213 protein-coding genes and 3 pseudogenes (1 of these 216 cut by a window edge) are annotated in these 224,640 nt (G+C 68.5%); 120 read left to right on the top strand and 96 right to left on the bottom strand.

Annotated features, from left to right (window positions below):
* From C1I89_RS04370 to C1I89_RS04340, 7 genes are all read right to left on the bottom strand, one after another.
* On the bottom strand, positions 1-397 hold the 5' portion of the coding sequence (locus C1I89_RS04370; protein WP_102771534.1) for an ureidoglycolate lyase. 98 nt of this gene lie to the left of the window's left edge; the window shows 397 of its 495 coding nt (coding positions 1-397); it begins with the start codon at positions 395-397; the stop codon falls past the left edge of the window.
* A complete protein-coding gene (locus C1I89_RS04365; protein WP_102771533.1) occupies positions 397-1,131 on the bottom strand; it encodes an ABC transporter ATP-binding protein in 735 nt (244 codons plus the stop codon). The genes C1I89_RS04370 and C1I89_RS04365 overlap by 1 nt, the downstream gene beginning before the upstream one ends.
* Positions 1,124-1,861, bottom strand: a complete 738-nt coding sequence (locus C1I89_RS04360) for an ABC transporter ATP-binding protein (RefSeq protein ID WP_102771532.1) — start codon at positions 1,859-1,861, stop codon at positions 1,124-1,126. Before C1I89_RS04360 ends, C1I89_RS04365 begins: the two co-directional genes overlap by 8 nt.
* On the bottom strand, positions 1,861-2,829 hold the full coding sequence (locus C1I89_RS04355) for a branched-chain amino acid ABC transporter permease (RefSeq protein WP_102771531.1): 969 nt from the start codon (positions 2,827-2,829) through the stop codon (positions 1,861-1,863). The genes C1I89_RS04360 and C1I89_RS04355 overlap by 1 nt, the downstream gene beginning before the upstream one ends.
* 2 nt (positions 2,830-2,831) lie before the next feature.
* Positions 2,832-3,722: a branched-chain amino acid ABC transporter permease gene (locus tag C1I89_RS04350; RefSeq protein WP_102771530.1), complete on the bottom strand. Its 891-nt coding sequence runs from the start codon at positions 3,720-3,722 to the stop codon at positions 2,832-2,834.
* An 83-nt stretch (positions 3,723-3,805) separates the two neighbouring features.
* Positions 3,806-5,017 carry an ABC transporter substrate-binding protein gene (locus C1I89_RS04345; protein WP_102771529.1) on the bottom strand — a complete coding sequence of 404 codons (1,212 nt, stop codon included), beginning with the start codon at positions 5,015-5,017 and terminating at the stop codon, positions 3,806-3,808.
* Positions 5,018-5,173: 156 nt separating this feature from the next.
* Entirely contained in the window at positions 5,174-6,745 is a 1,572-nt protein-coding gene (locus C1I89_RS04340) for an amidase (RefSeq protein ID WP_102771528.1), read from the bottom strand.
* A gap of 106 nt (positions 6,746-6,851) precedes the next feature.
* Here C1I89_RS04340 and C1I89_RS04335 point away from each other — a divergent pair, with 106 nt between their 5' ends.
* Positions 6,852-7,541 carry a FadR/GntR family transcriptional regulator gene (locus C1I89_RS04335; protein ID WP_102771527.1) on the top strand — a complete coding sequence of 230 codons (690 nt, stop codon included), beginning with the start codon at positions 6,852-6,854 and terminating at the stop codon, positions 7,539-7,541.
* A gap of 131 nt (positions 7,542-7,672) precedes the next feature.
* Complete coding sequence (locus tag C1I89_RS04330; protein WP_102771526.1) at positions 7,673-8,623, top strand: Bug family tripartite tricarboxylate transporter substrate binding protein; 951 nt, start codon at positions 7,673-7,675, stop codon at positions 8,621-8,623.
* Between the two features lie 36 nt (positions 8,624-8,659).
* Here the strand turns inward: C1I89_RS04330 and C1I89_RS04325 are convergent, their stop codons facing one another.
* The 3 genes from C1I89_RS04325 to C1I89_RS04315 are packed head-to-tail and all read right to left on the bottom strand — an operon-like array spanning position 8,660 to position 11,193.
* Positions 8,660-9,241, bottom strand: coding sequence for an amino acid synthesis family protein (locus C1I89_RS04325; RefSeq protein WP_102771525.1), 582 nt, complete (start codon positions 9,239-9,241; stop codon positions 8,660-8,662).
* 32 nt (positions 9,242-9,273) lie between these two features.
* Positions 9,274-10,242, bottom strand: a complete 969-nt coding sequence (locus C1I89_RS04320) for a Bug family tripartite tricarboxylate transporter substrate binding protein (RefSeq protein ID WP_246842398.1) — start codon at positions 10,240-10,242, stop codon at positions 9,274-9,276.
* A gap of 42 nt (positions 10,243-10,284) precedes the next feature.
* Positions 10,285-11,193 carry an NAD(P)-dependent oxidoreductase gene (locus C1I89_RS04315; RefSeq protein WP_102771524.1) on the bottom strand — a complete coding sequence of 303 codons (909 nt, stop codon included), beginning with the start codon at positions 11,191-11,193 and terminating at the stop codon, positions 10,285-10,287.
* A gap of 121 nt (positions 11,194-11,314) precedes the next feature.
* Here C1I89_RS04315 and C1I89_RS04310 point away from each other — a divergent pair, with 121 nt between their 5' ends.
* Positions 11,315-12,208, top strand: coding sequence for a LysR family transcriptional regulator (locus tag C1I89_RS04310; RefSeq protein WP_102771523.1), 894 nt, complete (start codon positions 11,315-11,317; stop codon positions 12,206-12,208).
* 33 nt (positions 12,209-12,241) lie between these two features.
* Here C1I89_RS04310 and C1I89_RS04305 read toward each other — a convergent pair whose 3' ends face one another.
* Entirely contained in the window at positions 12,242-13,060 is an 819-nt protein-coding gene (locus tag C1I89_RS04305) for an IclR family transcriptional regulator (RefSeq protein WP_102771522.1), read from the bottom strand.
* A gap of 124 nt (positions 13,061-13,184) precedes the next feature.
* Between C1I89_RS04305 and C1I89_RS04300 the strand changes: the two genes are divergently transcribed.
* Genes C1I89_RS04300 through C1I89_RS04290 form a run of 3 tightly spaced genes read left to right on the top strand, consistent with a single transcriptional unit; the run spans position 13,185 to position 17,108 of the window.
* On the top strand, positions 13,185-13,976 hold the full coding sequence (locus tag C1I89_RS04300) for an enoyl-CoA hydratase/isomerase family protein (protein WP_102771521.1): 792 nt from the start codon (positions 13,185-13,187) through the stop codon (positions 13,974-13,976).
* Positions 13,973-16,081, top strand: a complete 2,109-nt coding sequence (locus tag C1I89_RS04295; RefSeq protein ID WP_102771520.1) for an acetate--CoA ligase family protein — start codon at positions 13,973-13,975, stop codon at positions 16,079-16,081. The genes C1I89_RS04300 and C1I89_RS04295 overlap by 4 nt, the downstream gene beginning before the upstream one ends.
* Positions 16,082-16,115: 34 nt before the next feature.
* The gene (locus C1I89_RS04290) at positions 16,116-17,108 is read left to right on the top strand and encodes a tripartite tricarboxylate transporter substrate binding protein (protein WP_102771519.1); all 993 of its coding nucleotides are present in this window, start codon (positions 16,116-16,118) and stop codon (positions 17,106-17,108) included.
* Positions 17,109-17,165: 57 nt separating this feature from the next.
* Here C1I89_RS04290 and C1I89_RS04285 read toward each other — a convergent pair whose 3' ends face one another.
* Positions 17,166-18,029 (bottom strand): pirin family protein, encoded by an 864-nt coding sequence (locus tag C1I89_RS04285; RefSeq protein WP_102771518.1) that lies wholly within the window; start codon positions 18,027-18,029, stop codon positions 17,166-17,168.
* 156 nt (positions 18,030-18,185) lie between these two features.
* On the opposite strand from C1I89_RS04285, the gene C1I89_RS04280 reads away from it, so the two are divergent.
* The 4 genes from C1I89_RS04280 to C1I89_RS04265 all read left to right on the top strand — a co-directional run bounded on the left by C1I89_RS04280 (position 18,186) and on the right by C1I89_RS04265 (position 23,879).
* Complete coding sequence (locus tag C1I89_RS04280) at positions 18,186-18,725, top strand: DNA-deoxyinosine glycosylase (RefSeq protein WP_102771859.1); 540 nt, start codon at positions 18,186-18,188, stop codon at positions 18,723-18,725.
* Between the two features lie 124 nt (positions 18,726-18,849).
* A complete protein-coding gene (dsrO, locus tag C1I89_RS04275) occupies positions 18,850-19,617 on the top strand; it encodes a sulfate reduction electron transfer complex DsrMKJOP subunit DsrO (RefSeq protein WP_102771517.1) in 768 nt (255 codons plus the stop codon).
* Positions 19,618-19,628: 11 nt separating this feature from the next.
* A complete protein-coding gene (nrfD, locus tag C1I89_RS04270; protein WP_102771516.1) occupies positions 19,629-20,666 on the top strand; it encodes an NrfD/PsrC family molybdoenzyme membrane anchor subunit in 1,038 nt (345 codons plus the stop codon).
* 24 nt (positions 20,667-20,690) lie between these two features.
* Positions 20,691-23,879, top strand: a complete 3,189-nt coding sequence (locus tag C1I89_RS04265) for a tetrathionate reductase subunit A (protein WP_102771515.1) — start codon at positions 20,691-20,693, stop codon at positions 23,877-23,879.
* A gap of 2 nt (positions 23,880-23,881) precedes the next feature.
* Here C1I89_RS04265 and ccmI read toward each other — a convergent pair whose 3' ends face one another.
* From ccmI to C1I89_RS04185, 16 genes are all read right to left on the bottom strand, one after another.
* Entirely contained in the window at positions 23,882-25,138 is a 1,257-nt protein-coding gene (gene ccmI, locus C1I89_RS04260; RefSeq protein WP_102771514.1) for a c-type cytochrome biogenesis protein CcmI, read from the bottom strand.
* The gene (locus C1I89_RS04255; RefSeq protein ID WP_102771513.1) at positions 25,135-25,605 is read right to left on the bottom strand and encodes a cytochrome c-type biogenesis protein; all 471 of its coding nucleotides are present in this window, start codon (positions 25,603-25,605) and stop codon (positions 25,135-25,137) included. The genes ccmI and C1I89_RS04255 overlap by 4 nt, the downstream gene beginning before the upstream one ends.
* Complete coding sequence (locus tag C1I89_RS04250; protein ID WP_102771512.1) at positions 25,602-26,123, bottom strand: DsbE family thiol:disulfide interchange protein; 522 nt, start codon at positions 26,121-26,123, stop codon at positions 25,602-25,604. Before C1I89_RS04250 ends, C1I89_RS04255 begins: the two co-directional genes overlap by 4 nt.
* Positions 26,123-28,120, bottom strand: a complete 1,998-nt coding sequence (locus C1I89_RS04245) for a heme lyase CcmF/NrfE family subunit (RefSeq protein ID WP_102771511.1) — start codon at positions 28,118-28,120, stop codon at positions 26,123-26,125. Before C1I89_RS04245 ends, C1I89_RS04250 begins: the two co-directional genes overlap by 1 nt.
* Positions 28,117-28,572 carry a cytochrome c maturation protein CcmE gene (gene ccmE / locus C1I89_RS04240; protein WP_102771510.1) on the bottom strand — a complete coding sequence of 152 codons (456 nt, stop codon included), beginning with the start codon at positions 28,570-28,572 and terminating at the stop codon, positions 28,117-28,119. Before ccmE ends, C1I89_RS04245 begins: the two co-directional genes overlap by 4 nt.
* Complete coding sequence (ccmD, locus tag C1I89_RS04235) at positions 28,569-28,733, bottom strand: heme exporter protein CcmD (RefSeq protein ID WP_102771509.1); 165 nt, start codon at positions 28,731-28,733, stop codon at positions 28,569-28,571. Before ccmD ends, ccmE begins: the two co-directional genes overlap by 4 nt.
* A complete protein-coding gene (gene ccmC / locus C1I89_RS04230) occupies positions 28,730-29,497 on the bottom strand; it encodes a heme ABC transporter permease CcmC (protein ID WP_102771508.1) in 768 nt (255 codons plus the stop codon). The genes ccmD and ccmC overlap by 4 nt, the downstream gene beginning before the upstream one ends.
* Positions 29,498-29,501: 4 nt before the next feature.
* A complete protein-coding gene (ccmB, locus tag C1I89_RS04225) occupies positions 29,502-30,167 on the bottom strand; it encodes a heme exporter protein CcmB (RefSeq protein WP_102771507.1) in 666 nt (221 codons plus the stop codon).
* On the bottom strand, positions 30,133-30,807 hold the full coding sequence (gene ccmA, locus C1I89_RS04220; RefSeq protein ID WP_102771506.1) for a heme ABC exporter ATP-binding protein CcmA: 675 nt from the start codon (positions 30,805-30,807) through the stop codon (positions 30,133-30,135). Before ccmA ends, ccmB begins: the two co-directional genes overlap by 35 nt.
* Entirely contained in the window at positions 30,794-31,429 is a 636-nt protein-coding gene (locus C1I89_RS04215; RefSeq protein ID WP_102771505.1) for a cytochrome c3 family protein, read from the bottom strand. The genes ccmA and C1I89_RS04215 overlap by 14 nt, the downstream gene beginning before the upstream one ends.
* Before the next feature lie 16 nt (positions 31,430-31,445).
* A complete protein-coding gene (locus C1I89_RS04210) occupies positions 31,446-31,922 on the bottom strand; it encodes a nitrate reductase cytochrome c-type subunit (protein WP_102771504.1) in 477 nt (158 codons plus the stop codon).
* Between the two features lie 20 nt (positions 31,923-31,942).
* Entirely contained in the window at positions 31,943-34,438 is a 2,496-nt protein-coding gene (gene napA / locus C1I89_RS04205) for a periplasmic nitrate reductase subunit alpha (RefSeq protein ID WP_102771503.1), read from the bottom strand.
* The gene (locus C1I89_RS04200) at positions 34,422-34,739 is read right to left on the bottom strand and encodes a chaperone NapD (protein WP_102771502.1); all 318 of its coding nucleotides are present in this window, start codon (positions 34,737-34,739) and stop codon (positions 34,422-34,424) included. Before C1I89_RS04200 ends, napA begins: the two co-directional genes overlap by 17 nt.
* Before the next feature lie 23 nt (positions 34,740-34,762).
* Positions 34,763-34,921, bottom strand: coding sequence for a periplasmic nitrate reductase, NapE protein (gene napE, locus C1I89_RS04195; protein ID WP_042793085.1), 159 nt, complete (start codon positions 34,919-34,921; stop codon positions 34,763-34,765).
* A 132-nt stretch (positions 34,922-35,053) separates the two neighbouring features.
* On the bottom strand, positions 35,054-35,908 hold the full coding sequence (locus C1I89_RS04190) for a 3-keto-5-aminohexanoate cleavage protein (protein ID WP_102771501.1): 855 nt from the start codon (positions 35,906-35,908) through the stop codon (positions 35,054-35,056).
* A complete protein-coding gene (locus C1I89_RS04185; RefSeq protein ID WP_102771500.1) occupies positions 35,905-36,867 on the bottom strand; it encodes a 3-hydroxyacyl-CoA dehydrogenase family protein in 963 nt (320 codons plus the stop codon). The genes C1I89_RS04190 and C1I89_RS04185 overlap by 4 nt, the downstream gene beginning before the upstream one ends.
* 107 nt (positions 36,868-36,974) lie before the next feature.
* On the opposite strand from C1I89_RS04185, the gene C1I89_RS04180 reads away from it, so the two are divergent.
* Positions 36,975-37,883 carry a LysR family transcriptional regulator gene (locus tag C1I89_RS04180; protein ID WP_102771499.1) on the top strand — a complete coding sequence of 303 codons (909 nt, stop codon included), beginning with the start codon at positions 36,975-36,977 and terminating at the stop codon, positions 37,881-37,883.
* Between the two features lie 9 nt (positions 37,884-37,892).
* Here the strand turns inward: C1I89_RS04180 and C1I89_RS33960 are convergent, their stop codons facing one another.
* Positions 37,893-38,807, bottom strand: coding sequence for a hypothetical protein (locus tag C1I89_RS33960; protein ID WP_146196866.1), 915 nt, complete (start codon positions 38,805-38,807; stop codon positions 37,893-37,895).
* Complete coding sequence (locus C1I89_RS04170; protein WP_181390880.1) at positions 38,800-39,582, bottom strand: hypothetical protein; 783 nt, start codon at positions 39,580-39,582, stop codon at positions 38,800-38,802. The genes C1I89_RS33960 and C1I89_RS04170 overlap by 8 nt, the downstream gene beginning before the upstream one ends.
* Positions 39,583-39,783: 201 nt before the next feature.
* On the opposite strand from C1I89_RS04170, the gene C1I89_RS04165 reads away from it, so the two are divergent.
* Together C1I89_RS04165 and C1I89_RS04160 are read left to right on the top strand one after the other, a co-directional pair.
* A complete protein-coding gene (locus C1I89_RS04165; RefSeq protein ID WP_168202132.1) occupies positions 39,784-40,521 on the top strand; it encodes an N-acetylmuramoyl-L-alanine amidase in 738 nt (245 codons plus the stop codon).
* A gap of 21 nt (positions 40,522-40,542) precedes the next feature.
* A complete protein-coding gene (locus C1I89_RS04160) occupies positions 40,543-42,117 on the top strand; it encodes a PGAP1-like alpha/beta domain-containing protein (RefSeq protein WP_102771495.1) in 1,575 nt (524 codons plus the stop codon).
* A 12-nt stretch (positions 42,118-42,129) separates the two neighbouring features.
* On the opposite strand, the gene C1I89_RS04155 is transcribed toward C1I89_RS04160, so the two are convergent.
* A complete protein-coding gene (locus C1I89_RS04155) occupies positions 42,130-42,501 on the bottom strand; it encodes a cupin (protein ID WP_102771494.1) in 372 nt (123 codons plus the stop codon).
* 257 nt (positions 42,502-42,758) lie between these two features.
* Between C1I89_RS04155 and C1I89_RS04150 the strand changes: the two genes are divergently transcribed.
* Positions 42,759-43,310: a type 1 glutamine amidotransferase domain-containing protein gene (locus C1I89_RS04150; protein WP_102771493.1), complete on the top strand. Its 552-nt coding sequence runs from the start codon at positions 42,759-42,761 to the stop codon at positions 43,308-43,310.
* 21 nt (positions 43,311-43,331) lie between these two features.
* On the opposite strand, the gene C1I89_RS04145 is transcribed toward C1I89_RS04150, so the two are convergent.
* The gene (locus C1I89_RS04145; protein WP_102771492.1) at positions 43,332-44,111 is read right to left on the bottom strand and encodes an IclR family transcriptional regulator; all 780 of its coding nucleotides are present in this window, start codon (positions 44,109-44,111) and stop codon (positions 43,332-43,334) included.
* Between the two features lie 89 nt (positions 44,112-44,200).
* On the opposite strand from C1I89_RS04145, the gene C1I89_RS04140 reads away from it, so the two are divergent.
* The 8 genes from C1I89_RS04140 (at position 44,201) to C1I89_RS04105 (ending at position 51,433) form a co-directional block, all read left to right on the top strand.
* Positions 44,201-45,448, top strand: coding sequence for a CaiB/BaiF CoA transferase family protein (locus C1I89_RS04140; RefSeq protein WP_102771491.1), 1,248 nt, complete (start codon positions 44,201-44,203; stop codon positions 45,446-45,448).
* A complete protein-coding gene (locus C1I89_RS04135) occupies positions 45,448-46,608 on the top strand; it encodes a thiolase family protein (RefSeq protein WP_102771490.1) in 1,161 nt (386 codons plus the stop codon). The genes C1I89_RS04140 and C1I89_RS04135 overlap by 1 nt, the downstream gene beginning before the upstream one ends.
* Positions 46,609-46,617: 9 nt before the next feature.
* Positions 46,618-47,019, top strand: coding sequence for a Zn-ribbon domain-containing OB-fold protein (locus C1I89_RS04130; protein ID WP_102771489.1), 402 nt, complete (start codon positions 46,618-46,620; stop codon positions 47,017-47,019).
* A 30-nt stretch (positions 47,020-47,049) separates the two neighbouring features.
* Complete coding sequence (locus C1I89_RS04125; protein ID WP_102771488.1) at positions 47,050-48,204, top strand: aminotransferase class V-fold PLP-dependent enzyme; 1,155 nt, start codon at positions 47,050-47,052, stop codon at positions 48,202-48,204.
* 67 nt (positions 48,205-48,271) lie between these two features.
* Entirely contained in the window at positions 48,272-49,174 is a 903-nt protein-coding gene (locus C1I89_RS04120; protein WP_102771487.1) for a transporter substrate-binding domain-containing protein, read from the top strand.
* A gap of 16 nt (positions 49,175-49,190) precedes the next feature.
* Positions 49,191-49,967, top strand: coding sequence for an amino acid ABC transporter permease (locus C1I89_RS04115; protein ID WP_102771486.1), 777 nt, complete (start codon positions 49,191-49,193; stop codon positions 49,965-49,967).
* Positions 49,964-50,656: an amino acid ABC transporter permease gene (locus tag C1I89_RS04110; protein WP_102771485.1), complete on the top strand. Its 693-nt coding sequence runs from the start codon at positions 49,964-49,966 to the stop codon at positions 50,654-50,656. Before C1I89_RS04115 ends, C1I89_RS04110 begins: the two co-directional genes overlap by 4 nt.
* A gap of 27 nt (positions 50,657-50,683) precedes the next feature.
* Complete coding sequence (locus C1I89_RS04105) at positions 50,684-51,433, top strand: amino acid ABC transporter ATP-binding protein (RefSeq protein WP_209164880.1); 750 nt, start codon at positions 50,684-50,686, stop codon at positions 51,431-51,433.
* A gap of 13 nt (positions 51,434-51,446) precedes the next feature.
* Here C1I89_RS04105 and fes read toward each other — a convergent pair whose 3' ends face one another.
* The 5 genes from fes to C1I89_RS04080 all read right to left on the bottom strand — a co-directional run bounded on the left by fes (position 51,447) and on the right by C1I89_RS04080 (position 57,438).
* Positions 51,447-53,030, bottom strand: a complete 1,584-nt coding sequence (fes, locus tag C1I89_RS04100) for an enterochelin esterase (RefSeq protein WP_102771858.1) — start codon at positions 53,028-53,030, stop codon at positions 51,447-51,449.
* Between the two features lie 64 nt (positions 53,031-53,094).
* On the bottom strand, positions 53,095-54,711 hold the full coding sequence (locus tag C1I89_RS04095; protein ID WP_102771483.1) for a PepSY-associated TM helix domain-containing protein: 1,617 nt from the start codon (positions 54,709-54,711) through the stop codon (positions 53,095-53,097).
* A gap of 12 nt (positions 54,712-54,723) precedes the next feature.
* A complete protein-coding gene (locus tag C1I89_RS04090) occupies positions 54,724-55,014 on the bottom strand; it encodes a hypothetical protein (protein ID WP_102771482.1) in 291 nt (96 codons plus the stop codon).
* Complete coding sequence (locus C1I89_RS04085) at positions 55,001-55,306, bottom strand: hypothetical protein (protein ID WP_247747603.1); 306 nt, start codon at positions 55,304-55,306, stop codon at positions 55,001-55,003. Before C1I89_RS04085 ends, C1I89_RS04090 begins: the two co-directional genes overlap by 14 nt.
* Positions 55,307-55,329: 23 nt before the next feature.
* Positions 55,330-57,438 carry a TonB-dependent receptor gene (locus C1I89_RS04080; protein ID WP_102771481.1) on the bottom strand — a complete coding sequence of 703 codons (2,109 nt, stop codon included), beginning with the start codon at positions 57,436-57,438 and terminating at the stop codon, positions 55,330-55,332.
* Between the two features lie 223 nt (positions 57,439-57,661).
* Between C1I89_RS04080 and C1I89_RS04075 the strand changes: the two genes are divergently transcribed.
* Positions 57,662-58,246 (top strand): cysteine hydrolase family protein, encoded by a 585-nt coding sequence (locus C1I89_RS04075; protein WP_102771480.1) that lies wholly within the window; start codon positions 57,662-57,664, stop codon positions 58,244-58,246.
* Here C1I89_RS04075 and C1I89_RS04070 read toward each other — a convergent pair.
* Entirely contained in the window at positions 58,243-58,926 is a 684-nt protein-coding gene (locus tag C1I89_RS04070; RefSeq protein WP_102771479.1) for a GntR family transcriptional regulator, read from the bottom strand. The two genes, C1I89_RS04075 and C1I89_RS04070, sit on opposite strands and share 4 nt — an antisense overlap.
* Before the next feature lie 8 nt (positions 58,927-58,934).
* Positions 58,935-60,710 (bottom strand): IlvD/Edd family dehydratase, encoded by a 1,776-nt coding sequence (locus C1I89_RS04065; RefSeq protein WP_168202130.1) that lies wholly within the window; start codon positions 60,708-60,710, stop codon positions 58,935-58,937.
* Positions 60,711-60,929: 219 nt separating this feature from the next.
* Between C1I89_RS04065 and C1I89_RS04060 the strand changes: the two genes are divergently transcribed.
* Both C1I89_RS04060 and pdeR read left to right on the top strand, forming a co-directional pair.
* Positions 60,930-61,925 (top strand): Bug family tripartite tricarboxylate transporter substrate binding protein, encoded by a 996-nt coding sequence (locus C1I89_RS04060; protein ID WP_102771478.1) that lies wholly within the window; start codon positions 60,930-60,932, stop codon positions 61,923-61,925.
* A 278-nt stretch (positions 61,926-62,203) separates the two neighbouring features.
* Positions 62,204-64,201 carry a cyclic di-GMP phosphodiesterase gene (gene pdeR, locus C1I89_RS04055; RefSeq protein ID WP_102771477.1) on the top strand — a complete coding sequence of 666 codons (1,998 nt, stop codon included), beginning with the start codon at positions 62,204-62,206 and terminating at the stop codon, positions 64,199-64,201.
* A gap of 33 nt (positions 64,202-64,234) precedes the next feature.
* On the opposite strand, the gene C1I89_RS04050 is transcribed toward pdeR, so the two are convergent.
* Together C1I89_RS04050 and C1I89_RS04040 are read right to left on the bottom strand one after the other, a co-directional pair.
* On the bottom strand, positions 64,235-65,119 hold the full coding sequence (locus C1I89_RS04050) for a crotonase/enoyl-CoA hydratase family protein (protein ID WP_102771476.1): 885 nt from the start codon (positions 65,117-65,119) through the stop codon (positions 64,235-64,237).
* Between the two features lie 310 nt (positions 65,120-65,429).
* Positions 65,430-66,824 (bottom strand): GntP family permease, encoded by a 1,395-nt coding sequence (locus tag C1I89_RS04040; protein ID WP_102771474.1) that lies wholly within the window; start codon positions 66,822-66,824, stop codon positions 65,430-65,432.
* Between the two features lie 204 nt (positions 66,825-67,028).
* Here C1I89_RS04040 and C1I89_RS04035 point away from each other — a divergent pair, with 204 nt between their 5' ends.
* The 4 genes from C1I89_RS04035 (at position 67,029) to C1I89_RS04020 (ending at position 71,280) form a co-directional block, all read left to right on the top strand.
* A complete protein-coding gene (locus tag C1I89_RS04035) occupies positions 67,029-67,493 on the top strand; it encodes a MarR family winged helix-turn-helix transcriptional regulator (protein WP_102771473.1) in 465 nt (154 codons plus the stop codon).
* Positions 67,494-67,599: 106 nt separating this feature from the next.
* Positions 67,600-68,562 (top strand): TauD/TfdA dioxygenase family protein, encoded by a 963-nt coding sequence (locus tag C1I89_RS04030; RefSeq protein ID WP_102771472.1) that lies wholly within the window; start codon positions 67,600-67,602, stop codon positions 68,560-68,562.
* Entirely contained in the window at positions 68,549-69,817 is a 1,269-nt protein-coding gene (locus C1I89_RS04025; RefSeq protein WP_102771471.1) for an MFS transporter, read from the top strand. The genes C1I89_RS04030 and C1I89_RS04025 overlap by 14 nt, the downstream gene beginning before the upstream one ends.
* A gap of 26 nt (positions 69,818-69,843) precedes the next feature.
* Entirely contained in the window at positions 69,844-71,280 is a 1,437-nt protein-coding gene (locus C1I89_RS04020) for an aldehyde dehydrogenase family protein (protein WP_102771470.1), read from the top strand.
* 27 nt (positions 71,281-71,307) lie between these two features.
* On the opposite strand, the gene C1I89_RS04015 is transcribed toward C1I89_RS04020, so the two are convergent.
* The 3 genes from C1I89_RS04015 to C1I89_RS04005 form a co-directional block, all read right to left on the bottom strand.
* Positions 71,308-72,117, bottom strand: a complete 810-nt coding sequence (locus tag C1I89_RS04015; protein ID WP_102771469.1) for an aminoglycoside phosphotransferase family protein — start codon at positions 72,115-72,117, stop codon at positions 71,308-71,310.
* Between the two features lie 61 nt (positions 72,118-72,178).
* On the bottom strand, positions 72,179-73,432 hold the full coding sequence (locus C1I89_RS04010) for an MFS transporter (protein ID WP_102771468.1): 1,254 nt from the start codon (positions 73,430-73,432) through the stop codon (positions 72,179-72,181).
* Positions 73,429-74,865, bottom strand: coding sequence for an amidase (locus C1I89_RS04005; protein WP_102771467.1), 1,437 nt, complete (start codon positions 74,863-74,865; stop codon positions 73,429-73,431). Before C1I89_RS04005 ends, C1I89_RS04010 begins: the two co-directional genes overlap by 4 nt.
* 109 nt (positions 74,866-74,974) lie before the next feature.
* On the opposite strand from C1I89_RS04005, the gene gcvA reads away from it, so the two are divergent.
* Complete coding sequence (gene gcvA, locus C1I89_RS04000) at positions 74,975-75,862, top strand: transcriptional regulator GcvA (protein WP_102771466.1); 888 nt, start codon at positions 74,975-74,977, stop codon at positions 75,860-75,862.
* Between the two features lie 7 nt (positions 75,863-75,869).
* Here the strand turns inward: gcvA and C1I89_RS03995 are convergent, their stop codons facing one another.
* On the bottom strand, positions 75,870-76,304 hold the full coding sequence (locus C1I89_RS03995; protein ID WP_102771465.1) for an NUDIX hydrolase: 435 nt from the start codon (positions 76,302-76,304) through the stop codon (positions 75,870-75,872).
* A 177-nt stretch (positions 76,305-76,481) separates the two neighbouring features.
* Here C1I89_RS03995 and C1I89_RS03990 point away from each other — a divergent pair, with 177 nt between their 5' ends.
* From C1I89_RS03990 to C1I89_RS03975, 4 genes are all read left to right on the top strand, one after another.
* Positions 76,482-77,357 (top strand): LysR family transcriptional regulator, encoded by an 876-nt coding sequence (locus C1I89_RS03990; RefSeq protein ID WP_102771464.1) that lies wholly within the window; start codon positions 76,482-76,484, stop codon positions 77,355-77,357.
* Positions 77,358-77,485: 128 nt separating this feature from the next.
* Entirely contained in the window at positions 77,486-78,271 is a 786-nt protein-coding gene (locus tag C1I89_RS03985) for an aldolase (RefSeq protein ID WP_102771463.1), read from the top strand.
* A gap of 46 nt (positions 78,272-78,317) precedes the next feature.
* The gene (locus C1I89_RS03980) at positions 78,318-79,652 is read left to right on the top strand and encodes an MFS transporter (RefSeq protein ID WP_102771462.1); all 1,335 of its coding nucleotides are present in this window, start codon (positions 78,318-78,320) and stop codon (positions 79,650-79,652) included.
* On the top strand, positions 79,649-80,242 hold the full coding sequence (locus tag C1I89_RS03975; protein WP_102771461.1) for a 2-hydroxychromene-2-carboxylate isomerase: 594 nt from the start codon (positions 79,649-79,651) through the stop codon (positions 80,240-80,242). Before C1I89_RS03980 ends, C1I89_RS03975 begins: the two co-directional genes overlap by 4 nt.
* Before the next feature lie 17 nt (positions 80,243-80,259).
* Here C1I89_RS03975 and C1I89_RS03970 read toward each other — a convergent pair whose 3' ends face one another.
* The 9 genes from C1I89_RS03970 to C1I89_RS03930 all read right to left on the bottom strand — a co-directional run bounded on the left by C1I89_RS03970 (position 80,260) and on the right by C1I89_RS03930 (position 92,021).
* A complete protein-coding gene (locus tag C1I89_RS03970; protein WP_258231350.1) occupies positions 80,260-81,921 on the bottom strand; it encodes an HAL/PAL/TAL family ammonia-lyase in 1,662 nt (553 codons plus the stop codon).
* A 156-nt stretch (positions 81,922-82,077) separates the two neighbouring features.
* Positions 82,078-83,172 carry an MBL fold metallo-hydrolase gene (locus tag C1I89_RS03965; protein WP_102771459.1) on the bottom strand — a complete coding sequence of 365 codons (1,095 nt, stop codon included), beginning with the start codon at positions 83,170-83,172 and terminating at the stop codon, positions 82,078-82,080.
* A complete protein-coding gene (locus tag C1I89_RS03960) occupies positions 83,165-84,502 on the bottom strand; it encodes an MFS transporter (protein WP_102771458.1) in 1,338 nt (445 codons plus the stop codon). Before C1I89_RS03960 ends, C1I89_RS03965 begins: the two co-directional genes overlap by 8 nt.
* A 90-nt stretch (positions 84,503-84,592) precedes the next feature.
* Positions 84,593-85,729 (bottom strand): acyl-CoA dehydrogenase family protein, encoded by a 1,137-nt coding sequence (locus tag C1I89_RS03955; RefSeq protein WP_102771457.1) that lies wholly within the window; start codon positions 85,727-85,729, stop codon positions 84,593-84,595.
* A gap of 9 nt (positions 85,730-85,738) precedes the next feature.
* Positions 85,739-86,941, bottom strand: a complete 1,203-nt coding sequence (locus C1I89_RS03950) for an acyl-CoA dehydrogenase family protein (RefSeq protein ID WP_102771456.1) — start codon at positions 86,939-86,941, stop codon at positions 85,739-85,741.
* A gap of 11 nt (positions 86,942-86,952) precedes the next feature.
* Complete coding sequence (locus tag C1I89_RS03945; RefSeq protein WP_168202129.1) at positions 86,953-88,140, bottom strand: CaiB/BaiF CoA transferase family protein; 1,188 nt, start codon at positions 88,138-88,140, stop codon at positions 86,953-86,955.
* A 25-nt stretch (positions 88,141-88,165) separates the two neighbouring features.
* Entirely contained in the window at positions 88,166-89,821 is a 1,656-nt protein-coding gene (locus C1I89_RS03940; RefSeq protein WP_102771455.1) for a urocanate hydratase, read from the bottom strand.
* Positions 89,822-89,832: 11 nt separating this feature from the next.
* Complete coding sequence (locus C1I89_RS03935; protein WP_102771854.1) at positions 89,833-90,924, bottom strand: DUF917 domain-containing protein; 1,092 nt, start codon at positions 90,922-90,924, stop codon at positions 89,833-89,835.
* Between the two features lie 206 nt (positions 90,925-91,130).
* Positions 91,131-92,021 (bottom strand): LysR family transcriptional regulator, encoded by an 891-nt coding sequence (locus C1I89_RS03930; RefSeq protein ID WP_102771454.1) that lies wholly within the window; start codon positions 92,019-92,021, stop codon positions 91,131-91,133.
* Positions 92,022-92,122: 101 nt separating this feature from the next.
* Here C1I89_RS03930 and C1I89_RS03925 point away from each other — a divergent pair, with 101 nt between their 5' ends.
* Positions 92,123-93,478: a dihydroorotase gene (locus C1I89_RS03925; protein ID WP_102771453.1), complete on the top strand. Its 1,356-nt coding sequence runs from the start codon at positions 92,123-92,125 to the stop codon at positions 93,476-93,478.
* A gap of 12 nt (positions 93,479-93,490) precedes the next feature.
* A complete protein-coding gene (locus tag C1I89_RS03920) occupies positions 93,491-94,753 on the top strand; it encodes a Zn-dependent hydrolase (protein WP_102771452.1) in 1,263 nt (420 codons plus the stop codon).
* A 10-nt stretch (positions 94,754-94,763) separates the two neighbouring features.
* On the opposite strand, the gene C1I89_RS03915 is transcribed toward C1I89_RS03920, so the two are convergent.
* The 4 genes from C1I89_RS03915 to C1I89_RS03900 are packed head-to-tail and all read right to left on the bottom strand — an operon-like array spanning position 94,764 to position 99,433.
* Positions 94,764-96,014 (bottom strand): ABC transporter substrate-binding protein, encoded by a 1,251-nt coding sequence (locus C1I89_RS03915; RefSeq protein ID WP_102771451.1) that lies wholly within the window; start codon positions 96,012-96,014, stop codon positions 94,764-94,766.
* A 42-nt stretch (positions 96,015-96,056) separates the two neighbouring features.
* Positions 96,057-96,800, bottom strand: a complete 744-nt coding sequence (locus C1I89_RS03910) for a GntR family transcriptional regulator (RefSeq protein ID WP_102771450.1) — start codon at positions 96,798-96,800, stop codon at positions 96,057-96,059.
* Between the two features lie 2 nt (positions 96,801-96,802).
* Entirely contained in the window at positions 96,803-98,401 is a 1,599-nt protein-coding gene (locus C1I89_RS03905; RefSeq protein ID WP_102771449.1) for an AMP-binding protein, read from the bottom strand.
* A 3-nt stretch (positions 98,402-98,404) separates the two neighbouring features.
* Complete coding sequence (locus C1I89_RS03900) at positions 98,405-99,433, bottom strand: cyclase family protein (RefSeq protein ID WP_102771448.1); 1,029 nt, start codon at positions 99,431-99,433, stop codon at positions 98,405-98,407.
* 114 nt (positions 99,434-99,547) lie between these two features.
* Here C1I89_RS03900 and C1I89_RS03895 point away from each other — a divergent pair, with 114 nt between their 5' ends.
* The gene (locus C1I89_RS03895; RefSeq protein WP_102771447.1) at positions 99,548-100,543 is read left to right on the top strand and encodes a Bug family tripartite tricarboxylate transporter substrate binding protein; all 996 of its coding nucleotides are present in this window, start codon (positions 99,548-99,550) and stop codon (positions 100,541-100,543) included.
* A complete protein-coding gene (locus C1I89_RS03890) occupies positions 100,540-101,262 on the top strand; it encodes an SDR family oxidoreductase (RefSeq protein WP_102771446.1) in 723 nt (240 codons plus the stop codon). Before C1I89_RS03895 ends, C1I89_RS03890 begins: the two co-directional genes overlap by 4 nt.
* A gap of 4 nt (positions 101,263-101,266) precedes the next feature.
* Here C1I89_RS03890 and C1I89_RS03885 read toward each other — a convergent pair whose 3' ends face one another.
* Positions 101,267-102,148, bottom strand: coding sequence for a GlxA family transcriptional regulator (locus C1I89_RS03885; protein ID WP_440130619.1), 882 nt, complete (start codon positions 102,146-102,148; stop codon positions 101,267-101,269).
* 90 nt (positions 102,149-102,238) lie between these two features.
* On the opposite strand from C1I89_RS03885, the gene C1I89_RS03880 reads away from it, so the two are divergent.
* Entirely contained in the window at positions 102,239-102,916 is a 678-nt protein-coding gene (locus C1I89_RS03880; RefSeq protein ID WP_102771444.1) for a DJ-1/PfpI family protein, read from the top strand.
* A 6-nt stretch (positions 102,917-102,922) separates the two neighbouring features.
* Here C1I89_RS03880 and C1I89_RS03875 read toward each other — a convergent pair whose 3' ends face one another.
* Positions 102,923-103,405 carry an Lrp/AsnC family transcriptional regulator gene (locus tag C1I89_RS03875; protein WP_102771443.1) on the bottom strand — a complete coding sequence of 161 codons (483 nt, stop codon included), beginning with the start codon at positions 103,403-103,405 and terminating at the stop codon, positions 102,923-102,925.
* Positions 103,406-103,547: 142 nt separating this feature from the next.
* Here C1I89_RS03875 and C1I89_RS03870 point away from each other — a divergent pair, with 142 nt between their 5' ends.
* Positions 103,548-104,171 carry a LysE family translocator gene (locus tag C1I89_RS03870; RefSeq protein ID WP_258231328.1) on the top strand — a complete coding sequence of 208 codons (624 nt, stop codon included), beginning with the start codon at positions 103,548-103,550 and terminating at the stop codon, positions 104,169-104,171.
* 27 nt (positions 104,172-104,198) lie between these two features.
* Here the strand turns inward: C1I89_RS03870 and C1I89_RS03865 are convergent, their stop codons facing one another.
* Positions 104,199-106,097, bottom strand: coding sequence for an ABC transporter ATP-binding protein (locus C1I89_RS03865; protein WP_102771441.1), 1,899 nt, complete (start codon positions 106,095-106,097; stop codon positions 104,199-104,201).
* A 535-nt stretch (positions 106,098-106,632) separates the two neighbouring features.
* On the opposite strand from C1I89_RS03865, the gene C1I89_RS03860 reads away from it, so the two are divergent.
* The 9 genes from C1I89_RS03860 to C1I89_RS03820 all read left to right on the top strand — a co-directional run bounded on the left by C1I89_RS03860 (position 106,633) and on the right by C1I89_RS03820 (position 115,145).
* A complete protein-coding gene (locus C1I89_RS03860; RefSeq protein ID WP_102771440.1) occupies positions 106,633-107,496 on the top strand; it encodes a VOC family protein in 864 nt (287 codons plus the stop codon).
* Complete coding sequence (locus C1I89_RS03855) at positions 107,493-108,209, top strand: class II aldolase/adducin family protein (RefSeq protein ID WP_219929562.1); 717 nt, start codon at positions 107,493-107,495, stop codon at positions 108,207-108,209. Before C1I89_RS03860 ends, C1I89_RS03855 begins: the two co-directional genes overlap by 4 nt.
* Complete coding sequence (locus tag C1I89_RS03850; protein WP_102771439.1) at positions 108,206-109,660, top strand: 2-hydroxymuconic semialdehyde dehydrogenase; 1,455 nt, start codon at positions 108,206-108,208, stop codon at positions 109,658-109,660. Before C1I89_RS03855 ends, C1I89_RS03850 begins: the two co-directional genes overlap by 4 nt.
* 62 nt (positions 109,661-109,722) lie before the next feature.
* Complete coding sequence (locus tag C1I89_RS03845) at positions 109,723-110,898, top strand: ABC transporter substrate-binding protein (protein WP_102771438.1); 1,176 nt, start codon at positions 109,723-109,725, stop codon at positions 110,896-110,898.
* Between the two features lie 10 nt (positions 110,899-110,908).
* Complete coding sequence (locus C1I89_RS03840; RefSeq protein ID WP_102771437.1) at positions 110,909-111,829, top strand: branched-chain amino acid ABC transporter permease; 921 nt, start codon at positions 110,909-110,911, stop codon at positions 111,827-111,829.
* Positions 111,830-111,854: 25 nt separating this feature from the next.
* On the top strand, positions 111,855-112,895 hold the full coding sequence (locus tag C1I89_RS03835; RefSeq protein ID WP_102771436.1) for a branched-chain amino acid ABC transporter permease: 1,041 nt from the start codon (positions 111,855-111,857) through the stop codon (positions 112,893-112,895).
* Positions 112,892-113,665, top strand: coding sequence for an ABC transporter ATP-binding protein (locus C1I89_RS03830; protein ID WP_102771435.1), 774 nt, complete (start codon positions 112,892-112,894; stop codon positions 113,663-113,665). The genes C1I89_RS03835 and C1I89_RS03830 overlap by 4 nt, the downstream gene beginning before the upstream one ends.
* A 9-nt stretch (positions 113,666-113,674) precedes the next feature.
* On the top strand, positions 113,675-114,373 hold the full coding sequence (locus tag C1I89_RS03825) for an ABC transporter ATP-binding protein (protein ID WP_102771434.1): 699 nt from the start codon (positions 113,675-113,677) through the stop codon (positions 114,371-114,373).
* Between the two features lies 1 nt (position 114,374).
* Positions 114,375-115,145, top strand: a complete 771-nt coding sequence (locus C1I89_RS03820) for an SDR family NAD(P)-dependent oxidoreductase (RefSeq protein ID WP_102771433.1) — start codon at positions 114,375-114,377, stop codon at positions 115,143-115,145.
* Between the two features lie 472 nt (positions 115,146-115,617).
* On the opposite strand, the gene C1I89_RS03815 is transcribed toward C1I89_RS03820, so the two are convergent.
* From C1I89_RS03815 to C1I89_RS03800, 4 genes are all read right to left on the bottom strand, one after another.
* On the bottom strand, positions 115,618-116,592 hold the full coding sequence (locus tag C1I89_RS03815; RefSeq protein WP_102771432.1) for a transketolase family protein: 975 nt from the start codon (positions 116,590-116,592) through the stop codon (positions 115,618-115,620).
* Complete coding sequence (locus C1I89_RS03810; RefSeq protein ID WP_168202128.1) at positions 116,589-117,461, bottom strand: transketolase; 873 nt, start codon at positions 117,459-117,461, stop codon at positions 116,589-116,591. Before C1I89_RS03810 ends, C1I89_RS03815 begins: the two co-directional genes overlap by 4 nt.
* A 10-nt stretch (positions 117,462-117,471) precedes the next feature.
* Entirely contained in the window at positions 117,472-118,740 is a 1,269-nt protein-coding gene (locus C1I89_RS03805) for an aminotransferase class III-fold pyridoxal phosphate-dependent enzyme (protein ID WP_181390878.1), read from the bottom strand.
* Positions 118,741-118,855: 115 nt separating this feature from the next.
* The gene (locus C1I89_RS03800) at positions 118,856-119,587 is read right to left on the bottom strand and encodes a GntR family transcriptional regulator (protein WP_102771429.1); all 732 of its coding nucleotides are present in this window, start codon (positions 119,585-119,587) and stop codon (positions 118,856-118,858) included.
* A 167-nt stretch (positions 119,588-119,754) separates the two neighbouring features.
* On the opposite strand from C1I89_RS03800, the gene C1I89_RS03795 reads away from it, so the two are divergent.
* The 7 genes from C1I89_RS03795 (at position 119,755) to C1I89_RS03765 (ending at position 129,224) form a co-directional block, all read left to right on the top strand.
* Complete coding sequence (locus tag C1I89_RS03795; RefSeq protein WP_102771428.1) at positions 119,755-122,028, top strand: penicillin acylase family protein; 2,274 nt, start codon at positions 119,755-119,757, stop codon at positions 122,026-122,028.
* A gap of 95 nt (positions 122,029-122,123) precedes the next feature.
* Positions 122,124-123,689 (top strand): ABC transporter substrate-binding protein, encoded by a 1,566-nt coding sequence (locus C1I89_RS03790; protein WP_219929561.1) that lies wholly within the window; start codon positions 122,124-122,126, stop codon positions 123,687-123,689.
* Positions 123,690-123,701: 12 nt separating this feature from the next.
* On the top strand, positions 123,702-124,646 hold the full coding sequence (locus C1I89_RS03785) for an ABC transporter permease (protein WP_210405780.1): 945 nt from the start codon (positions 123,702-123,704) through the stop codon (positions 124,644-124,646).
* Positions 124,639-125,532 carry an ABC transporter permease gene (locus tag C1I89_RS03780; protein ID WP_102771427.1) on the top strand — a complete coding sequence of 298 codons (894 nt, stop codon included), beginning with the start codon at positions 124,639-124,641 and terminating at the stop codon, positions 125,530-125,532. The genes C1I89_RS03785 and C1I89_RS03780 overlap by 8 nt, the downstream gene beginning before the upstream one ends.
* The gene (locus C1I89_RS03775) at positions 125,529-126,530 is read left to right on the top strand and encodes an ABC transporter ATP-binding protein (RefSeq protein WP_210405779.1); all 1,002 of its coding nucleotides are present in this window, start codon (positions 125,529-125,531) and stop codon (positions 126,528-126,530) included. Before C1I89_RS03780 ends, C1I89_RS03775 begins: the two co-directional genes overlap by 4 nt.
* Positions 126,527-127,516: an ABC transporter ATP-binding protein gene (locus C1I89_RS03770; protein ID WP_102771425.1), complete on the top strand. Its 990-nt coding sequence runs from the start codon at positions 126,527-126,529 to the stop codon at positions 127,514-127,516. The genes C1I89_RS03775 and C1I89_RS03770 overlap by 4 nt, the downstream gene beginning before the upstream one ends.
* A 25-nt stretch (positions 127,517-127,541) precedes the next feature.
* Positions 127,542-129,224: a N,N-dimethylformamidase beta subunit family domain-containing protein gene (locus tag C1I89_RS03765; protein WP_102771424.1), complete on the top strand. Its 1,683-nt coding sequence runs from the start codon at positions 127,542-127,544 to the stop codon at positions 129,222-129,224.
* Here C1I89_RS03765 and C1I89_RS03760 read toward each other — a convergent pair.
* Positions 129,221-129,511, bottom strand: a complete 291-nt coding sequence (locus C1I89_RS03760) for a substrate-binding domain-containing protein (RefSeq protein WP_369008002.1) — start codon at positions 129,509-129,511, stop codon at positions 129,221-129,223. The genes C1I89_RS03765 and C1I89_RS03760 overlap by 4 nt on opposite strands.
* Before the next feature lie 713 nt (positions 129,512-130,224).
* Here C1I89_RS03760 and C1I89_RS35725 point away from each other — a divergent pair.
* The 6 genes from C1I89_RS35725 to C1I89_RS03730 all read left to right on the top strand — a co-directional run bounded on the left by C1I89_RS35725 (position 130,225) and on the right by C1I89_RS03730 (position 135,805).
* Positions 130,225-130,737: a metallophosphoesterase family protein gene (locus C1I89_RS35725; protein ID WP_102771423.1), complete on the top strand. Its 513-nt coding sequence runs from the start codon at positions 130,225-130,227 to the stop codon at positions 130,735-130,737.
* Between the two features lie 33 nt (positions 130,738-130,770).
* On the top strand, positions 130,771-131,736 hold the full coding sequence (locus C1I89_RS03750; RefSeq protein ID WP_102770808.1) for an IS5 family transposase: 966 nt from the start codon (positions 130,771-130,773) through the stop codon (positions 131,734-131,736).
* A 393-nt stretch (positions 131,737-132,129) separates the two neighbouring features.
* A complete protein-coding gene (locus tag C1I89_RS03745; RefSeq protein WP_102770808.1) occupies positions 132,130-133,095 on the top strand; it encodes an IS5 family transposase in 966 nt (321 codons plus the stop codon).
* A 291-nt stretch (positions 133,096-133,386) separates the two neighbouring features.
* Complete coding sequence (locus C1I89_RS03740; protein WP_102771422.1) at positions 133,387-134,439, top strand: NADP-dependent oxidoreductase; 1,053 nt, start codon at positions 133,387-133,389, stop codon at positions 134,437-134,439.
* The gene (locus C1I89_RS03735) at positions 134,436-135,116 is read left to right on the top strand and encodes a type 1 glutamine amidotransferase domain-containing protein (protein ID WP_102771421.1); all 681 of its coding nucleotides are present in this window, start codon (positions 134,436-134,438) and stop codon (positions 135,114-135,116) included. Before C1I89_RS03740 ends, C1I89_RS03735 begins: the two co-directional genes overlap by 4 nt.
* Before the next feature lie 89 nt (positions 135,117-135,205).
* Entirely contained in the window at positions 135,206-135,805 is a 600-nt protein-coding gene (locus tag C1I89_RS03730; RefSeq protein ID WP_102771420.1) for an HD-GYP domain-containing protein, read from the top strand.
* Between the two features lie 361 nt (positions 135,806-136,166).
* On the opposite strand, the gene C1I89_RS03720 is transcribed toward C1I89_RS03730, so the two are convergent.
* Complete coding sequence (locus C1I89_RS03720) at positions 136,167-137,762, bottom strand: glycerol-3-phosphate dehydrogenase/oxidase (protein WP_102771418.1); 1,596 nt, start codon at positions 137,760-137,762, stop codon at positions 136,167-136,169.
* Positions 137,763-137,767: 5 nt separating this feature from the next.
* Positions 137,768-138,559 carry a DeoR/GlpR family DNA-binding transcription regulator gene (locus tag C1I89_RS03715; protein WP_013394120.1) on the bottom strand — a complete coding sequence of 264 codons (792 nt, stop codon included), beginning with the start codon at positions 138,557-138,559 and terminating at the stop codon, positions 137,768-137,770.
* Between the two features lie 212 nt (positions 138,560-138,771).
* On the opposite strand from C1I89_RS03715, the gene C1I89_RS03710 reads away from it, so the two are divergent.
* The 9 genes from C1I89_RS03710 to C1I89_RS03670 all read left to right on the top strand — a co-directional run bounded on the left by C1I89_RS03710 (position 138,772) and on the right by C1I89_RS03670 (position 148,772).
* Positions 138,772-139,857: an ABC transporter ATP-binding protein gene (locus tag C1I89_RS03710; RefSeq protein WP_102771417.1), complete on the top strand. Its 1,086-nt coding sequence runs from the start codon at positions 138,772-138,774 to the stop codon at positions 139,855-139,857.
* Positions 139,857-140,942, top strand: coding sequence for an ABC transporter ATP-binding protein (locus tag C1I89_RS03705; RefSeq protein WP_102771416.1), 1,086 nt, complete (start codon positions 139,857-139,859; stop codon positions 140,940-140,942). The genes C1I89_RS03710 and C1I89_RS03705 overlap by 1 nt, the downstream gene beginning before the upstream one ends.
* Positions 140,939-141,829: a carbohydrate ABC transporter permease gene (locus C1I89_RS03700; RefSeq protein WP_102771415.1), complete on the top strand. Its 891-nt coding sequence runs from the start codon at positions 140,939-140,941 to the stop codon at positions 141,827-141,829. The genes C1I89_RS03705 and C1I89_RS03700 overlap by 4 nt, the downstream gene beginning before the upstream one ends.
* A complete protein-coding gene (locus tag C1I89_RS03695) occupies positions 141,822-142,634 on the top strand; it encodes a carbohydrate ABC transporter permease (protein ID WP_102771414.1) in 813 nt (270 codons plus the stop codon). Before C1I89_RS03700 ends, C1I89_RS03695 begins: the two co-directional genes overlap by 8 nt.
* A 24-nt stretch (positions 142,635-142,658) precedes the next feature.
* Complete coding sequence (locus C1I89_RS03690; RefSeq protein ID WP_102771413.1) at positions 142,659-142,967, top strand: DUF2160 domain-containing protein; 309 nt, start codon at positions 142,659-142,661, stop codon at positions 142,965-142,967.
* A 109-nt stretch (positions 142,968-143,076) separates the two neighbouring features.
* Positions 143,077-144,807, top strand: coding sequence for an ABC transporter substrate-binding protein (locus C1I89_RS03685; RefSeq protein WP_102771412.1), 1,731 nt, complete (start codon positions 143,077-143,079; stop codon positions 144,805-144,807).
* Between the two features lie 80 nt (positions 144,808-144,887).
* On the top strand, positions 144,888-145,709 hold the full coding sequence (locus tag C1I89_RS03680; protein ID WP_102771411.1) for a glucose 1-dehydrogenase: 822 nt from the start codon (positions 144,888-144,890) through the stop codon (positions 145,707-145,709).
* A 6-nt stretch (positions 145,710-145,715) separates the two neighbouring features.
* On the top strand, positions 145,716-147,536 hold the full coding sequence (locus C1I89_RS03675; RefSeq protein WP_102771410.1) for a glycoside hydrolase family 15 protein: 1,821 nt from the start codon (positions 145,716-145,718) through the stop codon (positions 147,534-147,536).
* A 108-nt stretch (positions 147,537-147,644) separates the two neighbouring features.
* Positions 147,645-148,772 carry an acyl-CoA dehydrogenase family protein gene (locus C1I89_RS03670; protein WP_102771409.1) on the top strand — a complete coding sequence of 376 codons (1,128 nt, stop codon included), beginning with the start codon at positions 147,645-147,647 and terminating at the stop codon, positions 148,770-148,772.
* Between the two features lie 8 nt (positions 148,773-148,780).
* Here C1I89_RS03670 and C1I89_RS03665 read toward each other — a convergent pair whose 3' ends face one another.
* The 5 genes from C1I89_RS03665 to C1I89_RS03645 all read right to left on the bottom strand — a co-directional run bounded on the left by C1I89_RS03665 (position 148,781) and on the right by C1I89_RS03645 (position 151,253).
* Positions 148,781-149,143: a DUF2784 domain-containing protein gene (locus tag C1I89_RS03665; RefSeq protein WP_102771408.1), complete on the bottom strand. Its 363-nt coding sequence runs from the start codon at positions 149,141-149,143 to the stop codon at positions 148,781-148,783.
* 15 nt (positions 149,144-149,158) lie between these two features.
* Complete coding sequence (locus C1I89_RS03660; RefSeq protein ID WP_102771407.1) at positions 149,159-149,734, bottom strand: restriction endonuclease; 576 nt, start codon at positions 149,732-149,734, stop codon at positions 149,159-149,161.
* Positions 149,735-149,766: 32 nt separating this feature from the next.
* Positions 149,767-150,012 (bottom strand): RNA-binding S4 domain-containing protein, encoded by a 246-nt coding sequence (locus C1I89_RS03655; RefSeq protein ID WP_102771406.1) that lies wholly within the window; start codon positions 150,010-150,012, stop codon positions 149,767-149,769.
* A 13-nt stretch (positions 150,013-150,025) separates the two neighbouring features.
* Entirely contained in the window at positions 150,026-150,676 is a 651-nt protein-coding gene (locus tag C1I89_RS03650; protein WP_102771405.1) for a DUF502 domain-containing protein, read from the bottom strand.
* A 109-nt stretch (positions 150,677-150,785) separates the two neighbouring features.
* Positions 150,786-151,253 (bottom strand): winged helix-turn-helix transcriptional regulator, encoded by a 468-nt coding sequence (locus C1I89_RS03645; protein WP_102771404.1) that lies wholly within the window; start codon positions 151,251-151,253, stop codon positions 150,786-150,788.
* 135 nt (positions 151,254-151,388) lie between these two features.
* On the opposite strand from C1I89_RS03645, the gene C1I89_RS03640 reads away from it, so the two are divergent.
* The 5 genes from C1I89_RS03640 (at position 151,389) to C1I89_RS03625 (ending at position 157,852) form a co-directional block, all read left to right on the top strand.
* Positions 151,389-152,690, top strand: coding sequence for a D-amino acid dehydrogenase (locus C1I89_RS03640; protein WP_102771403.1), 1,302 nt, complete (start codon positions 151,389-151,391; stop codon positions 152,688-152,690).
* Between the two features lie 139 nt (positions 152,691-152,829).
* Positions 152,830-153,957, top strand: a complete 1,128-nt coding sequence (locus tag C1I89_RS03635) for a metallophosphoesterase family protein (RefSeq protein WP_102771402.1) — start codon at positions 152,830-152,832, stop codon at positions 153,955-153,957.
* Positions 153,954-156,578, top strand: coding sequence for an AAA family ATPase (locus tag C1I89_RS03630; RefSeq protein WP_102771401.1), 2,625 nt, complete (start codon positions 153,954-153,956; stop codon positions 156,576-156,578). The genes C1I89_RS03635 and C1I89_RS03630 overlap by 4 nt, the downstream gene beginning before the upstream one ends.
* Positions 156,579-156,610: 32 nt before the next feature.
* Positions 156,611-156,820, top strand: a complete 210-nt coding sequence (locus tag C1I89_RS33955; protein ID WP_146196862.1) for a hypothetical protein — start codon at positions 156,611-156,613, stop codon at positions 156,818-156,820.
* Between the two features lie 147 nt (positions 156,821-156,967).
* On the top strand, positions 156,968-157,852 hold the full coding sequence (locus C1I89_RS03625; RefSeq protein ID WP_102771400.1) for a DMT family transporter: 885 nt from the start codon (positions 156,968-156,970) through the stop codon (positions 157,850-157,852).
* Here C1I89_RS03625 and C1I89_RS03620 read toward each other — a convergent pair.
* Both C1I89_RS03620 and C1I89_RS03615 read right to left on the bottom strand, forming a co-directional pair.
* Entirely contained in the window at positions 157,830-158,690 is an 861-nt protein-coding gene (locus C1I89_RS03620; protein ID WP_102771399.1) for a hypothetical protein, read from the bottom strand. The genes C1I89_RS03625 and C1I89_RS03620 overlap by 23 nt on opposite strands.
* Positions 158,691-159,087: 397 nt before the next feature.
* The gene (locus tag C1I89_RS03615) at positions 159,088-160,086 is read right to left on the bottom strand and encodes a Bug family tripartite tricarboxylate transporter substrate binding protein (protein WP_102771398.1); all 999 of its coding nucleotides are present in this window, start codon (positions 160,084-160,086) and stop codon (positions 159,088-159,090) included.
* A gap of 540 nt (positions 160,087-160,626) precedes the next feature.
* Here C1I89_RS03615 and C1I89_RS03610 point away from each other — a divergent pair.
* The 10 genes from C1I89_RS03610 to C1I89_RS03565 all read left to right on the top strand — a co-directional run bounded on the left by C1I89_RS03610 (position 160,627) and on the right by C1I89_RS03565 (position 169,749).
* A complete protein-coding gene (locus C1I89_RS03610) occupies positions 160,627-163,542 on the top strand; it encodes a monovalent cation/H+ antiporter subunit A (RefSeq protein ID WP_102771397.1) in 2,916 nt (971 codons plus the stop codon).
* Entirely contained in the window at positions 163,542-163,886 is a 345-nt protein-coding gene (locus C1I89_RS03605; RefSeq protein WP_102771396.1) for a Na+/H+ antiporter subunit C, read from the top strand. Before C1I89_RS03610 ends, C1I89_RS03605 begins: the two co-directional genes overlap by 1 nt.
* A complete protein-coding gene (locus tag C1I89_RS03600) occupies positions 163,883-165,514 on the top strand; it encodes a monovalent cation/H+ antiporter subunit D (RefSeq protein ID WP_102771395.1) in 1,632 nt (543 codons plus the stop codon). The genes C1I89_RS03605 and C1I89_RS03600 overlap by 4 nt, the downstream gene beginning before the upstream one ends.
* On the top strand, positions 165,514-165,996 hold the full coding sequence (locus C1I89_RS03595; RefSeq protein ID WP_102771394.1) for a Na+/H+ antiporter subunit E: 483 nt from the start codon (positions 165,514-165,516) through the stop codon (positions 165,994-165,996). Before C1I89_RS03600 ends, C1I89_RS03595 begins: the two co-directional genes overlap by 1 nt.
* Positions 165,993-166,274: a K+/H+ antiporter subunit F gene (locus C1I89_RS03590; RefSeq protein ID WP_062682541.1), complete on the top strand. Its 282-nt coding sequence runs from the start codon at positions 165,993-165,995 to the stop codon at positions 166,272-166,274. Before C1I89_RS03595 ends, C1I89_RS03590 begins: the two co-directional genes overlap by 4 nt.
* On the top strand, positions 166,271-166,612 hold the full coding sequence (mnhG, locus tag C1I89_RS03585; RefSeq protein ID WP_102771393.1) for a monovalent cation/H(+) antiporter subunit G: 342 nt from the start codon (positions 166,271-166,273) through the stop codon (positions 166,610-166,612). Before C1I89_RS03590 ends, mnhG begins: the two co-directional genes overlap by 4 nt.
* A 217-nt stretch (positions 166,613-166,829) precedes the next feature.
* Positions 166,830-167,318, top strand: coding sequence for a hypothetical protein (locus C1I89_RS03580; protein ID WP_246842363.1), 489 nt, complete (start codon positions 166,830-166,832; stop codon positions 167,316-167,318).
* Between the two features lie 76 nt (positions 167,319-167,394).
* Positions 167,395-168,243 (top strand): HAD family hydrolase, encoded by an 849-nt coding sequence (locus C1I89_RS03575; RefSeq protein WP_102771391.1) that lies wholly within the window; start codon positions 167,395-167,397, stop codon positions 168,241-168,243.
* 10 nt (positions 168,244-168,253) lie between these two features.
* Positions 168,254-168,745: a tRNA adenosine(34) deaminase TadA gene (gene tadA / locus C1I89_RS03570; RefSeq protein WP_102771850.1), complete on the top strand. Its 492-nt coding sequence runs from the start codon at positions 168,254-168,256 to the stop codon at positions 168,743-168,745.
* Positions 168,742-169,749 carry an LD-carboxypeptidase gene (locus C1I89_RS03565; RefSeq protein ID WP_102771390.1) on the top strand — a complete coding sequence of 336 codons (1,008 nt, stop codon included), beginning with the start codon at positions 168,742-168,744 and terminating at the stop codon, positions 169,747-169,749. Before tadA ends, C1I89_RS03565 begins: the two co-directional genes overlap by 4 nt.
* 15 nt (positions 169,750-169,764) lie before the next feature.
* Here C1I89_RS03565 and C1I89_RS03560 read toward each other — a convergent pair whose 3' ends face one another.
* Positions 169,765-170,670 carry a LysR family transcriptional regulator gene (locus C1I89_RS03560; protein ID WP_102771389.1) on the bottom strand — a complete coding sequence of 302 codons (906 nt, stop codon included), beginning with the start codon at positions 170,668-170,670 and terminating at the stop codon, positions 169,765-169,767.
* A 131-nt stretch (positions 170,671-170,801) separates the two neighbouring features.
* On the opposite strand from C1I89_RS03560, the gene C1I89_RS03555 reads away from it, so the two are divergent.
* From C1I89_RS03555 to C1I89_RS03540, 4 genes are all read left to right on the top strand, one after another.
* Positions 170,802-172,010, top strand: coding sequence for a CaiB/BaiF CoA transferase family protein (locus tag C1I89_RS03555; RefSeq protein WP_102771388.1), 1,209 nt, complete (start codon positions 170,802-170,804; stop codon positions 172,008-172,010).
* A 64-nt stretch (positions 172,011-172,074) separates the two neighbouring features.
* The gene (locus C1I89_RS03550) at positions 172,075-173,046 is read left to right on the top strand and encodes a Bug family tripartite tricarboxylate transporter substrate binding protein (protein ID WP_102771387.1); all 972 of its coding nucleotides are present in this window, start codon (positions 172,075-172,077) and stop codon (positions 173,044-173,046) included.
* 27 nt (positions 173,047-173,073) lie between these two features.
* Positions 173,074-174,078, top strand: a complete 1,005-nt coding sequence (locus C1I89_RS03545; RefSeq protein ID WP_102771386.1) for an MDR family oxidoreductase — start codon at positions 173,074-173,076, stop codon at positions 174,076-174,078.
* Positions 174,079-174,183: 105 nt separating this feature from the next.
* Positions 174,184-175,788: an ABC-F family ATPase gene (locus tag C1I89_RS03540; protein ID WP_168202106.1), complete on the top strand. Its 1,605-nt coding sequence runs from the start codon at positions 174,184-174,186 to the stop codon at positions 175,786-175,788.
* Between the two features lie 38 nt (positions 175,789-175,826).
* Here C1I89_RS03540 and C1I89_RS03535 read toward each other — a convergent pair whose 3' ends face one another.
* From C1I89_RS03535 to C1I89_RS03520, 3 genes and pseudogenes are all read right to left on the bottom strand, one after another.
* Positions 175,827-176,609 carry an enoyl-CoA hydratase/isomerase family protein gene (locus tag C1I89_RS03535; protein ID WP_102771384.1) on the bottom strand — a complete coding sequence of 261 codons (783 nt, stop codon included), beginning with the start codon at positions 176,607-176,609 and terminating at the stop codon, positions 175,827-175,829.
* A 65-nt stretch (positions 176,610-176,674) separates the two neighbouring features.
* Positions 176,675-177,541 (bottom strand): annotated as a pseudogene (locus C1I89_RS03530) (Bug family tripartite tricarboxylate transporter substrate binding protein); the annotation flags it as partial.
* A gap of 282 nt (positions 177,542-177,823) precedes the next feature.
* Entirely contained in the window at positions 177,824-179,065 is a 1,242-nt protein-coding gene (locus C1I89_RS03520) for a CaiB/BaiF CoA transferase family protein (RefSeq protein ID WP_102771381.1), read from the bottom strand.
* Between the two features lie 219 nt (positions 179,066-179,284).
* On the opposite strand from C1I89_RS03520, the gene C1I89_RS03515 reads away from it, so the two are divergent.
* From C1I89_RS03515 to C1I89_RS03495, 5 genes are all read left to right on the top strand, one after another.
* A complete protein-coding gene (locus C1I89_RS03515; RefSeq protein WP_102771380.1) occupies positions 179,285-180,055 on the top strand; it encodes an ABC transporter ATP-binding protein in 771 nt (256 codons plus the stop codon).
* 70 nt (positions 180,056-180,125) lie between these two features.
* Positions 180,126-181,124 (top strand): ABC transporter substrate-binding protein, encoded by a 999-nt coding sequence (locus C1I89_RS03510; RefSeq protein WP_102771379.1) that lies wholly within the window; start codon positions 180,126-180,128, stop codon positions 181,122-181,124.
* A complete protein-coding gene (locus C1I89_RS03505; protein ID WP_102771378.1) occupies positions 181,121-181,894 on the top strand; it encodes an ABC transporter permease in 774 nt (257 codons plus the stop codon). Before C1I89_RS03510 ends, C1I89_RS03505 begins: the two co-directional genes overlap by 4 nt.
* Positions 181,895-181,899: 5 nt before the next feature.
* On the top strand, positions 181,900-182,721 hold the full coding sequence (locus C1I89_RS03500; protein WP_102771849.1) for a transporter substrate-binding domain-containing protein: 822 nt from the start codon (positions 181,900-181,902) through the stop codon (positions 182,719-182,721).
* Positions 182,722-182,748: 27 nt separating this feature from the next.
* Entirely contained in the window at positions 182,749-183,333 is a 585-nt protein-coding gene (locus C1I89_RS03495) for an IMPACT family protein (protein WP_102771848.1), read from the top strand.
* A gap of 14 nt (positions 183,334-183,347) precedes the next feature.
* On the opposite strand, the gene C1I89_RS03490 is transcribed toward C1I89_RS03495, so the two are convergent.
* From C1I89_RS03490 to C1I89_RS03470, 5 genes are all read right to left on the bottom strand, one after another.
* The gene (locus C1I89_RS03490; protein ID WP_181390877.1) at positions 183,348-184,346 is read right to left on the bottom strand and encodes a M48 family metallopeptidase; all 999 of its coding nucleotides are present in this window, start codon (positions 184,344-184,346) and stop codon (positions 183,348-183,350) included.
* A gap of 10 nt (positions 184,347-184,356) precedes the next feature.
* Entirely contained in the window at positions 184,357-185,532 is a 1,176-nt protein-coding gene (locus tag C1I89_RS03485) for a YjgN family protein (RefSeq protein WP_102771376.1), read from the bottom strand.
* Between the two features lie 197 nt (positions 185,533-185,729).
* Positions 185,730-186,104: a thioredoxin family protein gene (locus C1I89_RS03480; RefSeq protein ID WP_102771375.1), complete on the bottom strand. Its 375-nt coding sequence runs from the start codon at positions 186,102-186,104 to the stop codon at positions 185,730-185,732.
* Between the two features lie 143 nt (positions 186,105-186,247).
* The gene (locus C1I89_RS03475; protein WP_102771374.1) at positions 186,248-187,252 is read right to left on the bottom strand and encodes an LLM class flavin-dependent oxidoreductase; all 1,005 of its coding nucleotides are present in this window, start codon (positions 187,250-187,252) and stop codon (positions 186,248-186,250) included.
* 178 nt (positions 187,253-187,430) lie between these two features.
* Positions 187,431-188,723 carry an NCS2 family permease gene (locus C1I89_RS03470; RefSeq protein ID WP_102771373.1) on the bottom strand — a complete coding sequence of 431 codons (1,293 nt, stop codon included), beginning with the start codon at positions 188,721-188,723 and terminating at the stop codon, positions 187,431-187,433.
* Between the two features lie 68 nt (positions 188,724-188,791).
* Here C1I89_RS03470 and tsaD point away from each other — a divergent pair, with 68 nt between their 5' ends.
* Positions 188,792-189,826, top strand: coding sequence for a tRNA (adenosine(37)-N6)-threonylcarbamoyltransferase complex transferase subunit TsaD (tsaD, locus tag C1I89_RS03465; protein ID WP_102771372.1), 1,035 nt, complete (start codon positions 188,792-188,794; stop codon positions 189,824-189,826).
* Between the two features lie 24 nt (positions 189,827-189,850).
* On the opposite strand, the gene plsY is transcribed toward tsaD, so the two are convergent.
* Positions 189,851-190,492: a glycerol-3-phosphate 1-O-acyltransferase PlsY gene (plsY, locus tag C1I89_RS03460; protein ID WP_102771371.1), complete on the bottom strand. Its 642-nt coding sequence runs from the start codon at positions 190,490-190,492 to the stop codon at positions 189,851-189,853.
* A 183-nt stretch (positions 190,493-190,675) separates the two neighbouring features.
* Between plsY and surE the strand changes: the two genes are divergently transcribed.
* From surE to rlmD, 7 genes are all read left to right on the top strand, one after another.
* A complete protein-coding gene (surE, locus tag C1I89_RS03455; RefSeq protein WP_102771370.1) occupies positions 190,676-191,434 on the top strand; it encodes a 5'/3'-nucleotidase SurE in 759 nt (252 codons plus the stop codon).
* Complete coding sequence (locus C1I89_RS03450) at positions 191,419-192,243, top strand: protein-L-isoaspartate(D-aspartate) O-methyltransferase (protein ID WP_168202108.1); 825 nt, start codon at positions 191,419-191,421, stop codon at positions 192,241-192,243. Before surE ends, C1I89_RS03450 begins: the two co-directional genes overlap by 16 nt.
* Positions 192,244-192,260: 17 nt before the next feature.
* Positions 192,261-193,112: a peptidoglycan DD-metalloendopeptidase family protein gene (locus C1I89_RS03445; RefSeq protein WP_102771369.1), complete on the top strand. Its 852-nt coding sequence runs from the start codon at positions 192,261-192,263 to the stop codon at positions 193,110-193,112.
* The gene (locus C1I89_RS03440; RefSeq protein WP_102771368.1) at positions 193,109-193,888 is read left to right on the top strand and encodes a 3'-5' exonuclease; all 780 of its coding nucleotides are present in this window, start codon (positions 193,109-193,111) and stop codon (positions 193,886-193,888) included. The genes C1I89_RS03445 and C1I89_RS03440 overlap by 4 nt, the downstream gene beginning before the upstream one ends.
* Positions 193,889-194,045: 157 nt before the next feature.
* A complete protein-coding gene (locus C1I89_RS03435) occupies positions 194,046-194,636 on the top strand; it encodes a hypothetical protein (RefSeq protein ID WP_102771367.1) in 591 nt (196 codons plus the stop codon).
* A 280-nt stretch (positions 194,637-194,916) separates the two neighbouring features.
* Positions 194,917-195,669, top strand: a complete 753-nt coding sequence (locus C1I89_RS03430) for a TorF family putative porin (protein WP_102771366.1) — start codon at positions 194,917-194,919, stop codon at positions 195,667-195,669.
* A gap of 85 nt (positions 195,670-195,754) precedes the next feature.
* Positions 195,755-197,197 carry a 23S rRNA (uracil(1939)-C(5))-methyltransferase RlmD gene (rlmD, locus tag C1I89_RS03425; protein ID WP_102771365.1) on the top strand — a complete coding sequence of 481 codons (1,443 nt, stop codon included), beginning with the start codon at positions 195,755-195,757 and terminating at the stop codon, positions 197,195-197,197.
* Between the two features lie 8 nt (positions 197,198-197,205).
* On the opposite strand, the gene cueR is transcribed toward rlmD, so the two are convergent.
* Entirely contained in the window at positions 197,206-197,598 is a 393-nt protein-coding gene (cueR, locus tag C1I89_RS03420) for a Cu(I)-responsive transcriptional regulator (RefSeq protein ID WP_102771364.1), read from the bottom strand.
* A gap of 120 nt (positions 197,599-197,718) precedes the next feature.
* Here cueR and C1I89_RS03415 point away from each other — a divergent pair, with 120 nt between their 5' ends.
* The 3 genes from C1I89_RS03415 to C1I89_RS03405 all read left to right on the top strand — a co-directional run bounded on the left by C1I89_RS03415 (position 197,719) and on the right by C1I89_RS03405 (position 200,462).
* Positions 197,719-197,919, top strand: coding sequence for a heavy-metal-associated domain-containing protein (locus tag C1I89_RS03415; protein ID WP_102771363.1), 201 nt, complete (start codon positions 197,719-197,721; stop codon positions 197,917-197,919).
* A 172-nt stretch (positions 197,920-198,091) separates the two neighbouring features.
* Positions 198,092-198,820 (top strand): glutathione peroxidase, encoded by a 729-nt coding sequence (locus tag C1I89_RS03410; RefSeq protein WP_102771362.1) that lies wholly within the window; start codon positions 198,092-198,094, stop codon positions 198,818-198,820.
* Between the two features lie 205 nt (positions 198,821-199,025).
* Positions 199,026-200,462 (top strand): dihydrolipoyl dehydrogenase, encoded by a 1,437-nt coding sequence (locus tag C1I89_RS03405; protein ID WP_102771361.1) that lies wholly within the window; start codon positions 199,026-199,028, stop codon positions 200,460-200,462.
* Positions 200,463-200,506: 44 nt separating this feature from the next.
* Here the strand turns inward: C1I89_RS03405 and C1I89_RS03400 are convergent, their stop codons facing one another.
* Genes C1I89_RS03400 through C1I89_RS03390 form a run of 3 tightly spaced genes read right to left on the bottom strand, consistent with a single transcriptional unit; the run spans position 200,507 to position 203,497 of the window.
* A complete protein-coding gene (locus C1I89_RS03400; RefSeq protein ID WP_102771360.1) occupies positions 200,507-201,397 on the bottom strand; it encodes a 23S rRNA (adenine(2030)-N(6))-methyltransferase RlmJ in 891 nt (296 codons plus the stop codon).
* A gap of 11 nt (positions 201,398-201,408) precedes the next feature.
* Positions 201,409-202,158: a glycerophosphodiester phosphodiesterase gene (gene ugpQ / locus C1I89_RS03395; protein ID WP_102771359.1), complete on the bottom strand. Its 750-nt coding sequence runs from the start codon at positions 202,156-202,158 to the stop codon at positions 201,409-201,411.
* Positions 202,159-202,204: 46 nt separating this feature from the next.
* A complete protein-coding gene (locus tag C1I89_RS03390; protein WP_102771358.1) occupies positions 202,205-203,497 on the bottom strand; it encodes a M20/M25/M40 family metallo-hydrolase in 1,293 nt (430 codons plus the stop codon).
* A 271-nt stretch (positions 203,498-203,768) separates the two neighbouring features.
* Here C1I89_RS03390 and C1I89_RS03385 point away from each other — a divergent pair, with 271 nt between their 5' ends.
* A complete protein-coding gene (locus tag C1I89_RS03385) occupies positions 203,769-205,736 on the top strand; it encodes a SurA N-terminal domain-containing protein (protein WP_102771357.1) in 1,968 nt (655 codons plus the stop codon).
* A gap of 4 nt (positions 205,737-205,740) precedes the next feature.
* Here the strand turns inward: C1I89_RS03385 and C1I89_RS03380 are convergent, their stop codons facing one another.
* Entirely contained in the window at positions 205,741-206,388 is a 648-nt protein-coding gene (locus C1I89_RS03380) for an arylesterase (RefSeq protein WP_168202109.1), read from the bottom strand.
* Here C1I89_RS03380 and C1I89_RS03375 point away from each other — a divergent pair.
* Positions 206,387-207,064: an ABC transporter ATP-binding protein gene (locus C1I89_RS03375; RefSeq protein WP_102771356.1), complete on the top strand. Its 678-nt coding sequence runs from the start codon at positions 206,387-206,389 to the stop codon at positions 207,062-207,064. The two genes, C1I89_RS03380 and C1I89_RS03375, sit on opposite strands and share 2 nt — an antisense overlap.
* Before the next feature lie 6 nt (positions 207,065-207,070).
* Here the strand turns inward: C1I89_RS03375 and C1I89_RS03370 are convergent, their stop codons facing one another.
* The 3 genes from C1I89_RS03370 to C1I89_RS03360 are packed head-to-tail and all read right to left on the bottom strand — an operon-like array spanning position 207,071 to position 210,813.
* Positions 207,071-208,054 (bottom strand): ABC transporter substrate-binding protein, encoded by a 984-nt coding sequence (locus C1I89_RS03370; RefSeq protein ID WP_102771355.1) that lies wholly within the window; start codon positions 208,052-208,054, stop codon positions 207,071-207,073.
* A gap of 22 nt (positions 208,055-208,076) precedes the next feature.
* Entirely contained in the window at positions 208,077-209,723 is a 1,647-nt protein-coding gene (locus C1I89_RS03365) for an ABC transporter permease (RefSeq protein ID WP_102771354.1), read from the bottom strand.
* Between the two features lie 13 nt (positions 209,724-209,736).
* Positions 209,737-210,813 (bottom strand): ABC transporter ATP-binding protein, encoded by a 1,077-nt coding sequence (locus C1I89_RS03360; RefSeq protein WP_102771353.1) that lies wholly within the window; start codon positions 210,811-210,813, stop codon positions 209,737-209,739.
* Positions 210,814-211,063: 250 nt separating this feature from the next.
* Between C1I89_RS03360 and C1I89_RS03355 the strand changes: the two genes are divergently transcribed.
* Positions 211,064-211,972: a LysR substrate-binding domain-containing protein gene (locus tag C1I89_RS03355; RefSeq protein ID WP_102771352.1), complete on the top strand. Its 909-nt coding sequence runs from the start codon at positions 211,064-211,066 to the stop codon at positions 211,970-211,972.
* A gap of 9 nt (positions 211,973-211,981) precedes the next feature.
* Complete coding sequence (gene serB, locus C1I89_RS03350) at positions 211,982-212,692, top strand: phosphoserine phosphatase SerB (RefSeq protein ID WP_102771351.1); 711 nt, start codon at positions 211,982-211,984, stop codon at positions 212,690-212,692.
* Position 212,693: 1 nt separating this feature from the next.
* Here the strand turns inward: serB and fabV are convergent, their stop codons facing one another.
* Both fabV and C1I89_RS03340 read right to left on the bottom strand, forming a co-directional pair.
* A complete protein-coding gene (gene fabV, locus C1I89_RS03345) occupies positions 212,694-213,884 on the bottom strand; it encodes an enoyl-ACP reductase FabV (protein ID WP_102771350.1) in 1,191 nt (396 codons plus the stop codon).
* 75 nt (positions 213,885-213,959) lie between these two features.
* On the bottom strand, positions 213,960-214,919 hold the full coding sequence (locus tag C1I89_RS03340) for a DMT family transporter (protein WP_102771349.1): 960 nt from the start codon (positions 214,917-214,919) through the stop codon (positions 213,960-213,962).
* An 86-nt stretch (positions 214,920-215,005) separates the two neighbouring features.
* Between C1I89_RS03340 and C1I89_RS03335 the strand changes: the two genes are divergently transcribed.
* The 9 genes and pseudogenes from C1I89_RS03335 to C1I89_RS03295 all read left to right on the top strand — a co-directional run bounded on the left by C1I89_RS03335 (position 215,006) and on the right by C1I89_RS03295 (position 223,486).
* Complete coding sequence (locus C1I89_RS03335) at positions 215,006-215,911, top strand: LysR family transcriptional regulator (RefSeq protein ID WP_102771348.1); 906 nt, start codon at positions 215,006-215,008, stop codon at positions 215,909-215,911.
* A 334-nt stretch (positions 215,912-216,245) separates the two neighbouring features.
* Positions 216,246-217,292 (top strand): TRAP transporter substrate-binding protein, encoded by a 1,047-nt coding sequence (locus tag C1I89_RS03330; RefSeq protein WP_102771347.1) that lies wholly within the window; start codon positions 216,246-216,248, stop codon positions 217,290-217,292.
* Between the two features lie 141 nt (positions 217,293-217,433).
* On the top strand, positions 217,434-218,054 hold the full coding sequence (locus C1I89_RS03325) for a TRAP transporter small permease subunit (protein ID WP_102771845.1): 621 nt from the start codon (positions 217,434-217,436) through the stop codon (positions 218,052-218,054).
* Positions 218,051-219,334, top strand: coding sequence for a TRAP transporter large permease (locus C1I89_RS03320; protein ID WP_102771346.1), 1,284 nt, complete (start codon positions 218,051-218,053; stop codon positions 219,332-219,334). Before C1I89_RS03325 ends, C1I89_RS03320 begins: the two co-directional genes overlap by 4 nt.
* A gap of 112 nt (positions 219,335-219,446) precedes the next feature.
* Complete coding sequence (locus C1I89_RS03315; RefSeq protein ID WP_102771345.1) at positions 219,447-220,130, top strand: DUF2848 domain-containing protein; 684 nt, start codon at positions 219,447-219,449, stop codon at positions 220,128-220,130.
* A gap of 54 nt (positions 220,131-220,184) precedes the next feature.
* Complete coding sequence (locus C1I89_RS03310) at positions 220,185-221,537, top strand: amidase (protein ID WP_102771344.1); 1,353 nt, start codon at positions 220,185-220,187, stop codon at positions 221,535-221,537.
* A gap of 2 nt (positions 221,538-221,539) precedes the next feature.
* On the top strand, positions 221,540-222,340 hold the full coding sequence (locus C1I89_RS03305) for a putative hydro-lyase (RefSeq protein ID WP_440130615.1): 801 nt from the start codon (positions 221,540-221,542) through the stop codon (positions 222,338-222,340).
* A gap of 79 nt (positions 222,341-222,419) precedes the next feature.
* A pseudogene (locus C1I89_RS03300) lies at positions 222,420-222,683 on the top strand (amidase); the annotation flags it as partial.
* Between the two features lie 2 nt (positions 222,684-222,685).
* On the top strand, positions 222,686-223,486 hold the full coding sequence (locus tag C1I89_RS03295) for a putative hydro-lyase (protein WP_440130615.1): 801 nt from the start codon (positions 222,686-222,688) through the stop codon (positions 223,484-223,486).
* Between the two features lie 37 nt (positions 223,487-223,523).
* Here C1I89_RS03295 and C1I89_RS03290 read toward each other — a convergent pair.
* Positions 223,524-224,195, bottom strand: a pseudogene (locus tag C1I89_RS03290) (porin); the annotation flags it as partial.
* 74 nt (positions 224,196-224,269) lie between these two features.
* On the opposite strand from C1I89_RS03290, the gene C1I89_RS03285 reads away from it, so the two are divergent.
* On the top strand, positions 224,270-224,640 hold a 371-nt coding region (locus tag C1I89_RS03285), incomplete at its 3' end, for a transposase (protein ID WP_146196871.1).

Genomic DNA, 224,640 nt, shown 5'->3' with positions numbered 1-224,640 from the left:
GCGCCATCAACGGGTGATGCCAGACGCCGCGGCGCAGGGTTACGCCGGCGCCGGGCGCGGCCAGAAAGGCGCGCAAGGTGGCCGGGTCGGGCGCGTCCGCGCCCAGCGCCACCAGCACCACATAGGGCGCGGCGGCCAGGGGCAGGAAGGTCTGGCTGCCCAGGCGGTGGCGTTCCAGTTCGCGCGCGGCGAAGGGCAGGGCGATGGCGCGCGCGCGGAACACCGACAGCGACGGCCGGCCGCCGTCGCCCAGGATGTCGGGCTCGTCCATCTCCACCCGCAGCGAGGTGCCGGCATTGATGCTGCGGCCGCCGCGCCCCGCGCTGCTGACGACTTCGCCATAGGGCGCGAAGGCCTCGGCCGTGAGGGGCTGCGCCGTCAAGGTCCGTGTATCCATCAGAAATTGATCCCCAGCCATTCGCGCACCTGCTCGTGCAGGTCGCCGGCGAAATCCTCGGGCGAGCCGGAGGCGGTGATCTCGCCCAGGCTCAGCACGTAGATGTGATTGGACATGGCCACCACGCGGCGCACGTTGTGGTCCACCAGCAGAATCCCCATGCCCGCGTCGGCGAAGGCGCGGATCCACTGGAACACCTCGGCGGCCACGCGCGGGGCCAGGCCGATGCTGGGCTCGTCGATCAGGCAGACCTGCGGCTGCACCATGTAGGCCTTGGCGAATTCCAGCGATTTCTGCTGCCCGCCCGACAGGTTGCCGGCTTGGTCCTTGAGCTTTTCCTTCAGCACCGGAAAGCGCTCCAGCGTGTCGGCGTAGCGCGCCTCCAGCACGTCGCCGTAGCGCTTGCGACGGCCTTCCAGCGGCAGGCGCAGGTTCTCCTCCACCGTGAGGTAGGGAAACAGGCTGGATTCCTGCGGGATGTACCAGAGCCCGTCGTCGATCATGCGGTGCGGCGCCTGCCCGGAAATATCGCGGCCGGCGCGCGTGACGCGGCCGGACTTGGGCGGCAGAAAGCCGCAGATGGCCTTCATGAGCGTGGACTTGCCGGCGCCGTTCAGCCCGATCAGGCCGCTGATGCGGCCGGCCTGCACCGTCAGCGAAACGCCGCGCAGCACGTCGATGTCGCCGAGGTAGCCGGCGGTCACGTTCTCCATCGCCAGCAGCGTGTCAGCCATGATCGCGCTCCTCGTGTTGTGCTTCGCCGAGGTAGGCCTCGATCACGGCCGGCTCGCGCAGCACCTGCTGGGTCGGGCCGTCGGCCAGCACGCGGCCGGCGTTCATGCAGACCGAGCGCGGGCACAGGTCCACCACCACCGGCATATCGTGGCTGACCAGGATGAAGGTCTGGCCGTCCTGGTTGCGGCAACGGATGAACGCCGACATGGTTTCCTTCATGACGGGATGCACCGCGGCGAAGGGCTCGTCGAGCAGCGCCACGCGCGGCGGCACCATGAAGCACGCGCCGAACTCCAGCAGCTTTTTCTGGCCGCCCGACAGCTGCCCGGCGTCCAGGTGCATGACGTGGCCGAGTTTCAGCTCCTCCAGCAGTTCCAGCGCGCGCCGGCTGGCGCCGGCCTCGTCCAGGCCCAGCGCCAGCCCGCACACCACCAGGTTGTCGTAGGCGCTCACGCGGTTGAAGACCCGCGTCATCTGGAACATGCGCAGCACGCCCAGCCGGGTCAGGCGGGTCGGCCCCAGGCCCAGCACGCTGCGCCCGTCCAGCCGGACATCGCCGGCGTCGGCCTCCAGGTGGCCCGACAGCACGTTCAGCAAGGTGGTCTTGCCCGAGCCGTTGGGGCCGATCAGCCCCAGCAGTTCGCCGTCGGCCACGTCCATGCCCGCGCCGTTGACGGCGAGCAGGCCGCCGAAGCGCTTGCGTATTCCGGATATCTGCAACAGCGGCATCAGGCCCCCTTGGCGTTGGCGCAACGGCGCAGCGCGGCCCGGCGCGCCAGGCCCCACAGTCCTTCGCGGAAGAAGCGCGCGAACACGATGACCAGCAGCGCGAACACGATCATCTGGATATTGCCGGCGTCGCGCAGCAGTTCGGAGGCGACGTACACCAGCACCGCGCCCAGCAGCGGGCCGACCAGCGTGCCCATGCCGCCTATCACCACCATGGCGATGACGATGCCGGTCTGCGCCACGATGCCCAGCTCCGGGCTGACCAGCTGCGCGAACGTGCCGTACAGGCCGCCGGCGAAGCCGCAGATCGCGCAGCTCACCAGAAAGGCCAGGGTCTTGTAGCGCACCACGTCTATGCCCCGGCTGGCCGCGCCGATCTCGTCGTCGCGGATCGCCTGCAGGAAACGGCCCGGACGCGCCCGCAGCAGCAGGAACACCAGCAGCGTGACCGCCGCCAGCACGCCCAGGAACAGGTAATAGTTGCCGAGCCGGCTTTGGATCAGCGCCGGCACGTTCAGCCCCTGGTCGCCGCGGGTGAAGTCGATGGAGTTGTAGATCACCAGGCGCGCGATCTCGGCGAACGACAGCGTGGTCAGCGCCAGGTAGGGGCCCGACAGCCGCAGCACGATGCGGCCCAGCACCAGCCCGACCAGCCCCGGCACCACCGCCGACAGCGGCAGCCCCAGCCACAGCGGCGCCTGCCAGTGGTAGGCCAGCAGGCCGGTGGTGTAGCCGCCCAGCATGGCGAAGGCCGCCGGCGCCAGCGAGAACTGGCCGGTGTAGCCGGCCAGCAGGTTCCAGCCCGTGGCCAGCATGGCGAAATACATGCTGACGATGAGCACGCCCAGCCAGTACGGCGAGGACACGCCCAGCGGCAGCAGCGCCAGCACCGCCAGGAACACCAGCGACAGGCGTATTTCCTGGCTGAGCTTGTTGCGCAGCAGATTGGGATGAGCCAGCGGTTCCATGTTCAGACCTCCCGCGCGCGTTCGCCGAACAGGCCGCGCGGCCGGAACAGCAGGATCAGGATCAGCAGCGCCAGCCCGAAGGTGTCGCGGTAGTCGTAGGACAGATAGACCGCGCCGAAGCTCTCCAGCACGCCCAGGGCCAGCGCCGCCAGGATGCTGCCGGGAATCGAGCCCATGCCGCCGATCACCACGATGACGTAGGACTTGATGGCGGGGAACGCGCCCACGTCCGGCGCCGGATTGATGACCGGCGCCAGCAGCGCCCCGGCCAGCGCGGCGAGCACGCCCGAGGCCATGAAGATGATGCTGCTGGCGCGCGCGGTGTCGATGCCGGCGATGGAGGCGCCCAGCCGGTTCTGCGCCACCGCCTGGACCTGCCGGCCCCACAGCGAGCGCTTGATGAACAGCGCCAGCCCGACCAGCAGCACGATGGAAAGCCCGGCCGTGATCAGCTTCTGGCCGCTCATCATGAAGGGGCCGACGGCCATGCGCGTCACGTCCGACAGCGCCGGCCCGCGCATGGGGTAGGGGCCCACGACTTTGTCCACCAGATTGATCAGCAGCAGCGACAGGCCGAAGGTGACCACCACCGCGTACTCGTCCTTCATCAGGCCCCAGGAGCCGTAGCCGGCGTAGAGCGGGCGCATCAGCCAGCGTTCGGTGGCCCAGCCCAGCAGCGCGCCGGCGGCCGCGGCCACCGGCAGCGCCAGCCAGGGCGGCACGCCCAGCGCCAGCGACACCAGGGTATAGGTATAGGCGCCGATCATGTAGAACTCGCCGTGGGCGAAGTTCACGACCTTCAGGATGCCGAAGATCATGGTCAGGCCGACCGCCATCAGCGCGTAGTACAGGCCGATGATCAGGCCGTTGACGAACAGGTCCAGTGCCAGCACTCGATGCTCCCCGGCGCCGGGGAATTTTCCGGCGCGCATAGCGGTTCAGGAGTGGAGGCGTAAAACGCCTCCACGGGGGGCAGTCATTTTTCCGGTTTGACGGCCTTGTCGATCTGCAGCGGTTGGCCCGAAGCCTGGATCAGCGTGGTCTTGCTCAGCGGCTGTCCGACCTCGGTCAGCTGATAGGTGACGTACGGGATGTCGACCCATTGCTGGAAGCTGTAGCCGGGCTGCTGCGAAAAGCCGAACTTGCCGCGCACGCCTTCGAACTGCATGCCTTGCAGGGTCTTGATGATGGCGGCGCTGTCGGTGGACTTGGCCTCTTCGATGGCGCGGGCGATCAGCAGCACCGAGTCCGCGGCCTGGAAGATCAGGCGGTTGGGTTCGGTCTTGGCCTGCTTCTGGTAGGCGGCGCCCACGTCCAGGCCGAGCTGCGGCATGGGCATCTGCGGGTGGTACAGGCCGAAGGCCAGCATGTACTTGCCGGCTTCCTTCACGTTGTTCCAGAAGTCGGGGTAGTCGGCGATGCCGGCGCCGTCGTAGAACCAGGTGTGGGCGCTGGGCGCCACGCCCTGTTCGTACAGCTGGTTCATGAGGATGTAGGCGGCCGGCGGCAGCATGATGTTGACCACCAGTTCCGGCGGGCTGGCGCGCAGCGGCAGCACCGCGGGCGTGAAGTCCTTGCCGGCGCGGTCCAGCGCCACGTACTTGTATTGCGTCTGGGGCGCGGCCTTCTTGAGGAATTCGCCCAGCAGCTTGGCCTGGCCGATGCCGTAGTCGGTGTTCTCGGCGAAGGCGACCACGCTCTTGACCTTGAGCGCGGCGATGGTGTCGGCCATGGCGCTGGAGACGCGTGTGTTGTAGTTGGCCGGGTTGAATACCTCGGGGTAGCCCTTGGCGCGCACGTCGTCGGACCAGCAGTTGGTATTGACGTAGGGCACCTTGTAGCGGTGGGCCACTTCGATTTCCGCCAGGCAGACCGAGCTCTGGTGGCCGCCGGTCACGGCCACGACCTTGTCGCGGGAGATGAGTTTCTCGGCCGCGGCGCGGCCTTTTTCAGGGATGCCCTGGTTGTCTTCGTAGACGATCTTCAGCGGCCGGCCCAGCACGCCGCCCTTGTCGTTGATCATCTTGGTGATGATCTCGACGCCGTCCTTGACCTGGGTGCCTTGCACCACCGAGCCGGGCGGGGATTGCGCGATGCTGACGCCGATGACGATGGGGTCGGCGGCGAGGGCGGAGGAGGAGGCAAGTACGACCGCGGATACGGCTGCGGCGAAGCGAAGCAGTTTCATCGTGGTTTCCTTAGGCGAAGGCGCTGCGGCGGTGCCGGCGTGCGCGCGAAACGCACGGGATCGGCGGTCGGGAACGTCGTTTGTTTTTTAATCCTGTCGGACTGGTCTGACCAGTTAGTGTTTACCAGCATGCGCGGCCGCCCGGCCGCGCCGCGTTCAGGCAGCCAGCAGCGCCTCCACCCGCGCCGCGGCATTGAGCACGCGCCAGTCGGCGCCGCGCGCGCCCGCGATCTGCAAGCCGATGGGCAGGCCGTTGGCGCCGCTGCCGCAAGGCAGCGTCAGCGCGGGCATGCCGGTCAGGTTGAAGGGCATGGTCAGGCCGGTGACGGCGGTGTGCAGCGGCACCTCCTGGCCGCCGATCTCGACCGCGCCGCCGCCCGAGCGCGGCGGCTCGATGCGCAGGGTGGGCGTGACCAGCACGTCCACCGCCTGCATCGCCTGCTCGAACCTATGCGCCAGCACGGCGCGGCCGCGCTGCGCCCGGGCGTACCAGGTGGCGGGAAAGAACTGGCCGATCTCCAGCCGTACGCGCACGTCGGCGCCCAGGGTCTCGGGCTGGTCGACCAGGCGGCGCCAATGGATGTCGGTGGCCTCGCTGCACAGCGTGGCGAACTGCAGCGCGGCGCTGTGTTCGACGCCGGGCAGGTCGATCGGCACCAGCACCGCGCCGTCGGCCTGCATGCGGGCCAGCGCCTGGTCCACGGCGTGGGCCACGTCCTCGGCCAGCGGCGCGTAGAAGTAATTGCGCGGCACGCCCACGCGCAGCCCGCGCAGCGCGCCGACGCTGACGGTGCGTTCGGCCTGGCCGGCCATGATGGAGTAGGCCAGCGCGGCGTCGGCCACGCTGGCGGCGATCGGGCCGATGTGGTCCAGGCTGGCGCCCAGCGCCTGCGCGCCGTCGCGCGAAATCGCGTCGAAAGTGGGCTTGAATCCGACCACGCCGCAGCACGCGGCCGGGATGCGGATCGAGCCGGCGGTGTCGGTGCCGATGGCCAGGCGCACGATGCCGGCGGCCACCGCCGCGGCCGAGCCGCCGCTGGAGCCGCCCGCCGTGTAGCCGGCCGCCCGCGGGTTGCCGACCCAGCCGTAATGCGGATTCTCGCTGGTGATGCCGTAGGCCAGTTCGTGCAGGTTGGTGGTGCCCACCACCAGCGCGCCGGCCTCGCGCAGCCGCGCCACGGCCAGCGCGTCGCGCAGCGCGGGCGGAGGCTTGAGCCCGCCGCTGCCGTTGGTCTGCGAGAAGCCGGCCACCTGCATCAGGTCCTTGACCGCGAAGGGCACGCCCATCAGCGGCATGGCGGCGCCTTCCCGCAGCTTGCGCGCCGCGGCGGCGGCCGCGCCATCCAGCGCCGGCGTGTCCGACAGCGTGATGAAGGCGTTCAGGCCGGCCTGCTGGCGGGCCGCGGCCAGCGCGGCCTTGGCCGGTTCGGCCGCGCGCTCGGGCGCGTCGCGCGCTTCGCGTGCAATGGCCGCGATGCCGGGCGCATGGCGCGAGACGGCGATGCCGCGGCCGGCCTGGGCCGCCGGCAGCTTGTCGCCGGGCGCGGCCGGCGGCGGCGCCAGATAGCCCAGCTCGGTCTCCGGGGCCAGCGCGTCCAGCGCCTCCAGTTCCGGCAGGTTGACGCGCAGGCGGTCGAGCCAGGCCTGGCGCCGTTCGCCATAAGGGTAGTCGCCCAGCCGCGCCAGGGCGTCGACGGCGCGCGAGAATCTTTCGTACAGATCGGTCATGTCGTGCTTGTCCTTACCGGTCAGACCAGTTGGGTGTCATAATGCCGAGGCAGGTATGGGCTGTCAACGACGCTACGCGCCGGCCTGCGCACCGAGGGACGCCGCGATGAATACCGTTGAACACATAGCCCAGCAGCTGCAGGCCCGCATCCGCGCCGGCGAATGGGCGGCGGCCGGCAAGCTGCCGGGCCAGCGCCAGCTGGCCGAGTCGCTGGCCGTGAGCCGCGCCTCGCTGCGCGAGGCCATCACCATGCTGGAAGGCCTGGGCCTGCTGCGCAGCGAAGCCGGCCGCGGCGTCTTCATCGCCCGGCCCGGCGAAAAAGGCCTGGGCAGCGCCTACGGGCGCTGGCGCTTCCAGGGGCGCTACGCGCTGCGCGACGTCTACCTGGTGCGCAACCAGCTCGAAGAACTGGCCGCGGGGCTGGCCGCCAGCGTGGTCACCCAGGCCGGGCTGGGCCGCCTGCACGCCACCATCGCGCAGATGGAGCAGGCCGCCGACGCCGGCGACCTGGTCACGATGTCCGAGGGCGACCATGCCTTCCATGCCTGCCTGTTCGAGATCGCCGGCAGCCCCATGCTGCTGGACCTGGCCGAAAGCATCGCCGACGTGGTCGACGGCAGCCGCCAGGTCGCCTTCGCCGACCCGGCCCGCGTGCGCGAGCCGATACGCGAACACGCCGAGATCATCCAGGCGCTGGCCACCGGCTCGCCCGAGGCCGCGCGCCGCGCGATGCGGGCCCATATCTGCAACGTGGCCGACCGCGCCGGGCTGTCGCTGACGATCCCCGGCGCTTGAACCCCTTGATACGCAGTCGATATCAGCAGGCAAATTCTTAATATTGGACACGAAGCGCGCCGGCCCTCTAGAGTCAGGTCAGAACTAGACCAGACCAGGAGACACAGGTGCGAACCTACAGAAGACAATTGATGGCGGCCGCCATCGGCGGCTGCCTGCTGGCCGCGCTGCCCGCGGCGCACGCCGAGACCTTTCCTTCCCGTCCGCTGAAATTCGTGGTGCCGTTCGGTCCCGGCAGCGGAACCGACACCTCGGCGCGCTATTTCGCGCGCCAGCTGCAGGAGTTGACCGGCCAGCCCGTGGTGGTCGAGAACCGCCCCGGGGCCAACGGCTTCATCGCGGTCAAGAACGTGCTGGCCGCGCCGGCCGACGGCTACACCATCTTCATCGGCAGCAATTCCACGCTGGCCGTGAACGCCGCGCTGTTCAAGCAGCTGCCCTACGACCCGGTGGCCGACTTCTCGCCGCTGACCATGATGATGCGCTCGCCGGCCATGCTGGCCGTCAAGCCGCAGGCGACGTACGCCGACCTGAAAGGCTTGATCGCCTACGCCAAGGCCAATACGGGCAAGGTGAACTTCGGCGCCGGCTCGGCCGGCTACCAGTTGATGGGCGAGCTGCTCAACGACAGCGCCGGCATCCAGGCCGTGCACGTGCCGTTCAAGGGCGCGGCCGACGCCATCACCGCCGTGGCCTCGGGCACGGTGGACTACACCTTCGCCGAAGTGACGGCGGTGCAGGAGCTGGCCAAGGACGGACGGGTCAAGGCCGTCGCCGTCGCGTCGGACAAGCGCGTGTCGACCTCGCCCGACGTGCCGACCGCAAGCGAAGCGGGGCTGCCGGGCTTCGAGGCCTACACCTGGGTGGGCGCGATGGTCAGCGCCAAGACGCCGCCCGGGCAGACCGCCAGGCTGGCGGAGCTGTTCACCCAAATCTCGAAAATGGACGAGACCCGGCGCTTCTACGAACGCCTGGGCGCCACGCCCATGACGGGCGGTCCGCAGCAGATGCGCACCTTCCAGGAAAACGAGATCGCGCTGTGGAAGCGCATCGTCGTCAAGGCGAAGGTGCCGCAGCAGTAAGCGCCCCGGCCACGCCCGCGGGCGTGGCCGCCGGCTTCAACGCTGGCCGTCGTGCACCTTGACGGCTTCTTTGGTCAGCCCGCCCAGCCGCGAATGCACGCGCCCGCCCGTGCCCATGACCAGCGCGAACAGGATCTCGTTGGCGCGCGGCGCGTCCTGGATGCCGATTTCGATGCTGTTGAAATGGCTGCGCACGTAAGAGGCGTGGATGTAGTGCACCGGCACCATCATGCGGTAGCCGGCCACGGCTACGGCCTTGACCGCCGGGACCATGGCCTTGGGCTCGCCCAGCACGCTGCGCATGGCCCAGCCGCCGGCTTCGTGCCAGACCGCGCCGTGTTCCATTTCGCCATCCAGGCCCACGATGGCGGCCTTGCTGTAGACCTCGATCCTGTCCTTGCCGCCCAGCGTCTCCACCAGTTCGGTCGCCAGCAGCGTGCCCAGGCTGCGCAGCTCGGCCATGAAGGGCATGAGGTCCGGCTCGTAGCGGCCGGCGTAGGGATTGCGGATGACGGCGCAGGACGCGGCGAGCTTGAGCGGCTGCGCGGGCGGCGGGCCGTTTTCATGGAGCGTGGTCTCGACGATGAGGCAGCGTTTGCGGATATCGATCAGCGACATGGAAGTGTTCCTGGAAAAGTCGAAAGACGGGGTCATTGCGGCGGAATGCCGGTTTCCTTGACGATGGCGGCCCATTTGCCGATTTCGGCGCGCACGAAGCCGCCGAACTCGGCGGGGCTTTGCCGCTTGACGGTCAGGCCCTGGCGCGCGTAGGTCTGCTTCAGTTCCTCGTTGGCCAGCGCCTGGCCCAGCGATTGCGACAGGCGGTCGAGCACCGGCGCGGGCAGGCCGGCCGGACCCATGAGGCCGAACCACACCGTCAGGTCGAAGCCGGGCGCGCCGGTTTCGTTCAGCGTGGGGATGTCCGGCGCCAGCGCGAAGCGCTCGGGCGTGCTGACGCCGTAGGGCTTGACCTTGCCGGCGCGCGCCTGCTGCAGGCCGTTGGCCAGGTCGGTGAAGGTCAGGTCCACGGTGCCGCCGATGACGTCGGTAAGCGCCTGGGGGCCGCCGCGGTACGGCACCGGCGTGACGTCGATGTTGCCCATGGCCGCCAGCTTGGCGCCGAACACCTGCGCGCTGCCCGAGCCATAGGCATAGGTCAGCTTGCCCGGATGCCGGGCGCCGTAGGCGTACAGGTCGGACACCTTGGTGCCCGGCATGCGCGGCGAACCCACCAGCAGGTAAGGGGTCTCGGCCACCGCGCCGATGGGAGCCAGGTCGGCGGCGGGATCGTAGGGCAGGTCCTTGAACAGGCTCACGCCGCTGGCCGCGGTGGAGACGCCCACCACGACCAGGGTGTAGCCGTCGGGCTTGGCCTTGGCCACGTCGTGCGTGCCGATGATGCCGTTGGCGCCGGGCTTGTTCTCCACCACCACCGGCTGGCCGAGGTCGTCGGCCATGGCCTTGCCCAGGCTGCGGGCCACCACGTCGGTGATGCTGCCGGGCGGAAAGGGCACGACCATGCGGATGGGGCGGTCGGGATAGGCGGCGTGCGCGGCGGCGGCCAGCAGGGCCGCGCCCAGGCCGAGCGCCAGCCCGAGCGCGGCGGCGGATGGTTTCATGTCTGTCTCCTGTGGATGTCGTTATGGTTTGGGCCGGCGCGTTCAGTCCGGCGCGCAAGCGTTCAGGCGTTCCAGGTAACGATGGATCTCGGTGTTGTCCACGCCGGCCGGCATGGCCTCCAGGGCGCGCTGCCACAGCGCCGTGCACAGCGACAGCTGCGAGGCGGAAACGCCGGCCAGCGCCTGCAGCGAGTCGGCGGTGCGCAGGTCCTTGGCCATCAGCGCCAGCGCGAAGCCGCCGTTGTACGTGCCCGGCACGATGAACTGGCGCAGCTTGGTCTCGGTGGCCACGTTGCGGCCGCTGGAGGCGTTGAGCACTTCGGTGAACACGTCCAGGTCCAGGTCCATGCGGCGCGCGATCGTCAGCGCCTCGCTGGCCGCCAGCAGGCCGGCCGCGTAGACGTAGTTGTTGAGCGCCTTCATGGCGTGGGCCGAGCCCACCTTGCCGGTGTGGATGAGCGAGGCGCCCATGCGCGCGAGCACCGGCCGCACGCGCTCCAGGCCATCGGCGTCGGCGCCTATCATGATGGCCAGCGTGCCGTTGGCGGCCTTGGCCACCGCGCCCGACACCGGCGCGTCGATCAGCGTCACGCCGGCCTCGCGCAGCAGCGGCGCCAGCCGCAGCGTCTCGGCGGGGTTGGACGAACCCATGTCCAGCAGCACCGAACCGGCGCGCATCACGCCGGCCAATCCGTGCTCGCCCTCGATGACGGCGTTGGTCACGGCGCTGTCCGGCAGCATGGTGATGACCACGTCGCAGCCGGCCAGCGCCCGCAGGTCGGCGGCCGGCCGCAGCGTCCTGTTCCAGGCCGGATGCTGCGCCAGGCGTTCCAGCCGCGCGGGGTCGCGGTCATGGGCCAGGATCTCGAAGTTCTCTTCGCCGCGCGCCAGGTTTTCCAGCATGGGCAGGCCCATCATGCCCAGGCCGACGAATCCTATCTTGAGTGTCATGCATTCCCTTTATCGAACCGGCCTGGAAAGTGCCCCAGGCGCTTCCTGGAATGCTAATGAACGCCCGCATTTCCCGGTTATGCTAAGTTCGGCAGGGGATATAACAAACGATTATCGGATCATGCGTTTCAAGCTCAGGCAGATGGAAGTGTTCCGCGCGGTCATGCTGACCGGCTCCATGAACGGGGCGGCCAGGCTGCTGTTCGTGTCGCAGCCGGCCGTCAGCCGCCTCATCGCCCATACCGAACTGAGCCTGGGGCTGCAATTGTTCGAGCGCGACAAGGGCAAACTCACGCCCACCCCCGAGGCCCACCGCCTGTTCCAGGAAGTGGGGCCGCTATTCGAGGAAGCGCTGCGCGTCGACGAGCTGGCGCGCGACCTGGCCGAGCGCCCGCAGGGCGCATTGACGCTGTGCTCCAGCCCCAGCCTGGCGCTGAACTTCGTGCCGCCTGTGATCGCGCAATACCTGGAGCTGTATCCCGGCGTCAGGCTCAAGTTCCACACCACGCTGCTGGCGGACATGGCGCACGAACTGCTGGGGCGCAAGGCCGAGCTGGCGGTGTCGGTGCTGCCCATCGACCATCCCAACCTGGTGGTCGAGCCCCTGGCCACCGGCGAAATGGTCTGCATCCTGCCGCAAGGCCATCCGCTGGCTTCGCAGCCAGCGGTGGGCCTGGCGGAGCTGGCGCGATACCGGCTGATCCTCTACAGCCGCAACATCCCCTTCGGGCAACTGGTGGCGGCCGCGTTCCAGCGCGCCAACGTCAGCTGGAGCGCGGCGGTGGACATCGTGCGCGCGGAACTGGCCTGCGCCCTGGTGCGGGCCGGCGCGGGCGTGGCGATCGTGGACCAGTTCTCGGTCGGCGAGCAGGGCTGGCCGGGCGTGGTGACGCGGCCGCTGCGCGAATCGATTCCGCTGTCGCTGAGCCTGGTGCGCTCGCGCTTCGAGCGTCCCAGCCGGCACGTGCAGCGGTTCGTGCGCCTGATCAAGGAACACGCGCGCGCCTCGCTCTAGCGTCCTGCCGCGCGCAGGCGATGGCGGGCCGGTTCATCGTCCCGGTTCCTGCGCCTCCAGTTCATGCAGGATCTTGCGCTTCAAGGCCAGCAGCGCCGGGCCGTGCCGCCGTTCGACCCAGGCCTGGGTTTCGTCGGTGATCAGGCTGAGGTTCAAGGCCAGCGTCGCGCCCGCCGGCAGCGCCAGCGGCGTGGACATGGCGACGACGCCCGGCTGCCACGAGGCCAGGCAATAGCCGGCGCTGGCGACCTTAGCGATGGCTTTCCCGATGTCGGCGATGACCGGTTTCCAGGACGCGCTGCGATAGCCGCGCATGATGCCGGCGAGCAAGGCGTCGCGGGCGGCCTCGTCCAGGGTGGCCAGATAGGCCCGTCCCAGCGAAGTCAGCTCGATGGGCACGCGCTGGCCGGCCACGATGGTGCGCAGCGACGCCTTGCGGTTGTAGCGGATGGATTCCAGGTAGACCATCTCGGCGCGGTCGGCGCTGGCCAGGCCGATGTTCACGCGCAGCTTGTTCGAGGCCTCGCGCATCAGCGGCGTGGCCGCCTTGAGCACCGGAGACGCCGCGCGCATCGCATGCCCCAGGCTGAGTACGGGGGCGGCCAGCCGGTAGGCGCGGGCGCGGCGGTCATGCGCCAGGAAGCCGCTGGTGACCAGCGTCTGCGTCAGCCGGCTGACCGTGGCGGCCGACAGTCCGGTGCGTTCGGCCAGCTCGCCGTTGCCCAGCAGATCGGTGCCGGGCTTGAACGCCCGCAGGATTTCCAGGCCGCGCTCCAGCGAGCGGTTCTGGCTGACGCCATCGAAGCGCCGGCGCGCCGCGGGCGAAGAATCGGGAAGGGGACGAGCGTTCATGCAATTCCACTCTATGGAAATAGCTGCGTGTATTCGGCAACTGTAGCGCCTACTGTGTCGTCATAGCCAGCGCGGGGTCCGGCAACGGAGCGCGCCGGCCAGACCCCTAAGACGGAGCGTGGAGATGGGCGGGTACGAATACATCGGACTTCAATCGCAGGACGGCGTGGCGACGCTGACGCTGAACCGGCCGGACAAGCGCAACGCGATCAGCGACGCCATGCGCGCCGAACTGATACACGCGCTGGAGGCGGTGGCGCAGGACCGCGCCGTCCGCGCGCTGGTGCTGACCGGCGCGGGCAAGGGCTTCTGCGCCGGCGGCGACATAGCCGGGATGCAGCGCCGCATGGAGGCGCCCGCCGGCGAGGTCGGGTTCAACGGCTGGTCGCGGCAGCAGCGCGTGCATCATGCGGTCAACCTGCTGTTCCGCATGCCCAAGCCGACGATCGCGGCGGTCAATGGCGCGGCCGCCGGGCTGGGCGCGGACACGGCCCTGAGCTGCGATTTCATCGTGGCTTCCGAAGCCGCGACCTTCACCTGGAGCTACATCGCCCGCGGCCTGATTCCCGACGGCGGCGGCATGTATTTCCTGCCTCGCCGCGTGGGCCTGGCGCGCGCCAAGGAGCTGATCTATTCCGGCCGCAAGGTGCAGGCCGACGAAGCGCTGCGGCTGGGCATCGCCGACCGGCTCGCGCCCGCGGGCGAGGAGCTGGGCGCCGCCCAGGCCTGGGCCGCCGAACTCGCGCGGGGCTCGGCCACCGCGCTGGCATTGAGCAAGTCCATCCTGGACCAGAGTTCCGAATTGACGGCCGACCAGGTCTTCGCCATGGGCAGCCAGGCGCAGGGCATCTGCTACACCAGCGCCGAGCACCGCGAGTCGGTGGCCGCGTTCCTGGCCGCGAGGCAGTCCAAATGAGCGCGCTGGAGAAACTGCTGCGTCCGCGCAGCGTGGCGGTGGTGGGCGCTTCGGCCGATCCCGCCAAGACCTCGGGCCGGCCGGTGGCGTACCTGCGCAAGCACGGTTTCCAGGGAGCCATCTACCCCGTGAATCCCAAAGCGTCCGAGATCGACGGGCTGGCCTGCTATCCGGACGTGCGTTCGCTGCCGCAGGCGCCGGACGTGGCCATCGTGCTGCTGGGCGCCGATCGCACGCAGCAGGCCGTGCGCGAGCTGGCCGATATCGGCGCGGGCGCGGCCATCGTGCTGGCCAGCGGCTATTCGGAAACCGGCGAGGCGGGCGCGCGCCGCCAGCGCGAGCTGCGCGAGGCGGCGGGCGCCATGCGCATACTCGGGCCGAACACGATCGGCCTGGTCAACCTGACCGACCGCATCGTGCTGTCGGCCAGCGGCGCATTGGAGATGGACGGCCTGGTCAGCGGCGGCATCGGCCTGGTGTCGCAAAGCGGCGGCATCCTGGGCGCGCTGCTGTCGCGGGCCACGGCGCGCGGCATCGGGTTTTCCAAGCTGATTTCCACCAGCAACGAGGTCGACCTGGACCTGGCGGATTTCGTCGACGCGCTGGCCGACGACCCCGCGACCCGCGTGATCGCGCTCTACGTCGAGAGCATCCGCAATCCCCGGACGTTCCGCGCGGCGGCGCGCAAGGCCGCCCGCGCGGGCAAGCCCGTGGTGGCGTTCAAGATCGGCCGCTCCGACTCGGGCGCGCAGGCCGCGGCCTCGCACACGGGCGCGCTGGCCGGCGCCGACGCCATGTACGGCGCGCTGTTCGAAGAAACCGGCATCATCCGCGCGCAGACGTTTTCCGATCTGCTGGACATTCCCCTGGCCCTGGCCAGCGGACGTCCGCTGGGCGGGCGCCGGGTCGCCATCCTGACCTCGACCGGCGGCGCGGGCACCCTGGTGGCCGACAGCCTGGGCGTGGCGGGCTTCGCGCTGCCCGCGCCCGATGCGCGCTGCGGCGCGGCCTTGCGGGCGCTGCAGACCGGCGACCATGCGGCGCTGGACCGCAATCCCATCGACGTGACGCTGGCGGGCCTGCAGCCCGAACTGCTGCGCGGCGCCATCCGCATCGTGCAGGAGAGCGACCAGTACGACGCGATGGTGGTCATCGTGGGTTCGTCCGGCGTGGCCCGGCCCGAACTGATGGCCGGCGCGCTGAAGGACACGCTGGCGCTTTCGGACAAGCCGCTGCTGGCCTACATCAGCCCGCACGCGCCGCAGGCTGCCGAGACGCTGGGCCGCTACGGCATCCCGGCCTTCCATACGCCCGAGAGCGTCAGCGCCGCCTTGTCGGCCATGTGGCAGGCGCGCCCGCGCGGCCTGCCGGCGCAGGCCGAAGCCGTCGCGCCGGCGCCGCGCGCTCCGGTGGACTGCCCCGGGCAGGGACAGCTGAACGAAGCCCAGGCCAAGGCGCTGTTCGCCCGCTTCGGGATTCCGGGCGTCCGGGAAATCGTGGTGCATACCGAGGAACAGGCCGCCGAGGCGGCGCGGCAGCTCGGGCCCCGCGTCGTGTTGAAGCTGCTGTCCAGCGAGATCACGCACAAGAGCGACGTGGGCGGCGTGGCGGTCGGCGTGCCGGCCGAACACGTGGCGGCCCGCCTGCGGCGGATGGCCGATGACGTGCAGCGGCATACGGGCCGCCGGCCCGACGCCTTCCTGGTCCAGGAGATGGTGACGGGGGCCGCCGAAGTGATCGTCGGGCTGCGCAAGGACCCGCTGGGCGCGGCGATTCTGCTGGGCATGGGCGGCGTCGTCGCCGAACTGATCCGCGACACCACGCTGCTGTTGCTGCCCGAAGACGGCGCGGCGCTGACGCCCGCGCAGGTCGAGGCGGCCTTGCGGCGCCTGAAGACCTGGCCCTTGCTGGACGGCTATCGCGGCCGCGAGCGGGCCGACGTGCCGGCCCTGGTCGAGGCCGTGCTGGCCTTCGCCCGCATGGCGCAGGCATTGCAGGACCGGCTGGCCGAGGCGGAGATCAATCCGCTGTTCGTCAGGCGCATGGGGCAGGGCGTATGCGCGGCCGACGGCGTCGCGGTGCTGGACCATCCCCGTGCGCCTTGAGCGTACGGGCGTTAAAAAACACGAGGAGACGACAATGAACTTCAGCAGCATATCGACGCGATGCGTCCGGGCTCTGGCCGCCGCGGCGGCGGCGGCGGGCGTTCTGGCGGCGGCGCCGGCGCAGGCCGCTTTTCCGGAACGGCCGCTGCGCATCGTGGTGCCGTTCACGCCGGGCGGCGGCACCGACATCGTCGCGCGCCAGTTGGCCAAGGGACTGACCGATGAACTGGGGCAGTCCGTCATCGTCGAGAACCGGCCCGGCGGCAGCACCATCATCGGCACCGAAAACGTGGCCAAAAGCCCGGCGGACGGCTACACCATGCTGATGGCGACCTTCGCCCACGCCGTGAATCCGGCCATGCAGAAAAAGCTGCCCTACGACACGGACCAGGCCTTCGCGGCGGTGGCGATGATAGGCAAATCGCCCAACGTCCTGGTCGTGTCCGCCAAGTCCCGCTTCAACAGCGTGCGGGACATCCTGGCCTATGCCCGCGCCAATCCGGGCAAGCTGACGTTCGGCTCCTATGGCAACGGCACCTCCGCGCACCTGGCGGGCGAGCTGTTCAAGAGCCTGGGCAGGGCCGACATCCTGCACGTGCCGTACAAGGGATCGGGACCCGCCATCAACGATCTGATCGGCGGCCAGATCGACATGATCTTCTCGACCTCGGCCAGCGTCAGCGGCCAGGTCAAGAACCGGCAATTGCGCGCGCTGGCGGTGACGACCAAGAACCGTTCGCCCGCCTATCCGGGCGTGCCGACCGTGGCCGAGTCCGGCGAGCCGGACTACTTCGTCGACAGCTGGTATGGCGTGTTCGTGCCCCAGGGCACGCCCAGGCCCGTCATCGACCGCCTCAACGTCGCGATCAAGAAGGTCTCGACGGACCAGGCGTTCCAGGCGGCGCTGGAATTGGAAGGACTGGCCGCCCAGGTCGGAACGCCCGAGGAGCTGGACGCGTACGTGAAGCAGGAGGAAGCGCGCTGGACCAGGATCGTGGAGCAGGCGGGAATCGCCGAGCAGCCCTAGGCGCGCCGGCCCGGCGGAAAACCCGTTGCGGGGCCGGCCGCCGCCGGCCCCGGCGCTTCAATGCATCTGGCCGTAACGCCCGGCGTTGAAGTCCTGGATGGCCTCGACGATCTCGGCCTGGGAGTTCATCACGAAGGGGCCGTAGCCGACCACCGGCTCGTCGATGGGCTCGCCGCTGAGGATCAGGAACACCGCATCGTTGTTGGCCTCGATGCTGATGTCCTCGCCGTCCTGCGAGAACAGCGCCAGCTGCGCGTCGCGGGCGACGGTTTCGCCGTTGACCAGCACCGTGCCGCGCAGCATCACCAGCATGCTGTTGCGGCCGGCGGCGATCGGGAAGGTCGCCGACTTGCCGGCGCTCATGCGCACGTCCCACACGTCCATGGGCGTGAAGGTGCGCGCCGGCCCCGCGTGGCCCGCGTAGTCGCCCGCGATCACGCGCAGCGTGCCCGCGCCGTCCGGCAGCGCCACCGCCGGGATGTCGGCGTCGAGGATGCTCTGGTAGCCCGCCGGGGCCTTCTTGTCCTTGGCCGGCAGGTTGACCCACAGCTGCACCATTTCCAGTTCTCCGCCCTTGCGGGTGAATTCATGGGAATGGAATTCCTCGTGCAGAATGCCCGAGGCGGCGGTCATCCATTGCACGTCGCCGGGACCGATGACGCCGCCCTTGCCGGTGGAATCGCGGTGCTCGACTTCGCCGCTGTAGACGATGGTCACGGTTTCGAAGCCGCGATGCGGATGCTGGCCCACGCCGCGCGGCTGGTCGGCCGGCTCGAAGCGGGCCGGGCCGGCGTAATCCAGCAGCAGGAACGGGCTGGTGTTCTTGCCCTTGTCGCTATAGGAGAACATAGAGCGCACCGGGAAGCCGTCGCCCACCCAGTGGGGACGGGGGCTGGCATGCAAACCGAGGATCTTCTTCATGGTCGTATTTCCTGTTGCGCGGCCCCATCGGGGCCGTTCGTCATGTCTATGAAGATAAGGGCGCAAGGCCGCTGGCGGTAGTCCCTGCCATTGATAAGCACTGTTCCATAATCTGAACGATGGCGCGGGATTTTGCCGTTGGCGTATTCTGTGGCCATGCAACGTTCCACAGACCCGGCCCGGGCAGGGCATGACGACCGGGTGCAGGGCTTCGCGCCGGTGGCGCGCGCCGATGCGCGCGTCCTGGTGCTGGGCTCCATGCCCGGCGTGGCCTCGCTCAGGCAGGCCCGCTATTACGCGCACCCGCGCAACGCCTTCTGGCCCATCGCGGCCCGCGTTTTCGGCTTCGATCCGGCGCTGGACTACGCGGCCCGGCTGGCCGCGCTGCAGGCGGGCGGGGTCGCCTTATGGGACGTGCTGCAAGCCTGCGAACGCCCGGGCAGCCTGGACGCCGACATCCGCGCCGATACGCTGGTGGCCAACGATTTCGCCGCATTCCTGGAACGGCACCCGGGCATCGCGCGGGTCTGCTTCAACGGCGCCAAGGCCGCCGCGCTGTACCGGCGCCACGTCCTGCCGGGTCTGGACGCCGGGCTGGAATACGTCGCGCTGCCCTCGACCAGCCCGGCCCACGCCGCGGCCTCGTTCGAGCAGAAACTGGCCGTCTGGAGCAGGGCGCTCAGGCCGGCGGACTGACCCGGTGAGGCATTCTGGGGACGGATTCGCGATTAATCCGTCCCCCGTTGATTCATATCAAGCCTCTATATAACCCCGAGTGATAAGTTTATTCACGTAACACTTATGCGCTTGGAGAATCCGTATGCATCCCCCCGCCAGCCCCCCGGAAACGCCTTTGCCGGGTAAACGTGGCTTCCTCAAAGGACTACTCGGGCTGGGGGCGGCGGCGACCGTCATTCCCATCCATGCCGAGGCCGCCGGCCTCAACGGGCAGCCGCCGCGCCGCCCCGGCATGGCGGGCAAGCGCTACGGCATGGTGGTGGACATGCGCAAATGCATCGGCTGCCAATCCTGTACGGTCAGCTGTTCCATGGAGAACCTGCCCCCCATCGGCCAGTTCCGCACCACCGTTCTGCAATACGAGGTCAAGCCCGACGACGGCCCGGCCGCGATGGTGATGCTGCCGCGCCTGTGCAACCACTGCGACAACCCGCCCTGCGTGCCGGTCTGTCCGGTGCAGGCCACGTTCCAGCGCGAGGACGGCATCGTGCTGGTCGACAACGAGCGCTGCGTCGGCTGCGCGTATTGCGTGCAGGCCTGTCCTTACGACGCCCGCTTCATCAACCACGAAACCCAGACCGCGGACAAGTGCACGTTCTGCGAGCACCGGCTGGAGGCCGGCCTGCTGCCGGCCTGCGTGGAAAGCTGCGTGGGCGGCGCCCGCGTGATCGGCGACCTGAACGATCCGGATAGCGCGATTTCGCGGCTGCTGGCCGAGCACAAGGACGAGGTCAAGGTGCTCAAGCCCGAGATGAAGACCGATCCCCACGTCTATTACATCGGCCTGCCCGATGCGTTCGTCCACCAGGTCGACGGCCAGGCCGGCGTGCGGCTGGCCGGCGCCCATTGAAGGGGATATCCATGCAGATCTCCGAATTGCTCACGCCGGTCTACGACGCCGCCTGGCTGCCCTGGGCGGTGCAGTACTTCTTCCTCATCGGCATCAGCGCCACCACGGCGCTGACCGCCGCCTTCTCGGCCTTCGGGCGCGAGGGGTCTTCCGCGCGCCGGCTGCTGCCGGCGGCGGTGGCGGTGCTGCTGGTCAGCGCCATCGCCGCGCCCGTGTCGCTGCTGGCCGACCTGCACCAGCCGGGCCGCTTCTGGCATTTCTATACCCAGCTCACGCCCTGGTCGTGGATGTGGCTGGGCGCGCTGCTGCTGCCGGCCTTCGTGGGCCTGGCGCTGCTGTTCAGCGCGGCCTGGTGGTGGGGCCGCGTCGGCGTGCTGCGCGCGACGGCCGCGCTGCTGGCGCTGTCGGCGCTGTCCATCCTGGTCTATACCGGCGCCGAAGTCATGGTGCTGCGTTCGCGGCCGCTGTGGCATACGGTGTTCCTGCCCGTGAACTTCGCGCTGACCGCCTGGCTGGGCGCGCTGGGCGCCATGTTCCTGATGGGCCGCTGGCTGCCCGGCGGCATGCGCGCCTTGCCGGTGGACATGCTGCGCCGCCTGAGCGTGACCGCCGTGGTGATGATGGCGCTGGGCGCCGGCGCCTGGGCGCTGCTGGGCCTGCTGGGGCTGGACCCGTCGTTCGACGCGGCCCTGCGCCTGTTCGCGCAATTCCCCATCTGGCGCATCAGCCTGGCGGGCGCCGTGATCACGGCCTTCTGCATCATCGCGCTGCTGCAGCGCCCGGCCCGCACGCTGGCCGAGCCGCTGCCCTCGGCCGCGCTGGCGCTGACCATGCTGGCCGCCGCCTGGATATTCCGCTGGGTCGTGTTCATGAGCGTGCAGGGCGTGCCGAAGTATGGCGCCGGCCTCTATCTGTACGACATGCCCTGGGGCAGCGATGGCCTGCTCGGCATGGTGGGCGTGCTGGGCCTGTGCGTGGCGCTGGTCGCCGCCGTGACCTGGGCCCTGGAACTGTTCCCGGCGCGCAAGCCGGGCACGGCATCGGCCTGACGCAAGAACCTGGAAGACGAAGCAATGGACAAGCAACACAAAGACGACAAGCCTGGCGCAGCGCCGGAGCAGCCGCGCGACGAAGCGCGGCGCAAACTGATGGTGCGCGGCGGCCTGGTCGCCGGCGGCATGGCGGCCTTCGCGGCCGGCTACGGCGAAACCGTGGCGCGCGCGGTCAAGGGACTGGCGCAGGGCACGGCCGGCGCGCCCACGGCGCACGCCGTGCGCGGCAATTCGCTGACCCCGGAGTTCCGCATCGACCCGCTGACCGGCGCGCTGAGCGCCCAGCCGGGCCAGACCGTCAGCCCTTCCAGCTGCCTGGGCTGCTGGACCCAGTGCGGCGTGCGGCTGCGCGTCGACACCGAGCAAAACCGCATCCTGCGGGTGGCGGGCAACCCCTACCATCCGCTGGCCACCACCCAGCCGGCCGCGATGGAGACGCCGGTGCGCGACGTCTACGCGCAGCTGGGCGGCGACAACGGACTGGAAGGGCGGGCCACTTCCTGCGCGCGCGGCTCGTCCATGCTGGAGCAGCTGGAAAGCCCCTACCGCGTATTGCAGCCGCTCAAGCGGGTCGGCCCGCGCGGCGCGGGCAAGTGGCAGACCATCTCCTTCGAGCAGCTGGTGCAGGAGGTCTGCGAAGGCGGCGACCTGTTCGGCGAAGGCCATGTGGACGGGCTGCGCGCCATCTACGACCGCGAGACGCCGCTGGACCCGCAGAACCCGGAATACGGCGCCAAGGTCAACCAGCTCCTGTTCACCGATGCCGGCAACGAAGGCCGCACGCCGCTGATCCAGCGCTTCGCCGCGCAATCGTTCGGCACGGTCAACGTCAGCAATCACGGCTCGTACTGCGGCCAGAGCTTCCGCGTGGGCGCGGGCGCCGCGCTCGGCGACCTGAAGGGCATGCCGCATGGCAAGCCGGACTGGGACCACGCGCGCTTCGGCCTGTTCATCGGCACCTCGCCGGCGCAGGCCGGCAACCCGTTCCAGCGCCAGGCGCGCCAGCTGGCCGAGGCCCGCGTGCGTCCGGAAGAAAGCGGCTTCTCGTATGTGGTCGTCTCGCCCATGCTGCCCGCGTCCTCCAGCCTGTCGGCCGGAACGGGCAACGAGTGGCTGCCGGTCAACCCGGCCGGCGACCTGGCGCTGGTGATGGGCATGATCCGCTGGATGCTGGAGCACGAACGCTTCGACGCCCGCATGCTGTCGCAGCCCGGCCCGGCCGCCATGCAGGCCGCCGGCGAGGCGGCCTGGACCAACGCCACCCACCTGGTCGTGGCCGAAGCAGGCCATCCGCGCCAGGGCAGTTTCCTGCGCGGCGCCGACCTGGGCTGGCCGCGTCCGGCCGACGCCGACGAGAAGTGGGAAGACGTGTACGTGGTGCGCCTGGAAGACGGCACGCTGGCGCCGCACACCTCGGCCGTGCCGGCCGCGCTGTTCGTGGACCAGGCCGTGGCCGCGCCCGGCATGCAGGGCGCGCCGCAGTCGCTGCGCGTGCGCTCCTCGCTGTCGCTGCTGCGCGAGGAAGCGCGCCGCAAGACGCTGGACGAGTATGCCGAACTGAGCGGCGTGCCGGCCGCGAAGATCGCCTCGCTGGCCGAGCGCTTCACCAGCCACGGCAAGCAGGCCGTGGCCGACGCGCACGGCGGCACCATGAGCGGCGCGGGCTTCTATACCGCGTACGCCATCGCCATGCTCAACACGCTGGTGGGCAACCTGAACGTGGAGGGCGGCCTGCTGCTGGACGGCGGCCCGTTCCCGCCCTACGGCCCGGGGCCGCGCTACAACATCGCCGGCTTCGCCAACCGCGCCGCGCCCAAGGGCGTGCCGCTGTCGCGCAACCGCTTCCCGTACGAGAAGTCCAGCGAATTCAAGCGCAAGCAGGCCGCCGGCCAGCCCGTCTATCCGGCCGAAGCGCCCTGGTATCCGGCCACTGGCGGGCTCAGCTCCGAGATGCTGGCCTCCGCGCTGGCGGGCTATCCGTACCGCGCCAAGGTCTGGTTCAACCACATGGGCAACCCGGTCTACGGCGTCGCCGGCTTCCGCAACGTCGTGGCCGACAAGCTGAAAGACCCGCGCCTGCTGCCGCTGTCGGTGTCGATCAATCCCTTCATCAACGAAACCAACGCGCTGGCCGACTATATCGTGCCCGACACCGTGACCTACGAAAGCTGGGGCGTGTCGGCGCCGTGGGCCGACGTGGTGGCCAAGGCCTCCACCGTGCGCTGGCCGGCCGTGCAGCCGCGCGTGGCGCGTACGGCCGGCGGCGAGCCGGTGTGCCTGGAGACCTTCCTGATCGCCTGCGCCAAGCGGCTGGACATGCCGGGCTTCGGCGCCGGCGCGATCTCGGACAAGGAGGGCGGCAAGTATGCGCTGGACACGCCCGAGGACTTCTTCCTGCGCGGCATGGCCAATATCGCGTTCGCCGCGGGCCGCCCGGTGCCCGAGGCCAGCGACGAAGACATGGCGCTGACCGGCGTGGACCGCTACAAGGACCTGCTGCAGCAAAAGCTCAAGCCGGGCGAGTGGCGCCAGGTCGCGATGCTGATGAGCCGCGGCGGCCGCTTCGACAAGATGGAGGACGCCTGGGTCGGCGAGGGCGCCGCGCGCCGCCTGCGCGCGGCCTATGCCAAGCCGCTGACGGTCTGGAGCGAGGAGCTGGCGGGCTTTCACCATTCGCTCACCGGCGAGCGCTACAGCGGCTGTCCGACTTGGTATCCGACGCGCCTGGCCGACGGCCGCGACATGCGCGCCGAATACGGTAGGCAGGAATGGCCGTTCCTGCTCAGCTCGTTCAAGTCCAACCTGATGAGCTCCATGTCCATCGGCGTGAGCCGCCTGCGCCAGGTGCATCCGCACAACCCGGTGTCGATCAACCGCCAGGACGGCGAGCGCCTGGGCCTGCGCAACGGCGATCCGGTGCGCATCGTGACGCCGGGTGGCGCGGTCACCGGGCTGGCGCTGCTGCGCGACGGCATCCAGCCGGGCGCGGTCGGCATCGAGCACGGCTACGGCCATACCGAGCTGGGCGTGCGCGCGCATATCGTGGACGGCAAGCCCATGCCGCACGATCCGGCGCTGAGCGCGGGCGTGAACCTGAACGACCTGGGCTTCGGCGACGCCACGCGCGGCGCGCACGCCAACGTCTGGATCGACTGGGTCTCGGGCGCGGCGGTGCGCCAGGGCCTGCCGGCCCGCATCGAGCGCGCCTGACGCTAGCGCACGACGGTATCGGCCACCAGGTCGACGCCGTCGCTGGGCACGGCCACGCCGGCCAGCGCGCCGCCCAGGTCTCCGGGCCGGGCGGCCGCCGCGCCCGCGCGGCTTACCCGGATCTCCACGCGCACCTTGCTGGCGCCCGACAGGGTCGCCTGCGGCGACATCGCGCTGCTGTCGTCGAGCACGAAATCGCGCGGCAGGTCGGAGACCTGCATCTGCAGGATCGCCAGCGGCATGCGCGGGCCGTCCTCCGGCCGCGCCAGGATGAATACGGTATCGGTGGGCTGGACCTGCGCGCGCAGCGCATCGGCGATGCGGGCGCGTCCGCTGATGCGGGCCTTGGCCGTGGCCGCGGCGGCCGCGTTCGGCGCCGCGCCCTTGGCGGCCGCGGCCGGCGGCGAACCCGTCGCCATGGCGCGCGCCTGCGCGATATTCGATTGGATCTGGCGCGCCGCTTCCGAGTCGGGCGGCAGCCGCGCCTGCAGGCGCTCCCAGTGCGCCAGCGCCTCGGCCGCGTCGCCGCGGCGCAGCGCCATCATGCCGGCCAAGGCCAGGGCCTTGGGCTGGTCGGGCTGGGCCGCCAGGGCCTGCGCGACGGCGGCGATCGATTCCGCGTCAGGCGCGCCCTGGTTGGCCGACAGCAGCGCGTCGGCCAGGTCGGCCAGCACCGCCGGCTGGTCCGGCGCCAGGCGCAGCACCTGCCGGTAGGCGGCCACCGCGTCGCTGTAGCGTCCCAGGGTTTCGTAAGAGCGCGCCAGCACATACCAGCCGTCGGGGTCGTCGGGGGCGGACCGCAGGCGCCGGGCCAGCGCGTTGATCGCCATCGCCATATCGTCGTTGGAGGCGCCCGCGTGCGGCTCGGCGGCGGCCACGACCGCGGCCGCGCTGGCCGCCGCGCGCGGATTGCCCAGCTGGCCGTAAAGCAGCACCGCCGCCACCGGAATCAGCACGCTCAGCAGGCAGGCGGCCGCCACGCCGGCGCGCTGGCCGGCCCACGGCGCGGCGCGGCTGCGGCGCAGCGCCAGGTCCTGCAGCAGGTCGCGCTGCAGTTCCTCTTCGGCGCGGGCCCGGGCCTCGGGGCTGAGACTGCCGTTCTTCAGGTCGCGCTCCAGCTGCTCGCGCTGCGCCAGGTAAAAGGCGCGCACACTGGCCTCGGCGGCCTGCGCCGCCGGCGCGCGGCGCAGCAGCGGCGGGATCAGGCAGAGCAGGGTCGCCAGCAGCAGCACGAGCACGGCAATCCAGAGCGCGGTCATGAGCCGGTGTCCAGGAAACGGGCGGCGCGTTCGCGCTCGTCGGCGGTCAGCGGCGCGCGCGCGCCGGCGCGGCGCCTGAGCGTGCGCAGCAGCACGGCGAAGCCCAGCGCCAGCAGCGCGAACGGGCCCAGCCACAACAGCCAGGTGATCGGCTTGAACGGCGGGTCGTAGCGCACGAAGTCGCCGTAGCGCTCCTCGAAGAAACGCATGATCTGCGCATCGGTCCTGCCGGCGGCCAGCTGGCCGCGGATCAGGTCGCGCATGTCCTGCGCCAGCGGCGCGTTGGATTCGGCCAGGGTCTGGTTCTGGCACACCAGGCAGCGCAGGCCGTGCGCCAGCTTGTCGGCGCGCTGCTCCTGTTCGGCCGACAGCGCCGGCGCGGCCGCTGCCGGGGCCTGGACCTGGGCCTGCGCCTGCGCCTGCGCCAGGACCAGCGCCAGCGCCGCGAGCATGGCCGCCGCCTTCATTGCAGCGCCTCGATCACGGGCAGCATGCGGGCGCTCCAGATCTCGGGCGTGATGAGGCCGAGCTGCCTGTAGCGGATGCGTCCTTGCTTGTCGATCACGAAAGTCTCCGGCACGCCGTACACGCCGTACTCGATGCCGATGCGGCCGTCGGCGTCGCTGGCCGAGGCGATGTACGGGTTGCCGTTGCGCGCCAGCCAGGCGGTGGCGTCGTCCGGCTTGTCCTTGTAGTTCAGGCCGTACAGGGGGATGCCGTGGCGCTGCGAGACCTCGCGCAGCACCGGCAGTTCGTCGCGGCAGGGGCCGCACCACGACGCCCACACGTTCAGCAGCCAGACCTGCCCGCGCAGCGCCTGCACGTCCAGTTTCCGGTCCGGCGCCAGCAGCACCGGCAGGCCGATGGCCGGGGCCGGCTTGTCTATCAGGACCGAGGGCACCGCGCGCGGATCGCGCGACAGCCCCATCGCCAGGAACACGGCCATCGCCAGGAAAGCGGCCAGCGGCAGCAGGTAACGCAGCATCAGGCGCCCTCCCGGGTGGGCGCGGCCACCGGCGCGGGCATGCGCGCCTGCGCCTCCAGCGCGCGGCGGTAGCGCTTGTCGCCGGCCGCCAGCAGCCCGCCCAGCGCCATCAGGATGCAGCCCGACCAGATCCAGGTCATGAAAGGCTTGACCTGCAGGCGCACCGTCCAGGCCTGATCGCCCACCGGTTCGCCCAGCGCCACGAAGAGGTCGCGGGTAAAGCCGCTGTCGATGTCGGCCTGGCTGAGCGCCATGTCCTGCACGGTGTAGAGACGCTTTTCCGGATAGAGCGTGGTCACCGGCCTGCCGTCGCGCGTCACCGTGAAGACCGCGCGCTGCGCGCTGTAGTTGGGGCCGGCGGCCGGCCCCAGGCCGGCGAAGGTGAAGCGGTAGCCGCCGGCCTCGCGCGTCTCGCCCAGCGCCAGCCGCAGTTCCTGCTTGACCTCGTAGCCGTTGGCCAGCGTGACGCCGGCGATGAATATGCCCACGCCGGCGTGGGCCAGCAGCATGCCATACCAGGCGCGCGGCTGGCGCCCCAGGCGGCGCAGCCAGTGGCCGTCGCCGTCGGTCAGGCGCTGCCAGGCATGGGCGGCGGCGCTGGCCACCGACCATGCCGCCAGCCACAGCCCCAGTATCACCATGGGCGAGCCCAGCCGCGCCGGGCCGGGCATGGCCAGCGGTAGCAGCACGGCGGTGGCCACGCTGACGGCGAAGGCCGCGCGCAGGCGCCGGCCCAGGTCCGGCAGTTCCGCCTGCTTCCAGCGCGCCACCGGCCCCACGCCCATGAGGAAGATGGCCGGCGTCATCAGCGGCACGAACACGGCCTCGAAGTAGGGCGGGCCGATGGAGATCTTGCCCCACTCCAGCACGTCCAGCACCACCGGATACAGCGTGCCCAGCAGCACCGAGCCGGCCGCCACCGTCAGCACCACGTTGTTCGACAGCAGCAGCGATTCCCGCGACAGCAGGGCGAAGCCGCCGCCCAGGCCCACCGTGGGCGCGCGCCAGGCATACAGCGTCAGCGAGCCGCCCACGATCAGGGTCATGAACCCGAGTATGTACAGGCCGCGGCCCGGGTCGACCGCGAAGGCGTGAACCGAGGTCAGCACGCCCGAGCGCACCAGGAAGGTGCCCAGGATGCTGAGCGAGAAGGCGCAGATGGCCAGCAGCACCGTCCAGCTGCGGAAGGCGCCGCGGCGCTCGGTCACGATCAGCGAATGGATCAGGGCAGTGCCGGCCAGCCAGGGCATGAACGAGGCGTTTTCCACCGGGTCCCAGAACCACCAGCCGCCCCAGCCCAGCACGTAGTAGGCCCAGGCGCTGCCCAGCAGAATGCCTACGGTCAGGAAGGTCCAGGCCGCCAGCGTCCACGGCCGCACCCAGCGCGCCCACATCGCGTCCAGCTCGCCGGACAGCAGCGCCGCGATGGCGAAGGCGAAGGCCACGGAAAAGCCGACATAGCCCATGTACAGCATGGGCGGATGCACGATCATGCCCGGGTCCTGCAGCAGCGGATTCAGGTCGCGCCCGGCCATGGCCGGCGGCATCAGGCGTTCGAACGGATTGGACAGGAACAGCAGGAACAGCAGAAAGCCCACGCTGATCCAGCCCATCACGGCCAGCACCCGTCCCACGAAAGGCAGCGGCAGCCGGCGGCTGCACATGGCCACCGCCAGCGTCCAGGCGGTCAGCAGGTACAGCCACAGCAGCAGCGATCCCTCGTGCCCGCCCCATACCGCCGCGAACCGGTAGCCGGCGGGCAGGTCGGCATGGGAATTGGCGGCCACGTACAGCACCGAGAAATCGTTGTCCACGAAGGCCCAGGCCAGGCAGCAGAAGGCCACCGTGGTCAGGCCGAACTGCCCGACGGCGGCCGGCCGCGCCACCCGCAGCCCGGCCTGCCAGCCGGTGGCCGCGCCCACCAGCGGCAGTATGCCCTGGGCCAGCGCCGCCAGCAGCGCCAGGATCAGGCTGAACAGGCCGATCTCCGGAATCATTGCGCCTCCCGCATCAGATGGGCGGGCGCGGCGCCGGCGCGCTTGATGGCGTCGGCCGCTTCGGGCGGCATGTAGTTCTCGTCGTGCTTGGCCAGCACCTCGGTGGCGCGGAACACGCCGTCGGCGCCGAGCTTGCCGGCCACCACCACGCCCTTGCCCTCGCGGAAAAGGTCCGGCAGCAGCCCCTGGTAGCTCACCGGCACGGTGTGCGCGGTGTCCGTCACCACGAAGCTCAGCGTCAGGCCATCGGCCTCGCGCCGCAGCGACCCCTGTTCGACCAGGCCGCCCACGCGGAAGCTGCCGCTGGCCGGCGCTTCCCTGGCCACCACCTGGGTCGGGCTGAAGAAGAACACCAGGTTCGATTGCAGCGCATTGAGCACCAGCGCGGCGGCCAGGGCCAGCAGCCCCAGGCCGCCGGCGATCGCCAGGGCGCGGCGCTTGCGCGGGCTCATGGGCGACCTCCGCCGGGTTGCGCCTGCCGCGCCGCGCGCCGGGCGCGGGCGCGGCGCCACAGCACGAACGCTTCGACGCCGATCAGCGCCAGCGTCACGCCGTAGGCGCCCAGCAGGTAAGGGCCGTGGCCCTGCATCGAGAACAGCGCGTCCCAGCTCATCGCGCCTCCCGCGCGGCGCGCCCGATGGCGGCCGGCTCGCGCTCGGCGATGATGCCGCGCACGCGCGCCAGCCCGGCCGCCGCGCTGTAGAGCCAGAACGCGGCCACCATCAGCAGCATCGCGGTGACCATGATGCCGGCCATGCTGGGCGCGGCGGTCAGGTTGATGGAAGCGCCCTGGTGCAGGGTGTTCCACCAGCGCACCGAGAAATAGATGATGGGCACGTTGATCACGCCGGCCAGCAGCAGGATGGCGCCGCCGCGGTCGGCGCGCTGGGCGTCGTCGCAGGCGGCCTGCAGCGCCATGAAGCCCAGGTACAGGAACAGCAGGATCAGCTCGGACGTAAGGCGCGCGTCCCAGACCCACCACGTGCCCCAGGTCGGCTTGCCCCACAGCGCGCCGGTCCACAGCGTCAGGAAGGTGAACAGCGCGCCGGTGGGCGCCAGCGCCCGCATCATCATGAACGACAGGCGGGTGTTGAAGACCAGGCCCAGCGCCGCGTACAGCGCCATCACCAGGTACAGGAACATGGACATCCAGGCCGCCGCCACGTGGATGAACAGGATGCGGTAGACCTCGCCCTGCTGGCTGTCGGTGGGGGCCACGGCCAGGCCCACGACCAGCCCGGCGCCGCCCAGCAGCGCCGCGGCCAGCGCCAGCCACGGAATCAGCCGTCCGGCCAGCGGGTAGAACAGCGCCGGCGAGGCGTAGCGCAGCCAGGACGCGCCGGCGGCGGGATATGAGTTGAGGGGCGGATTCTGCATGGCGTCAGTCCAGCGCCACGCGCAGCGCCGCCGAGGCGCTCCAGGGGCACAGCAGTATGGCCAGGCACAGGCCCGCGCCCAGCAGCGACAGCTGCGGGCCGGCGCCCATGCCGTCATGGGCGGCCGACACCGCGCCGGCCCCGAAGATCAGCACCGGCACGTACAGGGGCAGCACCAGCAGGGGCAGCAGCGCGCCGCCGCGCAGGCCCAGCGTCAGCGCCGCGCCCAGTCCGCCCACCAGCGCCAGCGTGGGCGTGCCCAGCAGCAGCGACAGCGCCAGGATGCCGATGGCCTGTGGCGGCAGGCCGAACTGCAGGGCCAGCACCGGGCTGGCCAGGATCAGCGGCAGGCAGCTGCTGAACCAGTGTGCGGCCAGCTTGGCGCCCACCAGCAGCGGCAGCGGATGCGGCGACACCAGCAGCTGTTCCAGCGCGCCGTTCTCGTAATCCTGCGCGAAGGGGCGGTTCAGGGTCAGCAGCACGCCGAGCAGTGCGCAGACCCACAGCACGCCCGGCCCGATGGCCGCCAGCAGCGCCGGGTCGGGTCCTACCGCCAGCGGGAACATCGAGCCCGCCACGACGAAAAACAGGGTGGCGCCCAGCGTATCCGCCGGCCGTCTCCAGGCCTGCCGGATCTCACGTAACGCCAACTGCGACAGCGTGCCCAGCATCCGCGTAGTCATCCATGTCCAGGGTTTGGGTTTGCGCCGCGGCCGTGCCCGGCTCGCGGTGCGAGGCCACCACGGCCGCGCCGCCGGCGGCCAGATGGGCTTGCAGCGCGGCGTGCAGCTGCGCCAGGCTGGGCGCGTCCAGGCCGGCGTCGGGCTCGTCCAGCAGCCACAGCGGCTTGGCGCCCAGCACGATGGCCGCGAGCGCCAGCCGCCGGCTCTGCCCCTGGGACAGGCGCCGGGCGGGCACGTCGGCGCAGCGCTCCAGGCGCCAGCCGCGCAGGGTCTCGGCAATGCGCGGCGCCGCCTGCGGCGTGCCGGCGACGTGCAGCGCGTAGCGCAGGTTCTCGGCCGCGGTCAGTTCGGCGCACAGGCCATTGCCATGCGCCAGGAACGCCATGCCGGCGTGGTACGCCGGCAGGTCGCGGCGCGCGTCGGCGCCGCGCCACAGCACGCTGCCGGCCTGCGGGCGCAGCAGCCCGGCCAGGGTGCGCAGCAGGCTCGTCTTGCCGCTGCCGTTGGCGCCGCGTACGTGCAGCAGCTGGCCGGCGTACAGCTCGAAATCCACCGGCGCCGCGCCGCCGCGGCGGCCGACCAGGCCGCGCGCGCCCAGCATGGGCGGCGGCGCGTCAGCGGGCCGCACGCGCGACCTCTTTGCCCGCCTCCGGCGCGGCCCCCATCGAAGCGCCGCCCGGCCCCATGTTGGGCAACTGGTGGGCGATGCCCTTGTGGCAGTCGATGCAGGTCTTGCTCTTGTCGGCCAGATAGGTGGAATGCATGTTCTGCGCGCGCACGCTCTGGCGCGTGAAGTCCATGTAGTCGTAATTGTGGCAGTTGCGGCATTCCAGCGAATCGTTGGCCTTGAAGCGCGCCCATTCGTGCTGCGCCAGTTCGAGCCGCTTGTCGACGAACTTCTCGCGCGTGTCGATGGTGCCGAAGATCTTGCCCCACACCTCCTTGGAGGCCTGCATCTTGCGCGCGATCTTGTCGGTCCAGTTGTGCGGGACGTGGCAGTCCGAGCACAGCGCCCGCACGCCCGAGCGGTTGGTGAAGTGGATGGTGCCCTTGAGCTCGGCGTATACGTTGTCGCGCATCTCGTGGCAGCCGGTGCAGAACTTCTCGGTGTTGGTGAGCTCCATGGCGGTGTTGAAGGCGCCCCAGAACAGGATGCCGCCGATGAACCCGCCCACCGTCAGGAAGCCCAGGCTGAAATGCACGCTGGGCCGGCGGACGATGTTCCAGTAGCGCTTGATGAGTTTGACCATGGCAGCCTCCCGCGCCTTACTTCTTGTCGGACGCCGGAGCCGTCAGGCGCTTGAGGATCACGTCTATGTCCTGGTAGGTGTTGCTCACCAGCGGCTTGGCCTCGGCCTGCGGCACGTGGCATTGCACACAGAAGTAGCGGCGCGGCGACACCTCGGCCAGCACGTTGCTGTCGCGGTCCATGTAGTGGGTCACGCTCAGCGGCGGCGCCTGGGTCTCCTCGGTGTTGACGCGCGCGTGACAGGCCAGGCAGCGGTTGAAGTTCTTGTCGATCTGGTAGCCGTCGATCTTGTGCGGGATGGTGGGCGGCTGCATCGAATACGTGCGCATCCGCTTGATGTCCTTGTTCTCGATCGGGCTGATGAGCGGCGGATCGGTCTCCTGGGCGACCGGCGTCGGCCCGCGCATCGGGTCTTCCAGTTCCAGCGGCGGCGCGGCCCAGGCGGCGGTGGCGAGGACGGCGCACAAGGTGAGGGTGAGGGCGCGTAGCTTCATGGCTGTCTCCGGTTCGCCTTTCAGACCTTGACGATCTTGACCGCGCACTTCTTGAAGTCGGTCTGGAACGAGATGGGGTCGGTGGCGTCCAGCGTGACCTTGTTGATCAGCTGGCTGGCGTCGAACCAGGGCACGAACACCAGGCCGCGCGGCGGCTTGTCGCGTCCGCGGGTCTCCAGGCGCGTGCGCATCTTGCCGCGGCGCGACACGATCTCGACCTCGACGCCGCGGCGCAGGCCCATCTCCTGGGCGTCGTCCGGATGCATGAAACAGACCGCGTTGGGAAAGGCCTTGTACAGCTCCGGCACGCGCCGCGTCATGGAGCCGGAATGCCAGTGCTCCAGCACCCGCCCGGTCGACAGCCAGAACGGATATTCCTTGTCGGGCGACTCCGCCGGCGGCTCATAGGGCAGGGCATAGATCACCGCGCGGCCGTCCGGATTGCCGTAGAACTCGAAGCCGGCGCCCGGCTTCACATAGGGGTCGCTGCCTTCGCGGTAGCGCCACAGGGTCTCCTTGCCCTTGACCACGGGCCAGCGCAGCCCGCGCACTTCGTGATAGGTGTCGAACGGCGCCAGGTCGTGGCCATGGCCGCGGCCGAATTCGGCGTATTCCTCGAACAGGCCCTTCTGCACATAGAAACCGAAGGCGTCCGATTCCTGGTTGGCGTAGTCCTTGGCGCGCTCGGTGTTGGGGTAGCGGTTGACCTTGCCATTGGCGAACAGCACGTCGAACAGCGTCTTGTCGCGGTATTCGGGCTTCTTGGCCAGCAGGTCGGCGGGCCAGACCTCCTCGACCTTGAAGCGCTTGGAGAACTCCATCAGCTGCCACAGGTCGGAGCGCGCCTGGCCGGGCGCGTTGACCAGCTGGTGCCAGAACTGGGTGCGGCGCTCAGCGTTGCCATAGGCGCCTTCCTTCTCGACCCACATGGCCGCCGGCAGGATCAGGTCGGCGGAGATGGTCGTGACCGTGGGGTAGGCGTCCGACACCACGATGAAGTTCTCGGGGTTGCGGTAGCCCGGCAGGCCTTCGTTCATCAGGTTGGCGGCGGCCTGCATATTGTTGTTGACCATCACCCAGTAGGCGTTGATCTGGCCGTCCTTGAGCATGCGGTTCTGCAGCACCGCGTGCGCGCCCACCTTGCTGGGTATGGTGCCGTCGGGCAGCTGCCACAGTGCTTCGGCATGGGCCCGGTGCTTGGGATTGGTCACCACCAGGTCGGCCGGCAGGCGGTGCGAGAAGGTGCCCACTTCGCGCGCCGTGCCACAGGCCGAGGGCTGGCCGGTCAGCGAGAACGGGCTGTTGCCCGGCGTGGAGATCTTGCCCGTCAGCAGGTGGATGTTGTAGACCATGTTGTTGGCCCACACGCCGCGCGTATGCTGGTTGAAGCCCATGGTCCAGAACGAGGTCACGCGCACCTTGGGATCGGCGTAGAGCTCGGCCAGGTCCTGCAGCTGCTTCTTGGGCACGCCGCTCAGCTTGGAGGTGTAGTCCAGGTCGTACTTGGAGACGAACTTGGCGAATTCCTCGAAGGTGATGGGGTGCGAGCCACCGGCCTTGTCGGCGTTCTTGGCGGCTTTCTGCAGCGGATGGTCGGGGCGCAGCCCGTAGCCGATGTCCGCGTTGCCCTGGTGGAACACCGTGTGCTTATCGACGAAGTCCCGGTTCACCCGCTTGGTTTCGATGATGTAGTTGGCGATGTAGTTCAGGATCGCCAGGTCGGTCTGCGGGGTGAAGGTCAGCGTCAGGTCGGCCAGCTCGTACGAACGGTGCTCGAAGGTGGAGAGCACCGCCACCTTGGTCTTGGGCGCGGACAGGCGGCGGTCGGTGACGCGGGTCCACAGGATGGGGTGCATCTCCGCCATGTTCGAGCCCCACAGCACGAAGGCGTCGGCGTTCTCGATGTCGTCGTAGCAGCCCATGGGCTCGTCGGCGCCGAAGGTGCGCATGAAGCCCACCGCGGCAGAGGCCATGCAGTGGCGCGCGTTCGGGTCCAGGTTGTTGGAGCGAAAGCCCGCCTTCATCAGCTTGAGCGCGGCATAGCCTTCCCAGACGGTCCATTGCCCCGAGCCGAACATGCCCACAGCCTCCGGGCCCTTGTCCTTGAGCACGCGCTTGAACTGTTCGGCCATCACGTCGAAGGCCTGGTCCCAGGACACCGGCGCGAACTCGCCGTCCTTGGCGTACTTGCCGTCCTTCATGCGCAACAGCGGCTGGGTCAGCCGGTCGTTGCCATACATGATCTTGGACAGGAAGTAGCCCTTGACGCAGTTCAGGCCCTTGTTGACCTCGGCGTTGAAATCGCCGTGCGTGGCCACGACCTGGTTGTCCTTCACGGCGACGTTCACGCCGCAGCCGGTCCCGCAGAACCTACAGGGCGCCTTGGACCACTTGAGCTTGGCGGCCTCGGATTCGGTGACGATGTTCTGCGTGTAGCCGACGATGGGAATGCCGGCGACGGTGGCGGCCGCCGCGGCGGCGGATTGCTTGATGAAGTCCCTACGAGCCATTGCCATCGTCAATCTCCTCGTTCATCGCGTCCAGCGTGTCGGAATGCTGGTAGACCAGCGCCGAGGCCAGTACGCCATCGAGGCGCTGGATTTCCGATATCCGCGCCATCATGTCGTCGGTGGAGGGAGCTTCCAGCGTGACCACCAGTTTCCCGGTATCGGAAGCGGCATGGATTTCCGCGCTGGCGATCCCGAGGATCGCGGCACGGACTTCGTTGATGCGCGGGGGCGCCGCGTGCACCACCATGCTGGCGATGTGCAGCTCTGGCGGCGCCGCAGGGGGCGCGGATTGGGGGAGCGCGGACATGGGAGCGGTTCCGTCGCGTCTGGTCAGCTGCCGGGCGGGCCGGCGAACAGCTGATAGAACCAGACGAGGAAACCGTAACCCGCCACGATAATGACCGACAGGACGGGGGCCATGACTGCCGTCAGGAACAGGAAACTGCGTAGCTCCTGCGGCTTTGTGTAGCCATCAGACTCGTTTTGCACACACCACCTCGCTACGACGTTGGGGCATTGCGTTTAACGTGCGGATGTCGCAGTTTTTAGCAGATGCCCTTGCGGGGCGTCAATGTTGCGCCGCGGTGTTGCGCGGGCGCCGGCTCGTCGCCGGCGCGGGCTTCAGCGCACTTGTCCGTAGATGCGGCGCGCGGCGGCCGCGTCGGCCAGCGGCCGGCCCAGCGCGCGCGCGCCTTCGGCGGCCTGCGCGACCAGCGCCGCGTTGCCGGGCGCCACGCTGCCGTCGCGCAGCTTCAGGTTGTTCTCGAAGCCCACGCGCATATGGCCGCCGAACGCCGCCGCCGTCGTGACGCAGGCGTTTTCCTCGGGGCCGAAGGCGCAGACGGCCCAGGGCAGGGAATGGTCGTACGCCGACAGGAACGGCAGCAGGTCGTAGGCCGATGAAGTCTGGCCCGCGCTGTAGCGGCCCAGCACGAACAGCACCGACCAGGCGCCGGGCGGCACCAGCCCGCGCTGGCGCAGGGCCAGCCAGCGCCGCACGTCGCCTTCGTCATACAGGATGATCTGCGTCATGATGCGGCGCTCGGCCAGCCAGGCCAGGAAGGCCGCCAGCTCCGTTTCCGGAATGTCCGGCACGGCGATTTCGCGCAGCCCGATGGAAACCGCCTCGGGCTGCAGCTCGCGCACCACGGCGATCTGTTCGGCCGCCTTGTAGACGCCGGCCGCCTCGCTGGTCACCTGCACCAGCAGCTCGTCGCCGACCGCGCGCCGAACCGCCGCCAGCGCCTCGCGGTAGGCGTCGGCGCACAGCAGATGGCTGCCGTCGGGCTTGCGCACGTGCATGTGCATCATGGCCGCGCCCGCGTCCAGGCAGGCGCGGGCCTCGCGCGCCAGGGCCTCGGCCGTCAGCGGCACGGCGGGATGGTCGGCGGCTTTCTTATAGGCGCCGTTGGGCGCCACGGTGATGATGGCCGGCGTATCGGCCAGCGCCGCGCGCGGCAGGGCGGCTGCGTTCATGGCTGGATCTCCGGCAGTTCGGGCGCCATCAGGTCCAGGCCGGCGCGCAGCAGGCGGTCGTAGCGCTCGCGCTCGGCCGCGATGGTCTCGGGCGTCCAGGCGTAGAAGCCCTGGCCGGCCTTCATGCCGTGGCGGCCGTCCTGGGCGCGCTCGGTCAGGCAGCACGCGGGCCGGTCGGCGTTGCAGAACGTGGGGTACATGGTGGCGCCGGCCGCGGCGTGCACGTCGATGCCCGCGTGGTCGCGCTGCATCACCGGCCCGGCGGCCAGGAAGCGGAAGCCGAAGCCGAAGCGCACCGCCGCGTCCACGTCTTCCGGCGACGCGATGCCGCGGTCGATCAGGTCGAAGGCCTCGCGCGACAGCGCGTGCTGCAGCCGGTTGGCCAGAAAGCCCGGCAGGTCCTGGGCCACCTTCACCGGCACGCTGCCGCAACGCCGCATGAAGGCGATCAGCGCGTCCGCGCAAGCGCCGTCGCTGCCCGCGCCCAGCACCACCTCGACCAGCGGCACCAGGTGCGCCGGCATGAAAAAGTGCAGGCCCAGCATGCGGCCCTGGCTCGCCAGCCCCTGGCCGATCGCGCTGATCGGAAAGCTGGAGCTGTTGCTGGCCAGGATGGCGTCCGGCCGCGCGCGCCGCTCCAGTTCCGCGAACAGGGCCTGCTTGATGTCCAGGCGCTCGGGGATGCACTCGATGACCAGGTCCACGCCGGACCAGTCCACCGCGTCCAGGTCCGGCGCCGTGGCCACCAGCGCCGCGTTCTGCTGGCGGCCGATGGCTTCCAGATTGGCGGCCACGCGCGCCGGCACGCCGGCGGCGCGCTCCGCGTTCGATTCGATCACCGTCGTGCGGCACGAGGCGCGGGTCAGCACCACGGCGACGTCCGCGCCCATGGTCCCACCGCCCACCACCACCGCGTGCGCCGCGCCCGGATTGGGCAGCGCTTTCGCGTCCGTCTGCATGCATAGCTCCTTGTTTCTAAGTTGGAGCCGAGTGTAGAGAAGCCGCTTTGATTGATGAATCAGATTTTTTGGATAGAATGATCTTCAAATTAGATCAATGTAGACCCATGCAGATCAATCTCTCGATGCGCGACATCGACACCACGCTGGTGCTGGGCCGCACGCTCAATTTCCGCCAGGCGGCGGCGCAGCTGCACCTGTCGCAGTCGGCCCTGTCCACGCAGATCCAGCGCATCGAGGACGCGCTCGGCGTGCGCCTGTTCGACCGCACCACGCGCACGGTCCGGCTCACCGCGGCCGGCGAAGTCTTCATGCAGCAGGCCGCCAGCCTGCAGGTGGCGTTTCGCGACGCCGTGGCCGCGGTCAGCGGCATCGTCAACGCCGAGCAAGGGCAGGTCTCGGTGGCCGCCTTGCCCTCGGTCGCCGCGCGCCTGCTGCCGCGGGTGCTCATGGCCTACCGCCAGGCCCACCCGCGGGTCGCCCTCAAGGTGCGCGACACGCTGTCGGGGCCGGCCTTCGACCTGGTGCGCGCCGGCGAAGTGGACTTCGCGCTGACGGCGGCCGACCCCCAGCACGCCGACCTGCACTACGAACCGCTGATGTCCGACAGCTTCCTGCTGCTGATCCCCGAGACCCATCCGCTGGCTCGCGCGCGCGGCCCGCTGCGCTGGGCCGACAGCGCCGACGCCGCCCACGTCTCCATGGTGCAGCCCAGCAGCGTGCGCCAGTACACCGAATGGGCTTTTCTGCAGAACCGCATCCGCTTCACGCCCGCGTTCGAGGCCGAACACCTGACCACCATCGTGGCCATGGTCGAATGCGGCTTCGGCGTCGCCGCGCTGCCCGAAATCGCCGCCGGCGCCGTGGCCCAGAACGGCATCGTGCAGCGCCCGCTCATCGGTCCGGTGGCGGAACGCTCCATCGGCCTGGTCACCTCGCGCAACCGCAGCCTGTCGCCAGCGGCCGCGGCGCTGGTGCGGGTGTTGAAGGATTATCTGGCGGGAGAGTGGCGGTAGCGGAATGGCTTAGCTGATGGCGCCGGGTTTTTCCTTGCTTGCAGCGCCGAAAAACTCGCCATCGAGTTTCAGCGTCGAAGAGATCCAGGCTGCAAGCGGATAGGAAAACAAGCCTATCAGCACGCCGCCGCTGAAGTCCGTGACGGTCAGCACCACGGGCGAGCCGATCCCCTGCGTCGTCTGTCCCAGCAAAAGCGCGATGGCCGACAGCAGCGCGCCGCGCAGGCCCGTCAGCGCGGTCACGAAGAGATTCCGAATCCATCGCTCGCGTACCCGGGGATTCTGGAGCAGGCGCTCCACCCAGACGAATATCGCCAGCAGCATGGCGCCGACCGCGCCGCCGATGAAGATGCTGATTTCGCTGGCCTGGACTGGAACCATCGGGAAAAACCGGAAGTTCGCGGATGAGACCTGGGGATCGCCGGATGCGGTGTTTTGAAGCGTCAGGTTTACCGACAGCCGGAGATTGGCGCTGAACAAGCGGTCGTACCAGGACGGGTAAATCCACCCGCCGTCAGTAGAAGCCGGCCGGCCAGCCCCTTCATCGGTGCCGCGCTGCTTGGGGATTACCGGAAACCGGCAGTTCTGGCTGTATGTCTCTCCCGACTTCAACTCCACTTCGCCGAATCCGTCGAGATTGCAGGACATTTCCCCATTGAAGCGACTGTTTGCGGAGGCGTCTATCGTTATGGTGGCGTTGGTTATTATTTGCTGGCTGGAACTTATGTTCTTGAACGTAAGGTTGATGAGTACCGGGCTGCCAACCCGGTTCGTCGGGTCGCCGGTGGCACTGACTTCCAGCGGCTGCTTCTCATTTTTGACTTCGAGCGGCTGCTTGTCACCGGGGTCAAGGGCTTGCGCCGGTATCGAAATCAAGAAAATAACCATCCCGACGAGACCCGCACATCTGGATACCTTAATCATTTAAGCATCCTCCATCCGCGGTAAGGCGCCGCAGGCCGGCGATTTCCCGGCCTGTTGTGGGCGGGAAGGTCCGGGTTGTCATTTCGTCAACTGACGAAAGGAAGGCGGAAATCTTCTTCTGGCAGACCCGCTTATTCTCGACCGCGCACAGATTTATGTTGGAATCTCCATCGAATTTGTCGCAGGAAGAGACCGCCTGCAGCCAGGCGCGTACAGCTTCGGAGTCAATAATGCTTGTAGGTGTTCGCGATAGATAGTCGGCCATCTCGGAATATTTTTTTCTATCCACGTAGGCCTTGGTCATGGCGGACAGATGTATGGTCGTGGCGCGCCGCAGTGGCTGATAGTTCTGGATTTCGGGATCGGCTTTGAGGACTTGCTCGACGAATTGCCTTCGCAGGGCGATCTCGTTGTCCAGATAGTTGGCGGCACTCTGATCAAGCTTCGCGGCAGCACGCTTGCGATAGGCTCTTCTATTGAGATCGGCTGCCTCGAGGAAGAAGTTGATCAGCACCTTGTCCGTCAGCGCCACGTCGTCGAAATTCATGTTCTCTGCCCAGGCAAAGCCGCAATCCGCCGCTGCCGGCGCCTGATTGTTCTTTCCCAGATCATTGATGACGTTACGCACCTGCACCAGGCTCGCGTCTCCGTCCGGACAGGCTTCTGCCATGACGGCGGACGCCCAAAAGAACGAAAGCACAGCGGCAATCATCCGGCCGCCTAGCGAAAACGCACGGATGAACCTTGGTCGATCCACACACTTTGGAATCTTCATGATCGCAACTCCGGTGTGATGCTGCACGGACGTCTCGGACGGGTAGCGCGCCGTCGGATTATGCGAGCGCTTCCCGCAGTTCCGCATACCCAATTTGAGGTATGGCTGAACAACGGCTGAATCGGGGAAAGTTGCCGGCAGCGCTTCCGGGCAGCGGCGATGCCGCCACTGCGGCGAGGGCGCCGGACCAGTGAGGCCATCGTGAAACCCGATCAAGAATGGAATGCCCTCGTACCGCCGGACAACAGAATAAAAACGAACAATTCCAATGCGAGAAGACCCCGGGACAAGGTTCCCACCCATATCGTCATTCACGTCACGGGAACCAAGGATTTTTCTTCGGTCCGCAGGACGTTCACCGCGCCGAAATCGGTCAGCTCGCACTATCTGGTTCACAGCGACGGCGGGCTTTTCCAGTTCGTGCCCGATGCGGGCCGCGCCTACCATTCAGGCATAGATAAAAGCACCGCGTCCTTGTACAAAAAGGGCGGCAAGGAATGGCAGAAGTACCTGAAGTACTTCTCCTGGTACAAGAATTACCCGCCGGGGTCCATTTATCTGGATGGCGATTTGAACCCCGTCTGGGACAAGACCGAGGCGGTTTTCGTTGCGCAGCCGGACGGCGGCGCCTGGGACAGTTTCCGGTACTTCAACGAGCGCTGGGCGACCGACAAGCCGGTCAATTTCGAGAACGATCCGGACCCGAACAACTACTCCATCGGCATCGAAACCCTGGGCGTCGGCTCGGTGAACGCGGACCCTTCCGTCTATCCCGATGCCATGTACGCATCGTTGCGCAAGCTGGTCGTCCTGCTTTGCGGCAAGTACGGAATCCCCAACAAAAAGGGCTTCGTCGTCGGCCATGAAGACGTCAATCCGATCGGCCGATTCGGATGGGACCCGGCGCGGGGGTTCGATTGGTCGCGCATACACGATTGACCGAGAAAAGGGAGAATCCCGATGAGCGAGAATCCGCTGGCCCCATACCATCCCATCATCTATGTGCGGGGCTTTGCCGCCATGCAAAGCGAGATCGAAGATACGGTCGCCGACCCGTACATGGGCTTCAATATCGGTTCGACCAAGTCCAGAATGGCATGGACCGGCGACGTCAAGCGCTACTACTTCGAGTCGCCGCTGGTGCGCCTGATGAGCGAGCACGGCTACCGCGACGTGTTCGAGGACGGCGAGGACATGGTCGCTTCCGAGCGGCCCGATTGCGAGATTCCGTACCGCAGCGTCGTCATCTACCGCTATTACGACGAGGCCAGCCAGGATTTCGGCACGGGCAAGACGCCTCCGATCGAGCATTTCGCGCAAGGCCTGGGCGAGCTGATACTGCGCCTGCGGGACAAGATCTGCGCCAATCCCAGGAGCGGGGTCGCCAAAGAGCACTTCCGCGTGCACCTGGTGGCGCATTCCATGGGCGGGCTGGTGTGCCGCGCCCTGTTGCAGAATCCGAAGCTGGGCAGCGCGCAGGCGCGCGCGGCGGTGGACAAGCTGTTCACCTACGCCACGCCGCACAACGGCATCGATATGCGCATCGTGCGCAACGTGCCCGGCTGGCTGTCGTTCGGCGACGCCAACAATTTCAATCGGGACCGCATGGCCGACTACCTGGGCCTGTCGTCGAGCGAGGACGTCGCGGTGGTGAAGAATTTCCCGCCCGAGCGCATCTTCAACCTGGTGGGCACCAATCCGCGCGACTATACGGTGGCCGCGGGGCTTTCCGCCTGGGGGGCGGGCGACGCGAGCGATGGCCTGGTCCGCATCGACAACGCCACCACGCACGGTCCCGGCGCGGACGGCAAGGACGTGAGTTCGCCGCGCGCCTTCGTGCACCGCAGCCACTCGGGCCACTATGGCATCGTGAATTCCGAGGAGGGTTACCAGAATCTGACGCGATTCCTGTTCGGCGCGCTGCGGGTCGACGGCATACTCGATGTCGACGACATCACGCTGCCGGCCGAAGTGCAGAAGGAGTTCGATGCGGGCAAGGAGGTGCAGGCTTCCTATCAGTTCGAGGTCACCGTGAGCGTGCGCGGCTGCCAATGGCAGATGACCCGCCGCGAGGTGCGGGAATGTTCCGCGATATTCCGCACCTACGATGAGCTGTTCCCGGGCAAGAAAGGCACCATGCGTCCGCCGGACCGCGCCAGGAGCCCTTATCTGTTCTCGGTATTCCTCGATCCGTCCAAGAGCGTGAAGGCGTCGAAATCGGTGAGCTTCGCGTTCGACATCAAGGTGCTGGTTCCCGACTACAGCGTCGACGGCCTGCTTTTCATGAAGCGCCACTACGAAGGCGGCTACATCATGCGCGAGCTGATCCTGGTGGAAGCGTTCCCCGATGCGGCGGCGCTCGGGGGATGGCGCATCAAGTACGGCTATCAGGACGACAACCCCGGCAAGGCGACGCTAAGCGTCGAAACCCACGCGCTTGGCGACGGCACCGGCTTCGGTTTTGAGCTTGCCATCGCGCAGAAGACCCGCCCCGGCCTGAAAGGCACGTTGCGGATCGAAGCCCGGCCGGTATAGCCGGAAAAGAGCCTAGCCGTCCTCGTCGTCCCTGGGCTGCCAGGCGCCAGGCGGATGGTGCGCCAGCGTCAGCAGCGCGACCGTGGGCGCCTGCGCGTGCAGGCTGTGGGGTTCGTTGCCCTGCAACATCACCAGCTGTCCCTCGGCCAGCGTGCACTGGCGTTGCGGAGTTTCGACATCGACCCGCCCGACGAGGCACTGCAGCGTCAATACGCCCGGCACCTGGTGCCAGGGGAGCCGGTGCCCCGCCGGCAGCACCAGGCGGATCAGTTGCAGCTCCTTCGTGCGCAGCAGGCTGACGCTGGCCGGCGGGTCCGGCTCCAGGGACGGCCGCGGATGGAACAGGTCTATGACTTCCAAGGGCGTTGCGTGCTTGAGCGCCATGAGCGTCTCCGGTGTGGTGTGCGTGCACCTGATGATTGTATGTCCCGCTGCGATGCCTGACTTTCAGTATGGTTCAGGTTCTTCCTTCAGGAGGGCCATGGCCGATTTGTCCAGGACCTTGTCCGTGGAGGGCCGCGCGCCGCTGCGCCGGAGCCTGTCGCGGTGACCGGCGGCATGCCGCTTGCTGCCTGATTGCCGCGGCGCGCGCGGCCCGGCGCGCCGCGCAGCCTCTGCCGGGCCGCGAACCAGGAGCAATCATGGCGACACTCAAAGACCTGACCATCGCAATACTGGCCGTCGACGGCTTCGAACAGGTAGAACTGACCGGTCCGCGCGACCGCCTCCACGAGCAGGGCGCGCGCACCGTTCTGGTCTCGGCCCGCACCGACCCCATCCAGGGCGTGCACCACCAGAAGCCCGGCGACCGCTTTCCCGTGGACCTGACTTTCGCGCAGGCCGCGTCGGAGCCGGAAGTCTTCGACGGCCTCTTGCTGCCGGGCGGCGTGTTCAACGCCGACGACATCCGCATGCAGCCCAAGGCGCAGGAGCTGGCCCGGGCGCTGCTGGAGGCCGGCAAGCCCGTGGCCGTCATCTGCCACGGCCCCTGGCTGCTGGTGTCCGCCGGCCTGGTGCGGGGCCGCAGGATGACGAGCTGGCCTTCGTTGCAGGACGACCTGCGCAACGCCGGCGCCGAATGGGTGGACCAGGAAGTCGTGATCGACGCAAACCTGATATCGAGCCGCAAGCCCGACGATATTCCCGCGTTCAGCCGGGCGTTCATCGAGGCGCTGGAGCAGGGGCGCGGCTGAACGCCGCCCCATGCCGCGTCGCTATTGCGCGGCTGCAATGGCCGCGGCGATTTCGGCGGCCGCGGCTTCCATGGGCAGGCGGAACTCGGCCAGCGCGTCGTAGGCCACGCGCGCGCTGGGCACGGAAATGCCCAGGCCGGCGATCAGCTTGCCCTGGGCATCGCGCACCGGCACGGCGCAGCCGACCACGCCGGCCATGACTTCCTCGTTGCTTGCCGCCCATTGTTCCTTGCGCACTTTGTGGATCACCTTGCGCAGCACGTCCGCCGACACGATGGTGTTGGGCGCGCGCGGCTCCAGCACAGCGTGCGCCAGCCACCATTCGAACCGGTCAGCCGGCATCTCCGACAGGAACAGTTTGCCTATGGACGTGCAGTACAGCGGCGAGCGGCGGCCGTGCTCGAAGTGCAGGCCCTGCGAACGGGTGGCGTAGGCGGCGTCCACATACACCACATCGTCGTCCACGCGCTGCCCGATCTGGCAGTGCTCGCCGATGCGGTTCGACAGCGCGACCAGGATCTGGTGGCTCTGGTCGGCGCGCATGGCGGCCGAGACGGCGGCCATCCCCAGGTTGACCAGCGCGGCCCCGACCATGAGCTTCTTGGTGCCGAGCACGCGCTTGAGCAGCTGCCGCTCTTCCAGTTGCGCGACCAGCCGGTGCACGGTGGGCACCGGCAGGCCGCAGGCCGCGGCTACGTCGGTCATGGTGATGGGGCGTTCGGCATGCGCCACCACGTCGAGCACATGCAGCAGCCGGTCTAGGGGTTGATCCCTAGGGACAGGTGGTGAATCGCTGACCATAATGAATCCAATTAGTGAAAGAAAAACTTCCAATATTCGGAAGTTTATCACGGAGCGGATTTTCTTTCCAAGCGAGAGCGGAACCCACCATGTCGACTTTCTCCGAGACCGTAGCCGGCGCCGACCCTGAGGCGCAGGCCACCCGCAAGGGCCCCCTGGCGGGACTGCGCGTGATCGATGCGGGCAATATGATCGCCGGGCCGCTGGCGGCCACGCAGATGGCCGATTTCGGCGCCGACGTCATCAAGCTGGAGCTGCCCGGCTCCGGCGACTCGATGCGCCACTGGACGCCGATGAAGGACGGGCTGTCGCTATGGTGGAAGGTCATCGCCCGCAACAAGCGGCTGATCACGCTGACCCTGTCGAATCCGCGCGGCCAGGAGCTGTTTCGGGAGCTGGTGCGCGAGGCCGACGTGCTGATCGAGAACTACCGCCCCGGCACGTTCGAGCGCTGGGGACTCGGTTACGAGGAGCTGGCGCGCATCAATCCGCGTCTGGTGATGGTGCGGGTCTCGGGCTTCGGCCAGACCGGCCCTTACGCCCGGCGCGGCGGCTACGGCACGATCGCGGAGGCGTTTTCCGGCATTCCGTCCTTCACCGGCGCGCCGGACCGCCCGCCCACGCTGCCGGGCTTTCCCATGGCCGATTCGGTGGCCTCCACCTTCGCGGCCATGGCGGCCATGTTCGCGGTGTACAACCGCGACCACGGCACCGGCCGCGGGCAGGAGATCGACGTCAGCCTGTATGAGCCGCTGTTCCGCCTGGTCGAGTCCCAGGTGATCGGTTTCGACCAGCTGGGCATCGTCAAGCAGCGCCTGGGCAACCGCCTGGCCGAGGATTCGCCGCGCAATACCTATCAGACGGCCGACGGGCGCTGGGTGGGCATCTCGGCCAGTTCGCAGCGCACGTTCGAGCGGCTGGCCCAGGCGCTGGGCATGCCCGAGCTCATCACCGATCCCCGATTCGCCGACAACGCCAGGCGCTGCGAGCACGACACGGCGCTGGACGAGATCATCGCCGGCTGGTTCCGCGAACGCGACTGCGCGTCGATCATGGCCTTGTTCGAGCAGGCCGAGGTGGTGGCCGGGCCGGTGCTGGACATCAGCGACATCGTGCGCGATCCGCACTACCAGGCGCGCCAGAACATCGTGGCGGTGCGCGACGACGATTTCGGCGAGGTGCGCATGCAGGGCGTGGTGCCGCGCTTTCTGGAAACCCCGGGCGAGGTGCGTCATTCCGGCCGCGCCCTGGGCGCCGACAACCGCGAAATCTACCAGGGCATGCTGGGCCTGTCGCAGCAGGAATTCGACGCGCTGAGCGCGCAGGGGGTGATCTGATGGCCGGGATGTTCGAGGGAGTGCGCATCGTGGGCGCGGGGCAGGCGCCTTACGCCAAGCGTTCGGAGCGCGGCGTGCAGCGCCTGATGTACGAGGCGGGCGCGGCGGCGCTGGCCGACGCCGGCCTGCCGTGGAGCGCCGTGGACGGGCTGGCCGTCACCTGCTTTCTGCTGCCGCCGGACAACGCGCCCACCGTGGCCGAGCACCTGGGGATCGAGGCGCGGTTCCTGTTCCAGGGACTGTACGGCGGCGCCTCGGGCATCATCGGCATGGCCCACGCGGCGCGCGCCATCCGCGACGGCGCCTGCGACGTGGCGCTGGTGCTGGCCGCCGACGCCTTCGACGTGGCCGCGCACAACGAGACCCTGGACCACTTCAACGGCTCCATCAAGGAGTACATGTCGCCGCAGGGCTTCGGCGGGGCCAACGGCATGTTCGCGCTGCACACGCGCCTGTACATGGAACGGCACGGCGCCACGCGCGAGGATTTCGGCCGCTTCTGCGTGGCCCTGCGCGAGAACGCGCTGCGCAATCCCAACGCCTTGTTCAAGACGCCGCTGAGCATGGACGACTACCTCAACGCCAAGCCCATCGCCGATCCGCTGCGCCTGTACGACTGTGTCATGCCCTGCGTGGGAGGCGACGCCATCGTGCTGGCCTCGGAACGCGTGGCCGCCGGCCTGAGAGGGCCGTCGCTGCGCATCCTGGCGGCCGAGGAGATCCACAACTATCCGGCCAACGATCCCTATTCGGTGCCGGGCGGCTGGGCGGGCCTGGCCGACCGGCTCTACGGCCGCGCGGGCAGGGACCCGGCGCAGATGCAGTTCGCCCAGCTTTACGACGACTACCCGGTGATGGCCTTCGTGCAGATGGAAGGACTGGGCCTGTGCGAGCCGGGCCGGGCCCACGAATACGTGCGCCATAACGACCTGAGCTGGCGCGGCGCGCTGCCGGTGAACACCGGCGGCGGCCAGCTGTCGGCAGGGCAGGCCGGCGCCAGCGGCGGCATGATCGGCGTGTACGAGGCCGCCGCCCAGCTGCTGGGCCGCGCCGAAGGCCGGCAGCTGGACTGCCGGCTGGGCCTGGTCTCCGGCTACGGCATGGTGGCGTATGGCCGCGGCCTGTGTTCCAGCGCCGCCATTCTCGAACGCGTGCACTGAGGAGTCCACATGCTCAAGCCCCAACCACGGATCAACGCCTTGAACCAGCCCTTCTGGCAGGGGTGCAACGAGGGCCGGCTGATGATCCAGTATTGCGGCGCCTGCCAGCGCCACGTCTTCTATCCCCGGGTGTGCTGCCCGTTCTGCCGCGCCGACGGCCTGCAATGGGTGGCCGCGAGCGGACGCGGCAAGGTGATTTCGCATACGACCGTGCGGCGCACCCACCACGACGGCTTCAATCCCGAGGCGCCCTATGTCTTCGCCGCCGTCGAACTGGAGGAGGGGCCGTGCCTGTATGGGCAACTGCCCGGCGCGCCGACCGATGGCGCGTCGCTGATCGGCCGGCCGGTACGGGCAGCCTTCGTCGAGCACGGGCCGGGCCAGAAGATCGCGGCCTTCCGCCTGGCTTGAGTCCCCGCCACTTTTTTCGGTAGACACGCCATGTCCGACTTTCATGCCAGCACCGAAGTGCGCCGGGATTTTCCCGTCAGCGCCCGCATGCTTTACCTGGACACCGCGCACCAGTCGCCCCTGGCCGCCAGCGTGCGCCGGGCGCTCGAGCGCTTCTACCAGGAGGCCAGCGAGTCCGGCGGGCCCAAGCCGGTGTGGCTGGAAAGGGTGGAGCGGGTGCGCGCCCGCGTCGCGGCCTTCCTGGGCGCGCAGGCGCGCGAGCTGGCCTTCACCAAGAACACCTCGGAAGGCCTGAACATCGCGGCCAACGCCATCGACTTCGCGCCGGGCGACAACGTCGTGCTGATCGAGGGCGACCATCCCAACAACGCCTACGCCTGGCTCAACCTGAAGCGGCGCGGCGTGGAAGTGCGTTTCGTCCGGCTGCCGGGCGGCGTGGCCGACGCGGCGCTGTTCGCACCCCGCGTGGATGCGCGCACCCGGGCCATTTCGCTGTCTCACGTGACTTTCCATGCCGGCCAGCGCCACGACGTCGCCGACATCGGCCGGCTGTGCCGGCAGCGCGGGATCTATCTGGTGGTCGACGCCATGCAGTCGGTGGGCGTGCTGCCCATAGACGTCAAGGCGATGGGCATCTCCATGCTGGCGGCGGGCTGCCACAAGGGGCTGCTGGTGCCGCAGGGGCTGGGCCTGTTGTACGTCGATGCGGCGCTGACGGAGCTGCAGCCGGTGTACCTGGCCACGGCGGGGCTGGCGCGTCCGCCCGCCGACCTGATCGCCAATCCCGACGACCTGGCGCTGCGCGAGGACGCCGGCCGCTTCGAGATCGGCAATTACAACCTGCCCGACATCCACGCGCTGGACGCCGCGCTGGACCTGATCGAAAGCGTGGGCGTCGCCGCCATCGAGCGCCACGTGCTGGCGCTGGGCGACCGGCTGATCGAACGCATGGACGCGCTGGGCGTGGGCCTGGTCGGGCCGCGCGAGCGCGCGCGCCGCGCCCATATCTACGTGCTGGACCTGCCGCCCGGCGAATGGATCGGTTTCCTGGCGCAGCAGGGCGTGCGCGTTTCGCCGGAGCGCGACGGCGTGCGCGTGTCTTTCGGCCTGTTCAATACCCCGGAGGACGTGGACCGCGTCGCCGGGATCATCGCCGCCGGCTTGCAGGCGCCCGTATCGGCCTGAGGAAGAGGTGTCGCCTGCGACGTTAATCGCCCGGTCCCGAGGCCGGGCCTGAATCAAGGGGCATGTCATGCAAAAAAGCACATTCTTTCGCTATGCCGCGGCCTGCGCGCTGACGCTGGCGGCGTCCTCGGCCTGGGCCCAGGCGCAGGGGCCCACCCTGCAGAAGATCAAGGAGACCGGCGCGGTGACGCTGGGGTACCGCGAGTCCTCGGTGCCGTTCTCCTTCCTGGACGCGCAGCAAAAGCCGGTGGGCTTTTCGCTGGACCTGTGCGCCGCCATCGTCGATCGCATCAAGCAGCAGCTCGGCATGCCCGACCTGGCGGTCAAGCAGGTGGCGGTGAACTCCTCCAACCGCATCCCGCTGGTGGTCAACGGGACCGTGGACATCGAATGCGGCGGCACGGCCAACAACCTGGCGCGCCAGAAGCAGGTGTCGTTTTCGGTGGCCACGTTCGCGAGCCAGCCGCGCTGGCTGGTGCGCACCGAATCGGGCATGAAGCGGCCGGCCGACCTCAAGGGCAAGACGGTGGTGGTGACCCAGGGTTCGAACGCCGTGGGCTTCGTGCGGGCCGCCAATGACAAGGACAAGCTGGGCGTGAACGTCATCCAGGCCAAGGACCACGGCGAATCCATGCTGACCCTGAGCAACGGGCGCGCGGCCGCCTTCCTGGAGGACGACATCCTGCTGGCCGGCGAGCGCGCCAATTCCCGCGATCCGGCGGCCTTCACCTTCCTGGAGGGCGGCTACCAGCCCGGCTATTACGGCCTGATGTTCAAGAAGGACGACGCGCCGTTCAAGGCCCTGGTCGACGGCGTGCTGACGGGGATGATGAAGGACGGCTCGTTCGAGCAGGCCTACCGCAAATGGTTCGAGTCGCCGATTCCGCCGCGCAACGTCAATCTGAACTTCCCGGTTCCGGAGCGGCTGCGCGAACGCATCGCCTCGCCCAGCGACAAGGTCGATTTCTGATCGCGGCGGGGCGGCCATGTTCAGCGTGCTATTCGAGGAAGTGCCGGAAGGCGGCGAACGCTATCTGGATTGGCTGATGAGCGGCCTGGGCTGGACGCTGTTCCTGGCCCTGGCAGGCTGGGCCGTCGCGTTCGCGCTGGGCGTGGTGGTCGGCTGCGCGCGCACCACGCGCCGGCCGCTGCTGGCGGCGCTGGCGCGGATCTACGTGGAGGTCTTTCGCAACATTCCCGTGATCGTGCAGATGTTCGTCTGGTACTTCGTCATGCCCGAGCTGCTGCCGCGCGCCTGGGGCGACGCGGTCAAGGCCATACCGCCGCCGTGGGGCAGCGTCATCCCGGCCCTGCTGGGGCTGGCGCTGTACACGGCGGCGCGGGTGGCCGAACAGGTCAAGGCCGGGATCGAGGCGCTGCCGCCGGGCCAGCGCAAGGCCGCCGAAGCGCTGGGCATGCGCGGCCTGCAGATCTACCGGCTGGTGCTGCTGCCGCAGGCGCTGCGCATCATCATGCCCACGCTGACCAGCGAGGTCATGGGCATATTCAAGAACAGTTCCGTGGCGCTGACCATAGGCGTGCTGGAGCTGACCGCGCAGGCGCGCCAGATCAACGAGTTCACCTTCCAGACCTTCCAGGCCTTCGGCGCGGCGACGCTGCTGTACCTGCTGCTGGCCTGCCTGGTGTACGCCTGCATGCGGCTGATCGAACGCCGCCTGCGCATTCCAGGCCAGCAGCCCGATCCGGCGCCGCGCAGCCGCCTGCGCTGGCGCAAATCGCTTAAGGAGGTGTCGACGCCATGAACAGCATCGACTTCGGCGCCATCGAGCGCGCGGCGCCTTATCTGCTCGAAGGGCTGGGCTTTTCGCTGCAGCTGACCGCCAGCAGTTTCGCCGGCGGGCTGGTGCTGGGCGTGGCGCTGGCCCTGGTGCGGCACTTGCAGGTGCCCGTGCTCGCGCCCCTGGCCACGGCCTACGTCACGCTGATGCGCGCCATCCCGCTCATCATGGTGCTGTTCTGGTTTTTCTTCCTGGTGCCCATGGTGCTGATGTGGATGACCGGCGCGCCGCGCCCCGTGCCGGTGGGGCCGGTGTATACCGCCTTCATCACCTTCGCGCTGTTCGAGGCGGCCTATTACGCCGAGATCATCCGGGCGGGCCTGAACGCCGTCCCGAAAGGGCAGTACGAGGCCTGCCGGGCGCTGTCCATGTCCACGGCCAAGACCTACTGGCTGGTGGTGCTGCCGCAGGTGCTGCGCTCGGTCAGCCCCATCCTGCTGACCCAGACCATCATCCTGTTCCAGGACACCTCGCTGGTCTACGTGCTTTCGATCACCGACATGCTGGGCGCGGCCTCGAAGATCGCGCAGCGCGACGCCAGCCTGGTCGAAATGTACCTGACCGTCGCCGCGACCTATCTCGTGATTTCCGTACTGGCCTCGCAGGCCGTCGCCTACCTGCGCAAACGCAATGCCGTGGCCGTCCACGCCTGAGCGCCGCGCCCCGACTGGAGAATGACCATGACTGCGATCGACGCCACGCCTGCCGTCCAGCTGCGCAGGCTGAACAAGCACTACGGCGCGTTCCACGTGCTGAAGGACATAGACCTGGAGGTGGCGCAGGGCGAGCGCGTCATCGTCTGCGGGCCGTCGGGTTCAGGCAAGTCCACCATGATCCGCTGCGTCAACGGGCTGGAGAGCTATACGGACGGCGAGGTGCTGGTGCTGGGGCACGCCCTGGCCCACGGCGGCGCGGCGCTGACCCGCGCGCGCCAGGAGGTGGGCATGGTGTTCCAGAGCTTCAACCTGTTTCCCCACCTGACCGTGCTGGAGAACTGCATGCTGGCGCCGGTGCATTGCCAGGGCGTGTCGCGGGCCGAGGCGCGCGAGCTGGCCTCGCATTACCTGGACCGCGTGCACATCGCGGACCAGGCCGGCAAGTACCCCGGCCAGTTGTCCGGCGGGCAGCAGCAGCGCGTGGCCATCGCGCGCGCCCTGTGCATGCGCCCCAAGGTCATGCTGTTCGACGAGCCCACTTCCGCGCTGGACCCGGAGATGGTCAAGGAGGTGCTGGACACCATGCTGGCGCTGGCGGCCGACGGCATGACCATGATCTGCGTGACACACGAAATGGGCTTCGCCCGCCAGGTCGCCGACCGCGTGGTGTTCATGGACCAGGGCCAGGTGATCGAGCAGGGCTGCCCGGGCCAGATCTTCGACGCCCCGGTCCACGACCGCACGCGGCGTTTCCTGGAGCAGGTGGTGCATTGAGGCAGCGCGGCGCCTATTTGCCGGTCCCGATCAGCGCCAGCAGCCCGTCGGACAAGGTGCCGCGCCAGACCAGGTAGTCGTGGCCGCCGGCCACCTCGCGGTGTTCGACCCAATAGCCCTTGGCGCGCAGCACGTCGCGCAGATGGCGGTTGGTTTCGAGTATGCCCGGCTGGCTGCCGCGCCCGGATTCGAACAGGCCCGCTCCCAGGAAGAAGCGCACCGGCAGCTTGCGCACAGCGGCGAACTGCCGCGTCAGCCACTGGTCCTCTTCGCCGGCCGGCGACCACCAGTACGAGCCCGATTGGCTGAGCACGTTGCCGAACACGTCGGGATGGCGCAGCGCGGCGTAGGCCGAGGCCAGGCCGCCATAGCTCGATCCGCCGACGATGGTGCGCGCCGCCGGCGCGCCCAGGCCTTGCTTGCGCGCCCACGGCATGAGCTCGCGCGCCAGGAAGTCGGCGAACGCCGGGTTGGGCGGCAGTTCCTGGCTGCGCGAATCGGCCGTGGGATTGTCGATGAGCAGGGCCGCGGTCGGGGGGATGACGCCGGCGGCGATCATGTTGTCCAGTATGGTCGGCGTGGGCACCCGGCCCAGGTAGGCGCCGGCGTCGAACAGCACCAGCACGTGGTTTTGCGCGGCCTCAGGCCGCCAGCCCGCCGGACGGTACAGGTGGATCTTGCGCGTGTTGCCCAGGATGGCGCTGTGCAATTCCCGGGTTTCCACCGTGCCGGCCGGCACGTCCGCGCGCGCCTCGACCCAGGGCTGCGCCGGGGCGTCGGCCAGTTCCAGAACCGAGTAGGTCTGGAACGGGTCGATGCCGCGCCGGGGATAGGCGCGGGGATTGTACGGGTCGGCTTGCGCGGTCGCCAGGATGGCGCGGCGGCGCGCCATGCCGGAGCCCGGCAGTTCCGGTACGTCGGGCGCCAGGCGGTAGGACAGCCGCGTGGAGCGGGGCACGACGAAGCTGACGTACCAGACGTCGGAGTCGCCTAGCCGGGTCAGCTGCGCATGGTCCGAAGAGGGGCCGCCGAACAGGCGGACATTGCGTTCGGCGCCGCGCCACAGGAACGTGACGCGGTCGCGCGAGGCGTCCACCGGCTCGACCAGCGGGGCGCCGGTCTGCGCTACCTCGTCCCAGAAGGACGCCGTGGCGCCGCCCGAAGCCAGCGTCTGCGCCAGGGCGGCCAGGCGCGGGCTGTCTATCTTCGCGGCGGGCGCATGCTGCGCCGACAGCGGCAGGCGTTCGGTGACCGTCCACCGGTACGCGCCGCGCCCCTGGGCCCGCACCGTAAAGGCGCCGTCGGCCGGCGCCACCAGCATCAGCGTGCCGGCGGGTTTTTCATGGTCGCTCAGCCGGCGCACGTGGCGGCCGGCGGCGTCCAGCAGGTCCAGCGTCACGCCGCTGTCGGCGGCCCAGGTTCCGGCCAGGAACTCGCCTTTCTGCATGGAGATCCGTTCGTCGGAATAGGCCTGCGGCGTGACTGTGCCCTGAGCGGATTGCGCGGCGGCGACTTGCGGCGCCGCGGCCGCCAATGCGCCCGCGAGCGCCGCCGCCGATGCGCGTGCGCGCCATTCCAAACCTTTTTGTTTATGCATGTCCATCCATTTCATCGGCATGGCGCCGATAAGTCATCGAGAGAAAATCTGAGCGCCGCGGCGGCTATTCGGTGCTGGCAAGCGGCAGCCTGGGCGCCCATACGCTGTCGGGCTCGCCGCGCGCGATGCGGCGCGCGCTGGCCTGCGCCAGCCAGGCGAACCCCAGGGCCATCGCCAGCGCCGTGGCGTCCACGGCCAGGGTCGCCGCCGACGCGTGCGCCCAAAGGCCGGACGCGGGAAACAGGGCGCCCAGCAGCGAGGTCGCCGGGATCGCCAGGGCCAGCGCCGCGGCCAGCCTAAGCAGATGCACGCCCGCCGCCGCGCCGCCGCGCAGGAAGGCCCAGGCGATGCACGCGAAGAAAGCCAGGTAGTACAGCGCTTGCAGCCAGGCGTCCAGGTCGCCCACGCGCCCATGAAGCCATTTGGACGCAAGCATCATCAGCGAAATCCCGCATACGCTTCCCAGGCAGACGCCGACGGTGGCCGAGGCCATCAGGCGCGTGTCCAGCCGTTGCGCGGGTATTGCGCCAGTCCGCCGGTCGGCGCGCTTGCGGCGGGTTTCGATCCACAGCAGGTTGCCGCTGTAGAACAGCCAGGCGCCCGCCAGCCCGAGCAGGAAGTACAGACATTTCACGGCCGCTCCGCCGAAGGACGCCATATGCAGGGCGAAGAAGCTGCTGATCCAGAGATTGGGCGTGTCCTGCCCGCCCGGCAGGTAGTCGGTGCTGAGGACCTTGCCGGAATAAGGATCGAGCGCCAGGAAGCCGCCCATTGCCCTGGGCGAAACGGCGCGCTCGTTCTTGCCCCATACGCGCACCAGGGCGCGCGGACCGGCGATGCGCTGGTATTGCAGCGTTTCGGGTTCGAAGCCGGGCGCGAACTCGCGCGCCCGGGCCACCAGCTCCCGGGGCGTGAGCAGGGCCGCCGGATCGCGCGGGCCGGCGGTTTCGGGCGGACCCGCGCGCTGGAACAGCGCCGCCAGCTTGCCCTCGTACATCAGCTTGTCCTGCAGGTCGTAGATGCCGTCGTGAAACGCGAACACGACCGAGCTGAGCGCCATGACGATATGGAAGGGCAGGGAAACGATGCCCACCACGTTGTGCGCGTCCAGCCACATGCGTTTGAGGTTGCGGCCGGTGCGCAGGGCAAAGAAGTCCTTCACCAGCGACGGCAGCAGCACGATGACGCCGGAGACCAGCGCAAGCGCGTACAGCGACGCGACCACGCCCATGAACCAGCGGGCGGGATCGCTATCGACGGGCAGGCCCACCACGCGGTGCAGCACGTCCACGAAGGACGCCAGCCCGCTGGGCCTGGATTGCTCCACTTGCAGCCCGCCCGCATCCAGGTAGGCGATGTAATGGCGCTTCGATGCTTCATCGCCGTCATTCCCGTCGGCCTCATCCCAGCCCATGCGGGCCGGCACGTGCTCGGCGTTGCGCAGATGAATGGCGAAGCCGTCGGCCACCTCGGGCCGCGCAGCCAGGACGCTGGCGATCAGGCCGGGGGTCTCGTCCAGCGGCAGGTACGAGACGGTCGGATTCGGCGTGGCCCAGCGGACGATGGGCTCTTTGAAGACCGTCAGCGCGCCCGCGTAGAACGCGATGAACAACGCCATGCCCGTCAGAATGCCGGTCCAGGTATGGACGGACTTGTAGATGCGTATCAGGTCGGCTTTCATGGCGTGTCTCCGTCAAAGCGCGCCGGTCAGGAACAGCGCGGCATACAGCGCCAGGCATGCCCCGCCCAGCCAGGCCCAGGCGCGCGCGCCGCTGGTGAAGAAATAGACGGTGCCGAGCACGCCGAGCCAGACGGGCGGCACCAGCCACATGACGAGCTGCGAGCGCGTCACCAGCGGGATGCCGGCGGTCAGCGCGGCCAGCGCGGCGCTGGCGCCGATGGCAAGCGCGAACCCCAGCAGCGCGCCCGCCAGGCTCTTGGATATCCAGTCGCGCCGGATGGCGGCGGGCTTACCGGGTTTCATGCCGGGTTTCATGGGTATCGCTCCCGTGCGATCCCGCGAGAGCGCCGAGGTACGGGATGAGGCTGAAGAACAGCATCAGGGCCGTGCAGAACACGAACACGGCCGCGACGCGCGTATGGGTGTACAGGCAGCCCCAGCCGCCAAGCGCCAGCAGGACGAGGCCCGCGGTGCGCGCCGGCAGCGTGGGCCAGGGCAGGGGCCGCCAGCGCTGGTTGGGCGAGGCGCGATAGATGCAGAAGCAGCCCAGGAATATGGCGGCCAGGCTGAGGGCGATCAGCGTTTGGATAATCATCTTGGCAAGGTTTCCGCTGGCGCTCAGAAGGTAATGCTGGCGGAGGCCGTGACGGTGCGCGCCGGGCCCAGCGTGGCGATCGGGGTGGTGTCGCTGAAGCTTCCGGCGTAATAGTGCTTGTCGAACACGTTGTTGACGTTCAGGCGCAGCACCACGTCGCGGCCGTTGACCTGCATGGCGTAGCGCGCGCCCAGGTCCAGCTGGCCCCAGCCCGGCAGCCGCAGCTTGTTGGCGGCGTCGGCGTACTGGCTGGAGGTGGCCTGCACGCGGCCGCTCAGGGTCAGGCCGGGCACCCACGGGGCGTCCCATTCCAGCCCGGTATTGGCCTGCCACCGCGGCGCGCCGACCGCGGTATTGCCGTCGTAGCGGCCGAAAGCGGTCTTGACCTGCTTGCCCTGGGAATAGGTGACGCCGCCCAGCACGCGCAGCCCGGGCGCGAGTTCGCCGAAGGTGTTCCATTCCACGCCGCGCACGCGCTTTTCGCCGCCGTCGGCATACGTGGGGCTGGAGGCCGACCCTTGGGCGACCAGCATGGGCTTGTCGATCTGGAAGACGGCCAGCGTATTGACGAACGCGCCCGCGTTCCACTTGACGCCCAGTTCCTTCTGCTCGGTCTTGTAGGGCGCGAACACCTGCCCGTAGTTGCTGGCGGTGGTGTCGGTGACGCTGTCGCCCTTGCTCAGGCCCTGCACGTAGTTGGCGTAGAGCGAGACGTCCGGCCCCCACGGTTTGACGACGATGGCGGCCGCGGGCGTCACCGCGTCCTTGTCGTAGCGGGTCGTCGTCTTGCCGGCGCTGTCGAAGTTCGTGGTCTTGACGCGCTGGTTGCGCAAGCCGGCGGTCACGCGCAGCTTGTCGTCGAGAAAGGACATGGTGTCCACCAGCGCCAGGCTGGACAGGGTATTTTCCGCCGTCTTGGGCGCGCTGCCCGGCATGGCCGGCATGACCGGCGTGACCGGATCGTAGATGTTGGACTTGAAGGTGGAGCGCGCGCCTATGGATGAACCGTCTTCCAGGTCGAGCCGGGAGGCCTGCAGCACCAGTTCATGGCCGACGCCGCCCGTTTCGAAGCGCGTGCGCAGGCCGGCCTCGGCCGATCTGGCGTCGGTGTAGGCGCGCTGGCCGACGATGACGCCCGTGAAATTGCCCTCGGCGTCGATCTGCCGCGCGTGGGTGCCGTTGATCAGCCCCGATTGGTGGCTGGCGCGCCAGCCCACGCCGGCGAAGGCCGACACATGGTCGTTGAAACGGTACTCGGCCCGCCCGATGACGGCGTTGCTCTGTATGTTGCCGTAGCCGGTGCTGAACAGGTTGGTGCGGGGATCGGGGGCTTCGGGAACGACCGAGCCGCCGAACCAGAACATGGCCGGCGTGCCGCCGCTGAACGATTCCTGGCTATGGTAGGCGTCTATGGATGCGGTGAGCGCGCTGCCGCGATAGTCCAGGCCGGCGGAGAAGAATTCGCGTTTGCGGGATTGGCCGTCCAGCGTGGTGGCGCCGTCGCTGAACGAGCCGTTGACGCGCGCCCCCCAGGCGTTGCCCGCGCCGAAGCGCCGGCCGGCGTCGATGGTGGCGCCCAGCTGGCCGTCGGCCTGCCAGTTCACGCCGTAGGTGGCGGCGGGCGTGTCGCCGGCGCGCTTGGGCACCAGGTTGACGCTGCCGCCGACCGCGCCGCTGGGCGCCATGCCGCTGAACAGGGCGTTCGGCCCCTTGAGCACCTCGACCCGCTCGACGAATTCGAGCGGGGTGCGTCCCATGGGCGCCAGGCCGTACATGCCGTTGATGGCCACGTCGTTCTGGTTGACGTCGAAGCCGCGGATGCGGAAGTTTTCGTACGCGTGCCCGCTGGACGTGGTGAAGCGGATCGACGGGTCGTTGGCCATGACGTCGGCCAGCGTGCGCGCCTGCTGGTTCTGGATGAGTTCGGCGGTGTAGCTCGTGACGTTGAAGGGCGTGTCCATGACGCTCTGGTTGCCCATGAGACCCAGGCGCGCGCCTTCGGCCACCTGGCCGCCGGCATAGGGCGGGGGCAGGTCCTCGTCGCCCAGCGAGCCCGCGGTGACCGTGACCGGCTGCAGTGTGGCCGGCGGCGGCGCGGTCTGCGCCCAGGCGTTGGGCAGCGGCAGAAGCATGCTTAGCGCGAGACCGGGCGCGAGCCGCAGCGTTCGCGAGTCGAGTTGGTGTAGCCGCTGGTTGGACAATTTCCGCTCCATTTCAAAATGCAAATGAGAATGATATCGAATAAATGACTTTTAAGAATAGCCCTGTTTGCCAATCTGGGACGCTTGCCGCAACGCCGGCTTGATCCATGACAAGCCGTGCTAGAGTCGATTTCCCCACTGCCAGGCGAGCGCCATGTCCTCAGACCTCGATTCCGATTCCGCCATCGCGCCCGCGCGCACCGCGCTGCTGGTCATGCATTACCAGACGGACATCATGGCGTTGTTTCCTTCGGCCGCGCCGGCGCTGCTGGCCAACACCCGCGCGCTGTGCGATGCCGCGCGGCGCCGGGGCGTCGCGGTGTATTTCGTGCGCATCGGATTCAGCGCGGGCTACCCGGAGGTCAGCGCGCTGAACAAGAACGGGCAGGGGATCAGGCGGATGGGGCTGTTCGTCGACGACGAGATCGCGCCGCAACTGGGGCGGCGCGAGGACGAGCCCTTGATCGTGGCGCACCGGGCCAGCGCATTCTTCGGCACCGGGCTGCAGGAGCGGTTGTCGGCGGCGGGCGTGGATACCTTGATGATGGCCGGCATCGCGTCCACCGGGGTGATGCTGTCGTCCATTGCCTATGCCAGCGATGCGGACTTCCGGTTGTTCACGGTCAAGGATTGCTGCTACGACCCGGACCCGGTGGTGCACGAACGCCTGTTCGCGACGGCGTTCGAGTCCCGCAGCACGGTGTTGTCCCTGCAGCAGGCCCTGGCGCTGCTCGCCTAGCCGCCCAGGCGCGCCTGCAGCGAGGCCAGGTAGGCGTCGCGCGAGGGCTGAAGATGGTTGCGGCACACGGTCATCAGCGTGTCGCGGTCGCCGTCGCGCAATGCGTGGATCAGCGCCCAGTGTTCCTGGCGCGAGCGTTCGCGGCTGGCGGCCGAGGTCAGCGTGCCGAAGCGGATGGGATGGGTGCGGCGGGCGTATTCCTCGATGGCCTGGGCCAGCACCGTGTTGTCCGGCAGGCTGAAGAATTCGCGGTGAAAGGACTGGTTGCTGCGGAACACGCGGCGCGCGTCGCCTTCGGCGACGGCCGCGTCATGTTCGCGCTGCACCGCCACCAGCGCGGCCAGCCTGGCCGGCGGCACGGGCAGCGGGATCAGGCTGGCGGCCTGGACCTCCAGCATTTCGCGCAGCGCGTAGAGTTCGCGGACTTCGCGCGCCGGGAAGGCGCGCACCACGGCGCCGACGTTGCGCTTTTTTTCGACCGCGCCCAGCAGTTCCAGCCCGGCCAGCACCTGGCGCACGGCATGGCGCTTCATGGAAAAGCGCGCCATGAGTTCGTCTTCGGTGAGCCGTTCGCGCGGGTGCAGGCGGCCGAAGACGATGTCTTCTTCCAGCGCCTCCATGGCGGCCTGGACGGCGTCGGGGGCCTGCGCTTGCAGGCTGTCGGGCGCGATCGCGTTCATGGGCCGGCTTACTTCCCGGGCACGGTGTCGCGCGTGACGGCGGCGCGCAGGAAGTCGAAGTCCACGCCCTGGTCGGCCTGCGTGACCGTCTGCAGGAACAGCTTGCGGTAGCCGCGCTCGGCGACCGGGCGGCTGACCGGCCGGGCCGCGGCGCGGCGCGCCAGTTCGGCGTCGTCGACCAGCAGCGAGATCTCGCGGCGCGACACCGACAGGCGGATGCGGTCGCCGTTCTCGACATAGGCCAGCGGCCCGCCGATGGCGGCTTCGGGCGTGACGTGCAGCACGATGGTGCCGGCCGCGGTGCCGCTCATGCGGCCGTCGGAGATGCGCACCATGTCCTTGACGCCGGCGCGCGCCAGCTTCTTGGGAATGGGCATGTAGCCGGCTTCCGGCATGCCGGGCGCGCCGGTGGGGCCGATGCGCTTGAGCACCAGGATGTCGTCGGCGGTCACGTCGAGCGCCTCGTCGTCGATGCGCCGGGCCATGTCCTCGGCGTCTTCGAACACCACGGCGCGGCCCTCGTGCTCCATGAGCTGGGCGTTGGCGGCCGACTGCTTGATGATGGCGCCGCCGGGGGCCAGGTTGCCGCGCAGCACGGCCAGGCCGCCCACGGGATAGATGGGCGAGGCGGCGCTGCGGATCACGTCCTGCGCGAAGGCGGGCGGCGCGTCGTCCAGCTCTTCGCCCAGCGTGCGGCCGGACACGGTCAGCGCGTCCAGATGCAGGTAGGGGCGCAGTTCGCGGAGCAGCGCGGGCATGCCGCCGGCGTGGTGGAAGTCTTCCATATAGTGCTGGCCGGAGGGTTTCAGATCCACCAGCACCGGCGTCTCGCGGCTGATGCGGTCCAGGCCGGCCAGGTCGATGTCGATTCCCAGGCGTCCGGCGATCGCCGTCAGGTGCACGATGCCGTTGGTGGAGCCGCCGATGGCCAGCAGCACCCGCAGGGCGTTTTCGATGGACTTGCCGGTCAGGATGCGGTCGGGCGTGAGCCGCGCGGCGGCCATGGCCACGGCGGTGGCGCCGGTTTTCTCGGCCACGCGCACGCGGTCGGCGGTGACGGCCGGCGCCGAGGCGCCGCCGGCGACCATCATGCCCAGGGCTTCGGTGATGCAGGCCATGGTGCTGGCCGTGCCCATCACGGAACAGGTGCCCACGCTGGCCACCAGCTGGTTGTTGACGTCCGCGATCTCCTGCGCGTCGATCTCTTCGGCGCGGTAGCGGCCCCAGTAGCGGCGGCAGTCGGTGCAGGCGCCCACGCGCTCGCCGCGGTGCGAGCCGGTCAGCATGGAGCCGGTGACCAGCTGGATCGCCGGCACGCCGGCCGAGGCCGCGCCCATCAGCTGGGCGGGCACGGTCTTGTCGCAGCCGCCGATCAGCACCACGGCGTCCATGGGCTGCGCGCGGATCATTTCCTCGGTGTCCATGGACATGAGGTTGCGCAGGTACATGCTGGTGGGCTGCGAGAAACTTTCGTGGACCGAAATGGTGGGGAAGTCCATCGGCAGGCCGCCGGCCAGCATCACGCCGCGCTTGACCGCTTCGATCAGCTGCGGGGCGTTGCCGTGGCACGGGTTGTAGCTGCTGCCGGTGTTGACGATGCCGATGATGGGACGCGACAGCGCGTCGTCGGTGTAGCCGGCGCCCTTGATGAAGGCCTTGCGCAGGAACAGCGAAAAGCCGGTGTCGCCGTAGTTGGTGAGCCCGCGCGCCACGCCGCGGGCGGCTGCGCCGGCGCTGTCGAAGGGGCCGGGGGCCGGCTTGTCGTTGTGGGTCTCGTCCGTCATCTTGATCTCGATAATATTATTGATAATTTGATGGCGGCATCATAGCGAGCCTTTGCACACAGCCGCAAGCGCTTTGTACGGCGATTTCTATTGATCTGAATATAAGATCAGTCGATAGAAAAATTCTGCTTCTTCAATCAAGTGGCCCACCCTAAACTGGCGCCGTTGACGAGCCGGGCGTTGCTCCAATTCCTATACCCATCCCGGCAGGAGACCTACATGTCAGACCTGCGCCTGCGGCCGCGCCGCGCCGTCCTGTTTTCCCTGCTGGCGCTGTGCGCCGGCGTTTCCGCTCCGGCGCTGGCCGCCGACAGCTATCCCGACAAGCCGATCCGCATGATCGTGCCCTATCCGCCGGGCGGCGCCACCGACGTGATCGGCCGCGTGCTGGCGCAGGAACTCACCGGCGCGCTGGGCCAGTCGGTGGTGGTGGAGAACCGCGCGGGCGCGGCCGGCAACATCGGCGCCGACCAGGTCGCCAAGGCGCCGGCCGACGGCTATACGCTGCTGATGGGCGCGCTGACCAGCCATTCGATCAACGCCGCGCTGTACCGCGGCCGCGTCACCTACGACGTGGAAAAGAGCTTCGCGCCGGTTTCCATTGTCGGCACGGTGCCGCTGGTGTTCGTGGTGAATCCGTCGGTGAAGGCCAACACGCTGGCGGAATTCATCGCGCTGGCCAAGTCCAAGCCGGGCTTCATCACCATGGCCTCGGCCGGCAACGGCTCGCCGCAGCATCTGGCCGGCGAAATGTTCAAGCGCACGGCGGGCGTGGACGTGCTGCACGTGCCTTACAAGGGCAGCGGCCCGGCCATGACCGACCTGATGGGCGGCCAGGTACTGAGCATGATCGAGACGGTGCCGGCGGCCCAGGCCAACATCAAGGCCGGCAAGCTGCGCGCGCTGGCGGTGACTTCGCCGCAGCGCGTGGACGCGCTGCCCGACGTGCCCACCGCCGAGCAGGCCGGCCTGAAGGGCTTCGAGGTCAGCTCCATGTTCGGCATCGTGGCGCCGGCCAACACGCCCGCGCCGGTGATCGAGCGCCTGAACGGCGAACTGAAGAAGATCCTGGCCAAGCCCGACGTCCAGGCCTCCCTGCTCAAGCAGGGCGCGATCGCCACCTGGACCACGCCGGCCGACGCCAGCGCCCGCGTGTCGGCCGAAGTGGCGCGCTGGACCAAGGTGATCGACGAGGCCGGCGTCAAGGGAGAGTGACGATACGCCCGCGTCGAGGTTGCGCCGTTACGTCACTTGCGGACGTTCCGGCGCGGCTGTGTCGGGCGCGCAACAAGGCTTGCGTGAAAATGCAAGCGCGCGCATCAAACGGTTTGCGGCCCCTGGGGATTGTTGCGGCAAGACGCCGCGACGCCCCTGGGACCGGCCGCAATATTCCGCAATAATCCCCGGCGGCCCCTCTGGGGGAGGTTGACCCTGAATTGACTAAGCCGTAATGTACTTTGCGGGCCGCTCTAGGGCGGCAGGGGGATACAAACGTGACAGACAGCCAGGACGAAAGATCGATCCTGTATACGCATTTCGGCACGCATAGCCCGTACTGGCGCCTTGCCGCCGATAGCGATGCATTCGAGCTGGCCGCGGTCAAGGGCGCGGCGAACATCGCCACGGCCCTGCGTCCCGAGCAGGCGGCGGCGATACGCGCGCTGACCGGCATTACCTCCAGCCTCCCGATCGACATCACGCTGTACGGAGACCCGGTGCGTCTGCACCTGGTGGGCCGCAAGATCAACCCCAACGAATGGGCCGGCACCGCGTCCGCCCATTCCGATACCGCATCCGTCGCCAAGGACCTGGTCGAGGGCCTGTCCTTCGCCGAGACCGTGGTGTCCGAGGCCAACTCGGTCATCGTCATCGTCGACCAGCACGGCCGGGTGCAGCGCTTCAACAAGCTGAGCGAGGAATACACCGGCAAGCGCGAACAGGACATCGTCGGGCGCAGTGTGTTCGACATGTTCATGACGCGCGAAGAGGCCATCGCGTCGCGGCGCAACATCGCCGAGTTCTACAAGCACGGCCAGTCCTACGAGGCCGAGCGGGTGATCAACACGGTCAAGGGCCCGCGCCTGTTCCTGTTCCGCAACAAGTTCGTCACCAGCGGCAGCGGCGAGAAACGCACCTACCTGATCTGTTCGGGCACCGACATCACGGAAGAACGCCAGGCCCAGGAACGCCTGCGCGTGCTGGCCAATACCGACATGCTGACCAACCTGCCGAACCGCCACGCGATCACGACGCGGCTGAAGACGGCGCTTGCGGCCGGCGCGGACGCGCGCGGCGGCGTGCTGTTCCTGGACCTGGACAATTTCAAGCGCATCAACGACCACTACGGCCACGGCTTCGGCGACCACCTGCTCAAGTCGGTGGCGGTGGCCATCTCGTCCTGCCTGTCCGAAGGCCAGACGCTGGCGCGGCTGGGCGGCGACGAATTCATCGTGCTGCAGGAAGAGGCGCAGCCCTGGGAACTGGAAGCCACCGCCCAGCGCATCATCGAGCGCCTGCGCGAACCGTTCCGCCAGGGGCTGATCGAGGTCTACACCAGTTGCTCCATCGGCATCGCCATGTACCCCGACCACGGCGACGACCTCGACAGCGTGGTGCGCAGCGCCGACATCGCCATGTACGTGGCCAAGGAAGCCGGACGCCATACCTACCGCGTGTTCCAGCCCGAGATGGACCGCCGCAACGCGGACTACGTGTGGCTCGACACCAACCTGCGCAAGGCCCTGACCGAAGGCCACCTGATGCTGTACTACCAGCCCAAGCTGGCCGGACGCACGGGCGAGGTCACCAGCGTCGAAGCGCTGCTGCGCTGGCGTTCGCCCGAGCGCGGCATGGTCTGTCCGAGCGCCTTCATTCCCTATGCCGAGGAATCGGGCCTGATCTCGCCGCTGGGCGTCTGGGTCATGCGCGAGGCCGCGCGCCAGGCGGCCGCCTGGAAGCAGGACGGCCTGAACATCCGGATCGCCGTCAACATCTCGGCGCGCCAGCTGAACGACAAGGGCGTGGTCAGCGAGTTCATGCGCGCGACCAGCGACGCCGGCCTGGACCCCTGCCTGCTGGACATCGAACTCACCGAAAGCTGCCTGATCGAAGACGAAAACGCGGCCATAGAACTGATCAAGCAGTTCCGCCAGCTGGGCGCGCGGGTGCACCTGGACGACTTCGGCACCGGCTATTCCTCGCTGTCGCAGCTGGCCCGGATTCCGCTGGACGCGATCAAGCTCGACGCCAGCTTCGTGCGCGGGGTCAACGAGAATCCGGTGTCCCAGGCGCTGGCGCGCGCCATCGTCGCCGTGGCGCGCACGCTGGAACTGAAGGTGATAGCCGAGGGCGTGGAAACCCTGGAGGAAGCGGTGTTCGTGGACTCGCTCGGGGTGGACGCCAAGCAGGGCTATCTGTACGCCAAGCCCATGCCGGCGGCCGAATTCTCGGCCTGGCTGGCCCAGCGCCGCCGGCTGCACCTGATCGCCTGATCGCTTGCAGCAGCCGGCCCGGCGCGCCGGGGATCAATGCATGGTGGCTTCCGTGCCCGACTCGGACGTGACGGCGCTGCGCCGGTTCTGCGCCATCACCAGGCGTTCCATGTAGGCGCGATCCTTGGGATCGATCGAGAACGCGGCCTCGACCCAATCCTCGGTGATGTCCATCAGCTCGGAGCGCGGCAGGCTCAGCACGCGCTGGCGCGCGCGCAGCATGGCGCGCATGCCGTTGAGCTTGGGCCGCATCACGTCGATGAAGGTGCGCGTGGCCTTGTAGGCGTCGCCCGGCTCGAACAGCACGTCCACCAGGCCGCGCGCATGGAACCATTCGGCGGTATGGGATTCGCCCGTGCCGATCAGTTCCTCGGCCAGCTTCATGCCCGAACGGCGCGCCACCAGCGAGTACCCGCCCATGCCCGGGAACAGGTTGAACGCCATTTCCGGGAAGCCCATGCGGGCGGTGTTCTGGGCCAGCACGAAGTGGTGCGCCAGCGCCGCCTCGAAGCCGCCGCCCAGCGCGGTGCCCTCGATCATGGCCAGCGAGATCGCGCCGGTGTCGAAGCCGCGGGTGGCGGCGTGCACGCAATCCACGCAGGCCCGGGCGTAGGCCCGCAGGGCCTCGCGGCGGCCGGTGCGGATCGCCTCGGCAAAGAAGTTGAGATCGCCGCCGACGTTGTAGATCTGCGGCACCAGCGAGCCCGTGACCCAGAAGTCGATGGGCAGGCCGGAATCCTTGGCGGCGCGCGCCAGGGTCATGATCTCGTCGATCAATTCATGGTTGAAGCACGGCCGCGGGTGTGCCCGCAGCATCATCCACATGACTCGACGTCCCTCCTCGTAAAACGCGGAGATCTGCTTCAGATTGCCGGCGGCGGTGAAGGGGTGGCAGTCCGGATGAATGAGCTGATTCATTTACTTTCGTCCAATCGATCAAGGTGAGTCGGAGTACTGCGGCTTCAGCCTAATACAGACCTTCGGGCTTCCGTCTCATGCAAAACTCATGCGACTGGCCAGAGTTCTCCGTAATGCAAAGGCCGGAGTGATCGTTGGAGAAAAAATGCGGGCGCGGCGCGGCGCTCAACCCCTCAGCCGAGGCGCGCATACGGAGAAGGGATGAGGGGGCGAGCAAATACGCGGCTCTCCGGGCGCCGCCCGGCGAGCCGGGCGGGGTGGCCCGGCTCATGCTTAGGAACGAGGGGGGAGAGGGCGACGGCCGCCGCCTTCAGACGATGCCGGTCAGGTAATAGACGGCGATCGTCACGAAAACCGACAGCGTCGAGATCAGCGTGATGGCGAAAATATCGCCGTAGGACTGGCGGTGGGTCAGGCCGGTCACGGCCAGCAGCGTGATCACCGCGCCGTTGTGCGGCAGCGTGTCCATGCCGCCGCTGGCCATGGCGGCGATCCGGTGCAGCACCTCCATCGGGATGCCGGCGGCGTTGGCGCTGTCGATGAAGGTCTGCGCCATGGCGGCCAGCGCAATGCTCATTCCGCCCGAGGCCGAACCGGTGATGCCGGCCAGCGAAGTCACGGCCACCGCCTCGCCGACCAGCGGGTCGGGTATGGCCTTGAGCGCGTCGGCCACCAGCAGAAAACCCGGAAGCGCGGCGATCACGCCGCCGAAGCCGTACTCGGCGGCGGTGTTCATGGAGGCCAGCAGCGCGCCCGACACCGCGCTCTTGCTGCCTTCGGCGAAATGCGCCCGGATGGCCGAGAACGAGAACAGCAGAATGGTGGCGATGCCCGCGATCAGCGCGCCCATGACCGCCCACAGCGCGACCTGGTCCTGCGCGTTGACCGGCAGCGGCTGGGGCAGGCCGGGCAGCGCCACTTCGGAGCCGGCCGGATACCAGCCCGGAATCCAGCGCGTCAGCAGATAGTTGGCCACGCCCACCACCACCAGCGGCAGCAGCGCGATCAGCGGATGGTGCTGGCGCTCGCCGGGCGGGGTGGCGGGCTCGTTGCGCAGGTCGGTGCCGTAGGTTTCGCCGGCCGCCGCCGCGCGCTTGCGCCGCCATTCCAGGTAGGCGATGCCGGCCGTCAGCGTGCAGGCCGCGCCGATCAGGCCCAGCCACGGCGCCGCCCAGGTCGTGGTCTCGAAGAACGTGGTGGGGATGATGTTCTGGATCTGCGGCGTGCCGGGCAGGGCGGTCATGGTGAAGGTGAACGCGCCCAGCGCGATCGCGCCCGGCATCAGCCGCTTGGGGATGCCGCCCTGGCGGAACATCTCGGCGGCGAAGGGGTACACCGCGAACACCACCACGAACAGCGACACGCCGCCGTAGGTCAGCACCGCGCAGACCAGCACGATGGCCATGATGGCGCGCTCGGCGCCGATCAGGCGCAGCACCGCCTGCACGATGGCGCGCGAAAAGCCCGACAGTTCGATCAGCTTGCCGAACACGGCGCCCAGCAGAAAGACGGGGAAATAGAGCTTGGCGAAGCCCGCCATGCGCTCCATGAAAATGCCCGAGAACACCGGCGCCAGCGCCGATGGGTCCGTCAGCAGCACCGCGCCCATGGCCGCGATGGGCGCGCAGAGAATCACGCTATAGCCGCGATACGCCGCCAGCATCAGGAACGCCAGCGCCGTCACCACGATGATCAATCCGGTCATTCGGTACTCCAGGAATGAAGAGACAAGGGGTGAGGGGCCTCCACCTTACCGCAACAAACCGGATTGCTCATTGCGCGCGGCCCGCGTTCCGGAAGGTCCGTGCCGGCCCCCGGGCGGGATACGATGCGCTTTGGTGATAGTCTTCTGCTGCGCGGCCGCGGAATTGCCCGGCCCGCGACCCGTCCAATCCACGTTTACTGAAAAGTGTTCGACCTAGACGACTTTCTTCCCTATCGGATCACGGTGCTCGCTTCCCACATCGCCGTCAGCTTCGCCCGGCAGCATGCCGAGCGCTTCGGGCTGTCGATTCCGGAGTGGCGCGTCGTCGCGGTGCTGGGCCGCCACGGCGAGCTGTCCTCCGGCGAAGTCATGGACAAGACCAGCATGGACAAGGCCAAGGTCAGCCGGGCGGTCACGCGCCTTGCCGCCGCCGGCATCATTGCGCGCAAGGCCCATCCGGAAGACCAGCGCAGCAACCGGCTCGAACTCACCCGCGAGGGGCGGCGCATCCACGACCGCATCACCCCGATCGCCGTCGACCTGGAGCGGGAGCTGCTCTCGGTGCTCACGCGCGAAGAGCAGGAGACGTTCGGCAGGGTGCTGGCCAAGCTGGCCCGCAAGGTGCTGGACATGGCCGGCAGCGCGCTCGACGGCGACGCGCACATCTAGGCGCGCGGTTCCTCTCGGTATTTTCCCTTGGTCGCCATCTTGTTCCTTTACAAGCGCCGTTTGGAAAATTAGTATCGTTTCAAACGAAACAAATAGGAGACAAGCAATGAACGCCATTGAAACGGATGCGCTCGCCGAACCCGAAGTGCGCGACGGCCTGCGGATCGATCCCATCACGCCCGCCATCGGCGTGGAAGTCGGCGGCCTGCGCCTGCATGGCGAACTGGATCAGGCGTCGATCGACCTGCTGCGCAAGCTGCTGGTCCGGCACAAGGTGCTGGTGTTTCGCGACCAGGACATCTCCGCGCAGGAGCAGGTCGGGTTCGCGCGGCGCTTCGGCGAACTCGAAGTGCATCCGGTGTTTCCCCGCCACGAGCGCTTTCCCGAACTGGTATTGCTGGGCGGCGACGGCAGCAGGCCGGCGCGCGAGAACATCTATCACAGCGACGTCAGCTGGCGCGAGCTGCCGTCGATGGGCTCGGTGCTGCGATGCGTGGAGTGCCCGCCCGTCGGCGGCGATACGGTCTGGGTGAACATGGAGCTGGCCTATCGGCGGCTGCCCGAGTCCGTCAAATCCGCCATACAGGGATTGCAGGCGGTCCACGACATGCTGCCCGGCTTTATCGACAGGATCGAGCCCGATCGCCGCGCCTGGACGCGGCTGGAATTTCCGCCGCAGATCCACCCGGTGGTGCGCGTGCATCCGGAGTCGGGCGAAAAAGTGCTGTACGTGAACGAAGGCTTCACCACCCATTTGCTCAACTACGTCGAATCGGGCGCCTTCGGCGGCATGCCGGAGTTCGCGACGGGCGCGCGGACCCTGCTCGATTACCTGTTCCAGCAGGCGCGCCGCCCCGAATACCAGATGCGGCTGCGCTGGCGCGAGAAAACGGTGGTCTTCTGGGACAACCGTTCGACCCAGCACTACGCCATCCAGGATTATTTCCCCGCGGTGCGGCGCATGATGCGGGCCACCATAACGGGGGAACGCCCGCTACAGGCGCGCGCCGCGGCCGCGTCGCCAGCGAGTCTTTCATCCGGTCCGGGAGACAGCGATGCACAACGCTAGCGACCGCCGTTCGGCGGCAATCGTCATTGCCCTGCTGTTCGTCTTCATGCTGATCAACTTCGCGGACAAGGCCGCGCTCGGCCTGGTCGCCGTGCCGCTGATGAAGGAACTGGACCTTTCCGCCGACCAATTCGGCGTCGTCGCGGGCACCTTCTTTTCGCTGTTCGCGATATCCGGGGTGATCGTCGGATTCCTGGCCAACCGCATCGCCGCCAAGCCGCTGCTCGGCGCCCTGGCGCTGATCTGGACGGTTGCGCAATTGCCGCTGGCCCTGGCCACGGCCAGCATGCCCCTGCTCATCGCGTGCCGGGTGTTGCTGGGGGCGGGCGAGGGGCCGGCGTACCCGCTGGCCCTGCACGCCTGCTACAAGTGGGTGCCCAACGGCAAGCGCAACATTCCCACCGCCATCATCATGCAGGGCGGGCAGGCCGGCATGCTGCTCGCCGGTCCGGTGGTGACCTTGCTGACGATCCACTACGGCTGGCGTTCGGCGTTCCTGGTCCTGGGCGTCGCCGGCCTGGCCTGGATGGTGTTGTGGCAACTGTTTTCCAAAGAAGGCCCGCTGGACCGGGCCGCGCCCGCCGCGGCCGACTCGCCGGGGCAGGCCGTGCCGTACCGCCGCCTGCTGCTGGACCCCACCTACATCGGCAGCGTCGCGGTCTATTGGACGGCGTACTGGGTGGTCGCCATCATCTTCACGTGGATTCCGTCGTATCTGCAGAACGCGCTCGGCTATCCGGCTTCGCAGAGCGGCTGGATGTTCTCGCTATTCATCGCCATCAATATTCCGGTGTCGCTGCTGGGGGCCTACGCCTCGGAAGCCATGCTCAGGCGCGGCTGCAGTTCGCGACTGGCGCGCGGCGTGCTGACGGCGATGCTGACGCTGCTGGGCGCGGCGCTGATCCTGCTGGCCGTGCAGGCCGAGATGCCGCGGGACGTGCGCACCGTGCTGCTGGCGCTGGGTTGCAGCCTGCCGCAGATCAGCTTCGTGCTGTGCCCGGCCATCGTCGGAGAAATATCGCCGGTGCGCCAGCGCGGCGCGGCGCTGGCGATCTGCAACTCCATCGCCACCACCGCCGGCCTGATCGCGCCCATCGTCATGGGACGGATGATAGGCGCGGGGCTGGGTACGGCCGGATACCAGGACGGCCTGATGTGCTCGGCGGCCGTGCTCGCGGCCGGGGCGATGGTCTGCCTGCTGACCGTCAACTCGGAAGGCAGCCTGCGCAGGGTGGGCGCGATCAAGGCCGCCTAGCATCCATTCACTCATATGAGATCATCATGGTTCCCAAGTTTCTGAACACCATCGACGGCCGCCAGGTGGCAGGCGTGGAGTGGTTCGATTCATACAACCCCGCCACCGGCGAAGTCATCGGTCATGTGGCCCAATCGACCGAGGCCCAGCTGGCGCAGGCCGTCGCGGCGGCGCGCGCCGCGCAGCCGGCCTGGGAAGCCCTGCCGGACGAGGCGCGCCGGCGCGCCATGGCCGACGTGGCGCAAATCCTGCAGGACAATGCCGAGTACCTCGCGGACTGGGTCACGCGCGAACAGGGCAAGCCGCTGGGCGGCCTGGGCCCCGCCGAGATTCCGGGCGCGCGCTACGAACTGGCGGGCTGCGTGGCCTGGACCCAGGCGCCGGCGGCCATGCCGCTGCACGACGAAACCGTTTTCGAGGACGACAGCCGGCGCGACGTGATGCAGCGCAAGCCCTACGGAGTGATCGCCGCCATCGCGCCGTGGAACTGGCCGCTGCTGATCGCGATCTGGCAGATCATTCCGGCCCTGCGCACCGGCAACACCGTCGTGCTCAAGCCGTCGGAATACACCAGCATCGCAAGCCTGGAAATGATCCGCCTGATCGCGGCGGCGCTGCCGCCGGGCGTCATCAACACCGTGGCCGGGGCCGGCGCCACCGGCGCGGCGCTGATCGCCCAGCCGGGCATAGACAAGATTCTGTTTACCGGTTCCGGCCGGACCGGTTCGCACATCGCAGGCACGGCGGCGCAGACGCTGCGGCCCACGACCATGGAGCTGGGCGGCAACGACGCCGCCATCGTCCTGGACGACGCCGATCCCGCCCGGATCGCCACGGGACTCTTCTGGGGCGCGTTCCTCAACATGGGCCAGACCTGCGCCTGCATCAAGCGTCTGTACGTGCCCGACAGCCTGCACGACGCCGTGGTCGCGCAGCTCAGGCAATTGGCGGCTTCCATGCCCATGGGCAATGGGTTGGAGCCCGGCGTGGCCATCGGGCCGATCCAGAACCGTCCTCAGCACCAGCGCATCGTCCGGCTGGTCGAACAGGCCCGGGCGCAAGGCGCGGTGGTGGAGTGCGGCGGCGCGCCGGCGGACGGTCCGGGCAATTTCTATCCCGTCACCCTGGTGACCGGCATCGCAGACGGCGCGGCGCTGGTCGACGAAGAGCAGTTCGGTCCGGTCCTGCCCATCATCCGCTACACGGACCTGGACGCCGCGATCGCCAGCGCCAACCGCCTGGACCTGGGCCTGGGCGCGTCGGTCTGGTCGTCCGATCCGGATCGGGCCGCGTCGGTCGCCGACCGCCTGCAGGCGGGCACGGTCTGGATAAACCAGCATGGCGCGGTGCACCCCGCGGTGCCGTTCGGCGGCATCAAGGGCTCCGGCTGGGGCGTGGAGTTCGGCCTGGAGGGACTGAAGGGCGTCACCCGGCCCAAGGTCATCAGCCTGGCCAAGGCCTAGCCGGCGCGCGGCCCGGCGCCGGCGGAATCAGCGCGCCAGCAGCGCCTGCGCCTGGGCCGCGATGTTCAGGTCGATGGCGGCGTCGTCGCCATCGTTCAGGTACCAGGCGGCGGACAGCCCGCACCAGGCCACCACCCATTGCAGCAGCCGGCGGCGCTCCAGGCCGGCTTGCCCGGCCACGATCTCCAGGCGCCGCTCGAAGCGGCCGGGCACGATGGCCACCGGCGGTTCGGGGTCCGACAGATCCGGGTTGCAGAAGATGTTTGCGTAGTCGAACGCGCGCTCGCCATACAGGCGCTTGGGATCGATGACCAGCCAGCCGCGAGCGCCGAAGTCCAGGATGTTGTCGTGGTGCGCGTCGCCATGCAGCACCGCCAGGTCCCGCTGGCTGTCGAGCAGGACGCGGGCATGGCGGGCGCTCTCGGCCAGGATGCCGCCGCGCGCGCGGGCGGCGGGCCAGAGATCGGCGAACCAGGACTGCAGCGGGCGCAGTTCGGGCAAGGGCTTGGCCCGCGGCGCATGCAGTTCCTGAAGCACGCCGCAGATGATGCGCGTCGCCTCGTCGTCGCGGCCGTTGCGCGCATACTCCGCCAGCGAGCGGCCGCCGGTGGCGCGCTCCAGCACAATGGCCTCGTCGTCGTGCGCGAGCACGCGCGCCGCGCCGTGCCCGTCCCACCAGCGCATCAGCACGCCGCCCTGTTTTTCATCTTCCTCGTGAGAGACCTTGAGCATGGCGGGCTGGCCGCGATGCAGCACCGGCAGCAGCCGCGCCGCATGGGTGACGATGGGGGCGCCGTCGGGCGTCAGATTCCAGCGGGAGAGGTAGGCGTCGAACATGGCAGCCGTGGCGGTCTTGATCGGAAGGCCTATGGTAGTGGAAGCGGCGCTCGGCTCCGGCTCAGCGCGCGCCGCGACCCGGCAGCAGCCCGGTGAGCGCCGCGGCCAGCAGATTGACCGCGGCGCTGATGGCGATGGGCAGCGCGTAGCCGCCGCGCAGGTCATAGGCGTAGCCGGCCGCAACCGGGCCGATCAGGGTGCCGAACGCCACGCTGGTGTACAGCACGCCGATGATGCCGCTGACATGGCGGCCGCCGAAGTAGTCCATGACCACGGCAGGCAGCAGCGCGACCCAGCCGCCGTAGAACAGACCGAAGGCCAGCGCGAACAGCGCCAGCGTCCAGAAATGGCCGCAGGCGCCCCATAACGCCAGCGTCGCCGCCATGCCGGCATACATGGCGGCCAGCGACGCGCGCCGGCCCAGGCGGTCGGCCAGCGCGCCCAGCAGATAGCGGCCGGCCGTGCTGCCCGCGCCTATCGAGCCCAGCAGCAGTACGGCGAGCGCCGGCTCGATGCCCCGGTCCAGGGCGTACGGAACCAGATGCACGAAGGGGACGAATACGCCGAAGGCGCCGGCCAGGCAGGCCAGGTACAACAGGACGAAAGCCTTGCTGCGCACCGCCGTCCGCACCGGCAGGCCGGGCGCCGCCGCGCGCGCCGCGTCGGCGGGCCGCGGACCGGCTGCGCCGTCGGGCAGCAGGCCGCGGTCCGCGGGAGAATTCTCGATCCAGCGCGCCGCCGCGCAGCCGGCCAGCGCCACGCCCGCGGCCAGTATCAGATACGCGCCGCGCCAGCCCCAGTGGTCGATCAGGACGGCCGCCAGCGCCGGCACCAGCAGCGTGCCCACTCCGATGCCGCTGACCGCCAGTCCCGACGCCATGGCGCGGCGGCGTTCGAACCAGCGCTGCACCGCGCCGACCACCGGCACGTAAGAGCAGCCTATGCCCAGTCCGACGCCCAGGCCATACGCCGCGTAGACCTGCGTCATGTTGCGCGCCGCGCCCGCCAGCGCGAGGCCCGTCGCCAGCAGCAGCATCCCGGCCACGGCCAGCCGTCGTGAACCGTAGCGGTCGGCCAGCGGACCGCTGATGGCGCCGAAGCCGAAATACAGAAACCCCGCCAGCGAGAACACCAGCGATACTGCGCCGCGGGTGGCGGAGAACTCCTGTTGCAGCGCCTCGACGAACGCGCTGAAAGAATACGCGCTGCCAAAGCCGAGCAAGGTAATCGCAAAGGCGGCGGCCACCACCCGCCATCCGCGGAAGATCGGTGCGGCGCGGCTGCGGCCGCCCAGCGGTTGCGCGGGGGTGGTCATTCGGCGTACTCCCGCGGGCGGCTCAGGTGCCAGCGCGTCGCCGCCTGGAAGGCGGCGCCCAGGCGCAACAGCGAGGCCTCGTTCAAATGAGCCGCCACGAGCTGCACGCCCATGGGCATGCCTGCTTCGCACAGTCCGGCGGGCAGCGTCAGGCAGGGATGGCCGGTCATGTCGAACACGCAGGTATAGCGCTGCAACGCGGCCACCAGCCCTGGCTGGCGGCCCAGCGTGCTGACGGTGGCCAGCGTCAGCGGGGCCATCGGCTGCACCGGCGTCAGCAGCGCATCGACGCCGCCGAACAAAGCGTCCACCTTGCCGCGCAAGGCCATGCGCCGCAGCAGGATGCGCTGGTAGTCCGTGCCGGACAGCGCCAGCCCCGCGTCCAGCACGGACGCCAGGACCGGGCCGTAGTCGGCGCTGCGCGCGGGATAGCTGGACGCGTGCGCCACGGCCGCTTCCACCGCGCAGTTCGGCGCCCAATCGCGTACGGCCTGTTCCGCGTCGGCGGCCGGAAAGCGCAGCGGCACCAGCGTCGCGCCCAGTTCCTGGAACACCTGCGCCGCGGCGGCCGTCATGGCCAGCGTCTGCGCGTCCGCGCCGTCGCCGTTCCAGTCCGCGTCGATGCCGATCCGCAGTCCTTGCGCCGGCTCCCCGGCCAGCCGGGCGTAAGGCGGCACGGGCGCCTGCAACGCGGTCGGGTCCAGCGGGTCGGGGCCGGCGATAGCCTGCAGCAGCACCGCGGCGTCGCGCGCGCTGCGGGCCATGACGCCCATGTGATCCAGCGACGGCGCCAGTTCGATGGCGCCGTGGCGGCTGACGCGGCCCCAGGTCGGCTTGATGCCCGTCAGCCCGGCGGCGGCGCTCGGCCAGCGGATCGAGCCGCCGGTGTCCGAGGCCGTCGCGCCGAAACACAGGCCCGCCGCCGTCGCCACCGCCGATCCGCTGGACGAGATCCCGGTCCAGTAGGCGGCGTTCCATGGGTTGCGCGGCGGCGCGATGTCGGGATGGTGATCCGAATAGGCGCCCTCGGTCATCTGCAACTGTCCCAGCAGCACCGCGCCCGCCTCGCGCAGCCGGCGCGTCACGGTAGCGTCGTAGTCCGCCGGCTTGTCACGGTGAAGCACGCCGCCGGCGGCCGTCGGCACGCCTTTGCGCCGGAACAGATCCTTCAACGCGATGGGCACGCCGTGCAGCGGACCGCGATAGCGGCCGGCGCGGATCTCGGCCTCGGCCGCCTCGGCCTCGCGCAGCGCCGACGCCGCCGTAACGCGGGCATAGCTGCGCAAGACGCCGTCCAGTTTTTCGATTCGCTGCAATTGGGCGCGCGTGACCTCGACCGGCGACGCCTCGCCCGACCAGATCAGCGCGGCCAGCTCGGTCAGTTCCAGATAATGGAGGGCAGCGCCCGGTTTGATGGCTGGTAGGGAGTTCATCTATGCTTGATCTAACGTGTACAAGGGCAAGGACTGCAAGTTAATCCCTGGAAACAAGCCCGTACAAGCCATGATTTCTATGCTTTTCGCATTAGAAAAACTAAACATTGTGTCGCCATCCAGATTGCCTCCGCTAAACGCTTTGCGCGCCTTCGAGGCCGCGGCCCGCCACCTGTCGGTAAAGGCCGCGGCCGAGGAACTGTGCGTGACGCCCGGCGCGGTCAGCCAGATGGTCAAGACGCTAGAGCAGCATCTGGGCGTGGCGCTGTTTCTGCGCATGAACCGCCGCATCCAGCTCACCGACGCGGGCCGCGATTTCCTGCCACCGGTGCGCAACGCCTTCCGCCAGATACTCGCGGCCTCGGCGCGCGTCGCCTCGCCGCCGGCCAGCCGCGTTCTCGTGGTCGGCACCACCGCGTTCTTCGCCTCGGCCTGGCTGATCCCGCGGCTGGCCGATTTCCATGCCCGCCATCCCGAAATCGATTTGCAGATCGTCACGGGCAACGCCCTGGCGGCGTTCGGTCGCGACGGCGCGGACATCGCGATCCGCCACGGACTGGGCCGCTATCCGGGCTTGCAGAGCGAACACCTGTTGACCGTGGCGGTCGTGCCCGTGGCCGCGGCCGGACTCGTCGCCACCCTGGGCATGCCGCGCAGCGCGCGCGACCTGCTGGACTGGCCGCGCGTGCACGATCAGGCGCGCAGCGGCTGGCAGCTATGGTTCGCGGCCCAGGGCGTCGAAGACGCGGGCATGCCGAGAGGTCCGGCCTTCGACGACGGCGGCCTGCTCCTGAAAGCGGTCGCCGCGGGGCAGGGCGCGGGCCTGTTGCCGGCCGCGATGGTGGCCGACGAACTGGCCTCGGGCCGCCTCGTGCAACTGGCGGACCAGGCCAGGCTGGAAGAGTTTGCGTACTACCTGGTCTGGCCGGGCAGGGCCGCGCTGCCGGACAAGGCGCGCGCGTTTCGCGACTGGCTGCGGGAATCGGGCGCCCGATGAGCGCGCCTCAGGCGCTGCCCGCCGCGGTCAGCGCCGCGGCCCGCCGCGCCAGTTCCGCCACGCCCAGGCTGGTGGCCAGCGTATGCCGTTCCAGCTCGTGCAGCGGCACCCAGCGGGCCTCGCTGGCGTCGTCGCCGGCGACGGGCTCGCCCGACCGCCAGCGGCACAGCACCGCGATCAGGATGAAATGGCGGCGCAGCGCGCCCGACTCGTCGCGATCGAACACGTCCACCGCGTCGAACACCTGCACCGGCTCGGCGCGCACACCGGTTTCCTCCAGCAGTTCGCGCGCGGCGGCGTCCTCGATGCGCTCGCCGGCCTCGATCTTGCCGCCGGGAAACGCCCAGCGGCCCGCATCGGGAGGATTGGCGCGGCGTACCAGCAGCACCTGGCCGTCGCGCACCACGGCCGCGATCGTGGCGGGAATGGGATGTGTGGTCATTGCGGAGTGTTATTTGAGCGCCGGGCCGGGATACGCCGCGGCGGACCTGCCTGTCGTGTTGACCCGTTCATCATATGACAGTAGCGCAAATCCCCGTGGTGCCGGCCTCGATTCCTGGTGCACACTGTCGCCACGCGCCGCCACGAGCGCATGCGATCGACAACAGGGGCTTGCAGCATGGACACACCGGACCGGCAGTTGCGCTATTTCCTGCGGATAGCCGAATTGAAATCGCTGTCGCGGGCGGCGGAGGAGCTGGATCAGACGCAGTCCGGACTCAGCCGGCAACTGGCCGCGCTGGAAGCGCACGTGGGCAAGCCGCTGTTCACGCGCACCGGGCGCGGGGTGGAACTGACCGAGGCCGGGGCCCGCCTGTTGGACGGCATATCGCCGGCCTACCGCAGCATCGACCGTACGCTGGAGGCGGTGCGCCAGCGCGAGGGCGTCACCCAGGGGACGGTCCGTCTGGCCACGGTGCATACGCTGAGCTATTACTTCATGGCCGAGGTGGTGGCCAGTTTCGTCAGCAGGCATGATCACGTGAATCTTTCCGTCATGGGCCGCAGTTCGCCCGAGGTGGTGGCGCTGGTGGAAAGCGGCAAGGCGGACGTGGGCTTCGTCTACGATTCGGCGGTCGCCTCGGACAACCTGGCCTCGACCACGCTGTTCGACGACGATATGTGCCTGATCGTGCAGGGCGGCCAGCCGTTGGTGGACAACGCGGACCTGGCCGGCATGAGCCTGCGGCTGGTCGGTTTTCCGCCGCATTACGCCCTGCGCAAGATGATCCACAGCGCCGGGCTGGAGCCCGAGTTCGTCGCCGAGGCCGAGACCATAGACGCCATGCTCAAGCTGGTGTCTTCCGGGGTGGGCGCCTGTATCCTGCCTTCGCGCATCCCCGACAAGCTGCTCAACGACTACGGCCTGCGCAAGGTTCGCATCCACAGCCCGATCCTGCGGCGGCGCGTGGTCGCCATCACGCTTGCGCGCCGCCAGCCTTTGCCTCTGGTGAGCGACCTGTTGGCCAGCGCCGTCCGCATCGCCCTGCAATAGCCCGGCGGCCGCCTCGGGCGGCGCGCCGAATAGCAGCTATGACCCTGGCTGCATGGCTGGATTGCGCCGTGGTTTCCATACTGTCGGTACTGCGCGCGCCGTGCGCCGCAGGCATAACAGGGGAAGACATGAATACCGCGTTAAGGGAAAAATCCTACTTCGACACCCGCGCCACGCAGGAAATGGCGCGCCATCTGCATGCCGTGCCGCGCAGCATCCAGGAGACCATGGCCTACGCCTGTCGCATCCTGGCCATGACCGAGCAGGAGGCCGGCCTGGCCGGGCAGATCAGCATGCGCTCGCAGCGGCCCGGCGCCTATTGGACGCTGCGCTTCGGCCTGGGCTTCGATGAAGCCACGCCGGCCGATTTCATCGAGGTCGACCGCGACCTGCACACGCTGACGGGCGAGGGCATGGCCAATCCGGCCACGCGTTTTCACCTGTGGGTCTACGAGGCCCGGCCCGACGTGCAGTCGATCATCCACACGCATTCGCCCTGGGCCTCGGCGCTGGCGGCGGCCCGCCAGCCGCTGGTGGTCGCCCAGATGGACATGACGCCGCTGCATGACGATTGCGCCTTTCTGGGCGAATGGCCGGGCGTGCCGATCGCAGACCAGGAGGGCGTCATCATCTCCCAGGCGCTGGGCGCCAAGCGGGCCATCATCCTGGCCCACCATGGCTATCTGACGGCGGGCCAGTCCTGCGAAGAGGCGACCTACCTGTCGGTGTACCTCGAACGCGCCGCCCGCATGCAGATCCGCGCCCAGGCGTTCGGCCCGCTCACGCCCGTGGACGATGCGCTGGCGCGCGAAGCGCACGACTACCTGCTCAAGCCCTCGATCGTCAACGCGACGTTCAACTACTGGGCCCGGCAGACGCATGGCGTCGCGCCCCTGCCGCTGCCGGCCGCCTGACGCCGCTGCGCGGCATTCCTCCAGACACTTTTCGGGGAGTCACGACATGATGACGACCAAGCCTGCGGCTGCGCGCTCGCGCCGCGAATACGTGACGGCCGGACTGGCCAGCATGATGGGCACCACGATCGAGTGGTACGACTTTTTTCTTTATGGCACGGCCGCGGCGCTGATCTTCAACAAGATCTTCTTTCCGGCCTTCGATCCGCTGACCGGTACGCTGGCGGCGTTCGCCACCTATTCGGTGGGTTTTTTCGCGCGGCCGCTGGGCGGCGTGATCTTCGGCCACTACGGCGACAAGATAGGCCGCAAGTCCATGCTGCTGATCACGCTGCTGCTGATGGGCGTGCCCACGATACTGATCGGACTGATTCCATCCTACGAGCAGATCGGCTACTGGGCCGCGGTGCTGCTGGTGCTGATGCGTTTTCTGCAAGGCATCGCGGTGGGCGGCGAATGGGGCGGGGCGGTGCTGATGGCGGTAGAGCACGCTCCCAATGGCAAAAAGGGCTTCTTCGGCAGCCTGCCGCAGGCCGGCGTGGCGCCGGGCCTGATCCTGTCGTCACTGGCGATGGGGGCGGTCGCGTCCCTGCCCGAGGCCGACATGCTGGCCTGGGGCTGGCGCTTGCCGTTTCTGGCCAGCGTGGTGCTGCTGCTGGTGGGCTGGTTCATCCGCGTCAAGGTGGCCGAATCGCCGGACTTCGAGCAGATGCGCGACAAGGGCGCCAAGGTCGAAGTGCCGGTGGCCGAGGTGCTGAAAAACCATCGCCGCGCGCTGCTGGTGGTGGTGGGCGCGAGGCTGGCGGAAGTGACCTGGTTCTATACCGTGGTGACGTTTTCCCTGGCCTACGCGACCGGCACGCTGGGCATCCCCCGCTCGGTGATGCTGGACGCCACCATCTGGGGCGCGGCGCTGGCGCTCATCACCATGCCGCTGTTCGGCATGCTGGGCGACCGCATCGGTCACAAGTGGGTGTTCATGGCCGGCACCATCGGCATCCTGGTGTGCGCGCCGCTGTTCTTCCTGTGGCTGGGCAGCCGTGAGACTGGCTGGATCATCGCGGCGGTGTGCCTGGCGATCGGCCTGGTGTATGCCTGCCTGTACGGGCCGGAGGGCACACTGTTTTCCAGCCAGTTCCCGGCCCATGTGCGCTATACGGGAATTTCGCTGGCGGTGCAGGTCTCCGGCGCCATCGGCGGCGGGCTTGCGCCCATCGTGGCGACCTGGCTGCTGGCCAAAGGCGGTGGCGATCCCAAGTACGTGGTGTGGTATCTGGCGCTCCTGGGGCTGGTCGCCCTGTACAGCGCCTGGCGCATGCGCAGCGAAGCCGCTGCGCCCGTGCTGCGCGTGCCGGCCCACACGGACCTGAGGACGCCATGAAGACCATCGATTATTACTTCTGGATGAATTCGGACTGGGCATACCTGGGCGCCGACCGCCTGGAGGCGCTGGCGGCCAGGCGACAGGCGGCGATCCGCTACCTGCCGGTAGACCTGCCCGAGGTCTACGCCCGCACCGGCGGCATATTGCTGGGCCGGCGCGCGCCAGAGCGCCAGGCCTACCGCGTGACGGAACTGGCGCGCTGGTGCCGCAAGCTGGGCATCCACGTCAATCCGCAGCCGGCCCACATGTGCCCGGACGCCAGCCTGGCCTCGCGCATCGTCATCGCGGCCGACAGCGCGGGCCTGCCGGTGGCGGCCCTGTACAAGGCCGTTCTGAAAGCGCAGTGGTGCGACGAGCAGGATATTTCCGACCCAGCCGCGCTACGCGACATCGTGCAGCGCGAGGGCCTGGACGCCGCGGCGCTGCTGGAGGCGGCGGCGCGGCCCGAAACGGAGGCAGCCTATCGGCGCAACACCGATGCCGCGGTGGCAGCCGGGGTGTTCGGGTCGCCGTCCTACGTCTATCGCGGCGAGCTGTTCTGGGGGCAGGACAGGCTCGACATGCTGGAGGAGGCGGTCGCGGCCTAGGCGGCGCGCCGCCCGTTTCACCGCGCGGTCGCGCCTGCTTCGGCCTGGCTGCGGCCGCGCGCCAGGAATTCGGCGGCACGCACGATGTCGACGTCGTTGCGGCGGTCCTCCGCCATGTAAGGAACCTGCTTGCGGAACTCGCGCCACAAGGCCCCGGTGCCCGCACCGGTCTTGAAATCGGGCTGTTTCGCAATGCGCAGGTCCACCGCCTGGGCGGCGTGCATCAGCTCCACCGCCAGCAGCGTCGTCATGCGGTCGACCTGGGCGGCCAGCCTGCGTCCGGAGGCGGGCGCGTTGGTGCCCACGTCCTCGATGTTTCCGGCCTGGGGTTGCACGTCGGTCGACATCGGCATGGACAGGGTCCGGATCTCCGCCGCCAGCGAGGAGACGGTTTTCTGGATGGGGCCATAGCCGATCGCGCCGTTGCCCGGGCTCAGAAACCTCGGCAGGCCGGTGAAGCCCGGGTCCGTCAGCCTGAGCGTGCGTTGCGTCGACAATTGCGCCACCTGGGACAGGGCCACCGTCATGCCCTGCAGGGGCAGCGCCCAGCCGCTGGGATCGAATCCGGCGCTGGGCAGCACGGCGCCGCGGACGGGCCCTTCGGTGACGTAGAACTGGCGCTCGTAGGGCTGCGCCGTCTCGGGCGGGCGGGCGTCCAGGGCCACGGTGGGATTGTCGTCGGAACTGTTGATCTGCAGCTGCAGCTGCCGTTGCAGCAGGTCCAGCATGTCGCGCGCCGCGCCGTGCGCCTGGCTCACCGTGCGAAAGCTCAGCGGGTCCTGCAGCGGCCGCTGGGCGTCCTGCTGCCAGAGAGAACTGCCTTGCAGCATGGCCGTCATGTGCTGCGCCGTGCGCAGTTGCCCGCCGTAGGGGCGCTGGGCCTGCGCGGCCGGCAGTATCGGCGCGAGATTGCCGTTCAGGCCTTCCAGCGACAGCGCCGCGACCGTGTCGGCCTGCGTCAGCAGCCTGGCGGCGTCCAGCGCCGCCAGCGATGCGACGGCGGCGCCATAGGCGTTCGAACTGACGATGGACAGCGCGTCCTTGCCGAAGGGCCGCACCGGCTCCAGGCCGGCCTGGCGCAGCGCCTCGGCCGCGGGCAGGCGCCGGCCGCCATAATAGACTTCGCCTTCGCCCGTCATGGCCAGTCCGATCTGCGGCAGGATCGTGATGTCCGCTTCCCCGACCGAGCCTTCGCCGAACATGACGGGAGTGATCCCGCGGTTGATGAATTCGGCGTACTGGCGCAGCACCGCCGGCTGCATGCCCGAACCGCCGAACAGGGCGGTATTGAGCCGGATGAGCATCGCCGCGCGCGTGACGTCCTGCGGCGATTCGGCGCCGTAGGCGGCGCTGTGCGAGCGCAGCAGGTTGCGGTTGAACTGTTCCGACAGCTTGCGGACCTCGGCCGAAATCTCGCTGCCCTCGAAAATGGTCTGGTCCTTGTTGAGTCCGACGCCGCGGTTCAGGCCGTACACGGGACGTTCCAGCCGGGCATACGCGAGCAGAAGGTCGTACGAACGCTGGGCCCGCAGCATGGCGTCGTCGGCCAGGGTCACGCCGCAGCCCCGCCGGGCCACGGATTCGACCTGCGCCAAGGTGAGCGAGCGGCCGTCGAGCGCGACCGGATCGCAGGCGGGGGCGGCGGTCGCCGCGGACGCAAGCAGGGCCGCCAGCAGCATGGCCGCAGGCAGGGCGGCGCGCGCAGGCGGGGCGAGGGCGGGGACGGGATGGCGATTGCAGTCGGGCATCAGGACTCCTGGCGAGAGGAAATGGGCGTGGCGCCGCCGCGGGCGACGGAGAGGCCCGCGGCGATGGAGGTCGAGGCGTTGCCGGTGCTAAGGGCGGGCCTGGCCGCGCAGCGGCAGGCGCAGCAGGTCCTGGCCCAGCACGACCGGGCCCGGGAAGGTCTGGCGGGCTTTTTCCCAATGTTCGGGGGGCGCGTCGCCGGGCACCAGATGCGACAGCACCAGCGTCTTGACGCCCGCACGGGCGGCCACTTCGCCGGCCTGTTCGGGGGTGGTGTGCGCTTCCAGCAACTGTTTGGCCAAGGCCTGCTGGCGCGCGTTCCAGGGCTTGGCGCCGACGATGTGGTCGACCCAGGCCGGATCGATCGCCTCGTGCACCAGAACGTCGGCGCCGCGCGCCAGCCTGATCAGGTTTTCGCTGACCGCGGTGTCGCCCGAGAACACCACCGAACCCGCGGCGGTGTCGAAACGATAGGCGAAGTTGGGATACACCAGCCCGTGCGGCACCAGCACGGCGCTGACCTTGACGCGCTCATCCTGCCAGACGGGGAACGGTTCCATCGGCGGCGCCGGGTCCGTGTTCGGGTCCCGCACCACGCCGGCCGGCACGGCGATATCGTGCGCGTCGAAGAACTGGCGGATGTCCGGCACGCCTTCGCTGCGCACGCGTATGTTGAGGTCGGCCGACATCCCGGCGACGACCGATTCGACCAGATCGCGGGTTCCGGCCGAGGGATTTTCGGCATGGATCACCGGATCGTCCTTCATGCCGGGCGCCAGCGGCGACAGCACGCCGCGGCGTCCGGGGCCGTAGATCTGCATGGAGGCCTTGGCCCGGCGCCGGGCGCTGGGGTCGTACATCAACAGCGTGGCCAGGTCGATGACATGGTCGGTGTGCAGGTGGGTGAAGAACAGCGCCTGCTCCGCGCCGGGCTTGACGCCGGCGCGCCGCAGCTGGCGGTAGGCGCCCGAACCCAGATCGACGATATAGGCCCGGCCGTCCACCACCACCGCCGACGAGATTCCATGGGGCGAGTCCTCGCCGTACCAGGTCGGTCCTCCGGCCACGCCGAGCAGGACCAGCTCGGCCGCGGGCGGGGGTTCGGCCGCGAGCGAACCCGAAGCCAGGCTCGCCAGCGCGAAGGCGGCGGCGATCAATGTCTTGCGTGCTTTGGCGTTAAACATGGCGGCTCTGCGGAAGAAGGGTCAACGCGACCAGCGCAACCGCGCTGGCGCCCATTACATACAAGGCGGGGGCGAACGCGATCCCCGTGGTGTAGGTGATCCAGGTCAGGATGGCGGGGGCGAAGCCGCCCAGGACGGTGACCGCCGTGTTGTACGACAGGGACATGCCCGAGGAGCGCACCGCGGTGGGAAAGACCTCGGACAGCGCCGCCGGCGCCACGCCCACATACAAGGACACCATCAGGCAGAACAGCGACTGCACCACGATGAGCGTGCCCTGGGTATGCGAGTCCCGCAGCCACATCATGAGCGGATAGACGGCGAGCAGCATGATGAGGGCGGCCACGCGCAGCACGTTGCGGCGGCCGTAGCGGTCCGACAGCGTGCCGGCGAAGACGCAGCCCCCGATCAGGAACAGGTTGCCCACCAGGGCGGCCAGGAAGGCTTGCGAACTGGAAAAGCCCATCGACTTCTGTACGTAGATGGGCATGAAGATGATCAGCGCATAGGGGCCGATGGCCCACAGCACGGAGATGCACAGGCCCGTCAGCAGCTCTTTGGGATAGTCGCGGATCACCGACAGCAGCGGCGTTTTGACGGGCTTGCCCTGGCGGGCCTGGCGCGCCTGTTCCTCGCGGAAGTGCGGCGTTTCGTCCAGCGCCCGCCGCATCCACAGGCCGACCGGCGCGATCGCCAGGCCGATGATGAACGGCACGCGCCAGCCCCATTCGCCCACCTGCTGTTCGGTCAGCAGCGTGGTGACCAGGGTCGCGACCAGCGCGCCCAGCAGGTTGGAGATGCCCATGCTGGCCTGCAGCCACGAGGCGTATTGGCCGCGCTTGCCTTCGGGCGCATGTTCGACCAGGAAGGCGGTGGCGCCGCCCACTTCGCCGCCGGCCGAAAAGCCCTGCAGCACCCGGCCGCACACGATGAGCAGCGGCGCGCCCACGCCGATCGCCGCATAGGGAGGCGCGGCGGCGATGAGCAGCGTTCCCAGGGCCATCAGCATGATGGTCAGCGTCAGCGCCGCCTTGCGGCCGGCGCGGTCGCCGTAGGAGCCCAGCACCAGCGCGCCCAGCGGCCGCACGACGAAACCCAGCCCGAAGGCCAGGAACGACGCCATCAGCTGGACCGCCGGATCGGAGTTCTGGAAGAAGTTCTGCCCGATGTACACCGCGAACAGGGCATAGACCGTGAAGTCGTACCATTCGAGCGCATTGCCGGCCGATGCGGCGATGACCGCCTTGCGTCCGCTGTGCATGCCGGCCGCTGGAGCGGACTCATGGTCCGGCATGGCGGCGGCTCCCGGGTTGAGCGTGATGTCTTTCATTTTTTCCCCATCGAGGTCGTGTGCGCCTGTATGACGCTATATGTATCGCCTGTGGCTCTCCCGCCTCGGGCGGGAGAGGGTTTTCGCTTGCTACGCTGGCCGGCTCGAGGCCAGTTCGGAAAGATGGTGCTGGCGCGAGCCGAACCGGGCCTCGATCACCGTCACCCGCTTGAAATGCGCGCCGACCTGCAATTCCTCGGTCATGCCGATGCCGCCATGGAGCTGGATCGCGCCCTGGCCGACGATGCGCGCGGACCTGCCGACCTGCGCCTTGGCCATGGAAAGCAGCCGCGTCGCCTCCGGCAGGCCTTCGGCCAGCGCCATGTTGGCCGCCAGGGTGAGCGAACGGGCTTCTTCCAGCGCCGTGTACATGTCCACCTGCCGGTGCTGCAGCGCCTGGAAGGCGCCGATGGCGCGCCCGAACTGCTGGCGCACTTTCAGATAGGCCAGGGTGGCGTCGTGCATGGCCTGCATCGCGCCGACGGCGTCGCCGCACAGCGCGCCGATCGCGTGCGCGTACAGGTCGTCCAGCACGGCGGCGCCTTCGTCCGGCCGGCCCAGCACGGCGGCCCGGTCGATGCGCACGTCGTCGAAGCGCAGGTGCGCGGCGTTGCCGCCGTCCAGCCTGCGGAAGGCGCGCTGCGTCACGCCCGGGGCGTCGGCCGGCACCAGAAACAGGGTGATGCCGTCGCGCTCGCCCGGCTGGCCGGCGGTGCGCGCCGACACCATGAACGCCTGTGCGCCCGGCGCGTCCGACACCGTGTGCTTGGCGCCCTGCAGCACGTAGCCGTCGCCGTCGCGCCGCGCTTTCATGGCGACGGCGTAGCGGTTTTCGTGCGCGCCGGCCTCGCGGTGGGCCAGCGCCATTCTGTAGTCGCCGCGGGCAAGCGGGCCCAGGCAGGCTTCGCGCTGCGCCGGGCTGCCGTGGCGCAGCAGGCAGCCCGCGCCCAGGACGGCGGTCGCCAGGTAGGGCTCGCCGGCCAGCGCCTTGCCCAACGCCTCCATGACGATCATGGCCTCCACCGGCCCGCCGCCGATGCCGCCCAGGTCTTCCGGCAGCAGCAACGCCAGCCATCCCAGTTCGGCCATCAGCGTCCAGTCTTCCGGCGCATAGCCGCGGGCGCTGGCGACCAGGCGCCTGCGCCGTTCGAAATCGCCGCAGTCGCGCACGTAGGCCTCGGTGCTGTCCCGCAGCATGCGCTGCACTTCATTGAACGAAAAATCCATCGTCTTCTCCTACAGCGCCAGCACGTGCTTGGCCAGAATGTTGCGCTGGATTTCGTTGGACCCGCCCCAGATCGTGACCTTGCGCAGATTGAGGTAGAGCGGCCCGGCGGCCGCCGCGAAATCCGGACCCAGCGCGTCGGCGTCGGCGCCCGTTCCGTCCAGCAGCGCTTCGTCCAGGGCCAGCGCGTCCGCGCCCAGGCAGTCCATGGCCAGTTCGCTGATCGACTGTTCGATTTCCGTGCCGCGTATCTTCAGGATGGAGGCGGCGCTGCCGGGACTCTGGCCCGCGTTCATGGCGCTAAGAAAGCGCAGCTCGGTGTATTCCAGCGCGCACAGCTGCGTTTCCAGGTCCGCCACGCGCAGGCGCAGGGCAGGGTCGTCCAGCCGGCAGCCGCCCATGCCGTCGGGCAGGCGCTGCGCCACGCCCTTGACCCGCGACAGCAGGCGTTTGGAGCGGGCCACGCCCGAGATCACGAAGCGCTCGTGTTCGAGCAGGAACTTGCCGTAGGACCAGCCGGCGCCTTCTCCGCCGACCAGCTGGGAAGCCGGAACCCGCACGTTGTCGAAGAACACCTCGTTGACTTCGGCGTCTCCGTCCAGCATGCGGATGGGGCGCAGGCTGATGCCGGGCGAGCGCATGTCCAGCAGCAGGAAAGAGATGCCCTGCTGGGGACGTTCTTCCTTGCTGGTGCGCACCAGGGCGAACATCCAGTCGGCCCATTGCGCCCAGGTGGTCCAGATCTTGGAGCCGTTGACGATGTAATCGTCGCCGTCGCGCACGGCCGTCGTGCGCAGCGAAGCCAGGTCCGAGCCGGACCCCGGCTCGGAATAGCCCTGGCACCACCAGTCGCGGTTGGCCAGGATGCGCGGCAGAAAGCGCGCCTTCTGCGCTTCGTCGCCATAGGTGTAGATCACCGGCCCCACCATGTTGACGCCGAACTGCACCAGCGGCGGACAGGGCTGCGCGCCATACTCCTGCTGGAACAGATACTTCTGCACCGGGCTCCAGCCGGGCCCGCCGTACTGTTCGGGCCAGTTCACCGCATACCAGCCGCGCGCCGCCAGGACGTCCTGCCAGCGCACGTAATCGCTGCGTTCCAGACGCAGCCCCAGTTCCACCTTGCGCCGGATATCGCTCGGCAGGTTCTGCGCGATGAAATCGCGTACTTCGCAGCGAAATCGCTCTTCTTCCGGGCTGAACCGCATTTCCATTCCGTTTCTCCTCAGATCACGCCCGCCGCGCGCAGGCCGTCGATGGCCGCGGCGTCCATTCCCAATACCTCGGCGAGCACTGACGCGCTGTGCTGCCCCAGCGTCGGCGCGCCATCCAGCCTGCCCCGCGCCACCCCGGAAAAATGCACCGGCTGCTCGACCAGTTCCACCTCGCCCAGCACGGGGTGGAGCGCGCGGGTGGCCAGCCGCCGCACGCGCGCCTGTTCGCTGTCGATCGCCTGGGCCGTGTCCTGGATGGGCGCGGCGGGTACGCCGGCTCGCGTCAGGGCCGCCACGGCCTCTTCCACGCTTTGCGTCGTGCTCCACGCCTCGATCAGCGGCCGCAGCTCGGCGTCGTTGCGGCTGCGCTCGCCGTCGCTGCCGAAGCGCGGATCGGCGGGCAGGTCGGGCCGGCCTATGGTGTCCGCCACCGCCTGGAACAGCTTGTCGTTGGCCGCCGCGATGACCAGGTGCCCGTCGCGCGCGGCGTAGGCGCCGAAGGGCGAGCTCAGCGGATGCCGGTTGCCGACGCGCACCGGCGGGACGCCGCCGAACAGGTACTGGGCCAGCGCGGTGGGCTGCATGGCCAGCAGCGCATCGAACATGGCCACATCGATATGGCGGCCGCGTCCGCTGCGTTCGCGGTCGTACAGGGCGGCCATGATTCCCCAGGCGGCGAACATGCCGGCGCAGATGTCGCCGACCGACTCGCCGATGAGCGTCGGCGCGCCGTCGGCCTCGCCGGTCAGGCTCATCATTCCGCTCATGGCCTGCGCCACCACGTCGTAGGACGGCCGCCCCGCGTTGGGGCCGTTCTGGCCGAACCCGGAGATGCTGCAATACACCAGGTCGGGTTTGCGCCCGGCCAGCTCGGCATAGCCGATGCCCAGCCTGTCGGCCACGCCGGGCTTGAAGTTCTCGATGACCACGTCGCTTCTGGCGGCGAGTTCGCGCGCGATGCGCTGGCCCTCGGCATGCTTCAGGTCGAGGCGCACGCTTTTCTTGCCCCGGTTGTTGAGGATGAAGTTGGTGCTTTCGCCCTGGACCATGCGGCCCATGTGCCGCTGGTCGTCGCCTTGCGGCGGTTCGACCTTGATCACCTCGGCGCCCAGGTCGGCGAGCATCGCGGTGCAATAGGGCCCGGCCAGCACCCTCGTGAAATCCAGCACCCGCAAGCCTTGCAGCATTTTGTTTTCCATGTCGCCAGTCGCCATGTCCGTGGAATCAACGGCCGCCCGCGGCGGTATCGATGCGGGCGATTCCCTTTTTGTTCACCTCGTCCAGGGCCTCTTCGTAGCCGGCGTCCGCATAGCGCAGCACGCCGCTGGCCGTGTCGTTGGTCAAGGACAGGCGCAGCCGCTCGTCGGCAGCGCTGGAGCCGTCGGCCACGACGGTGACGCCGGCGCTGGTCATGTAGCCGCTGTATCCGCCGCCGCCCGAATGGATCGCCACCAGGTCGGCGCTGGACGAACAGTTGATCATCGCGTTGAGCAGCGGCCAGTCGGCAATGGCGTCCGAGCCGTCGCGCATGTTTTCCGTCATGATGTTGGGGTGGGCCATCGCGCCGGCGTCCAGGTGGTCGCGCGTGAAGGCCACCGGCGCGCTCAGCTCGCCGTCGCGAACCATCCGGTTCACCTCCAGCGCCAGTTCGGTGCGTTCGCCGTGGCCCAGCCAGGCGATGCGCGCGGGCAGCCCCTCGAACGGCACCTCTTCGCGCGCCAGCCTGATCCAGTTGGACACGATGAAGTTGTCCGGAAAACGCCGCAGCAGGAAATCGTCGATCTTGCGGATGTCTTCGGGGTCGTTGGACAGCGCGATCCAGCGGAACGGGCCGATGGCGCGCGCGAACAGCGGCCTCAGGAAGGCTTCCGTGAAGACCGGGATCTCGAAGGCGCGCTCGACGCCGCCCTGGCTGGCGTGGGTGCGGATGAGGTTGCCGTTGTCGAACACCACCGCGCCGCGGTCCTTGAAGCCCAGCATCGCGGTGACGTGGCGCACGATGGACTCGCGGCTGGCGTCCATCAGGCGGGAAACGTCGGTGCGGCGCAATTGCGCCACCTGCTCCAGCGTATAGCCGGCGGGGATGTAGCCATAGACCAGGTCATGCGCCGACGTCTGGTCGGTGACGATGTCCGGCACGATGCCGCGCGCCAGGATCTCCGGATAGATGTCGGCGGCATTGCCCAGCAGGCCCACGGAAATGGGCTCGCGGCGGGCCTGCGCCTGGCGGATCAGTTCCAGCGCTTCGTCCAGCGAGTCCGCGCGCCGCTCCAGGAAGCCGGCCTTGATCCGTTTTTCGATGCGTTCGGGATTGATCTCGACCGTGAGGATGGCGGCGTTCGCCATGCGGCCGGCCAGCGGCTGCGCCCCGCCCATGCCGCCCATGCCCGCCGTCAGGATGAAGCGGCCGCGCAGGTCATTGCCGAAATGGCGCTCGGCGATGCGCGAGAAGATCTCGTATGTCCCCTGGATCACGCCTTGCGAGCCGATGTACTGCCAGTCTCCCGCCGTCAGCCCGCCCCAGCAGATCAGGTTGTCCCGTTCCCACTGGTAGAAATTCTCGGCCCGCGCCCATTGGCCGACCATATTGCAGTTGGCCATGATGACGATGGGCGCCTGCGGATGCGTGCGCAGCACGCCGATGGGCTTGCCCGACTGCACGATCAGGGTCTGGTCTTCTTCCAGGTCGAGCAAGGCCTGCACGATGGCGTCATGCGATGGCCAGTCGCGCGCGGCGCGGCCCAGGGCGGCATAGACCACCAGGTTGTCGGGGTCCTCGCCCACGGCCAGCACGTTCTCCAGCAGGCGCAGCAAGGCTTCCTGGCGCCATCCTTTGCAGCGCAGCGCATTGCCGCCGGGGATATTGAATTCGCGTTTCACGTCGGTGTTCCTCAGGGTGCCAGTGCGTAGTCGGTGAAGTTCATGCCCAATGCCCTTTCCACGATCGGATAGACCGAGGGATCGGTGACGCTGGAAGACAGGGGGATGTGCTGCTTGCTGACGTGCAGGATGCTGACCTCCAGGCCCGGGCGCAGCTTTCCGGCGCTTACCGGGTTGCCGTCGGCGTCCAGCGTGGTGATGACGTCCGGATAGCAGGCGATGCGTTCGCCGTGGGCGTCGGTCACCGCCATGTGTTCGTTCATCACGTGGATCACGCGCTTGCCCGCGCCTTCGCCGATTTCCACGGTGCCGATGTCGAAGGCTTCCTCGGTGTATTGCAGCGTGTTGCGCACGACCTTGCCCGAGCCGATGATTTCGCCGGCAGTGGCCTTGCAGATGGCGTCGATCACGGCGCTGCCGCCGCGCGGTTGCGCCGCGAGTATGGCCTCGCCCAGCGCCAGGGCCTTGCTGATGCCGCCCAGCGCCGCATGCCGGCGCACATACGACGCGCGTATCGGGTTGCGGCAGCTTGCGATGAAGCCGCCCGCCATGTCCGCGGCCTTGCGCAGCACCGGCGACACCTTGCCGGTGGCGCCGTGGACGGTCAGTTCGATATAGGAGTTGCTGGCGCGATTGCCGCCGACGGCGCACTGGATCATCGGCTCGGGGCTGCCCGCCATGCCCAGCGAACCCATGTCGCCGGTGGGGTGGGCGCGGATATCGCCCACGGCGTCCACGACCTTGGTGCCCAGCACCGCCGAAGGCAGCCAACCGTTGAGGGTGCTGGACATGCCGTTCTGGCCGATGATCAGCCCGTACACGGGTTCGCCCAGCGCGTCCTGCAGCCGCTGCGCGGCCTTGACGTAATCGATGCCCAGCATCTGCCAGTCGGTCAGCCCGCCCGGGGCGCCGATGGCCGCGGCCGTGGCGATCCAGGCGTCGTCCGGCACTTCGTCCATCGAGACCAGTTCCGGCCGGCCAATGGTGACCGCCATCGAACCCAGTTCACGGCCGTGCTCGGCCCAGCCGCCGCCGCCGCAGGCGAATACCGAGCCGCCCCGGACCGCCGCCTCGACATCGCGCATAGTCAAGATTCTTCCCATGATGCCTTCCTCCCGATTGCTGTTGAAACCTTCCCGCGCGTTGGACACGGGATGGACGGGGGCATCATAGGAATCAAATTTGATAATGTCGTATTACCTTTTATGCCTTATGCATAACATCACGTTAATCGATGGCGGCCGCCAGAGTGGGGGCGTCGACCCACGGCCTGACGCCCTAAGGGATATCCCCAGTGCAGTGGCCGGCGCTAGGCGTCCTGGTCGAGGTTGTGCAGCACGTTGATGAATGCCAGCGCCAGCCGCGACAGCGGCTGCAGCTGCAGATGGAACACGTTGACCGGGGCGTTCACCGTTCCGCTGATGGGCACCGTGACCACTTCTGACCAGATCGGCCCGGCCACCGTGATTTCGTCCACCAGCGCCACGCCCGCGCCCGCCTGCACCAGGGCGCAGGCGACGTGGGCCTGCTGGACTTCGATGCGCGGCTCGGGCTGCGCCTCTTCGCCGCCGAACAGTTTGTTGATCAGTATGCCGAACGGAATGTCGGCGCTATAGCCGATCAAGGGCTCGTTGACCAGGTCGCGCACCGTCACCTTGCCGCGCGCGGCGAGGGGATGGCCCTTGGGCAGCACCGCCACGATCTTGTTTTCGTACAGCGGCTGCCAGGCCAGGCTCGGGTGGTCCACGGGCATGTACGCCACGCCCAGCTCCACCTGCTGCGTCAGCAGGGATTGCTGCATCACGGCGGGAATCAGCGTCTGCAGCACGATGCGGACCTCGGGAAAGTGGCGGCGGAACTGCGCGATGGCGCGCGGCAGCAGCGACTGGCCCAGGCTGGGGCTGCAGGAAAGGCGCAGCTGGCCCTCGCGGTTTTCCGCCAGGTTGTCCGCCACTTCGTTGACCCGCTGCACGTTCTGGTAGAGGGCCGTGACTTCCACGAACAGCCGGCGCGCCTCCGGGGTGGGGTAGAGCCGGCCCTTGATGCGCTGGAACAGCATCAGGCCCAGGCGCTGCTCGGTATAGGCGATCAGCCGGCTGACGGCCGGCTGGGACACGAACAGCAGCTTGGACGCGCCGCTGATGGAACCGCTGAGCATGATGGCCCGGAAGACCTCGATCTGCCGCAGATTCAATTTCATCCGATTAACCTGATGTTAATTGCTACATACATATAAGCATAAGACGTTTTGGATGGTCGCTCACTACACTTCCTGCACTCAATCAAGGAATGGATGCGGTCATGAGCGATTTCGATTTGGTGGTGCGCGGCAATATCGTCGATCCGGACGCGGTGGCGGCCGACGCCTGGCTGGCGGTTCGGGACGGGAAAATCGCGGCGCGCGGCGTCGGCGAGCCGCCCGCGGCGCGCGACAGCGTGGACGCGCGGGGGCAGTGGATCGTGCCCGGGGTGGTGGACGGCCAGGTGCACGCGGGCAGCCAGCAGAACCAGGAAGGGCTGGGATGGGCTTCGCGCGCGGCAGCCGCGGGCGGGGTCACGGTCATGGTGGACATGCCTTACGACGACCCGCAACCGGTGGCGTCGCGTCCGCAGCTGGACGCCAAGATCGCCGAAGCGCAGCGCGACTGTCACGTGGACGTCGCGCTGTTCGGCACCCTGAATACCGAGCACGGCCTGCAGGCCGCGGCGGGACTCATCGAAGGCGGCGTGTGCGCGTTCAAGTTCTCCACCTTCGAAGCCACCCCGGGGCGCTTTCCCCGCATCGAAGAGGACGACCTGTATGAGGCGTTCCGCCTGATCGCGCCGTCGGGCCTGGCCTGCGGCGTGCACAACCAGATGCAGGAACTGACGCGCAAGAACATCGCGCGCCTGGTCGACGCCGGCGACACGGGCTGGGACGCCTTCATGCGCGCCCATACGCCGCTGATCGAAAACCTCGCCACGGCGCTGATCTACGAGATCGGCGCCGAGACGGGCGCGCGCGCGCACGCCGTGCACGTGTCGACGTCGCGCGGGTTCGAAATCTGCAACATGTATCGCCGCAGCGGCCATCGCGCCAGCATCGAAACCTGCGTGCAGTACCTGATGCTCAATCATGAGGAACATACCCGCCGTTTCGGCGCCAAGACCAAGCACTACCCGCCGATCCGGCCCAAGGCCGAGGTGGACCTGCTGTGGACGCACATCGCCAACGACGAATGCACTTTCGTCTCGTCGGACCATGTGAGCTGGGGCCTGGAGCGCAAGCAGAATCCCAACGTCTTCAAGAACTCGTCCGGAGGCCCGGGCCTGGAAACACTGCTGCCGGCATTCTGGACCGGTTGCGAAGAGCATGGCATCGCGCCGTCCATGGTGGTGCGGCAGTTGAGCCGCAACCCGGCGCAGCACTTCCTGCTCGACGACCGCAAGGGCACGCTGGAAGTGGGCAAGGACGCCGACATCGTCATCCTCAAGCCGGAACGCTACGCCTACGACCCCGCGACCAGTCTCTCGGCGGTGCAGTGGAGCTCGTTCGAGGGCCGGGAATTCACCGTGCGCGTGGCCGGCACCTGGTGCCGCGGCCAGCAGGCGTACGATGGCCGGCGCATCGTCAACCAGAAGGGCGACGGCCGTTTCCTGCGGCCGCGCAGCGCCTGAGGAGGCGGGAATATGTCAGCCGAATTTCCTCCCCTGAACGCGCAGCGTCTGTGGCGCCGCGTCGAGACCCTGGCCGGATTCACCGAACCCGGCGTTCCCTGGACCCGGCGCGCGTTCTCGCCCCTGTTCGCCGAAGCGCGAAACTGGCTGCGCCAGGAATTCGAGGCCGCGGGCCTGCAGGTCGGCCTCGACGCCGGCGGCAACCTGACGGGACGCAGGGCCGGGCGCGACCCTGGCCGCAAGCCGATATCCACCGGCTCGCATTGCGATACGGTGTCCGGCGGCGGCCGCTTCGACGGCATCATCGGCGTACTGGCCGGCATCGAAGTCGCCCACGCGATGCGGGAACATGGCGTCGAGCTGGCGCATCCGTTCGAGGTGATCGATTTTCTTTCCGAGGAGCCCAGCGACTACGGTCCCTCGTGCATCGGCAGCCGCGCGTTGAGCGGCAAGCTGGACAGCGCCATGCTGGCCGCGCGCAACCCGCAGGGAGAAAGCCTGGCCGAGGGCCTGCGCCGCATCGGCGCGGACCCGCAGGCGCTGCATGCGCCGTTGCGCGGTCCGGGCGGCACCGCGGCGTTCGTCGAACTGCATATCGAACAGGGCCCGGTGCTGGAAAGCCGCCGCATACCCATCGGCGTGGTCACCAACATCGTCGGTATCCGCCGGGTGCTGATCACCGTGGATGGGCAGCCGGACCACGCCGGCACCACGCCCATGGACATCCGCCGCGACGCCCTGGTGGGCGCGGCCCGGTTCATCGACGCCGCCCATCGTCGGGCCAGCGCGTTGAATGGCGCGCCCCATTACGTGGTCGCCACCGTGGGGCGCCTGACCTTGACGCCCAATGCCGCCAACGCCGTGCCGGGCAGAGTGGAGATGGTGCTGGAGGTGCGCAGCGACAGCGACGCCGTGCTGGACGGCTTTCCGGAGGCGCTGATGGACGAGGTGGGCGACGGCCTGAAGGCGCTGAGGCTGACCGCGTCCATGACGCCGGTCAGCCGCGCCGCGCCCACCGATTGCTCGCCGCTGGTGATGAGCGCGGTCGAAACCGCATCGCAGCGGTTGGGATATGCTTCGATGCGCCTGCCCAGCGGCGCCGGGCACGATGCCGTCTACATGGCGCCCACGGGGCCGATGGGGATGATCTTCATCCCCTGCCTGAACGGGCGCAGCCATTGTCCCGAGGAATGGATCGAGCCCGAGCAGCTGCTGGATGGCGCCCGCGTGCTGTACCAGACGGTGCTGGAGCTCGATTCCGCGCTGCGGCGGTGAGGACGCCGTCCTACCGCTTCACCAGCGGACAGCTGGACTTCGACAGCGGCATGAAGGCCTGGTCGCCCGGCAGGGTGGCCACCAGCTTGTAGTAGTCCCAGGGGCGCTTGGACTCCGACGGCTGCTTGACCTCGAACAGGTACATGTCGTGCACCATGCGGCCGTCTTCGCGGATGCGGCCGTTGGCGGCGAAGAAGTCGTTGATCGGCATGGACTTCATCTGCTTCATGACGGCGGCGGTTTCGTCGGTGCCGGCGGCCTGCACGGCCTTCAGGTAGTGCATCACGGACGAATACGTGCCGGCCTGGCTCATGTTGGGCATTTTCCTGAGCTTGTCGTAGTAGCGCTGGGACCAGGCGCGCGTCTGGTCGTTCATGTCCCAGTAGAAGGCCTCGGTCAGGGTCAGGCCGGCGGCGGCCTGCAGGCCGATGGCGTGGATGTCGTTGATGTAGAGCAGCAGCCCGGCCATTTTCTGGCCGCCCTTGGTCAGGCCGAATTCGCTGGCCGCCTTGATGGCGTTGACGGTGTCGCCGCCGGCGTTGGCCAGGCCCACGATCTGCGCGCGGCTGGCCTGAGCCTGCAGCAGGTAGGAGGCGAAGTCGCTGGAGCCCAGCGGGTGGCGCGACGCGCCCAGCACGGTGCCGCCGTTGGCCTTCACCACTTCGGTCGCCGAGGCCTGCAAGGTGTGGCCGAAGGCATAGTCGGCGGTCAGGAAGTACCAGCTCTTGCCGCCCTGTTCGACGGTGGCGCGCGCCGTGGTGTTGGCCAGCGACCAGGTGTCGTAGGTGTAGTGCACGGAGTAGGGCGAGCACAGGTCGTTGGTGATGCGCTCGGTGCCTGGCCCGCTGTAGACCACGATCTTCTTCTTTTCTCGCGCGACTTCCAGCACCGCCAGCGCGGGCGCCGAGCCGGCCACGTCCATGATGGCGTCCACCTGTTCGGTGTCGTACCACTGGCGCGCCTTGGCCGCGGCGATGTCGGCCTTGTTCTGGTGGTCCACCACCAGCAGGTCGATCTTCCTGCCCAGCACCGTGCCGCCGAAATCGTCGATCGCCATTTGCGCCGCGGTGGCGCTGCCCTTGCCGGTCACGTCGGCGTACACGCCGCTCATGTCCAGGATCAGCCCCAGGCGGACGATGTCGTCGGAAATCGCGCCGGGCGGGGCCGCCGCGGCCCCGGCGGTGACGGCGGAGCTGGCGAAAACCAGGGCGAGGGCGCTGCGCAACTGCGGGAAAATCCGTGGCGTTCCGGGGCGTTTCATGGCGGTCTCCGTTGCGGATGCTGCGGGAAAGGAAGGGCGCGGTCAGCGGCTGCCAAGCAGGTCGAATTCCATGCGCACCTTGCGGAAAGGGAATTCCAGCCGCGCGAAATACACCACGCGGCCGTCGATGCAGACATAGCGCCGCAGTTCGGCGACAGGGGAGGACACGGGGATCTGCAGGGACTCGGCCGATTCCTGGCCGGCCTCGATCACGTTGAGCACCTGCCGCGCCTCGTCGATGCGCGCGCCGTAGTACTTGTCCAGCACCGGCGCCACGGTGCTTTTGCGGATGCGGGCGCGGTGCTTGCGGAACAGCCCGCTGTCGAGGAACACCTCGCTGTAGCAGAATGGGCCGGCGTCGGTGGTGTGGACCCGGCGCAGGTACTGGAAGCTGCCGCCGCGCCCGGCCTCGCAAGGCATGCCCAGCGAATCGGGCAGCGGCGAGTCGGCGCTGGACTCCACCAGCGACACCGTGCCCAGCTGATTGCTCAGCTCGACGGTTTCGGCCCAGGTCTTGGGTATCAGCAGCGTGGGGACTTCGGGCAGTTCGGCGTTGACGAAGGTGCCCGAGCCGCGCGAGCGCCGGATCAGGCCGTCCTCCTCCAGCAGGCCGAAGGCCTGGCGGATGGTGGCGCGCGAAATGCCGTAGGTGGCCATCAACGCGTCCAGCGGCGGGATCTGCTGGCCGGGCCGCCAGGTGCGGTTCTGGATATGGCTGCGAAACAGCGCGGCCGCCTGCAGATAGAGCGGCTGCGGACTGTGCGAGAAAAGTTTGCGCGCGGCCATGGTCAGAGCGAGGAAGCGGAAAGGAGCGCGTCGGCCATTTCGCGCAGCCGGTGCTTCTGGATCTTGACCGAGTTGGCGCTTTCCACCGAAGGGAAGGCGTCCAGCACGGTAAAGCCCGCCGGCACCTTGAAGCCGGCCATGGCCGCCTTGCAGGCCGCGGTCCAGCCGGCCGGGTCGGCCTGCGCGCCCGCGCGCAGCAGCACGAAGGCGTAGGGGACGATCTTGCCGGCGCGAGTGGCGCCGACCACCTGGCAGGCGCGCACGCCGGGCAGGGTCTCGACGAGCTGTTCGATCTCCACCGGGTTGACCAGGAAGCCGGACAGCCGCAGCGAATCGCCCATGCGGGTCTGGAACACGAACTGGCGCGGCGTCAGCGTATAGCCCAGGTCGCCCGTCTTGAAATAGCCGTCGTCCGTGACGGCGGCGGCGCTGGCCTCGGGGTTGTCGAGGTAGCCCCGCATCAGGCTGGGCGAGAGGATTTCGAGTTCGCCGGACTGGCCGTGCGGCAGGATCTCGCCGCTGGCCGGGTCGCGGGCGCGCACCCGGGCCTCGGGATAGATCAGCGTGCCGCCCGGCTGGTGGCGCGCGGAGACGTCGCCTTCGGCCGGGTCGCGCGGCTGGCCGGCCACCAGCGCCACCAGTTCGCTGGAACCGTACAGGCCGGTAAGCGGGACGCCGGCCTCGCGCGCGAGGTCCAGCATGTGATCCAGCGCCGGCGTGAAGCTGGCGAAGCCGAACAGCCGGGCCGAGGCGAAGTCGCCCGGCGCGCCGGCCTGCATCATGCCGACCAGCGCTTCGTTGTTGGCGTAGGTGTGCGTGACGGCGTAGCGGCGCACGGCGGCGGCCGATTCGGCGGCGTCGAAGACCGGCGCGCAGACCACCGGCACGCCCCGGGCCAGTCCGCCGGCCAGCGTGGCGAAACCGAAGGCGCCGCAAAACGGCGCGCTGGCCAGCACGCAGCTATGCGCGTCGTAGCCGTACGCCGCGGCCACCGTCGCGCCGTGGCGCAGCAGCGTGGCCTGGTCGTGCAGCACGAATTTGGGCTTGGACGTAGTGCCGGAAGTGGTGAAGCACAACACGCCGGCGTTGCCGTGCGCGGCCGGCGCGGGATCGGGGCAGGCCAGCAGGTCTGCGTAGCGGTGCGCGGGCCGGCCGTGCACCGCCGGCGATTCGCCGGGCTGCGCCAGCGCGACGGCGCCGGCCAGCCGGGCCAGGTGCTGCGGCGCGACCTGGTCCAGGATGCCCTGGAAGTCGATGCCCTTGAACCCCGGCCAGTAGATCAGCCAGTCGGCCTGGCCGCGGCCCAGGATGTCGGCCACTTCCAGCGCCCGGAAGCGGGTGTTGACCGCCAGCACCAGCGCGCCCAGGTGCGCGCAGGCCAGGAACGATTCCACCCAGGCCGAGCAGTTCGGCAGCCACACCGCCACGCGCTGGCCGGGCCGCACGCCCAGCCGCGCCAGGCCCGCGGCCAGCGCCCGGCTGCGCGCGCGCAGCGCGGCGGCGCTGACGGGCGTGTCGCGGTCGATCAGCAGCGGGCTGTCGGGCTGGCGCTCGGCCAGCGCGTCCAGGTGGGCGGAAAAAGTCGAGTAGGGCAGGTCCATGATTCACACCGTGGCGATGGGTGTCACGGGCGAACCCACCGCGCCCGGCATGCGCAGGGGCGGGGCCGTCAGCAGGAAGCGGTTGCGTCCCTCGGCATGCAGCCAGTCGGCCAGGTCCTTCAGGTACCAGAGTTCGGCCAGCGGCACGCCCAGCTTGAAGAGGCAGTGGTGGTGCAGCGGCAGGATGGAATGGCCCGGCCCCGAGCTGCGGGCCGGATAGGCCTCGACCGCGTAGTTGTCGGCGCACAGCGCCGCGATGCCGGATCGCGTGATCCAGTCCAGCAGCGCTGGGTCGGAGCCGTCGAGCACCGCGCCGGTCTGCTCCAGCGCGTGCGCGTCGGGCTGGCCGTCCATGGCCACGACCGCTTCGGCGAAGCCGGTGCGCAGTACCAGCATGTCGCCGCTTTCGACCGAGACGTTCTGGGCCAGCATGGCCGCCTGCAGTTCGGCGTGGCCGACCAGCTTGCGGCCGGGCCCGAAGGCGCGCTCCAGGTCCACCAGCACGCCGCGGCCCTGCATGCCTTTCTCGGCGTAGCGGCTGACGCTGAGCTTGCGCGCGTACGAGCCGCCGGGCGGGCAGCAGGCGTCGGCGTCGGCGCCGCCGAACACGTCCACGCCGGCGGCGTAGCCGTTGTAGTAGACGCGGCGCGGCTCGCCGTCGCCGTGAATGTCGAACATCGCGCCCACGTGGCACAGGCCGTCCCATTGCGTCGAGTACTGCATCGACAGCGTGACCTGGTCGTCGGACAGCACGTCCACCGCTTCCGGCTGCACCTGCGACATCTGGAAATTGAGGTAGGGCGTGCCCTCGCGGAACGTGGGCCTGAGCTGCGGCGCGTGGCGCCGCGGGTTCAGGACGTTGCCGCCGGGCAGGTCCAGCGGCAGGGACAGGCAGAACACCTTGCCGGCGCGCACCTCGCGCACCGCCTGCAGCACTTTTTCTTCGGTCAGCAGGTTCAGGCGGCCGAGCTCGTCGTCGGCGCCGAAGTCGCCCCAGGTCGATCCTTCCGGGCGTCGGTTCCAGCGTTTCATCTACTTGTCTCCCATCGGTTTTCTATGCTTTTATGCATATAGTACGTATTTACGTACTTTTAAAAAAGTACCAGAAAAAGCCCGCGACCAGCGGGTTCGAGAGGAGACCACAGCATGACGCAATTCCTGCCTCTGCGCACCGGCTGGCGCCGCTGCGCGATCGCCGCGCTGACCGTGCTGGCGCTGCCGGCGGCCCAGGCCGCGGGCTATCCCGACCATCCCGTGACGGTCGTGGTCCCTTACCCGCCGGGCGGCGGCGCGGACCTGTTCGGCCGCGCCATCGCGCACGCGCTGGAGCCGGGGCTGAAGCAGACCGTGCTGGTCGAGAACCGGCCCGGCGCGGGCGGCAATATCGGCATGGCCTACGTGGCCCGCGCCAAGGCCGACGGCTATACGCTGGGCCTGGGCACCATCGGCACGCAGACCATCAACCAGTTCCTGTACCGCAACATGCCGTTCGATCCCGAACGCGACCTGGTGCCGATCGCGCTCGTGTCCACCACGCCCAACGTCATCGCGGTGAGCGCGAAGTCGCCCTACAAGACCGTGGCCGACGTGATCCAGGCGGCCAAGCAGTCCAAGGACAAGAAGCTGACCTACGCCTCGCCCGGCGTCGGTTCCTCGGTGCACCTGACCGGGGCGTATTTCGAGGCGATGGCGGGCGTGACCATGCTGCACGTGCCGTTCAAGGGAACCTCCGCTTCGCTGCCGGCCGTGGCCGGCGGCCAGGTCGACCTGCTGTTCGACAACCTGCCCGGCTCGCTGGCGCAGATCAAGGACGGCAGCCTGGTGCGCGGCGTGGCCGTGACCTCGGCGACCCGCGATCCTTCGGCGCCGGAACTGCCGACCGTGGCGGAGTCGGGCCTGCCGGGCTTCGACGTCACGGCCTGGTTCGCGCTGTACGCGCCGCGCGGCACGCCCGAGCCGGTGGTCAAGCAACTGATCGAAGCGGCGCGCAGCGGCCTGCAAAGCCCGGCCATCGCCAAGAACTTCGCCGGCATGGGGGCCAAGCCCGGCACGCTTTTTGGCGCGGACCTGGCGGCTTTCGAAACCGAGGAGCGCAAGAAGTGGGGCGGCCTCATCAAGGACAAGGGAATCACCGCGCAATGAGCAAGCCCACCGCACTGGTCACCGGCGGCAGCCGGGGCATCGGCCGCGCCATCGTGGCGCGCCTGGTCGAGGACGGCTACGAGGTCGTCAACTTCAGCCGCGGCGCGCCCGAGGCGCTGCTGCCGGGCGAAACCTTCCGCTCGGTGGACCTGGGCGACGCCGCCGCCACCGTCGCGGCCGCGCGCGAACTGGCGGCTGAACGCCCGGTGCTGAACCTGGTGAACAACGCCGGCATGATCCAGGTCGCCCGCCTCGAAGACGTGACCCAGGAGCAGCTGGCGCGCACGCTCGCGCTGAACATGACGGCGCCGCTGTTGCTGATGCAGGCGCTGTTGCCCGGCATGCGCGCGGCGCGCTACGGGCGCGTGGTCAACATAGGCAGCCGCGCCGGCCTGGGCAAGGGCGGGCGCACGGCCTACGGCGCGTCCAAGGCCGGTCTGGCCGGCATGACGCGGACCTGGGCGCTGGAGCTGGCCGCCGACGGCGTCACGGTCAACACCGTGGCGCCGGGTCCGGTGGCCACCGAGCTGTTCAACGAGTCGAATCCGCCGGGCGCGCCGCAGACCGTGGCGCTGGAAGCCTCGATCCCGATGGGCCGCGTGGGCCAGCCCCAGGAAGTGGCGCATGCCGTCGCCATGCTGCTGGACCCGCGCGCCGGCTACATCACCGGCCAGCTGCTGTACGTGTGCGGTGGGGTGTCGGTGGGGTTGGCGGGCTGAAGCGTCATTTGGGCGCCGAGCGCAGCGCGAACTGCCGCGCCAGTTCCTTGCGCGGCAGCTTGCCGGTCGCGGCCAGCGCGGCGGCGCGTTCCTCGCGCAGGCGCTTGAGCGCCTCGCTGGGCGGCACGCCGAAATGCGCGGCGAACTTGCGCTGGAAGCTGCGCCGCGACATGCCGCAGGCCTCGGCCATGTCGTCCACCGACCAGCGCGCCGAGAGGCGCGCTTCCATTTTTTCGAGCAGCTCGCGAAACGGCGCGGCCATCCGGTCCTGCAGGCGCAGCGTCTGGCTGTACTGGCGCTGGTCGCCGTTGCGCCGCATGAAGACCACCAGCCGGCGGGCCACCTGCTGCGACAGGCCCGCGCCGAAATCGCGCTCGATCAGCGCCAGCGCGAGGTCGATGCCCGCCGTCACGCCGGCCGAGGTCCAGTACTTGCCGCTTTCGATATAGATGCGGTCGTCCTGCACCCGCAGCGCGGGGTGCTGCGCCTGCAGGCGCGCGGCCGAGCGCCAGTGGGTGGTGACGGGCAGCCCGTCCAGCAGGCCGGTGGCCGCCAGCACGAAGGCGCCGGTGCACACGCTGCAGACGCGCCGTGCGCGCGGTTCGCGGCGGCGCAGCCAGGCCTGGAATCCGGCGTCGGCGCTGGCGAGGTCCGCGCCGGGGCCGCCGGGCACGACGATCGTGTCGACGGGCGCATCGCCGTCCTGCGCATAGACGCCGTCGGCCTGCATGCGCAGTCCCTGGTCCCAGGTCGCGGCCAGCGGCGCGGCGGCGACGGTGCGCAGCCGGTACAGCGGGCGGCCGGCTTCGTCGTTGGCCGAGCTGAAGGCCTGCCAGGGCCCGGCCAGGTCCAGCGGCTGGAAACCGTCGTACAGCGCGAACACGATCTCCCGTGGCGCGTCCGCGCCCGCAATTGGCGCGCCGCGATGCGCGCCTGCGCCTATGCTGGAAGCCGGCGTTTCTGAAGGAGCATCGTCATGCATGTGAATTTTCTCTTGTTCGAGGGGCTGACCCAGCTGGATATGACCGGGCCGTACGAAGTGCTGGCCAACGCGCCGGGCTTCACCGTGGATTTTGTCGCAAAAACGCGCGATCCGGTGCGCTGCGACCGCGGGCTGCGGTTCGTGCCCACGCAGACCCTGGCGTCGGCGCCGCCCTGCGATCTGCTGGTGGTGCCGGGCGGGCCGGGCACCGACGACGCCATCGTCGATCCGGAGTGGGTGGACTTCACCCGCAGGCAGGGGCTGGCCGCCGGTTACGTGTTCGGCATCTGCACCGGTTCGCTGCTGTTGGGCGCGGCGGGGCTGCTGCGCGGCAAGCGCGCCTCCAGCCACTGGCGCGCGCGCGAACTGCTGGCGCGTTTCGGGGCCACGCCCAGCGGCGAGCGGCTGTGCGTGGACGGCCGGCTGTTCACCGCCGGCGGCGTGACCTCGGGCATAGACATGGCGCTGCTGGTGGTGGCGCAGCTGTGCGGCGAGGACGTGGCCAAGCTGATCCAGCTGCAGATCGAGTACGACCCCAAGCCGCCGTTTCCCGGCGGCACGCCCGAGACCTCGGAAGCGGCCGTGGTGCAGCGCTATCTGGCGCAATCGCAGGCCCGCTTCGAGCGCCGTTCGCAGGCGGTGGAGCGGGCCGCGGCGGCGATGCCGGCGTAGGCGCGCCTACCTGGCCAGGTGGTCCAGGGGCAGGGGGCTTTGCGGCTTGACCGTCTGGATCGCGAAATTGCTGCGTATGTCTTTCACGCCGGGCAGCTTCAGCAGCGTGTCGAGCAGGAAACGTTCGTAGCCGCGCAGGTCCGGCACCACCACCTGCAGCAGGAAATCCGATTCGCCCGACACCAGGTGCGCGGCGATGACTTCCGGCAGCGCGCTGACTTCCTTGCGGAACTCGGCCGCGTCGCGCTCGTGGTGGCGCTCGACCTTGATGCCGACGAAGACGGTCAGGCCCAGCCCGACCTCGTCGGGGGCCAGCCGCGCCTCGTAGCCCTGGATCACGCCGGCTTCTTCCAGCAGGCGCACCCGGCGCAGGCAGGGCGAGGGCGACAGCCCGATCTGCTCGGCCAGTTCGACGTTGGTGAGGCGGCCGTTCTGCTGCAGGGCCTCCAGGATGCGGCGGTCGTAGCCGTCCAGTTCGCGTTTTGGCATGGATTTATGTTAGTGAATCAGTTATTGGTGAAGTATGCCAATAATCATAGGCCAAGTGGCAGTAATAGCAAGCACATGCCAGCCCGTTTTTTCTAGAATGATCGCCTTCTTCTGGACGGATTGGAGCGGGGCGATGGCGGATATGGCGATGTTTCTGGGGGCCTTGCTGATCGTCTATGTGGTGCCCGGCCCCGACATGATCCTGCTGCTGGAAACCGGGGTGCTGCGCGGACGCGGGCAGGCGCTGGCGGTGGCCGCCGGGCTGGCGATCGCGCGGGCGGCCCACGTGACGCTGGCCGCGCTGGGCCTGGCGGCGCTGTTCAAGACCCACCCGTGGGCGTTCGATATTGCGCGCACGTTGGGCGGCGGTTATCTGGTGTGGCTGGGCCTGCGGCTGCTGCGCGCCGGGCCGGTGTCGTATGACGCCGTGAGCGGGGCGGCGCCGCGCCGCGCCGGCTGGGGGCCGGCGCTGCTGAGCGGCGTGCTGACCAATGTGCTCAATCCCAAGGCCCTGCTGTTCTGCTCGGTGCTGCTGCCGCAGTTCGTGTCGCCGGCCTACGGGCCGATCGGCCGCCAGTTCGCCGTGCTGGGCGCGATCGTGGTCGGCCTGGGGCTGGCGTTCGACGTGATGTGCGCGCTGGCCGGCGGCGCGGTGGGGCGCTGGATGTCGGCCAGCCCGCGCGCCCGGAAAATCCAGGGCTGGATTTTCGGGCTGACGCTGATCGGCTTCGGCCTGCGCCTGACGCTGGCGCAGCGCCCCGCATGACGCGGGCGGCGCTGGCCGGCGCGGGCCTTACTTGGCGTAGGCGTAGGCGTCCTCGCCGGCTTCCGTGTCCGTTTCCGGATCGCGCACCGGCGGCGGCGTCGCGCCGTCTTCCAGCAGTTCGTCCGGCTTGAAGCCCTTGGTCAGTTCCAGGGCCTGGCGCTCGAACAGGCGGCGGTACAGCCCGTGCTTGAGCTGGATCAGCGCTTCGTGGCTGCCTTCCTCGATGACGCGGCCGTGGTCCATCACCAGCAGGCGGTCCAGCGCGCGCACGGTCGACAGGCGGTGCGCCACCACCAGCGTCGTGCGGCCCTCCATCAGGCGGTCCATCGCCCGCTGGATCAGCACTTCGCTTTCGCTGTCCAGGCTGGAGGTGGCCTCGTCCAGGATCAGGATGGGCGCGTCGGCCAGGAACGCCCGCGCGATCGCGACGCGCTGGCGTTCTCCGCCCGACAGCTTCACGCCCCGCTCGCCGACCAGCGTGGCGTAGCCCTTGGGCAGCGCCATGATGAAATCATGGGCGCTGGCCAGGCGCGCGGCCTGCTCGATCTCGGCCTGCGTGGCGCCGGGGCGCGCATAGGCGATGTTCTCCGCCAGGGTGCGGTGAAACAGCACCGGCTCCTGCTGCACGATCGCGATCTGGCTGCGCAGCGAAGCCTGCTTAGCCTGGGCGATGTCCTGCCCGTCGATGGTGATGCGTCCGCCGTTGACGTCGTAGAGGCGCTGGATCAGCTTGATGAACGTGGTCTTGCCCGATCCGGAATGCCCCACCAGCCCGACGCGCTCGCCCGGCGCGATGCGCACCGAGAACCCGTCGTACAGGGCCGTGTCATGCGCGCCGTAGCGGAAGCTCACGTCCTCGAAGCGGATCTCCCCGGCGGTCACGCGCAGCTCGCCTGCGCCGGGACGGTCGTCCACGCCCAGCGGCTGGCGGCCCAGCGCGACCAGTTCTTCCATGTCGTTGACCGAGCGCTGCAGGTTGCGGATGTGCATGCCCACGTCGCGCAGGTGGCCCTGCAGCATGAAGAACATCGTCAGCGCGAAGGTGATGTCGCCCACGCTGGCCTCGTTGCGCGACCACAGCAGCAGGGCCATGCCCAGGATGCCGGCCTGCATCGCCACCAGCATCGCGCCCTGCACGCCGCCGTTGATCGTGCCGCGCACCCAGGTGCGGCGCGTGCGGTTGCGCCATTTGTCGACCACGCGGCCGAGCCGGACCTCTTCGCGGGTCTCGGCGCCGAAGGCCTTGACCACCGCGTTGCAGGTGACGGCGTCGGCCAGCGCGCCGCCCATGCGCGTGTCCCAGGCGTTGCCCAGGCGCGCGGCCGGCGCCACGTAGCGCAGCGACAGCGTGGTCGTGACGGCGATATACAGCACCGAGCCGGCGCCCACCACCAGACCCATCATGGGCCAGTGCGCGCCCAGCAGCGCGGTGGCGCCGACCAGCATGACGACGGAGGGCAGCAGCGCGATCAGCAGCGTGTCGTTGAGGATGTCCACCGCCCACATGCCGCGCGTGACCTTGCGCACCGTCGAGCCGGCGAAGCTGTTGGCGTGCCAGTCGGTGGAAAAGCGCTGCACGCGGTAGAAGGCGTTGGAGACGATGGCGTTCATCATCTTCAGCGTGAAGGTGATGATGTTCTGGAACACCGCCTGGCGCAGCAGCGTGCTGCCCACGCCCAGCGCGATCAGCAGCCAGAACGAGGTCACCGCGGCGCTCCAGACCAGCTCGTCGCCGGCGGCGCCGGAGGCCACCGCGTCGACCAGGCGGCCGGCGTACAGCGGCGTCAGCACGTCGGCCAGCGACGACAAGAGCGCCAGCGCCACGATCAGCGCCGTGCGCCAGGGCTGCTCGCGCCAGTGGCGGAAGGTAAAACCGAGAACGTCCTTGAAGGCCTGTCCTCGCAGATCGAGTTTTTTTCTAGCCATTGCAATGGCCCGGCGTCACCAGGACGCCGGGAGTCCTTGTGTGGAAAGAGGAAGGAACGGCCCGCGCGGTCGGCGCAGGCATTGCGTTTACGGGTTTGGGGCGGGCACGGGGGACCGGTCGCCAGATAAGCATCCGGCGACGGGCCCGCGCGGGCGACGACTTAATTGCGTCGCGGGGACACGCGCGGGAAGGCGGTTTGTGCGTACATCATTGCGCCTCCCTGAGGTGTGTTGAAGTGAAAATAGGACGGATCATGCCAAACATGGGCAATGTCCCGAATTGAAGATTCTATAGAAGTGATGTAGTCGAATCAACGGGCCTCGCGCGCGGTGTCGGTTTTTTTCAACTGGGGAGTCGCGTGGGAATGCGGCGCGGACTCGGATGGGCCTGGGACTACAGCGTCCCGCAAAAATCTCGATAAAAATTATTGACGCCGAGATTTTTGATGCTTATCGTAGAAAAAAATGGCGCCGCCAACCCGAGCCGGACCGCGCGACCCGCGCAACACCGGCCACAGGCGCGAGGAGACAGGCAGTGATACGGCTACACGACATCCGGTACGTCCGGCTGGGCACGCGCGACCTCGATGCGGCGGTGCGCTACGCGACCACCGTGCTGGGGCTGGAACTGGCCCGCAAGGAGCACGGCGCGGTCTATTTCAAATCCGATTCGCGCGACCACACGCTTTGCTATTTCGAGGGCGATCCGCGCGACCATACCTCGGCCTTCGAGGTCGACACCGCCGAAGAACTGGAGCAGGCCGGCGCCGTGCTGGAACGCAGCGGCTACACGGTGCAGGCCGGCAGCCGCGAAGCGGCCGAGCAGCGCTACGTGCGCGACTTCCTCAGCTTCATCGACCCTTCCGGCAACCGCATCGAACTGGTGCACGCGCCGCAGCACAGCGGCCGGCGCTACTTTCCCGGCCGCGACGCCGGCATCACGGGGTTTTCGCACATCGGCCTGCGCACGCTGGACGCGCGCCGCGACGAGGCCTTCTGGACCGGCCTGCTGTCGGCCCGCGTCAGCGACCGCATCGGCGAGGCGCCACTGCTGCGCATCGACGAGGTGCACCACAAAATCGCGCTGTTCCCGTCCAGCTATCCGGGCGTGCAGCACATCAACCACCAGGTCGAGAGCATCGACGACATCATGCGCGCCTGGTATCAGCTGCGCGAGTGGAACGTGCCGATCCGCTTCGGCCCCGGCCGGCATCCGACCTCGGGCGCCATGTTCCTGTATTTCGACGGACCCGACGGCATGATCTACGAATACTCCACCGGCGTGCGTCTGATCAGCGCCGAAGACGAAAAAACCTACCGGCCGCGCAGCTTCCCGGCGATACCGTCCTCGTTCTGCATGTGGGGCGCCAAGCCCGATATCCCGGAGTTCAAGTCGTGAGCGCCGCGCCGGATTCCGGCCTGCAGCCGCTGGTGCGCGTCGCGGCCCGCGCGCTGGCCCGCGCCAACCTGGTCCATGCCTACGGCCATTGCAGCGCCCGCATCGACGCCGGCCATTTCCTGGTGTGCGCGGCCCGGCCCATGGGCCTGATCGAACCGGGCGAGCCCGGCACGGTGGTGCCGGTGCATGGCGAGCTGCCCGATGGTGTGCTGGGCGAAGTGCGCATCCACCAGCACATCTACCGGCTGCGCCCGGACGTGGGCGGGGTGGTGCGGTCCATGCCGCCCACCGTCATGACGCTGTCCACGGCCCGGGTCACGCCGCAGCCGCGCCACGGCATGGGGTCATATTTTTCGCCGGCCGTGCCGCTCTGGGACGATCCGCAGCTGGTGCGCAGCGACGCGCAGGCGCGCGGCGTGGCCGAGACGCTGGGCGCGGCCCGCGCGGTGGCCATGCGCGGCAACGGCGCGGTGGTGGCGGCCGAGTCCCTCATGCATGCCGTCGTGCTGACCTGGTATCTGGAAGACGCGGCCCGTATCGAATTGCAGCTGCGTTCGGCCGGCCTGGCCAATGAGGGCCCGACGCTGGCCCTCGAAGAAGCGGCCCGGCGCGCCGTCGGCACCGGCCGCATCTACGAACGCATGTGGGAATACCTGAGCGCCGGCGACCCCGAAGCGGCGCTGGCCGACCTGTCACAACCGAGGAAGCAATGACCGATTTCCGCAACTTCATCAACGGCCAGTGGGTCGCCACCGGCAACACCTTCGACAACCGCGACCCGGTCGACAACCGCCTGGTCGGGCGCGTGCACGAGGCCGGCGACGCCGAGATCGACGCCGCGGTGCGGGCGGCCAAGGCCGCGCTGCGCGGCCCCTGGGGCCAGTTGAAGACCCAGCAGCGCGTCGAACTGCTGCACGCGGTGGCCGATGGCATCAACCGCCGCTTCGACGACTTCGTCGACGCCGAGATCGCCGACACCGGCAAGCCCTATGCGCTGGCCAGCCACCTGGACATCCCGCGCGGCGCGGCCAACTTCAAGATCTTCGCCGACCTGATCCGCAACGTTCCCAACGAGACCTTCGACCTGGAAACCCCGGACAACGGCCACGCGCTCAACTACGGGGTGCGCGTGCCGCGCGGAGTGATCGGCGTGATCTGTCCGTGGAACCTGCCGCTGCTGCTGATGACCTGGAAGGTCGGTCCGGCGCTGGCCTGCGGCAACACGGTGGTGGTCAAGCCTTCCGAGGACACGCCGGGCACGGCCACGCTGCTGGGCGAAGTGATGAACGAGGTCGGCGTGCCGGCCGGCGTCTATAACGTGGTGCACGGGCGCGGCCCGGGCTCCGCCGGAGAAAAGCTCACCCGCCATCCGCTGGTCGACGGCATCACCTTCACCGGCGAGACCCGCACGGGCGAGGCCATCATGCAGGCCGCCGCCGTGGGCGTGCGGCCGGTGTCGTTCGAGCTGGGCGGCAAGAACGCCGGCATCGTGTTCGCCGACGCCGACTTCGACAAGGCGGTCGCCGGCATCGCGCGCGCGGCGTTCGACAACACCGGGCAGGTCTGCCTGGGCACCGAGCGCGTCTACGTGCAGCGCCCGATCTTCGAACGCTTCGTGGCGGCGCTGGGCGAGCGTGCGCGCGGCTTCACGCTGGGCCGTCCCAAGGACCCGGGCGTCAACCTGGGCCCGCTGATTTCGCAACGCCACCGCGACAAGGTGCTGGGCTACTACAACCGCGCCCGCGAAGAAGGGGCCACGGTGGTGGCCGGCGGCGGCGTGCCCGACATGCCCGGCGAACTGGCCGCCGGCGCCTGGGTGCAGCCCACCGTCTGGACCGGGCTGCCCGAGACCTCGGCCGTCATCCAGCAGGAGATCTTCGGGCCGTGCTGCCACGTCGCGCCTTTCGACACCGAGGAAGAGGCGATCGCGCTGGCCAACGCCACGCCCTACGGCCTGGCCGCCAGCGTATGGACCACCAACGTGGGCACCGCGCACCGCATGGGCCGGGCGCTGGAGGTGGGCATCTGTTGGATCAATTCCTGGTTCCTGCGCGACCTGCGCACGGCCTTCGGCGGCTCGAAGCAATCGGGCATCGGCCGCGAGGGCGGCGTGCATTCGCTGGAGTTCTATACGGAGCTGCGCAATGTCTGCGTGAAGCTCTGAACCCCCCCCGGCAGGCGCCGCAAAGAACGGCGCCGCCGCCCATCCTCCAAAGGAGACATACCATGCAAGCATACGCACGCGGGCTGTCCGCGCTGGCCGCCATCGCGGCCCTGACGGCGGCCAGCGCCGCAATGGCGGACATCCGCATCGGCTTTACCGGCGTGCTGTCCGGGCCGCAGGCGGCGCTGGGCCAGGACCAGTACGACGGCCTGATGCTGGGCATCGAGCAGCTGGGCGGCAGCCTGGGCGGCCAGAAGGCGGTGGTGATCCGCGAAGACGACCAGCTCAAGCCCGACGTGGGCGCGCAGATCGTGCAGAAATTCATCGAGAAGGACAAGGTCGACGCGATCGTCGGCCTGGGCTTCTCCAACGTGCTCATGGCCGAGCTGCGGCGCATCAAGGAATCCGGCGTGGTGGCGATATCCACCAACGCCGGCCCCGCGCCGATCGCCGGACGCATGTGCCTGCCCAATCTGTTCGTGCTGGGCTGGCAGAACGACAGCATGTCCGAGGCCATGGGCAAGTACGTCAAGGATCAGGGCTACAAGCGCGCCTACCTGATGTCGTCCAACTACCAGGCCGGCAAGGACAAGCTGGCCGGCTTCAAGCGCTTCTACGGCGCCGCGCCGGCCGACGAAATCTATACCCAGCTGGGCCAGCTGGACTATTCCGCCGAGATCTCGCGCATGCAGTCGGCCGGGCCGGACGCGCTCTTCGTGTTCTACACCGGCGGGGTGGGCGTGAACTTCGTGCGCCAGCTGCGCCAGGCCGGCCTGATGGAGAAACTGCCGTTCTTCTCGGAAAGCCTGATCGACTCCAACACGCTGGCCGCGCTCAAGGACCAGGCCACCGGCGCCATCTACGGCACGCCTTGGGCGACCACGCTGGACAATCCGCAGAACCGCAAATTCGTCGAAGCCTTCAAGGCCAAGTACGGACGGCTGCCGTCGGAGTACGCGGTGGGCGGCTATGACGCCGCCTATCTGCTGGACGCGGCGGTCAAGCAGCTCGACGGCAAGCTCGGCGACAGCCGCAAGCTGGCCGCCGCGGTCAAGGCGGCGGGCGCCAGCTTCCCCTCGGTGCGCGGCTCGTTCCGCTTCAACACCAACAACATGCCGGTGCAGAACCTGTACGCCTACCAGGTCGTGAAAAACGGTGAAAACGTCGACGTCAAGCAGCTGGCCACCGTGTTCACCGACCACCAGGACGCCTACGTGGCCGACTGCCCGATGAAATAACGGAACGCCCATGAACGGATCACTACTGCTGTCCCAACTGCTCAATGGCCTGCAGCTGGGCGCGCTGCTGTTCCTGCTGTCCTCGGGGCTCACCCTGATCTTCGGCATCATGAACTTCATCAACCTGGCGCACGGCTCGCTCTACATGATCGGGGCGTTCCTGGGCGCCACGGCCTACAACGCCAGCGGCTCGTTCGCCTTCGCCATCCTGGCGGCGGTGGTCGGCAGCGGCTTCGTCGGCGTGGTGCTCGAACGCCTGATCGCGCGGCCGCTGTACCGCCACGATCACCTGTACCAGGTGCTGGCCACCTTCGGCCTGATGATGTTCTTCAACGAGCTGGCCTCGGTCATCTGGGGCAGCCGGCCGTATTTCGCGGCCGTGCCGAGCAGCCTGGACGGTGCGGTCAGCCTGTTCGGCAGCGACTACCCGGTGTATCGGCTGATGATCATCGGGGTGGGGGCGCTGGTGGCGTTGGGGGCCTGGTTCCTGATCCAGCGTACGCGCTTCGGCATGCTGATCCGCGCAGGCGCCAGCAACGCGCCCATGGCCAGCGTGCTGGGCGCCAACGTCGACCTCCAGAAAACGCTGCTGTTCCTGCTGGGCGCGGTGCTGGCCGGCGTGGCGGGCGCCCTGGCCGGGCCGATCCTGTCGGTGCAGTCCGGCATGGGCGAGCCGGTGCTGATCCTGGCGCTGGTGGTGATCGTGGTCGGCGGCATCGGCTCGGTGCGCGGCACCCTGGTCGCGGCGCTGCTGATCGCCATGATAGACACGCTGGGCCGCGCCTTCCTGCCCGACATGCTGCGCGCAGTCTTCGACGCCTCGGTCGCCAACGCGGTCGGCCCGGCGCTGGCCTCCATGCTGATCTACGTGCTGATGGCGGTGGTGCTGGCATTCCGGCCGCAGGGCCTGGTCTTTTCCGCGCGGCGCTGACGGCGCCGCGCAAGGGCATAACATCATGCAAGCAAACGATAAGCGGCGCTGGGCGCTGCCCCTGCTGTTCCTGGTCCTGGCCGGCGTGCCGTTCGCGGCGCAATGGCTGGGAGAACCGTTCTACGTCACCCTGGGCGCGCGCATCCTGATCTACGCCCTGGCCGCGCTGGCGCTGAACCTGGTGCTGGGCTTCGCCGGCCTGGTCAGCTTCGGCCACGCCATGTTCCTGGGCCTGGGCTGTTACGCGGTAGGCATCCTCAGCTACTACGGCTTCGGCAACGGCTGGCTGCAGCTGGCCGTCTGCATCGCCGTATGCGCGCTGGTGGCGCTGGTGGTCGGCACGGTCTGTCTGCGCACCTCCGGCATCGGCTTCATCATGATCACGCTGGCCTTCGCCCAGATGTTCTATTTCCTGGCCGTCAGCCTGCGCGAGTACGGCGGCGACGACGGTCTGAACATCTACGAGGCCAGCGCCTTCGGCCTGTTCGAACTGGACGGCAGCCTGCCCGTGTACTGGGCGGCCTGGGCGCTGCTGCTGGTCTGCAGCATCGGCATGCTGCGCCTGCGCCGCTCGCCCTTCGGCATGATCTTGCGCGCCACCCACGCCAACCCGCGGCGCGTGGACGCGCTGGGCTACTCCGTGTTCGGCGTGCGCCTGACGGCCTACGTCGCCTCGGGCGTGCTGACCGGCGTCGCCGGCCTGCTGCTGGCCAACCTGACCGCCTTCGCCTCGCCCAGCTACATGTCCTGGCCCGTTTCGGGCGAGCTCATCGTCATGGTCGTGATCGGCGGCCTGGGCAGCGTGCTCGGGCCCATCGTCGGCGCCATCGCCTACCTGCTGATGGAAGAAGCCTTCAAGAGCCTGACCCAGCACTGGATGCTGCTGATGGGACCGGCCGTGGTCGTCATCGCCATGCTCGCCAAGGGCGGCTACGGCAATTCCCTGGCCTGGCTGCGGCGCGCGCCGCCGGCCGGACCCGCCGCGCCCACCGCTGCGCCGCCGGCCGGCGACGGCCAGCAGGACCGCCGTCCGCCGGACACCCTGGCCAAGGAGGCCTCCGCATGACCATGCAAACCGCCTCCGCGCCGGCCGGCCTGTCCACCCACGACCTGGTGCGCCGCTTCGGCGGCCTCAAGGCCACCGACGGCGTATCGCTGGACGTGGCCCCCGGCGAACTGCACGCGCTGATCGGCCCCAACGGCGCCGGCAAGACCACGCTCATCAACCTCCTGTCGGGCGAACTGCGGCCCGACGGCGGCGCCGTGCGCCTGGGCGCGGCCGACGTCTCGCGCGCTTCTGTCCAGGAGCGCGTCGCCCAGGGCATGCTGCGCTCCTATCAGGTGACCTCGGTCTTCGACAGCTACACCGTGCTCGACAACGCCTGCCTGGCCGCGTTGCGCAAGCGCCGCCGGCGCCTGTCGCCCTGGACCGCGCTGCGCGACTGCGCCGACGTCGTGGACGCCGCCACCCAGGCGCTGCGCGCCTGCCGGCTCGAAGACGTGGCCGAGGCCGAGGTCGCCAGCCTGGCCTACGGCCAGCGCCGCCAGCTCGAAATCGCCATGGCCCTGGCCGGCGAGCCCTCGGTGCTGCTGCTGGACGAACCCATGGCAGGCATGAGCGCGGCCGAAAGCGCCGGTGTCATCGCCCTGCTGCAAAGCCTCAAAGGCCGCTACACCATCGTCCTGGTCGAGCACGACATGAACGCCGTCTTCGCGCTGGCCGACCGCATCAGCGTGCTGGTCTACGGCAAGATCATCGCCACCGGCAGCGCCGAACAGATACGCAACCATCCCGACGTGCGCCGCGCCTACCTGGGCGACGACGCCGACGCATAAGGAGCCGCCATGTTGAGCATCAGCGGATTGACGGCGGCCTACGGCCATTGCCAGGCGCTCTTCGGCGTGGACCTGGACGTGGGCGAGGGCGAAGTCCTCGGCCTGATCGGCCGCAACGGCATGGGCCGCAGCACCGTCATCAAATGCCTGTTCGGCCTGCTGCCGGCCAGCCAGGGCAGCATCCGCTACGGCGACCGCTCGCTGCGCGGACTGGCGCCGTACCGCATCGGCCGCATGGGCCTGTCCCTCGTGCCCGAAGGCCGCCAGATCTTCCCGACCCTGACCGTGGAAGAAAACCTCATCGCCACCGCCATCGCCCGCGGCGGCGCCCGCAACTGGACGCTGGAGCGCGTCTACGAACTGTTCCCGCGCCTGCGCGAACGCCGCGCCAACCTGGGCACCCAGCTCTCCGGCGGCGAACAGCAGATGCTGGCCCTGGGCCGCGCGCTCATGACCAACCCCAGCCTGCTGGTCCTGGACGAAGCCACCGAAGGGCTGGCGCCCGTGGTGCGCGCCGAAATCTGGCGCGTGCTGGCGCAACTGAAAGCCGAAGGCCTGTCCATGATTGTGGTCGACAAGAACACCACGGCCCTGCTGCGCCTGTCCGACCGCAACGTCATCCTCGACAAAGGCGTGACCGTGTGGCGCGGCAGCTCGGCCGAACTGTCCAAACGGCCCGACCTGGTGGCCGCCTACGTGGGAGTCTGAAATGAGATTGCAGGACAAAGTGGCGCTCGTCACCGGCGCGGCCGGCGGCATCGGCCTGGCCATCGCGCGGCGCTTCGTCGCCGAGGGCGCCTGCGTGCTGCTGGCCGACCGCAAGCAGGCCGAACTGACGGCGGCGGCCCGCTCCTTGGGAGACCGCGCCGCCGCCGCGACGGCCGACGTGACCGACCCGGCCGACGCCCAGGCGCTGGCCGACGAATGCGTGCGCCGCTGGGGCGGCCTGGACGTCTGCGTCTGCAACGCCGGCGTGATCCGCGCCGCCGACTTCCTGGACCTGACACTGGAAGACCTCGACGCCGTCATGAACGTCAACGTGCGCGGCACCTTCCTGGTCGCCCAGGCCGCCGCGCGCGCCATGGTCGCGGGCGGACGCGGCAACGGCGCCATCGTCACGCTGTCCTCGATGACCGCGGAACTGGCCATGCCCGACCAGCTGGCCTACGGCGCCAGCAAGGGCGCGGTGCGGCAGATGACCAAGTCGATGGCGCTGTCCCTGGCGCCGCATGGGATACGGGTCAACGCCATCGGGCCGGGCAGCATCGATACCGAGATCCTGGCCACGATTACCAGCAACCCCGACGCCCGCAAGACCGTGCTGTCGCGGATTCCGATGCAGCGGTTGGGGTCGCCGGACGAAGTCGCCAAGGTGGCGGTGTTTCTGGCTTGCGATGATTCCAGTTATGTGACTGGGCAGACGGTGTATGCGGATGGGGGGAGGTTGGCGTTGAACTATACGGTTGCCGTCAAGGAGTAGGGGGTGTTATGGGTACTGTCGCTATGGGGGCAGGTGGGTTAGAGAGATAGAACCACGATGAGCCGCAGGCCGTGAGCATGACGGTGGTCGAGTCAAGGCCGGATCTACGTTCTGATGTCGCGGCCGGACGAGTTGGCGTAACTGCCTTTTCAGCTTCCTAGCCAGAATATGTTCATTTGGCGGCAGATCTCGCTGACAACCTCGGCTAGGTCGGGCTCATGTAGATTTGCGATGCAGCGCGATTCGCCGGCGTTAGCGCACAGTGACGGATCTTGTTGGTTGAATTGAGCTGGGGCATTCCTGACAGCCGCTCGTCCCATGTCTCAAATAGGTCGTAAGCAGTCGTTGATGGCGGACGGCTTTCGACCCATTGCGGCCGTTGGGCTAGACAGATTGATCGGCTGCAATACAGCGATTGCTATCCGTGTCACATCTGCCTGGCCCAAGGGGCCAAGGGCCTGGCCGCCAGTCCTTACGCGGTGCCGGCCACGCGCAGGAATTCGCGCACGACGGCCGGAGCGTCCATGCCGAACTCGGCCATCAGGTAAGGCGTCGTGCCGCCATGGGTAAACGTGTCGCGTACGCCGACGCGAGCGAAATTGACCGCGACTTTGTTTTCCATGAGCAACTCTGCCACGGCCGAGCCCAGGCCGCCGATGATCGAATGGTTTTCCACCGTGATCACCGTGGGCACTTCGCGCGCCATGGCCGCTATGGCGGGGTTCAGCGGCTTGAGCGACGTGACGGCGACGACGCTCACGTCGTTGCCCTGACGAGCGAGTTCGGCGGCGGCGGCTTCGGCGATCGGAATGCTCAGGCCGCTGGCCAGGAGCAGGCCGTCTCGTCCGGCGCGCAGCCTGGCGAGTCCCTGCTCGGACGACGGGCGGCTCGCGGCGGGCGTGGCCCCGTTGGCTCGCGCCAGGCGCAGATAGACGGGTCCGTCGTAGGCCAGCGCCTCGTCCACTGCGGCGGCGGCCTGTCCGGCGGCCGGTTCCAGGACGCGCATGCGGGGCAGGGCGCGCATCAAGGCCACGTCGTCGATGGCCTGGTGGCTCACGCCGAGCAAGGTGTCCACGCCCGGGATGAAACCGACCAGCTTGACGTTCAATCCGGGATAGGCCACCTGCATGGCGACCTGGTCGTAGGTGCGGCGCGTGGCGAAGACGCTGAACGTATGCACGAACGGGATGCAGCCGCAGCGCGCCATCCCGCCTGCCATGCCGACCATATTGGCTTCGGCGATGCCGGCCTGGTAGAAGCGGTTGGGCAGGGCGTCGCGGAAGATGTCGGTTTCCGTGGGGCCGCTCAGGTCCGCGGTCAGCGCCACGATGCGCGGGTCGCGGCGGGCCGCGGCCAGCAGCGCCTCGCCATAGATCCGGCGCGCGGCCGGGGCGCCGGAGCGGTCGGTGAAATCATTGACGGCCAGGTTGTCTTGAGAGCGGCTCATGCCTGGATCTCCAGATGATCGAGTTCTTGCAGCGCGAGAGCGGCGGCCTGCGGCGGCAGCTTCAGGTTGTGTCCCAGTATCCCTTCGAGCGAGGGCGCGCCCTTGCCGACCAGCGTGCGCGCGATGATGCAATGCGGCTGTCCGGGAACGGTGCGCGCGAGTTGCAGCGTTTTCAGCAAGGCGGGAATGCTGTTGCCGTCGATGTCATGCGTGTGCCACCGGAACGCGCGCCATTTGTCCGCCAGCGGTTCGTCGGGCTGGACCTGATTGATGTGGCCTTCGACCTGCATGGCGTTGGCGTCGATGATGAGGCAGAGGTTGTCCAGGCCCCAGTTGCCGGCGACCAGCGCGGCCTCCCAGACCTGGCCTTCCTGCAGCTCTCCGTCGCCCAGCACCACATAGACGCGGCTGTTGCTGCCCGAGCGCTTGAGCGCGGCGGCCATGCCCACGCCGACGGACAGGCCCTGGCCCAGCGAGCCGCAGGTCGCCTCGATCATGGGGCCAAGGCGTTCCGACGCGTTGATCTCCAGTTCGGAACCGTCGTCGCAATAGGTGTCCAGGCGCCGTGCGTCCAGGATGCCCCGCGCGGCCAGCGTGGCGTAGAAAATGGCGGTGTTATGCGCGGTGGACAGGATAAAGCGGTCGCGCTGCGGCCATGCCGGATCTTCGGGCTTGAGATTCAGTTCCGAAAAGTACAGCGTGGCGAACAGGTCGGCCGCGCCGAGCCCTTGCTGGACATACCCCTGGCCGGTGCGCGCCACCATGTGCACAACCTGCTTGCGCAGCGCGAGCGCGATCCGCGCCAGTTCGGATGCTTCCCGGGTCGGGGCGAATACCGGGAGTGGTGTAAGGGCGGTCTGTGCTGCCATCGTTTTTCCTTCAGTGGGCGGCCACATCAGCGACCATCGCGAAGGCGTGGTCGGTGACCTGCAGGGCGTGATCGATGTCTTGCGCGGTATGCGCGAGGCTGAGGAACATGTTGTGGCGGTGGTGCAGGTAGACGCCATGTTTCAGCGCTTCGGCCGTGAAGCGGGCGCCCCGGGAGTAGTCGGCGTCATCCTCGAACAGCACGAGCGGCAGCTGGACGGGGCCCGTCTGACTGATCTTGACACCGTGCTTGTCCGCCTGGCGTTGCAGGCCGTCGCGCAAGCGCTGGCCCATCTTCTCGAAGTGCTGGATCGCGCCGCTGTTTTCCAGGACGTCCAGCGTGGCGATGGCGGCGGCCATGGCCACCCCGCCCATCCAGAACGAACCGGTGATGTAGATCTGCTGCGCCGCTTTGCGAAAGGCGTCGTTGCCGGTCACCGCGGCCAGGGAGTGGCCGTTGGCGATTGCCTTGCTCCAGGCGCAGATATCGGGCCGCACGCCCAGGGGTTCCCAGCTTCCTTGCAATGACAGGCGCATGCCGGCGCGCACTTCGTCGATGACCAGCGCCGCGCCCTGGCGGTCGCACAGGGCGCGTGCCGCCCGCGCAAAATCGGGATGCGGCAATTCCTGCGGTACGCCCAGGTCGTGGCGGAAGGCCGACACCAGGACGGCAGCCAGATCGTCGCCGGCTTCGCGGGCTGCGGCTTCCAGGCTTTCGATGTCGTTGAACTTGAAGTAAATCAGGTGCGCGCGGTCTTCGGCGGTGACGCCTGCCACCGATGGCGTGCACCACGGCACGGCGCCGTGATAAGCGCCTTTGGCCAGGAGGATCTTGCGCTTGCCGGTGCCGGCGCGGGCAATCATCAGGGCGGCGGTGGTGGCGTCCGAACCGTTCTTCTGGAACATGGCCCAGTCCGCGTGGGGCAGCATGCCGACCAGCCGCTCCGACAGCTCCACCAGCCGGGCGGTGGGGCCGTTCATGCAATCGCCTTGCTCGGCCTGCTTGCGGGCGGCCTCGTCGATGACCGGATGCTTGTGGCCCGCGATGATGGGGCCCCAGCTGCACATGAAATCCAGGTATTCACGGCCGTCCACGTCCCAGAGGCGGCAACCGTCGGCGCGCGCAAAAAACTGAGGGTAGCCCGCCGGCAGGATCCTGGCGTTCAGGTGGCCGTACATGCCGCCCGGAATGACCTTGTCGGCCCGGGCCCGTAGGGCCGCGTCCACAAGTGCGAGATTACTGCCCTGGTTCAGATCTGCTGCCGTTTGTGTCGCGGTCATATGTCGTTCCCATCCCTGGCTGACAGTGCTTGGAATAAACATGATACATGATATATGATGTTTGCAAACACAGTGTTTGCCCCGATCGGAATGCGGGAAAACAGCGGGGAATCGTCTACTTGCGCCGGCTGCGGCGGACCGATTTGGTCGAGGACTTTTTCACCGGCTCCGGCTCTTCGTGGTCGATGGATTCGAGGTAGGCGACGAACTGTTCGCCGCCCTCGATCAGGTCCTGTTCCACGGCGGTGGCGAGCGCTTTGGCGTCACCCGCCTTCAGAGCTTCGATGATGCGCAAGTGTTGATGCTCACCCTCGTAGGTGGGGTGGCCATGGGGGTAGAGGTAGTTCAGCAAGGGGCCCGCCTGGATCCACAGGCGTTCCAGGATTTCGGTCAGCTGCGGCATGCCGGACCGGCGATAGAGCGAGAAATGAAAGTCGTAATTGGATTGCACCGCTTGCGGATAGTCTTTTTGCTCTTCGGCACGGATCAGCGTGGCGTGGATGCGCTCGAGATCGGCAATGAATGCGGCATCGATGTGCGACAGCGCCTCGACGGCGGCCATCGGCTCCAGATGCAGACGCAGGCGCCGGATCTCCAGGTACTCGGAGAGCGACAGGCGGCGGGTCAGGAAGTAGTAGCCGGCCTTCATTTCGATGGCGCCGTCGTTGGTCAGCAGCAGGATGGCTTCGCGCACGGGCGTTTCGCTGACTTCCAGGTCGGCGGCCAGCGTGGCGATCTTCAGCCGTTCGCCGGGTTGGAAGCGGCCGGACATCAATCTGTCGCGCAGCGTGCGGTAGACCTGTCCGGTAAGGCTGGAGCGAGTGACGGAAGTTTTCTCTGTGGCCATAGTGGGCTGAGCGAAGGTCGACAGCGATTGTCTCGGACCTAGATTTTAGGGAAGAGCTGCTGCCTAGGTAGAACTACGGATATGAGTACCACCTAAAAGAACACAATATATTATATATCGTGTTAAGCCAGTGGCCCGCGCCACGGCAAAGATCGGAGGAACGCTGGATGTCGTCGTCCCCTGAAGTGCTGCGAGATCGCTGGGGCATACCGCATGTCCGGGCCGATGGCGTCGATGAGCTGTTCTTCGCCAACGGCTATGTCCACGCGCAGGACCGGCTCTGGCAGATGGACGCCGCGCGTCGGCGCGCCGTCGGCCGGTATGCGGAATGGGTCGGGCCCGAAGGAGCGGCGGCGGATGCGCTGGCCAGGCGGCTGGGCGTGGAGGCGGCCTCGCGCAGGGATTTCGCGGCGCTGTCGGCCGAGACACGGCGCATGTTGGAGTGCTATGCACAGGGCGTCAACGCCGCAATAAATGAGTTTCCGCTGCCCGTGGAATACGAGCTGCTGGGCGAGCGGCCGCAGCAATGGGAACCATGGCAATCGGTTGCCGTGATGCGTCAGCGCGGCCTGCTGATGGGATCCATCTGGTTCAAGTTGTGGCGCGCGGCCGCGCTGCGCACGATCGGACCCGAGGCCATCGGCCTGTTGCGGTACGACGACGGCGGCAACGAGCGTTTCGTTTCGCCGCAAGTCGATGACGTACAGACGCGGCGCTGGATCGCCGGCCTGCAGTCGCTGGCTCCTTCCATCGATGCGCTGCTGGCGCTGGCGCCGGCGGACGGCACCATTGCCGGGTCCAACAACTGGGCGGTGTCGGGCGCGCGCACCGTCAGTGGCAAGCCCATGGTCGCGGGCGATCCGCACCGGATCTTCGAGATCCCCGGGATGTATGCCCAATTGCACCTGAGCTGCGGCGAGTTCGATGCGCTGGGCTTCTCGGTGCCGGGCGTGCCGGCCTTTCCGCATTTCTGCCATACGGAGCACGTCGCGTGGTGCGTGACGCATGCCTTCGCCGATATCCACGACCTGTACCTGGAGTGTTTCGATCCCGCCGATCCCGCGCGCTATCAGACGGAGACAGGCTGGGCGCGGGCCGAGGTCCATGAGGAAATTGTGAACGTACGCGGCGCGGAATCCCTGAAGGTCCGCGTAATCCGGACGCGTCACGGTCCGCTGCTGGCGGATCCCGAGGCGAGCGGGTACGGGGTGGCGCTGCGTTCGGTGCAGCTGGACCCCGTGGACCGTTCCCTGGACTGCCTGCTGCCGATGCTGCGCGCCCATGGCGTGCGTGAGTTCAATGAGGTGTGCCGTCCCTGGGGCGTGATCGACCACAGCGTGGTGGCGGCCGACACGTCCGGCCACATCAGCGTGAACGTGCGGGCCATCGTGCCGGAGCGCGACCGCGTCAACGGCTGGCTGCCTGTGCCCGGTTGGACGGGGCAACACGAATGGCGCGGCTACATCCCCTGGGAACGCATGCCGCGCGAGGTGGACCCCGCGTCCGGCAAGCTGGTGACGGCCAACAACCGCATCGCGCCGGACGGCGAGGGCGATTACCTGTGCACCGATTGCCATCCCTCGACGCGGGCCCGCCGCATCAGTGAACGGCTCGACGGTTTTCCCGCCGCCAGCGTGGACGACATGGTCGGCCTGCTTGGCGACACCGATAGCGCGCGCGCTCGCGACATCGCCGCGCGCATCTGCAAGGTGACCCCTCAGGGCGCCGGCGCGGAACTGGTGGCCTTGCTGCGAGGCTGGAACGGCAACATGGCCGCCGGCGAGTTGGCTCCGTCGGCCTACTACCAGGTGCGCCAGGCAATGACGCGCATCCTCGCGCGGCGCTCGGGCCTGGACCGCGCCGCCCGGGACATCTTCGCCACGATGGCCGCGCCGGGCGTGGTGCCCGTCAATCAATTGTGGTGGACGCTGCCCGAACTGCTGCGCCGCGAAGACGTCAGCCTGCTGGCCGGCGCCACTTGGGACCAGGTCATTCAGGAAGCGCTGGCCGCCGTCGCCGAGGGCGGCGCGGTGCAGCCCTGGGGGCGCCTGCACCGTCCGGTGTTCTCGCATCCGCTTGCAAACGCCTTCCCTGAGGCAGCGGCAAGGCTTGCGCCCGCCTCCAACGATGTCGCGGGCGATGGCGATTGCGTGTGCGCCACCGGCGCCTATCCCACCGGCGGCCCCTCGTCCAGCTATGGGCCGGTTGCGCGTTATGTCTTCGACGTGGGTAATTGGGATGCGAGCCGCTGGTCGGTTTTTCATGGCGCCTCGGGCGCGCCCGACAGCCCTCACTACAGTGACCAGAACCCATTGTGGGCGCGCTGCGAGCTTGCGCCCGCGCCGTTCACGCGGGAAGCGGTGGACGCTTGCGCCGTGTCGCGCCAGCGCATCGAGATCAAGGGGCTGAAGCCGGAATCCGCGCATACCGACAGCCCGTAATGCCGAGTGGGGGTGCGCCCGCCGCGCGCCCATGCTGTTTTAACCGGGTCCGCCGCAAGCCTCGGCCGGAACCCACGAATAGAAAGGGGAACAGGATGTTCGCGAATTCCACATTGCAGCGGATCGGATGCGGCATGGTCATGGGCGCCGCCCTGTTGGCCAGCGCCATGGCGCCGGCAGGCGCGGCGGAGGACACACCCAAAAAGGGCGGGACTCTGATCTATGCGAGCCTGTCCGGCCCGGGCACCCTTGATCCCCAGGTTGCGGCCAGCATGGTGGATCTGGAAGTGATCCACCATCTGTACGAAGGCCTGGTGACCATCGACGGCTCCTACAACACCAAGCCCTTGCTGGCCCGCGAGGTCAAGGTCAGCGACGACCTCAAGACCTACACCTTCCTGCTGCGCAAAGGCGTCAAGTTCCATAACGGCAAGGTCATGACCTCCGAGGACGTGAAGGCGACCTTCGAGCGCTATGCCCGTGTCAGCCCGAACAAGGCGGCGCTGGATGATGTGGAAAGCTACGAAGCGCCCGACGCCGATACCTTCATCATCCGTCTGAAGAAAACGAATGCGGCGTTCCTCGATGTCCTGAAGACGCCGGTCTATCCCTTCGTGATCCTGCCCTCGGAACAGAAGGACAAGCCGGCGCGCGGCATAGACATCATCGGCACCGGCGTTTTCAAGCTGGGCCAATGGGTCAAGGACAGCCATCTGGTGATCCAGCGCTTTGCGGATTATGTGCCCGACGACCAGGCGCAAGGCCCCGACGGATTCGCCGGCAAGCGCACTGCCTACGTCGATGCCGTGCGTTTCAACTTCGTACCCGAGGCCAATGCGCGCGTCGCGGCGATGCAGACGGGCGAAGCCCTCTTTACCTCCACCATCCCGCCGGAATTGGCCGCCAGGCTGAAGAGCCAGAAGCACTTGCAGGAAGTGACGGTCTACCCGTACTGCCAGCAATATCTGATCGTGCATTCGCAACAGGCTCCCACCGACAACGTCAAGGTGCGCCAGGCAATTCGCGAGGCGGTGCACGTGGACGACATCATGAAAGTGATCGGCGCGTCCAAGAAGAACCACTCCATGGTCTATCCGGAAGGCGCGTATTACGGGGGCAAGGTCACCGATGGCCGCTACAACCAGAACGATCCGCAGAAGGCGCGCGAACTGCTCAAGGAAGCGGGCTACAAAGACACGCCTATCGTGCTGCAGACGAACAACAACTACGACTACATGCGCGACGCCATCCTGGTCCTTTCGGAGCAGCTCAAGGCGGCCGGGATGAATGTCAAGATCGACATCACCGACTGGACCACCAACGCCTCCAATCTCCAGACGGGCAAGGGCAACTGGAACGTCTCCACCACCAGCTTCTGCTCCAACCCCATCCTGGGCCCGCAGCAGTGGCAGTCCATGATCTACAACTTCCCGCACGTGAAGGACGACAAGGTGCTCGATGGCGCCTACGAAACCTTCTACAAGACGCCCGATCTGGCCGGCCGCAAGGCCGCGTGGCTGGACATCGAGCAGCGCGTGCTGGATGAGGCATACATGATCAAGGTGGCCGACCGCGGCAACGTGCAGGTCATCAATACGCGCAAGGTGGGCGGGTTCAGGCCGTACTACATGAATCACTTCTGGAACGTGTGGCTCAAGTAGGACGCGGCGACCATGTTCCATACCGTTTCCACTCGTATCGCGCAGGCGGTTCCGGTCATGCTGATCGTGGCCGTCCTGACCTTCTTCCTGATGCACCTGCTGCCCGGGGACCCGGCCGTCATCATCGCCGGCGACCAGGCCGGCCCGGAAGCCATCGAGGCCATGCGCCGCACGCTGGGGCTGGACAGGCCCTTGCTTGAGCAGCTCTGGTTGTGGCTGACGCATCTGGCCCAGGGCAATTTCGGCGAGTCCCTGGTGCTCAACCAGCCCGTGCTGTCCGCCGTCGCCGAGCGCATGCCCGTCACCTTGTCGCTGGCGGCCGTGGCATTCGCCATTACCTTACCGGTGGGCATTGCGTTGGGCATCACCGCGGCCTATTGGCGCGATTCCTGGCTGGATTCGGCCGTCATGGGCTTCGCCTTGCTGGGCGTGTCGGTGCCCAACTTCTGGATTGCGACGCTCTCGGTCATTCTGTTCAGCGTCAATCTGGGGTGGTTGCCCTCCGCCGGCTATGTGCCCATGGAAGACGGCTTCTTCGAATGGCTGGGCGCGCTGATCCAGCCGGCCGCCGTGCTGGCGCTGTTCCAGATCGGCTTTCTGGCGCGTATGACGCGCTCCGAGATGCTGGAAATCCTGGACCAGGACTACGTGCGCACGGCCCGCGCCAAAGGCGTGTCGGAGTTCTTCACCGTCTCCAAGCACGCATTCCGCAATACGCTGGTCCAGGTGTTGACGGTGGGCGGGTACATCGTCAGCCTGCTGATCGGCGGCTCGGTGGTCGTGGAGCAGGTGTTCGCGCTGCCGGGCATCGGCCGGCTGCTGGTGCAGGCCATCATGGCCCGCGACTATCCGACCGTGCAGGGCACCATGCTGCTGCTGGGCTTCGCCTTCGTGTTGATCAACGTGTTGATCGATGTGCTCTATACCTTCATCGACCCGCGGGTGCGCTATGACTGATATTGCGATCAACAGCCAGGCGCAGGCGGCGCCCGCCGTATCCAGCGCCCGGCGCCGTGTCTTCAAACGCCTGTGGCGGCACCGCTCGTTCAGGATCGGCGCCGCCATCCTGCTGGTCATCATCGCCGGTGCGGTGTTCGCTCCGTTCATTACGTCGGGCGATCCGATGGCGATGCGCATTTCCGACCGCTTCCATCCGCCCTCGTGGCAACATCCGTTCGGCGCGGATATGTACGGCCGGGACGTCTTCACTCGCGTACTGTATGGAGCCCGCCTGTCTCTGTGGATCGGCCTGGCGGTGTCGGTGCTGGCGGCCATCGGCGGATCGCTGGTGGGGATGATCGCCGGTTATTTCAGCTGGCTGGATTCGTTCTTGATGCGCATCATGGACGCGCTGCTGGCGTTCCCGGCGATTCTGCTGGCCATCGGCATCAATGCGGTGCTCGGCCCGCAGATCCACAGCGTGATCATTGCACTGGCTTTCGCCTATGTGCCTCGTATCGCGCGCATTGTGCGGGCCACGGTGCTGGTGATCCGCCGGCTGGACTATGTGGACGCGGCCCGCATCAGCGGCGCCAGCGCGTGGCGCATCATCGGCCGCCACATATTCCCGAATACGCTGGCGCCGTTGCTGGTCTCGCTGACCTTCATTTTCGCCTACGCCATCCTGGCCGAGGCCACGCTCAGCTTCCTGGGCATCGGCCCTCCGCCGCCGATGCCGAGCTGGGGCAACGTTATTTCCGAGGGGCGGGATTACGCCGTCGAAGCCTGGTGGATCATGCTGTTTCCTGGGCTGGCCATCAGCCTGTCGGCATTGGCCATCAACCTGCTGGGCGACGGGCTGCGCGACGTTCTCGATCCCCGGCTGAAAGTGGAGGGCGCATGATGAACCAGCCCTTGTTGGAGGTGGATGACCTCAGCGTGGACTTTCGCACGGACGCCGGCTGGACGCGCGCGGTCAGCAATGTCAGCTTTTCGCTGGACGCGAACCGTTCATTGGGCATCGTCGGCGAGTCGGGCAGCGGCAAGAGCGTCTGCGCGCTGTCCATCCTGCGGCTGCACCATAAGCGCACCTCGCGCATGCCCGGGTCGGCGATACGCTTCGAGGGCAAGGACCTGCTTGCCATGCCCGAGGGCGGCCTGCGCCAGGTGCGCGGCGGCGACATCGCGATGATCTTCCAGGATCCCATGACGTCGCTCAACCCGGTGCTGACCATCGCGGACCAGATTGGCGAAACGCTGCGCATACACCAGGGCATGGACAAGGCTGCCGCACGGCGCCGTGCTGTCGAGCTGCTGGACATGGTGCGCATTCCCGACGCCCGGCGCCGTGTGGACGAGTATCCGCACCGCCTGTCCGGCGGCATGCGGCAGCGAGTCATGATCGCGATGGCGATCGCCTGCCGCCCCAAACTGCTGATTGCGGACGAGCCCACGACGGCGCTGGACGTCACCATCCAGGCCCAGATCATGCAACTGCTGCGCGAGCTCCAGGCCGAGATCGGTATGTCCGTCATCCTGATTTCCCACGACCTTGGTCTGGTTGCCGAGTTCGTCGAGCGCGTCATCGTGATGTACGCCGGCCACATCGTCGAGGAAGCCGGTGCCGCGCAGATGTTCGAAAAACCTCTGCATCCCTATACCGAAGGTTTGCTGCGCGCCATTCCGGACCTGGACGCCGATCATGAGCGTCTGCTGGCCATTCCCGGCAGCATTCCGGCCTCGGGGAATTGGCCGCAGGGCTGCCGCTTCGGGCCGCGCTGCGGCCGTGCGGAGCCTGCCTGTCTGGCTGCGCCGGTGCCTATCCAGGCCTTGCCGTCGGGACGCATCCTGCGCTGCCCGCCCCGCGCGGCTGAGCAGCTAAAGGAGGAGATCGCCGCATGAGCCAGAATCCCATCGTGCAGGTCAGCGGCTTGAGCCGCGATTTCAAACTGGGCCGGAGCGCCGGCAAGAACGCCGTCCTGCGGGCGGTCGACCAGGTGAGCTTCGACATTCATCACGGCGAGACCATCGGCCTCGTGGGGGAGTCCGGGTCCGGCAAATCCACGATCGGCCGGATGATGATCGGACTGCTGGAACCCTCGGAGGGCGATATCCGCCTGTTCGGAAAATCCATCGCCGGGCCGCAGGGGCGGGCCAATCTGGCCGCGGTGCGGCAACGCATCCAGTTTGTGTTCCAGGACCCGTATTCCTCGTTGAATCCGCGCATGCGGGTGGGCGATGCGGTCGCCGAGCCGCTGGATATCGCGCGCAAATCCACGCGCAAGGAGCGCCAGGAGAGGGTGGCCGAATTGTTCGACATGGTGGGGCTTCCCGCTGCCTTCGCGGGACGCTTCCCGCACGAATTCTCGGGCGGGCAGCGCCAGCGCATCGTGATCGCCCGGGCGCTCGCGCTCAATCCGGATTTCGTGGTGTGCGACGAGGCGGTGGCGTCCCTGGACGTTTCCATGCAGGCCCAGATCGTCAACCTGTTGATGGACCTGCAGCAACGGCTGGGCCTGAGCTACCTGTTCATCGCCCACGACCTGGCCGTCGTCAAAGCCATTTCCCATCGCGTGGCGGTGCTGTACGCCGGGGAGATCGTGGAGATCGGCAACAAGCGTTCGCTTTACGCCGCGCCGCGCCATCCCTACACGCAGGCCCTGCTCAAGGCCGTGCCGCGTCCGGTGGCGGGCCGTGTGCGTCCGCCGCCGATCAAGGGAGAGTTGCTCAGCGTGCTGAACCGGCCTGCCGGATGCAGCCTGAGCCCGCGCTGTCCGCATGCGGCCGCGCGTTGCCGGGAAGAAAAGCCCCTGCTGCGCGAAGTCGAACCCGGCTGGCTCGTGGCCTGCCACTTCCATGAAACCCTGGCCGCCCAACCCGCGTCCTGACCGCAACGATCGAGGAATGTCCGTCATGTCCGACCCGCAGCAGCCCGCCCGTCCCGAGTTCGGCCCTTTGAACCAGCGCGCGCGCCCCACGGGCGTCATGCATCCCGACCGGGCGCTGCACCTGTCGCACTGGTACGAGGCGCCCAGCGAGGACCCGTCGCTGCCGGAGGTCTATGTCTACACCGACGCCATGTCCTACGAGGCCGGCCAGGAGGTCGCCTTCCATGCCTCCAGCACCGCGCAGCGCTGGACGCTAGAGGTCTGGCTGGACGGCGCGGCGCCGCAATGCGTGCACAGCCAGCAGGGCATCGCCGGCGAGTTCGCGGCCATGCCCGACCAGGCTTACCGCAACGGCTGCGGCTGGCCCGAGGCGCATCGCTGGCGCCTGCCGCCAGACGCCGCCAGCGGCTTCTACCGGGTGGCCGCGCATTGCGAGCGATCGGATGGTTCGCGCTTTCTGCAGCACCATTTCTTTGTCGTGCGTCCAAAATCGGGGCAAGGCGCGCGTCCGGGCAAGTTCCTGTTCCTTCTGTCGACGTCCACCTGGATGGCCTATAACGATTGGGGCGGCGCCAACGCCTATGACGGCATCGACGGGCCGCAGCGGAATCAGTTCTCGCCCGTGCTCAGCAACCAGCGCCCCTGGACGCGCGGGCTGGTATGGCTTCCGCCGGGGGCGCCGCGCCTGTGCGATCCGGTGCCCCGCGAGCCCTGGGAGGCGCCGCGCTATCCCACCAAGGAGTGGGCCTACACCAACGGCTTCGCGCAGTACTACGCATCCTCGGGCTGGGCGCACTTCGAACGGCATTTCGCGGTGTGGGCGCAGCGCGAAGGCTATGCCTTCGACATGGCAACGCAGACCGATCTGCACTATCGCCCCGAGATCCTGCAGGACTACAGCACGGTGGTCATTGCGGGCCACGACGAGTACTGGACCCGCGGCATGCGCGAGTCCATCGACCGCTTCGTGGAGCAGGGCGGCAGCGTGGCGCGATTCGCCGGCAACTTCATGTGGCAGATCCGCCTCGAGGACGAAGGGCGGACGCAGGTCTGCTACAAGGCCCGAGCCAAGACCGAAGACCCGGTAGCCGGCGGCCCGGAGCACGCGACCCTGACGGGCGCCTGGGAAGAGCAGGCCGTGAACTGGCCTGGCGCCACCACTTTCGGCGTCAACGGCATGCGTGGCGTGTACTCGTCCTGGGGCGGTTTCGCGCCGCGAGCCAGTCGGGGGTTCACGGTTTACCGGCCTCGCCATTGGGCGTTCGAAGGGCTGGACATGCACTACGGCGATGTCATGGGCGCGCAGGCCGGTATCTTCGCCTATGAGGTCGATGGCCTGGAATACACGTTCCGGCACGGCCTGCCATATCCGACCCACGAGGATGGCGCGCCGAAGAGCGCCGAGATACTGGCCATGTCGCCGGCGCTCTATGGCGAAGAAATGCACGACGGCGAGGGCTTCCGGTACTACCTGAAGGACGGCGGCCTCGCGCGCAAGGCCGAGGCCTTGAGCGGCGAGTCCACGCCAGAGGCGATCGCCCGCCATCAATACGGCTCAGGCATGATCGTCTCGATGACGCGCGGCCAGGGCGAGGTGTTCACCGCGGGCAGCTGCGAATGGGTCATGGGCCTGACGCGCAACTGCTATTACACCCAGGGCGTCACGCGCAACGTGCTGGACCGCTTTCTCGCCAAAGGGCGGGCTTAGTCCGTCTTCCAGCCCCACTTCATGAAAATGGCCCTGCCTTCCGGGGCCGTCAGGAAGTCGACGAACGGCTGGGCCTGCGGATTGGCCTTGCCTTTGCCGGTCACGACGGCGCCAGCATCCCGGCAGATACGGTACGGTTCCTCACACCGAATGTGCGCGACCTGCCCGGCTCGAGTCTTGGATAGCATGTATATGGCTCCTGCTCCCTTGGTTGTCAAAATTTGCTGACATACCTTTCGGCCAACGCTGACATACGAGGACCGTGCGTCCGTTGCACACCGGCGCATACCGATTCAGAAGCGGCGGACGATATGAAAGACCGGCTTTACACGGCGCCTCAGCGCGACATGCAGTTTGACGCTCGCGCGCGTAGTGGCCCACCGCTGGCCGGGTGCCGTCTGTGACGACAGGCCGCTCCCGACCCAAAGCGGACATCATTGCCTCGGAGCTCCGGACGCCCCGACCCCGCGTGCGCTAGCGCGCCGGGGCATTATGGGCTGCGACTCAACGAAGTACACCGATTCTTGCTAACGTCGCACTCGCGGCATGGATGTTATCTGAGCTCAGGTTCGCCACGATGGGGAGCAATCCACGTTGCGCCTGAATGCGGCGAAGGCAGCAAGCCCAGAGGCCAAGTTAAAGTCTGTCGGGCTTAATCTAGTCTTAACATGGAAGCTTCGAGACTGGTTGAAGAAGTCTGAGAATGTTACAGTCATTTGTCAGCTTCAACCATCAACAGGACGTAGTCCTATGTTGCACGGGCCATTGTGATTCACGGCAAAAAAGCTCCCGGAACGTGAAATTTCCGCGCACCTCTGACAATGCGCTTGGAAGCGAATGAAATGCAATAATTGGGTCGAGTTTCCCGCTGTTTATAAGCTCTGCCCGTTGCAGGCGCCCAAATTTTTCTTGCCGATTTGGGCGAAACTGTCCAGCCGACGTATAGACGGAGTTAGCATCACACGGTGCCCGGCATTGGATTCAAATAAAGTTTTCATAAATGAATAAGAAAATAACTTGGCTCCACTTGAGCGATTTGCACGTTGGCCAGTCGGGACAGTACTTATGGCCTAATTTCAAAGACCGTTTTTTTGATGATTTACGGTTAGTTGTAGATCTAAGTGGTTCAGTTGATCTAGTTCTATTCACTGGCGACTTGACGCAGACCGGTGCGGCTGACGAGTTTGAGCGCCTGACAGACCAGTTGGAGGAGATATGGCTTGTACTTAAGGAATGTGGTTGCGCGCCATCGTTGGTCTGCGTGCCAGGCAACCACGATTTAGTGCGACCGAATCCTCGTGATGCTCGAGTAAAGCAATTACATCGTTGGCACGATGATCCAGATGTCCGAGAGGATTTTTGGGCGGGAGGTGATAGCCAGTATCGGGATGTTATTCAACAGGCCTTTGAAAACTACGAGAGATGGAAAGTTAGTTTGTCAGGTCGGACTATATCTACTCTGCCAACCTCTAAGGAACCTCTGAACAAGTCCAACGAACCTGTCAGAATATAAGTTATTGAAAACAGTCCGATCCGAGTGAACCCGATGAGCCAGTTGAGTTTTTCCGAAGCCGAGTACGTTGGCAAACGCAAGAAAACGCGCCGTGAGAAGTTTCTGGCCAAGATGGAGCGTGCGGTGCCGTGGAAGCTCTTTGCCGATCTGGTCGATCCGCATTACCCCAAACCGGGCATCGGTCGTCCACCGTATCCGCTGGAAACGATGCTGCGCATCTACTTCATGCAACTGTGGTTTTCGCTGTCGGACCCGGCCATGGAAGAGACGCTGTACGACAGCTTTTCGATGCGCCAGTTTGCCAAACTGCCTGGAGGTCGTGTGCCGGACGAGACCACCATTTTGAACTTCCGTCATCTGCTCGAGCAGCACAACATTGCCGACCAAGCGCTTGAGGCGGTCAACCTGCTGTTGCAGGATCAAGGCATTCAGGTGCGCAAAGGCACCATTGTGGACGCCACAATTATCGATGCACCCAGCTCGACCAAGAACGCCAGCGGCACGCGGGACCCCGAGATGCATCAGACCAAAAAGGGAAACCAGTGGCACTTTGGGATGAAGGCCCACATTGGGGTTGATCTTCACAGCGGGCTGGTCCACACGGTGGTGGGCACCGCTGCCAATGAGCATGATGTTACTCAGGCGGCTGCGTTGCTGCATGGTGAAGAAACGTTGGCTTTTGGCGATGCCGGTTATCAAGGCGTAGACAAACGACCCGAGCACCAAGGGCGTGACGTAACCTGGCACATTGCCATGCGCCCCGGCAAACGGCGCGCCTTGGGTAACAGCGCAATTGATCGTTTGACGCAAAACATTGAGCGGGCCAAATCCAGTCTTCGAGCCAAGGTTGAGCATCCGTTTCGTGTCATCAAATGCCAATTCGGGTTTCGTAAAGTCAGATTCCGTGGACTGGCCAAGAACACTGCGCATTTGAAAATGTTGTTTACGCTGTCCAATATCTGGATGGCACGCCGCCCGTTGACGGCGGTGGCAGGGTAAGTGCGCCCAAAAAGCGCCAACAGGCCCGAAAACGGGCCTGATCGGGGTGCAAACAACCCGAAAGTGGCGATGATTTGAGCAGTTTTTAACCATTTTTGAATACTTTGGTCATGAGGTCGATTTTTGGATGTTTGAAATCGAGTTCTTCAGACCTTCCCTAAGCGAGGCGGGAAGGAGTAGTGATCGAACGTTCAAAATTGATTTGGAAAACTACTCGCGACGAGAGGAATTTCTGAGCTCCTTTCTCGCGTCAAACGGGTGCACGCTGCAGGCATTCTGCGACGCATTCGCCTCGGCAGGAAAGTGCATCCTAATCCTAGGGAACCTCTGAACAAGTCCAACGAACCTGTCAGAATATAAGTTATTGAAAACAGTCCGATCCGAGTGAACCCGATGAGCCAGTTGAGTTTTTCCGAAGCCGAGTACGTTGGCAAACGCAAGAAAACGCGCCGTGAGAAGTTTCTGGCCAAGATGGAGCGTGCGGTGCCGTGGAAGCTCTTTGCCGATCTGGTCGATCCGCATTACCCCAAACCGGGCATCGGTCGTCCACCGTATCCGCTGGAAACGATGCTGCGCATCTACTTCATGCAACTGTGGTTTTCGCTGTCGGACCCGGCCATGGAAGAGACGCTGTACGACAGCTTTTCGATGCGCCAGTTTGCCAAACTGCCTGGAGGTCGTGTGCCGGACGAGACCACCATTTTGAACTTCCGTCATCTGCTCGAGCAGCACAACATTGCCGACCAAGCGCTTGAGGCGGTCAACCTGCTGTTGCAGGATCAAGGCATTCAGGTGCGCAAAGGCACCATTGTGGACGCCACAATTATCGATGCACCCAGCTCGACCAAGAACGCCAGCGGCACGCGGGACCCCGAGATGCATCAGACCAAAAAGGGAAACCAGTGGCACTTTGGGATGAAGGCCCACATTGGGGTTGATCTTCACAGCGGGCTGGTCCACACGGTGGTGGGCACCGCTGCCAATGAGCATGATGTTACTCAGGCGGCTGCGTTGCTGCATGGTGAAGAAACGTTGGCTTTTGGCGATGCCGGTTATCAAGGCGTAGACAAACGACCCGAGCACCAAGGGCGTGACGTAACCTGGCACATTGCCATGCGCCCCGGCAAACGGCGCGCCTTGGGTAACAGCGCAATTGATCGTTTGACGCAAAACATTGAGCGGGCCAAATCCAGTCTTCGAGCCAAGGTTGAGCATCCGTTTCGTGTCATCAAATGCCAATTCGGGTTTCGTAAAGTCAGATTCCGTGGACTGGCCAAGAACACTGCGCATTTGAAAATGTTGTTTACGCTGTCCAATATCTGGATGGCACGCCGCCCGTTGACGGCGGTGGCAGGGTAAGTGCGCCCAAAAAGCGCCAACAGGCCCGAAAACGGGCCTGATCGGGGTGCAAACAACCCGAAAGTGGCGATGATTTGAGCAGTTTTTAACCATTTTTGAATACTTTGGTCATGAGGTCGATTTTTGGATGTTTGAAATCGAGTTCTTCAGACCTTCCCTTAATTAAATTATTAATTAATTAAAAGGGGGGCGGCCGCCAGGGTTACCGTTCTGGGCTTCGGACAACGATGGTGTAATGGGACGACCCCCATGCCGCCGCGCTGGCGGCTTTACGCAGGAGACCCGACCGCCATGCCGCAATCGTCCTCCATCAACCGCCGCATCGTGCTGGCCTCTCGTCCGCAGGGCGAGCCCGGCGACGGCGATTTCCGCCTGGAAACCGGCGAAGTGCCGCAGCCCGGCCCGGGCCAGGTGCTGCTGCGCACCGTCTATCTGTCGCTGGACCCCTATATGCGCGGGCGCATGAGCGATGCGCCGTCCTATGCCGAACCCGTCAAGATCGGCGAAGTCATGGTGGGCGGCACGGTGACGCGGGTCCAGGCGTCCAACCATCCCGACTACCGGCCGGGCGACTGGGTGCTGGCGCAATCCGGCTGGCAGGACTACGCCCTGTCGGACGGCGCGGGCCTGCTGCGCCTGGGGCCCGATCCCGAACATCCTTCCTACTCGCTGGGCGTGCTGGGCATGCCGGGCTTCACCGGCTACATGGGGCTGCTCGACATCGGCCAGCCCAAGGCCGGCGAAACCGTGGTGGTGGCCGCGGCCAGCGGCGCGGTGGGCGCGGTGGTCGGGCAGATCGCCAAGATCCACGGCTGCAAGGTCGTGGGCATCGCCGGCGGCGCGGACAAATGCCGCTACGTGGTCGAGGAGCTGGGCTTCGACGACTGCGTGGACCACAAGACGCCGGACCTGCCGGCGCGGCTGGCGCGGGCCGTGCCGCAAGGCATCGACGTGTATTTCGAGAACGTGGGCGGCGCCGTGTTCGACGCCGTGCTGCCCTTGCTCAATCCGCGCGCCCGCGTGCCGGTGTGCGGCCTGATCTCGGCCTACAACGCCACCCGCGCGCCCGACGGGCCCGACCGCCTGGGCCAGCTGATGCGGGTCATCCTCACCAAGCGCCTGAAGGTGCAGGGCTTCATCATCTTCAACGAATACGCCCACCGCTACGGCGAGTTCCGCCAGGCCATGGAAGGCCTGCTGCGCGACGGCCGCATCAAGTACCGCGAGGACGTGGTCGAGGAACTGGAGAACGCGCCGCGCGGCCTGATCGGCCTGCTCAGGGGCGAGAACGCCGGCAAGCGCATCGTGCGCGTCGGCCCGGACGACAACAGGAGCGCGCCATGAATATTCTGATCGTGCTGACTTCGCATGACACCCTGGGCGATACCGGCCGCAAGACAGGCTTCTGGCTGGAGGAGTTCGCCGCGCCGTACTACGTATTCGTGGACGCCGGCGCCAAGGTCGCGCTGGCTTCGCCGGCCGGCGGCCAGCCGCCGCTGGACCCCAAGAGCGACGAGCCCGACGCCCAGACCGAGGCCACGCGCCGTTTCCGCCAGGACCCCGATGCCCAGCGCCTGCTGGCCGCGACCCGCCCGCTGGCCGAGGTGCAGGCGGCCGACTACGACGCCGTGTTCTATCCGGGCGGCCACGGCCCGTTGTGGGACCTTGCCGAAGACCCCGCGTCGGTGGCGCTGATCGAGGCCATGCTGGCGGCCGGCAAGCCGGTCTCGGCCGTATGCCACGCGCCCGGCGTGCTGCGCCACGCCAAGACGGCCGATGGCAAGCCGCTGGTGCAGGGACGCCGGCTCACCGGCTTTTCCAATGCGGAAGAGGCCGCCGTGCAACTGACCGAAGTGGTGCCGTTCCTGGTCGAGGACGAACTGAAGAAGCTGGGCGGGCAGTACTCCAGCGGTCCGGACTGGGAGCCGCACGTGGTCGGCGACGGCCTGCTCATCACCGGCCAGAATCCGGCCTCGTCGGTGGGCGTGGCGCAGATGCTGCTGGAGCGGCTGGAGCACTGATTGCGGCGGCCGCGGCCGCTCATGTGTCAGAATCGCGCCTTTTGCGAAATCCGCGCACGGCGCCAGCCCGTCTTGCGCGCTCCGTTCCAATGCCTTCCGAAGTTCCCGCAACACCCCCGGGCTCCTGCGTCGCCGCGCTGTTTGCCGCCATGCAGGCGCGCGACCCGGCCACCGGCCGCCACAGCGGCCGCGTCGCGGCCTTGAGCGCGGCCCTGGCCCAGGCCCTGGGCCTGCCAGAAAACGAACAGGAAATCGTCGCCATCGCCGCCCGGCTGCATGACCTGGGCAAGATCGGCACGCCCGACCGCGTGCTGTTCTCGCCCAGCCGCCTCGGCCCGGAAGACTGGGCGATCATGAAGGCGCATGCCGCGGCCGGCGCCGACATCATCCTGTGCAGCGCCATTCCGCAACGCGAACAGATCGCGCTGGCGGTGCGCCACCACCACGAACATTTCGACGGCTCCGGCTATCCCGCCGGCCTGGCGGGCCACCACATCCCGCTGCATGCGCGCATCATTTCGCTGGCCGATTCCTACGACGCGCTGGGCGACGTGCGCCCCTACCATCCCGCGCGCCCGCACGTGGAAATCATGCGCATCCTGCATCAAGAGGCCGGCGCCAAATGCGACCCGGACCTGTTGCGGGCGTTCGAGCGGATGATCGAGGACAGCCCGCTGCGGGTGCCGTGAAGGGGGGAGTGGGACGTGTTGGATGCGTCGGGTGTGCCGGATGTATCGGATGCGTCGGATGTATCGGATGTGCCGGATGCGTTGAATGTATCGGATGCATCGAATACGTCGGATGCGTCGGATGCGTAGGATGGGTGCAGCGCGAGAGCGCGTGCGCAAAAACTCAACCATCGAACGCGCGTAACCCATCAGGCGGCGCCAGCCGCCATTTTTCTTGGCACGCAAAATGCCGGCTTGCGCCGGCTGATGGGTTACGCGCGTTTGGCGTTCGAGTTCTGGCTCTAACGGTTGCGCGCTGCACCCATCCTACGCCATCACGCCATCACGCCATCACGCCATCACGCCATCCCACCATCCCCACCTACAAACGGTAATTCGCCGCGACCGTTTCCAGGTCCTGCAGCGTGCGCTGCTGCCAGGCGGCGTCGTGGCCCAGTTCCTCGGCGAGCAGGCGGGCCACTTCGGGGGCGGCCAGCATCGCGGCTTCGCTGTCCAGGAACAGCGCGCGGTTGCGGCGCGCCAGCACGTCTTCGGCGCTGCGCGCCAGTTCGTACCGGGCCGCGTAGCGCACGTGCGCCTCGGACAGGCCGCTGCTCTTGACCAGCATGCGCTCGGCGCCCGGCAGGGCCTTGAGCGCGGCCAGGTCGCTGCCGTAGTAGCTGTCCGGCGTGCCGGCGTGTTCCTGCGACGGCGCCAGGCCGGCGGCGCCGTGCAGCGCCAGGGTCTCGGTGCGGCAGCTGGCCTGGGTCAGCAGCTGGTGCTGGATGGCCGTGTCGACCACGTCCTGCGCCATGCGGCGGTAGGTGGTCCATTTACCGCCGGTCACGGTGACCAGGCCGGCCTTGGACACCAGGATGGTGTGCTCGCGCGACAGGGATTTGGTGGACGCCTCGCCGGTGGCCTTGACCAGCGGACGCAGGCCGGCCCAGACACTGGTGACGTCGTCGCGCGTGGGCTTGCGGCTGAGGTAGCGCGCCGCCGTGCCGAGGATGAAGTCCACGTCCTGGGCGCCGGCCTGCGGGTCCAGCGGCAGGTCGTTGCGCGGCGTGTCGGTGGTGCCGACGATGGTGTGGCCGTTCCAGGGCACGACGAACAGCACGCGGCCGTCGTCGGTCTTGGGAATCAGGATGGCGCGGTCGCCCGGCAGGAATTCGCGCGGCAGGGTCAGGTGCACGCCCTGGCTGGGCGCGACCATGGTCTGCGCGTTCTTGTCTTCCATGCGCCGCACCGCGTCCACCCAGACGCCGGTGGCGTTGATCACGCAGCGCGCGCGCAGCGTGAAGCTGGCTCCGCCCAGGACGTCCTGCGCGGTCACGCCGTCGACCTTGCCGCCGGTCATGGTTAGGCCGGTGGCGCGCACGTAGTTCACCGCCGTGCCGCCCAGGTCGAACAGCGTGCGCATCAGGCTGACGGCCAGGCGCGCGTCGTCGAACTGGCCGTCGTAGTACAGCACGCCGCCGCGCAGCTTGCGGCCATTGACGGCCTCGGCCAGGGTCGGTGCGTTGGCCAGCGTGTCGCGGCGCGACAGCCAGCGGCTGGGCGACAGGTTGAGCTTGCCGGCCAGCATGTCGTACATCTTCAGGCCGATGCCGTAGAAGGGCTGGTCCAGCAGGTTGTAGGCGGGCACGACGAAGCCCAGCGGCCACACCAGGTGCGGCGCGTTGCGGTTGAGCAGCCCGCGTTCGTGCAGGGCCTCGCGCACCAGGCTGACATTGCCTTGCGCCAGGTAGCGCACGCCGCCGTGCACCAGCTTGGTGGCCTTGCTGGAGGTGCCCTTGGCGAAGTCGGCGCCTTCGATCAGCAGCGTGCGGTAGCCGCGCGAGGCGGCGTCCACCGCGGTGCCCAGGCCGGTGGCGCCGCCGCCGATGACGATCACGTCCCAGGAATGCGTGTTGTCCAGCGTGGCCAGGAGGCGGTTGCGGTCGGGCGGGGCGACGGGGGCGAGGGGAGCGTTCATGGATGTCAAGGTGTTTGCTTCAGGGTATTGGGCGCCGCGGCGACGTCGCAGCGCACGCCGGCGTCCAGCAGGACCTGCGCCAGCGGCTCCTGCGGATGCGCGTCGGTGAAAAACCGGTCTATCTGCGAGATGTGCGCCAGCTCCACCATGGCCTGGCGCTTGAATTTGCTGCTGTCGGCGGCCAGCCAGACTTCGCGCGACTGTTCGATGATGGTGCGCGCCACCCGCACTTCGCGGAAGTCGTAGTCGCGTAGCGTGCCGTCGGCCTCGATGCCCGAAATCCCGATCAATCCGATATCCACCTTGAACTGGCGGATGAAGTCCATGGTCGCCTCGCCCACGATGCCGCGGTCGCGCGAACGCACCACGCCGCCGGCCACGATGACTTCGCAGTCCGGGTTGTCCGACAGGATGTCGGCCACGTGCAGGTTGTTGGTGATCACGCGCAGGCCGCGATGGCGCAGCAGCGCGCGGGCGATGGCCTCGGTGGTGGTGCCGATGTTCAGGATCAGCGAGCAGCCGTCGGGCACGGCGCGCGCCACCGCCTCGGCGATGCGCTGCTTGCCGGCGGCGTGCAGGCCCTGGCGCTTGCGGTAGGCGATGTTCTCGATGGTGGAGGCCTCGATGCGCACGCCGCCGTGAAAGCGCGACAGCAGGCCGGCTTCCGAAAGAATATTGACGTCGCGCCGCACCGTCTGCAGCGTGACGTCGAAGCGTTTGGCGAGCTCTTCGATCGAGGCGGAGCCCTGGGCTCGCACCATTTCGATCAGGGCGCTCTGGCGGGGATTCAGTGTCATGTTCGTATAATAAAACAACAAAAGCGAAAAATAATGACGCACCGCAAGATTGTTTTTTGTTCGCTTCTTGAGTAAAACGCACAAAAAACGAAAGCTATCTGAAAGAGTATGCTCATCCTGTCGTCCGCCAGGCGCAGGCCGGGCCGCTGTACCGAATACTGAAGTCCGCGTTGCAATAAAACAGGGACGTATTAGTAGGTAGAGGAGATCAGATGCAGCTGAACCTGGACAGGGTAAGTTTGCGGGCGGGCTCGCAGACCCACCTGTATCCCATGAGCCTCGCGCCGGTCGAGGGGGCCATGACGGTGCTGCTGGGGGCGACCCTGGCGGGCAAGACTACGCTGATGCGCATCATGGCCGGGCTGGACCGGCCCACCGAGGGCCGCGTGCTGGCCGACGGCGCCGACGTCACCGGCGTGCCGGTGCGCCAGCGTAACGTCGCCATGGTGTACCAGCAGTTCATCAACTACCCGTCCATGTCGGTCTACGACAACATCGCCTCGCCACTCAAGCTGCGCGGCGCCGGCGACATCGGCGCCAAGGTCCGCGCCATGGCGGCCCGCCTGCACATCGACCACCTGCTGGAACGCTACCCGTCGGAACTGTCGGGCGGGCAGCAGCAGCGCGTGGCGCTGGCGCGCGCGCTGGCCAAGGACGCGCCGCTGATCCTGCTGGACGAGCCGCTGGTCAACCTGGACTACAAGCTGCGCGAGGAATTGCGCGACGAACTGTCGGAATTGTTCGCCGAAGGCCGTTCCACCGTCGTCTACGCCACCACCGAACCGGGCGAGGCGCTGTTGCTGGGCGGCCACACCGCGGTGCTGGACGCCGGCGAACTGCTGCAATACGGGCCGACCGTCGACGTCTTCCACCGCCCCAATTCCCTGCGGGTGGCGCGCGCCTTCAGCGATCCCCCCATGAACCTGTTCCCGGCGCGCCGCACGGCGTCGGGCTTCACCCTGCAAGGCGAGATGGAAGTGGCGCGCGCGCTGCCCCCGGAAGCCGCCGGCGATCTCACCGCCGGCCTGCGCGCCGGCGCGCTGGACGTGGAGCCGCGCCCCGGGCATATCCGCCTGCCGGGCGTGATGAAGCTGGCCGAGATTTCCGGCTCCGACACGTTCGTGCACGCCGAGACCGCGGCCGGCGACGTGGTGGCGCAACTGCCCGGCGTGCACCGCTACACGCTGGAGCAGCCGGTGCAGCTTTACTTCGACCCCGCCCAGACCTATGCCTTCGGCGCCGACGGCGCCTTGCTGGCCGCGCCGCGCCAGCCGGCCGGCGCGGGGGAGGCGGCCTGATGGCGCAGATCGAGCTGGACCTCTCCCATTCCTACGTCGCGGACCCCAGGACGGATGACGATTACGCGCTGCTGCCGCTGAAGTTCATCTTCCAGGACGGCGGCGCCTACGCTTTGCTGGGGCCGTCCGGCTGCGGCAAGACCACGCTGCTGAACTGCGTCTCGGGGCTGCTGCGGCCCTCGCACGGGCGCATTCTGTTCGACGGCCAGGACGTCACCGGCCGCACGCCGCAGGCGCGCAACATCGCCCAGGTCTTCCAGTTTCCGGTGGTCTACGACACCATGACCGTGGCCGAGAACCTGGCGTTTCCGCTGCGCAACCGCGGCATGCCGGCCGAACGCGTGCGCGAGCGGGTGGGGCGCATCGCCGAGATGCTGGACATGTCCGCGGTGCTGGACCGCCGCGCCAGCGGCCTGACCGCCGACGCCAAGCAGAAGATCTCGCTGGGCCGCGGGCTGGTGCGCAGCGACGTGTCGGCCATCCTGTTCGACGAGCCGCTGACCGTGATCGATCCGCAGCTCAAATGGGAGCTGCGCCGCAAGCTCAAGGAAATCCACCGCGAGTTCAAGCTGACCCTGATCTACGTGACCCACGACCAGACCGAGGCGCTGACCTTCGCCGACCAGGTCATGGTGATGGCGCGCGGACGCGCCGTGCAGGTGGGCACCGCCGACGATCTGTTCCTGCGCCCGGCGCATACCTTCGTGGGCCATTTCATCGGCTCGCCCGGCATGAATTTCCTGCCCGCGCAATGGCGCGACGGCGCGCTGGAGGTCGGCAGCCGGCGCGTGGCCGGCGTGCCCGAGGCCACGGCGGCGGCGCTGGCCGGCGCCGGCCCGGTCAAGCTGGGCGTGCGCCCGGAATACCTGCGCCTGGCCGAGCCCGAGGCGCCGGGCGCCGTGCCCATGCGCGTCGAGCGCGTGCAGGACGTGGGCACCTACACGCTGCTGGTGGCCGACTACGAGGGCGTCGCGGTGCGCGCGCGCCTGAACGGCGGCGCCATCCCGGCGGCCGGGGACACGGCCTGGCTGGGGGTGCTCAACCCGCACACCTGCTTCTACCGCGACGAGGAGCTGATCCGATGAAACCCATAGATCACCGGGCCTGGCTGCTGGTGCTGCCCGTGGTGCTGTGCGTGGCGTTCTCCGCCATCCTGCCGCTGATGACCATCGTCAACTATTCGGTGCAGGACATCATTTCGCCCGAGCGCCGCGTGTTCGTCGGCACCGAGTGGTACGCCGCCGTGCTGCAGGACGAAGAGCTGCACGGCGCGCTGCTGCGCCAGATCGGCTTTTCGCTGGCGGTGCTGGCCATCGAGATCCCGCTGGGGATCCTGCTGGCACTGTCCATGCCGGCGACCGGCTGGCGCGCCTCGGCGGTGCTGGTCATCATCGCGCTGTCGCTGCTGATTCCGTGGAACGTGGTGGGCACCATCTGGCAGGTGTTCGGCCGCACCGACATCGGGCTGCTGGGCGCGACGCTGTCATGGCTGGGCGTGGACTACAACTACACCGGCAACGACGTGGACGCCTGGGTCACCGTGCTGGTCATGGACGTCTGGCACTGGACGCCGCTGGTGGCGCTGCTGTGCTATGCGGGCCTGCGCGCGATTCCCGACGCCTACTACCAGGCCGCGCGCATCGACGGGGCCTCGCGCCTGGCGGTGTTCCGCTACATCCAGCTGCCCAAGCTGCGCGGCGTGCTCATGATCGCGGTGCTGCTGCGCTTCATGGACAGCTTCATGATCTACACCGAGCCTTTCGTGCTGACCGGAGGCGGGCCGGGCAACGCCACCACCTTCCTGTCGCAGTACCTGACGCAGAAGGCCGTGGGCCAGTTCGACCTGGGGCCGGCCGCCGCGTTCTCCATCATCTATTTCCTGATCATCCTGCTGCTGTGCTTCATCCTCTACAACTGGATGCAGCGCGCCGGCACCACCGGCGGTTTCGACGAGGAGCGCACCCATGCGTGAGAACAAGAGCTGGTGGCGCGGCGTATTCCTGGCGCTGTATCTCGTGTTCGCCATCCTGCCGCTGTACTGGATGCTGAACATGTCGTTCAAGACCAATACCGAAATCCTGAGCACGCTGACGTTCTGGCCCGAGAATTTCACCCTGGAGCATTACCGCACCATCTTCACCGATCCGGCCTGGTATTCCGGCTACATCAACTCGCTGATCTACGTGGTCATCAACACCGTGATCTCGCTGGCGGTGGCGCTGCCGGCGGCCTATGCGTTCTCGCGCTACCGCTTCATCGGCGACAAGCACGTGTTCTTCTGGCTGCTGACCAACCGCATGACGCCGCCGGCGGTGTTCCTGCTGCCGTTCTTCCAGCTCTACAGCTCGTTCGGGCTGATGGACACCCACCTGGCGGTGGCGCTGGCGCACCTGGTGTTCAACGTGCCGCTGGCGGTGTGGATCCTGGAGGGCTTCATGTCCGGCGTGCCGCGAGAGATCGATGAAACCGCCTATGTCGACGGCTATTCCTTCCCGCGCTTTTTCCTGACAATCTTTTTGCCATTGATCAAGTCCGGCGTGGGCGTGGCGGCGTTTTTCTGCTTCATGTTCAGCTGGGTCGAATTGCTGCTGGCGCGCACGCTCACCTCGGTCAACGCCAAGCCCATCGTGGCCACCATGACCCGCACCGTGTCCGCCTCGGGCATGGATTGGGGCGTGCTGGCCGCCGCCGGGGTGCTGACCATCGTGCCCGGCGGCATCGTGATCTGGTTCGTGCGGCACTACATCGCGAAGGGCTTCGCGATGGGCCGCGTGTAGCGCGGGCAACCCGGAGGACGACTCATGTTCAGCTGGATGGTATGGACCGTTCCCGTCGCCGTGTTCTTCGCCTGCGTCGGCCTGATGCTGGCGGGCATGACGATATGGGAACTGAAATCGCCCACGGTCGAGCGCAAGGGGTTCCTGCCCCTGCGCACCACCCGCGGCGACCGTCTGTTCATCGGCCTGATGGCCGCGGCCTGGGTCAACCTGGCCTTCGTGGGCCTGGGCGAGAAGGCGGCCGAATGGCTGTCGCTGGACGAACCGCCCTCGGTCTGGATCGGGTTCGCGGTATCGATGCTGTTGTTGGCGCTCATCATGAAAAAGGGCTGAAACGGGGGCGCAGACCCCTGCGTTATGCAGGTAAAGGACTATCGGCCATCGTCTTCCCGGGCCAGCGTCCGCAGCGTACATCGGGGAAGACTTATCGAGGAGACAGGTCATGAAATTGCGCATGCACGCCATGGCGGCCGCCATCGCCCTGATCGGGACGTCGGGGGCGTGGGCCGGAGAGCCGGAAGCCAGGAAATGGGTCGATTCGGAGTTCCAGCCCTCGTCGTTGTCCAAGGACCAGCAGATGGCCGAGATGAAGTGGTTCATCGACGCCGCCGCCAAGCTGAAGGCCAAGGGCGTCACCGAGATCAACGTGGTGTCCGAGACCATCACCACGCATGAGTACGAGTCCAAGACGCTGGCCAAGGCCTTCACCGAGATCACCGGCATCAAGGTCAACCACGACCTGATCCAGGAAGGCGACGTGGTCGAGAAGCTGCAGACTTCGATGCAGTCCGGCAAGTCCATCTACGACGGCTGGATCTCGGATTCGGACCTGATCGGCACCCACTACCGCTACGGCGCCATCCTGCCGCTGTCGGACTACATGGCCGGCGCGGGCAAGGAATGGACCAACCCCGGCCTGGACCTCAAGGACTTCATCGGCACCAAGTTCACCACGGCCCCGGACGGCAAGCTCTACCAGCTGCCCGACCAGCAGTTCGCCAACGTCTACTGGTTCCGCGCCGACTGGTTCGCGCGCCAGGACCTGAAAGACAAGTTCAAGGCCAAGTACGGCTACGAGCTGGGCGTGCCGACCAACTGGTCCGCCTACGAGGACATCGCCGACTTCTTCTCCAACGACGTCAAGGAACTCGACGGCAAGAAGGTCTATGGCCACATGGACTACGGCAAGAAAGACCCGTCGCTGGGATGGCGCTTCACCGACGCGTGGCTGTCCATGGCGGGCGCCGCCGACAAGGGGCTGCCCAACGGCATGCCGGTCGACGAGTGGGGTATCCGCGTGGCCGACGACAAGTGCACGCCGGTGGGCGCCTCGGTGGCGCGCGGCGGCGCCACCAACAGCCCGGCCGCCGTCTACGCGCTGACCAAGTACGTGGACTGGATGAAGAAGTACGCCCCGCAGCAGGCCATGGGCATGACCTTCTCCGAATCCGGCCCGGTGCCGGCCCAGGGGCAGATCGCGCAGCAGATCTTCTGGTACACGGCGTTCACCGCCGACATGACCAAGAAGGGCCTGCCGGTGGTCAACGACGACGGCACGCCGAAATGGCGCATGGCGCCGTCGCCCTACGGCCCGTACTGGAAGGACGGCATGCAGAACGGCTACCAGGACGTGGGCTCGTGGACCTTCTTCAAGTCCACCAACCCCGACCGGCTGGCCGGCGCCTGGCTCTACGCGCAGTTCGTCACGTCCAAGTCGGTCTCGCTCAAGAAGTCCATCACCGGCCTGACCTTCATCCGCGACAGCGACATCAACAGCGAGTTCTTCACCAAGAACGCGGCCAACTACGGCGGGCTGATCGAGTTCTACCGCAGCCCGGCGCGCGTGGCCTGGACGCCCACCGGCAACAACGTGCCCGACTACCCCAAGCTGGCGCAGCTGTGGTGGAAGAACGTGGCCACCGCGGTCACCGGCGAGAAGACGCCGCAGGCCGCCATGGACAACCTGGCCAACGAAATGGACCAGGTCATGGCGCGCCTGGAGCGGGCGGGGATGGCGCAGTGCGCGCCCAAGCTCAATGCCAAGAGCAATCCGTCCAAGTGGCTGTCCGACCAGCACGCGCCCTGGAAGAAGCTCGACAACGAGAAGCCCAAGGGCGAGACCATTCCGTACGAGAAGCTGCTGGCCGCCTGGAAGGAGGGCAAGGTCCGGTAGCCGTGTAAAACCCTGTTGCGCATCCGGCTTGTACCGCCCCGGCGGGCGGTACTAACCTGATCGTTCCTGAAGGAGACGGCATGCGACAGGGATCGGACTTGCAGGACCGCGTCGCGCTGGTGACCGGCGCGTCGTCGGGCATCGGGCGGGCCACCGCCATCGCGCTGGCGCAAGCGGGCGCGCGGGTGGTGGTCAATCACCGCGCGGGCGGCGACTCGCAGGCGCGCGCGGCCGCCGTGGTCGAAGCCGTGCAGCGCCTGGGCGGCCAGGCCGTGGCCGCGGCCGCCGACATCAGCCGCGAGGCCGAGGTCGAGCATCTGTTCGAGCAGGCCGTGCGCCACTACGGCCGCGTCGACATCCTGGTCAACAACGCCGGCATCGAGCATCCCGCGCCCGTCGCCGACATGACGCTGGCCGACTGGAAGCGCGTCATCGACGTGAACCTCACCGGCCATTTCCTGTGCGCCCGCGCCGCGGCCCGGGCCTACGAATCCCAGCCGGCCGACCCGGCGCGCAAAGGCCTGTCGCGCGGCAACATCCTCTTCATCAGTTCGGTCCACGAGCTCATCCCCTGGGCCTTCCAGGTCAATTACGCGGCGTCCAAGGGCGGGCTGTCGATGCTGATGAAGTCGCTGGCCCAGGAACTGGCGCCGGCCCGCATCCGCGTCAATTCGATCGCGCCCGGGGCGATACGCACAGCCATCAACCGGCCGGCCTGGGACAGCCCCGAAAGCCTGGCCAGGCTGCTCAAGCTGATTCCGTACGGCCGCATCGGCGAGCCGGAGGACGTGGCGCGGGCCGCCGTCTGGCTGGCCGGCGACGCGTCCGACTACGTGACCGGCACGACCCTGTTCGTCGACGGCGGGATGACGCTGTATCCCGAATTCCGCGGCGCGGGCTGACCGCGTATGTCCAAGCCGCTGGAAGACTACGGGCTCATCGGCAACATGCTGTCTGCCGCGCTGGTGGCGCGCGACGGCTCCATCGACTGGCTCTGCCTGCCGCATTTCGACTCGCCGGCCTGTTTCGCCGCGCTGCTGGGCGACGCGCGCCACGGACGCTGGCGCATCGCCCCGCATGGCCAGCGCGCTGTCGTCTCGCGCCGCTACGTGCCCGACACCGCCGTGCTGGAAACGCGTTTCGAGACCGCCTCGGGCGTGGCGACGATGTACGACTTCATGCCGTTGAGCGAAGACGACGAGCGCGTGGACCTGGTGCGCGTGGTGCGCGGCGATTCCGGCCACGTGCTGATGGACATGGACCTGGTGCTGCGCTTCAACTACGGCCAGGCCGTGCCCTGGGTGCGGCGGCGCGACTACGGCCTGAGCGCCATCGCCGGGCCGGACGCGGTCGAACTGCACACGCCGGTGGAGATGGAAGGGCACGACCTCAAGACCACCGCGCGCTTCAGCGTGCACCAGGGGCGGGTGGTGCCGTTCACGCTGTCCTACCACCGCTCGCACCGCACGCCGCACTTCGTGCCCGACCGCGTCGAAAGCATGGACCGCACCATATCCTGGTGGCAGGAATGGGCCAAGCGCTGCCACTGGGAAGGGCCGGCCGACGAACGCCGCGACGCGGTGGTGCGTTCGCTGATCACGCTCAAGCTGCTGACCTTCCAGCCCACCGGCGGCATCATCGCCGCGCCCACCACCTCGCTGCCCGAGACGCTGGGCGGCGCGCGCAACTGGGACTACCGCCATTGCTGGCTGCGCGACTCGGCGCTCACGCTGTACGCGCTGCTCAACGCCGGCTACCGCGAAGAGGCCGAGGCCTGGCGCCAATGGCTGCTGCGCGCCGTGGCCGGGCACCCCGACCAGCTCCAGATCATGTACGGCATCGCCGGCGGACGCTGGCTGCCGGAACTGGAGATTCCCTGGCTGCCCGGCTATGCCTCCAGCCTGCCGGTGCGCATCGGCAACGACGCGGCCGGCCAGAGCCAGTTCGACGTCTACGGCGAGCTGATCGAAACCCTGTACGCCGCGCGCGCGGCCGACCTCGCGCCGCTGGCCGAGGCCTGGCGGCTGCAGAAGGTGCTGCTGGAGCCGCTGGCGCGGCGCTGGACGGAGCTGGACCACGGCATCTGGGAGGTGCGCGGCGAGCGCCGCGCCTTCACGCATTCGCGGCTGATGTGCTGGGTGGCCTTCGACCGCGCGGTCAAGGGCTGCGAACGCTTCGGCCTGAAAGGCCCGGTCGTGGCCTGGCGCCGCCTGCGCGACCAGATCCGCGCCGACATCTGCGAAAACGGCTACGACCGCGCGCGCGGCTGCTTCGTGCAGAGCTACGGCTCGACCGCGCTGGACGCCAGCCTGCTGCTGATCCCGCAGGTGGGCTTTCTGCCCGCCGAGGACCCGCGCGTGGCCGGCACGGTGCAGGCCATCGAGCGCGGGCTGCTGCGCGACGGCCTGCTGCGGCGCTATTCCACCGACCTTACCGACGACGGGCTGCAGGGCGAGGAGGGCGTATTCCTGGCCTGCAGCTTCTGGCTGGCCGACGCCTACGTGATGCTGGGCCGGCTCGACGACGCCGAGCGCCTGTTCGAGCGGCTGCTGTCCCTGCGCAACGACCTGGGCCTGCTGTCCGAGGAATACGACGTGGTGCGCCGGCGCCTGATCGGCAACTTCCCGCAGGGCTTCTCGCACATCGGCCTGGTCAACACCGCCTACAACCTGAGCCGCGCCATGGGGCCGGCGCGCCAGCGCGCCGAACAGGACGCGCCGCGCGCCTGACGCGGCGGTGTATTCTCGCAGTCGGCGCGGTCCCCATGACGGGCCGCGACGCGCGCGCAGAGCCGGGTCGCGACCCCGCAGGCCGGACGGCGCACTCAGGAGACAAACATGCTTTTGACCGAAGAACAGCTCAGCATCCAGGACATGGCGCGCCGCTTCGCGCAGGAGCGCCTGGCGCCCAACGCCGAACGCTGGGACCGCGACCATCACTATCCCGCCGACGCCATCGCCGAAATGGCGCAGCTCGGATTCTTCGGCATGCTGGTGCCGGAGGAATGGGACGGCAACGACAGCGGCTACGTGTCGTACGCGGTCGCGCTGGAAGAAATCGCCGCCGGCAACGGCGCCTGCTCCACCATCATGAGCGTGCACAACTCGGTGGCCTGCATGCCCATCCTGAAATTCGGCACCGACGAGCAGAAGGAACGCTTCCTGCGGCCGCTGGCGCGCGGCGAGCACATCGGCGCCTTCGCGCTGACCGAGCCGCAGGCAGGTTCCGACGCCAGCAGCCTGCAGACCCGCGCGCGCCGCGACGGCGACGGCTACGTGCTCAACGGCGGCAAGCAGTTCATCACCTCGGGGCGCAACGGCCAGACCGTGATCGTGTTCGCGGTGACCGACCCCGAAGCCGGCAAGCGCGGCATCTCCGCGTTCATCGTGCCCACCGACACCCCGGGCTACAAGGTCCTGCGGGTCGAGGACAAGCTCGGCCAGCACGCCTCCGACACCTGCCAGATCGCTTTCGAAGACCTGCGCATCCCGGCGTCCTGCCGCCTGGGCGAGGAGGGCGAGGGCTACAGGATCGCGCTGTCCAACCTGGAAGGCGGGCGCATCGGCATCGCCTCGCAGTCGGTCGGCATGGCGCGCGCGGCCTTCGAATGCGCGCGCGACTACGCCCGCGACCGGCAGGCCTTCGGCAAGCCCATCTTCGAACACCAGGCGGTGTCGTTCCGGCTGGCCGACATGGCCACGCAGATCCACGCCGCGCGCCAGATGGTGCTGCACGCCGCGGCCCTGCGCGCCGCCGGCCGGCCTGCGCTGACCGAGGCCTCGATGGCCAAGCTGTTCGCCTCCGAGATGGCCGAGCGTGTGTGTTCGGCGGCCATCCAGACCCTGGGCGGCTACGGCTACCTGAAGGATTTCCCGGTCGAGCGCATCTACCGCGACGTGCGCGTCTGCCAGATCTACGAAGGCACCAGCGACATCCAGCGGCTGGTCATCGCGCGCAATCTGTAGCGCGGCGTTCAGCGCCGGCGGCGCCGGGCCCACAAGGCATAGACGATGGCGTTGCCGGCCAGCAGCAGCACGGCCAGGGCGATCTGCGAACCGCGGCCGATGTCCGCGGGGTAGATCAGGCCCAGCAGGTAGTGTTCGATGAAGCCGCCTTCATAGCCCTCCTGGCCGGCCTGGCGCCGCAGCGAGACCTCCAGCGGGGTGAGCGGGCAGATCCAGCCCATGCCCACGACCAGCGCGCCCCAGGCCATCGCCGGCAGGTGCAGCCAGGCGATCCGGGGTTTCCATAGCGCCAGCAGGCTGCCGAAGGCGACGAAGGCCACGAACAGCGCATGGACGATGAGCACCAGGTCGGCAAGCAGGCGGTAGCTCATCGGCGCATCCCGGCCTCAGGTTTTCAGGTCGCGCAGCAGCCGGGTCAGTTCCGGCGCGGCCATCAGCGACACGCCTTGCGCGCGCGCGTATTGCCGCGCGTTTTCCGAAACATCGCCCAGGGCGATATAGATGGCTTCGCGCGCGCCGCGCTGCTCGCGCGCCGCCTGCAACTCGCGCAGCGGCTCGACGCCGACGCGGGCCGCCTTCCAGCGCCGGGCGCTGACGATGGCTACGTGGCCGTCCTTGCTGAGCGCGAAGTCGGCGCCGGCGGCCTGCAGGCGCTGCACCTCGCAGCCGTCGCGCTGGAAGCCCGCCTCCACGGTGCGCGCGAACTCCGCCCAGGACATGGCGGCCGCGGCCTGCGTCACGGCCTGCACGCGCGCGTCCGACGGGGCGCGCATCTGCTTGTAGGCCGCCATGATGGCGATCACCACGAACGGGATCGCCGCGAACACGCCCATCGCCGCGTACTCCAGCGGCAGGGCGGCGAAGCCTCCCGCCGACAGCAGCACGGCCACCCCCGCGCTCATCCACCACGGCGAGCGCAGCAGGACGGCGAAGATGGAGTTCTGGGACATCTTGAATTTCATGGCGGCTCGCGGTGGGGCGGTAGAAAAGAGGATCAGGCCGGCTCGTCGCCGGCCGCGGCGGCGCGCACCACGATGCGCGCATCGCCGCAGGTCACGATCTGGCCGGCGCGGATCTTGGCGGTCTTGCGCGTTTCCGGCACGCCGCCGACCTGGACCAGGCCGTCGGCCACCAGCATCTTGCCCGCGCCGCCGCTGTCGCAGACGCCGGCGGCCTTGAGCAATTGGTTGACTTCGATATAGGGGCAGCCTGGCGCCAGCGTGAATTCGATGATGGGCATGGAAGGTCCTGGCTCAGGCCTGGCTGCGCGGCGCGTCGCCGGGAGGCTGGGGCGCGACCGGCGCGGCCGGGCGGTTATTGGTTTCGGCGCGCGCCATCCAGGCGATCAGCGACGAGCGCATGGCTTCCTCGACCGACATGTCGATCGGCTGCACCCATTCCTGCGGCACGAACACGGTGTAGCCGCCGATCATGTACCCCATCGGCAGGTAGACCGCCACGCGGTTTTCCTGCGTGAAGCCTTCGGGCAGGCCTTCCATGCTGCGGCGGGTCACCAGGCCCACCAGCTCCAGCTGCTGGCCGGGCACGCGCAGCACCACCACCTGCTGGGCGGTGTTCTTGGAGCTGGGCGAGAAATAGTCGGCGAAGCTCTTGAGCGACGAATAAATGCTCTTGACCACCGGCAGGTTGGTGAACGGCATTTCCAGCAGCACCAGCACGCGCTGCACGCGCTCCTTGGAGACCAGGTAGCCGATCGCCAGAATGCCCAGGATGCCCAGCGCCAGGCCCATGCCGGGCACGTAGAAGCCGCCGATGAACGGGCGCAGGAAGGTCAGCGCCACCGCTTCGGTCCAGGCCAGGAAGATATAGAGCAGATACAGCGTCAACGCCAGCGGCAGCACGGTGATCAGGCCGCGGAAGAAATACTTGTAGAGTCGAGTCATAGGCGGAGTAAAAATGGGGTCGGTGCGCTGAGGCGCGATCCGGGGGCCGCCAGCATAGCAGCCGGCGCGGTCCCATCCGGTAACAAACCGCGAAGAACGCGCCGCGCGCCTAGCGGTCCACCGGCAGGTACAGCGTTTCCTTGATTTCCTCCATCACCACATAGCTGTGCGACTCGGCCGAAGCCGGCAGGCGCTTGAGGATTTCGCCCAGGAGACGGCGGTACTCGTTCATTTCGGTCAGGCGCGCCTTGACCAGGTAGTCGAAGTCGCCCGAAACCAGGTGGCACTCCATGACCTCGGGCACGTACAGCAGCTCGTTCTTGACCTTGTCGAACACGTCGCCCGACTTGGCCGAGAGCTTGATTTCGAGGAACACCAGCAGGTTCTTGCCCAGCGCCGCCGGATTGACGCGCGCATGGTAACCCGTGATGACGCCGTCGCGCTCCATCCGCTTGATGCGGTCCGAGCAGGGCGTGGCCGACAGGTTCACCCGGTCGGCCAGTTCGGTGACCGAAATCCGGCCTTCGCGCTGCAGGATATCCAGGATTTTCAGGTCGATACGGTCGAGGTCGCGCATTTCACTACGGGCGATCGGAAAACGGGTATTGGGCGGGAAAAACCACTGCCAAAACGGATTTTTCAGTGTCTTTCACTGTGACGAGGGTCATAGACTACCGAAATTCCTGCATAAAACCAAACATCGGAAAGAATCATGCATGTGATCGTCCTCGGCAGCGGCGTCATCGGCACCACGACCGCGTACTACCTGGCCCGCCAGGGCGCCAAAGTGACGGTGCTGGACCGCCAGCCCGCGGCCGCACTGGAGACCAGCTACGCCAACGCCGGCCAGGTGTCGCCGGGCTATTCCACGCCCTGGGCCGCGCCCGGCATCCCGCTGAAAGCCGTCAAATGGCTGTTCCAGAAACACGCGCCGCTGGCCATCCGCCTGGACGGCAGCCTGTTCCAGCTCAAATGGATGGCCGCCATGCTGGCCAACTGTTCGGCCGAGCGTTACGCCGTCAACAAGGAACGCATGCTGCGCCTGTCCGAGTACAGCCGCGACTGCCTGCGCGAACTGCGCGCCTCCACCGGCATCCATTATGAAGAGCGCACGCGCGGCACGTTGCAGCTGTTCCGCACCGAGGCGCAGCTCGAAGCCGCGCGCCGCGACATCTCCGTGCTCGAAGAAGTGGGCGTGCCCTACGAACTGCTCGACCGCAACCGCCTGTCGACGGCCGAGCCGGCGCTGGCCCGCTCCATCGACAAGCTGGCCGGCGGCCTGCGCCTGCCCAACGACGAGACCGGCGACTGCCAGCTGTTCACCACCCGGCTGGCCGAGCTGGCGGCCGGGCTGGGCGTGGAATTCCGCTACGGCCAGGCCGTGGCCGGCCTGAACACCGCGGGCGGCCAGATCACCGGCGTGCGCGTGGGCAACGAAGTGCTGACGGCGGACCGCTACGTCGCCGCCTTCGGCAGCTACACGCGCGGCTTCCTGGAGCCGCTGGGCCTGGACCTGCCGGTGTATCCGGTCAAGGGCTATTCGCTCACCATCCCCATGACGGACGAGTCGGCCGCGCCGGTCTCCACCATCCTGGACGAAACCTACAAGATCGCCGTCACCCGCTTCGACAAGCGCATCCGCGTCGGCGGCATGGCCGAGCTGTCGGGCTTCGACCTGCGCCTGAAAGACGCCCGCCGCAAGACGCTGGAACTGGTCGTCAACGACCTGTTCCCGGGCAGCGGCGACGTGGCCCGCGCCGAATTCTGGACCGGCCTGCGCCCCATGACCCCGGACAGCACGCCCGTGGTCGGCCCGACCCGCTACGGCAACCTGTACCTGAACACGGGCCACGGCACCCTGGGCTGGACCATGGCCTGCGGCTCGGGCAAGCTGGTGGCCGACCTGGTCATGGGCCAGCGCCCGGCCATCCGCACGGACGGGCTGGATATTTCGCGCTACGACCGCAAATCCGCCGCCGGGCGGCCGCTGGTGCTGGACAGCAAGGGCGCGTGAAACGGGCGATTTGCGGACGATGGGTTCCGCGCGTTTTCTGATTGCGTTCTTGTCCAGACAGTCTCGCGCTGCACCCATCCTACGATCATGACGTTGCCGCATCGCCGGCCCGACCCCGCTTCGGCCTACAATCCCGCGCATGATCCATTTCCTGCACACCGCCGACTGGCAGATCGGGCGGCAATACGGCCAGTTCGAAACCGATGACGCCGCCATGCTGGCCGAGGCGCGCTTCGAGGCCGTGGCGCGCATCGCCGCGCTGGCCGCCGAACGCCAAGTGGACGCCGTGCTGGTGGCGGGCGACGTGTTCGATACGCAGGGCGTGTCGGACCGCACGATACGCCGGCTGTTCGGCGCCATGGCGGCCTATGCCGGACCCTGGGTCATGATCGCCGGCAACCACGACGCGGCGCTGGCCGACAGCGTCTGGAGCCGGGCCCGGCAGCTGGGCTGCATTCCGCCCAACGTGCAGGCGCCGCCGGCCATCGGCGTGGTGGACCTGCCGGCCATCGATCTCGCGGTGCTGGCCGCGCCGCTCACCCAGCGCCATACCTACGACGACGTGACCCAGGCCTTCGACGGCCTGGAGACCGCGCCGGGGCGTTTTCGCGTGGGGCTGGCGCACGGCAGCGTGGCGGGACGGCTGCCGGACAACATCGACGCCACCAATCCCATCGCGCCCGACCGCGCCGCCCGTGCGCGGCTCGATTACCTGGCGCTGGGCGACTGGCATGGCTGCCTCGCCATCGACGAGCGCACCTGGTATGCCGGCACGCCCGAGCAGGACCGCTTTCGCGGCAACGAGCCCGGCTACGTGCTGGACGTGCGCATCGAGGCCCCGGGCGCGGCGCCGGCCGTCGAACGGCTGGCCACCGGGCGCTACCGCTGGTCGGCCTGGTCGGAGACGCTGAGCCTGCCCAGCGACGCGCAGGCGCTGGCCGAACGCATGGCCGCGCTCGACGCGCAGGACGTGCTGCGCCTGGACGTGCAGGGGCACGTCAACATGGAGACCTGGGAGGCGCTGCAGCAGGCGGTGGACCGGACGGCGGCGCAGGTGCGCGCCTTGCTGCCGGACCTGTCGGGCCTGAAGCTGGAGCCGGACGAGGCCGACCTGGCCGAGCTGCGCGCCAGCGGCTACGTGGGCGAGGTGGCGGCGCAATTGCAGGCCTTGCAGGCCGACCCCGCGCAGTCGGCGGTGGCGGGCGAGGCCTTGCGGCTGCTGCTCAGGTTCCAGCGCGAAAGCGCCGTGCCGGGAGGTGCGAAATGAAGCTCTCGCGCATCGCCCTGGAAGAATTCCGCAAGTTCCGCCAGCCGCTGGTGCTGGACGGCCTGGAAGACGGCCTGAACCTGTTCGTGGGGCCGAACGAGGCCGGCAAGAGCACGGTGGCGGCGGCCATCCGCGCGGCTTTCCTGGAGCGCTACAGCACCAGCAAGGTCGCCGACCTGGCGCCGCGCGGCGAGTCCGGCGCGCGCCCTGGCGTGGAGCTGGCGTTCTCGCACGCCGGCCACGACTATGTGCTGAAAAAACAGTTCCTGTCGCGCGCCCGCTGCGAACTGCTGGTCGACGGCGGCGCGCGCCGGCTCGAAGGCGAAGAGGCCGAGAACGCGCTGGCCGCGCTGCTGGGTTTCGAACTGGCCGCGCGCGGCCAGAGCAAGCCCGAACTGGCGGGCATTCCGGGCCTGCTCTGGATCCAGCAGGGCGAAGGCCAGAACCTGCATGACGCGGCCGACCATGCGGGTGCGCACTTGCGCGACGCGCTGACGCAGTTGTCCGGCGAACTGGCCGGCGGCGACGGCGACCGCCTGTACGAGCGCGTGGCCGCCGAGCGCGGCGCGCTGCTGGACGCGCGCAACAGCCGCCCCAAGGGCGTCTACAAAGAGGCCGAGGACGCGTTGGCGCGTGCGACGGCCGAGCGCGACGAGTGCGCGCAGGCCATGGCCCAGCTCGAGGCCGACGTCGATCGCCTGGCCGAGCTGCGCCGCGAACACGAGCGCGCCCGCGCCGGCGAACCCTGGAAAGACTTCGAGGCCAAGGCCGCCGAGGCGCGCACCCGGCTGGCCGCCGTGGCCCGGGAACGCGAGGCCCTGGAAGGCCTGCGCCGCGAACAGGCGCAGGCCGCGCAGACGCTGGCTCTGCTGCAGGACCAGGTCCAGCGCGACCAGCAGGACGCCGCGGCGCACCAGGCGCTGGCCGGGGAGGCCCGCGCCGCGCGCGGCCGCGCCGAAGCCGCGCTCGAACCGCTAGCCCGCGCCCAGCGCCAGCGCCAGGACCAGGCCGAGGCGGTGCAGGCCGCGAGCCGGCGCGTGGCCGCCTTGCAGGCCGTGGCCGACCGGCGCGACCTGGAGCGTCAGCTGGCCCAGCTCGACCCCGAGATCGAGCGCCTGGCGCACGCGCTGAAGGAAGCCGCCGCGCTGATCGAACAAGGCTCCGCGCTGAAGGCCGAAAGCGTGCGGATCGAGATCGCGGACGCCGATATCGAGGCCTTGCGCAAGGCCGAACGCGAACGCGCCAATCTGCAACTGCAGCAGCAGGCCATCGCCACGCGCCTGTCCTACGCGCTGGAGCCGGGGCGCGACGCGCGCCTGGACGGCCGGGCGCTGAGCGGCGTCGACGAGGTGCTGCTGACCGAGGCGGCCGAACTGGAACTGCCCGGCGTGGGCCGTTTCCGCATCGAGCCGGGCGGCAAGGATCTGCCCGCGCTCAGGCGCGACCTGGACGAGGCGGTCGCCGCCTGCGCCGCCTGGTGCAAGCGCCTGGGCGTCGATACCCTGGCCGAGGCCGAGCAGCGCCACGCCCGCTACGGCGCGCTGCTGCGCGAGCTCGACGGCATGCGCCGCGCGCTCGCCATCCATGCGCCCAAGGGCGTGGACGCGCTGCGCAGCCAGCGCGAGGAAGCCAGGGCGCGCCGCGCCCAGCTGGAGGAGCGGCTGGCCAAGCTGCCGCCCGCGGACGAGGCCGGCGACGGCGACCTGCAGGCGGCCACGCAGGCGCTGCGCGCAGCCGAGGCTGGCGCGGCCCAGGCCGAGAAGACGCTGGCCGACGCGCAGCGCGCGATGGACGCCGAACACGCCCGCGCCCAGCTGCTGGAAGCGCAGGCGGCCGCGCGCGGCGCCGACCTGGAATCGCCCGAACGCATCGCCCAGCGCCAGGACCGCGCCGCCCGGCTGGCCGAGGCGCGCAGCGGCCACGATGCGCTCGAACGCCGCGTGCGCGAGGCCCAGGCCGCGCTGGCCGGCCATCAGCCCGAACTGCTGGAGCAGGACGTGCGGCGCTACGAAAAGTCCGCCGCCATCGAGCGCGATGCGCAGCACAAGCGCCACGGCGACATCCTGCAGCTGCAGGGCAAGCTGGACCAGGCCGGCGCGCAAGGGCTGGGCGAACGCCTGTCCGAAGCGGCGGCGTCCTGCGAGCGCCTGGAACGGCGGCGCGACGAACTGGCCCACCGCGCGGCGGCCCTGGACCTGCTGCTGGGCCTGCTCACCGAACGCCGGGCGGCCGCCACCCAGCGGCTGCAGGCGCCGCTGGCGCGCCGCCTGAACCATTATCTGGCGCTGCTGTTCCCCGATGCCGACCTGCGGCTCGACGATGGCCTGCTGCCCGCGGCGCTGCGCCGCGCGCACGGCGAAGACCCGCTGGCCGCGCTCAGCTTCGGCACGCGCGAACAGCTCGGCATCCTGGCGCGCTTCGCCTACGCCGACCTGCTGCGCGAAGCCGGGCGACCGACGCTGTTGTTGCTGGACGACGCGCTGGTCCACACCGACGACGCGCGCCGCGACTTCATGAAGCGCGCGCTGTTCGACGCCGCCACGCGCCACCAGATCCTGATGTTCACCTGCCACGGCGAAGCCTGGCGCGACATGGGCGTGGAACAGCGCCGGATCGCTTGACGGCCGTGCGCAGTCGGCGCTAGGCTACGCGCATGCCTGATTTCACGCACATCGCCCATCCCGCCGCCGTCTTCACGGCCGGCCTGCGTGCGCGCGTGCGGTCACTGGTTTCTTCCCGGTTTACGCCTGTCATTGCGGTGGTGCTTGCGCCGCCGGCATTCCTCTCGGCATCTCCGCCGTCCGCGCCGCCTTGCGGCGTGCCGGCGGGCGCATGCCCGCCGCTTGCGGCCGTCGTCGGCTGACGCCGTCCGCACCCGACTCCAGCCCTTTCCAAGCCCGTCCGCCTGACGCCGCGGCGCCCTGACGCGCGCCACGTCCGCCATGCGCCGGCTTGAGCCCGCGTGCGGGCAGGGGCGGAGCCTGCAATGACTTCGACAGGTAGAAACCTCATGTCTTTCGATCGATCCGCGTGGGCCGCTTGCGGCTCCACCACCTTGTTCGTGCTGCTGTGGAGCGGCGGCGCGATCTTCGCCCGCTGGGGGCTGTTCCATGCGTCCGCCTTCGGCTTTCTGCTGGCGCGTTTCGTGCTGGCCCTGGCCGTGCTGCTGCTGATCTGCGCCTGGCGGCGGCGCTGGCTGCCCGAGCCGGGCACGCGCCTGAGGGCCGCGGCCACCGGCCTGTTGCTGATAGGCGGCTACACCATCTTCTATCTGCTGGCGCTGGATAACGGCATCACGCCCGGCGTGCTGGCGGTGCTGCTGGGCGCGCAGCCCATCCTGACCCTGGCGCTGCTGGAGCGGCGCCATGCGCCGGCGCGCCTGGCCGGGCTGGGGCTGGCGTTCTGCGGCCTGGCGATGGTGATGCTGCAAGGCATCGCGATGGCGCGTTTCTCGGTTGCCGGCATGGCCTGCGCATGCGCGGCGCTGGCCTGCATGACGGCCGGCGCGATCCTGCAGAAGCGCCTGCATCAGGCGCCGATGGACGTCCTGCCGCTGCAGTACGCGGTCAGCCTGCTGCTGTGCCTGCTGTTCGCGCCGTTCCAGCCGCTGCGGGTGGAGTGGGTGGCCGGCTTCGTGCTGCCGCTGCTCTGGATGGGGCTGGTGATTTCGGTGGCCGCGACGCTGCTGTTCTACCGCATGATCCAGGCCGGCAACCTGGTCAACGTCACCAGCCTGTTCTACCTGGTGCCGGTGGGCACGGCGCTGCTGGATTACCTGATCCTGGGCAACCGACTGTCGGCGCTGAGCCTGGCCGGCATGGTCGCCATTCTGCTCGGCCTGATGCTGGTTCTGCGCCAGCCGGCGCGGGACGCTAGCCGTCCCAGTGTCCGCTGACGAGCTGTTGCGGACGGGCCTGCGCCACGACCCGGGCGCAGGCCGGCCAGGCGTCCAGGCGCACGCTCAGGCCGGCGTAGATGCCGTGGCCCGCGCCGGCCTCGATGCAGCCCGCGGCCTGCACGCCTTCGCCGGCCCGGATCGCGCCCTCGGCGCGGATGTCCTCGCCGGCGATCATGCCCCAGCCGCTGGCCAGATGGTCGCCGCACAGAATGGAGCCGCCGGCCTGGATGCCGCAGGCCGCGTCGATGGATTTTTCGGCGCGCACGTCGCCGCCGGCCTTGATGCCCTGGCCGCATTTGATGGCGCCTTGCGTCTGCAGGTCCTGGCCCGCATGAAGATGGCCGGTGACGGCCAGGTCCTGGCCGGCGCAGATGTCCCATTTGGCGCGCACGTTGCCGCCGCAGTCCAGGCGGGTCACGGTCTCGATGCCCCATTCGGCGCTGATGTCGCCGCCGGCGCGTAGCTCGCCGCCGCTGGCGATGTTGGCGCCGGCCGTGATGTTCTCGCCCGCCATGATGGTTTCGCCGGCGCGGATGCCGCCGCCGGTGACGATGCTGCGCCCGGCGCGCACCACCGTGTCGACGTTGATGCCCATGCGCACTTCCAGCGTGCCGGCGAAGACGATGGCGTTGGCGTCCAGGGTGTCGAGCCGCAGCACCGCATCGGTGGGGCCGAACTGGTCCAGCAGCCAGCACGCGTCGCCGACCCGTCCGTCGGCGACCAGCGCATCGAGCACGGCCTGGTAGTCCCCCTGTCCGTTGTGGTCGCGCAGGAACCATTTGTAGCCGCCGGCGCAGGGGTTTTTGGCTTTGACGAAATTCTTGGTGAGTTGCATGGAACGCTTGCAGTAGGTCGGTGCGTGGCCTGTCCGCAGGCCGTCGGCGGGCATGCGGAAATCGGGACGAGGCTCGGCGCCCGGCCACGCGGCAGGGCGTCGGCCGGCCTGCGGCAAGGCATGCGCTGCGCGAGCTTGTGCGCAGGCCGCCGGCGGCGGGCCGGTATGAGACTCAGAAGGGGGAAACGCCGGCGATTAGCCGGGCTTGGAGCGCGCGTAGGCGGAACGCGCGGCGACTTCCTGCGAGCTCAACAAGGTCGAGCGCAGGGCGCAGATGGCGCATGCGGCACAGGGAGGGGGGAAATAACGGGATCGCACGGACGCACATGCTACCAGCCGGGCGATTGCAGTCAAGCGCCGGCCCCGCGTAAGGGGCCGGCAGCCGGACTGGCGGGGATCAGTTCGTGGACTGGATGTTGCGTTCCTTGGCGATACGCTGGCGCAGTTCGAGCTCGCGCTTGATCTGGGCCGCGTACTCGGCCGGGGTGTTGCCGTCGACCAGCGAGCCGCCGTCGGCCAGGCGCTGCGCGATCTTCGGATCCTTCAGCGCCTTGACGGTGGCGTCATGGATGCGGTCGACCACGGCCTGCGGCGTGCCGGCGGGCGCGACCAGGCCATACCAGGCCATGTTGTCCATTTCCGGCAGGCCGCCTTCGGTGAAGGTCGGCACGTCCGGCAGCGCCGGCAGGCGCTTGGGCGCGGCCACGGCCAGGGCGCGCAGCTTGCCGGCCTGGATATGGGGCATGGAAGAGGGCAGGTTGTCGAACTGGGCGTTGACCTGGCCGGCGATCACGTCGTTGAGCGCCGGACCCGAGCCGCGGTAGGGCACGTGCACCATGTCGGTCTTGGTCAGCGACTTGAACAGTTCGCCGTCCAGGTGGCCGATGCCGCCCGCGCCCGAGGACGCGTAGGCGTACTTGCCCGGGTTGGCCTTGAGGAGCGCGATGAATTCGGCCAGGTTCTTGGCGGGCACGGACGGGTTCACCGTCAGCACGTTCGGCACGTTCACCATATTGGTGATGGGCACGAAGTCCTTCAGCGGGTTGTACGGGTTCTTGGGGTTGGTGGCCGGGTTGGTGGCCATGGTGCTGACGGTGGCCACGCCCAGCGTGTAGCCGTCCGGGGTGGAGCGCGCCAGCGCGTCGGCGCCGATCGAGCCGCCGCCGCCGCCGCGGTTCTCCACGACCACGGCCTGGCCCAGCTCGCGGGTCAGGCCTTCGGCGACGATGCGGGCCACGATATCGGTGGTGCCGCCCGCGGCGAAGGGCACGATCAGGCGGATGGGCTTGTTGGGGTAGGCGTCGGCGGCTTGCGCGCCGCTACTGATACAGACGCCGGCGATGGCGGCGGCCAGTACGGCCTTGGCTTGGGACAGCAGGGTCAAAGTCTTCTCCATCTTATTGAATTCCGGTCCGGCCGGCTTCTGGCCGGCGGCCGGTGAAAGCGTGCCCGGCTCGGATGCTGGCGGGGCCGACGTTTCGTGGGCGCAATTCCACACAGGAACGCGATGCCGGTCAACCCGGATCGACCCTGACCGGCCGCGCCCTTTTGCGCGGCCGCAACGTTGCGCGAAGTAGACCGCAATAAGCGGAAAAAAGCCTTTCCTGACAACAACATGAATCGAGCGGCAAACGCGTCGATTGTGTAATCATTGCGCATCGATCATGTCGTCATCGCCCCGGTTCACACATAAATTTCTGCATAACTCCCGAGAATCTGATATTTTTCGGATGAGATTCTTGGCCGGTCTTGCAATAAAACTATTGCGTTTGTTTCTGTCTGCGCCGTTCAATGGCGTTGGTTGATGTCCCCGCGGGGCAACGTGTAGTGCAGCGACGCACCGGGCCAGGGTTCCGTCCGTTTTCAATCCCCGGTCTGTTTCGTCTTTCGCTGCCTTTGCGCCGGCGGGAGGGGGCCCGGACATTCTCGGAACGCCATGTCGCTGATCCTGATCCTCGCTCTGCCGTTCGCCGGCAGCCTGTGCGCCGCGCTGCTGCCTTCCAACGCCCGCAACGCCGAGGCGTGGCTGGCGGGCCTCATCGCCCTGGTCTGCGTGGTTCTGGTCGCCAGCCTGTACCCGGAAGTCGCCGGCGGCGGGGTGGTCCGGGTCGACATGCCCTGGGCGCCCGCGCTGGGCCTGCAGTTCACGCTGCGCATGGACGGCTACGCCTGGCTGTTCGCCCTGATCGTCTCGGGCATGGGGGCGCTGGTGGTGCTGTACGCGCGCTACTACATGTCGCCCGAAGACCCCGTGCCGCGCTTTTTCTCGTTCTTCCAGGCGTTCATGGCGGCCATGCTCGGCGTGGTGCTGTCGGGCAACCTGATCCAGCTGGTGATGTTCTGGGAAATGACCAGCCTGGCGTCCTTCATGCTGATCGCCTACTGGCACCACCGGCTCGACGCGCGGCGCGGCGCCCGCATGGCGCTGACGGTCACCGGCGCCGGCGGGCTGTGCCTGCTGGCCGGCGTCCTCATCCTGGGCCATATCGTCGGCAGCTACGACCTGGACCGCGTGCTGGCCGCCGGCGACCTGGTGCGCGCCGATCCCTGGTATCCGGCGGTGCTGATCCTGGTGGCGCTGGGCGCCCTGACCAAGAGCGCGCAGTTCCCGTTCCAGTTCTGGCTGCCCAACGCGATGGCCGCGCCCACGCCGGTGTCGGCCTACCTGCACTCGGCCACCATGGTCAAGGCGGGCGTGTTCCTGCTGGCGCGCTTCTGGCCGGTGCTGTCGGGCACCGACGAATGGTTCTGGATCATCGGCGGGGCGGGCCTGGTGACGCTGGTGCTGGGCGCCTACGCCGCCATCTTCCAGCAGGACATGAAAGGGGTGCTGGCCTATTCCACCATCAGCCATCTGGGGCTGATCACGCTGCTGCTGGGCCTGAACAGCACGCTGGCGCTGGTGGCGGCCATCTTCCACATGATCAACCACGCCACCTTCAAGGCCTCGCTTTTCATGGCCGCGGGCATGGTGGACCACGAAACCGGCACCCGCGACCTCGGCCGCCTGTCCGGCCTGTACAAGGCCATGCCCATCACCGCCACGCTGGCCACGGTGGCGGCCGCCTCGATGGCGGGGGTGCCGCTGCTCAACGGCTTCCTGTCCAAGGAAATGTTCTTCGCCGAGACCACGTTCGTCAGCGGCGACGATCTCATCCAGATCGGCCTGCCGCTGCTGGCGACCGTGGCCGGCGCGTTCAGCGTGGCGTATTCGCTGCGCTTCATCCTGCAGGTGTTCTTCGGCCCGCCGGCCACCGACCTGCCGCGCGCGCCGCACGAGCCGCCGCGCTGGATGCTGTTCCCCAGCGCGCTGCTGGTGTTCATGTGCCTGCTGGTGGGCGTGGTGCCCGGCCTGACGGTCGGCCCGTTCCTGGCCACGGCCGCGCACAGCATCCTGGGGCAGGACATGCCCGAGTACAGCCTGGCCGTCTGGCACGGCCTGAACCTGCCGCTGCTCATGAGCCTGGTGGCCACCACGGCCGGGGTGCTGCTGTACCTGGCGCTGCGCGCGCACCAGCGGGCCAATCCCGGCCGCGTGCCTTTCATCTACCGCCTGGACGGCCGCCGCACCTTCGAGGCGCTCCTGGACGGCTCCAGCGTGGCCGCGGCCTGGCTGCTGCGCTGGCTGTCCTCGTCGCGGCTGCAGGTGCAGATGCTGCTCATCGTGCTGGGCACGCTGTTCGTCGCCTGGCTGCCGCTGCGCGCCGGCGGCTGGCTGAACGGGGCGGGGCGCCTGACCCCGGTCGATCCGTCGTTCGCGCTGCTGTGGCTGGTGGGCGGGGTCTGCGCCCTGGCCGCGGCCTACCAGGCCAAGTACCACCGCCTGGCCTCGCTGGCGCTGGCCGGCGGGGCGGGGCTGATCACCTGTCTGACCTTCGTCTGGTTCTCGGCGCCCGACCTGGCGTTGACGCAGCTGTCGGTCGAGGTGGTGACCGTGGTGCTGCTGTTGCTGGGCCTGCGCTGGCTGCCGCGGCGCATCGCCCAGGACGACGATGAAAGCCTCAAGGCCACGCTGCAGGCGCGCGGACGCCGCCTGCGCGACCTGCTGCTGGCGGTGGCCGCCGGCGCCGGCATGTCGGCTTTGGCCTACGCGGTGCTCACGCGGCCGCAGGGCGAGACGATTTCCTCGTTCTTCGTGGACCACGCGCTGCCCGACGGCGGCGGAACCAATGTGGTCAACGTGATCCTGGTGGACTTCCGCGGCTTCGATACCTTCGGCGAGATCACGGTGCTGGGCATCGTGGCGCTGACCGTCTACGCGCTGCTGCGCCGCTTCCGTCCGGCCGCCGAAAGCGCGGACCTGCCGCGCCAGCAGATCGACCAGGACGGCGGCGTGCCGGCCGCGCCCGACATCAAGTCGCTGCTGCCGGCCGGCTCGATGATGGTGCCCACGGTGCTGGTGCGCCTGCTGCTGCCCACGGCCGCGCTGATCTCGGTGTATTTCCTGCTGCGCGGGCACAACGAGCCGGGCGGCGGTTTCGTCGGCGGCCTGATCTTCGCCACCGCCGTGATCCTGCAATACATGGTCGGCGGCGTGTACTGGGTGGAGTCGCGCAGCCGCCTGAATCCGCAGAACTGGATCGGCATGGGCCTGTTGTTCGCCGGCTCGGCCGCGATGGCCGCCTGGCTGGTCTACAAGCCGTTCCTGGCCGCGCTGTCGTGGGACATCGCGCTGCCGCTGGTCGGCCACGTGCACCTGTCCAGCGTGCTGCTGTTCGACCTGGGCGTGTACATGCTGGTCGTGGGGGCCACCGTGCTGGTGCTGGTGGCGCTGGCCCACCAATCGCTGCGCGCGCAACGCAAGGCCGCCGCCGAGCTCCAGGCGGCCGCCGCTCAAACCGGAGAAGCCTGATGGAATTGATCTACGCCCTCGCGATCGGCGTCCTGGCTGGCTCGGGCGTCTGGCTGCTGCTGCGGCCGCGGACGTTCCAGTTCATCATGGGCCTGTCGCTGGTTTCCTACGCGGTGAACCTGTTCATCTTCGGCATGGGCAGGCTGGCCTCGGGCCGCCCGCCGGTGGTGGACCCGGCCGCGGCCCATGACGCCTCCTGGTACGCGGACCCGCTGCCGCAGGCCCTGGTGCTGACCGCCATCGTCATCGGCTTCGCCACCACCGCCTTGTTCCTGGTCGTGCTGCTGGCCTCGCGCGGCCTGACGGGCACCGACCACGTGGATGGACGGGAGTCGCAATCTTGAATTTCTGGCTGCAACATCTGCCCGTACTGCCCATCATCATCCCGCTGCTCGCCGGCGCGGGCATGCTGCTTCTGGCGGACACCCGCCGCTATACGCGCGGCGCCATCGCCGCGCTGTCCACGCTGGCCCAGCTGGCCGCCGCGATCGCGCTGCTTGCCGTGGCCGGCGGCGCCGTGCCGGGCGTGTGGCCCGACGGGGTAGGGGTCTACCTGGTGGGCGACTGGCCCGCGCCCTTCGGCATCGTGCTGGTGGTCGACCGGCTGGCCGCGGTGATGCTGACGCTGACCGCGGTGCTGGGACTGGCCTCGCTGGTGTACGCGCTGGCCCGCTGGGACCGCGCCGGGGTGCATTTCCACTCGCTGTTCCAGTTCCTGCTGATGGGTCTCAACGGCGCTTTCCTGACCGGCGACCTGTTCAACCTGTTCGTGTTCTTCGAGGTGCTGCTGGCCGCTTCCTACGGCCTGCTGCTGCACGGCTCGGGCGTGGCGCGGGTCAGCGCCGGCCTGCAGTACATCGCGGTCAACCTGGTGGCTTCGTTCCTGCTGCTGATCAGCATCGCGCTGATCTACGGCGTCACCGGCACGCTGAACCTGGCCGACCTGGCGCAGCGCGCCGGCCACCTGGCGGGCGCCGAACGCATGCTGTTCGAGGCGGGCGCGGCCATCCTGGGCGTGGCCTTCCTGGTCAAGGCGGGCGCCTGGCCGCTGAACTTCTGGCTGGTCAAGGGCTATGGCTCGGCCGGCGCGCCGATCGCGGCCATGTTCTCCATCATGACCAAGGTGGGCATTTACGCGCTGCTGCGCATCGGCTCGCTGCTGCTGCCGTCGGGCGCGCCGGCGGCGTTCAGCCTGGACTGGATGTTCGCCGCGGGCCTGGCCACGCTGCTGTTCGGCGGCCTGGGCCTGCTGGCCACCCAGCAGCTCGAGAAGATGGTGGGCTATTGCGTGATCGTGTCGGCCGGCACGCTGCTGACCGCGCTGGGCATGCCGGGCGTGACGCTGACCGGCCCGGCGCTGTTCTACCTGATCAGCTCGGTGCTGACCACGGGCGCGTTCTTCATGCTGGCCGAACTGATCGAGCGCACCCGCAGCTTCGGCGCGAACGTGCTGGCGGTGACGCTGGACGCCTTCGACCTGGACGATCCGACCTCGGTCAACCGCTCCGACGACGTGGTCGGGGTGGCGATTCCGGCGGCCATGGCCTTTCTGGGGCTGGCCTTCATTTCCTGCGCGCTGCTGGTCACCGGCCTGCCGCCGCTGTCGGGCTTCGTGGCCAAGCTGTCGCTGCTGTCGGCGGCGGTGTCGGCGGCCAACGAGTCGGCGCTGCCCATGGACGCCTGGATACTGGTGGCCGCGGTGCTGGTGTCGGGCCTGGCCGGCCTGATCGGCCTGGGCCGCACCGGCATCCGCGTGTTCTGGGCCAGCGACGACCGCAGCACGCCGCGGCTGCGGGTGATCGAGGCCGGCCCGGTGGCCGTGCTGCTGCTGCTCTGCGTGGGCCTGGCCGCCGGCGCGGGGCCGGTGTCGGCCTATCTGGACGACGCGGCCCGCTCGCTGGACCAGCCCAAGTCGTACATCGAGGCCGTCATGTCCGCGCAGACCGTGCGCAGCCTCAAGGGGGGAAGCTGATGCGCCGCCTCTATTTCCTGTTCCTGCCGACCTTCCTGTTCGTGCTGTGGCTGGTGCTCAACCAGAGCGTATCGGCCGGCCAGGTCGCCCTGGGCCTGGCGCTGGCGCTGTGGTTCACCTGGGCCGCGTCGCGCCTGCGTCCGCTGCGCGCGCGCCCGCGCCGGCTGTGGAAGGCGGTGCCGCTGTTCCTGCACGTCACGGCCGACATCATCCGTTCCAACGTGGCCGTGGCCAGGCTGATCCTGAATCCCGGCCCCAACGATTTTTCGCCCGGGTTCATCATGATCCCGCTGACCATGCGCGACCCGCATGGCCTGGCGATGCTGGCCTGCATCGTCACCTACACCCCCGGCACCGTCTGGGTCGAACTGACCGACGACCACCGCCTGAAGCTGCACGTGCTGGACCTGCAGCACGAGGGCGACTGGATCAAGCTGGTGCAGGAGCGCTATGAGCGCCCGCTGATGGAGATTTTCGAATGAATACCGTGCTTTATTGGGCCGCGTCCTTCGCCCTGCTGTGCTTCGCGCTGGGCATGGTCTGCGCCACCGTCCGCCTGCTGCGCGGACCGACCGCCCAGGACCGCGTGCTGGCCCTGGACACCCTGTACATCAACGGCATGCTGACCATGCTGGTGTTCGGCATCCGTTCCGGCACGTCGGTGTATTTCGACATCGCGCTGCTGATCGCGCTGTTCGGCTTCGTCGGTTCGACCGCGATGGCGCGCTTCCTGCTGCGCGGGGAGGTGATCGAGCCATGATCGCAGACCAGATCCCGTTGTGGGCCGGCATTCCCGCCAGCATCCTGCTGGTGCTGGGCGGCCTGCTGGCCCTGACCGGCTCGGCCGGCCTGCTGCGTTTCCGCACCTTCTACGCCCGCATCCACGCGCCCACGCTGGGCAACACCATGGGCTGCGGCTGCGTGCTGCTGGCGTCCATCCTGGTGTTTTCGGCGCTCTCGGCCCGTCCGGTTTTCCACGAGGTGGTCATCACCTTGCTGCTGATCGTGTCTTCGCCCGTCACCGCGATGCTGCTGATGCGCGCGGCGACCTACCGCAACCGCATCAATCCCGCCGATGCGGAGAGGGACGCGCGTTAGCAGACGCGCGTTAGCAGACGCGTGGTCCTGGATTGCATGTTGCGGCGCATTATTGATACGTAATCTTACGATTTCACGTTGCTGGACACCTCGCCGGCGCGTCATCGTGGGATAGTGGAGCAATGGCCCGCGCGCCTCGCGCGAGCGGGTCCCGAGCGAGCGGCGCCGGTCCGCAGGCCGCGCCGCTCTGGTGCAATCGCTATTGAAGGAGCTGGCCATGAATACACGACCCATGCACACCAAACGCCTCGCGGCGACCCTTTGCGCGGCAGGCCTGATGCTGGCCGCGGGAGCGGTCCACGCGGCGGATGCGACCGGACGCGGCAAAGGCCAATCCCAATACCAGCAGGACATCGCGGCGTGCAAGAGCGGCGCCACCGGCCAGGACCCGGCCGCGTGCATGCGCGAGGCCGGCGCGGCCCGCCAGGAAGCGGCGCGCCAGAACCTCCGGGAAGCCAGTCCCGACCAGTACCAGCAGAACATGATCGACCGCTGCAACCGCCTGCCGGAGGCGTCGCGCCAGGACTGCGTGACCCAGATGACCTCGCCCACGAACGTGCGCGGCAGCGTGCAGGGCGGTGGCGTGCTGCGCGAGACGGTGATCCAGGTGCCGGCCGATTCGGCGGCGCCCTCGACCGGCGCGCCCGGCATGGCCCCGGCGCCGGCCGGCGGTTCGGGCACCATGAGCGCGCCCATCCGCCAGTAGGAAGGGCAGGGCAAGGGGCGCGGCCGCCGCCACATTCAGGCAAAATGGCGGCTGTCGCCCTTTTTCACGCACATACATGTCCGACGTCATCGCCCTGATTTTCGACTTCGACGACACGCTGGCCTCGGACAGCACGTCCGGTTTCCTGGACAGCATCGGGGTGGACACGGCGTCCTTCTGGAAGGAAGACGTCGACCCCCTGCTGTCGCAGCAGGACTGGGACCCGGTGCCCGCCTACCTGTACCAGATGATCCGCCTGTCGCAGTCCGGCAGGTACGGGCCGATCACGCAGCAGCGCCTGAAAGACTGGGGCGCGCGCCTCGAACTGCACGACGGCGTGCCCACGCTGTTCCAGCGGCTGCGCGCCGCCGTGCGGGCCGAGCAGCCGCAGGTGCAGCTGGAGTTCTACCTGATCTCCAGCGGCATCGGCGACGTGGTCCGTTCCACCCCCATCGCGCACGAATTCACCGAGATCTGGGCGTCCGAGTTCGTCTACGGCGAAGACGGCGGCATCATGTTTCCGCGCCGCATCGTCAGCTTCACCGACAAGACGCGCTACCTGTTCCACATCCAGAAAGGCATCATCGGCCGCGATTTCCGCGGCAAGCCCTTCGAGGTCAACCGCAAGGTTCCCGAGGACCGCCTGCGCGTGCCGTTCGACCAGATGGTGTTCGTCGGCGACGGCTACACCGACATTCCGTGCTTTTCGCTGATCCGCCGCGCCGGCGGCTTCGCCTTCGGCGTCTGGGACCCCAAGCACCGCGACAAGCGCAGCCGCGCCTGGGGCTTCATCGAAGAAGGCCGGGTGTCCAATCTGAACCAGGCGCGCTATGACGAACAGGCCGAGCTGTACCAGTGGCTGGAAGAGGCCGTCACCAGCCTGGCCGGCCGCATCGCGCTGAAGTCCCGGGTGTACCGTGGTTGAAGCGCAGGCCCTGGCGGCCCCGCCGCCCTGGACGGCGCAGGACGCCGCTTTCATGACGCTGGCGCTGGAACAGGCCCAGGCCGCCTACGACATCGGCGAGGTGCCGGTGGGCGCGCTGGTGGTCTCGGCGCAGGGCGAGATCCTGGGCCGCGGCTACAACCGCACCATCATCGACCACGATCCCACCGCCCACGCCGAGATCGTGGCGCTGCGCGCCGCCGCCCAGGCGCTGGAAAACTACCGGCTGCCGGGCATCACCGTCTACGTCACGCTGGAGCCCTGCGTCATGTGCATCGGCGCGATGCTGCACGCGCGCCTGGCGCGGGTCGTGTTCGGCGCCTACGATCCCAAGACCGGCGCCTGCGGCAGCGTGCTGGACGTGGGCGCGGTGGCCAGGCTCAATCACCACACTTCAGTCACCGGCGGCGTGCTGGCGGAACCTTGCGGCGACCTGCTGCGCCGCTTCTTCCGCGCCCGCCGCAGCAAGGAATCCATTGCATGAGCATCAGCAAGGCCGCCAAGGCCGTCCATGACCACGGCCATGACCACGAATGCGGCGAGGACTGCGGCCACGATCACGACCACGATCACGGCCATTTCCACGCGCGGCCCGACGCCCGCGGCATCTACCTGATTTCGCCCTCGTCGGCGGTGCGCGATCCGGCCACCGTGGACCTGGCGCGCGAGCGCCTGCAGGCCCAGGGCTTCAAGACGGCGCTGGACCGCACGGCGCTGGCCGAGCACCAGCGCTTCGCCGGCACCGACGCCCAGCGCCTGGCCAGCCTGACCCGCGCGGTCAAGCAGAAGCTGCCCATCGTCATGGTGACCCGCGGCGGCTACGGCGTGGGCCGGCTGCTGCCGGCCATCGACTGGAAGGCCATGGCCGACAGCGGCAAGCGCTTCGTCGGCATGAGCGACTTCACCGCCTTCAACCTCGCCCTGCTGGCGCAGACCGGCGCGGTCAGCTACACCGGCGCGACCGCCGTCGCCGACTTCGGCGGCAAGAAGGTCGACGACCTGACCGAAGCGCTGTTCGGCGAAATCATGCGCGGCGAACTGGAGATCCTCAGCTTCGAGACCCAGGACGCCGATCCGGTGGACTGCCGCGGCATCCTGTGGGGCGGCAACCTGGCGATGCTGACCTCGCTGGCGGGCACGCCCTACATGCCCAAGGTGCGCGGCGGCATCCTGTTCCTGGAAGACGTGGCCGAGCATCCCTACCGCATCGAGCGCATGCTGATCCAGCTGCACCAGGCGGGCATCCTGGGGCGGCAGAAGGCCATCGTGCTGGGCCGCTTCACCGACTACAGGCTGGCGCCCCACGACAAGGGCTACGACCTGCCCGAGGTGGTGGCCTGGCTGCGCCGCACGGTCAAGGTGCCGGTGGTGACCGGGCTGCCGTACGGCCACGTGGCCACCAAGGCCACGCTGCCCATCGGGCAGAAAGTCGGCCTGGCCACCGAGGCCGGGCTGGCGCACCTGGTGCTGGACGAGCACACCCACTGACCGCGGGCGGCGCGTTCAGCGCGCGCCCGCCATCACCTCCCGCGCCAGCTCGGGCAGGGCCTTGTACAGCAGGCGCGTGGCCGCGGTGGCCGGGCGCTGGCGGCTCAGGTCCATCAGCACGGTCTGGCGTATGGACGGATCGGTCAGGCGCAGCGGAACCAGGCTGCCGGCCTCGACCTCGGCCGACACCGCGTGCGCCGGCAGGATGCTGTGCAGGCCGGCGCGGCGCACGGCGTCCTTGATGGCCACGCCCGAATCGGCTTCCAGCACCACGTTCAGCTCGATGCCGGCGCGCAGCGTCAGGCTGTCGAGCACCGTGCGCAGGGCGTTGGGACGCACCGGCAGCGCCAGCGGCGCGGCCGCCAGGTCGGCCAGCCGCAACTCCCGCCTGCCGGCCAGCGCCGAACCGGCGCCGGTCACCACTTTCATCTCGGTTTCGAACAGCACTTCGTGCATGCGGGTGGAGGCGGCGCGATAGCGGTTGTAGATGCCGATGTCGATCTTGCCGTTGGCCAGCCAGGCCTCGATTTCACCGCTATAGCCTTCGAACACGCGCAGCCGGATACCGGGATAGCGCGCCTGCGTGTAGGTCAGCAGCATGCCGATGAGCGGCTGCGACAGCGAGGGAATCAGCCCCAGGCTGACCACCCCGGCCGGCTTGCGCTGCGCGGCCCGGGCTTCCTCCAGCAACTGGTCGGCCTCCAGCAGCAGCGCCTGGGCGCGCGGCATCAGGCTTTCGCCCAGCTCGGTCGGCAGCACGCCGCGCCCGGTGCGAAAGAACAGGCGGCCGCCGAATTCCTGCTCCAGCTCCGACAACTGGCGGCTCAGGGCCGATTGCGCGATGCCCAGCGCGGCGGCCGCCCGCGTCAGGCTGCCGGCTTCGGCGATGCGCGTGAACATGCGCAGGTTCTTCAGATCCATGGCCGCGTCCCATCTGATTTCGAGATAACTGGTTTATCGAAATTGCCCGTTCCTGATGGAGCGATTTCAGCACAGAATTTCCTCACCCCCTTGCAAACGCCGCGCGGCAGGCCGCGCCCAGGAGTCAGCAGATGAGTTTCGAGGAAAGTGCGGGTCCGTTGAAAGGTGTGCGTATTCTGGATCTGTCGACCGTGGTGGCCGGCCCCTGGGCCGCGACGCTGCTGGCCGACCTGGGCGCGGACGTGCTCAAGGTCGAGATCCCCGGGCCGGGCGATCCCTTGCGCGCGCTGGCCCCGCACAAGAACGGCGTGCCGCTGTGGTGGAAGGTCGCCAACCGCAACAAGAAAGGCATTTCGGTCGACCTGCGCACGCCCGAGGGCCGCGACATCGTGGCCCGCCTGCTGCCGGACTTCGACGTGCTGGTGGAGAATTTCCGCCCCGGCACCCTGGACGGCTGGGGCATGAGCCGCGAATGGCTGCACGGCCACAACCCGGCGCTGACCATACTGCGCGTCACCGGCTTCGGCCAGACCGGCCCGTACCGCAACAAGCCCGGGTTCGCGCGCGTGTTCGAGGCCATGAGCGGCCTGACCAACATCTGCGGCGAAGCCGACGGGCGGCCCCTGCACATGGGTTTTCCAATCGCCGACGCGGTGGCCGGCCTGTTCGGCGCGCTCGGCATCGTCTCGGCCCTGTACCGCGAGAAGACCGCGCCACGCGGACAGGGCCAGGAAATCGACTGTTCGCTGATGGAGTCCATGTTCCGGGTCATGGATTTCCTGCCCATCGAATACGACCAGCTCGGCATCGTGCGCGGGCGGCTGGGCAACAGCAGCCAGTACGCGGCGCCCGGCAACGTCTACCGCACCCGCGACGGCCACTGGGCTTCGATCGCCGCATCGACCCAGCGCATATTCGAACGGCTGTGCGTGGCGCTGGCGCTGACCGGCGTGGCCGAGGACCCGCGCTATCGCACCAATCCGGACCGGGTGCGCAACCGCGAGTCGCTCGACGCCCTGGTGTCGGCCGCCATCGCGCGCCACACGCTCGAAGAGCTGGGCGCGCTGCTGGACGCCAACGCGGTGGGCTTCAGCCCCATCTACGACATCGCGGACATTTTCAGCGACCCGCACATCGCGGCGCGCCAGGGCATCGTCGCGGTCGAGGACGAGGAGCTCGGGCCGGTGCGCATGCAGAGCGTGGTGCCGCGCTTTTCCGACACGCCGGGCGCGGTCCACCACGCCGGGCCCAGCCTGGGGCAGCACAACGCCGAGGTGCTGGGCGCGCTGGGCATCGACGCCGGACAGCAGGCGCAGTTGCGCGAGCGTGGCGTGATCTGACGCGGGTTCCATCGCCACGGGGCCGCTACCGACAGGCTCCGGGCGCCATCAGGAGGAGACGACAATGCGCGCATGGATAGCAGGATGGATGGTGGCGGCCGGCCTGGCCGCCGCGGCGCCGGCCCAGGCCGCCGACCAATGGCCGGCCAAGCCGGTCAAGCTGCTGGTGGGTTTTCCGCCCGGGCAGGCCACGGACGCCGTGGCGCGGCTGCTGGCCGAACGCCTGTCGGCAAAACTGAACCAGCCGGTAATCGTCGAGAACCGGCCGGGGCAGGGCGGCAGTATCGCGCTGGCCGCGCTGGCCAAGGCCGCGCCGGACGGCTACACCATGATGCTGTCGGCCACCGCCTCGCTGGTGACCAATCCGCATCTGTACAAATCCACGGGCTACGACACGCTGCGGGACTTCGCGCCGGTCAGCCTGGTGGCCGACCTGCCGATGGTGCTGGTGGCCAACGCCTCGCAGCCGTTCAGCGACGTGGCGGGGCTGCGCGGCTACGCCCAGCGCCATCCCGGCGCGCTGAATTTCTCGTCCTCGGGCAACGGCACGCTGTCGCACCTGGGCATGGTGATGCTGGAGCGCCAGGCGCAATTGCAGCTGACCCACATTCCGTACCAGGGCAGCGCCAAGGCGATGACCGACATGATCGCCGGCAACGTCGCCATCGGCCTGGACACGGTGGCGGTGACCCTGCCGCACATCCAGTCCGGGCGCCTGAAAGCCCTGGCCGTGGGTTCCAGCCAGCGCCTGCCGATGCTGCCGGACACGCCCACCTTCGCCGAAGCCGGCTACCCCGATTTCCAGGCCAATCCCTGGCTGGGCATGCTGTTTCCCAAGGGCACGCCGCGGCCCATCGTGCAGCGCATGAACCAGGAACTGCGCGAGGCCGTCGCCACGCCGGCGCTGGCCCAGTCGCTCAAATCCATCGGCGCCTTCGCGCGCACCGACACGCCCGAGGATTTCACCCAGCTGCTGCGCCGCGAGTACGGCACCTGGGGCGAGCTGGTGCAGCTGTCGGGCAGCCGGGTCGATTAGCAACCATCAACCACAGAGGAAAACCGCATGAAGCATGACGATCCATTCAAGGCCCTGCTGCTGACGCAGGACGACGGCCGTACCTTGTGCAGCCTGCAGGATTTGAGCCTGGCCGAGCTGCCCGCCGGCGACGTGACGGTCAAGGTCGAATATTCCAGCCTGAACTACAAGGACGCGATGGCGGTCACGGGCAAGGGTGGGATCGTGCGCGACTATCCCATGGTGCCCGGCATCGACCTGGCCGGCACCGTGCTGGAATCCGCCGCGCCGGACTATCCGACCGGCGCGCCGGTGGTGCTGACCGGCTGGAGCGTGGGCGAGCGCTACTGGGGCGGCTACGCGCAGGTGCAGCGGGTCAGGTCGGAATGGCTGGTGCCGCTGGCCCCGGGGCTGGACAGCTTCAAGGCCATGGCGATCGGCACGGCCGGCCTTACCGCGATGCTGTGCGTGATGGAGCTGGAGGCCGCCGGCCTGACGCCGGCGGCCGGCCCGGTGCTGGTGACCGGCGCGTCCGGCGGCGTGGGCAGCGTGGCCGTGGCGCTGCTGGCGGGCCTGGGCTGGCGGGTCGCCGCGCTGGTGCAGCCGGGACGCGAGGCCGTGCATCCGTACCTGAAGTCGCTGGGCGCGTCCGAAATCGTTTCGGGGCCGGAATGGGCGGAGATGCCCCGGCCGCTGGAGAAGCAGCGCTGGGCCGGCGCGGTCGACACGGTGGGCTCCAAGGTGCTGGCCAGGACGCTGGCGGCGACCGAGTACGGGGGCGCGGTTGCGGCCTGCGGGCTGGCCGGCGGGGCCGACCTGCCGGGCACCGTCATGCCGTTCATCCTGCGCGGCGTGCGCCTGCTGGGCGTGGATTCGGTGATGTGCCCGCCGGCCAGGCGCCGCCAGGCCTGGGAGCGGCTGGGCCGGGTCTATGCGGACATGCCGTTCGCCGACATCGCCATGACGGCCGGCCTGAGCGAGGTGCCGCAGCTGGCCGCCCGGATGATGGCGGGCAACAACCGGGGCAGGTATGTGATCGACGTGAGCCGGTAACGGGAAAGGGGGAAGGGGGCGCGGGAAAGACCGGCTTGCTACAATGTCAGGTTTCCCGCGCGCGTCCTCTGGCGCCCGCAGCACCTCATACCCCCTACCCACACCGTGATATCCACTGCCAATCTCACCATCCAGTTCGGTCCCAAGCCCCTTTTCGAGAACGTCAGCGTCAAGTTCGGAGAAGGCAACCGCTACGGGTTGATCGGAGCCAATGGGTCCGGCAAGTCGACATTCATGAAGATCATCGGCGGCGATCTGGAGCCCTCGGCCGGCAACGTCTCGCTGGAGCCGGGCGTGCGCCTGGGCAAGCTGCGCCAGGACCAGTTCGCCTTCGAAGACCAGCGCGTGCTGGACGTGGTGATGATGGGCCACACCGAGATGTGGGCCGCCATGTCCGAGCGCGACGCCATCTACGCCAACCCGGAGGCCTCCGAGGACGACTACATGCGCGCCGCCGAGCTGGAGGCCAAGTTCGCGGAGTACGACGGCTACACCGCCGAGGCCCGCGCCGGCGAGCTGCTGCTGGGCCTGGAAATCGCCGTGGACCAGCACAACCTGCCCATGCGTGAAGTGGCGCCGGGCTGGAAGCTGCGCGTGCTGCTGGCGCAGGCGCTGTTCTCCAACCCGGACGTGCTGCTGCTGGACGAACCCACCAACAACCTGGACATCAACACCATCCGCTGGCTGGAAAACGTGCTCAACAGCTACCAGAGCACCATGATCATCATCAGCCACGACCGCCACTTCCTGAACCAGGTGTGCACGCACATGGCCGACGTGGACTATGGCGAGATCCGCATCTACCCGGGCAACTACGACGACTACATGCTGGCCTCGACCCAGGCCCGCGAGCGCCTGGTGGCCAACAACGCCAAGGCCAAGGAGCGCGTCGCCGAACTGCAGGACTTCGTGCGCCGCTTCGCCGCCAACAAGTCCAAGTCGCGCCAGGCCACCTCGCGCCTGAAGCAGATCGACCGCATCAAGTCGGAGCAGGTCGAAGTCAAGCCCTCGTCGCGCCAGAACCCGTACATCCGCTTCGAGCAGAACAAGGTCATGCACCGCCAGGCGGTCAACGTCGAGAACCTGTCCAAGGCCTACGACGCGCCGGTCATCAAGAACTTCTCGGCCATGGTCGAGGCGGGCGAGAAGATCGCCATCATCGGCGCCAACGGCGTGGGCAAGACCACGCTGCTGCGCCTGCTGGCCAATGACCTGGCGCCGGACGCCGGCACCGTGAAGTGGTCGGAAAACGCCGATCTGGGCTATATGGCCCAGGACGTCTCCGACCAGTTCCAGCAGACCGACATCAACCTGCTGGACTGGATGGGCGAACACCGCCAGCCCGGCGACGACGACCAGTCGATCCGCTCGGTGCTGGGCCGCCTGCTGTTCTCGGCCGACGACCTGCCCAAGGCGCCCAAGGTGCTGTCCGGCGGCGAAAAGAACCGCATGACCTTCGGCCGCCTGATGCTGGGCCGGCACAACGTCATGCTGCTCGACGAGCCCACCAACCACCTGGACATGGAATCGATCGAATCACTGCAGTTCGCGCTGGAGAAATACCAGGGCACGCTGGTGTTCGTGTCGCACGACCGCGAATTCGTGTCCGGCCTGGCCACGCGCGTGATCGAGATCCTGCCGTCCGGCGAGATCGTCGACTACCGCGGCACCTACGACGAGTACCTGACCTCGCGCGGCATCGACGCCTGAGGCCGGGCCCGGGCCGCCGTCGGCGGCCCGCAAGCCGTTCAATCCCATTTGTAGGCAAGCGGCTGTTTCTCGACGAAGCGGCGCGCGGCTTCGCGGTGGTAGGCGCTGTCGCGGCAGATCGCCTGGGCCATCGCTTCCTGCGCGTAGACGTCCTCGCGGGTGGACTCGTAGCTGCGGTTCATGATGGTCTTGGCCAGGCCCAGCGCCTGCGTCGGCGCGGCGTGGAAGCGCTCGGCCATGATCAGGGCCTGCTCCAGCGGATCGCCGTCGCACACGGCCTGCACCAGGCCGAGCCGCAGCGCTTCGTCGGCCGCGCACACCCTGGCGGTGAACACCAGTTCCTTGGCGCGCGCCAGGCCCACGGCGCGCGGCAACAGGTACATGCCCAGCATGTCGGGCACGAAGCCGATGCGGGCGAACACCGCGCAGAACGTGGCCCGGCGGCTGGCGATGGCATAGTCGGCGCACAGCGCCAGCGACAGGCCGGCGCCGAAGGCCGCGCCATCGACCGCGCTGATCACGGGCTTCTCCAGGTCCACCAGCGTGTCGTACCAGCGGTGGATCTTGCGGATGCGCTCGCGTCCTTCGAACGCGTCCAGTCCCTGCGCATGCGCCTCGGTCATGGCCTTGATGTCGCCGCCGGCGCAGAAATGCCCGCCGGCGCCGGTCAGCACCACGGCCTTGACGCCGTCGTCGTCGCGCAATTCGGGCAGCGCGCGCGAGAACGCCTCGCGCATGTCCGTGCTGAGCGCGTTGCGCTGGTCGGGACGGTCCATGGTCAGCACGGCGGTGGCGCCGTGGCGGGTGATCTTCAAAGTCATCGGTGCTCCTTGGTTTGTTGCTGTTGGAATCCACGGTGATCATGCCGTGGTTTCCTCGTGTCTGCTTACTGCGCCTTGAGGCCGAGGTCGCGGGCCACCGGCAGCCAGCGGTCTCTCTCGGCCTGCACGAAGGCCGCGAACACGGCGGGGCCGCCGGGCATGGGCACCGCGCCGATGCCGGTCAGCTTGCGCTGCAGCTCGGGCTGCGCCAGCGCCTGGTTCACGCCCCGGTTCATGCGTTCGACGATGGCCGGCGGCGTGCCGGCCGGCGCCACCAGCCCGAACCACGCGCTGGCCTCGATGCCGGAATAGCCCAGCTCGGCGGCCGTGGGCACCTCGGGCAGGCCGGCGAAGCGCTTGTCGTCCAGCACGGCGAAGGGGCGGATCTTGCCGGCCTGCGCCTGCGTCATGCTGGAGGGCAGGGCGTCGAACATCATGTCGGTGCTGCCGCCCATCAGGCCGACGATGGCCGGCGCGCTGCCCTGGTAGGGCACGTGCGTGACCTTGAATCCCAGCTTGCTGACGGCATATTCGCCGGCCAGGTAGGTGATGTTGCCGGTGCCGGCCGAGCCCATGGTGAGCTTGCCCGGGGCCTGCCGGCCCAGCGCCACCAGCGACTTGACGTCCTGCGCCGGCAGGTCCGGGCGCACCACCAGCAGCAGCGGCGATTTGGCCATGCCGGAGACCGGCACGAAGTCCTTGGCCGGGTCGTAGTTCATCTTGGCGTACAAGGCCTGGTTCACCACCAGGGGCGCGTTGGAGCCGACGAAATAGGTCTTGCCGTCGGGCTTGGCGCGGGCCACGTGGTCGGCGGCGATCATGCCCGCCGCGCCCGGCCTGTTCTCGACGATGATGGGGGCCTCGCCGTCCTTGCCGACGGCCTGCGCCACCAGCCGGGCGATCTGGTCGGCGGCNGTCGGGCTTGGCGCGGGCCACGTGGTCGGCGGCGATCATGCCCGCCGCGCCCGGCCTGTTCTCGACGATGATGGGGGCCTCGCCGTCCTTGCCGACGGCCTGCGCCACCAGCCGGGCGATCTGGTCGGCGGCGCCGCCGGGCGGGTAGGGCACGACGAAGCGGACCGGCGCGTCCTGGGCGCGCGCGGACGCGGGCGCCAGGGCTGACAGGGCCAGCGCGGCGCAGGCCGCAGCGGAGAGAATGCGCATGGTGATGTCTCCTGAGGGGTGCATGGCCGTCGCGACGGCGGTCGGGGTGGTCAGACGATGCCTTTGGCCCGCAGCTCGGCGATGCGCGCCTGGCTGAGGCCCAGGCGTTCGCGCAGCACGGCGTCGGTGTGCTCGCCCAGCGTCGGCGCGCCGCGCTCGTAGCGCAGCGGCGTGTCGCTCAGGCGGATGGGGTTGGCCACGGAAGGCGTCTCCACGCCGGCGCCGTGCGGCAGCGACAGCTGCATGCCCCGGTGGCGCACGTGCGGGTCCTGGAACACCTGCTCCATGTCGTAGATGGGGCCGCAGGGCACGTTGACCGCCTGCAGCGTTTCGACCCATTCGGCCATGGTGCGCGCCAGCATGGCCTGGGCGATGGGCGGAATCAGCGTGGCGCGGTGGCGGTTGCGCGCGCCGGCCGTGGCGTAGCGCTCGTCGGCCGCCAGCTCGGCGCGGCCGATGGCGCCGCAGAAGGCGCGGAACTGGGCGTCGTTGCCCACCGCGACGATGACCTCGCCTTGCTTGCAGGCGAACACCTGGTAGGGAACCATGTTGGAATGGGCGTTGCCCATGCGCTGCGGCACCCGGCCGGACAGGAAGTAATTGATGGCCTGGTACGAGGAGATGGTGACCACGCAGTCCAGCAGCGACATGTCGATGTGCTGGCCCGCGCCGCTGACGTGGCGGTGTTCGACGGCGGCCAGGATGGCGGTGCTGGTGTAGACGCCGGTCAGGAGGTCCGTGATGGCGATGCCCGACTTCATCGGTTCGCCTGCGGGGTCGCCGGTGATGCTCATCAGCCCGCCCATGCCCTGGAACACGAAGTCGTAGCCGGGCAGCGGCGCGTACGGCCCGTCCTGCCCGAAGCCGGTGATCGAACAATAGATCAGGCGCGGGTTCACCGCCCGCAGGCTGTCGTAGTCCAGCCCGTAGCGCGCCAGGGTGCCGACCTTGTAGTTTTCCACCAGCACGTCCGAATCCCGCGCCAGCGCCACGATCAGCGCCTGGCCCTCGGGCTTGGCCAGGTCCACCGTGATGGAACGCTTGCCGCGGTTGGCGCTCAGGAAGTACGAGGAATCCCGGGTTTCGGCGCCGTCGGCGTCCACCAGGAAGGGCGGACCCCAGCCGCGGGTGTCGTCGCCTTCTCCGGGGCGCTCCACTTTGATGACCTCGGCCCCCATGTCGGCCAGCGTCTGCGTGGCCCAGGGGCCGGCCAGCACGCGCGTCAGGTCCAATACCTTCAGATGCGAAAGGGCACCGCGCGGACGCGCGGCGTCGGTATGGTCCGGCTCCATATGTCTCCGATCGGGGTGGGCCCCGTTATGTATGCGGACCACCTTAATGAGCGTGGGCCGCGGCGTCCAATATCGTTTTATGTGGCAGCGATTCGATTCCGGTATTGCCTGCCCGGCTTTATTACCGGAAGCAGTTAAGACATTCGATATTGATCGTTTGGATTCATATAACGAATTGTTAGATTGGAGCCTCGTTTTCCATCCGCCACGGCTCGTTCCATGAATCTCACCTTCGACCAAGTCCACAAGCATTTCGGCGACCTGCCGGTGGTGGACGGCTTCGCCAGCGAAATCAAGACCGGAGAACTGGTCGCCCTGGTCGGCCCGTCGGGCTGCGGCAAGTCGACCCTGCTGCACCTGGCGGCGGGCCTGGAAAAGCCCACGGCGGGCAGCGTGCTGGCCGACGGCCAGGCCGTCGCCGGCCCGCATCCCAGCCGCACGCTGGTGTTCCAGGAGCACGCGCTCTATCCCTGGCTGACGCTGCTGGACAACGTGGCCCTGGCGCTGGAGTTCCAAAACACGCCCAAGGCCCGCGCCCGCGAGGCCGCGCGCCAGTGGCTGGCCCGCGTCAGCCTGGCCGGCTTCGAGGACTACTACCCGCACCAGGTGTCCGGCGGCATGCGCCAGCGCGCCGCGCTGGCCCGCGCCTTCATCGCGCAGCCGCAGACCCTGCTCATGGACGAGCCCTTCGGCGCGCTGGACGCGCTGACCCGCCTGAGCCTGCAGGACGTGCTGCGCCAGCTGATCGCCCAGGAAAAGCCCACCGTGCTGCTCGTCACCCACGACGTGGACGAAGCCCTGTTCCTGGCCGACCGCATCATCGTGTTCAGCCCGCGCCCGGCGCGGGTGCTGCGCGAGTTCAACCTGGCGCACCACGAAAAGACCCACGACCTGTCCGGCCTGGCCGCCGAAAAGCGCGAGATCCTGCGCCTGCTCGGCATCGCCGTGGACGGGTCCGACGCGCACGCCGACCTCGCCCTGGCCGCCTGACGGCGCGGCGTGCCTGTTTTTCGCGGCGGCGCGCAAGCGCCGCCGTTTCCGATTCCCCTGGAGCTCCCTCATGAAATTCAAGCAATGGCTGTCCCTGCCGCTGGCCGCGGCGCTGCTGGCAGCGGCCCCCGCGATGGCCGCCGAAAAATTCCGCGTGGGCTATCTGCGCGTCATGGACGATGCGCAGGCCATCGTCGCCCAGGAAGGCGGCTACTACCAGAAGGCCGGCCTGGATTCCGAACTGATCGAATTCAAGTCGGGCACCGACCTCATCAAGGCCATCGTCGGCGGCCAGCTCGACATCGGCGTGCTGGGCTTCACCAACGCCGTGGCCTGGGCCTCCAAGGGCGCCGACCTGAAGGTCGTGGGCGGCGCGCAGCAGGGCTACCACTCGCTGATCGTGCGCGACGATACCGGCATCAAGGACATCGCCGGCCTCAAGGGCAAGACCCTGGCCTCGCAGGCCGAAGGCAGCACGGCCGACGTGGTGCTCAAGGGCGTGGTGCTCAAGCAGGGCAACCTGGCCGCCGACGACGTCAACATCATGGGCGTGAGCCCGGCCGTGGCGGTGCAGTCGCTGGTGGGCAAGCGCGTGGACGCGGCCTTCCTGTTCGAGCCCTACGACCGCATCGCGCAGCTGGTGGCCCCGGTCAAGCAGATCTATGAAGTCGGCCAGGCCTGGCCGTTTCCGTGCATGGTCGTGATCACCTCCGGCGAAACCCTGGCCAAGCGCAAGGACGACGTGTGGAAGGCGCTGGACGCGCAGAACCAGGCCATCGAGCTGCTGCAGAAGCAGCCGGCCCAGGCCTCCAAGCTGATCGCCTCCTACTTCATCGCCGAGCCCACGCTCAAGACCCTGACCCGCGGCGAACTGCCGCGCGAGACGGTGATCGCCGAAGCCATCGGCACGCAGGTGTTCACGCCCAAGCTGACCGAGAAGGACACGCGCCGCATGCAGGAGATCGCCGACATCCTGCAGGCCCAGGGTTCCTTGAAGACGCGTGACGGCAAGCCGTACGACGTCTCCAGCATCGTCGACCTGTCCTGGCAAGAGGCTCGCAAGCTTTGAGCGCATCCACCCGAGTCACCGGCGCCCGCAAGCATCTGGCGGGCGTGCTGGGCGTATTGTTCATCCTGGCCCTGTGGCAGCTGGCTTCGCTGGCGCTGCCGGACTTCCTGATGCCGGGCGTGCCCACCGTCGTCGAGCGCCTGTTCGAGGACCTGGGCAAGCAGTCCTTCCACCAGAGCCTGCTGGGCACGCTGGGACGCCTGGGCGCGGGCTACGGCCTGGCGCTGGCCGCCGGCATCGGCTTCGGGCTGGTGGCGGCCGTGCTGTTCTTCTTCCGCGAAGTGCTGCGCAGCGCCATCGTCATCCTGCAATCGATCCCGTCGATCGCCTGGGTGCCGCTGTTCCTGATCGTGATGGGCTTCGGCAACACGCCCATCATCGTGGTGGTGGCGCTGTCGGCCTTCTTCCCGGCCGCGCTCAGCGTGATGAACGCCACCGAATCGGTGCAGCGCGTGCACGTCTCGGCCGCGCGCGTCATGGGCGCCACGCCCTGGGGTTTGGTCAAGCGCGTCTACCTGCCGGCCGTGATGCCCGAGCTCATCACCGGCGCGCAGCTGGCTTTCGGCAACGCCTGGCGCGCGCTGATCTCGGCCGAGATGCTGATCGGTTTCGGCAAGGGCCTGGGCCGTTCGCTGGCCTATTCGGGCGAGATCGCCGACATGACCGGCGTCATGACCAACATCCTGGTCATCGCGGTGCTGGCGGCGCTGATCGACCAGTTCGTGCTCGAAAACCTCAAGCACCGCCTGCTGCGCTACCAGTACGTGTGAACGACATGGCGACCCGCAACCTTTCCGCCCGTCTGAGGCTGCTCGCGCTCGGCGCCTGCCTGGCGCTGTCGGGCGCGGCGCAGGCGCAGCCCGAAGCCTTCGCCGCGGCGCGCGCGCGCGGCGAGCTGGTGGTGGGCGTGCCGTACCTGGCGCCGCCGCCCGCGGCCGGCGCCAAGATCCGCACGCCGGACGGGCTGGACGCCGCCATGGCCGAGCGGCTCGGGCAGAGCCTGGGTCTGCCGGTGCGGCTGCGCGAGCTGCCGCCGGCCGCCGCCGCGGCCGCGCTCGCGGCGGGCGAGGTGGATCTCGCTTTGGCCGAGGGCGGCGCGGACCAGCCGGGCCCGGTCGCCGCGCAGCCCACGGGCTACGCCTATCGCCCCAAGGCCGTGATCCGCAGCGACACCCGCCTGCGCCAGCCGGCCGACGCGCGCGGACGCAGCGTCTGCATGGCCGAGGCCGCGTCGGCCTCGCGCGAACTGGCGCAGCGCTGGGGCGCGGTGGTGCGCACCTATCGCGTGCCGTCCGACGCCCTGGTCGCGGTGCGCGAAGGCAGCTGCGACATCGGCCTGGTGGACGACGCGGTGTGGGAGCCGCTGATGCGCTTTCCGGAATGGAAGAAGTTTTCGTCCACGCTGGCCGCCGACGGCGCGCGGCATGAACGCGTCTGGCTGCTGCCGGCCGACGCCGCGGCCAGCCGGGGCTGGCTGGCGCAGGAAATGCGCGCCTGGGAGCGCGCCGGCGCCTGGCGCGCCATGACCGCCAAATGGGCGCGCGACGTCGCCTTCGACGTCTATCTGGACCAGGAAGTGCCCGACTGCCACGGCTAGCGTCGCGCTGCACTTACAATGCCGGGCATGACGCACACGCTGACCGCGCCCTGTTCCTACCAGGAAGACATCAAGAAAAGCCGCTTCGCCGCCTACGCGGCGCCGGTGGCGACGGTGGAGGAGGCCATGCGCTTCTTCGCCGAACACAGCGACCCCGAGGCGACCCACAACTGCTGGGCCTACCGCATCGGCCAGGAATACCGCTTCAACGACGACGGCGAGCCGGGCGGCACCGCCGGCCGCCCCATACTGCAGGCCATCGAAGGCCAGGACATGGACCGGGTGGCCGTGCTGGTGGTGCGCTGGTTCGGAGGCGTGAAGCTGGGCGCGGGCGGCCTGGTGCGCGCCTATGGCGGCTGCGCGGCGAACTGCCTGCGGCTGGGGCAGCGCACCGAAATCGTGGACCTCGCCACGGTTTCCTGCAGCTGCGGCTTTGCCGAACTGCCGCTGCTCAAATCCCGGCTGGCGCAGGCCGGCGCCGCCATCGTGCAGGAGGATTTCAACGAAGCCGGCGTGACGCTGCGCTTTTCCGTGCCGCGCGGCGCGGTCGATGAACTGGCGCTGACCGTGGCCAACATCACGCGCGGGCGGGCAGGGTGGGAGGTGGAGTGACCGGGGCGCGCTGACTACCGGCGCGCGCGGATCGCATCCACCCGTTCCTGCGTGGGCGGATGGCTCGACAGCCAGCCCGGCAGGCCCTCGCCCGACGCCGCGCTCAGGCGCTCGAGCATGAGCGCCAGCGTGTCGGGATTCTTGCCGGCCCGTCGCATCAGGGCGGCCCCGCGCGCGTCGGCTTCACGCTCGAAGCCGCGCGAGTAGCCCAGGTCGAGCAGGCCGGCGCCCAGCGTGCCGAGGTCGTATACCGCGCCGACGCCGTCCCCGGTCATGAGCATGAGCACGACGGACAGGCCCGCGAGGCGGCCCAGGCGGCGCATGCCGTGCCGGTACTCGACGTGGGAGATCTCGTGCGCGAGCACGCCGGCCAGGTCGGCGGGCCGGGGCGCCAGCGCAACCAGCTCGTCGGTGACCACGACCTGGCCGCCGGGCAAGGCCAGCGCATTGGCGCCCACCAGCTTGCCGCCGCGCCGAAAAATCAGCCCGAGGCTGCCGGGCGGCGCGCTGGCATGGACGGACAGATCGTTGAATTCGGCCTCGATGGCCTGTCGCGTGGCAACGGGCAGATCGCTGTGTTGAAAGGAGAGGCGGTCCAGCGTGTCCAGCAACGCGGCGCCGATGCGGGCCTCGGCCGCGCGCGGCACGAAACGCGATGCCGCGTCGCCCAGCCAGGGCACGGCCCAGCGCAGTCCGATGAGCACCGCCACCAGGGCCAGCGCCGCCGTCAGCGTGAGCCGCAACGTGCCGAGGCGTTCCAGGCGGTGCAACAGGCCAGGTCCGCGGCGGCTCAGGGCGTCGACCCGGTCGTTGTCGAAGGTCTCGAACACGGCGCCGCCGGGCAAGGTCGCGCGCCGCGCCGTATCGGCGATGCGGCTGGACCAGCGCAGCGCGCTGGGCGCCAGCACCCGCGGCGTACCGCCATCGTTTAGCAGCAGGGAACCGTCGGCTTGCCGCGTGAGCGTGGCCGGGCGGTGCGCGGCGGCGCCGGACTCGAACAGACGTCCTCGCACCGGACCGGGATCAGAACATGGCCGCGCTGCCAAAGCCTTCGAGCTCGCTGAATTCGCTGCCGAAGCTGCCTGGCGCGTTCTGCTGCTGCGAGACCAGTTCGTCCAGTCCCGGCGCGGCCAGCACGGTCAGGCTTTGTGTCAGGTAGCGGTAGTGGCGCACGCGCGCCCAGGGGTAGGCCAGCCCGAGCGTGACGACGGCGGCCACCAGGCCGGAAATCACGATCCAGATCAGGACCAGCGGCGACAGCCGGCTCTGCATGCGGTGTCCGCCCGTCAGGGTCAGGCGCTTGAACAGCTCGTTGCGCAGGCAGGCGCCGTAGTACAGCCCGGCGATGAAAAACGCGGCGTAGAAGCTGGGGCCCAGCGCCGCGATGAGCAGCTTGAGCAGGCCCGAATCATAGGCCGGAGGCCGGCCCTCGGGGGCGTACAGGAAGGCGTACCAGTCGAGCGCCAGCGTCTCCATCGAGACGTCGATGCCATCGGCCGCGGCGACGGCGGCCGCCAGCAGCAGGCCCAGGATCATGATCACGAAGAACACCAGGATGCTGAGGACGAGCGCGCCGTACAGCGCGCCCAGCCGCGGGGTGCTGGCGAAGGCGGCGTTGCCGTAGCGGTAGCCGCCGGCCACGTAGCGTCCCGCCATGCGCGAGGCGAGCGGGGTCAGCAGCCCGAGCGTCAATACCGCGAGCGCGGGCATGAGCAGAAAGACGCAAGCCGCGCGCATGTAATTGCCCTGGAAGCCGAAACGCACATTCCTCCAGGACATCATGGCCGCGCTGAAACGCAGGCCCGCGTTGACCGTCCAGGACAGGAGGCACAGGATGGCGATGGTGACGGCCAGGCTGCCGGCCGGCGATAGCCGGCTGATTATGGAAGCGGCGACGAGCACCGCCAACGCGATGATCCGGCCGACAAGAATCTGCCGGCCTGTCGCGTGATAGTCGAAGCTGTGGCCGTCGATGCGCGTGTGCCCGTAGAACCAGCGCCGGGTGCGCACCTTGGCCCAGGCGGACCAGACGCCCAGCGTGACGACGGTGAGCAGCACGTTCACGATCCAGACGCGGAAGTAATCGAGCGCGCGCCCGTGGAATTCGACCGGCAGGGTGCGCCGCGGGCCTGCGGCGGAATCGGTGGGGAGGGGGGCTGGACCGGGGACCTGATCGCCGGCCGTGATCGGTGGATTCATCGGCACATTTCCAGGGTGGGGAACGTGCGTGAATCGTATTGAGTATCTATCTCATCTATATATGAGATGGGTCTGATACAAGCTTGCCGGAAAATGGCGGCCTGCGCCGCCCGGTGGGCTGCGCGCGCTGGGCGGTGGTGTGTTTGCCCCGGTGCGCGCGCGCCATGCCCATCCTACGCCATCACGTCAGCGCGCGATTACGCGTCCGAGCCGTTCTGGGCGGCGGCGATTTCCTTGTGGACCTGTTCCATGTCCACTTCCTTGATCTTGGCCAGCAGTTCGTTCAATTGACCGCCGGACAGGGCGCCGGGCTGCGAGAACAGCAGCACCTTCTCCCGGAAGACCATCAGCGTGGGGATCGAGCGGATGCCCAGCGCGCCGGCCAGTTCCTGTTCGACGTCGGTGTTGACCTTGGCGAACGTGACGTCCGGGTGCTCGGTGGCGGCCTGCTCGAAGACCGGGGCGAAGCCGCGGCACGGGCCGCACCAGGACGCCCAGAAATCGACGATCAGGGTGCCGTCGGGAGTGATGGCATCCTGGAAGCTGTCTTTGGTGAGTTCAACAATACTCATTTTGCATCCTTGCCGCGTGTACGGCGAAAGCGGTGTCGGGGTTGGCGACGCTACGGCGTTCTATGCGCTTTTGGCCATAGTAGAGCGGGTGGCGGTCGCGTCGCAATGGTTGGCGCCGGGAGCGGGCGCGGTCGGGGACGCCTTCAGGCCGTGGCGTCCTGCTTCAGGGCTGCGACGATTTCGAAGGAGCGCAGGCGGTCGGCGATATCGTAGAAATCCGAGACGATCATGACCTCGTCGGCCTCGGTTTCGGCCACCAGCGCCTCCAGCTCGCGCCGCACGGTTTCCGGCCCGCCCACGATGGCGGCGCCCAGTCTTTGATTGACCGCTTCACGCTCCCATTCGTTCCACAGCCCGTCCATGCTGTCGACGGGCGGCTGCAGCTGCAGCCGGTTGCCGCGCACCAGGGACAGGAATTTCTGCTGCTGCGTGGTGGCCTGGCGGCGGGCCTGCTCGTCGGTTTCCGCGGCCACCACCGGCACGCCTATCATGGCGTAGGGGCGGGCCAGCGTCGCCGATGGCTTGAACAGATGGCGGTACAGCCGCATCGCCGCCATGCCCTCGGGCGAGAAATGCCCGGCGAACGAGAACGGCAGGCCCAGTTCGGCCGCCAGCCGCGCGCTGAAATCGCTGGAGCCGAGCAGCCAGATGGGGATGTCCAGGCCTTCGCCGGGTATGGCGCGCACCGGCTGGCCGGGCCGCGAAGGCGCCAGGAAGCCGCGCAGTTCCTCGACCAGCGAGGGGAACTCCAGGCCGCTGCGCGGGCCGCGGCGCAGCGCGTGCTGCGTGGCGCCGTCGCTGCCTGGCGCGCGCCCCAGGCCCAGGTCGATACGCCCCGGGTACAGGGTTTCGAGCGTGCCGAACTGTTCGGCGATGATCAGCGGCGCGTGGTTGGGCAGCATGACGCCGCCCGAACCCACCCGCAGGGTGCTGGTGTGCGCCGCCACGTGACCGATCAGCACCGCGGTGGCGCTGCTGGCCACGCCGTTGATGTTGTGGTGCTCGGCCAGCCAGAAGCGGCGGTAGCCCAGGCGCTCGACGTGCTGCGCCAGCGCCACCGTGTTGCGGAGGGCGTCGGCGGCGTCGCGGCCCTGCACGATGGGGGCCAGGTCGAGGACGGAAAACGGGATGCGGGCCAGGCTGCTCATCGGACTGCCCTGCAGAAGGGGGTGGGACGGTTGAAACGCAAGGTGGACTCCATATACAGGATACTTGGGGAGTGTATCGGCGATTTCAACCGCGGCCGCCAGCAACCTTATGCGCTGGCGGGTTGTATGGATTCAATCTATGTCCCCGATTGACGGGGACAATCGACGCAGCGTGCCGCTAGCCCGGATAGAAGGCGTAGCGGATCACGAACAGGGCCGCGACCAGCCAGGTGGCGGGATGCACGTCGCGCACCCGGCCGGTGGCGGTCTTGAGCACCACGTAGCTGATGAAGCCGAAGGCGATGCCGTTGGCGATCGAATACGTGAACGGCATGACCAGCGCGGTCAGCGCGGCCGGCGTGGCCTCGCACACGTCGTTCCAGTCGATGTCGATCAGTTCGCGCATCATCAGGCCGGCCACGTACAGCAGGGCGGGCGCGGTGGCGTAGGCCGGCACGGCGCCGGCCAGCGGCGAGATGAAGAGCGCGGCCAGAAACAGCAGCGCCACCACCAGCGCGGTCAGGCCGGTGCGTCCGCCCGCCTGCACGCCGGAGGCGCTTTCCACGTAGGCCGTGGTGCTGCTGGTGCCCAGCATCGAGCCGGCCACGATGGCCGAGCTGTCGGCGAACAGCGCGCGGCCCAGGCGGTTGGGCTTGTTCTCGGGCATCAGGCCGGCGCGCCGGGCCACGCCCACCAGCGTGCCGGTGGCGTCGAATACTTCGACCAGCACGAACACCAGGATCACGTGCACGAAGCCGCTGTGCAGGGCGCCCAGGATGTCTAGCTTGAACAGCGTCGGCGCCAGGCTGGGCGGCGCGGCGAAGATGCCCTTGAATTCGTTGTAGCCCAGCGCCATCGACAGCAGCGTGACCGCGACGATGCCGATCAGGATGGCGCCGCGCACGCGCAGCGCGTCCAGCGCGGCGATGATGAAAAAGCCCAGGATCGCGAACAGCGGGCCGGGCTTGGTCAGGTCGCCCAGCGTGACCTTGGTCGCCGGATGCGCGACCACGATGTCGGCGTTCGACAGCGCGATGATGGCCAGGAACAGCCCGATGCCCGCGGCGATGGCGCTGCGCAGCGAATGCGGGATGCCCTTGACCAGCCATACCCGGATGCCGGAGATCGTCAGGAACAGGAAAATCACGCCGGAGATGAACACCGCGCCCAGCGCCTGCTCCCAGGTGTAGCCCATGGTCTTGACCACGGTGAAGGCGAAGAACGCGTTCAGGCCCATGCCCGGGGCCATGCCGATGGGCCAGTTGGCGATCAGCGCCATCACCAGCGAGCCCAGCGCGGCGGCCAGGCAGGTGGCCACGAACACGGCGTTGCGGTCCATGCCCGTCGACGACAGGATGTCCGGATTGACGAATATGATGTACGACATCGTCAGGAATGTCGTCAGGCCCGCCACGAGCTCGGTACGGGCGTTCGTACCGTGTTCACGCAGCTTGAATAGCTTCTCCAGCATTCGAGTCCCCAGTATGTTTAACAGGCTTGCGGGCCGCTATTTTCGCATCAGTTGTAAACTCTGCCGCCATGATTATTCTCGGCTTTGAAAGCTCCTGCGACGAGACCGGCGTCGCGGCCGTCTGTACGGAACGCGGCCTGCTGGCCCACGCGCTGCACACCCAGATCGCCATGCACCAGGAATACGGCGGCGTGGTGCCGGAACTCGCCTCGCGCGACCACATCCGCCGCGTCATCCCGCTGACCCGCCAGGTGCTGGACGAAGCGGGCCTGCAGATGTCCGACGTGGGCGCGGTGGCCTACACCGCCGGCCCCGGCCTGGCCGGGGCCCTGCTGGTGGGCGCCAGCGTCGCGCAATCGTTCGCCTGGGCGCGCCATCTGCCGGCCATCGGCATCCATCACCTGGAAGGGCACCTGCTGTCGCCCATGCTGGCCGACCCGCGGCCCGACTTCCCGTTCGTGGCGCTGCTGGTGTCCGGCGGTCATACCCAGCTGATGCGGGTCGACGGCGTGGGCCGCTACGAACTGCTGGGCGAAACGCTGGACGACGCCGCCGGCGAGGCCTTCGACAAATCCGCCAAGCTGATGGGCCTGGGCTATCCGGGCGGCCCCGCGCTGGCCCGGCTGGCCGCCAGCGGCGACGCCGCGCGCTTCGACCTGCCGCGCCCCATGCTGCACAGCGGCGACCTGGATTTCAGCTTCAGCGGCCTGAAAACCGCCGTCCTGACCCGGGTCAAGGCCGCCGAGGCGGCGGGCGGCCTGGACGAACAGACCCGCGCCGACCTCGCCGCGGCCACGCAGGCCGCCATCGTCGAGGTGCTGGCGGCCAAGGCCGTGCGCGCGCTCAAGCAGACCGGCCTGAAGCGGCTGGTGGTGGCCGGCGGCGTGGGCGCCAACCAGTTGCTGCGCGCCCGCCTGGCGGCCGCGCTCAAGCCGCTGAAGGCGACCGCCTATTTCCCGCCGCTGGCGCTATGCACCGACAACGGCGCGATGATCGCGTTCGCGGCGGCCGAGCGGGTCAAGGCCGGACTGGCGGTGCTGGATGCGGACGCGCCGCACAGCTTCACGGTCAGGCCCCGGTGGGACCTGGCGGAGATCGGTTGAGCGGGCAGGGCGCCGCGCCGCCGCCTATTTCTTCTTGCCGCCGCCGATCCGGCTTTCCGTGCCCTGCACCAGGCGCGTGATGTTGGCGCGGTGGCGGTAGAACAGCAGCACGCCGATGATGACCAGCGCCACGCCCATGGCGGGCTGGGCGCGCCAGGCCAGGCCGGAGCCGAACACGTAGTACACGGGGGCGAAGAACGCCGCCACCAGCGAGGCCAGCGAGGAATAGCGGAAGAAGATGGCGACGATCAGCCAGGTCGCGGCCGTGGCCACCGCCAGCCAGGGCTGGATCGCCACCAGCACGCCCAGCGCGGTGGCCACGCCCTTGCCGCCCTTGAAGCCCAGGAACACCGGATACAGGTGGCCCACGAAAGCGGCCAGCGCCACCGCCGACAGCGGCCCGACGGGTATGCCGGGAGCGAGCTTTTCGGCCAGCCAGATCGCGAACCAGCCCTTGGCGGCGTCGCCCAGCAGGGTCAGCGCGGCGGCGGTCTTGTTGCCGGTGCGCAGCACGTTGGTGGCGCCGGGGTTCTTGGAGCCGTAGCTGCGCGGGTCCTGCAGGCCCATGAGCTTGCTGACCACCACCGCGAACGGCACCGAGCCGATCAGGTAGGCCAGCAGGATGAGCGCAAGATGGAACGCGAAGGAGGTTGCGGTGATCGCCATGGAAAGGGGGAGTCCGTTGGTATGTCGTAATGGCTGCGGATTCTACCGCGCCGCGCGCCGCGCCCGGCTACGGGTTATCGAGCGGGGCGCCGCCGCCCGGACCTCAACCCCGTCATCCGGATGGCCTCCGCGGACGGTACAATCGGACACGTCCACCGTGTCTTGTTTTCTTTCGGATGCACAATGCGAATTCTGGTTTCGAACGATGATGGTTACTCCGCCCCCGGGCTCGAAGCGCTGGTGTCGGCGCTGCAAGGCCTGGGCGACCTCACCGTCGTCGCGCCCGAGACCAACCACAGCGGCGCCTCCAACTCCCTCACGCTGAACCGCCCCTTGTCGGTGCGCACCGCCTCCAACGGCTTCATCGCGGTCAACGGCACGCCGTCGGACTGCGTGCACGTGGCGCTCACCGGCCTGATGGACGCGCGCCCGGACCTGGTGGTCTCGGGCATCAACAACGGCGCCAACATGGGCGACGACACGCTTTATTCGGGCACCGTGGCCGCGGCCAGCGAAGGCTATCTGTTCGGCATTCCCGCCATCGCCTTCTCGCTGGCCGAAAAAGGCTGGGCCCACATCGAAGACGCCGCGCGCGCCGCGCGCCAGGTGGTCGAGCGCCATCTGGCCCAGCCGCTGGCCGCGCCGGTGCTGCTCAACGTCAACATTCCCAGCCGCCGCTACGAAGACATGCGCGGCTTCGCCGTCACCCGCCTGGGCAAGCGCCATCCGTCGCAGCCGGTGGTGCGCACCACCACGCCTTACGGCGACACGGTGTACTGGATCGGCCCCGTGGGCCTGGCGGCCGACGCGGCTCCGGGCACGGACTTCCATGCCGTCGAGCAGGGCACCGTGTCGGTCACGCCGCTGCGGCTGGACCTGACCCAGCACAGCCAGCTCGACGAGATCCGTAACTGGGCGGAGCCGCTATGCGCAAACGCATAAGCCAGCCGGACGTGTCGCAGCCCGTGCCCGGCCGCAGCGGCCCGGCGCGCTACGACTCTGGCCGGCTCAGCCCCGGCGTCACGCCGGCCAACAGCAATACCCGGATTTCCGCGGCCACGCTGCCGCGCCAGGCCCAGGCGCCGGCGCCGGCCTCCGGCGGCAACCTGGGCCTGAACTCCGACCGCCTGCGCCAGGCCATGGTGCAGCGCCTGCGCGCGCAAGGCATCAGCGACGAGCGCGTGCTCAACGCGATGGGCGCGGTGCCGCGCCACCTGTTCGTCGACGAGGCGCTGGCCAGCCGCGCCTACGAAGACGCGGCGCTGCCCATCGGCCATTCGCAAACCATTTCACAGCCCTGGGTGGTGGCGCGCATGATCGCCGCGGTCTGCGAGGACCGCGCGCCCACGCGGGTGCTGGAAGTCGGCGCCGGCTGCGGCTACCAGGCCGCGGTGCTGGCGCAGTTCGTGCGCGAGGTGCATACCATCGAGCGCATCCGCGGACTGTACGAACTGGCGCGCGGACACCTGCGCGCCTTGCGGCTGACGACGAGGATACGCCTCATCTACGGCGACGGCATGCTGGGCCTGCCCGGCGTGGCGCCGTTCGATGCTATCGTTGTGGCTGCCGCTGGCCTGGCCATCCCGCAAGCGCTGCTTTCGCAGCTGGCGCCGGGGGGCCGCCTGATCGCTCCGGAAGGGGGCGCCAACCAGCGCCTGGTTCTGATCGAACGCACGGGCGCGGCCAGCTGGAAACGCACAGAATTAGAGGCCGTGCGCTTTGTGCCGCTACGGGCCGGAATACAATCTTGAGCAAACAGGAGAAACGTATGCTCAACGGGCAGTTGCAACTGACCGATATCACTCTGGGCGCGCCGTCGGCGCGCCTGCGTCGCCCGCTCTTCATCGCGGGGGCGCTCAGCCTGGCCATCCTGGCTGGCTGCGCATCCAAAGGCACTCGCGCGCCCGTGGTCGACATGACCGGCGGGCAGCCCGCGCCCGCCACCCAGCCCGGCGGCACCTATGTGGTCAAGCCGGGCGACACGCTTTACAAGATCGCCCGCGCCAACAACGTGGACATCGAGAACGTCAAGCGCTGGAACAACCTCAGCGACCCCAACCAGATCTCCGTCGGCCAGGTGCTGAAGATGTCGGGCAGCGCCACCGGCGGCGCGCAGACCGCGCCGATCACCGGCACCAAGACGCAGCCGCGTCCGCTGGACCAGCCCGAAACCACCACGCCGCCGCCCGAAACCACGCCGACCCCGGCGCCGGCCCCGGTCGAGACCAAGCCCGCCACGCGCGCCGCCGACGCCGGCGTCATCAACTGGGGCTGGCCGGCCAACGGCCAGATCGTGCAGGGCTTCAACGCCAGCAGCAAGGGCATCGACATCGCCGGCGCGCTGGGCGATCCGGTCATCGCCGCGGCCGACGGCCTGGTCAAGTACAGCGGCAACGGCGTGCGCGGCCTGGGCAACCTCATCATCGTGGAGCACCAGAACGGCTTCATCACGGCCTATGCCCACAACCGTTCGGTGCTGGTCAAGACCGGCCAGACGGTCAAGCGCGGCGCCAAGATCGCCGAACTCGGCCAAAGCGACACGACCTCGCCGCGCCTGCACTTCGAAATCCGCCGCCAGGGCCAGCCGGTGGACCCCATGCAATACCTGCCCGCGCGATGACGCCCACCCTGGTATTCGACCTGGAAACCATCCCCGACGCCGAGGGGCTGCGCAAGCTCAACGGCTGGGGGCCCGAGGTTTCCGACCAGGAAGTGATCGAGCGCGCGCTGGCCGCGCGCCGCGAGGCGGTGGGCCACGACTTCCTGCCGCTGCACCTGCACAAGGTGGCGGTGGTGGGCTGCGTGTTCCGCGACGACCAGGGCTTTCGCGTCAAGACGCTGGGCCAGGCCGACGACCCCGAGGCCGCCTTGCTGGCGGGCTTCTTCAAGACCATCGAACGCTACACGCCCAAGCTCGTGAGCTGGAACGGTTCGGGTTTCGACCTGCCGGTGCTGCACTACCGCAGCCTGATCCAGGGCGTGCCGGCGCCGCGCTACTGGGACATGGGCGAGGAAGACCGCGATTTCAAGTTCAACAACTACATCTCGCGCTACCACTCCCGCCACCTGGACCTGATGGACCTGCTGGCCAAGTACAACGGCCGCGCCAACGCGCCGCTGGACGAGCTGGCCAAGCTCTGCGGCTTTCCCGGCAAGCTGGGCATGGACGGCAGCAAGGTCTGGGAAGCCTGGAGCCAGGGCCGCGCCGACGAAGTGCGCGCCTATTGCGAAACCGACGTGGTCAACACCTGGCTGGTGTACTGCCGCTTCCGCTTCCTGCGCGGCGAACTCGACCGCGCCGCCTACGAGGCCGAGATCGCGCTGGTGCGCGACACCCTCGGCGCCAGCGACGCGCCGCACTGGAAGGAATACATGGCGGCCTGGGACGCCAACTGAGCGCAGCACACCCGCGTGAAGGACGCCCCGCGCAAAGGGCGCCCCACGTAAAGGACGCCCCGCGCAATCGACTGAAACATCGCTTGCGCGCGCGAAACCCGGCTGAAACCGGGCGAATCGCACAATGGTCTCGCTTTCTTCACTCAAGGAGACCCACATGTCCCGATTCGCTATCCGCTCCAACCTGGCCGCTCTCGCTTTCGTCGTCGCTACCGGCGGCCTCGCGGCCGGCGCCGTCATGGCTGCTCCCACGGCTGACGGGGGCCCCGCCGCCATGCAGCAGCGCCATCACGGCGGCGGCGGCTTCCACAAAGCCATGCGCGACGGCCTGATGATTCCCGGCCTGGGTCCCGTGACCAAGGCGCAGGTCGCCGAACTCAAGCTGGACGAGAAACAGCAGGCCCTGTTCAAGACCGCCCAGGACAGCCAGCGCAGCCTGCACGAGGCGCGCCGCGAGGCCGGCGGCAAGCGCCATGACCTGCTCAAGGCGCAGCTCGACAGCGGCAAGCTGGACCCGCGCGCGCTGGTCGAAGCGTCCGACAAGTCGCGCGACGCCTTCGGCGCGCAGGCCAAGCAGGTGCGCGACCAGTGGCTGGCCGTCTGGGACAGCCTGAACGACACCCAGCGCGGCCAGGTCACCGCGATGGTCAAGGAGCGCCAGGCCCGCATGCAGGAGCGCCACGCCAAGATGGAAGCGCGCCACGGCAAGGGCAAGGCGCCCGCCGAAACGGCCCCGGCCGCCAACTGAACCCCGCACCCCGGCCGCAAGGCCGGCCGGTGATCGCAGCCCCCGCCACCGCCTGCGCGTGCCGGGGGCTCCCTGTTTTGGAGCATGGCGGCGCGCGGGCTGCACGCCGCTGGTGCATGAAAGGGCGATTCCGGGCGCTTCGGGGCTGCCGCCTGCGGCATCCGCGGCCTGGCATGGACATTGCTTGATGAGTCGGTAACCGGCCGCCGCTCCTGGCTGGCCGGCGCGGACGCGCCCCGAGGCCGTCCGCCTCCCTCGAATCCGACCAGGACTTTGCACCATGAAGAAGACGCTGCCCGCCTTGCCCTTTGTGCTTGCCGCCAGTTTCGCCGCGCCCGCGCTGGCCGAACCCACCGACCTGGGCGGCGGATTCGCGCTCAGCGGCAATGCCGCCATCGTCAGCGACTACCGGTTCCGCGGCTACTCGCAAACCGATTTCCGCCCGGCCGTGCAGCTGGGCTTCGACCTGACCCACAGCTCCGGCTTCTACCTGGGCAACTGGAACTCCAACGTCTCCGACTTCGTCTTCACCGACGGCAACCTGGAGATGGATTTCTATGGCGGCTGGAAGGGCGACGTCGGCGGCGGCTTCGCGCTCGACGCCGGCGTGCTGCATTACTACTATCCGGGCTCCAGCTCGCCCAAGGGCGGCAATTACAACAACACCGACCTGTACCTGGGCGTCTCCTACGGCAGCTACAGCCTGAAGTACTCGTACACGCCCAGCGATTTCTTCAGCACGCCCGACAGCAAGGGCACCTGGTACCTGGACGGCACGGCCAACTTCGACCTGGGCGACGGCTGGGGCCTGGTGGGCCACGTCGGCTACCAGAAGCTCAAGAACCAGACCGACATGGACGGCGACGCCATCGGCCATTACGTCGACTACAAGCTCGGCGTCACCAAGGACCTCAAGGGCTGGGTGCTGGGCCTGGCCGCCGTGGGCGCGACCCGTGACAACTGGCTGCCCACCAAGTACGGCCACCCCTCAGGGCGGCTGGGCGCAGTGTTTTCGGTGGCGCGCGCCTTCTGAGCGGCGGACGGGCCTCGGGCCATTTCCGGGATCGGGCGCAGTCCTTTTACAATACCGGGTTGCGTGTAATTCTGGACTGCGTGAGATGTCTGACGTTTTGAGTATCGAATCCCTGGACCTGGAAGCCAGGGGTATCGCCCGCCGCGACGGGAAGGTCGTATTCGTGGAAGGCGCCTTGCCGGGCGAGCGGGTCTCGACCGTCACGGTGCGGCGCAAGCCCTCGTACGAGATCGCGCGCGTCGAGGAAGTGCTGCGCCCCTCGTCGCAGCGCGTCGCCCCGCGCTGCCCGCATTTCGGCGTCTGCGGCGGCTGCGCCATGCAGCATCTCGAACCCAGCACGCAGGTGGCCATCAAGCAGCGCTCGCTGGAGGACACGTTCTGGCACGTGGGCAAGCTGCGCCCGGCGCGCATTTTGCCGCCGCTGCAAGGCCCGACCTGGGGCTATCGCTACCGCGCGCGCCTGTCGGTGCGCGTGGTGCCGAAGAAGGGCGGGGTGCTGGTGGGCTTTCACGAACGCAAGAGCAGCTACGTGGCCGACATGCGCGAATGCCACGTCCTGCCGCGCCACGTCAGCGACCTGCTGCTGCCGCTGCGGGCCATGATCGCCTCGATGTCGGCGCCGGACCGCATGCCGCAGATCGAGGTGTCGCTGGGCGAGGGCGTGACCGCGCTGGTGCTGCGCCATCTGCTGCCGCTGACCGACGGCGACATCGCCATCCTGCGCGCCTTCGCCGCCAAGCACAACGTGCAGTGGTGGCTGCAGGCCAAGGGGCCGGACACCGTGCATCCGCTGGAGCGCGAGCACGGCGACGCGCTGGCCTACGCCATGCCGGAGTTCGGCCTGCGCATGCCGTACCGGCCCACCGACTTCACCCAGGTCAATCACGCCATCAACCGCGCCATGGTGTCGCGCGCGCTGCAGCTGCTGGAAGTGCAGCCCACCGACCGCGTGGCCGACCTGTTCTGCGGCCTGGGCAATTTCACGCTGCCGCTGGCCACGCAGGCGCGCGAAGCCGTGGGCGTCGAGGGCAGCAAGGCGCTGACCGACCGCGCGCTCGAGGCCGCCTCGCGCCACCGCCTGGCCGGCAGCACCAGCTTCGCGACCCTGAACCTGTTCGAGGTCGACGTGGACTGGCTGCGCGGCCTGGGCTATTTCGACCGCATGCTGATCGACCCGCCGCGCGAGGGCGCGCAGGCCGTGTCGCAGGCCCTGTCGCAGCTGGAGCCGCAGGAGCGTCCGCGCCGCATCGTCTACGTGTCCTGTAATCCGGCCACGCTGGCGCGCGACGCCGCCATCCTGGTGCACGAGGGCGGTTATGTGCTCAAGAGCGCCGGCGTGATCAATATGTTCCCGCACACCGGCCACGTGGAGTCGATCGCGGTGTTCGAATCGCTGGACGCCGACGGCGTGCATGCGGTGAAGGAGCGCGCGCGCGAACGCGCCGCCAGGGCCGCCGCCGAGGCCGAGGCCGCGCAGGCCGCCAAGCTGGCCGCGGCAGCCGCCGCCGAGACGCCGGTCCAGGCCTGAAGCGGGCGCTAGTGCGCGCTGCCCAGGCCTTCCAGGATAGGGCAGTCCGGCCGCTGGTCGCCGTGGCAGGTGCGCGCCAGGTGCTTGAGGGTGGCGGCCATCTCGCGCAGCGCCTCGGCCTTGCGCTCCAGCTCGTCCACGTGCTGGAGCGCAATGCGCTTGACGTCGGCGCTGGCGCGGCTGCGGTCCTTCCACAGCGCCAGCAGCTCGTTCATCTGTTCCACCGAGAATCCCAGGTCGCGCGCCCTGCGCACGAAACGCAGGGTGTGCAGGTCGTGCTCGCTGTAGACGCGGTAGCCCGAGTCGGTGCGCACGGCCGGGCCGATCAGGCCGATGCTTTCGTAGTAGCGGATCATCTTGGCGGAAATGCCGGAGCTTTTCGCCGCCTCGCCGATGTTCATGGCCAACCTCCGTAGTGTCGTCCCATTCTACGCTTGACCTTGACACAATTGGAAGGTTTAAGCTGTGTTCACGGTGGACAAAACAGCGTCCGCCAACCTTGAATCCCTCTGGAGATAGACATGAGCATCGAGTTCCAAGTGCCCGACATGACCTGCGGCCATTGCGTCAAGACCATCACCGGCGCCGTGACCCAGGCCGCGCCGGGCGCGACCGTCACCGTGGATCTGCCGTCGCACCGCGTCATCGTGACGGGCGCGGGCGAGGCCGCCGCGATCGAGGCCGCGATCCGCGATGCCGGCTACGAGCCGTCGCGCGTGTAATCTCCCTTGGGGCCGCCGGCGCAAGTCCCCGCCTGCCGGCCGGCGGCCCCGGGGCCGATTGCCTTAGGCTATCAATTAATTAAAATTATTAAATTTGATTAATTAATAGCTGGCGTTTATCATTCTTTCCATGGTGGTTGAACAAGACCCCGCTACCCCAAGGAGAGATTGAATGCTGCAGAACCGCGAAGGCCAACGAGTCCCCAACGTTACTTTCCCCGTCCGCGAAGACAATACCTGGAAGAAGGTCACTTCGGACGATATCTTCAAGAATAAGACCGTTGTGGTCTTTTCGCTGCCCGGCGCCTTCACGCCGACCTGCTCCTCGACGCACCTGCCGCGCTACAACGAACTGGCGCCCGCCTTCTTCGAAGCCGGCGTGGACAGCATCGTGTGCGTGTCGGTCAACGACACCTTCGTCATGAACGAATGGGCCAAGGACCAGGAATCGTCCAATATCACGCTGCTGCCTGACGGCAACGGCGCGTTCACCGAAGGCATGGGCATGCTGGTCGACAAGAGCGACCTCGGCTTCGGCAAGCGCAGCTGGCGCTACTCGATGCTGGTCAAGGACGGCGTGATCGAAAAGATGTTCATCGAGCCGGAAAAGGAAGGCGACCCGTTCGAAGTGTCCGACGCCGATACCATGCTGGCGTATTTCGCCCCGAAGGCCAAGAAGCCGGACCAGGTCGTGGTGTTCTCCAAGCCGGGCTGCCCGTTCTGCATCGAAGCCAAGGCGCTGCTGGACGCCAAGGGCTACTCCGCGATCGAGATCCCGCTGGACAACAAGGTCCGCGGCCGCGTGATCGGCGCTGTCTCGGGCAAGGGCACCGCTCCCCAGGTGTTCATCAACGGCTCGCTGGTCGGCGGCCTGGAAGAACTGAAGGCGCGCATCGGCTAAGCGCCTGCCGGGGCCGGGGCGTACGTCCCGGTCCGCCGGCCGGGCCGCCCGCCGCGGCCCGGCATCTTCCGCGAATTTCCCTCGTTGCGCATCTTGGTGCGGCCCCGTCCGGGCGCCGCGGGACGGCGTTCGTCCTCAGGCTGCGCAACAAGGCGGAATACGCCTTGCAAATCCTGCCCCACGCCATACAGGGAGACCCCAAGACATGAAGACTCTGCACACCGACATCGCCATCATCGGCGCCGGCACCGCCGGCCTGGCCGCCTACCGCGCGGCGAAAGCCGCGGGCAAGCGAGCGCTGCTGATCGAGGGCGGCCCCTATGGCACCACCTGCGCCCGCGTGGGCTGCATGCCGTCCAAGCTGCTGATCGCCGCGGCCGAAGCGGCCCACAGCGCCGCCCACACGGATGCGTTCGGCGTGCGCGTGAACGGCAAGATCAGCGTCGACGGCGCGGCGGTCATGGACCGCGTCAAGCGCGAACGCGACCGCTTCGTCGGTTTCGTGCTCGAAGGCGTGGAGAACATCCCCGCCGAGGACAAGCTGCGCGGCTATGCCCGCTTCGTGTCGGATACGGTGCTGCACGTGGACGAGCACACCGAGGTGCAGGCCGCCAGCATCGTCATCGCCACCGGCTCGCGCCCCTCGGTGCCGCCGCCTTTCCGCGCGCTGGGAGACCGGCTGGTGGTCAACGACGAGGTGTTCGCTTGGAACGACCTGCCGCGCCGCGTGGCGGTGTTCGGTCCCGGCGTGATCGGCCTGGAGCTGGGCCAGGCCCTGGCCCGGCTGGGCGTGACCGTGCGCGTCTTCGGGGTCAGCGGCAGCCTGGCCGGCATCAGCGACCCGCAGGTCCGCCAGGCGGCGCGCAAGATCTTCCAGGGCGAGTTCTACCTGGACCCGGACGCGCGCGTGCTGGAGACGACCCGCGTGGGCGACGAGGTCGAAGTGCGCTACGTGGCGCTGGACAACAGTGAGCGCACCGAGCGCTTCGATTACGCCCTGGTCGCCACCGGCCGCCGCGCCAACCTGGACGGGCTGGGCCTGGAGCACACCTCGCTGGCGCTGAACGCGCAGGGCGTGCCGGTCTTCGACCGCGAAACCATGCAGGCCGGCGACAGCGCCATCTTCATCGCGGGCGACGCCAACGCCGACGCGCCGCTCTTGCACGAGGCGGCCGACGAAGGCCGCATCGCCGGCGAAAACGCGGCGCGCCATCCGGACGTCCGTCCCGGCCTGCGCCGCGCGCCGCTGGCGGTGGTGTTCTCGGACCCGCAGATCGCGGTGGCCGGCAAGGGCCACGCGCGGCTGATCCCGGGCACCTATGTGATCGGCGAGGTGGATTTCGGCGACCAGGGCCGCTCGCGCGTCATGCTGAAGAACCGCGGCCTGCTGCACGTGTACGCCGATATCGAAACCGGCCGCTTTCTGGGCGCGGAGATGGTGGGCCCCAGCGCCGAGCACATCGGCCACCTGCTGGCCTGGGCCGTGCAGCAGGAATTGACCGTGGCGCGCATGCTGGAGATGCCGTTCTACCACCCGGTGATCGAAGAGGGCCTGCGCACGGCGCTGCGCGACGCCGCGGCCAAGCTGGCGCTGGCGCGCGAGGCGTTGCGGCCGGAAGCGACGGAAGACGAGGTGGTTTGAGGGCGGGCGTCCCGCGCCGCAGCGCCTGCGACGCGGGAAGCGCCTTATTCGTCCGAGTGTTTTTTCGGCGCGGGGAAGGGATTTTCCCGGAACTGCAGCGTGAACCCGGCGCGTTCGTCCTGCCCCAGCGTGCGCGCGAGGTAAGGCATGGCGGGCTTGAGCGCGTCGTGCAGGGTCCAGGGCGGATTGATCAGGAACATGCCGCTGCCGTGCAGGCCGTAGCCGTCGATGGCGGCTTTCTTGACGGTCAGCGTGGCGTGCAGCCAGCTCTTGACCTTGAGGTTTTCCAGGTGGCGCGCCATCTCGCCGGCCTCGCGGCGCTGCACCAGCGGATACCAGACGGCGATGGTGCCGGTGGCGAAGCGCTTGATGCATTCCTTGACGGTAATGAGCGTGCGGCGGTAGTCGTTCTTGTCTTCGTACGAAGGGTCGATCAGCACCATGCCGCGGCGCGTGGGCGGCGGCAGCAGCGCCTTCACGCCCTCGAAGCCGTCGTCGCCGTAGATCGTGGTCTGGCGCTGGGCGGTGCGGCCCTGGTGCTCCAAGTTGGAGACCAGCGTGTCGATTTCGGTGGGATGCATCTCGAACAGCCGCAGCCGGTCCGACGGGCGCATGGCGTCCAGCGCCAGCCACGGCGAGCCGGGATAGCGCTTGAGGCGGCCGTTGGTGTTGTAGGCGCGGATGCGGGCCACATAGTCGGCCAGGATGGGCGGCAGGTCCGGCGCTTCCCACAGGCGGCCGATGCCGTCGGCGAACTCCGAGGTCTTGGCGGCCCAGTCGCTGTCCAGGCTGTAGAGCCCGGCGCCGGCATGGGTGTCGACCACCCAGTAGGGCGCGTCCTTGCGGTTGAAGTAATCCAGCGTGTGGATCAGGATGGCGTGCTTGAGCACGTCGGCATGGTTGCCGGCGTGGAAGGCGTGGCGGTAGCTGAACACGGCGCGGTGCCTCAGGCGGCGGGCCGGATGGCGGCCAGCTCGTCGGTGAAAATGCCGTCGATGCCCCAGTCGAGCAGCAGGCGCGCGCGTTCCGGGTCGTTGACGGTCCAGGCCGCGATGCGGTAGCCGGCGGCGTGCACGGCGTCGATCAGTTCGCGGGTGGCGTCTTTCTGGTTGATGTTCAGCGCCACGCATTCGTACTTGGCCAGGCGCTCGCGCCAGTCGGCGGGGACTTTTTCCACCAGGAGCGCGCGCGGCACTTCCGGTGCGGCCTCGCGCGCGGCCGCCAGCGCTTCTTCAGCGAACGAGGACAGCAGGGGCAGGGGGGCCGCGCCCTGCCACAACTGGCGGACGGCCAGCGCCACGGCGCGGCCGGTCTCGGCCTCGCGGCCGGGACAGGGCTTGATTTCGACATTGCTGGCGATGCCGTTGGCCAGGGTGTAGCGGGCCACGGCGGCGAAAGTGGGCAGCGGCTCGCCGGCGTAGGCGGCCGAATGCCAGCTGCCGAAGTCCAGTTGCGCCAGTTCCGCGTAGGTCTTGTCCGCGGCCGGGCCGGCGCCGTTGGAGGTGCGGTCGACCTTGTCGTCGTGCATCAGCACCAGCACGTTGTCGCGGCTGAGCTTGACGTCGTATTCGAACATGGTGAAGCCGTGTTCGGCGCCGACGCGCATCGCGGCCAGCGTGTTCTCCGGGGCCAGCCGGCCGCCGCCGCGGTGGGCGATGTAGCGGGAATAGGGCCAGGAGGGTAATGTTGCGCTCATGGAGGTGTTGCAATCAGGTTCTTGGGACAGGATTGCAAGGATACTCCTACTTCATGGGCGCCTTGCCCTGCGACACGTCCATGATCATGCGCGCGGCCAAGTACAGGCGCGGCACGATGCTGTCGATGCGGATGTATTCGGCGTCGTTGGAATGCGCGCCGAAGCCGGACAGGCCCATGCCCTCGATCACCGGCCCGCGCGCCTTGAGCGCCGCGAAGGCCGCGTCGGTGCCGCCGCCGCTGGCGCGGTCCACCACCTTCAGCGGCAGGTCCAGTTCCTTATAGATCTCCACGCCGTGGCGGGCCAGCGCGCGCGAGGCGGGCGTGGCCTCCAGCGGCGGGCGGCGGATTTCGAATTTCACGCTGACCTTGGAATCGGGCAGCAGCTTGTTCTTGATGCCTTCCTCCAGGCTGCGCGACAGCGCGTCGAAGTCGGAGACGCGCAGCGCGCGGGCGTCGGCCTGGGCGGTGGCCTGGCCCGGAATGACGTTGCGGTTTGTGCCGGCCTGGGCCACGGTCCAGTTCAGCTTCAGCCCCGCCTCGGGCTTGGACAGGTCGTCCAGCTGCAGCACCTGGTGCGCCAGTTCGTAGAGCGCGTTGACGCCGCCTTCGGGGCGCGAGCCGGCGTGCGAGGTCTTGCCCTGCACCGTGAGGTAGGCCGCGCCGATGCCGCTGGTGGCCAGCGTCAGGCGCGGCTCGGCGCCGCCGCCCTCGAACGAGAACACGGCGTCCTGCTCGGCGCCCAGGCGGGTGATGGTGCTGCGCGCCCCGGGCGAGCTGATTTCCTCGTCGCCGTTGATCAGCACGGTCAGGGTGCCGAAATCGTCGAAACCCAGCTTCTGCAGCAGGGCGATGGTGTGCAGGATCATGGCCACGCCGTGCTTGTCGTCGGCGATGCCCAGTCCGTAGGCCTTGTCGCCGTCGATCCGAAAGGGCTGGTCCTTCAGCATGCCGTTGCGGTAGACGGTGTCCATGTGGGCGATCAGCATGATCTTCCTGTCGCCCTTGCCCTTGAATTCGGCATGCACCATGGGGCCGACCTTCTCGGGCGTGTCGTCCAGCCGGAACACGTCGGTGGCCGGCAGGATCTCGGCTTTGCCGCCGAGGGCCTTGAGGCGGTCGCGGATCAGTTCGGCGATGCGCTCCACGCCTTCGACGTCCTTGCTGCCGGATTCGATCCCGACCAGATCGCGCATGGTGTCCAGCATGCCCTGGCGCTGCGCCTGGGCGGCTTCGTGCACGGCGGCGACCGGGGCGGCCAGCGCCGCGTGGGCGCCGCCGAGCAGGGCGAGCGCGACGCAGGCGCGCAGAACGGGCAGGCGGGGGGCGGAAAACGGCATCGGGGCGACCTCTTTGCGGGTGGAAGGACCCGGCCACGATACGAGGGGCCGCAGGCGGCGGAAATAGTGATTCCCCGGGTTGACGGCGGATGCGATCCATGCGGGCGAGGGCCGGGTTTCGCCCGGCTCACCCGGCGAATGAGAAATGCTAAAATCCGCCCGCTGACCCGGTAGTGACCGGTATGGGAATGGGGCGAATCGGGTTCGCCCTTTTTTATGCGTTTTCGTGCGGCTCCGGGTGGATACCCCGGAGCGCGGCAACAGGGATTCCATGTTCGAATTTATTCGCAGCCATCGGCGCTGGATGCAGTTCATCCTGCTGCTTCTGATCGTGCCGTCCTTTTTCCTGGTCGGGATTCAAGGCTATGAGAGTTTCATGCGGGCCGAGCCCGAACTGGCCACGGTCGCCGGGCAACCGGTTTCGCGCGCCGAGTTCGACCAGGCGCACCGCAACCAGCTCGAACAGCTGCGCCAGCGCCTGGGCACGCAGTTCGACCCGGCCGTGATCGACACGCCGGCGCTGCGCGAAAACCTGCTGAACCAGCTGATCAACCAGCGCCTGCTGGCCAATGTCGCCATGGACAACCGCTTCTCGGTGTCGGACGAAACGCTGCGCAATACCATCGCCGCGATTCCCGAAGTCCAGGACAACGGCCGCTTCTCGCCCGAGCGCTACCGCCAGGTGCTGGCCGCGCAGGGCATGTCGCCGACCTCGTTCGAAGCCGGCCTGCGCCGCGACCTGGCCGTGGCCCGCGTGCTCGAACCGGTCGGCCAGTCGGCCCGTGCGCCGGCCGAGGTCGTGGCCGCGCTGGAAACCGCGCTGACCCAGCAGCGCACGGTGCAGCTGCGCCGCTTCGCCGCCGCCGACTTCCGCTCGCAGGTCAACGTCACGCCGGCCGACATCCAGTCCTGGTACGACGCCAACAAGCAGCAGCTGCAGATCCCCGAGCAGGTCCAGGTGCAGTACCTGGTGCTGGACGAGGCCGCCGCCACCCAGGGCGTGCAGGTCAAGGAAGAAGACCTGACCGCCTATTACGAACAGAACAAGAACCGCTTCGGCAAGCCCGAGCGCCGCCGCGCCAGCCACATCATGATCGAACTGGCCCCCGGCGCCTCGGAAGAGGCCCGCAAGGCCGCCCGCGCCAAGGCCGAGGACCTGGCCCGCCAGGCCGCCGCCGATCCGGCCCGCTTCGCCGAGCTGGCCGCCAAGGAATCGCAGGACGCCGGCTCGGCCGCCAAGGGCGGCGACCTGGGCTGGCTGGCCCCGGGCATGCTGTCCGGCCCGCTGGAGAAGGCCGTGTTCGGCCAGGCCAAGGACCAGGTCTCGGGCGTGATCGAAAGCCCGTCGGGCCTGCACATCGTCAAGGTCACCGAGATCCAGCCCGCCGCCATCAAGCCGCTGGCCGAGGTCAAGGACCAGATCACCGGCGAAGTGCGCAAGCAGATCGCCGCGGTGCGTTTCTCGGAAATGGCCAGCCAGCTGAACAAGCAGGTCTACGACCAGCAGGACAGCCTGCAGCCGGCCGCCGACGCCGTCGGCCTGAAGCTGCGCACCGCCTCCGGCGTGACCCGCGAGGGCCTGCTGCCCGCCGACCAGGCCGGCCCGGGCTCGGCCGCCGACAGCCCCGACGCCGCGCTGCTGGACAACCCGCGCGTGCGCCAGGTGCTGTTCTCGCCCGACGTGCTGCGCGAAAAGCACAACTCCGGCGTGATCGAACTCTCGCCCGACACCATGCTGGCCGTGCGCGTGGCCGCGGTGCAGCCGGCCCACGTGCCGCCGCTGGAGAAGGTCAGCGATTCGATCCGCGCCAGGCTGATCGACGAGCGCGCCGCCGCCGCCGCCAAGCAGGCCGGCGAAGCCGCCCTGGCCGCCGACAAGGCCAGCCCGGCCACCACCGTGCCGGAAGGCTATTCGGCGCCGCAGACCGTCTCGCGCCAGGACCCCAAGGGCCTGCCGCGTCCGGTCCTCGAAGCCGCCATGCGCCTGCCCGCGGGCACGCTGCCGGGCTATGCCGGCGTGCAGTCGGGCGCCGACTACACGCTGGTGCGCCTGGAGAAGGTCGAGGCCGGCAAGGTCGACAAGGCCGACCAGGACAGCCTCGCGCAGCAGCTCTCCGGCGCCTGGGGCCAGGCCGAGAGCGAAGCCATGATTCGCATGCTGCGTGAGCAGTACAAGGTCGAAGTGCTGCCGGCCGCCGCCGAAGTCATCCGCGGCGACCAGCAGCAGGCCGCCGGCTGACGCTTCAGTCGAGCATGGGCCGCAGCGTCGGCCACACGTTGTCCAGCAATTTGGCCTGGGCATCCTCGTTGGGATGGATGCCGTCGGCCTGGAACATCGCCCGGTTCGTTGCAATACCTTCCATCAGGAAGGGCACGAGCCGGGCGTTTTCGTCTTTGGCCACCGTGGGGAACACCTGGGCGAAGCGCTGGGTGTAGTCGCGCCCGTAATTGGGCGGAATCTGCATGCCCACGATCAGCACGCGGGCGTCGGCCTGGCGCGCCGCCTGCGTCATGGTGCGCAGGTTCTGCTCGGTCATGGACAGCGACAGGCCGCGCAGCGCGTCGTTCGAACCCAGCTCCAGCACCACCACGGCCGGCTCGTGCTGGCGCAGCAGCGCCGGCAGGCGCGCCACGCCGCCGCTGGTGGTGTCGCCGCTGATGCTGGCGTTGACGACGCGATAGTTGGGGTATTGTTCGGACAGGCGGGCCGACAGCAGCGGCACCCAGCCGGTGCCGCGCTTGATGCCGTATTCGGCCGACAGGCTGTCTCCCAGGATCAGCACGGTGCGGGGCGCGGAACCCTGGGCCGGCGCGGCGGTCTGAGCGTGGGCGGGCGCCACGCTGGCGGTCGCCAGGACGGATACGAGTAGCAGACGGGAAAATAGGCGCATGGATAACAAGAATTCGATCGAGGTGAAAGGGCTGGGCAAGCGGGTGGCCGACGCCGGCGGCACGCTGTCTATCCTGGAAGGCATAGATTTTACGGTCGAGGCCGGCAGCGCGGTGGCCATCACCGGCAGCTCCGGTTCGGGCAAGTCCACCTTGCTGGGACTGCTGGCGGGGCTGGATGTTCCCAGCGCCGGCAGCGTGCGCCTGGCCGGGCAGGACCTGTTTTCCCTGGACGAGGACGGCCGCGCGCGCCTGCGCGCCAACCACGTGGGCTTCGTGTTCCAGTCGTTCCAGCTGCTGCCCAACCTGACCGCGCTGGAGAACGTGATGCTGCCGCTGGAACTGGCCGGGCAGGCCGCGCGCGAGGCGGCGCAGGCCATGCTGGAGCGCGTCGGCCTGGGCGCGCGCCTGCATCACTACCCGCGCACGCTGTCCGGCGGCGAGCAGCAGCGCGTCTCGCTGGCGCGCGCCTTCGTGGTGCGGCCCGACCTGCTGTTCGCCGACGAGCCCACCGGCAGCCTGGACGCCGCCACCGGCGTGACGGTCATCGACCTGATGTTCGACCTGCACCGCGAGCACGGCACCACGCTGGTGCTGGTGACCCACGATCCGCAGCTGGCGGCCCGTTGCGGGCGCCAGCTGGTCCTTGCCGCCGGCCGGATGGTCGACGGCAACTGAGGGCGCTTATTTCGCCTTCGAGACGGCCTGGTTCCAGGCGGCCACCACGGCTTCATATTCCTTGGCCGCCGCATCCTGGTCGATCGGGAAGATCTTGATGCTCTTGAGGTCGGGCAGGGTGGTCAGGCTGGCCACTGGGATGTCCGTGCGCGTCGGGCGGCGGAAGTTGTTCACCAGCTGGGCCTGCTGCGATTCCTTGCTCAGCAGGCCGTCATACAGGGCGCGGGCGGCGTCCGCGTTTTTCGCGCCCTTGATGATGAACATGCCTTCCGGCGCCAGGTAGCTGCCTTCGGACGGATACACCAGCTTGATCTCTTTCTGGCCGCCGGCCACGTATTCCTGCGCGGCGTATTCCAGCGTCAGGCCCGCGGCGTATTCGCCGGCCGCCACGCCCTTATAGGTGGTGCCCGACGAAGCCGTGATCACGGCGTTGGCCGCGATCTTGTCCAGGCCTTCCTGGCCGAACTGCTTGTACAGGCCGTACACCAGCATGTAGGCCGTGCCGCTCTTGGACGGATCGGTGATGGCGAACTTGTTCTTCCACTGCGGCTGCATCAGGTCCGTCCAGGTCGCCGGCGCGGGCAGGCCCTTGAGCTGGCGCTCGTTGACCATCATCACCATGACGTGGACGTTGGTGCCGACCCACAGGTCGTCCGGGCCGCGGAATTCCGCCGGGATCTTGTCCAGGTCGGCCGGGCGGTAGGGCTGCAGGTGCTGGCGGTAGGCGCCCAGCGTGCCGAAGCCGCCGCTCCAGAACAGGTCGCCGCGCGGGTTCTGCGCCTCGGCCTCGATGCGCTTCATCATGGTGCCGGTGCCGCCGGTGACCGGCTGCACGTTCAGCTTGGGCGCGTGCTGCCTGACCGCTTCCAGCGCGGTTTCGATGGTCTCGGTGTTGTTGGACGAGTAGAGCACGACGTTCTGGGCCTGGGCCGCGCCGGTTGCCAGTGCCGCCGCCAGGACGCTGTGCTGAAGTAGGTGCTTGAGTTGCATGGGTAGCCTCTGTGCGAGTGGGTTATTTGCCGGAGAACAGCTTGATGCGGAACGCCTTGACCGACACGATGATGGGCAGCACGATCACCGTGACCAGCGCCGCGCCGTAGGCCGAGGCCATGCCCAGCCTGCCGCCGTCGACCTGGCGGAAGATGGCGATGGGCATGGTTTCCAGGCCGCCGCTGTAGGCGACGATGGAGGCCGACAGCTCGGAGATCGTCGTCAGCCACATGAGGATGGCGGCCGAGATGATCGAGGCCTTCATGGCGGGCAGGACCACCTTGAAGAAGGTCATGAGCGGGGAGACGCCCAGGCTGATCGAGGCTTCCTCGATCGACTCGGGAATGTTGAACAGCACCGACGAGGCGTTGCGCACCGCGAACGGCAGGCGCCGCACCGTGTAGCACAGCACCATGATGCCGGAGGTGCCCGCCAGCACCAGCCAGCCGGTGTTGAAGGTCTGCACCAGCGCGATGCCCAGCACCGTGCCGGAGATGGTCAAAGGCAGCACCACGATGTAGTCCAGCACCTGCGTGGAGGCGCTGCGCTTCTTGATCGTCAGATAGCTGGTCAGCACCGCGAAGGACACGCCCAGCACCGTGGCCAGCGAGGCGAACTTGAGCGAATTGAGAATGGGCTCGGGCGCGCCGTGCAGCGCGCGCTGCATGCTGGCCAGCGACCACTGGCCCCATTGCATGACCGGCCCGCTGGTCTTGGTGAAGGCGGCGATGAACACCACGATCAGCGGCAGCAGCGAAATGCAGATCACCAGGCCCACGCCGCCGGTGTAGAGCAGCGCCGTCCACGAACGCACGCGCACCGGGGCCGGGGCGCGGCCCTGCGTCATGGTGTAGACCTTGCGTTCGACCACGCGCTTCTGGAAGAACAGCACGATGGCGACGATGGCGATGGACACCACCGACATGGCGCTTTGCAGCGTGGGGCTGCCGCCCATTTCGCTGACGAAGGTGTTGTAGGTCATCACCGACAAGAGCGGCACGCGGCTGCCCAGCAGCGTGGCCAGCGCGAAGTTGCCCACCACCAGCGTGAACACCACCAGCGCGTTGACCAGCACCGCCGGCAGCAGCACCGGCACCAGCACGCGCAGCTTGGTCAGCAGCGGCGGCGTGCCCAGGCTCAGGCCGGCTTCCTCCAGCTGGCCGTCGAAGCCGCGCAAGGCCGCCAGCACGCCCAGGTAGATGTAGGTGTAGTAGACCAGCGTCATCGAGAACAGCATGCCGGTCCAGCCGTAGAACGACGGCAGCGAAATGCCGGCGTCGCCCAGCAGATTGGTCAGCAGGCCGTTGTTGCCCAGGATCAGCAGCCACGACTGGCCCACGATGATCTCCGGGATGACGATGGTCAGCACCGGCAGGATCGCCACCAGGTTCTTGAGCGGGAAGTCGTAGCGCGCCACCATGTACGCGAACGGCACGCCCACCAGCACGGTGCAGGTCGTGACGGCCAGGCCCAGGATCAGCGTGTTGCCGAAGGCCTCCACGTACTGCGAGTCGGCCAGCAGGGCGCGAAACCCCTCCAGCGTGAAGCCGCCGTCCTGGCCGGTGACGCTGTTGCCGAACAGCACGCCCAGCGGATACAGCACGAAGAACAGCAGCACGGCCAGGCTGATCGCGGTGAGGACGCCCCAGGGCCACCATAGTCTTTTCATGGCGCGGCGTTCCTCAGGCGTTGACGACGCGGCTGTCGGCGGGGATCAGCACCTGCACGGCCTCGCCCGGCTGGAACTGCGCCACCATGTTGCCGGCGTGCAGTTCGACGCGGATCTCCGAGCCGTTGGCCAGTTCGATCCGGTAGGCCGTCTTGAAGCCCAGGTACTGGCGTCGCAGCACCTTGCCGGGCAGGGTGTTGGGCACGTAGGGCGTGGGCGCCATCAGCGCCAGCTCCTCGGGCCGCGCGATCAGGATGCCCTGGTCGTCCAGGCGCTCGCTGCCCTGCATGCCGTCGAAGCCCAGGCCGCAGAGTTCGTAGCGCACGTGTCCGGCCGGCGCGCCGGCCTGGCCGTTTCTGGCGGGCACGGGAATCACGTTGGCCGAGCCGATGAAGTCCGCCACATAGGCGTTGACCGGCGTGCCATAGAGTTCCTCCGGCGTGCCCAGCTGCGCGATGTCGCCGCGGTCCATGATGGCGATGCGGTCCGACATGGCCAGCGCTTCTTCCTGGTCGTGCGTCACGAACACGGTCGTGATGCCGGCCTCGCGCACCAGGTCCAGGATCACGTCGCGCATCTGCAGCCGCATCTTGGCGTCCAGGTTCGACAGCGGCTCGTCCATCAGCAGCACGCGCGGGCGGATCACCAGCGCGCGCGCCAGGGCCACGCGCTGGCGCTGTCCGCCGCTCATCTGGGCGGGAAAGCGTTCGGCCAGCGCCTGCAGGCCGACCTTGTCCAGCGCCTCGTTGACGCGGCGCGCGATCTCGGCGCGCGCCACGCCGCGCGCGCGCAGGCCGTAGGCCACGTTGTCGAACGCGGTCTTGTCGGGAAACAGCGCGTAGTCCTGGAACACCATGCCGATGTCGCGGCGGTGCGCGGACACGTGGGTCACGTCGTCCCTGTCGAACAGCAGGCGTCCGCCGTCGGGCGCGTAGAAGCCGGCGATGCAGCGCAGCAGGGTGGTCTTGCCGCAGCCGCTGGGGCCGAGCAGCGTATAGAACGCGCCGTCCGGGATGTGCAGCGAAAGGTTGCGCAGCACCTGCTGCCCGCCGAAGGTCTTGACGATGCCGTCTACCGTGATTGATGCCATGTTGGGTTCCCCGATGAGGTTCCCGGCATCATAGGAATGGGCGCGCGGCGCGACCAGCAGTGTTTTTTAAGGCGTGGCGTTAGATTTTCTAAGAGGTCGGCGCGCGTGCAATCCCCTAGAATGCGGCTGGACGGAGGGGTGTGCGCGCGTTCGACGCCGGGCACCGAGAATAAATACACGACAAGGGTAGACGTGGGACAACGCAGCATAGCGCGGCGCCGGGCGGGCGCCCGGGCGCGCCGCCATTGAGATGGCGGCGCCCAGCCTGCCGCCGCTGAAGGCCTTGCGGGTGTTCGAAGTCGCGGCGCGGCTGCGCAGTTTCACCGCGGCGGCCGAAGAACTCAGCATCACGCACAGCGCGGTCAGCCAGCAGATCCGCATCCTCGAAGAGTATGTGGGCCAGCCCCTGTTCGCGCGCGAGGCGCGCGGCGTGGCGCTGCTGCCTTGCGCCCAGGCGTATTTTCCCGAAGTGCAGGCCAGCCTGGAGCGCATCGCCGCGGCCACCGCCAAGCTGAAGTCGCCCGGCTACGGCGGCGCGCTGCGCGTAAGCGCCACGCCGTCCCTGACCATGAAGTGGCTGATCCCGCGCCTGTCGGCGTTCCAGGCGCTGCATCCGGGCATCGACGTGCAGCTGACCACGCAGGGCCGTCCGTTCCTGGACCGCGGCGGCGACGCCGGCAGCGACGTGCTGGTCCGCCTGGGCTACCTGGCGCATCCGGAATTCACCTGTGTGCACTGTCTGGACGATTTCCACGTGCCGGTGGCCTCGCCGCGCTTCATCGAGCGCAACCGCCTGGCCGCGCCGGCGGACTGCCTCGGCCATCCGCTGCTCAAGGTCGCCGGCGGCATGGACCACTGGCCGCGCTGGTTCGCGCTGGCCAAGGTGGACGTGCCGGCGCAATTGCCCGGCCCGGTGTTCGACCATCAGTTCCTGTGCATGCAGGCCGCCATGAACGAGCTGGGCATCGCGCTGGCGCCCTGGTGCCTGCTGGACGACGACATCCGCGCCGACCGGCTGCGCCCGCTCTTCACGCTGCCGCAACTGCCCAACGCCGGCATCCACGCGCTGTACCGCCCGGACAGCCCGGCGGCGGCCGCGGCGCAATTATTCATCGAATGGCTGCGCGCCCAGGGGCGCGAGGCCTCGCAACCCGCCTAGGAATTCCCCATGCTACTGCCCACGTCCAACCCTGGCCTGCAATGGCGCGGCATCGCGCCGCCGCTGGCGCTGTCGGACTACAAAGTGATCGCGTTCGACATGGACTCCACGCTGATCTCCATCGAGACGCTGGACGAGATGGCCGACCTGATGGGCAAGAAGGCCGAAGTCGCGGCGCTGACCGAGGCCGCCATGCGCGGCGAAAGCGTGGACTACAAGCAAAGCCTGCGCGAGCGCGTGGCGCTGCTGGCCGGCATGCCGGCCGCGATGCTGGACCGGGTCTACGAGGAGCGGGTGCGCATCAACCCCGGCGCCGAGACGCTGATCGCGGCCTGCAAGGCGGCCGGCCTGACCTGCCTGCTGGTGACCGGCGGCTTTACCTGCTTTACCGACCGGCTGCGCGCGCGCCTGGGCCTGGACGACGTGCGCGCCAACGTGCTGGAAGTGCGCGACGGCCTTCTGACCGGCCGGCTGCTGCCGCAGCCCTGGGGCGACATCTGCGACGGCGAGGAAAAGCGCCGCAAGCTGCTGGAGGTGTGCGCGGCGCGGGGCGTGGGGCCGCAGCGCGCCATCGCGGTGGGCGACGGCGCCAACGACCTGCCGATGATGCGCGCGGCCGGCCTGTCGGTGGGCTATCGGGCCAAGCCGGTGGTGCGCCAGGAAGCCAAGGTGGCGATAGACGAAGGCGGCCTGGACCGCCTGCTGGAGCTGTTCGCCTGAATCAGATCAGGCCGCGGATCTCGACGGCCGGATCGACGTCGGCCTCGTAGTCCACGCCCTCGACCTCGAAGCCGAACAGGCGCAGGAATTCCTGCTTGTAGCCGGCGAAGTCCGTGAGCTGGTAGACGTTCTCGCTGGTGACCTGCGGCCACAGCGCCTGTACCCGGGCCTGCACCTCGGGATCGAGTTCCTTGCGGTCGGCGCGCAGCCGGCCTTCCTCGTCCAGGATCGGCGCAGGGCCGCAAATGCTGTCGCGGTACAGCCCGTAGACCTGTTCGATACAGCCTTCGTGCGTGCCTTGCTCTTTCATGACCTTGAAGAGCAGCGACAGGTACAGCGGCATCATCGGGATCGCGGAGCTGGCCTGCGTGACCACGGCCTTGAGCACCGACACCCGGGCGTCGCCGCCGCGCGCGGCGAGCCTGGCGCGGATGTCGAGCACCTTGCGGTCCAGGTCTTTCTTGGCCGCGCCGATCGATCCGTTCCAGTAGATGTCGTGGGTGATCTTCTCGCCCAGGTAGGTGAAGGCCGTGGTGGTGGCGCCTTCGGCCAGCACGCCGGCCTCCAGCAGCGCGTCGATCCACATCTGCCAGTCCTCGCCACCCATGACCGCCACGGTGGCGTCGATCTCGGCCTGGGTGGCGGGTTCCAGCACGGATTCCCTGACCACTTCACGGTCGGTGTCCAGGCCGCGCAGGGTGACGGGCGCGCCGACGGGCTTGAGCGTGGAGTTGTAGACCTCGCCGGTCCGGGGATGGGTGCGGCGCGGCGCGGCCAGGCTGTAGACCACCTGGTCGATCTGGCCCAGGTCGCGGCGGATGGCCTCGATGGTCTTCTGCTTGATCTCGTCGGAGAACGCGTCGCCGTTGATGCTCCTGGCGTAGAGGCCGGCGGCCTGCGCCGCTTCGTGGAAGGCGGCGCTGTTGTACCAGCCCGCGGTGCCCGGCTTGCCGCCCTCGGGGGCGCGCTCGTAGAACACGCCCAGCGTCTGCGCGCCGCAGCCGAAGGCCGCGCTGATGCGCGCCGCCAGGCCGTAGCCGGTGGACGCGCCCAGCACCAGGACGCGCTTGGGTCCGCCGGCTATCGGCCCCTGGGCGCGGACGTAGTCGATCTGGTTCCTGACGTTGGCGGCGCAGCCGGCAGGGTGGGTGGTCACGCAGATGAAGCCGCGCACACGGGGCTTGATGATCATGAGGGCCTCGGTTCGGGAAATATCGGGAAAAGCGCTAGGGCGACCCGCATTGTACGGGAGCCGCCCGGCAAGGACTCAGCGGGCGCGGGCGTCGGCCAGCGGCGCGCCCGGCGCGCGTCCGCGGCGCCATTCCACCACGCCGATGCAGATGCCGCTGGCGCAGATGATGGCGATGCCCAGCCAGGTCAGCGCGTCGGGAAAATGGCCCCACACCAGCCAGCCGACCGCGGTGGCGCTGATGATCTGCAGGTACACGAAGGGCGCCAGCGTCGAGGCCGGCGCGCGGCGGTAGGCGGCGATCTGGAACAGATGGCCCAGGCCGCCGGTGATGCCGGTGGAAATCAGCAGCAGCCAGTCCTGCGGCGCCAGCGCGCGCAGCACCGGCATGGCAGGCGGCAGGATGAAGGGCAGGGCGAGGGTGAGCACCACGGTGCCGACCGCGCCGCTCCAGATCAGCGAGGTGAACGGATCGTCGCCGGCCACGCGGCGCGTGGCGATGAACTGCACCGCGAAGCAACAGGCCGTGAGCAGGCCGAACAGGGTGCCCACCGGGTCCAGGCCGCCGCCCGGACGGATCACGATGACGACGCCGACGAAGGCCACGCCGGCGGCCACGAAGCGCGACAGGCGCGCCGGCTCGCGCAGTATCCAGGGCGCGGCCGACAGCACCAGCAGCGGGGCGAGGAAGTTGATGGCGGTGGCCTCGGCCTGCGGGATGTAGCTCAGCGTGGTGAAGAACATCAGCGTGGCCAGGAACATGGAGCCGCCGCGCAGGATCTGTTCGCGCGGCTTCTTGCTGCGCACGATGCCCAGCCCGCGCGCCGGCAGCACCAGCGCCAGCACCAGCACCAGGTGCACCGCGTAGCGGAACCAGGACAGCACCAGTAGCGGCACGCCCGCGCTCATGACCCACTTGCCGCTGGCGTCCAGGCAGGACAGGACCCACATCGAAAGCACCAGAAACAGCACGCCCAGCATGGGGCCGCTGGCCGCGGGCGCGTCTGCGCGCGTACGACCGCTATCGGCCGGGTTCATCGGAAGACTCCTTGATTTGGGGCCCTGTTCCAGGGTACTGACGGGCGGCTGACATGATACGCTCATCGAGCCGGGGGAACAGGCTCATGATCGAATTACGCAACATCGAAACTTTTTTCTGGGTGGCCACGCTGGGCAGCTTCCGCGCGGCCTCCGAAAAACTCAACACCACGCAGCCTGCGGTATCGCAACGCATCGCCTCGCTGGAGGCCGACCTGGGCGTGCGCCTGTTCGAGCGCGAGGCGCGCGGCGTCAAGCTCACCGGCAAGGGCCATGAATTGCTGTCGCACGCCGAACGCATGCTGCAGCTGCGGCGCGACATGTTCGAGGCCGCGCGCGAGCAGAACGTGATGACGGGCACCGTGCGCATCGGCGTGGCCGAGACCATCGTGCAGACCTGGCTGCCGGCCCTGATCGAACTCATCCACACCAACTATCCGGCGCTGGTGCTGGAGATCGAGGTCGACACCACGCACGTGCTGCGCTCGCACCTGATGTCGCGCCAGATCGACCTGGCCTTCCTGATGGGGCCGGTGCTGGAGGCGCGGGTCGAGAACCTGGCGCTGTGCACCTATCCGCTGGCCTGGGTGGCCAGCCCGGTGCTGGACCTGGGGCCGGAGCCGCTGACGCTGGAGCGCATCGGCAAGCTGCCCATCATCACCTATCCGTCCAACAGCGCGCCGTACCGGGTCGTGCGCGACATGCTGACGCGCGCCGGCGTGACCGCGCCGCGCATGTACGGCAGCGCCTCCATGTCGATGGTGGTGCGCATGACTCAGGACGGCATCGGCACCAGCGTGATCGCGCCGGTGTTTCTGGGCAAGGAGCTGGCGCGCGGCGAACTGCGCATCCTGCGGGTGCAGGCCGACCCCTTGCCGCAGCTGAGCTTTACCGCGACCTGGGTGCAGGGGCCGGACAGCCACGCGGTGCGCGTGATCGCGCAGATGGCCCAGAAAGTGGCCGCCCAGGCCGGCGACGGGACGCCTTGCTAGCCGTTGGCAGGGTAGGTGTTTTCCCCAGCAGACAGTGTCCCTATTTTTATGAAAGCCGTTTTTGCGGCGCCGCGCAAAACCGCCGCCGCGGCCCGCAAAGCCGCGCCACAGCGTGATTTGCGCAAAAAGTCGTAGCCCGCGTCCGGCAGACCCAAGAAATATTTATACCCCCGTATCGCAACATACGATTGGACGCTCCCGGGCCCTGACGCTGCAATGGCGGCGCATCTACGATCGCCGCGGGGCTACTGACTCCCGATCAGCCATCCGCGCGCCACCGGGATAACGGGGTCCCGCGCGCGGCATACCATCCCGCCAGCTAGGAGTTTTGTCCATGAAAAAGTCTCTAGTTTTCGCCGCAGTCGCCGCCGGCCTGCTCGCCGGCGCCGCCCAGGCGCAAGACCTGCCCAAGACCCAGTTGAAGGTGGTGGGCGGCCTGAGCAACCTGACCGCCTACAACGACTACGAAAAACCGTTCTGGACCAAGACGATCCCCGAGCTCTCCAAGGGCCAGGTCACGGCCACGATCAAGGGTTTCAACGAAATGGGCCTCAAGGGTCCCGAGCTGCTGCGCCTGATGTCGCAGGGCGTGGTCGAGTTCGGCACCGCCACGCTGGCGTACTTCGCCAGCGACAACCCGATCAACGAGGCGATCGACCTGGCCGGCCTGGCGCCCGACGTCAAGACCGCGCGCGCCGTGACCGACGCATTCGAGCCGGTCTACGCCAAGCTGTACGGCGAGGGCAGCAACGTCAAGCTGCTGGGCATCTCGACCTATCCCGCGCAGGTGCTGTTCTGCAACGCCGAGATCAAGGGCCTGGCCGACATCAAGGGCAAGAAGGTCCGCACCAGCAGCCGCACCACGGCCGAGTTCGTCGAGGCGCTGGGCGGCTCCAGCGTGACCATGGCGTTCGGCGAAGTGGTGCCGGCGCTGCAGAACAAGGTGGTCGACTGCGCCATCACGGGTTCGCTGTCGGGCTACTCGGCCAAGTGGTACGAGGTCTCCACCCACCTGGTGGCGCTGCCGATCAACTGGAACCAGCAGATCCACGCCGTCAACCAGAAGGCCTGGGACAAGCTCGATCCCAAGGTCCGCAGCTTCCTGCAGACCAACGTGAAGACCCTGGTCGACGACATCTGGGACGCCGCGGCGCGCCAGACCCAGGAAGGCTATGACTGCAACACCGGCGCGGCCGCGTGCCCGTACCCGGTCAAGGGCAAGATGGTCCTGGTCCAGCCCACGGACGCGGACCGCGAACTGCTGAAGAAGGTCACGCAGGAAGCCGTGCTGCCCAAGTGGGCCGCGCGCTGCTCGGCGCAATGCGTGAACGACTTCAACGCCACGATCGGCAAGACGCTGGGCGTCGTGGCGAAGAAGTAGAGCCCCCCCCGAAGCGCTGCGCGCTTCCCCCCCAGGGGGGCATGCCTGAGGACCGGCGGAGCCGGATCCTCGGCATCCCGATGGGATGTGCCTGGTGCGTAGGGTGGCTAGGGTTTGCGGCTGTTTTTCAAAGGTTTTTTTATGACTCAAACCGAACACTTTCGCCTGCTGGGCGGCATATTGCGGCGCGCGGAGAGTTTTTCGCGGCTGGCGGTGTGGGCCGGCGGCGCGTTGACGGTGGCCAGCGTGCTGCTGATTTCGTTCGATGTGCTCGCGCGTAAATTTCTGGGGTTCACGACTGGCGGGGCCGATGAGCTGTCCAGCTACGCCTTCGCCATCAGCACCTCGTGGGCGCTGGCGTTCGCGACGCTGCAGCGGGCCAATGTGCGCGTGGACGTGCTCTATCAGCACATGCCGGTGCGCGTCGCCGCGGTGCTGGACTGGATCTCGCTGGTGGCGCTGGCGGTTTTCATGGTGTACCTGACGTATTACGCCTCCGAAGTGGTGCAGGCCTCGTGGACGCAGAAGTCCGCCGCCAATACGCCGCTTGCGACGCCGCTGTGGATTCCGCAGGGCTTGTGGGCGCTGGGCCTGGCGTGGATGTGCGTGACGGTGGCGCTGATGCTGGCGCGCGCCTCGGCGGCGCTGGTGACCGGCGATATCGAACTGGTCAGGAACATCTGCGGCGTGCGCTCGGCGCAGGAAGAAGCTGAAGAAGAAGCCGCCGCCGGCGAGCGCATGGTCAAGGGAGACGCCGCATGATTTCCACCGCTTTGATCCTGCTGCTGGTGCTGATCGGCCTGTCGATTCCCGTAGGCGCCGCGCTGGGCGTGCTGGGCCTGATCCTGGACCCGCTCTTTTCCATGCTGCCGCTGACGCGCGCCATCGGCGAGATTTCCTGGAGCACCAACAACGAATTCCTGCTGGTGGCGATTCCGCTGTTCATCATGCTGGGAGAAGTGCTGCTGCGCGCGGGCTTCGCCGAGCGCATGTACGGCGCGATGAGCCTGTGGCTGTCGTGGCTGCCGGGCGGGCTGATGCACGCCAACATCGGCGCCTCCACGCTGTTCTCGGCGACCTCGGGCTCCAGCGTGGCCACGGCCGCGACCGTGGGCACGGTGGCCATTCCGCAGATCCGCAAGTACGGCTACAACGAGCCGCTGTTCCTGGGCAGCCTGGCCGCCGGCGGCACGCTCGGCATCCTGATTCCGCCGTCCATCAACCTGGTCATCTACGGCGTGCTGACGAATTCCTCGGTGCCCAAGCTGTACCTGGCCGGCATCATCCCGGGCTTCGCGATGGCGGCGCTGTTCATGCTGACCGTGGTCCTGGCCTGCGTGGCCAAGCCGTCGTGGGGCGGCAAGAAGGTCCAGGCCACGTGGGGCCAGCGCATCGCCAGCCTGGTGCACCTGGCGCCGCCCATGGGGATCTTCTTCCTGGTGGTGGGCTCCATCTACGCCGGCCTGGCCACGCCGACCGAGGCCGCCGCGCTGGGCGTGCTGGGCGCGCTGATCCTGGCCGCCTGGTTCCGCCGCCTGACGTGGTCGATGCTGCGCGAGGTGATGGAAGGCACCATGCGTTCGACGGCCATGATCATGCTGATCGTGATCGCCGCCAGCTTCCTGAACTTCGTCATGTCGGCCACCGGCCTGACCGACGCGCTGACCCAGTCCATCTCGGGGCTGGGGCTGTCGCCGGGCTGGATGCTGCTGATCCTGGTGATCTTCTACCTGGTGCTGGGCTGCTTCATGGAAACCCTCTCCATGATGATCACCACCATTCCCATCGTGGCGCCCATCATGATCGGCCTGGGCTTCGATCCCATCTGGCTGGGCATCGTGATCATCATCCTGGTCGAGGCCGCGCTGATCACGCCGCCGGTCGGGTTGAACCTGTTCGTGGTGCAGAGCCTGCGCAAGAGCGGGTCCATGAACGCGGTCATCGTCGGCAGCCTGCCGTTCGTGGCGGCCATGTTCGTGATGCTCGCGCTGCTGGCGTTCTGGCCCGACCTGGCGCTGTGGCTGCCGCGCGTGTTCGGCTAGGGCCTGTGCATGGCTCCTTTTAGTGTGAACAGGCCCTAGGGCGCCGCCGCAAACCTTCTTTCGGACGCGGCGGGCGCCGCGTCCTTTACCTCTCAGATTCCGCAGGACAGATATGAAAGCCGTATTCCAGATCGAAGATTCCCAGCCGCGCCGGGTGGAAGTCGAGTTCAATTCCGTGATCGTGGCCGGCTGGGCCGGACGCGACATGGCCGCCATCGAGCACCACATCGAGGAACTGGCCGCCATCGGCGTGCCGCGCCCCAGCAGCGTGCCGCTGTACTACCGCATCGCCGCCAACCAGCTGACCCAGGACGAGACCGTGCAGGCGCTGGGCGAGGATTCCTCCGGCGAGGTCGAGACCTTCGTGTTCGCGATCGACGGCGAGATGTACGTCAGCATCGCGTCGGACCACACCGACCGCAAGCTCGAAACCTACAGCGTGGCCATGTCCAAGCAGGTCTGCGTCAAGCCCCTGGCCACGGGCGCATGGCGCCTGGCCGACGTGGCCGACTACTGGGACGAGCTGGTCATCCGCTCGTACATCGTGGAGAACGGCGCGGAAGTGCTGTACCAGGAAGGCCCGCTGGCCTCGCTGCGCACGCCGCAGGACCTGGTGGCCGGCTACACCGGCGGCAGCGCCGTGCTGCCCGCGGGCGCGGGCATGACCTGCGGCACGGTCGGCGCCATCGGCGGCATCCGCCCGTCGGTGGACTTCGCCATGGAACTCTACGATCCGCGCCGCCAGCGCAGCCTGCGCCACCGCTATCATGTGGAGACGCTGCCCGTGGTGGCCTGAGGCCGCCGGCCGTCCCCGTGTGTACTTGAGCCGCCCAGCGGCACCAGGATGACTATGTTTCCGACCCTGAACGAACTGAACCAGGCCCTGAACGAGGGCCGCACGACGTCCGTGGCGCTCACCGAGGCCGCGCTGGCCCGCGCCCGCGACGAGGCGGGCGAGGGCGCCCGCGTCTACACCAAACTGTATGCCGAGGCGGCGCTGGCCCAGGCGCGCGCGTCGGACACGCTGCGCGCGGCGGGCATCGTGCGCTCGGCCGTCGAAGGCCTGCCCATCAGCATCAAGGACCTGTTCGACGTCGAGGGCGAGACCACGATGGCCGGCTCGGTGGCGCGCGCCGGAGAACCCGCCGCCGACGCCAACGCCGAAGTGGTGCAGCGCCTGATCGCCGCCGGCGCCGTCATCATCGGCCGCACCAACATGACCGAGTTCGCCTACTCGGGCCTGGGCATCAACCCTCACTACGGCACCCCCCTGAATCCCTACGACCGCGCCACCGGCCGCATCCCCGGCGGCTCGTCCTCGGGCGCGGCGGTGTCGATCACCGACGGCATGGCCGTGGCCGCCATCGGCTCGGACACCGGCGGCTCGGTGCGCATTCCGTCTGCGCTTTGCGGCCTGACGGGCTTCAAGCCCAGCGCCTGGCGCGTGTCGATGGAAGGCGTGCTGCCGCTGTCGGCCAACCTGGACTCGATCGGCCCCATCGCCGCCAGCGTGCGCTGCTGCGCCGAGCTGGACGCGATCCTGTCGGGCGACGGCGGCCCGGCGCCGCAGGCGCTGCCGCTGCGCGGCCTGCGCCTGGCGGTGCCGACCACGCTGGCGCTGGACGGCATGGACAGCCACGTGGCCGCCAGCTTCGAGGCCGCGGTCGCGCGGCTGCGCGAGGCCGGCGCGCTGGTCGACGAGATCGCCGTGCCGGAATTCGCGCAGCTGGCCGCCATCAACGCCAAGGGCGGCTTCACCGCGGCCGAGGCCTGGGCCTGGCACCGCGACCTGATCGCGCGCGCCGGCCAGCGCTACGACCCGCGCGTGGTGTCGCGCATCATGCGCGGCAAGGACATGAGCGCGGCCGACTACCTGGACCTGCTGGACGCCCGCGAGGCCTGGGTGGCGGCGGTGGACCACCGCATCGCCGGCTACGACGCGCTGATCATGCCGACCACGCCCATCGTGGCGCCGGCGGTGGCCGACCTGGCCGCCGACGAAGCCTATTACGCGGCCAACGGCCTGATCCTGCGCAATCCCACGCTCATCAACTTCCTGGACGGCTGCGCGCTGTCGCTGCCTTGCCATGCGGCGGGCACGGCGCCCGTGGGCCTGATGATCGCGGCCAGCAACGGCGCCGACCGCCGCGTGCTGGCCATCGGCCTGGCCGTCGAGGAACTGCTGGCGCAAGCGAGAGGCTAGCCATGATCGCCAATTCGATGCGAGCCGGCGCGCAGGCGGCGCGCCAGGTGCGCCTGGACGCCCGCAGCGGCCGGCTGACCGGCCCCACGGCCAACCTGGCGCCGGGCCACGTGCAGGCCAACCTGGCGATCCTGCCGCGCGCGCTGGCGGCGGATTTCCTGCATTTCTGCCAGCGCAATCCCAAGCCGTGCCCCTTGCTGGCCATGTCCGAGCCGGGCGATCCGGCGCTGCCCGAGCTGGGCGAGGACATCGATATCCGCACCGACATTCCGCGCTATCGCGTATGGAAGAACGGCGAGCTGGTGGCCGAGCCCACCGACGTGCGCGACATCTGGCGCGACGACCTGGTGTCGTTCCTGATCGGCTGTTCGTTCTCGTTCGAGGAAGCCATGCTGGACAACGGCCTGCCGGTGCGCCACATCGAGCAGGGCTGCAACGTGCCCATGTACCGCACCAGCATCCAGACGCACCCGGCCGGCGTGTTCGGCGGGCCGCTGGTGGTGTCGATGCGGCCGCTGAAGGCCGCCGACGCGATCCGCGCGATCCAGGTGACCTCGCGCTTTCCGTCGGTGCATGGCGCGCCCGTGCACCTCGGCGACCCGGCCCTGATCGGGATCGCCGACATCGATCGCCCGGACTACGGCGACGCGGTGGAAATACGGGAAGGGGAGATGCCGGTGTTCTGGGCCTGCGGCGTGACGCCGCAGTCGGTGGTGGCCTCGGTGCGGCCGGAATTCTGCATCACGCACGCGCCCGGGCACATGCTGGTCACCGATCTCATCAACAGCCGGATGGCGGTGTAGCGCAAGCCGGGCTCCGCGGAGCCCGGCGCGAGAGACATCAGAAGATGTGGCGGAAGCCCACGGCGGCGCCGACCTGGTTGCTCTTGCNATGCCGACCACGCCCATCGTGGCGCCGGCGGTGGCCGACCTGGCCGCCGACGAAGCCTATTACGCGGCCAACGGCCTGATCCTGCGCAATCCCACGCTCATCAACTTCCTGGACGGCTGCGCGCTGTCGCTGCCTTGCCATGCGGCGGGCACGGCGCCCGTGGGCCTGATGATCGCGGCCAGCAACGGCGCCGACCGCCGCGTGCTGGCCATCGGCCTGGCCGTCGAGGAACTGCTGGCGCAAGCGAGAGGCTAGCCATGATCGCCAATTCGATGCGAGCCGGCGCGCAGGCGGCGCGCCAGGTGCGCCTGGACGCCCGCAGCGGCCGGCTGACCGGCCCCACGGCCAACCTGGCGCCGGGCCACGTGCAGGCCAACCTGGCGATCCTGCCGCGCGCGCTGGCGGCGGATTTCCTGCATTTCTGCCAGCGCAATCCCAAGCCGTGCCCCTTGCTGGCCATGTCCGAGCCGGGCGATCCGGCGCTGCCCGAGCTGGGCGAGGACATCGATATCCGCACCGACATTCCGCGCTATCGCGTATGGAAGAACGGCGAGCTGGTGGCCGAGCCCACCGACGTGCGCGACATCTGGCGCGACGACCTGGTGTCGTTCCTGATCGGCTGTTCGTTCTCGTTCGAGGAAGCCATGCTGGACAACGGCCTGCCGGTGCGCCACATCGAGCAGGGCTGCAACGTGCCCATGTACCGCACCAGCATCCAGACGCACCCGGCCGGCGTGTTCGGCGGGCCGCTGGTGGTGTCGATGCGGCCGCTGAAGGCCGCCGACGCGATCCGCGCGATCCAGGTGACCTCGCGCTTTCCGTCGGTGCATGGCGCGCCCGTGCACCTCGGCGACCCGGCCCTGATCGGGATCGCCGACATCGATCGCCCGGACTACGGCGACGCGGTGGAAATACGGGAAGGGGAGATGCCGGTGTTCTGGGCCTGCGGCGTGACGCCGCAGTCGGTGGTGGCCTCGGTGCGGCCGGAATTCTGCATCACGCACGCGCCCGGGCACATGCTGGTCACCGATCTCATCAACAGCCGGATGGCGGTGTAGCGCAAGCCGGGCTCCGCGGAGCCCGGCGCGAGAGACATCAGAAGATGTGGCGGAAGCCCACGGCGGCGCCGACCTGGTTGCTCTTGCCGGCGATTTCGCCGCTGGCGGCGTCGCTGACCTTGTTCCAGTCCACGGTGCCGTACAGCTGCGAGCGCTTGGACAGCGAGTACTCGGCCACGGCGACCAGCGCGTAGCGCTTGCCCTTGTCGCCTTCTTCCTCGACGTTCTTGCTCTGGTCGAAGTAGGCCGCGCCGGTGATGGCCCAGCGCGGCGTGGCCTGCCACGTTACGCCGGCGAAGTAGCCGTTGTCCTTGCGGTCCAGGTTGGCGGTGGTGGTGCCGCCCATGACGCCGTTGACCCAGCCGGTTTCGTCGCGGCCGTTGTAGTAGCCGACGAACAGCTTGGCGCCGTCGAACTGGTACGAGGCGTTCAGGTTCCAGACGCGCTGGCGCAGGTCGGAATCGGTGCCCGCGTAGGTCTGCTGGTATGCCGCGCCCAGGCCCAGCTGGCCGATGGTGTAGCGCAGGCTGGCGCCGTACTGCTGGCCGGCCTTGTGGTCGTCCCAGTCTTCGCCGTTGGCCCACGACAGCACCATGGACAGGTCGCCGAAGGTATTGGCGTACTTGGTCATGTTGTTGGTGCGCACGCGCGACATGGCGGCCGGCAGCCAGGCGTTCTGGTCGTAGTTGCCCACGGTCAGCGGATCGAAGGGAACCTCTGAACAAGTCCAACGAACCTGTCAGAATATAAGTTATTGAAAACAGTCCGATCCGAGTGAACCCGATGAGCCAGTTGAGTTTTTCCGAAGCCGAGTACGTTGGCAAACGCAAGAAAACGCGCCGTGAGAAGTTTCTGGCCAAGATGGAGCGTGCGGTGCCGTGGAAGCTCTTTGCCGATCTGGTCGATCCGCATTACCCCAAACCGGGCATCGGTCGTCCACCGTATCCGCTGGAAACGATGCTGCGCATCTACTTCATGCAACTGTGGTTTTCGCTGTCGGACCCGGCCATGGAAGAGACGCTGTACGACAGCTTTTCGATGCGCCAGTTTGCCAAACTGCCTGGAGGTCGTGTGCCGGACGAGACCACCATTTTGAACTTCCGTCATCTGCTCGAGCAGCACAACATTGCCGACCAAGCGCTTGAGGCGGTCAA

Source organism: Achromobacter pulmonis, from assembly GCF_002885955.2.
GTDB lineage: Bacteria > Pseudomonadota > Gammaproteobacteria > Burkholderiales > Burkholderiaceae_B > Achromobacter > Achromobacter pulmonis_A.
The sequence above is the reverse complement of the archived record's forward strand: the minus strand, read 5'-3'. Positions and strand labels throughout refer to the sequence as shown.

Coding starts and splice junctions, on each gene's coding strand:
- C1I89_RS03930 (WP_102771454.1), bottom strand. CDS start 92,021: ATGAAATTGAATCTGCGGCAGATCGAGGTCTTCCGGGCCATCATGCTC.
- C1I89_RS03320 (WP_102771346.1), top strand. CDS start 218,051: ATGATTTCCACCGCTTTGATCCTGCTGCTGGTGCTGATCGGCCTGTCG.
- C1I89_RS03780 (WP_102771427.1), top strand. CDS start 124,639: ATGACTGATATTGCGATCAACAGCCAGGCGCAGGCGGCGCCCGCCGTA.
- C1I89_RS04110 (WP_102771485.1), top strand. CDS start 49,964: ATGAACAGCATCGACTTCGGCGCCATCGAGCGCGCGGCGCCTTATCTG.
- C1I89_RS03435 (WP_102771367.1), top strand. CDS start 194,046: ATGTCCCGATTCGCTATCCGCTCCAACCTGGCCGCTCTCGCTTTCGTC.
- C1I89_RS03835 (WP_102771436.1), top strand. CDS start 111,855: ATGCAAGCAAACGATAAGCGGCGCTGGGCGCTGCCCCTGCTGTTCCTG.
- C1I89_RS04115 (WP_102771486.1), top strand. CDS start 49,191: ATGTTCAGCGTGCTATTCGAGGAAGTGCCGGAAGGCGGCGAACGCTAT.
- C1I89_RS03625 (WP_102771400.1), top strand. CDS start 156,968: ATGTCTTTCGATCGATCCGCGTGGGCCGCTTGCGGCTCCACCACCTTG.
- C1I89_RS03595 (WP_102771394.1), top strand. CDS start 165,514: ATGCGCCGCCTCTATTTCCTGTTCCTGCCGACCTTCCTGTTCGTGCTG.
- C1I89_RS03960 (WP_102771458.1), bottom strand. CDS start 84,502: ATGAAAGACATCACGCTCAACCCGGGAGCCGCCGCCATGCCGGACCAT.
- C1I89_RS03690 (WP_102771413.1), top strand. CDS start 142,659: ATGTTCAGCTGGATGGTATGGACCGTTCCCGTCGCCGTGTTCTTCGCC.
- C1I89_RS03310 (WP_102771344.1), top strand. CDS start 220,185: ATGTTTCCGACCCTGAACGAACTGAACCAGGCCCTGAACGAGGGCCGC.
- C1I89_RS03480 (WP_102771375.1), bottom strand. CDS start 186,104: ATGAGTATTGTTGAACTCACCAAAGACAGCTTCCAGGATGCCATCACT.
- C1I89_RS03430 (WP_102771366.1), top strand. CDS start 194,917: ATGAAGAAGACGCTGCCCGCCTTGCCCTTTGTGCTTGCCGCCAGTTTC.
- C1I89_RS03315 (WP_102771345.1), top strand. CDS start 219,447: ATGAAAGCCGTATTCCAGATCGAAGATTCCCAGCCGCGCCGGGTGGAA.
- C1I89_RS03765 (WP_102771424.1), top strand. CDS start 127,542: ATGTCCGACCCGCAGCAGCCCGCCCGTCCCGAGTTCGGCCCTTTGAAC.
- C1I89_RS03800 (WP_102771429.1), bottom strand. CDS start 119,587: ATGGCCACAGAGAAAACTTCCGTCACTCGCTCCAGCCTTACCGGACAG.
- C1I89_RS03830 (WP_102771435.1), top strand. CDS start 112,892: ATGACCATGCAAACCGCCTCCGCGCCGGCCGGCCTGTCCACCCACGAC.
- C1I89_RS03850 (WP_102771439.1), top strand. CDS start 108,206: ATGACCGATTTCCGCAACTTCATCAACGGCCAGTGGGTCGCCACCGGC.
- C1I89_RS04210 (WP_102771504.1), bottom strand. CDS start 31,922: ATGAAGCTACGCGCCCTCACCCTCACCTTGTGCGCCGTCCTCGCCACC.
- C1I89_RS04155 (WP_102771494.1), bottom strand. CDS start 42,501: ATGGCGCTCAAGCACGCAACGCCCTTGGAAGTCATAGACCTGTTCCAT.
- fes (WP_102771858.1), bottom strand. CDS start 53,030: ATGCATAAACAAAAAGGTTTGGAATGGCGCGCACGCGCATCGGCGGCG.
- C1I89_RS03790 (WP_219929561.1), top strand. CDS start 122,124: ATGTTCGCGAATTCCACATTGCAGCGGATCGGATGCGGCATGGTCATG.
- C1I89_RS03640 (WP_102771403.1), top strand. CDS start 151,389: ATGCATGTGATCGTCCTCGGCAGCGGCGTCATCGGCACCACGACCGCG.
- C1I89_RS03365 (WP_102771354.1), bottom strand. CDS start 209,723: ATGAAAAGACTATGGTGGCCCTGGGGCGTCCTCACCGCGATCAGCCTG.
- C1I89_RS03450 (WP_168202108.1), top strand. CDS start 191,419: ATGCGCAAACGCATAAGCCAGCCGGACGTGTCGCAGCCCGTGCCCGGC.
- ccmB (WP_102771507.1), bottom strand. CDS start 30,167: ATGCTGGGCACGCTGTCGCAGTTGGCGTTACGTGAGATCCGGCAGGCC.
- mnhG (WP_102771393.1), top strand. CDS start 166,271: ATGATCGCAGACCAGATCCCGTTGTGGGCCGGCATTCCCGCCAGCATC.
- C1I89_RS04285 (WP_102771518.1), bottom strand. CDS start 18,029: ATGAAGAAGATCCTCGGTTTGCATGCCAGCCCCCGTCCCCACTGGGTG.
- C1I89_RS03745 (WP_102770808.1), top strand. CDS start 132,130: ATGAGCCAGTTGAGTTTTTCCGAAGCCGAGTACGTTGGCAAACGCAAG.
- C1I89_RS03760 (WP_369008002.1), bottom strand. CDS start 129,511: ATGCGCCGGTGTGCAACGGACGCACGGTCCTCGTATGTCAGCGTTGGC.
- C1I89_RS03870 (WP_258231328.1), top strand. CDS start 103,548: ATGGCGATGTTTCTGGGGGCCTTGCTGATCGTCTATGTGGTGCCCGGC.
- C1I89_RS03485 (WP_102771376.1), bottom strand. CDS start 185,532: ATGAATCCACCGATCACGGCCGGCGATCAGGTCCCCGGTCCAGCCCCC.
- nrfD (WP_102771516.1), top strand. CDS start 19,629: ATGCAGATCTCCGAATTGCTCACGCCGGTCTACGACGCCGCCTGGCTG.
- C1I89_RS04335 (WP_102771527.1), top strand. CDS start 6,852: ATGAATACCGTTGAACACATAGCCCAGCAGCTGCAGGCCCGCATCCGC.
- C1I89_RS04295 (WP_102771520.1), top strand. CDS start 13,973: ATGAGCGCGCTGGAGAAACTGCTGCGTCCGCGCAGCGTGGCGGTGGTG.
- C1I89_RS03515 (WP_102771380.1), top strand. CDS start 179,285: ATGAATCTCACCTTCGACCAAGTCCACAAGCATTTCGGCGACCTGCCG.
- C1I89_RS03820 (WP_102771433.1), top strand. CDS start 114,375: ATGAGATTGCAGGACAAAGTGGCGCTCGTCACCGGCGCGGCCGGCGGC.
- C1I89_RS03655 (WP_102771406.1), bottom strand. CDS start 150,012: ATGCCCATCATCGAATTCACGCTGGCGCCAGGCTGCCCCTATATCGAA.
- C1I89_RS03995 (WP_102771465.1), bottom strand. CDS start 76,304: ATGACCACACATCCCATTCCCGCCACGATCGCGGCCGTGGTGCGCGAC.
- C1I89_RS03590 (WP_062682541.1), top strand. CDS start 165,993: ATGAATACCGTGCTTTATTGGGCCGCGTCCTTCGCCCTGCTGTGCTTC.
- C1I89_RS04130 (WP_102771489.1), top strand. CDS start 46,618: ATGCTCAAGCCCCAACCACGGATCAACGCCTTGAACCAGCCCTTCTGG.
- C1I89_RS04355 (WP_102771531.1), bottom strand. CDS start 2,829: ATGGAACCGCTGGCTCATCCCAATCTGCTGCGCAACAAGCTCAGCCAG.
- C1I89_RS03405 (WP_102771361.1), top strand. CDS start 199,026: ATGAAGACTCTGCACACCGACATCGCCATCATCGGCGCCGGCACCGCC.
- C1I89_RS03620 (WP_102771399.1), bottom strand. CDS start 158,690: ATGCAACTCACCAAGAATTTCGTCAAAGCCAAAAACCCCTGCGCCGGC.
- C1I89_RS03700 (WP_102771415.1), top strand. CDS start 140,939: ATGAAACCCATAGATCACCGGGCCTGGCTGCTGGTGCTGCCCGTGGTG.
- ccmD (WP_102771509.1), bottom strand. CDS start 28,733: ATGAGCTGGGACGCGCTGTTCTCGATGCAGGGCCACGGCCCTTACCTG.
- C1I89_RS04040 (WP_102771474.1), bottom strand. CDS start 66,824: ATGACCGGATTGATCATCGTGGTGACGGCGCTGGCGTTCCTGATGCTG.
- C1I89_RS03680 (WP_102771411.1), top strand. CDS start 144,888: ATGCGACAGGGATCGGACTTGCAGGACCGCGTCGCGCTGGTGACCGGC.
- C1I89_RS35725 (WP_102771423.1), top strand. CDS start 130,225: ATGAATAAGAAAATAACTTGGCTCCACTTGAGCGATTTGCACGTTGGC.
- C1I89_RS03390 (WP_102771358.1), bottom strand. CDS start 203,497: ATGCCGTTTTCCGCCCCCCGCCTGCCCGTTCTGCGCGCCTGCGTCGCG.
- C1I89_RS04340 (WP_102771528.1), bottom strand. CDS start 6,745: ATGACCGATCTGTACGAAAGATTCTCGCGCGCCGTCGACGCCCTGGCG.
- C1I89_RS03955 (WP_102771457.1), bottom strand. CDS start 85,729: ATGGATTTTTCGTTCAATGAAGTGCAGCGCATGCTGCGGGACAGCACC.
- C1I89_RS03990 (WP_102771464.1), top strand. CDS start 76,482: ATGGACACACCGGACCGGCAGTTGCGCTATTTCCTGCGGATAGCCGAA.
- C1I89_RS03950 (WP_102771456.1), bottom strand. CDS start 86,941: ATGGAAATGCGGTTCAGCCCGGAAGAAGAGCGATTTCGCTGCGAAGTA.
- C1I89_RS03635 (WP_102771402.1), top strand. CDS start 152,830: ATGATCCATTTCCTGCACACCGCCGACTGGCAGATCGGGCGGCAATAC.
- C1I89_RS03565 (WP_102771390.1), top strand. CDS start 168,742: ATGAGCATCAGCAAGGCCGCCAAGGCCGTCCATGACCACGGCCATGAC.
- C1I89_RS04300 (WP_102771521.1), top strand. CDS start 13,185: ATGGGCGGGTACGAATACATCGGACTTCAATCGCAGGACGGCGTGGCG.
- C1I89_RS04090 (WP_102771482.1), bottom strand. CDS start 55,014: ATGAAACCCGGTAAGCCCGCCGCCATCCGGCGCGACTGGATATCCAAG.
- C1I89_RS04010 (WP_102771468.1), bottom strand. CDS start 73,432: ATGACCACCCCCGCGCAACCGCTGGGCGGCCGCAGCCGCGCCGCACCG.
- C1I89_RS03355 (WP_102771352.1), top strand. CDS start 211,064: ATGGCGGCGCCCAGCCTGCCGCCGCTGAAGGCCTTGCGGGTGTTCGAA.
- C1I89_RS03705 (WP_102771416.1), top strand. CDS start 139,857: ATGGCGCAGATCGAGCTGGACCTCTCCCATTCCTACGTCGCGGACCCC.
- C1I89_RS03610 (WP_102771397.1), top strand. CDS start 160,627: ATGTCGCTGATCCTGATCCTCGCTCTGCCGTTCGCCGGCAGCCTGTGC.
- C1I89_RS03495 (WP_102771848.1), top strand. CDS start 182,749: ATGACGCACACGCTGACCGCGCCCTGTTCCTACCAGGAAGACATCAAG.
- ccmI (WP_102771514.1), bottom strand. CDS start 25,138: ATGACCGCGCTCTGGATTGCCGTGCTCGTGCTGCTGCTGGCGACCCTG.
- C1I89_RS04280 (WP_102771859.1), top strand. CDS start 18,186: ATGCAACGTTCCACAGACCCGGCCCGGGCAGGGCATGACGACCGGGTG.
- C1I89_RS04255 (WP_102771513.1), bottom strand. CDS start 25,605: ATGAAGGCGGCGGCCATGCTCGCGGCGCTGGCGCTGGTCCTGGCGCAG.
- C1I89_RS03555 (WP_102771388.1), top strand. CDS start 170,802: ATGAGTTTCGAGGAAAGTGCGGGTCCGTTGAAAGGTGTGCGTATTCTG.
- C1I89_RS03630 (WP_102771401.1), top strand. CDS start 153,954: ATGAAGCTCTCGCGCATCGCCCTGGAAGAATTCCGCAAGTTCCGCCAG.
- C1I89_RS03895 (WP_102771447.1), top strand. CDS start 99,548: ATGACGCAATTCCTGCCTCTGCGCACCGGCTGGCGCCGCTGCGCGATC.
- C1I89_RS04075 (WP_102771480.1), top strand. CDS start 57,662: ATGTCCTCAGACCTCGATTCCGATTCCGCCATCGCGCCCGCGCGCACC.
- C1I89_RS03920 (WP_102771452.1), top strand. CDS start 93,491: ATGTCAGCCGAATTTCCTCCCCTGAACGCGCAGCGTCTGTGGCGCCGC.
- C1I89_RS04290 (WP_102771519.1), top strand. CDS start 16,116: ATGAACTTCAGCAGCATATCGACGCGATGCGTCCGGGCTCTGGCCGCC.
- C1I89_RS04170 (WP_181390880.1), bottom strand. CDS start 39,582: ATGAAGATTCCAAAGTGTGTGGATCGACCAAGGTTCATCCGTGCGTTT.
- C1I89_RS03580 (WP_246842363.1), top strand. CDS start 166,830: ATGAATACACGACCCATGCACACCAAACGCCTCGCGGCGACCCTTTGC.
- C1I89_RS03935 (WP_102771854.1), bottom strand. CDS start 90,924: ATGGGAAGAATCTTGACTATGCGCGATGTCGAGGCGGCGGTCCGGGGC.
- C1I89_RS03720 (WP_102771418.1), bottom strand. CDS start 137,762: ATGAACGCTCCCCTCGCCCCCGTCGCCCCGCCCGACCGCAACCGCCTC.
- C1I89_RS03535 (WP_102771384.1), bottom strand. CDS start 176,609: ATGACTTTGAAGATCACCCGCCACGGCGCCACCGCCGTGCTGACCATG.
- C1I89_RS03775 (WP_210405779.1), top strand. CDS start 125,529: ATGATGAACCAGCCCTTGTTGGAGGTGGATGACCTCAGCGTGGACTTT.
- C1I89_RS03730 (WP_102771420.1), top strand. CDS start 135,206: ATGCCTTCCGAAGTTCCCGCAACACCCCCGGGCTCCTGCGTCGCCGCG.
- C1I89_RS04245 (WP_102771511.1), bottom strand. CDS start 28,120: ATGATTCCGGAGATCGGCCTGTTCAGCCTGATCCTGGCGCTGCTGGCG.
- C1I89_RS03660 (WP_102771407.1), bottom strand. CDS start 149,734: ATGAAATTCAAGATGTCCCAGAACTCCATCTTCGCCGTCCTGCTGCGC.
- C1I89_RS03510 (WP_102771379.1), top strand. CDS start 180,126: ATGAAATTCAAGCAATGGCTGTCCCTGCCGCTGGCCGCGGCGCTGCTG.
- C1I89_RS03545 (WP_102771386.1), top strand. CDS start 173,074: ATGAAGCATGACGATCCATTCAAGGCCCTGCTGCTGACGCAGGACGAC.
- C1I89_RS04365 (WP_102771533.1), bottom strand. CDS start 1,131: ATGGCTGACACGCTGCTGGCGATGGAGAACGTGACCGCCGGCTACCTC.
- C1I89_RS03575 (WP_102771391.1), top strand. CDS start 167,395: ATGTCCGACGTCATCGCCCTGATTTTCGACTTCGACGACACGCTGGCC.
- C1I89_RS03825 (WP_102771434.1), top strand. CDS start 113,675: ATGTTGAGCATCAGCGGATTGACGGCGGCCTACGGCCATTGCCAGGCG.
- C1I89_RS03670 (WP_102771409.1), top strand. CDS start 147,645: ATGCTTTTGACCGAAGAACAGCTCAGCATCCAGGACATGGCGCGCCGC.
- C1I89_RS03370 (WP_102771355.1), bottom strand. CDS start 208,054: ATGCAACTCAAGCACCTACTTCAGCACAGCGTCCTGGCGGCGGCACTG.
- C1I89_RS03445 (WP_102771369.1), top strand. CDS start 192,261: ATGCTCAACGGGCAGTTGCAACTGACCGATATCACTCTGGGCGCGCCG.
- C1I89_RS03305 (WP_440130615.1), top strand. CDS start 221,540: ATGATCGCCAATTCGATGCGAGCCGGCGCGCAGGCGGCGCGCCAGGTG.
- C1I89_RS03975 (WP_102771461.1), top strand. CDS start 79,649: ATGAAGACCATCGATTATTACTTCTGGATGAATTCGGACTGGGCATAC.
- C1I89_RS04025 (WP_102771471.1), top strand. CDS start 68,549: ATGCACAACGCTAGCGACCGCCGTTCGGCGGCAATCGTCATTGCCCTG.
- C1I89_RS03845 (WP_102771438.1), top strand. CDS start 109,723: ATGCAAGCATACGCACGCGGGCTGTCCGCGCTGGCCGCCATCGCGGCC.
- C1I89_RS04250 (WP_102771512.1), bottom strand. CDS start 26,123: ATGCTGCGTTACCTGCTGCCGCTGGCCGCTTTCCTGGCGATGGCCGTG.
- C1I89_RS04310 (WP_102771523.1), top strand. CDS start 11,315: ATGCGTTTCAAGCTCAGGCAGATGGAAGTGTTCCGCGCGGTCATGCTG.
- C1I89_RS04085 (WP_247747603.1), bottom strand. CDS start 55,306: ATGATTATCCAAACGCTGATCGCCCTCAGCCTGGCCGCCATATTCCTG.
- C1I89_RS03785 (WP_210405780.1), top strand. CDS start 123,702: ATGTTCCATACCGTTTCCACTCGTATCGCGCAGGCGGTTCCGGTCATG.
- C1I89_RS03475 (WP_102771374.1), bottom strand. CDS start 187,252: ATGAGCAGCCTGGCCCGCATCCCGTTTTCCGTCCTCGACCTGGCCCCC.
- C1I89_RS03710 (WP_102771417.1), top strand. CDS start 138,772: ATGCAGCTGAACCTGGACAGGGTAAGTTTGCGGGCGGGCTCGCAGACC.
- C1I89_RS04145 (WP_102771492.1), bottom strand. CDS start 44,111: ATGGTCAGCGATTCACCACCTGTCCCTAGGGATCAACCCCTAGACCGG.
- C1I89_RS04095 (WP_102771483.1), bottom strand. CDS start 54,711: ATGAAAGCCGACCTGATACGCATCTACAAGTCCGTCCATACCTGGACC.
- C1I89_RS03650 (WP_102771405.1), bottom strand. CDS start 150,676: ATGACTCGACTCTACAAGTATTTCTTCCGCGGCCTGATCACCGTGCTG.
- C1I89_RS03335 (WP_102771348.1), top strand. CDS start 215,006: ATGATCGAATTACGCAACATCGAAACTTTTTTCTGGGTGGCCACGCTG.
- C1I89_RS04180 (WP_102771499.1), top strand. CDS start 36,975: ATGCAGATCAATCTCTCGATGCGCGACATCGACACCACGCTGGTGCTG.
- C1I89_RS04080 (WP_102771481.1), bottom strand. CDS start 57,438: ATGCTTCTGCCGCTGCCCAACGCCTGGGCGCAGACCGCGCCGCCGCCG.
- C1I89_RS03880 (WP_102771444.1), top strand. CDS start 102,239: ATGCATGTGAATTTTCTCTTGTTCGAGGGGCTGACCCAGCTGGATATG.
- napA (WP_102771503.1), bottom strand. CDS start 34,438: ATGGCAATGGCTCGTAGGGACTTCATCAAGCAATCCGCCGCCGCGGCG.
- C1I89_RS04305 (WP_102771522.1), bottom strand. CDS start 13,060: ATGAACGCTCGTCCCCTTCCCGATTCTTCGCCCGCGGCGCGCCGGCGC.
- C1I89_RS03520 (WP_102771381.1), bottom strand. CDS start 179,065: ATGGAGCCGGACCATACCGACGCCGCGCGTCCGCGCGGTGCCCTTTCG.
- C1I89_RS03875 (WP_102771443.1), bottom strand. CDS start 103,405: ATGCCAAAACGCGAACTGGACGGCTACGACCGCCGCATCCTGGAGGCC.
- C1I89_RS03795 (WP_102771428.1), top strand. CDS start 119,755: ATGTCGTCGTCCCCTGAAGTGCTGCGAGATCGCTGGGGCATACCGCAT.
- C1I89_RS03735 (WP_102771421.1), top strand. CDS start 134,436: ATGAATATTCTGATCGTGCTGACTTCGCATGACACCCTGGGCGATACC.
- C1I89_RS03840 (WP_102771437.1), top strand. CDS start 110,909: ATGAACGGATCACTACTGCTGTCCCAACTGCTCAATGGCCTGCAGCTG.
- C1I89_RS03375 (WP_102771356.1), top strand. CDS start 206,387: ATGGATAACAAGAATTCGATCGAGGTGAAAGGGCTGGGCAAGCGGGTG.
- C1I89_RS04325 (WP_102771525.1), bottom strand. CDS start 9,241: ATGTCGCTGATCGATATCCGCAAACGCTGCCTCATCGTCGAGACCACG.
- C1I89_RS04135 (WP_102771490.1), top strand. CDS start 45,448: ATGGCCGGGATGTTCGAGGGAGTGCGCATCGTGGGCGCGGGGCAGGCG.
- C1I89_RS03470 (WP_102771373.1), bottom strand. CDS start 188,723: ATGCTGGAGAAGCTATTCAAGCTGCGTGAACACGGTACGAACGCCCGT.
- C1I89_RS04125 (WP_102771488.1), top strand. CDS start 47,050: ATGTCCGACTTTCATGCCAGCACCGAAGTGCGCCGGGATTTTCCCGTC.
- C1I89_RS33960 (WP_146196866.1), bottom strand. CDS start 38,807: ATGATTAAGGTATCCAGATGTGCGGGTCTCGTCGGGATGGTTATTTTC.
- C1I89_RS03910 (WP_102771450.1), bottom strand. CDS start 96,800: ATGGCCGCGCGCAAACTTTTCTCGCACAGTCCGCAGCCGCTCTATCTG.
- C1I89_RS03665 (WP_102771408.1), bottom strand. CDS start 149,143: ATGAGCTACCGCCTGCTTGCCGACCTGGTGCTCATCGTCCATGCGCTG.
- C1I89_RS03980 (WP_102771462.1), top strand. CDS start 78,318: ATGATGACGACCAAGCCTGCGGCTGCGCGCTCGCGCCGCGAATACGTG.
- C1I89_RS03675 (WP_102771410.1), top strand. CDS start 145,716: ATGTCCAAGCCGCTGGAAGACTACGGGCTCATCGGCAACATGCTGTCT.
- C1I89_RS04160 (WP_102771495.1), top strand. CDS start 40,543: ATGAGCGAGAATCCGCTGGCCCCATACCATCCCATCATCTATGTGCGG.
- C1I89_RS03330 (WP_102771347.1), top strand. CDS start 216,246: ATGAAAAAGTCTCTAGTTTTCGCCGCAGTCGCCGCCGGCCTGCTCGCC.
- C1I89_RS03740 (WP_102771422.1), top strand. CDS start 133,387: ATGCCGCAATCGTCCTCCATCAACCGCCGCATCGTGCTGGCCTCTCGT.
- dsrO (WP_102771517.1), top strand. CDS start 18,850: ATGCATCCCCCCGCCAGCCCCCCGGAAACGCCTTTGCCGGGTAAACGT.
- C1I89_RS04050 (WP_102771476.1), bottom strand. CDS start 65,119: ATGAATCAGCTCATTCATCCGGACTGCCACCCCTTCACCGCCGCCGGC.
- C1I89_RS03560 (WP_102771389.1), bottom strand. CDS start 170,670: ATGGATCTGAAGAACCTGCGCATGTTCACGCGCATCGCCGAAGCCGGC.
- tsaD (WP_102771372.1), top strand. CDS start 188,792: ATGATTATTCTCGGCTTTGAAAGCTCCTGCGACGAGACCGGCGTCGCG.
- C1I89_RS03915 (WP_102771451.1), bottom strand. CDS start 96,014: ATGAAACGCCCCGGAACGCCACGGATTTTCCCGCAGTTGCGCAGCGCC.
- C1I89_RS04015 (WP_102771469.1), bottom strand. CDS start 72,117: ATGTTCGACGCCTACCTCTCCCGCTGGAATCTGACGCCCGACGGCGCC.
- C1I89_RS03945 (WP_168202129.1), bottom strand. CDS start 88,140: ATGGAAAACAAAATGCTGCAAGGCTTGCGGGTGCTGGATTTCACGAGG.
- C1I89_RS04200 (WP_102771502.1), bottom strand. CDS start 34,739: ATGTCCGCGCTCCCCCAATCCGCGCCCCCTGCGGCGCCGCCAGAGCTG.
- C1I89_RS04360 (WP_102771532.1), bottom strand. CDS start 1,861: ATGCCGCTGTTGCAGATATCCGGAATACGCAAGCGCTTCGGCGGCCTG.
- C1I89_RS03900 (WP_102771448.1), bottom strand. CDS start 99,433: ATGAAACGCTGGAACCGACGCCCGGAAGGATCGACCTGGGGCGACTTC.
- C1I89_RS04185 (WP_102771500.1), bottom strand. CDS start 36,867: ATGCAGACGGACGCGAAAGCGCTGCCCAATCCGGGCGCGGCGCACGCG.
- C1I89_RS03440 (WP_102771368.1), top strand. CDS start 193,109: ATGACGCCCACCCTGGTATTCGACCTGGAAACCATCCCCGACGCCGAG.
- C1I89_RS03340 (WP_102771349.1), bottom strand. CDS start 214,919: ATGAACCCGGCCGATAGCGGTCGTACGCGCGCAGACGCGCCCGCGGCC.
- rlmD (WP_102771365.1), top strand. CDS start 195,755: ATGTCTGACGTTTTGAGTATCGAATCCCTGGACCTGGAAGCCAGGGGT.
- C1I89_RS04320 (WP_246842398.1), bottom strand. CDS start 10,242: ATGAAACCATCCGCCGCCGCGCTCGGGCTGGCGCTCGGCCTGGGCGCG.
- C1I89_RS03865 (WP_102771441.1), bottom strand. CDS start 106,097: ATGGCTAGAAAAAAACTCGATCTGCGAGGACAGGCCTTCAAGGACGTT.
- C1I89_RS03295 (WP_440130615.1), top strand. CDS start 222,686: ATGATCGCCAATTCGATGCGAGCCGGCGCGCAGGCGGCGCGCCAGGTG.
- C1I89_RS03890 (WP_102771446.1), top strand. CDS start 100,540: ATGAGCAAGCCCACCGCACTGGTCACCGGCGGCAGCCGGGGCATCGGC.
- C1I89_RS03605 (WP_102771396.1), top strand. CDS start 163,542: ATGGAATTGATCTACGCCCTCGCGATCGGCGTCCTGGCTGGCTCGGGC.
- C1I89_RS03615 (WP_102771398.1), bottom strand. CDS start 160,086: ATGGAGAAGACTTTGACCCTGCTGTCCCAAGCCAAGGCCGTACTGGCC.
- C1I89_RS04065 (WP_168202130.1), bottom strand. CDS start 60,710: ATGACGGACGAGACCCACAACGACAAGCCGGCCCCCGGCCCCTTCGAC.
- C1I89_RS04315 (WP_102771524.1), bottom strand. CDS start 11,193: ATGACACTCAAGATAGGATTCGTCGGCCTGGGCATGATGGGCCTGCCC.
- C1I89_RS33955 (WP_146196862.1), top strand. CDS start 156,611: ATGCCTGATTTCACGCACATCGCCCATCCCGCCGCCGTCTTCACGGCC.
- C1I89_RS04140 (WP_102771491.1), top strand. CDS start 44,201: ATGTCGACTTTCTCCGAGACCGTAGCCGGCGCCGACCCTGAGGCGCAG.
- C1I89_RS04190 (WP_102771501.1), bottom strand. CDS start 35,908: ATGAACGCAGCCGCCCTGCCGCGCGCGGCGCTGGCCGATACGCCGGCC.
- C1I89_RS04070 (WP_102771479.1), bottom strand. CDS start 58,926: ATGAACGCGATCGCGCCCGACAGCCTGCAAGCGCAGGCCCCCGACGCC.
- C1I89_RS03970 (WP_258231350.1), bottom strand. CDS start 81,921: ATGCTGCTGGCGGCCCTGCTTGCGTCCGCGGCGACCGCCGCCCCCGCC.
- C1I89_RS04120 (WP_102771487.1), top strand. CDS start 48,272: ATGCAAAAAAGCACATTCTTTCGCTATGCCGCGGCCTGCGCGCTGACG.
- C1I89_RS03685 (WP_102771412.1), top strand. CDS start 143,077: ATGAAATTGCGCATGCACGCCATGGCGGCCGCCATCGCCCTGATCGGG.
- C1I89_RS04060 (WP_102771478.1), top strand. CDS start 60,930: ATGTCAGACCTGCGCCTGCGGCCGCGCCGCGCCGTCCTGTTTTCCCTG.
- C1I89_RS03500 (WP_102771849.1), top strand. CDS start 181,900: ATGGCGACCCGCAACCTTTCCGCCCGTCTGAGGCTGCTCGCGCTCGGC.
- C1I89_RS03750 (WP_102770808.1), top strand. CDS start 130,771: ATGAGCCAGTTGAGTTTTTCCGAAGCCGAGTACGTTGGCAAACGCAAG.
- C1I89_RS04150 (WP_102771493.1), top strand. CDS start 42,759: ATGGCGACACTCAAAGACCTGACCATCGCAATACTGGCCGTCGACGGC.
- C1I89_RS04215 (WP_102771505.1), bottom strand. CDS start 31,429: ATGGTCAAACTCATCAAGCGCTACTGGAACATCGTCCGCCGGCCCAGC.
- C1I89_RS03805 (WP_181390878.1), bottom strand. CDS start 118,740: ATGACCGCGACACAAACGGCAGCAGATCTGAACCAGGGCAGTAATCTC.
- C1I89_RS03695 (WP_102771414.1), top strand. CDS start 141,822: ATGCGTGAGAACAAGAGCTGGTGGCGCGGCGTATTCCTGGCGCTGTAT.
- surE (WP_102771370.1), top strand. CDS start 190,676: ATGCGAATTCTGGTTTCGAACGATGATGGTTACTCCGCCCCCGGGCTC.
- C1I89_RS04020 (WP_102771470.1), top strand. CDS start 69,844: ATGGTTCCCAAGTTTCTGAACACCATCGACGGCCGCCAGGTGGCAGGC.
- C1I89_RS03645 (WP_102771404.1), bottom strand. CDS start 151,253: ATGCGCGACCTCGACCGTATCGACCTGAAAATCCTGGATATCCTGCAG.
- C1I89_RS03550 (WP_102771387.1), top strand. CDS start 172,075: ATGCGCGCATGGATAGCAGGATGGATGGTGGCGGCCGGCCTGGCCGCC.
- C1I89_RS03770 (WP_102771425.1), top strand. CDS start 126,527: ATGAGCCAGAATCCCATCGTGCAGGTCAGCGGCTTGAGCCGCGATTTC.
- C1I89_RS03385 (WP_102771357.1), top strand. CDS start 203,769: ATGTTCGAATTTATTCGCAGCCATCGGCGCTGGATGCAGTTCATCCTG.
- C1I89_RS04345 (WP_102771529.1), bottom strand. CDS start 5,017: ATGAAACTGCTTCGCTTCGCCGCAGCCGTATCCGCGGTCGTACTTGCC.
- C1I89_RS03715 (WP_013394120.1), bottom strand. CDS start 138,559: ATGACACTGAATCCCCGCCAGAGCGCCCTGATCGAAATGGTGCGAGCC.
- C1I89_RS03380 (WP_168202109.1), bottom strand. CDS start 206,388: ATGCGCCTATTTTCCCGTCTGCTACTCGTATCCGTCCTGGCGACCGCC.
- C1I89_RS04265 (WP_102771515.1), top strand. CDS start 20,691: ATGGACAAGCAACACAAAGACGACAAGCCTGGCGCAGCGCCGGAGCAG.
- C1I89_RS03810 (WP_168202128.1), bottom strand. CDS start 117,461: ATGGCAGCACAGACCGCCCTTACACCACTCCCGGTATTCGCCCCGACC.
- C1I89_RS03410 (WP_102771362.1), top strand. CDS start 198,092: ATGCTGCAGAACCGCGAAGGCCAACGAGTCCCCAACGTTACTTTCCCC.
- C1I89_RS03360 (WP_102771353.1), bottom strand. CDS start 210,813: ATGGCATCAATCACGGTAGACGGCATCGTCAAGACCTTCGGCGGGCAG.
- cueR (WP_102771364.1), bottom strand. CDS start 197,598: ATGAACATCGGCGAGGCGGCGAAAAGCTCCGGCATTTCCGCCAAGATG.
- C1I89_RS03985 (WP_102771463.1), top strand. CDS start 77,486: ATGAATACCGCGTTAAGGGAAAAATCCTACTTCGACACCCGCGCCACG.
- C1I89_RS03965 (WP_102771459.1), bottom strand. CDS start 83,172: ATGTTTAACGCCAAAGCACGCAAGACATTGATCGCCGCCGCCTTCGCG.
- C1I89_RS03925 (WP_102771453.1), top strand. CDS start 92,123: ATGAGCGATTTCGATTTGGTGGTGCGCGGCAATATCGTCGATCCGGAC.
- ccmC (WP_102771508.1), bottom strand. CDS start 29,497: ATGCAGAATCCGCCCCTCAACTCATATCCCGCCGCCGGCGCGTCCTGG.
- C1I89_RS04005 (WP_102771467.1), bottom strand. CDS start 74,865: ATGAACTCCCTACCAGCCATCAAACCGGGCGCTGCCCTCCATTATCTG.
- C1I89_RS04030 (WP_102771472.1), top strand. CDS start 67,600: ATGAACGCCATTGAAACGGATGCGCTCGCCGAACCCGAAGTGCGCGAC.
- plsY (WP_102771371.1), bottom strand. CDS start 190,492: ATGGCGATCACCGCAACCTCCTTCGCGTTCCATCTTGCGCTCATCCTG.
- serB (WP_102771351.1), top strand. CDS start 211,982: ATGCTACTGCCCACGTCCAACCCTGGCCTGCAATGGCGCGGCATCGCG.
- ugpQ (WP_102771359.1), bottom strand. CDS start 202,158: ATGAGCGCAACATTACCCTCCTGGCCCTATTCCCGCTACATCGCCCAC.
- C1I89_RS03815 (WP_102771432.1), bottom strand. CDS start 116,592: ATGAGCCGCTCTCAAGACAACCTGGCCGTCAATGATTTCACCGACCGC.
- C1I89_RS03325 (WP_102771845.1), top strand. CDS start 217,434: ATGACTCAAACCGAACACTTTCGCCTGCTGGGCGGCATATTGCGGCGC.
- C1I89_RS03415 (WP_102771363.1), top strand. CDS start 197,719: ATGAGCATCGAGTTCCAAGTGCCCGACATGACCTGCGGCCATTGCGTC.
- ccmE (WP_102771510.1), bottom strand. CDS start 28,572: ATGAGCCCGCGCAAGCGCCGCGCCCTGGCGATCGCCGGCGGCCTGGGG.
- C1I89_RS04330 (WP_102771526.1), top strand. CDS start 7,673: ATGGCGGCCGCCATCGGCGGCTGCCTGCTGGCCGCGCTGCCCGCGGCG.
- C1I89_RS03905 (WP_102771449.1), bottom strand. CDS start 98,401: ATGGACCTGCCCTACTCGACTTTTTCCGCCCACCTGGACGCGCTGGCC.
- fabV (WP_102771350.1), bottom strand. CDS start 213,884: ATGATCATCAAGCCCCGTGTGCGCGGCTTCATCTGCGTGACCACCCAC.
- C1I89_RS04105 (WP_209164880.1), top strand. CDS start 50,684: ATGACTGCGATCGACGCCACGCCTGCCGTCCAGCTGCGCAGGCTGAAC.